General features: G+C 70.8%; 186 protein-coding genes, 7 tRNA genes and 1 pseudogene (2 of these 194 running past the window's edge). 89 read left to right on the top strand and 105 right to left on the bottom strand.

The features are described 5' to 3' along the window. The 3 genes from OG589_RS08200 to OG589_RS08190 all read left to right on the top strand — a co-directional run. Positions 1-1,266, top strand: the 3' portion of a protein-coding gene (locus tag OG589_RS08200) for an elongation factor G-like protein EF-G2 (protein WP_405147595.1). 894 nt of this gene lie to the left of the window's left edge; only the last 1,266 of its 2,160 coding nucleotides appear in the window; its start codon lies beyond the left edge, outside the window; the stop codon is at positions 1,264-1,266. Positions 1,267-1,576: 310 nt separating this feature from the next. Continuing rightward, on the top strand, positions 1,577-3,160 hold the full coding sequence (locus OG589_RS08195; RefSeq protein ID WP_405147593.1) for a glycoside hydrolase family 10 protein: 1,584 nt from the start codon (positions 1,577-1,579) through the stop codon (positions 3,158-3,160). Positions 3,161-3,378: 218 nt separating this feature from the next. Beyond that, positions 3,379-5,493 carry a hypothetical protein gene (locus OG589_RS08190; protein ID WP_405147592.1) on the top strand — a complete coding sequence of 705 codons (2,115 nt, stop codon included), beginning with the start codon at positions 3,379-3,381 and terminating at the stop codon, positions 5,491-5,493. Positions 5,494-5,509: 16 nt separating this feature from the next. On the opposite strand, the gene OG589_RS08185 is transcribed toward OG589_RS08190, so the two are convergent. After that, positions 5,510-6,052, bottom strand: a complete 543-nt coding sequence (locus OG589_RS08185) for an HIT family protein (protein WP_405147590.1) — start codon at positions 6,050-6,052, stop codon at positions 5,510-5,512. Between the two features lie 183 nt (positions 6,053-6,235). Between OG589_RS08185 and OG589_RS08180 the strand changes: the two genes are divergently transcribed. Next, positions 6,236-6,856, top strand: coding sequence for an Asp23/Gls24 family envelope stress response protein (locus tag OG589_RS08180; protein WP_405147588.1), 621 nt, complete (start codon positions 6,236-6,238; stop codon positions 6,854-6,856). Positions 6,857-7,079: 223 nt separating this feature from the next. Here OG589_RS08180 and thrS read toward each other — a convergent pair whose 3' ends face one another. Together thrS and OG589_RS08170 are read right to left on the bottom strand one after the other, a co-directional pair. Continuing rightward, a complete protein-coding gene (thrS, locus tag OG589_RS08175; RefSeq protein WP_405147587.1) occupies positions 7,080-9,047 on the bottom strand; it encodes a threonine--tRNA ligase in 1,968 nt (655 codons plus the stop codon). 85 nt (positions 9,048-9,132) lie between these two features. Next, complete coding sequence (locus OG589_RS08170) at positions 9,133-9,759, bottom strand: glycoside hydrolase family 25 protein (protein ID WP_405147585.1); 627 nt, start codon at positions 9,757-9,759, stop codon at positions 9,133-9,135. Positions 9,760-9,890: 131 nt separating this feature from the next. Here OG589_RS08170 and OG589_RS08165 point away from each other — a divergent pair, with 131 nt between their 5' ends. The 4 genes from OG589_RS08165 (at position 9,891) to OG589_RS08150 (ending at position 13,172) form a co-directional block, all read left to right on the top strand. Continuing rightward, on the top strand, positions 9,891-11,513 hold the full coding sequence (locus tag OG589_RS08165) for a bis-aminopropyl spermidine synthase family protein (RefSeq protein ID WP_405147584.1): 1,623 nt from the start codon (positions 9,891-9,893) through the stop codon (positions 11,511-11,513). A gap of 39 nt (positions 11,514-11,552) precedes the next feature. Then, positions 11,553-11,819 (top strand): DUF1876 domain-containing protein, encoded by a 267-nt coding sequence (locus tag OG589_RS08160; protein WP_405147582.1) that lies wholly within the window; start codon positions 11,553-11,555, stop codon positions 11,817-11,819. Positions 11,820-11,941: 122 nt separating this feature from the next. Next, positions 11,942-12,364, top strand: a complete 423-nt coding sequence (locus OG589_RS08155) for an Hsp20/alpha crystallin family protein (RefSeq protein ID WP_405147581.1) — start codon at positions 11,942-11,944, stop codon at positions 12,362-12,364. A 166-nt stretch (positions 12,365-12,530) separates the two neighbouring features. After that, positions 12,531-13,172 carry a response regulator gene (locus OG589_RS08150; RefSeq protein WP_405147579.1) on the top strand — a complete coding sequence of 214 codons (642 nt, stop codon included), beginning with the start codon at positions 12,531-12,533 and terminating at the stop codon, positions 13,170-13,172. Positions 13,173-13,185: 13 nt separating this feature from the next. Here OG589_RS08150 and OG589_RS08145 read toward each other — a convergent pair whose 3' ends face one another. From OG589_RS08145 to OG589_RS08115, 7 genes are all read right to left on the bottom strand, one after another. Continuing rightward, positions 13,186-14,886: a GAF domain-containing protein gene (locus OG589_RS08145; RefSeq protein ID WP_405147577.1), complete on the bottom strand. Its 1,701-nt coding sequence runs from the start codon at positions 14,884-14,886 to the stop codon at positions 13,186-13,188. Positions 14,887-15,062: 176 nt separating this feature from the next. After that, positions 15,063-15,959 carry a universal stress protein gene (locus OG589_RS08140; protein ID WP_405147576.1) on the bottom strand — a complete coding sequence of 299 codons (897 nt, stop codon included), beginning with the start codon at positions 15,957-15,959 and terminating at the stop codon, positions 15,063-15,065. A gap of 129 nt (positions 15,960-16,088) precedes the next feature. Continuing rightward, the gene (locus tag OG589_RS08135) at positions 16,089-16,754 is read right to left on the bottom strand and encodes a CBS domain-containing protein (protein WP_405147575.1); all 666 of its coding nucleotides are present in this window, start codon (positions 16,752-16,754) and stop codon (positions 16,089-16,091) included. 202 nt (positions 16,755-16,956) lie between these two features. Continuing rightward, a complete protein-coding gene (locus tag OG589_RS08130) occupies positions 16,957-18,132 on the bottom strand; it encodes a zinc-dependent alcohol dehydrogenase (protein ID WP_405147573.1) in 1,176 nt (391 codons plus the stop codon). Continuing rightward, positions 18,129-18,602: a hypothetical protein gene (locus OG589_RS08125; RefSeq protein WP_405147571.1), complete on the bottom strand. Its 474-nt coding sequence runs from the start codon at positions 18,600-18,602 to the stop codon at positions 18,129-18,131. The genes OG589_RS08130 and OG589_RS08125 overlap by 4 nt, the downstream gene beginning before the upstream one ends. Before the next feature lie 123 nt (positions 18,603-18,725). Beyond that, the gene (locus tag OG589_RS08120; protein ID WP_405147570.1) at positions 18,726-19,823 is read right to left on the bottom strand and encodes a hypothetical protein; all 1,098 of its coding nucleotides are present in this window, start codon (positions 19,821-19,823) and stop codon (positions 18,726-18,728) included. Positions 19,824-19,915: 92 nt separating this feature from the next. After that, a complete protein-coding gene (locus tag OG589_RS08115) occupies positions 19,916-22,594 on the bottom strand; it encodes a CHAT domain-containing protein (protein WP_405147568.1) in 2,679 nt (892 codons plus the stop codon). A gap of 120 nt (positions 22,595-22,714) precedes the next feature. Here OG589_RS08115 and OG589_RS08110 point away from each other — a divergent pair, with 120 nt between their 5' ends. From OG589_RS08110 to OG589_RS08100, 3 genes are all read left to right on the top strand, one after another. Beyond that, on the top strand, positions 22,715-24,223 hold the full coding sequence (locus OG589_RS08110) for a S8/S53 family peptidase (RefSeq protein ID WP_405147566.1): 1,509 nt from the start codon (positions 22,715-22,717) through the stop codon (positions 24,221-24,223). A gap of 91 nt (positions 24,224-24,314) precedes the next feature. After that, on the top strand, positions 24,315-24,887 hold the full coding sequence (locus OG589_RS08105) for an RNA polymerase sigma factor (RefSeq protein WP_405147565.1): 573 nt from the start codon (positions 24,315-24,317) through the stop codon (positions 24,885-24,887). Beyond that, a complete protein-coding gene (locus OG589_RS08100; protein ID WP_405147563.1) occupies positions 24,884-25,351 on the top strand; it encodes a hypothetical protein in 468 nt (155 codons plus the stop codon). The genes OG589_RS08105 and OG589_RS08100 overlap by 4 nt, the downstream gene beginning before the upstream one ends. Before the next feature lie 1,020 nt (positions 25,352-26,371). Here the strand turns inward: OG589_RS08100 and OG589_RS08095 are convergent. After that, positions 26,372-26,704 carry an Lsr2 family protein gene (locus OG589_RS08095; RefSeq protein ID WP_405147562.1) on the bottom strand — a complete coding sequence of 111 codons (333 nt, stop codon included), beginning with the start codon at positions 26,702-26,704 and terminating at the stop codon, positions 26,372-26,374. Positions 26,705-27,055: 351 nt separating this feature from the next. Between OG589_RS08095 and OG589_RS08090 the strand changes: the two genes are divergently transcribed. Beyond that, complete coding sequence (locus OG589_RS08090; RefSeq protein ID WP_405147560.1) at positions 27,056-27,919, top strand: NAD(+)/NADH kinase; 864 nt, start codon at positions 27,056-27,058, stop codon at positions 27,917-27,919. A 33-nt stretch (positions 27,920-27,952) separates the two neighbouring features. Here the strand turns inward: OG589_RS08090 and OG589_RS08085 are convergent, their stop codons facing one another. The 11 genes from OG589_RS08085 to OG589_RS08035 all read right to left on the bottom strand — a co-directional run bounded on the left by OG589_RS08085 (position 27,953) and on the right by OG589_RS08035 (position 40,873). Then, positions 27,953-28,924: an alpha/beta hydrolase gene (locus OG589_RS08085; protein ID WP_405147559.1), complete on the bottom strand. Its 972-nt coding sequence runs from the start codon at positions 28,922-28,924 to the stop codon at positions 27,953-27,955. A gap of 230 nt (positions 28,925-29,154) precedes the next feature. After that, the gene (locus tag OG589_RS08080) at positions 29,155-29,790 is read right to left on the bottom strand and encodes a DUF3618 domain-containing protein (RefSeq protein WP_405147558.1); all 636 of its coding nucleotides are present in this window, start codon (positions 29,788-29,790) and stop codon (positions 29,155-29,157) included. Beyond that, the gene (locus tag OG589_RS08075; protein ID WP_405147556.1) at positions 29,787-30,212 is read right to left on the bottom strand and encodes a phage holin family protein; all 426 of its coding nucleotides are present in this window, start codon (positions 30,210-30,212) and stop codon (positions 29,787-29,789) included. The genes OG589_RS08080 and OG589_RS08075 overlap by 4 nt, the downstream gene beginning before the upstream one ends. Before the next feature lie 343 nt (positions 30,213-30,555). After that, positions 30,556-30,978 (bottom strand): SPW repeat protein, encoded by a 423-nt coding sequence (locus OG589_RS08070; RefSeq protein WP_405147555.1) that lies wholly within the window; start codon positions 30,976-30,978, stop codon positions 30,556-30,558. A gap of 177 nt (positions 30,979-31,155) precedes the next feature. Beyond that, positions 31,156-34,089 carry a carbohydrate-binding protein gene (locus tag OG589_RS08065; RefSeq protein ID WP_405147553.1) on the bottom strand — a complete coding sequence of 978 codons (2,934 nt, stop codon included), beginning with the start codon at positions 34,087-34,089 and terminating at the stop codon, positions 31,156-31,158. 41 nt (positions 34,090-34,130) lie between these two features. Then, a complete protein-coding gene (locus OG589_RS08060; protein ID WP_405147552.1) occupies positions 34,131-35,891 on the bottom strand; it encodes a ThuA domain-containing protein in 1,761 nt (586 codons plus the stop codon). A gap of 655 nt (positions 35,892-36,546) precedes the next feature. Further along, positions 36,547-36,906, bottom strand: a complete 360-nt coding sequence (locus OG589_RS08055) for a PRC-barrel domain-containing protein (protein WP_405147551.1) — start codon at positions 36,904-36,906, stop codon at positions 36,547-36,549. A gap of 300 nt (positions 36,907-37,206) precedes the next feature. Then, positions 37,207-38,433, bottom strand: a complete 1,227-nt coding sequence (locus OG589_RS08050; RefSeq protein ID WP_405147549.1) for an alpha/beta hydrolase family esterase — start codon at positions 38,431-38,433, stop codon at positions 37,207-37,209. 180 nt (positions 38,434-38,613) lie between these two features. Next, on the bottom strand, positions 38,614-39,516 hold the full coding sequence (locus tag OG589_RS08045) for a helix-turn-helix domain-containing protein (RefSeq protein WP_405147547.1): 903 nt from the start codon (positions 39,514-39,516) through the stop codon (positions 38,614-38,616). 278 nt (positions 39,517-39,794) lie between these two features. Next, entirely contained in the window at positions 39,795-40,244 is a 450-nt protein-coding gene (locus OG589_RS08040) for a DoxX family protein (RefSeq protein ID WP_405147545.1), read from the bottom strand. 554 nt (positions 40,245-40,798) lie between these two features. After that, positions 40,799-40,873: transfer RNA gene (locus OG589_RS08035), tRNA-Val, on the bottom strand. Between the two features lie 448 nt (positions 40,874-41,321). Here OG589_RS08035 and OG589_RS08030 point away from each other — a divergent pair. Then, entirely contained in the window at positions 41,322-41,735 is a 414-nt protein-coding gene (locus OG589_RS08030; RefSeq protein ID WP_405147544.1) for an SsgA family sporulation/cell division regulator, read from the top strand. 7 nt (positions 41,736-41,742) lie between these two features. On the opposite strand, the gene OG589_RS08025 is transcribed toward OG589_RS08030, so the two are convergent. Further along, entirely contained in the window at positions 41,743-42,375 is a 633-nt protein-coding gene (locus OG589_RS08025) for a DUF305 domain-containing protein (protein ID WP_405147542.1), read from the bottom strand. A gap of 127 nt (positions 42,376-42,502) precedes the next feature. On the opposite strand from OG589_RS08025, the gene OG589_RS08020 reads away from it, so the two are divergent. Then, entirely contained in the window at positions 42,503-43,870 is a 1,368-nt protein-coding gene (locus OG589_RS08020) for an LVIVD repeat-containing protein (protein WP_405147540.1), read from the top strand. Here the strand turns inward: OG589_RS08020 and OG589_RS08015 are convergent, their stop codons facing one another. Further along, the gene (locus OG589_RS08015; protein WP_405147538.1) at positions 43,871-44,701 is read right to left on the bottom strand and encodes an aminotransferase class IV; all 831 of its coding nucleotides are present in this window, start codon (positions 44,699-44,701) and stop codon (positions 43,871-43,873) included. A 104-nt stretch (positions 44,702-44,805) separates the two neighbouring features. Beyond that, positions 44,806-45,765, bottom strand: a complete 960-nt coding sequence (locus OG589_RS08010) for a chorismate-binding protein (RefSeq protein WP_405147536.1) — start codon at positions 45,763-45,765, stop codon at positions 44,806-44,808. Between the two features lie 329 nt (positions 45,766-46,094). Here OG589_RS08010 and OG589_RS08005 point away from each other — a divergent pair, with 329 nt between their 5' ends. From OG589_RS08005 to OG589_RS07965, 9 genes are all read left to right on the top strand, one after another. Next, positions 46,095-47,042, top strand: a complete 948-nt coding sequence (locus OG589_RS08005) for an aldo/keto reductase (RefSeq protein WP_405147535.1) — start codon at positions 46,095-46,097, stop codon at positions 47,040-47,042. Positions 47,043-47,932: 890 nt separating this feature from the next. Continuing rightward, positions 47,933-49,339: an aspartate aminotransferase family protein gene (locus tag OG589_RS08000; protein WP_405147533.1), complete on the top strand. Its 1,407-nt coding sequence runs from the start codon at positions 47,933-47,935 to the stop codon at positions 49,337-49,339. After that, positions 49,333-50,385: an NAD-dependent epimerase/dehydratase family protein gene (locus tag OG589_RS07995; protein ID WP_405147531.1), complete on the top strand. Its 1,053-nt coding sequence runs from the start codon at positions 49,333-49,335 to the stop codon at positions 50,383-50,385. The genes OG589_RS08000 and OG589_RS07995 overlap by 7 nt, the downstream gene beginning before the upstream one ends. Before the next feature lie 19 nt (positions 50,386-50,404). Further along, positions 50,405-51,349 (top strand): UbiA prenyltransferase family protein, encoded by a 945-nt coding sequence (locus OG589_RS07990; protein WP_405147529.1) that lies wholly within the window; start codon positions 50,405-50,407, stop codon positions 51,347-51,349. After that, positions 51,346-52,455, top strand: a complete 1,110-nt coding sequence (locus OG589_RS07985) for an endonuclease/exonuclease/phosphatase family protein (RefSeq protein WP_405147527.1) — start codon at positions 51,346-51,348, stop codon at positions 52,453-52,455. The genes OG589_RS07990 and OG589_RS07985 overlap by 4 nt, the downstream gene beginning before the upstream one ends. Beyond that, on the top strand, positions 52,452-53,441 hold the full coding sequence (locus OG589_RS07980) for a lysylphosphatidylglycerol synthase domain-containing protein (protein ID WP_405147525.1): 990 nt from the start codon (positions 52,452-52,454) through the stop codon (positions 53,439-53,441). The genes OG589_RS07985 and OG589_RS07980 overlap by 4 nt, the downstream gene beginning before the upstream one ends. Continuing rightward, positions 53,381-54,535, top strand: a complete 1,155-nt coding sequence (locus tag OG589_RS07975) for a glycosyltransferase family 4 protein (RefSeq protein ID WP_405147523.1) — start codon at positions 53,381-53,383, stop codon at positions 54,533-54,535. The genes OG589_RS07980 and OG589_RS07975 overlap by 61 nt, the downstream gene beginning before the upstream one ends. 43 nt (positions 54,536-54,578) lie before the next feature. Then, positions 54,579-55,604, top strand: a complete 1,026-nt coding sequence (locus OG589_RS07970) for a glycosyltransferase family 2 protein (protein WP_405147521.1) — start codon at positions 54,579-54,581, stop codon at positions 55,602-55,604. Positions 55,605-55,864: 260 nt separating this feature from the next. Then, on the top strand, positions 55,865-56,434 hold the full coding sequence (locus OG589_RS07965) for a response regulator transcription factor (RefSeq protein WP_405147519.1): 570 nt from the start codon (positions 55,865-55,867) through the stop codon (positions 56,432-56,434). Between the two features lie 101 nt (positions 56,435-56,535). On the opposite strand, the gene OG589_RS07960 is transcribed toward OG589_RS07965, so the two are convergent. Continuing rightward, on the bottom strand, positions 56,536-57,444 hold the full coding sequence (locus tag OG589_RS07960; protein ID WP_405147518.1) for a LysR family transcriptional regulator: 909 nt from the start codon (positions 57,442-57,444) through the stop codon (positions 56,536-56,538). A 73-nt stretch (positions 57,445-57,517) separates the two neighbouring features. Between OG589_RS07960 and OG589_RS07955 the strand changes: the two genes are divergently transcribed. After that, a complete protein-coding gene (locus tag OG589_RS07955; RefSeq protein WP_405147516.1) occupies positions 57,518-58,876 on the top strand; it encodes an NAD(P)-binding domain-containing protein in 1,359 nt (452 codons plus the stop codon). Between the two features lie 171 nt (positions 58,877-59,047). Here the strand turns inward: OG589_RS07955 and OG589_RS07950 are convergent, their stop codons facing one another. The 3 genes from OG589_RS07950 to OG589_RS07940 form a co-directional block, all read right to left on the bottom strand. Further along, positions 59,048-59,401: an ArsR/SmtB family transcription factor gene (locus tag OG589_RS07950; protein ID WP_405147514.1), complete on the bottom strand. Its 354-nt coding sequence runs from the start codon at positions 59,399-59,401 to the stop codon at positions 59,048-59,050. Beyond that, on the bottom strand, positions 59,398-59,844 hold the full coding sequence (locus tag OG589_RS07945) for an SRPBCC domain-containing protein (protein ID WP_405147513.1): 447 nt from the start codon (positions 59,842-59,844) through the stop codon (positions 59,398-59,400). Before OG589_RS07945 ends, OG589_RS07950 begins: the two co-directional genes overlap by 4 nt. Positions 59,845-60,411: 567 nt before the next feature. Continuing rightward, on the bottom strand, positions 60,412-61,146 hold the full coding sequence (locus OG589_RS07940; RefSeq protein ID WP_405147511.1) for an alpha/beta hydrolase: 735 nt from the start codon (positions 61,144-61,146) through the stop codon (positions 60,412-60,414). A 456-nt stretch (positions 61,147-61,602) separates the two neighbouring features. Between OG589_RS07940 and OG589_RS07935 the strand changes: the two genes are divergently transcribed. Both OG589_RS07935 and OG589_RS07930 read left to right on the top strand, forming a co-directional pair. Continuing rightward, positions 61,603-63,123, top strand: coding sequence for a ricin-type beta-trefoil lectin domain protein (locus OG589_RS07935; protein WP_405147510.1), 1,521 nt, complete (start codon positions 61,603-61,605; stop codon positions 63,121-63,123). A gap of 175 nt (positions 63,124-63,298) precedes the next feature. Continuing rightward, complete coding sequence (locus tag OG589_RS07930) at positions 63,299-65,326, top strand: beta-1,3-glucanase family protein (protein ID WP_405147508.1); 2,028 nt, start codon at positions 63,299-63,301, stop codon at positions 65,324-65,326. A gap of 73 nt (positions 65,327-65,399) precedes the next feature. Here the strand turns inward: OG589_RS07930 and OG589_RS07925 are convergent, their stop codons facing one another. From OG589_RS07925 to OG589_RS07915, 3 genes are all read right to left on the bottom strand, one after another. After that, complete coding sequence (locus OG589_RS07925; protein WP_405147506.1) at positions 65,400-66,287, bottom strand: hypothetical protein; 888 nt, start codon at positions 66,285-66,287, stop codon at positions 65,400-65,402. 104 nt (positions 66,288-66,391) lie between these two features. Further along, positions 66,392-67,939, bottom strand: coding sequence for a histidine ammonia-lyase (gene hutH, locus OG589_RS07920; RefSeq protein WP_405147504.1), 1,548 nt, complete (start codon positions 67,937-67,939; stop codon positions 66,392-66,394). Positions 67,940-67,955: 16 nt separating this feature from the next. Further along, a complete protein-coding gene (locus tag OG589_RS07915) occupies positions 67,956-68,678 on the bottom strand; it encodes an ArsR/SmtB family transcription factor (RefSeq protein WP_405147502.1) in 723 nt (240 codons plus the stop codon). Positions 68,679-68,720: 42 nt separating this feature from the next. Here OG589_RS07915 and OG589_RS07910 point away from each other — a divergent pair, with 42 nt between their 5' ends. The 9 genes from OG589_RS07910 (at position 68,721) to OG589_RS07870 (ending at position 77,731) form a co-directional block, all read left to right on the top strand. After that, positions 68,721-69,287: a hypothetical protein gene (locus OG589_RS07910; protein WP_405147500.1), complete on the top strand. Its 567-nt coding sequence runs from the start codon at positions 68,721-68,723 to the stop codon at positions 69,285-69,287. A 39-nt stretch (positions 69,288-69,326) separates the two neighbouring features. Next, positions 69,327-69,399, top strand: a tRNA-Gly gene (locus OG589_RS07905). A 32-nt stretch (positions 69,400-69,431) separates the two neighbouring features. Next, positions 69,432-69,502: transfer RNA gene (locus OG589_RS07900), tRNA-Cys, on the top strand. A gap of 20 nt (positions 69,503-69,522) precedes the next feature. After that, a tRNA-Val gene (locus tag OG589_RS07895) sits at positions 69,523-69,597 on the top strand. Between the two features lie 217 nt (positions 69,598-69,814). Continuing rightward, positions 69,815-70,759 carry a DNA polymerase domain-containing protein gene (locus tag OG589_RS07890; protein WP_405147498.1) on the top strand — a complete coding sequence of 315 codons (945 nt, stop codon included), beginning with the start codon at positions 69,815-69,817 and terminating at the stop codon, positions 70,757-70,759. Between the two features lie 229 nt (positions 70,760-70,988). After that, complete coding sequence (locus OG589_RS07885) at positions 70,989-75,011, top strand: Pls/PosA family non-ribosomal peptide synthetase (protein WP_405147496.1); 4,023 nt, start codon at positions 70,989-70,991, stop codon at positions 75,009-75,011. Between the two features lie 20 nt (positions 75,012-75,031). Further along, positions 75,032-76,339 carry a M1 family metallopeptidase gene (locus OG589_RS07880; RefSeq protein WP_405147494.1) on the top strand — a complete coding sequence of 436 codons (1,308 nt, stop codon included), beginning with the start codon at positions 75,032-75,034 and terminating at the stop codon, positions 76,337-76,339. A gap of 142 nt (positions 76,340-76,481) precedes the next feature. Beyond that, positions 76,482-76,613, top strand: a complete 132-nt coding sequence (locus tag OG589_RS07875; protein ID WP_405147493.1) for a hypothetical protein — start codon at positions 76,482-76,484, stop codon at positions 76,611-76,613. Next, positions 76,613-77,731, top strand: a complete 1,119-nt coding sequence (locus OG589_RS07870; protein ID WP_405147491.1) for a YeiH family protein — start codon at positions 76,613-76,615, stop codon at positions 77,729-77,731. The genes OG589_RS07875 and OG589_RS07870 overlap by 1 nt, the downstream gene beginning before the upstream one ends. A 79-nt stretch (positions 77,732-77,810) precedes the next feature. On the opposite strand, the gene OG589_RS07865 is transcribed toward OG589_RS07870, so the two are convergent. Further along, a complete protein-coding gene (locus tag OG589_RS07865; protein WP_405147489.1) occupies positions 77,811-78,299 on the bottom strand; it encodes a MarR family winged helix-turn-helix transcriptional regulator in 489 nt (162 codons plus the stop codon). 132 nt (positions 78,300-78,431) lie between these two features. On the opposite strand from OG589_RS07865, the gene OG589_RS07860 reads away from it, so the two are divergent. Continuing rightward, positions 78,432-79,463, top strand: coding sequence for an isopenicillin N synthase family dioxygenase (locus OG589_RS07860; RefSeq protein WP_405147487.1), 1,032 nt, complete (start codon positions 78,432-78,434; stop codon positions 79,461-79,463). 22 nt (positions 79,464-79,485) lie between these two features. On the opposite strand, the gene OG589_RS07855 is transcribed toward OG589_RS07860, so the two are convergent. From OG589_RS07855 to OG589_RS07845, 3 genes are all read right to left on the bottom strand, one after another. Continuing rightward, the gene (locus OG589_RS07855; RefSeq protein WP_405147485.1) at positions 79,486-80,943 is read right to left on the bottom strand and encodes an ATP-binding protein; all 1,458 of its coding nucleotides are present in this window, start codon (positions 80,941-80,943) and stop codon (positions 79,486-79,488) included. Then, the gene (locus tag OG589_RS07850; protein WP_405147484.1) at positions 80,940-82,598 is read right to left on the bottom strand and encodes an FAD-dependent oxidoreductase; all 1,659 of its coding nucleotides are present in this window, start codon (positions 82,596-82,598) and stop codon (positions 80,940-80,942) included. The genes OG589_RS07855 and OG589_RS07850 overlap by 4 nt, the downstream gene beginning before the upstream one ends. Positions 82,599-82,709: 111 nt before the next feature. Next, positions 82,710-84,137 (bottom strand): arabinose isomerase, encoded by a 1,428-nt coding sequence (locus tag OG589_RS07845; RefSeq protein ID WP_405147482.1) that lies wholly within the window; start codon positions 84,135-84,137, stop codon positions 82,710-82,712. A gap of 180 nt (positions 84,138-84,317) precedes the next feature. On the opposite strand from OG589_RS07845, the gene OG589_RS07840 reads away from it, so the two are divergent. Both OG589_RS07840 and OG589_RS07835 read left to right on the top strand, forming a co-directional pair. Next, positions 84,318-84,851: a hypothetical protein gene (locus tag OG589_RS07840; RefSeq protein ID WP_405147480.1), complete on the top strand. Its 534-nt coding sequence runs from the start codon at positions 84,318-84,320 to the stop codon at positions 84,849-84,851. A gap of 30 nt (positions 84,852-84,881) precedes the next feature. Beyond that, entirely contained in the window at positions 84,882-85,439 is a 558-nt protein-coding gene (locus OG589_RS07835; protein ID WP_405147479.1) for a hypothetical protein, read from the top strand. 12 nt (positions 85,440-85,451) lie between these two features. On the opposite strand, the gene ptsP is transcribed toward OG589_RS07835, so the two are convergent. Genes ptsP through OG589_RS07795 form a run of 8 tightly spaced genes read right to left on the bottom strand, consistent with a single transcriptional unit; the run spans position 85,452 to position 92,197 of the window. After that, entirely contained in the window at positions 85,452-87,092 is a 1,641-nt protein-coding gene (ptsP, locus tag OG589_RS07830; RefSeq protein ID WP_405147477.1) for a phosphoenolpyruvate--protein phosphotransferase, read from the bottom strand. Continuing rightward, entirely contained in the window at positions 87,085-87,369 is a 285-nt protein-coding gene (locus OG589_RS07825; protein WP_405147475.1) for an HPr family phosphocarrier protein, read from the bottom strand. Before OG589_RS07825 ends, ptsP begins: the two co-directional genes overlap by 8 nt. 37 nt (positions 87,370-87,406) lie before the next feature. Beyond that, a complete protein-coding gene (locus tag OG589_RS07820; protein ID WP_405147473.1) occupies positions 87,407-88,447 on the bottom strand; it encodes a zinc-dependent dehydrogenase in 1,041 nt (346 codons plus the stop codon). Further along, entirely contained in the window at positions 88,444-88,947 is a 504-nt protein-coding gene (locus tag OG589_RS07815) for a PTS sugar transporter subunit IIA (RefSeq protein ID WP_405147471.1), read from the bottom strand. Before OG589_RS07815 ends, OG589_RS07820 begins: the two co-directional genes overlap by 4 nt. Further along, positions 88,940-89,248: a PTS lactose transporter subunit IIB gene (locus OG589_RS07810; protein WP_405147469.1), complete on the bottom strand. Its 309-nt coding sequence runs from the start codon at positions 89,246-89,248 to the stop codon at positions 88,940-88,942. The genes OG589_RS07815 and OG589_RS07810 overlap by 8 nt, the downstream gene beginning before the upstream one ends. A 7-nt stretch (positions 89,249-89,255) precedes the next feature. Beyond that, positions 89,256-90,437, bottom strand: coding sequence for a mannitol-specific PTS transporter subunit IIC (gene mtlA / locus OG589_RS07805; RefSeq protein ID WP_405147467.1), 1,182 nt, complete (start codon positions 90,435-90,437; stop codon positions 89,256-89,258). Positions 90,438-90,497: 60 nt separating this feature from the next. Beyond that, entirely contained in the window at positions 90,498-91,439 is a 942-nt protein-coding gene (gene pfkB / locus OG589_RS07800; protein WP_405147465.1) for a 1-phosphofructokinase, read from the bottom strand. Further along, on the bottom strand, positions 91,436-92,197 hold the full coding sequence (locus OG589_RS07795; RefSeq protein ID WP_405147463.1) for a DeoR/GlpR family DNA-binding transcription regulator: 762 nt from the start codon (positions 92,195-92,197) through the stop codon (positions 91,436-91,438). Before OG589_RS07795 ends, pfkB begins: the two co-directional genes overlap by 4 nt. A gap of 154 nt (positions 92,198-92,351) precedes the next feature. On the opposite strand from OG589_RS07795, the gene OG589_RS07790 reads away from it, so the two are divergent. Continuing rightward, positions 92,352-93,185, top strand: a complete 834-nt coding sequence (locus OG589_RS07790) for an NAD-dependent epimerase/dehydratase family protein (protein ID WP_405147461.1) — start codon at positions 92,352-92,354, stop codon at positions 93,183-93,185. Positions 93,186-93,212: 27 nt separating this feature from the next. Here OG589_RS07790 and OG589_RS07785 read toward each other — a convergent pair whose 3' ends face one another. Then, complete coding sequence (locus OG589_RS07785; RefSeq protein ID WP_405147460.1) at positions 93,213-93,848, bottom strand: hypothetical protein; 636 nt, start codon at positions 93,846-93,848, stop codon at positions 93,213-93,215. Positions 93,849-94,010: 162 nt separating this feature from the next. On the opposite strand from OG589_RS07785, the gene OG589_RS07780 reads away from it, so the two are divergent. Further along, complete coding sequence (locus OG589_RS07780) at positions 94,011-95,054, top strand: N-acetylglucosamine kinase (protein WP_405147459.1); 1,044 nt, start codon at positions 94,011-94,013, stop codon at positions 95,052-95,054. Position 95,055: 1 nt separating this feature from the next. On the opposite strand, the gene OG589_RS07775 is transcribed toward OG589_RS07780, so the two are convergent. Further along, positions 95,056-96,636 carry a family 10 glycosylhydrolase gene (locus OG589_RS07775; protein ID WP_405147457.1) on the bottom strand — a complete coding sequence of 527 codons (1,581 nt, stop codon included), beginning with the start codon at positions 96,634-96,636 and terminating at the stop codon, positions 95,056-95,058. 335 nt (positions 96,637-96,971) lie between these two features. Between OG589_RS07775 and OG589_RS07770 the strand changes: the two genes are divergently transcribed. Next, positions 96,972-98,471 (top strand): glycoside hydrolase family 3 protein, encoded by a 1,500-nt coding sequence (locus OG589_RS07770; RefSeq protein WP_405147455.1) that lies wholly within the window; start codon positions 96,972-96,974, stop codon positions 98,469-98,471. Positions 98,472-98,693: 222 nt separating this feature from the next. Here OG589_RS07770 and OG589_RS07765 read toward each other — a convergent pair whose 3' ends face one another. After that, entirely contained in the window at positions 98,694-99,917 is a 1,224-nt protein-coding gene (locus tag OG589_RS07765) for an RNA-guided endonuclease InsQ/TnpB family protein (RefSeq protein ID WP_405147453.1), read from the bottom strand. Positions 99,918-99,986: 69 nt separating this feature from the next. On the opposite strand from OG589_RS07765, the gene tnpA reads away from it, so the two are divergent. Both tnpA and OG589_RS07755 read left to right on the top strand, forming a co-directional pair. Beyond that, positions 99,987-100,403: an IS200/IS605 family transposase gene (gene tnpA / locus OG589_RS07760; protein WP_405147452.1), complete on the top strand. Its 417-nt coding sequence runs from the start codon at positions 99,987-99,989 to the stop codon at positions 100,401-100,403. A gap of 148 nt (positions 100,404-100,551) precedes the next feature. Next, positions 100,552-101,457, top strand: a complete 906-nt coding sequence (locus OG589_RS07755; RefSeq protein WP_405147451.1) for a MurR/RpiR family transcriptional regulator — start codon at positions 100,552-100,554, stop codon at positions 101,455-101,457. 9 nt (positions 101,458-101,466) lie between these two features. Here OG589_RS07755 and OG589_RS07750 read toward each other — a convergent pair whose 3' ends face one another. From OG589_RS07750 to OG589_RS07705, 10 genes are all read right to left on the bottom strand, one after another. After that, positions 101,467-101,937 carry a hypothetical protein gene (locus OG589_RS07750; RefSeq protein ID WP_405147449.1) on the bottom strand — a complete coding sequence of 157 codons (471 nt, stop codon included), beginning with the start codon at positions 101,935-101,937 and terminating at the stop codon, positions 101,467-101,469. A gap of 116 nt (positions 101,938-102,053) precedes the next feature. Continuing rightward, positions 102,054-102,221: a hypothetical protein gene (locus OG589_RS07745; protein ID WP_405147447.1), complete on the bottom strand. Its 168-nt coding sequence runs from the start codon at positions 102,219-102,221 to the stop codon at positions 102,054-102,056. Positions 102,222-102,424: 203 nt separating this feature from the next. Further along, a complete protein-coding gene (locus OG589_RS07740; RefSeq protein WP_405147446.1) occupies positions 102,425-103,141 on the bottom strand; it encodes a hypothetical protein in 717 nt (238 codons plus the stop codon). 199 nt (positions 103,142-103,340) lie between these two features. Next, on the bottom strand, positions 103,341-106,703 hold the full coding sequence (locus OG589_RS07735) for a discoidin domain-containing protein (protein ID WP_405147444.1): 3,363 nt from the start codon (positions 106,701-106,703) through the stop codon (positions 103,341-103,343). A 107-nt stretch (positions 106,704-106,810) separates the two neighbouring features. Continuing rightward, positions 106,811-107,869: a hypothetical protein gene (locus OG589_RS07730; protein WP_405147442.1), complete on the bottom strand. Its 1,059-nt coding sequence runs from the start codon at positions 107,867-107,869 to the stop codon at positions 106,811-106,813. 407 nt (positions 107,870-108,276) lie between these two features. Further along, on the bottom strand, positions 108,277-111,567 hold the full coding sequence (locus OG589_RS07725; protein ID WP_405147440.1) for an ATP-binding protein: 3,291 nt from the start codon (positions 111,565-111,567) through the stop codon (positions 108,277-108,279). Further along, positions 111,564-112,289: a hypothetical protein gene (locus OG589_RS07720; RefSeq protein ID WP_405147438.1), complete on the bottom strand. Its 726-nt coding sequence runs from the start codon at positions 112,287-112,289 to the stop codon at positions 111,564-111,566. The genes OG589_RS07725 and OG589_RS07720 overlap by 4 nt, the downstream gene beginning before the upstream one ends. Next, positions 112,282-113,274 carry an endonuclease domain-containing protein gene (locus OG589_RS07715; RefSeq protein ID WP_405147436.1) on the bottom strand — a complete coding sequence of 331 codons (993 nt, stop codon included), beginning with the start codon at positions 113,272-113,274 and terminating at the stop codon, positions 112,282-112,284. The genes OG589_RS07720 and OG589_RS07715 overlap by 8 nt, the downstream gene beginning before the upstream one ends. Before the next feature lie 344 nt (positions 113,275-113,618). Beyond that, the gene (locus OG589_RS07710) at positions 113,619-115,010 is read right to left on the bottom strand and encodes a GH12 family glycosyl hydrolase domain-containing protein (RefSeq protein WP_405147435.1); all 1,392 of its coding nucleotides are present in this window, start codon (positions 115,008-115,010) and stop codon (positions 113,619-113,621) included. A gap of 123 nt (positions 115,011-115,133) precedes the next feature. Continuing rightward, complete coding sequence (locus OG589_RS07705; protein WP_405147433.1) at positions 115,134-116,633, bottom strand: SDR family oxidoreductase; 1,500 nt, start codon at positions 116,631-116,633, stop codon at positions 115,134-115,136. A gap of 170 nt (positions 116,634-116,803) precedes the next feature. Between OG589_RS07705 and OG589_RS07700 the strand changes: the two genes are divergently transcribed. The 3 genes and pseudogenes from OG589_RS07700 to OG589_RS07690 all read left to right on the top strand — a co-directional run. Further along, positions 116,804-117,211, top strand: coding sequence for a nitroreductase family deazaflavin-dependent oxidoreductase (locus tag OG589_RS07700; protein ID WP_405147432.1), 408 nt, complete (start codon positions 116,804-116,806; stop codon positions 117,209-117,211). 222 nt (positions 117,212-117,433) lie between these two features. After that, positions 117,434-118,159: a rhomboid family intramembrane serine protease gene (locus OG589_RS07695; protein WP_405147430.1), complete on the top strand. Its 726-nt coding sequence runs from the start codon at positions 117,434-117,436 to the stop codon at positions 118,157-118,159. Between the two features lie 38 nt (positions 118,160-118,197). After that, positions 118,198-118,371 (top strand): annotated as a pseudogene (locus tag OG589_RS07690) (DUF4031 domain-containing protein); the annotation flags it as partial. A 259-nt stretch (positions 118,372-118,630) separates the two neighbouring features. On the opposite strand, the gene OG589_RS07685 reads toward OG589_RS07690, so the two are convergent. Beyond that, complete coding sequence (locus tag OG589_RS07685) at positions 118,631-119,326, bottom strand: metal-dependent phosphohydrolase (RefSeq protein WP_405147429.1); 696 nt, start codon at positions 119,324-119,326, stop codon at positions 118,631-118,633. Positions 119,327-119,425: 99 nt separating this feature from the next. Beyond that, on the bottom strand, positions 119,426-120,079 hold the full coding sequence (locus OG589_RS07680) for a hypothetical protein (RefSeq protein ID WP_405147428.1): 654 nt from the start codon (positions 120,077-120,079) through the stop codon (positions 119,426-119,428). A gap of 135 nt (positions 120,080-120,214) precedes the next feature. Between OG589_RS07680 and OG589_RS07675 the strand changes: the two genes are divergently transcribed. Continuing rightward, positions 120,215-122,707 carry a DEAD/DEAH box helicase gene (locus OG589_RS07675; protein ID WP_405151980.1) on the top strand — a complete coding sequence of 831 codons (2,493 nt, stop codon included), beginning with the start codon at positions 120,215-120,217 and terminating at the stop codon, positions 122,705-122,707. A gap of 19 nt (positions 122,708-122,726) precedes the next feature. On the opposite strand, the gene dusB is transcribed toward OG589_RS07675, so the two are convergent. Beyond that, the gene (gene dusB, locus OG589_RS07670; protein WP_405147426.1) at positions 122,727-123,839 is read right to left on the bottom strand and encodes a tRNA dihydrouridine synthase DusB; all 1,113 of its coding nucleotides are present in this window, start codon (positions 123,837-123,839) and stop codon (positions 122,727-122,729) included. 132 nt (positions 123,840-123,971) lie between these two features. Between dusB and OG589_RS07665 the strand changes: the two genes are divergently transcribed. From OG589_RS07665 to OG589_RS07650, 4 genes are all read left to right on the top strand, one after another. Then, a complete protein-coding gene (locus tag OG589_RS07665) occupies positions 123,972-124,628 on the top strand; it encodes an ACT domain-containing protein (protein WP_405147424.1) in 657 nt (218 codons plus the stop codon). Between the two features lie 139 nt (positions 124,629-124,767). Beyond that, a tRNA-Gly gene (locus tag OG589_RS07660) sits at positions 124,768-124,840 on the top strand. Positions 124,841-124,871: 31 nt separating this feature from the next. Continuing rightward, positions 124,872-124,942: transfer RNA gene (locus OG589_RS07655), tRNA-Cys, on the top strand. A 19-nt stretch (positions 124,943-124,961) separates the two neighbouring features. Continuing rightward, positions 124,962-125,036, top strand: a tRNA-Val gene (locus tag OG589_RS07650). Positions 125,037-125,195: 159 nt separating this feature from the next. Here the strand turns inward: OG589_RS07650 and OG589_RS07645 are convergent. Then, a complete protein-coding gene (locus OG589_RS07645; RefSeq protein ID WP_405147422.1) occupies positions 125,196-125,657 on the bottom strand; it encodes an Lrp/AsnC family transcriptional regulator in 462 nt (153 codons plus the stop codon). Positions 125,658-125,816: 159 nt separating this feature from the next. Here OG589_RS07645 and OG589_RS07640 point away from each other — a divergent pair, with 159 nt between their 5' ends. Continuing rightward, positions 125,817-129,320 (top strand): indolepyruvate ferredoxin oxidoreductase family protein, encoded by a 3,504-nt coding sequence (locus OG589_RS07640; RefSeq protein WP_405147420.1) that lies wholly within the window; start codon positions 125,817-125,819, stop codon positions 129,318-129,320. 46 nt (positions 129,321-129,366) lie between these two features. Here the strand turns inward: OG589_RS07640 and OG589_RS07635 are convergent, their stop codons facing one another. Then, complete coding sequence (locus OG589_RS07635) at positions 129,367-129,999, bottom strand: TetR/AcrR family transcriptional regulator (protein WP_405147418.1); 633 nt, start codon at positions 129,997-129,999, stop codon at positions 129,367-129,369. Between the two features lie 203 nt (positions 130,000-130,202). Between OG589_RS07635 and OG589_RS07630 the strand changes: the two genes are divergently transcribed. The 4 genes from OG589_RS07630 to OG589_RS07615 all read left to right on the top strand — a co-directional run bounded on the left by OG589_RS07630 (position 130,203) and on the right by OG589_RS07615 (position 133,290). Next, a complete protein-coding gene (locus tag OG589_RS07630; RefSeq protein ID WP_405147416.1) occupies positions 130,203-131,219 on the top strand; it encodes an aromatic ring-hydroxylating dioxygenase subunit alpha in 1,017 nt (338 codons plus the stop codon). Between the two features lie 33 nt (positions 131,220-131,252). After that, complete coding sequence (locus tag OG589_RS07625; protein WP_405147415.1) at positions 131,253-132,185, top strand: PDR/VanB family oxidoreductase; 933 nt, start codon at positions 131,253-131,255, stop codon at positions 132,183-132,185. A gap of 77 nt (positions 132,186-132,262) precedes the next feature. Then, complete coding sequence (locus OG589_RS07620) at positions 132,263-132,667, top strand: RidA family protein (RefSeq protein ID WP_405147413.1); 405 nt, start codon at positions 132,263-132,265, stop codon at positions 132,665-132,667. A gap of 53 nt (positions 132,668-132,720) precedes the next feature. Then, entirely contained in the window at positions 132,721-133,290 is a 570-nt protein-coding gene (locus tag OG589_RS07615; protein WP_405147411.1) for a DJ-1/PfpI family protein, read from the top strand. A gap of 66 nt (positions 133,291-133,356) precedes the next feature. On the opposite strand, the gene OG589_RS07610 is transcribed toward OG589_RS07615, so the two are convergent. The 6 genes from OG589_RS07610 to OG589_RS07585 all read right to left on the bottom strand — a co-directional run bounded on the left by OG589_RS07610 (position 133,357) and on the right by OG589_RS07585 (position 139,548). Then, positions 133,357-133,884 carry an NUDIX hydrolase family protein gene (locus OG589_RS07610; RefSeq protein ID WP_405151979.1) on the bottom strand — a complete coding sequence of 176 codons (528 nt, stop codon included), beginning with the start codon at positions 133,882-133,884 and terminating at the stop codon, positions 133,357-133,359. Between the two features lie 126 nt (positions 133,885-134,010). Next, on the bottom strand, positions 134,011-134,898 hold the full coding sequence (locus OG589_RS07605) for an ABC transporter ATP-binding protein (RefSeq protein WP_405151978.1): 888 nt from the start codon (positions 134,896-134,898) through the stop codon (positions 134,011-134,013). After that, on the bottom strand, positions 134,898-135,839 hold the full coding sequence (locus tag OG589_RS07600; protein ID WP_405147409.1) for an ABC transporter ATP-binding protein: 942 nt from the start codon (positions 135,837-135,839) through the stop codon (positions 134,898-134,900). Before OG589_RS07600 ends, OG589_RS07605 begins: the two co-directional genes overlap by 1 nt. Beyond that, the gene (locus OG589_RS07595; RefSeq protein WP_405147407.1) at positions 135,836-136,729 is read right to left on the bottom strand and encodes an ABC transporter permease; all 894 of its coding nucleotides are present in this window, start codon (positions 136,727-136,729) and stop codon (positions 135,836-135,838) included. The genes OG589_RS07600 and OG589_RS07595 overlap by 4 nt, the downstream gene beginning before the upstream one ends. Further along, positions 136,726-137,721: an ABC transporter permease gene (locus OG589_RS07590; protein ID WP_405147405.1), complete on the bottom strand. Its 996-nt coding sequence runs from the start codon at positions 137,719-137,721 to the stop codon at positions 136,726-136,728. Before OG589_RS07590 ends, OG589_RS07595 begins: the two co-directional genes overlap by 4 nt. 69 nt (positions 137,722-137,790) lie before the next feature. Beyond that, positions 137,791-139,548: an ABC transporter substrate-binding protein gene (locus tag OG589_RS07585; protein WP_405147404.1), complete on the bottom strand. Its 1,758-nt coding sequence runs from the start codon at positions 139,546-139,548 to the stop codon at positions 137,791-137,793. Between the two features lie 625 nt (positions 139,549-140,173). Between OG589_RS07585 and OG589_RS07580 the strand changes: the two genes are divergently transcribed. From OG589_RS07580 to OG589_RS07560, 5 genes are all read left to right on the top strand, one after another. Then, on the top strand, positions 140,174-142,417 hold the full coding sequence (locus tag OG589_RS07580; protein WP_405147402.1) for a family 2 encapsulin nanocompartment cargo protein terpene cyclase: 2,244 nt from the start codon (positions 140,174-140,176) through the stop codon (positions 142,415-142,417). Between the two features lie 209 nt (positions 142,418-142,626). Then, positions 142,627-144,474: a ricin-type beta-trefoil lectin domain protein gene (locus tag OG589_RS07575; protein WP_405147401.1), complete on the top strand. Its 1,848-nt coding sequence runs from the start codon at positions 142,627-142,629 to the stop codon at positions 144,472-144,474. A 195-nt stretch (positions 144,475-144,669) separates the two neighbouring features. Next, positions 144,670-146,049: a ricin-type beta-trefoil lectin domain protein gene (locus tag OG589_RS07570; RefSeq protein WP_405147399.1), complete on the top strand. Its 1,380-nt coding sequence runs from the start codon at positions 144,670-144,672 to the stop codon at positions 146,047-146,049. A 12-nt stretch (positions 146,050-146,061) separates the two neighbouring features. Beyond that, positions 146,062-148,275, top strand: coding sequence for an RICIN domain-containing protein (locus OG589_RS07565; RefSeq protein ID WP_405147398.1), 2,214 nt, complete (start codon positions 146,062-146,064; stop codon positions 148,273-148,275). A 165-nt stretch (positions 148,276-148,440) separates the two neighbouring features. Continuing rightward, positions 148,441-149,634, top strand: coding sequence for an ROK family protein (locus tag OG589_RS07560; RefSeq protein WP_405147396.1), 1,194 nt, complete (start codon positions 148,441-148,443; stop codon positions 149,632-149,634). 15 nt (positions 149,635-149,649) lie between these two features. Here OG589_RS07560 and OG589_RS07555 read toward each other — a convergent pair whose 3' ends face one another. After that, on the bottom strand, positions 149,650-150,321 hold the full coding sequence (locus tag OG589_RS07555; protein ID WP_405147394.1) for an NAD(P)-dependent oxidoreductase: 672 nt from the start codon (positions 150,319-150,321) through the stop codon (positions 149,650-149,652). 96 nt (positions 150,322-150,417) lie between these two features. Between OG589_RS07555 and OG589_RS07550 the strand changes: the two genes are divergently transcribed. Then, on the top strand, positions 150,418-150,786 hold the full coding sequence (locus OG589_RS07550) for a winged helix-turn-helix transcriptional regulator (RefSeq protein WP_405147393.1): 369 nt from the start codon (positions 150,418-150,420) through the stop codon (positions 150,784-150,786). A 17-nt stretch (positions 150,787-150,803) separates the two neighbouring features. Beyond that, positions 150,804-151,541, top strand: coding sequence for a ribonuclease HII (locus OG589_RS07545; protein ID WP_405151977.1), 738 nt, complete (start codon positions 150,804-150,806; stop codon positions 151,539-151,541). Between the two features lie 35 nt (positions 151,542-151,576). Here the strand turns inward: OG589_RS07545 and OG589_RS07540 are convergent, their stop codons facing one another. From OG589_RS07540 to OG589_RS07530, 3 genes are read right to left on the bottom strand one after another with little or no spacing between them, the layout of a single operon-like run. Continuing rightward, a complete protein-coding gene (locus OG589_RS07540; protein ID WP_405147391.1) occupies positions 151,577-152,179 on the bottom strand; it encodes a sensor histidine kinase in 603 nt (200 codons plus the stop codon). Next, on the bottom strand, positions 152,079-152,993 hold the full coding sequence (locus tag OG589_RS07535; protein WP_405147389.1) for a hypothetical protein: 915 nt from the start codon (positions 152,991-152,993) through the stop codon (positions 152,079-152,081). The genes OG589_RS07540 and OG589_RS07535 overlap by 101 nt, the downstream gene beginning before the upstream one ends. Before the next feature lie 32 nt (positions 152,994-153,025). Beyond that, the gene (locus OG589_RS07530; protein WP_405147388.1) at positions 153,026-154,858 is read right to left on the bottom strand and encodes a DUF4118 domain-containing protein; all 1,833 of its coding nucleotides are present in this window, start codon (positions 154,856-154,858) and stop codon (positions 153,026-153,028) included. Between the two features lie 178 nt (positions 154,859-155,036). Here OG589_RS07530 and OG589_RS07525 point away from each other — a divergent pair, with 178 nt between their 5' ends. Continuing rightward, positions 155,037-155,696, top strand: coding sequence for a response regulator (locus OG589_RS07525; protein ID WP_405147387.1), 660 nt, complete (start codon positions 155,037-155,039; stop codon positions 155,694-155,696). Here the strand turns inward: OG589_RS07525 and OG589_RS07520 are convergent. After that, positions 155,674-156,075, bottom strand: a complete 402-nt coding sequence (locus tag OG589_RS07520) for a LytR/AlgR family response regulator transcription factor (protein ID WP_405147385.1) — start codon at positions 156,073-156,075, stop codon at positions 155,674-155,676. The genes OG589_RS07525 and OG589_RS07520 overlap by 23 nt on opposite strands. Before the next feature lie 224 nt (positions 156,076-156,299). Between OG589_RS07520 and OG589_RS07515 the strand changes: the two genes are divergently transcribed. The 8 genes from OG589_RS07515 to OG589_RS07480 all read left to right on the top strand — a co-directional run bounded on the left by OG589_RS07515 (position 156,300) and on the right by OG589_RS07480 (position 168,146). Beyond that, positions 156,300-157,094 carry a sensor histidine kinase gene (locus OG589_RS07515; RefSeq protein ID WP_405147383.1) on the top strand — a complete coding sequence of 265 codons (795 nt, stop codon included), beginning with the start codon at positions 156,300-156,302 and terminating at the stop codon, positions 157,092-157,094. 277 nt (positions 157,095-157,371) lie between these two features. Beyond that, the gene (locus OG589_RS07510) at positions 157,372-160,350 is read left to right on the top strand and encodes a carbohydrate binding domain-containing protein (RefSeq protein ID WP_405147382.1); all 2,979 of its coding nucleotides are present in this window, start codon (positions 157,372-157,374) and stop codon (positions 160,348-160,350) included. Positions 160,351-160,517: 167 nt separating this feature from the next. Further along, positions 160,518-161,729, top strand: a complete 1,212-nt coding sequence (locus OG589_RS07505; RefSeq protein WP_405147380.1) for an ROK family protein — start codon at positions 160,518-160,520, stop codon at positions 161,727-161,729. Positions 161,730-161,731: 2 nt separating this feature from the next. Beyond that, entirely contained in the window at positions 161,732-162,655 is a 924-nt protein-coding gene (locus tag OG589_RS07500; protein WP_405147378.1) for a carbohydrate ABC transporter permease, read from the top strand. Beyond that, positions 162,648-163,454 carry a carbohydrate ABC transporter permease gene (locus OG589_RS07495; RefSeq protein WP_405147377.1) on the top strand — a complete coding sequence of 269 codons (807 nt, stop codon included), beginning with the start codon at positions 162,648-162,650 and terminating at the stop codon, positions 163,452-163,454. The genes OG589_RS07500 and OG589_RS07495 overlap by 8 nt, the downstream gene beginning before the upstream one ends. A 19-nt stretch (positions 163,455-163,473) precedes the next feature. After that, positions 163,474-164,739, top strand: a complete 1,266-nt coding sequence (locus tag OG589_RS07490; protein ID WP_405147376.1) for an ABC transporter substrate-binding protein — start codon at positions 163,474-163,476, stop codon at positions 164,737-164,739. A gap of 39 nt (positions 164,740-164,778) precedes the next feature. Next, positions 164,779-165,945 carry a glycoside hydrolase family 15 protein gene (locus tag OG589_RS07485; protein ID WP_405147375.1) on the top strand — a complete coding sequence of 389 codons (1,167 nt, stop codon included), beginning with the start codon at positions 164,779-164,781 and terminating at the stop codon, positions 165,943-165,945. Then, positions 165,942-168,146, top strand: a complete 2,205-nt coding sequence (locus tag OG589_RS07480) for a TIM-barrel domain-containing protein (RefSeq protein WP_405147374.1) — start codon at positions 165,942-165,944, stop codon at positions 168,144-168,146. Before OG589_RS07485 ends, OG589_RS07480 begins: the two co-directional genes overlap by 4 nt. Before the next feature lie 12 nt (positions 168,147-168,158). Here OG589_RS07480 and OG589_RS07475 read toward each other — a convergent pair whose 3' ends face one another. The 12 genes from OG589_RS07475 to OG589_RS07420 form a co-directional block, all read right to left on the bottom strand. Then, positions 168,159-168,767 (bottom strand): DUF305 domain-containing protein, encoded by a 609-nt coding sequence (locus tag OG589_RS07475; RefSeq protein WP_405147372.1) that lies wholly within the window; start codon positions 168,765-168,767, stop codon positions 168,159-168,161. A gap of 99 nt (positions 168,768-168,866) precedes the next feature. Then, positions 168,867-170,171: a DUF1996 domain-containing protein gene (locus OG589_RS07470; RefSeq protein WP_405147371.1), complete on the bottom strand. Its 1,305-nt coding sequence runs from the start codon at positions 170,169-170,171 to the stop codon at positions 168,867-168,869. Positions 170,172-170,238: 67 nt separating this feature from the next. Continuing rightward, entirely contained in the window at positions 170,239-171,987 is a 1,749-nt protein-coding gene (locus OG589_RS07465; RefSeq protein ID WP_405147369.1) for a discoidin domain-containing protein, read from the bottom strand. Positions 171,988-172,500: 513 nt separating this feature from the next. After that, the gene (locus OG589_RS07460) at positions 172,501-172,854 is read right to left on the bottom strand and encodes a YciI family protein (protein ID WP_405151976.1); all 354 of its coding nucleotides are present in this window, start codon (positions 172,852-172,854) and stop codon (positions 172,501-172,503) included. Between the two features lie 119 nt (positions 172,855-172,973). After that, positions 172,974-173,255, bottom strand: coding sequence for a hypothetical protein (locus tag OG589_RS07455; RefSeq protein ID WP_405151975.1), 282 nt, complete (start codon positions 173,253-173,255; stop codon positions 172,974-172,976). Between the two features lie 343 nt (positions 173,256-173,598). Beyond that, entirely contained in the window at positions 173,599-174,339 is a 741-nt protein-coding gene (locus OG589_RS07450) for an SRPBCC domain-containing protein (protein WP_405147368.1), read from the bottom strand. 273 nt (positions 174,340-174,612) lie between these two features. After that, complete coding sequence (locus tag OG589_RS07445) at positions 174,613-175,608, bottom strand: LacI family DNA-binding transcriptional regulator (RefSeq protein ID WP_405147366.1); 996 nt, start codon at positions 175,606-175,608, stop codon at positions 174,613-174,615. 25 nt (positions 175,609-175,633) lie between these two features. Continuing rightward, the gene (locus OG589_RS07440; protein ID WP_405147365.1) at positions 175,634-176,623 is read right to left on the bottom strand and encodes a LacI family DNA-binding transcriptional regulator; all 990 of its coding nucleotides are present in this window, start codon (positions 176,621-176,623) and stop codon (positions 175,634-175,636) included. Continuing rightward, complete coding sequence (locus OG589_RS07435; protein WP_405147364.1) at positions 176,620-178,056, bottom strand: GH1 family beta-glucosidase; 1,437 nt, start codon at positions 178,054-178,056, stop codon at positions 176,620-176,622. Before OG589_RS07435 ends, OG589_RS07440 begins: the two co-directional genes overlap by 4 nt. Before the next feature lie 2 nt (positions 178,057-178,058). Continuing rightward, complete coding sequence (locus OG589_RS07430) at positions 178,059-178,889, bottom strand: carbohydrate ABC transporter permease (protein WP_405147363.1); 831 nt, start codon at positions 178,887-178,889, stop codon at positions 178,059-178,061. After that, complete coding sequence (locus tag OG589_RS07425; protein WP_405147361.1) at positions 178,886-179,860, bottom strand: carbohydrate ABC transporter permease; 975 nt, start codon at positions 179,858-179,860, stop codon at positions 178,886-178,888. The genes OG589_RS07430 and OG589_RS07425 overlap by 4 nt, the downstream gene beginning before the upstream one ends. 163 nt (positions 179,861-180,023) lie before the next feature. After that, positions 180,024-181,331: an extracellular solute-binding protein gene (locus tag OG589_RS07420; RefSeq protein ID WP_405147360.1), complete on the bottom strand. Its 1,308-nt coding sequence runs from the start codon at positions 181,329-181,331 to the stop codon at positions 180,024-180,026. Between the two features lie 362 nt (positions 181,332-181,693). Between OG589_RS07420 and OG589_RS07415 the strand changes: the two genes are divergently transcribed. The 3 genes from OG589_RS07415 to OG589_RS07405 are packed head-to-tail and all read left to right on the top strand — an operon-like array spanning position 181,694 to position 188,324. After that, the gene (locus tag OG589_RS07415; protein ID WP_405147359.1) at positions 181,694-183,847 is read left to right on the top strand and encodes a discoidin domain-containing protein; all 2,154 of its coding nucleotides are present in this window, start codon (positions 181,694-181,696) and stop codon (positions 183,845-183,847) included. Positions 183,848-183,907: 60 nt separating this feature from the next. Next, positions 183,908-186,739, top strand: coding sequence for a PQQ-dependent sugar dehydrogenase (locus tag OG589_RS07410; RefSeq protein ID WP_405147358.1), 2,832 nt, complete (start codon positions 183,908-183,910; stop codon positions 186,737-186,739). Further along, positions 186,732-188,324 carry a ThuA domain-containing protein gene (locus OG589_RS07405; RefSeq protein ID WP_405147357.1) on the top strand — a complete coding sequence of 531 codons (1,593 nt, stop codon included), beginning with the start codon at positions 186,732-186,734 and terminating at the stop codon, positions 188,322-188,324. Before OG589_RS07410 ends, OG589_RS07405 begins: the two co-directional genes overlap by 8 nt. A gap of 135 nt (positions 188,325-188,459) precedes the next feature. Here OG589_RS07405 and OG589_RS07400 read toward each other — a convergent pair whose 3' ends face one another. The 4 genes from OG589_RS07400 to OG589_RS07385 are packed head-to-tail and all read right to left on the bottom strand — an operon-like array spanning position 188,460 to position 194,403. Further along, positions 188,460-190,277: an ABC transporter ATP-binding protein gene (locus tag OG589_RS07400; RefSeq protein WP_405147355.1), complete on the bottom strand. Its 1,818-nt coding sequence runs from the start codon at positions 190,275-190,277 to the stop codon at positions 188,460-188,462. A gap of 30 nt (positions 190,278-190,307) precedes the next feature. Next, positions 190,308-192,056 (bottom strand): ABC transporter ATP-binding protein, encoded by a 1,749-nt coding sequence (locus OG589_RS07395; protein WP_405147354.1) that lies wholly within the window; start codon positions 192,054-192,056, stop codon positions 190,308-190,310. After that, positions 192,057-193,151 (bottom strand): Gfo/Idh/MocA family protein, encoded by a 1,095-nt coding sequence (locus OG589_RS07390; RefSeq protein WP_405147353.1) that lies wholly within the window; start codon positions 193,149-193,151, stop codon positions 192,057-192,059. Continuing rightward, positions 193,144-194,403: an aminotransferase class III-fold pyridoxal phosphate-dependent enzyme gene (locus tag OG589_RS07385; protein WP_405147351.1), complete on the bottom strand. Its 1,260-nt coding sequence runs from the start codon at positions 194,401-194,403 to the stop codon at positions 193,144-193,146. The genes OG589_RS07390 and OG589_RS07385 overlap by 8 nt, the downstream gene beginning before the upstream one ends. Positions 194,404-194,737: 334 nt before the next feature. On the opposite strand from OG589_RS07385, the gene OG589_RS07380 reads away from it, so the two are divergent. The 5 genes from OG589_RS07380 to OG589_RS07360 all read left to right on the top strand — a co-directional run bounded on the left by OG589_RS07380 (position 194,738) and on the right by OG589_RS07360 (position 200,131). Continuing rightward, positions 194,738-195,235 carry an NUDIX domain-containing protein gene (locus OG589_RS07380; RefSeq protein WP_405147349.1) on the top strand — a complete coding sequence of 166 codons (498 nt, stop codon included), beginning with the start codon at positions 194,738-194,740 and terminating at the stop codon, positions 195,233-195,235. Positions 195,236-195,421: 186 nt separating this feature from the next. Further along, the gene (locus OG589_RS07375) at positions 195,422-196,045 is read left to right on the top strand and encodes a hypothetical protein (protein ID WP_405147348.1); all 624 of its coding nucleotides are present in this window, start codon (positions 195,422-195,424) and stop codon (positions 196,043-196,045) included. Further along, the gene (locus OG589_RS07370; RefSeq protein ID WP_405147347.1) at positions 196,042-198,087 is read left to right on the top strand and encodes a hypothetical protein; all 2,046 of its coding nucleotides are present in this window, start codon (positions 196,042-196,044) and stop codon (positions 198,085-198,087) included. The genes OG589_RS07375 and OG589_RS07370 overlap by 4 nt, the downstream gene beginning before the upstream one ends. Before the next feature lie 41 nt (positions 198,088-198,128). Then, entirely contained in the window at positions 198,129-198,689 is a 561-nt protein-coding gene (locus OG589_RS07365; protein WP_405147346.1) for an isochorismatase family protein, read from the top strand. 185 nt (positions 198,690-198,874) lie between these two features. Further along, positions 198,875-200,131, top strand: coding sequence for an IS256 family transposase (locus tag OG589_RS07360; protein ID WP_405147344.1), 1,257 nt, complete (start codon positions 198,875-198,877; stop codon positions 200,129-200,131). Positions 200,132-200,170: 39 nt separating this feature from the next. Here OG589_RS07360 and OG589_RS07355 read toward each other — a convergent pair whose 3' ends face one another. The 3 genes from OG589_RS07355 to OG589_RS07345 all read right to left on the bottom strand — a co-directional run bounded on the left by OG589_RS07355 (position 200,171) and on the right by OG589_RS07345 (position 202,444). Next, on the bottom strand, positions 200,171-201,124 hold the full coding sequence (locus tag OG589_RS07355) for a MerR family transcriptional regulator (RefSeq protein ID WP_248966142.1): 954 nt from the start codon (positions 201,122-201,124) through the stop codon (positions 200,171-200,173). A 302-nt stretch (positions 201,125-201,426) separates the two neighbouring features. Continuing rightward, positions 201,427-201,630: a DUF397 domain-containing protein gene (locus tag OG589_RS07350; RefSeq protein WP_405147342.1), complete on the bottom strand. Its 204-nt coding sequence runs from the start codon at positions 201,628-201,630 to the stop codon at positions 201,427-201,429. Further along, entirely contained in the window at positions 201,620-202,444 is an 825-nt protein-coding gene (locus tag OG589_RS07345; protein WP_405147340.1) for a helix-turn-helix transcriptional regulator, read from the bottom strand. Before OG589_RS07345 ends, OG589_RS07350 begins: the two co-directional genes overlap by 11 nt. Positions 202,445-202,618: 174 nt before the next feature. On the opposite strand from OG589_RS07345, the gene OG589_RS07340 reads away from it, so the two are divergent. Together OG589_RS07340 and OG589_RS07335 are read left to right on the top strand one after the other, a co-directional pair. Then, a complete protein-coding gene (locus OG589_RS07340) occupies positions 202,619-203,122 on the top strand; it encodes an ATP-binding protein (protein ID WP_405147339.1) in 504 nt (167 codons plus the stop codon). Positions 203,123-203,269: 147 nt separating this feature from the next. Beyond that, entirely contained in the window at positions 203,270-203,809 is a 540-nt protein-coding gene (locus OG589_RS07335) for an NUDIX domain-containing protein (RefSeq protein ID WP_405147337.1), read from the top strand. Between the two features lie 49 nt (positions 203,810-203,858). Here OG589_RS07335 and OG589_RS07330 read toward each other — a convergent pair whose 3' ends face one another. After that, positions 203,859-204,476: a hypothetical protein gene (locus OG589_RS07330; RefSeq protein WP_405147335.1), complete on the bottom strand. Its 618-nt coding sequence runs from the start codon at positions 204,474-204,476 to the stop codon at positions 203,859-203,861. Between the two features lie 252 nt (positions 204,477-204,728). On the opposite strand from OG589_RS07330, the gene OG589_RS07325 reads away from it, so the two are divergent. Both OG589_RS07325 and OG589_RS07320 read left to right on the top strand, forming a co-directional pair. Continuing rightward, positions 204,729-206,501, top strand: coding sequence for a bifunctional metallophosphatase/5'-nucleotidase (locus OG589_RS07325; protein WP_405147333.1), 1,773 nt, complete (start codon positions 204,729-204,731; stop codon positions 206,499-206,501). 186 nt (positions 206,502-206,687) lie between these two features. Next, positions 206,688-209,642, top strand: coding sequence for an AfsR/SARP family transcriptional regulator (locus OG589_RS07320; RefSeq protein WP_405147331.1), 2,955 nt, complete (start codon positions 206,688-206,690; stop codon positions 209,640-209,642). A gap of 8 nt (positions 209,643-209,650) precedes the next feature. Here the strand turns inward: OG589_RS07320 and OG589_RS07315 are convergent, their stop codons facing one another. Then, a complete protein-coding gene (locus OG589_RS07315) occupies positions 209,651-209,800 on the bottom strand; it encodes a hypothetical protein (protein ID WP_405147329.1) in 150 nt (49 codons plus the stop codon). A gap of 289 nt (positions 209,801-210,089) precedes the next feature. Beyond that, entirely contained in the window at positions 210,090-211,379 is a 1,290-nt protein-coding gene (locus OG589_RS07310; RefSeq protein WP_405147327.1) for a hypothetical protein, read from the bottom strand. 255 nt (positions 211,380-211,634) lie between these two features. Here OG589_RS07310 and OG589_RS07305 point away from each other — a divergent pair, with 255 nt between their 5' ends. The 3 genes from OG589_RS07305 (at position 211,635) to lexA (ending at position 214,336) form a co-directional block, all read left to right on the top strand. Next, positions 211,635-212,099 (top strand): Fur family transcriptional regulator, encoded by a 465-nt coding sequence (locus OG589_RS07305; protein WP_405147325.1) that lies wholly within the window; start codon positions 211,635-211,637, stop codon positions 212,097-212,099. Next, positions 212,096-213,550, top strand: coding sequence for a catalase (locus tag OG589_RS07300; RefSeq protein ID WP_405147324.1), 1,455 nt, complete (start codon positions 212,096-212,098; stop codon positions 213,548-213,550). The genes OG589_RS07305 and OG589_RS07300 overlap by 4 nt, the downstream gene beginning before the upstream one ends. A 126-nt stretch (positions 213,551-213,676) precedes the next feature. Beyond that, a complete protein-coding gene (gene lexA / locus OG589_RS07295) occupies positions 213,677-214,336 on the top strand; it encodes a transcriptional repressor LexA (protein WP_405147322.1) in 660 nt (219 codons plus the stop codon). Positions 214,337-214,406: 70 nt separating this feature from the next. Here the strand turns inward: lexA and OG589_RS07290 are convergent, their stop codons facing one another. Next, complete coding sequence (locus tag OG589_RS07290; protein ID WP_405147321.1) at positions 214,407-217,430, bottom strand: discoidin domain-containing protein; 3,024 nt, start codon at positions 217,428-217,430, stop codon at positions 214,407-214,409. Positions 217,431-217,689: 259 nt separating this feature from the next. Between OG589_RS07290 and OG589_RS07285 the strand changes: the two genes are divergently transcribed. Together OG589_RS07285 and OG589_RS07280 are read left to right on the top strand one after the other, a co-directional pair. Beyond that, positions 217,690-220,188 (top strand): glycoside hydrolase family 3 C-terminal domain-containing protein, encoded by a 2,499-nt coding sequence (locus OG589_RS07285; protein WP_405147320.1) that lies wholly within the window; start codon positions 217,690-217,692, stop codon positions 220,186-220,188. 92 nt (positions 220,189-220,280) lie between these two features. After that, entirely contained in the window at positions 220,281-221,333 is a 1,053-nt protein-coding gene (locus OG589_RS07280) for a LacI family DNA-binding transcriptional regulator (RefSeq protein WP_405147318.1), read from the top strand. A 100-nt stretch (positions 221,334-221,433) separates the two neighbouring features. Here the strand turns inward: OG589_RS07280 and OG589_RS07275 are convergent, their stop codons facing one another. The 9 genes from OG589_RS07275 to OG589_RS07235 all read right to left on the bottom strand — a co-directional run. Beyond that, complete coding sequence (locus tag OG589_RS07275) at positions 221,434-222,273, bottom strand: carbohydrate ABC transporter permease (protein ID WP_405147317.1); 840 nt, start codon at positions 222,271-222,273, stop codon at positions 221,434-221,436. Further along, positions 222,266-223,288, bottom strand: coding sequence for a carbohydrate ABC transporter permease (locus OG589_RS07270; RefSeq protein WP_405147315.1), 1,023 nt, complete (start codon positions 223,286-223,288; stop codon positions 222,266-222,268). The genes OG589_RS07275 and OG589_RS07270 overlap by 8 nt, the downstream gene beginning before the upstream one ends. A gap of 171 nt (positions 223,289-223,459) precedes the next feature. Further along, positions 223,460-224,797: an ABC transporter substrate-binding protein gene (locus tag OG589_RS07265; RefSeq protein ID WP_405147314.1), complete on the bottom strand. Its 1,338-nt coding sequence runs from the start codon at positions 224,795-224,797 to the stop codon at positions 223,460-223,462. Between the two features lie 179 nt (positions 224,798-224,976). Continuing rightward, entirely contained in the window at positions 224,977-225,372 is a 396-nt protein-coding gene (locus tag OG589_RS07260; protein WP_405147312.1) for a hypothetical protein, read from the bottom strand. Between the two features lie 714 nt (positions 225,373-226,086). Further along, on the bottom strand, positions 226,087-226,611 hold the full coding sequence (locus OG589_RS07255) for a GNAT family N-acetyltransferase (protein WP_405147310.1): 525 nt from the start codon (positions 226,609-226,611) through the stop codon (positions 226,087-226,089). 37 nt (positions 226,612-226,648) lie between these two features. Then, positions 226,649-228,532 (bottom strand): ABC transporter ATP-binding protein, encoded by a 1,884-nt coding sequence (locus tag OG589_RS07250; protein WP_405147308.1) that lies wholly within the window; start codon positions 228,530-228,532, stop codon positions 226,649-226,651. Between the two features lie 99 nt (positions 228,533-228,631). Then, positions 228,632-229,609 carry a glycosyltransferase gene (locus OG589_RS07245; protein ID WP_405147306.1) on the bottom strand — a complete coding sequence of 326 codons (978 nt, stop codon included), beginning with the start codon at positions 229,607-229,609 and terminating at the stop codon, positions 228,632-228,634. Then, positions 229,606-230,673, bottom strand: coding sequence for an iron-containing redox enzyme family protein (locus OG589_RS07240; RefSeq protein ID WP_405147304.1), 1,068 nt, complete (start codon positions 230,671-230,673; stop codon positions 229,606-229,608). The genes OG589_RS07245 and OG589_RS07240 overlap by 4 nt, the downstream gene beginning before the upstream one ends. A 7-nt stretch (positions 230,674-230,680) precedes the next feature. Continuing rightward, positions 230,681-230,686: the 3' portion of a cytochrome d ubiquinol oxidase subunit II gene (locus tag OG589_RS07235; RefSeq protein WP_405147302.1), read on the bottom strand. Its footprint extends 1,008 nt past the window's final position; the window shows 6 of its 1,014 coding nt (coding positions 1,009-1,014); the start codon falls outside the window, past its right edge; it ends in the stop codon at positions 230,681-230,683.

The following is a 230,686-nucleotide window of genomic DNA, read 5'->3' as shown; positions in this document are numbered from 1 at the left end:
CCCATGGAGCACCCCCTTCCTGAGATCACCACGATCGACGGCGGGCCGGCGCCCGGGCTCACGTGCGACCCGGACGGGCCGCTCGTCGCCGAGGTCGTCAAGACCACCAGCGACCCGTACGTCGGGCGCATCAGCCTGGTGCGGGTCTTCTCCGGCACGCTGCGCCCCGACATGGTGGTGCACGTCTCGGGCCACGGCCTGGCCGAGCGCGGGCACGAGGACCACGACGTGGACGAGCGCATCGGCGCCCTGTCCTCACCCCTCGGCAAGCACCAGCGGACCACCACCAAGTGCGCCGCGGGCGACATCTGCGCGGTGGCCAAGCTCGGCAGGGCCGAGACGGGCGACACCCTGTCGGACAAGGACAACCCGTTGCTGGTGAAGTCCTGGACGATGCCGGAGCCGCTGCTGCCGGTCGCCATCCGGGCCAGGTCCAAGGCCGACGAGGACAAGCTGTCGCAGGCCCTCGCGCGCCTGGTCGCCGAGGACCCGACCCTGCGCCTGGAGAACAACGCCGAGACCCGCCAGCTCGTGCTGTGGTGCATGGGCGAGGCCCACGCCGACGTGCTCCTCGACCACCTGGCCAAGCGCCACGGCGTGGAGGTCGAGCGGGTGGATCTGCGGGTGCCGCTGCGCGAGAGCTTCGGCGGCAAGGCCCAGGGCATGGGCCGCAACGTCAAGCAGACCGGCGGCCACGGGCAGTACGCCATCTGCCACATCGAGATCGAGCCGCTGGAGTCCGGCGGGGGCTTCGAGTTCGTCGACAAGATCGTCGGCGGGGTGGTGCCGAGGCAGTTCATCCCCTCGGTCGAGAAGGGCGTGCGGGCGCAGATGGAGCGCGGCGTGCTGGCCGGATACCCCGTCGTGGACATCAAGGTGACGCTGTACGACGGCAAGGCGCACTCGGTCGACTCCTCGGACATGGCGTTCCAGATCGCCGGGCAGCTCGCGCTGAAGGAGGCGGCGGCGAAGGTGCCCGCGCTGCTGCTCGAACCGGTGGACGAGGTGTCGGTGCTGATCGAGGACGAGCACGTCGGCGCGGTGATGTCCGACCTGTCCTCGCGAAGGGGACGGGTTCTCGGCACCGAGCCGGTCGGCGTCGGCCGCACGCTGGTCAAGGCCGAGGTGCCAGAGCTGGAGATCACCCGGTACGCCATCGACCTGCGGTCCATGTCGCACGGCACGGGCACCTTCCAGCGGAGCTTCCTGCGGTACGAGCCGCTGCCGTCCCACCTGGCCGAGAAGCTCAGGTCGGCCCCGGAGTAGGGAGCGTCACGGCGGGCCACGTCCACCCGGCCGGCACGCGCGAGGTCGCGTGCCGGCCGAAGGGTAAGCCACTTGTCACCCGGCCACCCGGCCCGGCTGCCGCACCGGCGCGCGGCACAGGGCCGGCCGGGGGCCCATGGCCGCGCAACCCCAGGTGCCGCCCGGAATGCCGCGCGCCGCACCGGGCCGCCGACCGGCCGCCGACCAGGACCCCGGGAATCACAAGGGCCTCATCGGTCACGATGGCATCACGATACGATTTCTTTTATTGGGCCTTACCATCGCTTTGCCGATGCCAGACTGATGTCCCATGCGAAACGGACATCGGCCCCTGCTCGCCGCCGCGACCTTCGCGGTGGTCACCACCGGCGTCGCCTACTTCTTCGGCCCGGGCGCCGTTCCGGCGGACAGCGAGACCAAGCCCGCCGCCACCCGGGCGGCCCGTCCCGCCACCGCGGAGGCGTGCCAGGTGAGCGCCAAGTACCCCAAGCGGCAGCTCCGGGGAGTCTGGATCGCCACCGTGCGCAACATCGACTGGCCCTCCAAGACGGGGCTCGACCCGGCCCGGCAGCAGGCGGAGTACGTCCGCATCCTCGACAACGCGGTCAGGCGCAACTTCAACGCGGTCTTCGTCCAGGTGCGCCCGGCGTCCGACGCGATCTACCGGTCCCCCTACGAGCCGTGGTCCCAGTGGCTCACCGGCACCGCGGGCGAGGATCCCGGCTGGGAGCCGCTGCCCTTCCTGATCGCCGAGGCGCACAAGCGCGGCCTGGAGTTCCACGCCTGGTTCAACCCCTACCGCGCGGCGGACAAGGACGACCTCACCAAGCTGCCGGCCGGCCACCCTGCGCGGCAGCACCCCGAGTGGGTCGTCAAGCACGAGGGCAAGCTGTACTACAACCCCGGCCTGCCCGAGGTGCGCGCCCACACCGTCAAGGTCATCACCGACGTCGTGCAGCGCTACGACGTCGACGGCGTGCACTTCGACGACTACTTCTACCCGTATCCGGGCAAGGAGACGAAGTTCGCCGACGAGGGCGCCTTTACAAAGTATGGCAAGGGCAAGTCCCTGGCCGGCTGGCGGCGGGACAACGTCGACAAGCTGGTCGCCCAGGTCGGGAAGGCCGTCCACGCCACCAAGCCGTACGTCAAGTTCGGCATCAGCCCGTTCGGCATCTGGCGCAACAAGTCGGACGACCCCTCGGGCTCGGACACCAAGGGCCTGTCGGCCTACGACGCGATCTACTCCGACGCCCGCGCGTGGATCAAGGCGGGCTCGGTCGACTACATCATGCCGCAGCTCTACTGGCCGCGCGGGTTCGCCGCCGCCGACTACGCCAAGCTCGTGCCCTGGTGGGCGAACGAGGTCAAGGGCACCGGAGTGCACCTCTACATCGGCCAGGCGCTCTACCGGGTCGGCAACAAGGACGTCGCGGCCTGGACCAAGGCCGGCGAACTGCCCGCCCACCTGACGCTCAACCGCAAGTACCCCGAGGTCCAGGGGGACGTGTACTTCAGCGCCGCCCAGGTCGGCAAGAACCCCCTCGGCGTGCTCGACAAGATCGTGCAGGACCACTACCCCCGCCCGGCGCTGCTCCCGCTGATGAAGGAGCGCGGCGGCGCCGCCCCGGCCGCGCCGGCGGGCCTGCGGAACTCCGGCGGGACGCTGGTGTGGAAGGCCTCCCCCGGCGCGCGGTCCTACGCCGTCTACCGGGTGGCGGGGGCCAAGGCGGACGACTGCGCGACCGCCGACGCCCGCAACCTCCTGGCCGTCGTCCCGGCGACCGGCGCGGCCGAGCAGTCCTACACCACCACCTCGCAGGGCACCTACCTGGTGAGCGCGCTCGACCGCCTCGGCAACGAGAGCCCGCCCGTCACGGCCACGCTCCCCTGACCGGCCGCGAGCGGACCACCCGCGAACTTGGCTAGGGTTCGTGGGTGGACGCGGCCGGGGTCGGGGGACCCCGCGAGCGCGCCCCCTCTGGGTCTTCCCGGTGAACCACGCCCGGCCTCCATGTTCGTGCGGTGTTCAGCGCGGTTTCCTGTACCGGGGCGCCGGGTTTCCCGTACGGTGCCAAGCATTTGCCGGTGACGGGTCGTGGGAGGTCAGTGGTGAGGCGGGCGCTCTGCGCGTTGGCCGTGATCGTGTCGGGGCTCCTGTTGGCCCCCGCCGCCGCGCGGGCGGACGGTCCCGGACGGGTGGCGCTGATCGGCGTGCCCGGGCTCCACTGGCATGACGTGAACGCCGCCGACACCCCGAACCTCTGGCGGCTGGCCGGCCAGAGCGCGCTCGGCTCGCTGTCGGTGCGCGCGGTCGGCAGGATCACCTGCCCCTACGACGGGTGGCTCACCGTCTCTGCCGGGGTGCGGTCCTCGGTCGGCTCCAAGTGCGGGCCTCCCCCGGCGCTGGAGCCGCAGGGGGCCGGGGCGGTCATCCCCGGCTTCGACTGGCTCTGGGCGGTGCGCGACGTCGCGTACGCGGGCACGCTCGGCACCGCCGCGCACGCGGCGGGCCAGTGCACCGCGGCGGTCGGCCCCGGGGCGGCCCTCGCGCTCGCCGACCGCGCCGGGCGCGTCGACCGCTACGCCCCCTCCCCCGACGGGCTCGCCGACTGGTCCGCCTGCGGGGTGCTGGCCGTGGACGTCGACGACCTCATCCGCCCGTACATCGACGGCGAGCGGCTGTCGGAGGCGCCCGAGAAGCTCTCCCCCGTCCAGCGCAGAGCCGTCCTGAGCGCGGCGGACGCCAAGGCGGGCTCGGTGCTCGCGCACCTGCCCCCGGACACCACCGTGCTGCTCGCCGGGCTGTCCGACCACGGCTCGGAGCCGCACCTGCGCGTGGCGATGTGGCGGGCGCCAGGCGCCCAGGGCCACTTCCTCGGAGCCACGTCCACCCACCGGGACGACATGGTCATCCTGCCCGACCTCACGGCCACGATGCTCAAGGCTGCGGGAGCGGCCGTCCCCGCCACCGTCATCGGAGCGCCGTGGCAGGCGGGCCGCGCCACGACCGTGGAGGACGGCGCCACGGCGCTGCGGCACGCCGACATCGCCGGGCAGACCATCCGCGAGGTGGGCGGCGTGTTCTTCACCGCCCTCGCGGTGCTGCAGGTGCTCTTCTACGTGGTCGCCTTCCTGCTGCTGCGCCGCCGCCGTGGCCTCGGCGGGGTGCGGATCGCCGCGCTCGGCCTGGCCTCGCTCCCGGTCTCGACCTACCTGGTCAACCTCACGCCCTGGAGCCGCGCGGCCGTGCCCGTGCCGGCGCTGGTGGCCGGGGTCCTCGTCTGCGCGACCGTGCTGACCGGCCTTTCCTTCGCCCTGCCGGCCCTGTGGTCGCGCCTGCGCGGCCGTCCGGGGGCCGGAGGCGTGCTCGGGCCGCCCTCGGTCGTGGCGGCCGTCACGGCGGGCGTGCTCGTGGCCGACCTGCTGACCGGCACCACCCTGCAGCTCGACAGCGTCATGGGCTACACCGGCGTCGTCGGCGCCCGCTACTACGGCCTCGGCAACATCCCCTTCGCCCTGCTCGCCACCGCCGTGCTCCTGGTGACCACGGCGATCGCCGACGGGTTGGTGCGGGCGGGCCGCAGGAAGGCCGCCGTCGCCCTGGTGGCCGGCCTCGGCGGCTTCGCGATGATCCTCGACGGCTGGCCAGGGATCGGCAGCGACTTCGGCGGCGTGATCGCGTTCGTGCCGGGCATCGCGGTCACCGCCCTGCTGGTCGCCGGCAAGCGGGTCTCGATCGTCAAGCTGGGCGCCTTCTGCGTCGCGGGCGCCGTCATCGTGATGGGCATCGCCTACCTCGACTACCTGCGCCCGCCGGGCTCGCAGACCCACCTCGGGCGGTTCGCCGGGCAGGTGGTCGACGGCACCTTCGTGCCGGTGATCCTCAGGAAGCTCACGGCCATGCTCAGCACGCTGCTCTCGCCGAACCTCATGCCGATCGTCATCGCGGCCTTCGCGTTCCTGATCTTCGCGCTGTTCCGCCCCGGCGCGGCCAGCGCCGGGGTGCTGCCCGTGGCGTTCGAGCGGGCTCCGATGCTGCGCGCCGGCCTCATCGGAGCCCTGGTCAGCGGGGTCGTCGGCATGCTGGTCAACGACTCGGGCGCGGCGGTGCTGTCGATGGCGCTGGCGCTGGCCGTCCCGCTGGTGCTCTCGGCCGGCATCCGCGCCCTGACCCCGGCCCCGCCCGGGCCCTCCCCCGTGCTGCGCCCGCTCGCGGCAGGCTGAGGCGGGCCAGGGCGGGCTAGGCGGGCCAGGCGCCGGCGAGGAGGTCCCGGGTGTCCTTGAGGAGTTGCGGGAGCACCTTGGTGTGACCGACCACCGGCATGAAGTTCGTGTCGCCGCCCCAGCGCGGCACGACGTGCTGGTGCAGGTGGCCGGCGATGCCCGCCCCGGCGACGTGGCCGAGGTTCATGCCGACGTTGAACCCCTGCGCGCCGCTGGCCTTCCTCAGCGACACGATCGCGCGCTTGGTGAAGTCGGCCAGCTCCACGGTCTCGCCCTCGTCCAGGTCGGCGTAGTCGGCGACGTGGCGGTACGGGCAGACCATCAGGTGCCCGGAGTTGTACGGGTAGAGGTTGAGCACGGCGAACACCGATGAGCCCCGCGCGACGACGAGCCCGTCCTGGTCGCTCATCGTGGGGATCTCGCAGAACGGGCACCCTTCACCCGGCCCCGTGCCGCTCGGCTTGTTCTCCCCCTTGATGTAGGCCATGCGGTGCGGGGACCACAGACGCTGGAAGTTGTCGGGCTCTCCCGCACCGGACTGCTCAATCGGCTCCTGCATGCCTTGCAGCATAGGACGAGGCATCCCCGTGGTGGAGAGCGGGCGCGTCCAACGACCGGGGACGGTTCGGGCACGGTTTCGGCGGAATCTCACCCGGGCGGCGGGCCGGACCGGTATGACGGGGAGGTGCCGCCAGGACATCGGCCCCGAAACCGGCATCGGCCCCCAAAACGAGGAGCGACAATGACCGACACCGTCTCCACCGAGGCATCGACCGCGGACGACCAGCGTCACGAGGAGTACGCGGAGTCCTCGCAGGCGTTGCCGGACCACGTGCCCGACTCCTTCCCCGCCCCTGCGCACGCCGAGGACGAGTCCGAGCCCGGCTTCGAGGAGTCACCCGGCGCCACGGGCCACGGCGAGGGGAGCGGCGCCGGGCTGGTGGCCGACGAGCCCGACACCACGACCGGCGTCAGGGGGCGCATCAAGGTCGCCGACGAGGTCGTGGAGAAGGTCGCCGCCCTCGCCGCGCTGGAGGTCACCGGGGTCGCGGACCTCGGCGGAGATCTCGAAAGGGCGCTGGAGTCGGTGCGCGACCGCATCGGCATCGGCGCCAAGCGCCCCAACCAGGGGGTCCGCGCCCGGATCGACAACCGCCAGGTCGCCGTCGACGTCACCATCGTGATCGAGTACGGCCACATCGTCATGGAGGTCGCCGGGGACGTCAAGGTCAACGTGGCGCGCACGGTGAGCCACATGCTGGGGATGCGGGTCGTCGAGGTCAACGTGACCGTGGACGACGTGCGGCTCCCGGACGAGCTGCAGCCCGGCAGGTCCGACGGCGATCACCCCGAGGACTTCTGACCGGGGCGGCGGCCGAGCGCCCGGGCGATCACACCCGCGAGACGATCTCCGGACGCCTGACACCCGGGCGATCACACCGCGGGATGACGTCCGGACGCCTAACGCCCGGGCGATCACACCGCGGATGATGTCCGGACGCCTGACGCCCGGGCGATCGGACCCACGGGATACCGCCCGGGCGGTCACCCCCGGGCGGTCACTCCGCACGGTCGGACCCGCGCCGTCAGACCTGGACGCGGCGCTCGACGGCGTCCAGGATCTCGGCGATGGCCTCCTCGACCGGGACGCCGTTCTTCTGCTCACCGTCGCGGTAACGGAAGGAGACTGCGCCGTTGGCGACGTCGTCGTCCCCGGCGAGCAGCATGAACGGCACCTTGGACTTCTGCGCGTTGCGGATCTTCTTCTGCATGCGGTCGGCGGAGCCGTCGACCTCCACGCGGATGCCCCGCTCGCGCAGCCTCTTGGCCACGTCGCCGAGGTAGGACACGTGGGCGTCGGCGATCGGGATGCCGATGACCTGCACGGGCGCCAGCCACGGAGGGAACGCCCCGGCGTAGTGCTCCACGAGGACGCCGAAGAACCGCTCGATCGACCCGAACAGCGCACGGTGGATCATGACGGGACGCTGCCGCGACCCGTCGGCCCCCTGGAACTCGAGCTCGAAGCGCTCCGGGAGGTTGAGGTCGACCTGGATGGTCGACATCTGCCAGGTGCGGCCGATGGCGTCCTTGGCCTGCACGGAGATCTTGGGGCCGTAGAAGGCCGCGCCGCCCTCGTCGAGGACGAGGTCGAGGTTCTCGGCCGAGGCCGCCACCCGCAGCGCCTCGGTGGCCTCCGCCCAGACCTCGTCGGTGCCGATGGACTTCTCGGGGTCGCGGGTGGACAGCTCCAGGTAGAAGTCGTCCAGGCCGTAGTCGCGCAGCAGCCCGAGGACGAAACGCAGCAGGCTCTTGAGCTCGTCCTGCATCTGGTCGCGGGTGCAGTAGATGTGGGCGTCATCCTGCGTCATGCCGCGCACGCGGGTGAGGCCGTGCACGACGCCGGACTTCTCGTAGCGGTAGACAGTGCCGAACTCGAACAGGCGCAGCGGCAGCTCGCGGTAGGACCGCCCGCGCGACCTGAAGATCAGGTTGTGCATCGGGCAGTTCATGGGCTTGAGGTAGTAGCGCGCGCCCTCCAGCTCCATGGGCGGGAACATGCCGTCGGCGTACCAGTCGAGGTGGCCGGAGACCTGGTAGAGGTTCTCCTTGGTGATGTGCGGGGTGTTGACGAAGGAGTAGCCCGCCTCCTCGTGCCTGCGCCGGGAGTAGTCCTCCATGATGCGGCGCACGATGCCGCCCTTGGGGTGGAACACCGCGAGGCCCGAGCCCAGCTCGGTCGGGAAGGAGAACAGGTCGAGCTCGGCGCCGAGCTTCCTGTGGTCGCGCTTCTCGGCCTCCGCCAGGAGCTGGAGATACTCGTCCTGCTTCTCGCGGGACTCCCACGCGGTGCCGTAGATGCGCTGGAGCTGGGGATTCTTCTCGCTGCCCCGCCAGTAGGCGCCGCCCGTGCGCATCAGCTTGAACGCCGGGATGAACCGGGTGGAGGGCAGGTGCGGGCCCCGGCAGAGGTCCTTCCAGCACAGCTCGCCTGACTTGGGGTCGAGGTTGTCGTAGATGGTGAGCTGGTCGCCGCCCACCTCGACGCTCTCGTCGTCGGCGGTGCCGCCCTTGAGGCCGATGAGCTCCAGCTTGTACGGCTCGGCGGCCAGCTCCTCGCGGGCGGCCTCGTCGGACACCGCCCGCCGGGAGAAGGCCTGGCCCTGCTTGACGATCTCGCGCATGCGCTTCTCGATGCGCTTGAGGTCCTCGGGGGTGAACGGGTGCTCGACGTCGAAGTCGTAGTAGAAGCCGTGCTCCACGGGCGGGCCGATGCCGAGCCGGGCGCCGGGGAAGATCTCCTGGACGGCCTGCGCCATCACGTGGGCGGTGGAGTGGCGGAGGATGGCCCGCCCTTCGTCGCTGTCGACCGCGATCGGCTCGACGGTGTCGCCGTCGGCGACCTCGGTGGCGAGGTCGCGCGGCTCACCGTTGATCTTCGCGGCGACGACGGCGCGCCCGTCGGCCGAAAGAGCCTCGCCGGCCGTCGTGCCGCCCGGCACCACACGCTCGGCTCCGGCGAGGGTGATGCGTATTTCGAGGGCGGCAGACACGATTACTCCAAGAAAAGTCGTGGACGTGGTTTCGCTTTTATCGTGCCCGATGCTACCGGGAACCGCCCCCGTTTATCGCCGTCGCCTACGCCTTGCTCTCGCGCTGGTGGGGCTGGAAGCCGAGCGCGGTGAGCTGGGCGCGGGTGCCCCGGAAGACGTTCCTGTCGATCGGGCCGTGGGCGTACTGGTGGATGGTCCACCTGTCCCAGGGGGGCGGCACCACGGGGTGCCCCTTCGGATGGCTCGGGGCGGCGATCCACAGCGGGTAGTCGTCCAGTCCCTGACAGTAGCCCTTCCTGGCGAACGACAGGAAGGTGTAGATCAGCGGCCTGACGCCGGTGAGCCGGGTCATCACGTGGCACCAGCGCCGGGCGAACGCGGCGACCTCCTGGGGCGGCAGGTGGCCGGAGTGCTCCAGATCGAGCGCGATCAGGTCGCCGCGCCGCAGGCCGCCCGCATCGTCGACCACGTTGAGGAAGTGGCGCACCTGGTCGTCGGGGTCGCCCTTCGGGTGCCCGAAGTGGTAGGCCCCGCAGACCAGCCAGTTCTCCCGCATCCCCGTCCAGTTGCGCGCGAACCACTTGTCGGTGAACGCCGTTCCCTCGCTCGCCTTCGCGAAGCCGAAGTCGACGCCGTCGCCGGCGTACTCCGACCAGTCGACGGCGCCCTGCCAGTTGGACACATCTATGCCGTACAGCATGACGGTTCGCACACTCCCCGTGACTCGCCCCGGGGGATTTTAGTCAGCCCGCCGCCCGCGCGGCCGTCCGGACACGCCCGGCCCGGCCAGGTGGCGCCCGGCCGCACGGATGAGGACCCGCGCGCCTTCACTAGGGTTGCGGCATGGAACCCGAGGGACTGAACAGGCTGCTGGACGAGGCCGGGGTGGACGCCGGGAGGTTCCGCGCGGCGCTCGCGCTGCTGTGCGACGGCGGCTGGTGGACCCTCGCGGACCTGGTCAGGCGCACGGCGACCTCCCGGCGCGGCATCGAGGCGCTCCTGCGCGAGGCGGGCGCGCAGCGGTCAGGGGAGCGGTTCCGGCTCACGGCCGAGCGGGCGCGCGCCTACCGCGAGCTGCTCGGCGAGGGCCCCGACCTCCCGGCCGATCCCGTGGCCCACCTGCTCCCCCGCCACGCCGGCGTGGTCGAGCGCATGGAGAAGCTGATCGCGGGCGGCCCGCGGGGGCGGCAGGCGCTCGACCACGTGGCGGCGACGCCCGAGACGGTCGTGCGCAGGGCTCTGCTGCTGGGCGCCAGGTTCTGGCTGCCCGGCTCGCGGCTGCTCTGCGTCGGCGACCACGACCTGACCTCGCTGGCGGTCGCGATGATCCACCCTGGCGTGCAGGTCACCGTGGTCGACCTGGACGAGCGCATCCTGGCCTACATCGGCGAGCAGGCCGAGAGCCTCGGCCTCGACGTGCGCACCCGCTGGGCCGACCTGCGCCTCGGCCTGCCCCCGTCGGCCCGCAACCAGGCCGACCTCGCGATCACCGACCCGCCCTACACCCCCGAGGGGGTCGGGCTGTTCGTGGCCAGGGCCGTGGAGGGGCTGCGCGACCCTGAGCGCGGCCGCGTCCTGCTGGCGTACGGGGCGAGCGAGCGCACCCCCATGCTGGCGCTGAAGGTGCAGGGCTCGCTGCACGATCTCAACCTCGCCCTGGAGGCGATGTATCCCGACTTCAACCGCTACTCCGGCGCGGAGGCCATCGGCTCGGCCGCCGACCTCTATGTCCTGCGCCCCACCACCAAGACCCGCCCGGCCGTCGCCGCCAGGGTCGAGCGTTTCGGCACCGCGATCTACACCCAGGGGCCGCAGTCGGTCGAGTCGCGACCGGCGGGCCCGCCGCCCGGGCCGGGCTCTGAGCCCGCTTCCGGCCCTGACGCCGGACCGGCCTTCGCGCCGGAGGTCCTGGTGGGCGACTGGCCGAAGGAGGCGTCCCCCCGGGTGCCGAGGGCGAGGCTGTCCACGTGGCTGGCCAAGCCGTACGCCGCCTCCCCCTCTCGGGTGGCGATCGCCGTGCCGGCCGGCCTTGAGGCGGCGCTCCCCCGCCTGCTGCTCGCGACCCGGGCCCGCCATGTGCGGGCCCATCTCGCCGAGCCCCTGACCGGCCTCGCGGAGCTGTCCGCGCCGCTCGCCCCGCTGTACGAGATCACCGCCGCCGGCACGGTGGTCGACGCCGTACGGATGCCGCCCCCGGCCGACGAGACCGGCCGCCTGCTGCGGGGCATCCTGGACAACGCCCACGGCAAGCTCGCCAACACCTGGCGGGAGGGCCTGATCAGGGCGCACGGGCACCTCACCAAGAAGCAGGCGCGCGCGGTGGTCTCCGAGGCGGCCCCCTGGGCCGACGACGTCACGCTGATCGAGCTTCCCTGGCACCGCCTGCGCGGCCTGCCCGAGGCGGTGGCCGCCTCGCTGCGCCTGGCCGCCGCCACCGGGCCGGGAGCCGGGCCCCCGGCCGGGTGAGAGATGGTTGAGGGAGGAAGACCGGCAGGAGGTGCCGTCATGCAGGCCAAGCAGTGGACCGTGGAGGTCTACATCACCGAGGACGACAACGACGATCGAACGATCGCCAGAGCCGTCCTGCTCACCCGAGGTGGCAGAAGGCACGAGAGCGTCGGGTACGCCCGCCGCAACCCCGCCGACCGGCCCGTACCCGAGATCGGGGACGAGCTGGCGGCCGGGCGCGCGCTCGCCGACCTGGCCGACAAGCTGACCGGGGACGCCGCCGAGGACGTCGCCCAGCTCTCCGGGCACGCGCGGCGCGGCTGACGCCTCCGGCGCGGGCCGCGAGGGCGAATGTCCCCGGCATTCGGGACCTACGACCCCTGCACCCGGGGACCCGCCCAGGCATCAGATGGAGGTGAAGCACCAGACGAGCCAGGGAGGTCAACATGGCTATGCCAACCCGCCGGGAATCGAGGGGCCTCGTACCCGATCTGCTGGACTGGCTGGAGGCGCCCTTCACCGGTGCCCGCCCGTACAGCGGGACCCAGATGGTCCGTTTCGAGGACACCGTCAAGGACGGCCACTACGTGGTCCGCGCCGAGGTACCCGGCATCGACCCGGAGAACGACGTGGAGGTCATCGTCTCCAACGGAATGCTGACCATCCACGGCGAGCGCAAGGAGGAGCGGTCGGAGCCGCACCGCACCGAGTTCAGGTACGGCGAGTTCAGCCGCTCGATCCCGCTGCCGCCGAACGCCGAGGAGAAGGACGTCAAGGCCGTCTACCACGACGGGATCCTCGAAGTGGACATCCCGCTCGCGGAGGAGAAGCAGGAGACCCAGCGCGTGCCGATCGAGAAGCAGCGCTAGGGCCGGCCACCGGACCGGGCTCGCCCGGGAAGCGGGCCCGGACGAGGCGGTGCGGCGGGCGCCGGCCAGGTCGCGCCCCAGGTGGGGTACGGCCGCGGGTGACGACACGTGGTGGAAGGGACCTTGGTCCCTTCCGGCCGGACCCTCGGGCGGTTAGCGTCCGACTATGATTCGCGTCTTCCTCCTCGACGACCACGAGGTGGTGCGGCGGGGCGTGGCCGCGCTCCTGTCGTCCGAGGACGACATAGAGATCGTCGGCGAGGCGGGCACGGCCCAGCAGGCCGTGGCCCGCATCCCCGCCCTCCGGCCCGACGTCGCCGTGCTGGACGTGCGGCTGCCCGACGGGAACGGCGTGGAGGTCTGCCGCGAGGTCCGTTCGAGGACGCCGGGGCTGTCGTGTCTCATGCTGACCTCGTTCGCCGACGACGACGCCCTGTTCGAGGCGGTCATGGCGGGGGCCGCGGGCTATGTGCTCAAGCAGATCCACGGGTCCGATCTGGTCGGGGCCGTGCGCACGGTGGCGGGGGGCGAGTCGCTGCTCGATCCCAAGACCACCGCGTCGATGCTGCGGCGCCTGCGCGACCAGGCGAGCAGGCACGACCCGCTGGCCGCGCTCACGAGCCAGGAGCGGCACATCCTTGAGCTGATCGGCGAGGGCATGACCAACCGGCAGATCGGCGAGCGCCTGTTCCTCGCCGAGAAGACGGTCAAGAACTACGTGTCGAACCTTCTCGCCAAGCTGGACATGCAGCGCCGCACGCAGGCGGCGGCGCTCGCCGCGCAGCTCAAGGCCGGGCGGCGGGACTGAGGGGCATGGGCCTCTAGTCGAGCGGGACGCGCCAGACGGCGCGGGTGCCGCCCTCCTCGGCGCGCTCCACCGCGAAGGTGCCGCCGAACTGCGCTGCGCGGTCGGCGAGGTTGCGCAGGCCGCTGCGGCGCCCGCCGGGAGCCGGCCCGACACCGTCGTCCTCGACCAGGAGCGTGAGCCAGCCACCGGCGGCCTCCACGCCGACGTCGGCCTTGGAGGCGCGGGCGTGCCGCACGACGTTGGACAAGGTCTCGCGCAGGACGGCCAGCAGCTGCTCGGCGAGCTCGGACGGCACCTTGTTGTCGACGGGGCCCTCCATGCGCAGGCCCGGCATGAAGCCGAGGTGTCCTCGCGCGCCCTCGACCAGCTCGACGATCTGCCCGCGGAGACTGGGCGCCGCCGCGTCGGGAGGGGTCTGCAGGGCGAAGATCGTCGAACGGATCTGCCTGATCGTGCCGTCCAGCTCGTCGACGGCGTGCTTGAGCCGGGAGGACGCCTCGGGCTTGTCGACCAGGCGTACCGCGCCCATCAGCGTCATGGCGACCGCGAAGAGCCGCTGGATGACCACGTCGTGCAGGTCCTTGGCGATGCGGTCGCGGTCCTCCAGCAGGCCGAGCCGCTCGGCGTCCTCGCGCGCCTCGGCCAGCTCCAGGGCGATGGACGCCTGCCCGGCGAAGGAGTGCAGCATGCGCACGTGGGACTGGCTGAACGGGATGCGGCCCGAGCGCTTGCCCAGCGACAGCACCCCGCGCACGGCCCCGGCCGCTCCGAGGGGCACCGCCACGGCGGGACCGACCTCCAGCTCGTCGGAGATCACCGCGGGGATCTCCGTCTCGGCGAGGTCGGTGACCACGACGGGCTCGCCGAGGGTGAACGCCCGTCCGGACAGCGAGTCGCCGACCACGACCTCCACCGCCGTGACCTCGTCGGCGGCCACCCCGTCGGCGATCATCACGCGGAGCTTCTCGCCTCCCGCCGAGGGAAGGAGCACGACCGCGACGTCGGCGCCGGACATCTCGCGCGCCCGCCTGGCCATCAGCGTCAGCACCTCGTGGGAGTCGGCGCCGGACAGCAGGCTGGTGGTCACCTCGGAGGACGCCTGGAGCCATGCCTCGCGCCGCCGGGTCTCCTCGTACATCCTGGCGTTCTCGATGGCGACGCCGGCCGCCGTGGCCAGGGCGATGACGATGGCCTCGTCCTCCTCCTCGAAGTCGCCGCCGCCGCGCTTCTCGGTGAGGTAGAGGTTGCCGAAGACCTCCTCGCGCACCCGGATCGGCACGCCGAGGAACGAGCCCATCGGCGGATGGCCGGGCGGGAAGCCGTACGACTCGGGATGCTCGGCGATGTGGTGCAGCCGCAGCGGGCGCGGTTCCTTGATCAGCAGGCCGAGGAGCCCGAGCCCGTGGGGCCAGTGCTCGATGCGGGCGATCTCCTCCTCGGACAGCCCGACGGGGACGAACTGCACCAGGGTGTTGCCCTCGCCGATCAGTCCGACGGCGCCGTAGGTGGCGTCCACGAGCGTGGTGGCGGTCTCCACGATGCGGCGCAGGACCGTCTCCAGGTCGAGGTCGCTGCCCACAGAGACGACCGCGTCGAGCAGGGCGTGGACCCGGTCGCGTGTCGCCAGCACGGTTTCCAGCCTGACCTGCAGTTCCGACAGCAGCTCGTCGAGCCGCATGTGCGGCATCAGCGAGCGCGGTTGGACGTCCGCCATACAGGAAGTCTCCCACACGGCGCCCCACCCGAATCCGTACGAACGGCCAGGTCAGGACATTTACGCAAAGATCGGGCACCACTTGACCAGCGCCCTGCCACCCCAGCACCCGCCGATGCCCCGCGCGCCCGCCGGCCGGCGGCCGTGGGGCTCGGCGCGGAGCGGCGTCATGGGACTCAGCGCGGAGTGGCGGCGGCCGGGGGCCCGGGGTGCGGGCGGCGCGGCCGTACGATCGCGACCGGGCAGCGCGCGTGGTGCAGGACGCCGTGGGCCACCGAGCCCGTGAAGCCGCGGCCGAACGCGCCGTGCGCCCCGGAGCCGACCACGACCAGGTCGGCCTCCCGCGAGGCGTCCGACAGCGCGGGAACCGCGTGCCCCCGGACGGCCGAGCCGACCATCCGCACGTCGGGATAGCGCTCCTGCCAGGGGTCCAGGCGGCGCCGGACCTCGCGCGCCTCCTCCTCCGCCGCCGTACGCACCCCGCCCGCGTAGGCGGTCGCGTCCGGCGCGAACGGCGGCGCCGACCAGGCGTACAGGACCTGCACCCGCGCTCCCCGCAGCCTGGCCTGCCGCAGGGCGTACTCCATGGCGGCCTGGGACGCCTCCGACCCGTCGAAGCCGACGACGATCTCGCCGTTCCGGGTGGGGGCGGAGCGGCGCACCACCACCACCGGGCCCTCCGCGTGCCCGGCGACCGACCTGCCGACCGATCCGAGCACCAGGCCCGTGAGGCCGCCGAGCCCCTTGCTGCCGAGGATCAGCTCGTCGGCGTACTCCGACTCCGTGGTGAGCCTCTCGGACACCGCCCCGGTGACCAGCGCGGAACTCACCTCGACGCCCGGCGTGTGGTCGTGCACCCACTCGACGGCCGACCGCAGCGCGCCCGTCCAGTAGGCGGGAAGCGAGCTCTGCGAGCGGGGCGCCGCCTTGAACGGGAAGTCGTACGACCACGGCTCCCAGACGTGCACGATCCTCAGCCGCGCTCCACTGCGCATCGCGTCGTCGGCGGCCCACTCCACCGCGGCCGCCGCCGACGGGGAACCGTCGATCCCGACGACGATCTGTCCAGTCATCGCCCGCTCCTCCCCCACGACCCCGACACCGGCCCGCCGGGACGGGCCTCGTGTCCTGCTTCCACCTTCACACGACGCCGGGAAGCACCGGACCGGGGGGTCTGTGCGGCGGGCACGGCGAGACGGCGCTCAGAGGTACAGGGGCGGCACGGTGGCGAGGTCGTCGGTCTCGTAGCACATGTGGTCGTCCACCTCGATGACGCCGTCGATCGCCTGCACCGCCTCGACCGCCTGCGCGATCTGCGAGCGCCGCGCGACCGTCCCCCGCAGCGACACCAGGCCGTGGTCGACCATGACCGAGAGCGTGTCGGGGTCGACGGAGGCGCGCCAGAGGGCGTCGTCGACGTCGGCGCGAACGTCCGAGGGCGGGCGTACGAAGATCTTGAGCAGGTCGGACTGGTGGACGGTACCGACGATCTTGCCGTTGGCGTCGATCACGGGCAGCTGCCTGATCCGGTGGTCGTGCATGATCCGGGCCGCCTCCCTGACCGGCGTCCGCTCGGTCACGGTGATCGCGGGGGTCGTCATGACCTGGGCGGCCGTGCTCCCCGCGGCCTTGGCGTGCTCCCTGCGCTGCCGGTGACCCTCGAACACCCCTCCCCCGCGCGGCGTGTCGATCTCCCTGAGCAGCAGGTCGTGCGCGGACACCACTCCCACCGGCCGCCGGTCGGGGTCGATCACCGCGACGGCACCGACCTTGAAGCGGCGCATCGTCTCGACGAGGTCCGCGAACGACGTGTTCAGCTCGACCGCGATGGCCACCTTGCCCATGACGTCCCCGACATTCATGATCATGGCTGCCTCCCTGACTTCCCGCCCTGGTTCGAGCATCCCGCTCGTCCCCTCGGCCCCGTCAGCGCCGAAGGTCCCGGGCGGCGGGGACCTTGGACTCAGCCGAACTCGGCCGTCGCCGCCTGTTCCGGGTGCCCGCACGCCGACGCCCCCGCCGCGCGAGGTGATCGCGGCGAGGGCGTGAAGGAGGCGGGGCGGGAGAGGGCTAGGCCCACGGGCGGAAGACCGCGCGCACGCACCCGTCCTTCTTGGTCTTGAACATGTCGTATCCCCTCGGCCCGTCGTCGAGCGACATCGTGTGCGTCGCGAGGTGGGCCGTCCTCAGCTCGCCCTTGGACATCAGGTCCAGGAGCTTCGGGATGTAGTGCTGCCCGTGCTGCTGCGCCCCCCGGAACGTAAGCCCCTTGTTCATCAGGGCGCCGAGCGGGAACCTGTCGACCATCCCGGCGAAGACGCCGAGGACGAACACCGAGCCGCCCGTGCGGCAGGCGTGGATGGCCTCCCGCACGGCGATGGGACGGTCCTGTTCGAGCCGGAGCCGCTGCCTGGCCTTGTCGTAGACCTTCTGCGGGCCCGCGCTGTCCGCCTCCATGCCGACCGCCTCGATGCAGACGTCCGGACCTCTGCCGCCGGTGCGCTCACGCAGTTCGGCGATGACGTCCGTGCGGGTGTAGTCGATGGTCTCGGCCCCTATGTGGCGCTCGGTCATCGTGAGGCGTTCGGGGTAGCGGTCGATCGCGATGACCCGGTCGGCCCCGAGGAGGATCGCCGCCCGCGCCGCCATCTGGCCCACGCCGCCGCACCCCCAGACCGCGACCACGTCACCCGGGCGCACCCCGCCGAGATCGGCGCCCATCCAGCCGGTGGGCGCCGCGTCCGAGGCGAACAGGGCGTTGAGGTCGTCCACTCCGTCGGGCACGGAGAACGCGCCGTAGTCGATGAAGGGGACGCGCGCGTACTCGGCGTGGCTGCCCTTGAAGCCGCCCATGGCGTGGGAGTAGCCGAAGATGCCGGCCGTAGACCCGCCCCACATCATGTCCGTGATGCCCGGCTTGGGGTTGCTGTTCTCGCACAGGGACCACATGTCGTGCTCGCAGTGCCAGCACCGCCCGCAGCCGATGACCGAGCACACCACCACCCGGTCGCCCACCCTGTGCCTGCGAACCTCGGAGCCGACCTCGACGACCTCGCCGAGGAACTCGTGGCCGATGACGTCCCCGGCGCGCATGGCCGGGATGTAGCCGCCGAGAAGGTGCAGGTCGGAGCCGCAGGTGGTGGTCAGCCGTACCTTGACGATCGCGTCCTGGGCGTTGAGGATCCGAGGGTCGGGCACGCGCTCCACCGACAGATCGTTGATGCCCTGCCAGGTGAGTGCCTTCACAGCCGTCCCTCCCCGCCCGCGCGCTGCGCGGCGAGATCCGCAAGCCTTCCAGTGGGGGTGGGCCGCGTCGTCGGCGGCTCGTCGGGCCGCAGCACCTCCCCGGTCTCGATCAGGCACTTGGACTCCCGCAGAGCCCTCCGTACCGCCTGGCGCGGGTCCTCCCCGGCGAGGCGCGCCATGACCTCGTCGACGCCCGTGGGCGCCGGCGTGACCGGCCGCGCTCCGAGCTCGGTGCCGCGGTCGCCGGGAGCCTCCCTGACCTGCACCTCGATCGTCTCGCCCAGCCGCGCCAGCGGTTCGGGCAGGCGCCCGTCCGGCACCACCTCCTCGGGCCGGCGGTTGATGGTGACCATCAGCCACCGGCTCGCCTCCCGCCGTGCCCTGGCCTTGGTCTGGCGCGACGTGAGCCAGCGCATCACGCCCAGGCCGGCGCCCCCGAGCATCATCGCGCCCAAAACAGCACGTTTCATGCCCCTATCCCCCTTGATGGACAACTGCTGGGATGGCTACCCATCCCCGCCCACGCCTCCCTCCAATGGGGGGCACTTGAGAAGGAGTTGACGCGCGCCTGACCCCGGTGCCGGGGGTCCGGCTCACCAGTACATGATCGCCGTCTGTCCCGACCCCCTCGCCGAGTACAGCCGCACGCGCGCGACGTAGCGGCGGCCCTTGACCAGGTGCGCGGTGACGGAGGAGTTGTGCGGCCGCCCGGAGTCGTCGTCGGCCGCCACGTAGCGCGGCTCCCCGTCGATCTCCTCGAACAGCCCGAGCACGGTGTCGCTCTGGCCGAACGTCGCCACCGTGTAGTCCCGGGTGCCCTCCGGCACGATCAGGTAGTCGGCCTGCTCACCGGAGGACAGGCCGAGCGGGACGGAGGTGAACGGGGACAGCAGCGACGGCCCCGCCGGTTTCGTCGGCGGGTACCACTGGCGGGCGAACTCCGCGTCCAGCACCGAGATCGTGCCCGGCGGGAACACCCCGTGCCGGTACTGCTCGGGTTCGAGGATGAGCCCGGGCCCGAAGGTGTACTCCATGATCGACGACGCGTCCCAGACCGAGCCGGTCACCTCCGACTGGTCCAGCTTGCGGATCACGTTGTTGAAGGTCTTCTCCCGCGACCAGCCGTTCGGAGGGGCGCCGAAGTCCCGGTAGACCGCCTCCTCGTCCCAGACGATGCCGGCGAACGGGCTCTGGTGCTCGTGCGGCATGCCGATGACGTGGCCGATCTCGTGCAGCGCCGTGGTGTGCCCGTAGGGGGTGGTGAGCGGCCAGCCGTAGTTGACCGTGCGGGCGTCGGTGGCGATGCTCAGCGCGTCGCGCCCGAGGTAGGCCCAGGATCCGTCGCCCCGCATGAAGCCGATGCGCACCTCGGCCTCCGTCCGGTCGTCCACCTCGGCGAACTCCAGCCCGATGCCGAGGTCCTTCCAGGCCCGGAAGCTCTCGCGGACGACGTCCTGCTGGTCCTTGCCGCCCACCCAGGACACGAAGCCGGACGTGCCGTCCGCGGCCGTCACGGTGGATCCGTCGGTCTCGCGGTCGAAGAAGTAGTAGTGCAGCACCGTGCCGTTCAGCCACTTCAGCCGGCCCAGGATGAGGGCTTCGAGCCGGGTGCCGGCGAGCCCGGCGGCGTGGACGGGGGTGGATTGCGGGGGCAGAGAGCAGTATTCGCGGCGCTCGCTGTATGTGGTCATGGGACGCCTCCTGTCCGGTGTCCCCACCAGGCTCAGGACAAGGGCCTCACCCGCGCATGAGTCACCCCCTACCTAAGTCGGGATTCGGCGGCTCAGGCGGCGCCGATGGCCGTGAACGACCAGCCGGTCGCCTGGTGCAGCGGGTCGCGCGGCAGCGCGCGCCTGGCGTCGCGAAGGGCCTCGGCCATGCCCATGCCGGCGCGCAGCCCCTCGTGCAGGGAGACCATCAGCGGCACCGCCGCCTGGTCGCTGACCGGCACCAGGCTGGCCACGATGCCGGCGGTGCCGAGCGGCAGCAGCGCCGCCGCCAGCCCGAGCAGCTCGTCGGCGCCCACCGGCTCCATCACCCCGGAGTCGCAGCTCGGCAGGACGATACGGTACGGGGCCCGGTGCAGCCGCTCGACGTCGTGGACGGTGAGCTCGCCGTCGTCCATGCGGAGCGAGGAGAACATGGGGCTGTCCGCGCGGAAGGTGCCGTGCGCGGCGATGTGCGCGAGCAGGCTGCCGTCGATGGCCTTCAGGACCGCGGGGGCGGTGGCGGTGCCGCCCTCCAGCACGGTGGCCTCGCCGTACCGGCTCGCCAGGGACGGCACCTCGGCGCCGAAGGTCGCAAGGCCGGGGCCGCGCACGAGCACGATGTCCGCGCCGAGCGGCGGCGGCACGTCATCGGCGCGCAGCCACGCGCCCGCGGACGGCGAGACGCCGAGCACCCGGTCGCGCAGGGCGGGCAGCGCCGCCCAGGGCACCCCGTGCAGCCGTCCCGGGGGCACCATCACCACCGGGCCGTTCCCGAGATGGGCGAGGGCCGGGCCGAGCAGCATCTCCTGCAGGCGGCGAGCGCCCGACTCAAGGAGGCCGAGCCGCTCCGCCGCCCGCTCGTCCGCCCGCCGGCCGGCCGGCCCCCCGCCGTCCCGCCGCGCCGTCCTCTCGTACGCGAGCCTGCGCAGCGCGGCGCGGAGGTGGTCGATCTCGATGGCGGCGTCGGCGGTGCGGCCGGCCTGGAACCGGCGCACCCTCCCCCTGCCGCACAGCAGCACGTGGACGTCACCGCCGACGTCCACGATCTCGACGAGCAGCCGGTCGCCTAGGCGGTCGAGAAGGGCCCCGGCGTCGAAGGGGCGGCCGTTGATCGTGCCCTCGCTGCGCGCCCGGAGCGTGCGCGCGCGGATGGCCTTCTCCAGCCGCCGCTGCTCGCGCTCCAGGGCGGGGGCGGGCGTGCCCTGGGACCGTGCGGACTCAAGGCGGCTGGTGATCTCGCGGAAGGCGCTCACCTCGCGGAGCAGCTCCTGGTCGTCCGGCGGCCGGGTCGGCGGCACCGCCAGCGCGGTGGCCCGCCAGCGCTCGCTCCAGACCAGCAGGCCCCGGGCGTTGCCCGGCCGCAGGCTCACGCGCTGGGCGAGCGCCGCGAGCTCGGCTCCCTGCGCCGTCGCGCGTGCCCGCAGCTCCGAGGCGCCGAGCGCCAGCCGGTGCTCATCGAGCACGTCGAGCCCCCGGCGGCAGGCGTGGAGCACGCCCCTCCTGCCCCGGCCCGCGGCCATCGCGCGCAGCGCCTCGGCCAGCCACCCGTCGGCCCGCGCGAGCGCGGGGCCCCGGTGACGGCCGAGCGCGGCGGCGGCCAGATGGCGGTCGGCGTCCTGCGGCCAGCCGAGCGCGAGCGCCACCCGTCCCGCGAGCAGGGAGGCCTGCACCGTGTCGGGGGATCCCAGCTCGGACAGGCGGGTGGCCACGGCGGCGATGTCACGTACGAGCCGACCGGAGATCCTGCCGGTGGCGACGCGCGACCGGAACAGCACCAGGCGCGCGTGGGCCTCCCCCCACTCGCGCCGCTGGCCGGCGAACAGCCGCAGCGCGGCCCAGGCGCGCGCGACGGCGGTGTCGGGGTCGCCCGCCGCCATGGCGGCCCGGGCGGCGATCAGAAGCAGCTCGGCCTTCATGGTGCTCTGCCCGCGCGTGCGCTCCAGCAGGGCCGTCGCGCCGTCGGCCTCCTGGAGCGCCTCGTCGGCGAGCCCGGCGGCGAGCAGCACGTCGCACCGGTCGATGTTCAGGCCGAACGCCGGCGTGCCGAGGGCCTCGAAACGCCTGGCCGCCTCGTCGAAATAGCGCAGGGCGGTGGGCAGGTCGCCGGAGCGGAACGCCGCCCCGCCGCGGTTCCACACCGCCACGCTGCGGTCGTGGTCCTGGTGGGTGCGGTCCCACAGCCGCTCGGCGGCGACGAAGTCCCTGTCGGCCTGCTCGGTGGACCCGAAGGCCAGGTGGACGAGCCCGCGCAGCGTGAGCGCCCGGGCGGTCCAGATGGTGTCATCGGCGTCGCGCAGCACGGGGACGGCCCGGCGGAGGTCGTCGAGCGCCTCGCGGTGCCGCCCGAGTATCCACAGGACGCGGCCCCTGCGGAACAACACGCGGGCCGCCGTGAGGCCGTCCCCGCGCGCCACGCCCGCGTCGAGCACGCGCAGGCCCTCGGCCGTACGGCCCGTGTAGACCACCGCGACGCCGAGGGCGGCGAGCGCGTCGGCCTCACGGTCGGCGTCGCCGCTGCGGCGGGCCAGCGAGCGCGCGCGCCTCAGGTGGCCGACCGCGAGGGTGAGATCGCCGAAGTCGCGCTCCCAGATGCCGATGACCTGGTGGGCGACGGAGGCGTCGTGCGGCGCCGGGCCGGAGGAGAGCAGGTCGCGGGCCCCGGCGAGGGCCTCGGCCGGGCGCGCGAAGACCATCGGCAGCAGGTCGAGAGGATCCGCCGCCCTTCCAGGCTTCCGCGAGCTTCCCTCACCCACGGATCGATGTTAGACGTGGGGTTTCGGGGCGTCCACAAAGTTTCGGTGTATCAGCCGGGCATCGTCCGGCTCTTACTCCGCGGCGAAGGCTGGATGACAACCCTGCGAAAAGGAGCCGTGATGGCGCTCGACCGGTTCATGGAACAGCTCGGCCAGATCTCCAGGGCGATGGGGCTCCCCCTGGTGGCGGGCCCCGAGGAGGACCCGAGGTTCCTCTACGAACGCGACCACATCCTCGTGCCGGTGGGAGAGCTCCCCGAGGTCGTCCCGGTGGTCAACGCCCGCAGGCGGTTCTCGGTGACCCCGCCACACGAGCGGGAGGCCAGGGCCGGGCTCCTGCGGATCCGGGTGACCGACCCGGACGACCCCGGCTCGCGCGACGGAGGGGTCACCAGGGCGCTGGACGCGATCAAGCTCGCGGAGACGCGGAGTGGCGGGCGGAGGATGGGGAGCCGCAACCACATCATCGCCATCACCACCGGAGGGGTGAACTCCTGCCCGTCGGACGAGCCCGCGTTCACCGAACGCGACTGGCACCCGGGGCTCACCCCGCCGTCCTCAGGCCCGGTGCCACCCGTCTCGATCGTCGTGATCGACACGGGCCTGCTGATCGACCACGACCTCCTCTACCCGTGGATGCGGAAGGTCGTGCCGACGCCGGGCGAGCCGCTCAAGCGTGGGGGCCTGCCCGCGGGGGTCCGCCCGTCCGACCCCGTGGCCGACCCCGATCCGGTCGTGAAGGAGTACGTCGGACACGGCACGTTCATCGCCGGGCTCATCGCGGCCATCGCGCCGAGGGCCGCCGTCCGGGTCTCCGGCAAGCTGATCCACGCCGGGGCCATCGACGAGCAGACATTCGGCCACGAGGTGCTTGACGCCGTCGGCGCCCAGTGGCCCGGCCTGACCGAGCTGGACGGCAGGACCAGGTGGCCGGACATCATCAGCCTGTCGGCGGGCACGTCCAACGAGGACGGGCGGCCCCTTCTCGGGCTGGAGAGGTTCATGGCCCAGCTGGCCGACCATCCCGAGACGCTCCTGGTCGCGGCGGCCGGCAACAACGGGAGCGACCACCCCTTCTGGCCCGCCGCCTACACGGCGCTCCCCGAGTACCGCGAGGCGGTGCTGTCGGTCGGTGCGCTACGCCCGGACGGCAGGTACGGCGCCTGCTTCACCGACCACGGCGAATGGGTGCAGGTGTACGCCCCCGGGGAACGGCTGGTCGGAGCGTTCCCCGGCACCCCTGAGCACCCGAGGAAGTACCGGTACCAGCACTCCACCTACGACCACTGCCGCTGGCGGCAGACCTCCGTCCACGACTTCGACTACGACTGCACCTGCGGGTTCCCCGCGCGCACCGGAGAGCTCAGCGCCTCCCTGGCCGAGGCCGCCACGCAGGACTTCACCGGCAGGGCCGAGTGGAGCGGCACGTCGTTCTCCACGCCGGCCGTCGCCGCCATGATCGCGAACTGCATGATGGAGAACCCCGGGCTCGGCTCCCGGGAGGCCGCGGTCAAGCTCCTCTCGGGTTCGGCGGCGAGGACGGCCGAGGTCCGCGGCCGTACGGTCCCCGCCCTGTGGCCGCCGCTGTGGAGCCCCGGGGAGGTGGCGCTCAACCCGCCTCGGCCCTGACCCGGCCTCCCGGCCGGCCGAGAGGCGCATCATGCCCACCGAGGGCCGTGCGCATCGTACGATGATGATCCCCGCCCCAAGGGACGTCGCCGTGGACCGTGATTCGATCGGCAGCCTCTTCCTGTCCGCGGCGGACGGCGATGCCGCCGCGTGGAAGGCGCTCGTCGAAGGGCTCGCGCCCCTGGTGTGGTCGGTCGTGCGCGCCCACGGGCTGTCGGACGCCGACGGCCACGAGGTGTTCCAGACGACGTGGCTCCGGCTCGCCCAGCACCTCGAACGCATCCGCGAGCCCGAGAAGGTCGGGTCATGGCTGGCGAGCACGGCCCGGCACGAGTGCCTGAAGGTCATCCAGGCCTCGCGCCGCGTCTCCCCCGTCGGCGATCCCGGGGTCTTCGACCGCGCCGCCGACCAGTGGACCCCCGAGGAGGCGCTGATCCACTCGGAGGAGGCCGACGCCAGGGCCGACCAGGTCAGGCAGCTCTGGCAGTCCTTCGAGCAGCTCAGCGAGGCGTGCCGGCGGCTGCTCCGCGTGCTGATGGCCTCCCCGCGCCCGCACTACCACGAGGTCTCCGCCGCGCTGGGCATCCCGGTCGGCGGCATCGGCCCGACCCGGCAGCGCTGCCTGCGGCGGCTGAGGACGCTGATGGAGCGAGGTTCCGGATGAACGGCTTCGACGACGGCGGGGACGAGGCCGACATGGGCCTGGAGGAGGCGCTGCGCCACGCGGCGGCGCTCTTCGACCCGGTGCCCTCCGATCTCGTCCAGACGGCCGTGGAGGCCTACACGCTGCGCACGATGGACGCCGAGCTCGCCGCGCTGACCTTCGACTCGCTCGCCGAGCCCGCGCCCGTGCGCGGGGGCGGGGGCGACGAGCCCCGGCTGGTGACCTTCCACGCCCTCGGGGTCACCATCGACGTGGAGGTGACCGTCATGGGGGCGATCGGCCGCGTCCTCGGCCAGGTGATCCCCGCCCAGCCGGCCGAGATCGAGGTGCGCGGCCGGCGGCCCGGCACCGTGACCGCCGACGGCATGGGCAGGTTCGTCTGCGACCGGGTGCCCTCGGGGCCTTTCAGCCTTCGCTGCCGCCTGGCGTCGGCCGTGGTCGTCACGGAGTGGATCACCATCTGATCCGGTGGCCCCTCGGCGAGGGGCCACCTGGCCGGACGTGCCCGGTGACGGACCGCCGGGGCCGGACGCGCGCCCGGTGACGGGACCGCCGGCGGCCGTGCCCCTCGACCACCATGGCGGACGCTTCTCCTATCCCTTATAGGAGTAAGAAAGTCACGACATACCGCCATACTCCGCTCACACAAGGTCACAAATGGCCGACCGGATTCGGACCGGCATCGGAGTGCACCGGCAAAACACTCGCCCCGGCATTGCCTTATCGTGTTCGCATGTAACAGCCGGGATTGGGCAGGTGACGGCCCCGGCGAATGACCGGTCGCGGCCGGCGGGCTCCACCGGGGTCCATGATTGTCCTCACCCTGCGAAATCCCCGGACAATCCGCGCCCCGCGCGGCCTTTAGATTGCGAGACCGCCGGGCGGGGAGCGTCCTTCGGCCCGAAGCGGCCGGCGGCCGAACCCGGCGGAGCTCGGCGAGTTCGCAGCGGAGGGGCAGAGATAATGGCGTAGGCTCGCCGGCCCGTCAAGTGGCGGCTACCGGCGACATTATTTTTCGGATTGGCGCGGGCGCCGACTCCCGGCATACCCGGCGCCCGGGGCACGGGAAGCTCTTGAGAAGCGGAGATCGGCCGCGGCTCGCAGGGGTTATGCGAGGAAAGGCGCGCGCGGCGGGGACGCGGCGCCGGGCCGTGGTTTTCCCGGGAACTTCACGGGCACGGCCGCCGTCGCGGCTAACACACTGGGGCGGTAAGGAATAGTGCTCATCCAGACAAATTCGCTGAAGTCAGCACTACCTCCCCCGGATGAAGGACCAGGGCACGGTCGCGCCCGGGAGGCGAGACCCCGCAGGCCAGGCGCGTGGGCCTGCGGACGGGAGGAACCGCTCTCGGGCCGCCCGAGTCACTCCGGCGGCCATTGGCCCGGTGCGAGCACGGCCGCCACAAAGGCGGTCCGCTAGAGAGATCCAGGCGGAGGATCACGTGCTCGTCGGGCGACTAATCCGGGCGCGACGGGTTAATCATTCACTGTGCCGCTTCGTACTGGGCCACGATGTGCGAGGCGATCCGGCCACGCTCGCTGACGTTCAGCCCGTGCGCCTTGGCCCAAGCCCGGATCTCCGAGCTTTTGTCGCGAGAGGGCCGCTGGGCGGCGCCCCGCTTGCGACCCTTGGCGGGGGCACCCTCGGCGCGACGGGCGCTGGAGACGAAAGGCGAAAGAGCCTCGCGCAGATTGCTGGCGTTTTTGTCGTTCAGATCGATCTCGTAGCTGGTGCCGTCAATCGCGAAGACCACGGTCTCTTTTGCTTCGCCGCCATCCAGGTCGTCGATGAGAAGCGTCTGGATCTGTGTCGCCATCTCCCACTCCTTTCACAGAGCATAGTTTGACACCTCAAGAATATACCCGGTTTCCGTCGCTTCCCACGCGGAGAACAGCGCGATGGATTGGCGGCCTCATGACGTAACTCCGCCGATTCCGGCGAACCTCCCGTTTATCGGAGCACGGAGCCGCCCGCCGCCGAACCGGCGATCACGCATCCGACCCGAAACTGGTGCCGGCACCACATCCGTGTAGGGCCGAACATAGTGCCGACTACAGGTATTCAGGGCAAGGACGGCGTTCTCGCCTCAGAAGACGGCGGCCGAATAGTGGATGAGTCACCTACAGCCCGGCAAGGCGCCGGGGCACGAAGGCCTACAGTGGCGTCCATGGGCATGGTCAAGACCGTCGGGCTGGTGCTGCATCCCCAGCGCGATTCGAAGCAGGCGATCGACACGATCGTCGAGTGGGCGCGCGACAGGGCCGTCACGGTGCTCGGCCTGCCTGACGAGGTCGGCCGCATCGACTGCAGCGCCGTGCCGGTCGACCCGGCCACCCTGGTGGACCGCGCCGACCTGCTGGTCAGCCTCGGCGGCGACGGCACGATGCTGCGCACCATGCGGCTGGTCTGCGGCCGGTCCACCCCCGTCCTCGGCGTGAACCTCGGCAAGCTCGGCTTCCTCGCCGAGATCGACGTCGACGAGCTGCCCCATGCGCTGTCGGCCATCGACAGCCACGCGTTCACCGTCGAGCCCCGCCTCGCGGTGCGGGCCACACTGCCGGGCGGCCCGACGGTCGTCGCGTTCAACGACATCGCCCTGGCCCGCATACCGGGCGACCGGCTCTCCGCGGTCGCGATCTCGGTGGACGGCCATCCCTTCGTCCGGTACGCGGCCGACGCCGTCATCGTCTCGACCGCCACGGGGTCGACCGCCTACAACTTCTCCGCGGGCGGCCCCCTGGTCTCCCCGCTGGTCGAGGCGTTCCTGGTCGTCCCCGCGGCGGCGCACTCGTCGTTCAACAGGGCCCTTGTCCTGTCGGCCGACGAGGAGGTGACGCTGGAGCTGCTCCCCACCAGCGGCCGGCTGGCCGTCGAGGTGGACGGCTCGGTGGCCGGGCGCCTGTCGTCCGGCGACCACATCACGGTGACGGCGATGCGCTCGGCCGGTCACGTCGTGCGGCTCGGCACCACCACCTTCTACGAGCGCGCCCGGCGCAAGCTCCGGGTCAGCGGCAGCGCCGAGGTCGACTGAGCCCCTCTACCGGGCCATCCTCTGTGAGGAACCTCACACGCGCACCAGCGCCCGGCGCAGGGCCGCCGCCCGGCCCGCGGCGGCCCTGCGGCTGAGCCCGGCCTCCGGGACGAACGCGTCGAAGCCGTGGAAGGCGCCCGGGTGCATGTGGAACTCCGTGGACACGCCCGCCCGGACCAGCCGCATGGCGTAGTCGGCGCACTCGTCGCGGAAGACCTCCAGCTCGCCGACCTCGATGTAGGCTGGCGGGAGCCCTGACAGGTCGGCGGCCCTCGCGGCCGCGGCGTACGGCGACACGCCCTCGGTGCCGATCGCGTCGCCCAGCAGGGCCGTCCACCCGAACACGTTCGCGTCGCGGTTCCACGCCACCGCCTCGGTGAACTCGCGGCTGGAGGGGGTGGTGCCCCGGTCGTCGAGCATCGGAGAGCTCAGGAGCTGGAACGCGACCGGCGGGCCTCCCCTGTCGCGGGCCATGAGAACGGTGCCCGCCGCGAGCCCGCCTCCCGCGCTCGACCCGCCCACGGCGACGCGCTCGGGGTCGACGCCGAGCTCCTCGGCGTTCTTGACCGCCCACACCAGACCGGCGTAGCAGTCCTCGACGGGCGCCGGATGCGGATGCTCGGGGGCCAGCCGGTACTCGACCGACACCACCGCGCAGCCCACGTCCTGGACGAAGCGCGCCATCCTCGCGTCGTCCATCTCCACCAGGCCGAGGACCATTCCCCCGCCGTGCATCCAGTACAGGCAGGGCAGCGGGCCGTGCCGCTCCTCGGGGCGGTAGAGGCGCACCCTGATGTCCGGGTCGCCGTCCGGTCCTGGCACCATCCGGTCCTCCACGGAGAGCCCGGGCGCGGCGAAGGACGGCATGGCGGCGAACGCGGCGCCCATCTGGCGGCGCAGGCCCGGCAGGTCGGCCGGTGACATGCGGGCGAAGTCGACGGGCGGGAGGAAGGCGTGCTTGAGCCCCTCGGCGAGCTCGGGGTCGATATTGGGGTGAAGCGGCATGTGGTTCACCTCGTGGGACGTGTGACGGCAGGCATGGCGAAGCGGTACACCCGAGCATGTGCCCCGGGCCGTGTCGCGCCACAACCGCGACATGGCGCCGATGACCTGCTGTTTCCCGTTCGATCAGCACCAGCAGGCTCACCCGGCCCCGCAGGCCCGACAAAAGGGCGTCCCGCTCGCGAGCCCGGTGAGCTCGGAGCGGGACGCCGGGATCCCCCCCCTCGCGGCCGTCAGGCGCGGCGGGTGAGGCGGGGCCGGGCGCGCCTCTCGGCCAGGTTCAGCAGCCCGGCCCCCGCCATGGTCACCGCTCCCACCGCGATGAGCACGGCGGGGCGGCGGGAGACCTGGTCGGCCACGCCCCGCAGCATCCCGGGGACGGACCCGGCCGCCGGTCCCGTGCGCCCCGCGGCGGCCTTCGCCGACTGCGAGGCGGCCCCGCGGAGCCTGCCCGCCATCACGGAGGCCTTCTCCCTGGCGACGACCCTGGTCTCCGCCATCTTCTGCTGGGCCCGCGCCTTCACGTCGACCTTCTGCGCCAGCGCCTCGACCGTGCGGCCGAGGTCCTCGCGGGTGCGGACGATCTCGTCACGCAGCCGGTCCTCCTCCGATACGCGCATCTCGTGCTTCCTTTCACGCGGTACCTCGGGGCGGGCCCTGAGGTGTGGCTCGGACAGTCCGGCGAGCGGGTCGCCCTTCCCGTGGCTCACCACGGGCTTGACGTACGGCTTCGGCGGCGCGCGCACCTGGGGGACGTTCAGCGACGGCCCCGCGGACTCGGGGGTGGCCGTTCCCGGCTCCTGCCGGTGCATGCCCACCTCACCGGCTTTGGGCCGGTCAGGTGCCCCGATCGGATCGGTCTCGGTCATCGGTGCGCACTCTCCTTCAGGATGTCGACGTCGGCCTTGAGGCTCTGGATGGCCTCCTCGGGAAGCGGCGGCGTGGCCTTGGACACCTGGCTCTTACCGGTCAGGGCCAGGATGGCCGCGATGATCAGCAGTGCCACCCCCACGATCAGGGCCGCGATCCACGGCGTGAGCACCTGGGCGATCAGCAGGATCACCGTCGCGACCAGCGCGCCGCCGCCGTACAGGGCGACGACCCCCGCGCCGCCGAACAGCCCCGCGCCCCGCCCGGCCCTCTTGCCCTTGCGCGTGAGCTCCAGGGTCGCCAGCCGGATCTCGTCCCGGACCAGCCGGGAGACCTCCTCGGACAGGTGCCTGATCAGCTCGGCGGTCGAGAGGGAGGCGTACGGGTTGGTCATGGCCCGGGCTTCCTTCAGGTCGGTCATGGCGTTTCCCCTTTCTTTCCCCGGCCCCGGCGGACAGCGCCGGACGGGAGCGGCTGTGAGCGGCGGAGCAGTGCGATGACCGCCCGCTCGACGCCACCGTGGGTGGCGAGCTGCCCGAAGTGCCAGGTGCGGAGGTCCTCGGCCGGTACCTCGCAGTGCGGGAATGCCGAGCATCCGGGCCGCGGCGGCCGGCACCCCGCTCACGGGTGACGCCGCGCGCCTGGAGATCCTTGGCGACGCGCGCTGGAGGCCGCGAACAGGACGGCCGCCCCTGCGGGCCGGCGGGCCTGCTCACACAGCGGGTGTGGCGGGCACACCGCCACACCCTGAGGCCGCCCCCTCACTACCTCGTGGGCATCTTCCGGGTCCCCACCGCCATGGCACCGAGGCCGAGCAGGAGGATGACGATGCCGGTGATGACGTTGTTCCAGATCGACCCGGTCGTGTGCGATCGAATGATCCATGGTGACACGATCGTCCAGACTCCCAGGATCGGTGCGATCCACGTCAGCCCGTAGGTCCGGCCGAAGGCCGACGCGAACCCAAGAGCGAGAGCGGCCAGCGCCAGTCCGGTGACCATGTTGCTCACCGAGAGCCGGGACAGCCCGTTGAACCCCACCACCCATGGCGATATCGCAAGGTAAAGCCCTGCGAGAAGCGTCAGCCCGTCGATCACCTGCGCGGCCGTGCTGGAACCAGCCCGTTCGTACTTGGCTCGCATCGCCACGATGTCGGGATGCGCTTCCAGGCCGGTCGGTCTAGTCATGACCTCACCGCCTTCCGATTTCCTTTGCGGAACGGATCAATGTCGCCATACCCGTGCGGGAAGCGAGATCACGGTGAGCTGTGCAAAATGATGGCCGATCATCCCAATTGTCCGTTATGCCCGAACCGGGCGCGACCAGGCCCAGGAGGCCCGCATCGCGCCCGGTCAGACGCCCGGTCAGGTGCCGTACACGTTGAGATCCCACAGCGAGTAGCCGTACGGCGACAGCGCCCGCTGGGTGCCGTACACGCGCACGTAGCGCCCCGTGCCGGTGACGGTGAGGTCGTCGACTCCCCCGTCGCCGCTGGTGGTGGAGAAGACCGTCGTCCACGCCGAGTTGTCGGGCGAGGTCTGCACCTGGTAGGCCCGCGCGTAGGCGGCCTCCCAGTTCAGCCTGACCCGGTTGATCGAGTGCGACGCGCCCAGGTCGACCGTGATCCACTGCGGGTCGGTGTACGCGCTGCCCCAGCGGGTCGCCGGGTCGCCGTCCACCGCGTTGGCGCCGACCAGCACATTGCCGGTCTCCACACTGGACACCGTGGTGGGACGGCCGCGCGCGAGGTCGGTGGTGCCGGTGGGAGGCGTGCTCACACCGGGACCTGTGAAGGTGTAGCTGTCGATGTCGTACAGGGCGTTGGTGCCGGTGTTGACGCCGCTGAACACGATGTACAGGTCGTGCGTGCCGTCGTCCGGCTTGGTGACGGGGGCGGTGAGCTCCACGTAGTTGTCCCAGCCCCCGGTGCCGGCCACCGCGATGCGCGCGACCTCGGGGCCGGTCGGCGAGTCGAAGCGGAACGACAGGGTGCCGCCGGCGTTGGCCGAGGAGACACGCGCCTTGATCCCGGTGATGCCCTTCAGGCTGACGGCGTGGTGCCTGACCCATTCACCGCTCTGGATGTCCCCGAGCCTCTTGCCGCCCTCGGCCGCGGCCTGGTCGACGACCTTCGGGCCGTTGAGCTGGACGTAGTGCTCGGCCTGCCACTGCTTGGGCCAGAGCGTGATCTCCTTCTCCCCCGTGAGGGCCACGGTGCCGGGCGCGCCCTTGTCGGTGTAGGAGGAGCGCATGACGAAGAACTGCACCGCGTCGAGCCCGGCGTGGATGGGGCCGGTGTTCACGGTGAACCCGCAGCCGGTGCCCTGGCCCTCCTCGTGGGCGTGCTCCTGGTGGCCGAGGGCCGCCCGTACGACGACGCTCGCGCAGGGCACGGTGCCGTCCTGGGGGTCGGTGGCGCCCGCGGTGGCGGTCAGGTCGTCGCCCCAGCTGTAGGTGCCGCCCGCGGGAAGGCCGGACAGCGACAGGGTCGGGCGGTTGTTGCCGACGACGACGGGGATCAGCGTCGTGCCGGTGCGGCCCGTGCCGTCGTTGACGGTCAGCCGTGCCCGCTTGTCGCCGTTCGTGGTGTAGGTGAAGGAGGGGTTGGCGGCCGTCGAGTCCGTGGCCCCGTTGTTGTCGAAGTCCCAGGCGTAGGTGAGCGGGTCGCCGTCGGGGTCGGAGCTGCCGGCGCTGGAGAAGGCCACCGTGAGCGGGGTCAGGCCGTTGTCCTTGTCGGACGAGGCCACGGCGACCGGCGAGCGGCCGCCCTGGACGTAGTTGATCTTGTAGAGGCCGGCGTCCGCCGCACCCGAGAAGTAGCCGCTGCCGTACTCGAGCAGGTACAGCGAGCCGTCCGGGCCGAACTCCATGTCGATCGGGTGGACGAGGTTCATGCCCGCGAGGACCGGCTCGATGACGGTCGGGGTCCCCGTCGAGGGGTTGCCGTTGTTGAACTGGACTTCCTTGATCCAGTTACGGCAGTACTCGGAGATCAGCCACTTGTTGTCGTAGTAGGCGGGCCACTTGTTGGGCGAGTTGAGGCCCGCGTTGTAGTGGTAGACCTCGGTGTGGTTGGGCGCGCCGCAGCCCCCGGGGTTGTCCAGGGCCGGCCATTCCTTGCTGCCGCCGTGCTGCTCCCAGACCAGGGCTGGCTTGGTCGGCGGAAGCTGCTGCAGGCCCGTGTTGCGCGGCGAGTTGTTCACCGGCCCCGCCGATCCCCCGCAGGGGAACCAGCCTCGGGGGGCGTTGGCCGCGAAGTCCCAGTCGTTGTAGGCGACGTTCGGGCCTCCGCAGTACGGCCAGCCGTAGTTACCGGGGCCGGTGGCGCGGTTGAACTCGTCGTAGGCCGCGGGGCCGCGGTTGGCGATGGTGGCTCCGGCGTCCGGCCCGACCTCGCCCCAGTAGAGGGTGTTGGCCGCCTGCTTGTCGACCCAGATGCGGTAGGGGTTGCGGGTGCCCATGATGTAGATCTCGGGCCGGGTCTGCGCCGTGCCGGCGGGGAACAGGTTGCCCGCCGGCACGGTGTAGGTGCCGTTGCTCTCCGGGTGGATCCGGTTGATCTTGCCGCGGAGGTCGTTGGTGTTGCCCGCCGTGCGCTGGGCGTCGTACTGGGGGCTGCGGCCGGTCCGCTCGTCGATCGGCGCCATGCCGGCCGAGTCGCCCCCGGAGTTGGTGTTGTCGCCGACGGCGAAGTACAGGTTGTTGTTCGAGTCCCACGTCATCGACCCCGCCGAGTGGCAGCAGAGGTCGCGCTCGGTCGGCCACTCGATGATCATGTCCTCGCTCGCCGGGTCGAGGACGTTGGTCGAGGTGTTGAAGGTGAACCGGGAGATCCGGTTGACCAGTGGGGTCACCTTCGGCGAGTAGAACAGGAACACCCAGTGGTTGGTGGCGAACTGGGGATGCGGGGTGATGCCGATGAGCCCGTCCTCGAACCGGGCGTCGAGCTGGAGCGTCAGGGCGACCGTGGTGGCCTTGGTCGCCGGGTTGTACAGGCGCACCTGGCCACCGCCGGAGGTCGAGCCCCGGTTGATGTAAAGGACCTTGCCGTCGGGCAGCACCGACAGCTCGATGGGCTCGCCCATCGACAGCCCGCCGTCCAGCTTCACCTTCTCGAAGCCGCTCGCCGGGGGCGGGGCCAGGGCGGCTGAGGACGACAGGGATGACGAGGGTAAGGAAAGGGTCTTGGGGGTCGAGGCGGAGGCGGTGGTGGTGCCCGCCACTCCCGCCGTGGCGGTGGCGGCGAGGGCGAGCACCACGGCGCCGGCGAGCTTTCGAAGGCGCGCTGAAGATGGCACGAAGACTCCAGGGGGTGTGAAGGCCGGGGGGTTTCTGCCGCTCAGCTGCCGTAGACGTTGAGGTCCCAGAGGGAGTAGCCCCACTGGGTGGCCCGCTGGGTTCCGTAGATCCGCACGTAGCGGCCCGAGCCGGCGACCGCCACGTCGTCGGTGCCGCCGTCCCCTGTGGTGGTGGAGTAGACCGTCGACCACGTGGCGTTGTCGGGCGAGGTCTGGATCTGGTACGCCTTGCCGTAGGCGGTCTCCCAGGTGAGCTTGACGCGGTTCAGCGTGCGCGTGGCGCCGAGGTCCACCGTGATCCACTGGGGGTCGGAGTAGGCGCTGCCCCACCGGGTGGCGGCGTTGCCGTCGACGGCGTTGGCGCCGGCGTGCGGGCTGCCGGGCTCCACGCTGGAGACCGTGGTCGGACGGCCCCGTGCCAGGTCGGTCACGGCCACAGTGTCCTGCTTGATCCGGATGTTGCGGTAGTTGATGTCCGCGCCGGCCCCGTCGTTCTGCACGCCGATGTACCCGTTCGAGATGGCGCGGGTGCTCGTGTAGTCGTTGATCTTGACGCCGTTGAGGTAGATCTCGACGCGCTGGCCGTGCACGGCGATCTCGTAGGTGTTCCACGAGCCGGGCGGGTTGAGCGCCGCGGCCCTCAGCGCCGAGTCGGGCGCCTTGAAGCTGTAGACGCTGCCCGTCGTGCGGGTCGGGTCGGCGTCGGTGGCGTCGATCTGGATCTCGTGCCCCGCGTCGACCGGCTTCCACGGGTCGCCCTGCGGGTCGGGGAAGCCGATGAACACGCCGCCGTTGTCGTCGCCCGGCATCATCCAGTCGAGCTTGAGCGAGTAGTTGCTGAACGTGCTGACCGGGTACCAGAGCAGGCCCATGCCGCCGAAGGAGGTGAGGGTGCCGTTCGCCAGGGTGAAGCCGCCGGGGCCCGCCTGCCGCCACCTGGAGAAGGTCGTCTGGGTGCCGTCGAACAGCGCGGTGTAGCCGGTCTCCGGCCGGCAGTCGGCCGGCTTGGCGCCCGCCGCGACCTGGATGCCGCCGAGCAGCATCGTCGTGAAGGCCGGGTCGGCGTAGGACTCCTCGGTGTGCCCGAGGCCGGTGTACCAGGACCTGCCGCCGCCGTAGTTCTGGCACCAGGTGATGGGGTGGTCGCCCATGGTGCCGCCCGAGTAGGAGGTCTCGTCGAGACTCGCCAGCACCTTGACGTTCGCGCGGGGGTTCGACCGGTAGTTGTACCACTCGTCGGTGCGGGTCCAGGTCGGCGCCAGGTGCGAGGTGGAGACGTTGGACCTGTCCTCCACGCGCACCGTGGCCTGCTGGGTCGCGGGGTGGGAGCTGAACCACGCGCCCACCAGGCCGCCGTACCAGGGCCAGTCGTACTCGGTGTCGGCGGCGGCGTGGACGCCGACGTAGCCGCCGCCGGCCGCGATGTAGGACTGGAACGCGGTCTGCTGGGCGGCGTTCAGGACGTCGCCGGTGGTCGAGAGCCAGACCACGGCCTGGTACTGCGCGAGGTTGGCCGTGGTGAACGCCGCGGCGTCCTCCGTCGCGACCACGGTGAACCCGTTGGCGGTGCCGAGCCGCTGGATCGCCGCGATGCCGTTCGGGATGGACGTGTGCCGGAAGCCGGCCGTCTTGGAGAAGACGAGGATCTTGGTGAGGGGCGCGGCCGACGCCGCGACGGGGACGGACAGGATGCCCGTCAGCGCGACGGCCAGCGCGAGTGCGGCCCGCAGGAGCAGGCGGGGCAGGCGTGCCCGGAGGGGCCAGGGGGATCTGGGCGAGGGGGTGGGCGGATGCACGTCCATGACGGATTCCTTCGCGATGGGGAGGAGCGCGCCGCCGCACCTGTGCGGAAAGTCGAACGGTTTGCCACGTAACTTTCGCCGCTGTCGACGAAACTTTGGCATGTCCGGACGGAAGCGTCAAGCGTGCCGACACGCCCTCGACACGTCGAATCCGGCTAGACATCGGATCATTTAACAATGTGGACACATCCGATGTCACTAGTCCCTGACGGAGCTTGTCGATGTGATCGTTTTACTCGATGAATCCGCAGGTAGGAGAGCCAGCGCCGCCCCGCTTCAGTTCCGGTACGGAAATGAGGCTGGATGGACACCTCTTGACGCCCCAAGACATCCAATGTTAACTGCGCCTGACAGTCCTGAGGCGGTAGCGGTGCGATGGCTTTCGTGCCGGATGGCCATCGCCACTCGCCTCGGGTCCGTGTTGCCGGAGAGGGGCCCGAGGGCCGAGCGAGACCGGTCGCCGATCACCGGTCTCGCCGGCCAGGGTCCCTCTCCTCGCACTCTTCCGGTATCTCGGCGACGAAGGGAGATCGGCGTCACGATGTGCCCGCGAATGGATTTCCCGGCTTGAACACGATGGCGGCCCCCGCGCGGAGATGGGCCGCCCGCGTACGCGAACGGCCCATCAGCGTGAAGGCGTTTACATCTCTCCGGGTTACATCGCTCCAGGGAGATTTCCGTAATATCCGGCGAGCCTCGCCCGGTACCCGGCGTCCTTGTAGGATTTCTGGTCGAACTCCGGGGCGTTCTTGATTTCCTGCTTCGTGCGGGCGACATAGACCTTGCGGTCCGGCTGGTTGATCTGGGTGACGACGAGGGCGGGGAGGACGACCTTCTTCCCGAAGATCCACGGCCCGGTGTCGACGACGATGTAGCTCTCGCCCACCACGTTGCTGGCCTCGTCGACCGACCCGATCTTGCCGTCCACGGCCTCGACGTCGAAGCCGACGATGTCCATGGTCTGGTCGTGGCCGTATACGTCCGGCCGGTATGTCCACAGGTTGTCACTGATCATGCTTGCGCTCTCCCTCTTCGCTGGTTCACCGAACGCCGTACGCCCACCCGCGGAATCACCGATTCGGTGGGCGAAGGCACGGCTTCCGCTCCGCAATACTGTCGGTACCCGGGCATGAAAGGCGCCACCTCAGCATGAGGTAAAGGCTTCCAATTCACCCTTCTCACGGCAATTTGGAAAGGCGTCAGTCGCCGTTCAGTAAACGCAGCCTCAGGACAAATCGGGCACCCTTGGCCCCGTGGCCACCCGCCCGGACGGCCATCCCGCCGGGTGGGCACGGGGTCTCGCGCGTACGGGCGCTCAGGGGCACTGGCCGTCCGCGACGACCCAGTAGCCGGGCCCGGTCTGCTTGAGGGTGTGGGTGGTGAAGGTGTTCCACAGTCCCATCGGGTCGTTGGAGCCGTTGGCGAAGGTCGAGCCGCCGGACTGGTGCGCCCGTCCCGCCGTGGTGTGGGCGTAGTTGCTGGCCGTCACGCACACGGGCGGAGTGGTCGGGGTGACCGTGGGCGTGGGCGTGACGGTGGGGGTGACCGTCGGGGTGGCGGTCGGCGTCGGCCCGGCTCCGTCGAGCCCGAAGAAGGCGGCGTCGCGGTAGGCCGAGCAGATGCTGTCGAGGAAGTAGGCGCCGGCGGTGCCGCACTGGTCGGCGGCGGTGCCCGGGTCGACCGGGGTCCCGTGGCCCGCGCCGGCGATCTTGTAGAGACGCACCGCGTCGTTGCCGTACTTCTCCAGGGTCGTGCCCGCCGGCAGCGACTCGGCCGAGGTGGGCGTCTGGGAGACGCCGAGGACGTCGGTCCACTGGTCGCGCAGTTCGAGCCCGTTCTTCGGCACGACGACCGCGTCCGACTGCCCGTGCCAGATCGCGACCCTCGGACGCGGGCCCGTGTAGCCGGGGTAGGCGTTGCGCACCAGGTCGCCCCAGACCTTCGGGCTCTTGTCCACACCGGAGTACTGGCAGGTGGTGGTGGAGGCGGGCGGAGAGCAGCGGTAGGGAAGGCCGGACACGACCGAGCCGGCCGCGAACAGGTCGGGGTAGGTGGCCAGCATGACGGCGGTCATCGCGCCGCCCGCCGACAACCCGGTGACGTAGACCCTTCCCGCGTCCAGGCGGTAGGTCTGCGTGGCGTAGCCGACCATCTGCGCCACGGACAGCGCCTGGCCCTGGCCCCTCGCGATGTGGGCCTCCTGGAACCACTGGAAGCAGTTGGACGGGAACGTGCCGGAGTCGATCCGCTCGGGGAAGACGACGGCGAAGTGGTAGAGGTCCGCGTACTTCTTCCAGCCCGAGTTGGTGTAGTAGTCGTTCGCCGTCTGCGTGCACCCGTGCATCGCGACGACCATCGGTGCGCCGGCGGGCAGGTCGTCCGGCCGGTAGACCCACATGTTCAGGCCGCCGGGGTTGGACCCGAAGCCGGTGACCTTGGTGAGGGAGGCCGCGCTGGCGCTGCCCATGGTGAGCTGGAGCGTCGCGACCAAGGACACCAGGCCCACCAGCAGCGTGACGGACGAGTACAGGAAGCGCTTCATCTGACCGCTCCTTCGACGGGACCGATCTCACGGCTGCCGTGAGATCGGTGTGATGGCCATCACACCTTTGGTCCACGCAAAGTTAGATCGCAGGTCGGAAAGCGGAAATGTGCGCGGCACCCACAATCCACCTACTGCCTGTAGGCGGGTGGCCCCCGGCCGCCTACCGGAGGGTCAGGGTCACAGCTCCTCGAGCATGCGCCGCAGGGTGGCGACGGTCCTGGCCGGCGGCTCGGCCTGCACGCTGAGGCTGTTCATGACGTCCCAGTAGTGCATGATCTCGGCGGGCTTGTCGGGGTACAGCGCGCTGGCGAGCTGCTCCAGGTAGACCACATCGGGAAGCTCGTGCGCGGCGAGGCGCAGGATGGTCACGGGGCCGCCTCCCGCGGCGTGGCCGCCGGAGCTGAACGGCATCACCTGCAGGGTGACGTTCGGCAGCGCGCTCATCCGGATGAGGTGCTCTATCTGGGCGCGCATCGTCGCCGCCCCGCCGACGAGCCGGCGCAGCGCGCCCTCGTCGACCACGGCCCACAGCTTCACGGCGCCGGGGCTGGTGAGGATGCGCTGCCGCCTCATCCGCAGGGCCACGCGGCGCTCCACCTCGGCCTCCGTCGCGGAGCGGTCGAGGCGGATCACGGTGCGCGCGTAGTCCTCGGTCTGCAGCAGGCCGGGGACGAACTGCACCTCCCACGAGCGGATCACGCCGGCCGCCTGCTCGAGCCCGATGTAGGCCTCGAACCAGGAGGGCACCACGTCGGTGTACACGTGCCACCAGCCAGGGTTGTTGGCGTGCTCGGCGAGGGACAGCACGGCCTGGCGCTCGTCCTCGTCGGTCACCCCGTACAGGGTCAGCAGGTCGGCCACGTCGCGCGGCTTGAAGCCGGTGCGTCCCAGCTCCAGGCGGCTGATCTTGGTATCGGAGGCGCGGATCGCGTAGCCGGCGGCGGCCCGGGTGATCTCTCCGGCCTCGCGCAACCGGCGCAGCTGTGCTCCGACCAGCATCCGGAGCACCGTGGGCCCGGCCTGCCGGTGATCCAGGATGTGCTCGTCTTCCAGGTCACCCGCGGCCCGAAAAGCCCTCATGCTCCCTCTCCGATGCAGAACCCGAACGCCTGATCACCTTAAAGGATCTCATCCAGGCTTGGACCTTGACTGGCGGTTCGCGTTTCTTGACACATTCATGAGGAATCTAACGCATGAGGGCCCGAAGCGGGTCACCACTAGGGGTACGCACGCGAGGTCACGTCCGCCGCCGGCTCGCGCGGGCCGGAGCCCCGCCGGGATGCGCGGCGGGGCCATGGCGTTTCCTACCGGCTCACCTCTCTTACCGGCTCACGCGCTCTTACCGGCTCACCCGCTCCTCACAGGCTCACCCGCGCCGGAGCCGGAGCGTACGCGCCGAGCCCGCCCCGGCGGTGGCGGCGGATCGCCGCGTCCAGGGACCAGGTGCCCGGGCCGAGCACGGCGACGAGGAAGAACGACCAGCAGAACAGCACGGCGAGCTCGCCGCCGTTACTCAGGGGCAGCAGGGCCTCCGGCTGGTGCACGACGAAGTACGCGTACGCCATGGACCCCGACGACAGCAGCGCGCCGACGCGGGTGAGGAGCCCGGCGAGGACGAGCGCGCCGAAGACCACCTGGATGAGCGCGGCCCACCATCCGGGCCAGGTGCCGAACGGGATGGGCTGGCCCGTGCCCCGGCTGCCGCCGAAGACGCCGAAGACCGACGCCAGCCCGTGGCACAGGAACAGCAGTGCCGTGACGACGCGAAACAGCGAGAGCGCCGGTCCGCCGAACCGGTCGACGTTCATGAGATCACCTCTTGGTCTGGTGGTGGCCGGCACGGGTCGAGGTAACACGGGCGACGGTGACCGTGCGGGAGTGCGACCGGGGCCGCCCGACTGACGATAGTCGCCGACCGGTCACCGTGAGTGACGGTCGGATGGAGTCGCAGACCCCCGGGAAGAGATCAGGGGGGCCGCTTATCGGCGCGCGCAGGGCCATCCGGCACGAGACCGGGACACCGCGGAGTGCCTCTGGCCCGCGATGTGCGCGGGCTCTCGCTGGTATCCCGTCCATGGACCGCGGAGCGCCGGGCCCCGCCGCTCCCCTTCTGACAGGGGGTGACGACGCCCACCCCAGAATCCTGTCAGGGGTGCCCCTCGTCAACGGGCGGGCGGCGGCCCCACGGCGGGGGACGGCGCCACTCGCAGGCCCGGCGGGCTCTCACCTGCCGCTTTCGCCGGGAGGGGAGGCACGAGACGGCGGCCCGCGCCCGGACGGCCGGTGAAACTTTCCCCGCGAGGGACGAGAGCCCCGAAGATCCAAAAAGGCCACTTCCCGGGATGGGAAGCGGCCTTGCGGATGGTGGGCGATACTGGGATCGAACCAGTGACCTCTTCGGTGTGAACGAAGCGCTCTCCCGCTGAGCTAATCGCCCTCCTGTGCCGGGATCCCCCGCTCGGAGGACCTTGCCCGACGGGGAAAACCATACCTCACTCCCGGGGGTGCTGGCGAAGCGGCCAGACAACCGGATCACGAAAGGTTCTCAGGAGTCCGGCGGCGTGGCGCCCTGTTGTCATAGCATCGTCATGCCCCATACTCATCCGAATCGCACCACTTATGATCTTTACCCCGAGACACCCGTAGATGCCCCGTAGGACAGCAGGAACGACACGCAAAACCCTTGCAAACAGGCGCCTCTAAGCGATGTTTGACCAGGTAGAGGCATAAATGTCGCGCTGTGATATGCGTTACAGAAGGGCTCAGGAGCGGAATCTCTCCTGGAGGTTCCTTCGTTTCGCAGACACAGCTCCGAGCGAAGTCCTTCAGAGCACCGCAACCCAAGCCCCGCGCAGGGGACCCACCGACGAAAGGTTTGGCTGACGATGAACGCCACCGTCTCTGCCGAGCTGGGCCTTCGACTTGTGGTCCCCGACCGTACCACCGTCCCCCTGCTCGCCGGCCTGAGCTATACGGCCGACGATCCGTACGCCATCAGGATGGCCTTCCACGTGGGGAACGACGAACCGGTCGAGTGGATCTTCGCCCGCGAGCTGCTGACCGTGGGCATCGTGCGCCGGGTGGGAGACGGCGACGTCCAGGTGTGGCCGGCGCGGGCCGACGGCGAGCGCACGCTGAACATCAGCCTCACCTCGCCCTTCGGCCAGGCGCTGTTCGAGGTCCCGCTGCCGCCGCTGACCGAGTTCCTGCACCGCACGTACGACCTGGTGGCCGCCGGCCGCGAGACCGACTACATGGACCTCGACGACGAGCTGTCGAACATGCTGTGGAGCTCCTGACCGAAACTCACTTCATGAGCTTCCGCATCCTGCCGATCTCCACGCGCTGGCCGGAGGCGACGTCCTGGGCCATCTTGCGCATGGTCTGGTCGGTTCCGCCGGAAAGCTCCTCCCCCGCCATCCGCACGGCGCCCTCGTGATGTCTGATCATCAACCGCAGGAGCAGAGCGTCGAACGCGGCGCCGCGCGACGAGCGCAACCGGTTCATCTCCCCCAGGCTCGCCATGCCGTAGCCCTCCTTGCCCGGCGAGGCCGCGTGCGCGGGATGCTCAGCGGGCACGGCTCGGCCCAGCGCCAGCAGCCATCGCGACATCACCCCCACCTCTGGCCGCTGCCCGACCGCGATGCGCTCGCAGATGCGCAGGACGTCGGGGTTCGAGGTCCGCGAGACGGCGAGGCCGGCCATCTCCAGCGCCTGCCGGTGGTGCGGGATCATCCGCTCCGTGAACAGGACGTCGGCGGCGGACGCCCGTGACTCCGACCGGCCGACGTGCTCGCCCGGCGTGGCCCTGCGTCCCGCGTCACCCGGCGCCCCCGGGATGATCACCGGGGCGCCGCCGCCCGCCACGATGGGCGATCCGCGCCCTGGATCGCCGCCCGTACAGCCCGCCAGCACGGAAGCCAGCCCGGATCCCAGCACAACCGTTACAAAAAGCCCGCACGTGCGGCGCCGGATCACCATAGCTTCCATACTGGGGCACATTCCCAAATTCAGCCGGACAACAGGGGGCATTGTGGGCACGTGGCGGATCGGGGCGTTCGCTTCCATGGCGAGCGCGGTTCTCCTTCTCGGAGCCTGTGCCGGTGATCCACCGCCCTCCATCCCCGCGGCCTCGACGGCGACCCCAGGGCCGTCCACATCGGGCGGGGTGGAGCACAGCGCCAACGCCAGGCTCGTGGCGAACGTCCCGCTGTCCGCGCCGTTCGACGGCGAGGAGGCCTGGGGCACCGACCTCGCCTTCCAGGGGAACTACGCCTACGTCGGCAACTACGAGGGCTTCACGATCCACGACATCACCGACCCGGCCAAGCCCAAGGTCGTCACGCGGGTGGTCTGCCCCGGCGGCCAGAACGACATCTCCGTCACCGGGAACCTGCTCTTCCTCTCGGTGGACGAGCCCAGGGACAACGAGACCTGCCAGAGCAGGCGAGGCGACATGGACGCGGGCTGGGAGGGCATCCGGATCTTCGACATCTCGGACAAGACCCACCCCCGCTACCTGAAGTCCCTGGCCACGGCCTGCGGTTCGCACACCCACACGCTGGTGCCGGGCAAGGACGCCGAGAAGGTCTACCTGTACGTCTCGTCGTTCGGGCCCTCGCCGGACTCCAAGACCTGCAAGCCGCCCCACGACTCCATCGCGATCGTCGAGGTCCCGGTGGGCGACCCCGCCCAGGCCAAGATCGTCGCCCAGCCGGTGCTGTTCACCGACGGCGACGACGAGTCCCAGCCGGGCGCGACCAGCGGATGTCACGACATCACGGTGTACCCGGAGAAGGACCTGGCGGCGGGGGCCTGCCTCGGGAACGGCATCCTGATGGACATCTCCGACCGGGTGCGGCCCAAGGTGCTCCAGGAGATCACCGACACCGAGAACTTCTCCGTCTGGCACTCGGCGACGTTCACCAACGACGCGACCAGGGTGATCTTCTCCGACGAGCTGGGCGGCGGCATCGCCCCGACCTGCGACGCCAAGACCGGGCCCACCCGGGGCGCCGACGCGGTGTACGACATCACCGGGGACCGCAAGCTCCAGCGCAGGGGCTACTTCAAGATCCCGCGCCACCAGACCGAGACCGAGAACTGCGTGGCGCACAACGGCTCGCTGATCCCCGTGCCCGGCAAGACCATCATGGTCCAGGCGTGGTACCAGGGCGGAGTCTCGGTGATCGACTTCACCGACCCCGACCACCCCAAGGAGATCGCGTACGTCGACCGGGGCCCGCTGACCACCTCCGGGGAGCCCAGGCTGGGCGGCTCGTGGTCGGCGTACTACTACAACGGCTACATCTACTCCAGCGACATCACCAAGGGCCTGGACGTCATCGCGATCGACGATCCGCTCACCGATCCGGCGAAGTCCGTCAAGCTGGACAAGCTCAACGCCCAGACCCAGGTGTCCTACCCCGAGTGATCACGGGTCGACGTCGGCCGCGCTCCGCTCCGCGAAGACACGCATCGCCTTGGCGGTGACGGGGCCGGGCGCGGTCGCGAGCACCGTGTCGTCGACGAGCCTGATCGGCTGGATGTCGCGGGTCGTGGAGGTGAGGAACGCCTCCTCGGCCTCGTACAGGGCGGAGATCGGCACGTCGGCCTCCTCGCCGCCGTGCCACTCGAGCACCAGCGCGCGCGTCACGCCGGCCAGGCAGCCGGAGGCGAGGGTGGGGGTGATGAGGTGGCCGTCCCTGACGATGAAGACGTTGCTGCCGGTGCCCTCGCAGAGGTTGCCCGCGAGGTTCTCGAAGACGGCCTCCTGGCCGCCGCGCTCCTTGGCGTACGCCAGGGCCTTGGCGTTGTCGCCGTAGGAGGTGCTCTTCACCCCGGCGAGCGCCCCGCGCTCGTTGCGCGGCCACGGCACCACGGTGACGCTCGCGGTCTCGGAGAACGGCGCCTGGGCTCCGACGATCACGATGGCGCTGGTGCCCTGGTTGCCTCGGTCGGAGCCGAGCGGGCCGTTGCCGCTGGTGTAGGTGACCCGGATGCGGCCGAGCGGCCACGGCGGCGCCTCCGCCAGGCAGGCCCGCACGCCGTCGGCGATCGCGTCCACGTCGGGCGCCGGCAGGCCGAGGCGCTCGGCGGAGAGCTTGAGACGGTCCAGGTGCCTGGTGAGGGCGAACGACTCGCCGTTCACGCACTTGATGGTCTCGAAAACGCCGTCCCCGACCATCAGCCCGTGGTCGAAGACGGAGACGCTGGCCTGCGTGGGATCGATAAGTTCCCCGTTGACCCAGACCGGAACGTTCATCTATGAGATCTCCATTCTTACGAGGTGTTGCCGAGTTCGCCGGGCGCCCGCCGCACGCATGCGCGGCCCGGCCCCGTCGGTACGGGCCGGAGCCAGGACGGCCGTCAGGCCCTCCCGGAGGCGAGCGCGATGAGCCGGGACGCCTTCAACTCGGTCTCGCGCCACTCGCGCCCCGGGTCGGAGCCCCAGGTGATGCCGGCTCCCGTGCCGAAGCGGATGAGATCACGCTCGATCCAGAACGTGCGGATGCCCACGGCCAGCGCGGCCTCGCGCCTGCCCGCGTCGACCCAGCCCACTGCCCCACAGTACGGCCCCCGGGGCGCAGGTTCGAGTTCATTGATGATACGAAGCGCCGAGGACTTGGGCGCACCCGTCACAGAGCCGGGCGGGAAGGTCGCCGAGAACAGCTCCGGCCACCCCCGGCCCCGCTCCAGCGTGGCGCGAACGGTCGACACCAGGTGCACGAGCCCCGGATGCTCCTCCACCGCGCAGAGGGCGGGAACCGTGACGGAGCCGACTTCGGCCACCCTTCCCAGGTCGTTGCGCACCAGGTCGACGATCATGACGTTCTCGGCGTAGTCCTTTTCGAGCAGGTCGTCCGCGGTCACGCCCGTACCCTTGATCGGCCCCGACTCCACGACGTCGCCGGCGCGGGACAGGTAGAGCTCCGGCGAGGCGGAGACCACCGTCAGCCCCGGCACGCGCACGGTGGCGGCGTACGGCGCGGGATTGCCCCGCGCGAGCCTCCCGGCCAGCACCAGCGGGTCGGCGTCGAGCGGGATCTCCGCGGTCAGCACCCGGCACAGGTTCGCCTGGTAGACCTCCCCCTGCTCGATGTAGTCGCGGATCCGCCGGACGCCGTCCTCGTACCCTCGCCGGTCCAGCGAGCTGGTCCACCGCAGCGAGGCGGGCCAGGGCCCGGACGCGCGGGGAAGGGGGGCGGGCCGCACCTCGTCGAACCGGGCGCAGGTGACCTTGCCCTCGTAGGTCACCACGACGGCCCACCATCCGGCACCGTCGAGGGCTTCGAGATCGGTGGTCACATCCCGCAGCCCGGTGGCCAATCGACCTCCGACATGGGCGAAATACACGCCTCCATTCTCCCGCGTGCCGGAACCCCCCTCGCGCCACCGGCCTCCCGGTACCGATCAGCTGGCCGGAACCCCTTCGCGCCACCGACCTTCCCGCGCCCGACCGGCTACCCGGGGGACTTGAGGCCGTCGAGGGATCGGTGGCCCCGGGAGTTCGGGCGACCGTAAATCGGCTTCCGGAAATGTCGTTTATATCGGTGATCGAGGGAAGCCAACCAAGATCGCCGGATGGCCTTGACATCGAACTCGCCCCGGATGTCAGACTCGGCTTTCCATTCCAATTCCCGACCAAGGAGCATGCCGTGGCACAGGTGAATCTCGCCCTGGGAGCGATGTACTTCGGCACCCGACTTGACGAGCGAACGTCTTTCGAGCTGCTTGACCGGTTCGTGGCGGAGGGCGGGACGATAATCGACACCGCCAACTGCTATTCGTTCTGGGCCGACCCGAGCGGCTTCGGCGGGCAGAGCGAAGAGGTGATCGGCAGATGGCTGGCACGCCGTCCCGGACTCCGCGACAAGCTGTACATCAGCACGAAGGTCGGCGCGGAGCCGGGCGGGGACGGCGAGTGGCCCGCCAACCGGGAGGGGCTGTCGGGTCCGGCGATCAAGGCGGCGCTGGAAGGCAGCATGCGCCGTCTTGGCACCGACCGCGTCGACCTGTACTGGACGCACATGGAGGACAGGTCGGCGCAACTGGAGGACACGGCGGGCGCGCTGGCCGAGCTGGTCGAGGCGGGGCTGGTCGGGCGCCTTGGCGCGTCCAACCATCCCATCTGGCGGGTGGAGCGCGCCCGGCGGATCGCCGAGTCCAACGGGTGGGAGGGATACACGGCGCTTCAGCTGCGCCACTCCTACGTCAAACCGCGTCCCGACGCGCCGGTGCCCGACCAGAACCACCGCTTCGGCTGGGTCGGCGAGGAGGTCCTCGACTACGTGGCCTCCGATCCGCGAATGGCCCTGTGGGCCTACACCACGCTCCTCAACGGCGCCTACGTCCGTGAGGACCGCCCATTGATCGAGGCCTACGACCATCCGGGCACCACCCGGCGGCTGGCCGTTCTGGCCGAGGTCGCCGCCGAGCTGGGGATCACGCGCAACCAGGTCGTGCTGGCCTGGCTGACCGGAGGAAACCCCTCTGTGACGCCGATCGTCGGGGTCAGCGACGCCGGGCAACTGGACGAGGCCGTCGCCGGAGTGGCGCTCACCCTTCCCTCCGAGCAGCGGCGGCGCCTCGACGAGACCGCCTGATCCCTACGTCCCGACCCGCACCTCCAGATCCGTACGTCCTGATGCGCACGTCCTGATCCGTACGTCCTGCTGGGCATGTCCCCCGCCGACCGCCGCCGACCGCGGCGGCCGGCGTGGTGACCGCCGGGGCGCGCCGAATGGCTACCTCCTTAGAGCGAGCGTTGGAACCTCCCGCACGCATCCGCCGTAGGTCATGCTTCAGACGTTGACGATTCGCGGCTCCGCGGAGTCGCCACGATCCACCGGCACAGGGGACCGGAACGGATGGAATCCGAAACTCCGGACGCAAGGGCTGACGCATTCACGGGGGTGGTCTTGATGATTGATGGCCGATCGGCCTGTCACCGGTCCGAACGTGAAATCTCCGTACCACCGATGCGCCGTCACCGGACGGCGGCATCCGCACGCGCCTGGATTCATCCACCGGCGGGGGTCGGCCACGCCTGAGAGCGCCCACGCCGCTCCCACCGCGGGTGACCGGTACCGGTCCGCACGGTGAAGCGGTAAAGCGGTAGCAGCGAAGCAGTACCGGTCCGGGCGGTGAAGCGGCAACGCGGTACCGGTCCGCGCGACAAGGCACCACCGGACCACGCGATGGCCCCGGCCGGGAGGCGGCACCAGTCGTCCTCACGGACCGGCCGGCTCATCATGCCCCCGGCGGGAGACGACGCACGACGGCGACCGCACGTCGCCATGTCGTCCGCACAACCGTGGATCCGCCTCGTCACCAGGTCACCATGCCCGGCCGCGGGTGGCCGTTCCGCCACGGCTCACCGCGTATCCACCTGCCCCACGTACGGCACGTACCGCATGACCACGCACGCACCCGTGCGCGTCGGACGGTTTCTCACCCATGCCCCGGCGCGCGCCATCGTGATGAAGGGAATCAGATGCAGGAGCTTCTTTCCCTGAAGCAGGCCGAGGATCTGGACGTCGACCAGATCCACGAGATGTACCGCAACTATGTCAACCGCAGCCAGGTCTCGCTGATGACCTCGTTCGGCTTCGGCCGTGAGCTGGTCGAACACGCCGAGGGCGCCTACCTGTACATGAAGGACGGCCGCCGTGTCCTGGACCTCACCGGCGGCGTCGGGGTCCTCAACCACGGGCACAACCACCCGCGCATCCTCGCGGCCCGGACGAAGTTCCAGCAGGACCGCCGGATGGAGGTCCACAAGACCTACTTCTCCCCCTATCTCGCCGCGCTGGGCCACAACCTCGCCCAGGTGCTCCCCGGCGACCTCACCATGTCGTTCTTCCCGAACTCGGGCGCCGAGGCGGTCGAGGGAGCCGTCAAGCTGGCCTACAAGTACCACCGTGGCCGGCGCAACACGATCCTGCGTTCGGACATCAGCTTCCACGGCAAGCTGCTGGGCTCGGGCGGCCTGACCGGAAGCTCGCAGAACCGTTTCGCCTTCCCCACCATTCCGGGCATCGTGCGCTTCGCCTACGACGACCTGGACTCGGTCCGTTCGGCGCTGCGCGCCAATCGCGGCGATGTGTACGCCCTGCTCATCGAGCCGTTCAGCGCCTCGACGATGAGGTGGTGCTCGGAGGAGTTCCTGCGCGGGGTACGGGAGCTGTGCACCGCCGAGAAGATCGTGCTGATCTTCGACGAGATCTACACCGGGTGGGGGAAGACCGGCAGCCTCTTCTATTTCATGCGCTACCCGGACCTCGTTCCCGACGTGCTGACGACGTCCAAGTCCTTCGGCGGCGGAAAGTCCTCGATCTCCGCGTTCATCGCCCGCGAGCCGATATTCCGCAAGGCGTACGACAACATGGCCGACGCCCTCATCCAGAGCACGAGCACCACGTACTACGGCTTCGGCGAGGAGGCGGCGACCGCCATCGAGGCCGTCAACATCGCCGTGGAGGACGACTACCCGGCACGTGCCCGCGCGCTTGAGGACGTACTTCGCCCCGGCCTCGAACGCATCCGCGCGAAATACCCCGACCAGGTCGCGGAGGTGTGCGGCGCCGGCGCCCTGTGGGGGATCTTCCTGTCCGGCGGGCCCAAGGTGCTCGACCTGGCCGGGAGGCTGCCTCCCCTGAAGGACCCGCTCCTGCGCACGAAGCTGGTCGCCTGCTCGGTGATCGACACGCTCTACCGCGAGCACGACATCTACGCCTACTACACGCTCAACGGGCGCAGCCCCCTGGTCGTCGGCCCCCCGCTGGTGGCCGAGCCGGAGGAGATGGAGCGCTTCCTCGCGGCCCTGGACGCGACGCTCGCGCAGGGCATCCCCCGGCTCCTGAGCCGTTTCCTCAAGGAGAAGGTGAGCTCGCTATGGTGAACCCCTCCCCGCCGTCCCGTGTCGTGGTGACCGGAGCCGCCGGGATCCTCGGCTCCAACCTCGTGACCCGCCTGCTCGCCGACGGCGCCGAGGTGTGCGGGCTCGACCTGCGGGAGATCGCCCCCGAGCCCGGCCTCACGCCGCGCAGGGCCGACATCCGCGACGTGCCGGCGGTGAAGGAGGCCTTCGCCGGCGCCGACATGGTGGTGCACTGCGCGGCGGCGCTCCCCAGCTATCCCGCCGACCAGATCCGCTCGATCATCGTCGGCGGCACCACGGCCGTCCTGCGCGCGGCCCGCGACACGGGCGTACGGCGGGTCGTGCACATCTCCTCGACCGCGGTGTACGGGCTGCCGAAGACGGTGCCGACGACCGAGGACCATCCCCGCGAGCCCGTCGACACCTACAGCGCGGCCAAGGCCGAGGCGGAGGAGCTCGCCGAGAAGTACCGGGCCGACGGGATGTGCGTGAGCGTCCTGCGTCCCAAGACGTTCCTCGGCCCCGGTCGCATGGGGCTGTTCTCGATGCTCTTCGAGTGGGCCGAGGAAGGGCGCAACTTCCCCGTCCTCGGCCGGGGCGACGTGCGCATCCAGATGCTCGGCCTGGAGGACCTCGTCGACGCCGTCACCACCGTCCTCGCCGCCCCCGACGAGGTCGCCAACGACACCTACAACCTGGGCGCGGCCCGATTCGGGACCATCAGGGAGGACTTCCAGTCCGTCCTGGACACGGCCGGCCGGGGCAGGCGCGTGGTGTCGGTCCCGGCCCACGCGGCGGTGGGGGTGCTGCGGCTGCTCGAACGCTTCAAGCTCTCGCCGGTGTACGGAAGGCTCCTGTACAAGCTGCTCGCCGACTCCTACGTGAGCATCGGCAAGGCGCAGGACCGGCTCGGGTTCACCCCCCGGCTGTCCAACCAGGAGGCGATCCTGCGCACGTACGAGTGGTGGCGGCGGCACCGGGACGAGCCGGCGGCCCGGGGCACCGGGCGCACGAGCCGCGAGCCGTGGCGCCAGGGCGTGCTCGCGATGTCCAAAGTCTTCTTCTGACGGTCTCCGGAGGTGAGGTATGTCAAGCACTCCCCTGGATCTGCCGCCCGTGACGGTCCGTCCGGCGCGAGAGCACCGGAGGCCGGCACGTGATCTGCTCGTCCTGCTCCGCCCCCACCAGTGGGTGAAGAACCTGCTGGTGGTCCCCCTGCCCCTGGTGCACCCGTCGGCCTGGAACCCGCCCTCGCTCGCCCGCCTGGCGGGGGCCGTGCTGATCTTCATCCTGGCCTCGTCGGTCGTCTACGTCGGCAACGACATCGCCGACCGCGACCGCGACCGCAGGCATCCGGTCAAGCGCCACCGCCCGATCGCGGCCGGGCACGTCTCGGTGGCGCTGGCGGCCGGCGCCGGCTGCGCGCTGGCGGCGCTGCTCGTCGTGCTGCTGGCCGTGGTGTCACCGGGCCTGGCGTGGCCCGTCGCCGGGTACCTGGCGTTGAACGTGCTCTACAGCGTCTGGCTCAAGCACGTGCCGGTGGTCGACCTGTTCGTCGTGGTGCTCGGGTTCGAGGCGCGGATCGTCGCCGGGTACCAGGCGGTCGGATCGGCCCCGTCCGTCTGGCTGCTGCTCTGCGTCTTCTTCCTGTGTCTCACCCTGATCCTCGGCAAGCGCCGCAGGGAGATCGACGACGCGGGATCGGCGCACCGCCCGGCGCTGGCGGGCTACTCCGCCGCGCTGGTCGACCAGATGCTCACGCTCAGCGCGGGGCTGACCGCGGTCGCGTTCCTGCTCTTCCTCGGCGGTGACGCCTCCTCGGCGGCTTCTGACAACCTGGCGACGCTTGTGCTCGTGCCGCTGAGCCTGTTCGGCCTCTTCCGCTACCTGCGGATCCTCACCCTCCAGGGAGTGGACGGCGATCCGGTGCGCGCGCTGCTGCGCGACCGGGTGATCGTAAGCACCGCCCTGCTGAGCGCCGGCCTGCTGACCGTCCTGCTGGGCGTCGACGGCCTCGGGAGGCTCTCGTGACCACGGTCGCCGAGCAGCCGACGTCGCAGCGGGCCGTTCCACCGGCGCGCTGGTGTCTCGGCACGCGGCTCCTTGTCACCGCGACCCTGGCGTGGGCGGCGCTCCTTCTCGTCCACGCCCTGGTGAGCGGGCGGTGGTGGCTGTGGCTCGTGGTCGAACTCGCCCCGCCGGTGGTCGTGCTCGTCGTCCCGGTCGTGCTGCTCGCCCTCACCCCGCTGGCGGCCCGCCCGGTACGGCTGCCGCTCGCGGTGGTGCTGGCGGCCACGCTCGTACTGGGCGTGCCGCTGTCGGGGCTCAGCCTCCCGGCGGCGGCCGGCGCCGCCCCCGGGGCGGTGAAGGTCTTCTCCTGGAACACCGGCTACTGGCACCAGGGGGAGGATCCGGCGGCCTTCTACTCCTACCTGCGCGCGCAGCATGCCGACGTGTACCTGTTGCAGGAGTACCTCTACTTCTCCGACGACCCGATCAGGATCGACGACCTGCCGCGGATCAGGCGGGAGTTCCCCGGCTACCACGTCGCGGCGGCCAGCGAGCTGGTCACGATCTCCCGGCTGCCGATAGCCGCCTCGCGCCCGGTGGACGCCTCGGCCCTGATGTCCCCCGCCGACGGGAGCGCGCCGCCGGCGGGCACGGGCTGGCGCGACTACTACACCACCAAGGCGCTGCGCACCGACATCCGCGTCGGGGGCGACCTGGTGTCCTTCTACAACGTGCATCTGGCGGTCCAGGTGGACATCCGGCTGAGCCCGTTCTCCCCGGCCTTCTACCGGGTGATCCACGACCAGTACCACCGGAGGGAGGCCGAGCTGCGGACGCTGAGCGCGGACCTGTCGGCCAACGGGAACCCCGCGGTCATCGCCGGTGACTTCAACTCGACATCGCTGATGGCTGATGTGCGCAGGCTGTGCGAACGGTCGCGGTGCCACGATCCGTCCGGCCCGTCGCCGCTGCCCCTGAGCTGGCCGACGGAGGGCATGCCGCGGCTGTGGCGGCTCGACTGGGTGCTCTCCCAGGGAGGTCTCGACGTCACCGGCTACCACTTCACCCCCTCCAAGGGGATGTCCGACCACCTCGCCCAGTCCCTGTCCGTCTCGGTGGCCCGATGATCGCGAAGCTGCGCGCGGTGCTCACCGCGGTCGCGGTGCTGACGGTCGCCGCGTTCGTGGTCCTGACGCTGAAGGACCAGGACTGGGCGCTGCTCGCCACCCTGACCGAGCCGCGCGCGCTCCTGCTGATCGGCGCCGCGATCGTCACCAACGCCGTGGGGCTGTGGTTCGGGATGCTCTCGTGGCGAGCGCTCGTGGTCGGTTTCGGCTCCCGGGCGGGGGTGTGGGAGGGGGCTCGCATCTTCTTCGTGGGCTTCCTCGCGAAGTTCGTGCCCGGCCGGGTGTGGACGCTGCTGGCGAACATGCGCATGGGCAGGACCGTGGGGATCACCCCGGCGCAGATGGCGGCGCTCTACGTGCTGAACATCGCCATCGCGTCCCTGACGGGCCTGATGACCGGGCTGCTCGCGGCGCCGAGCGTGTTCGGCGGGAACAGCGTCTGGATGGCGCTGGCCGCCCTGCCGGTCGTGGTCTTCTTCGCCCGCCCCGGTCTCGCCCACCGCCTCACCGGAGTGGCCGCGCGGCTGCTCCGGCGGCCGGAGCCGGTGACCAGGGCGCCCGACGGGAGCGTGCGCCGGGCGATCACCATGCAGACGCTGTCGTGGCTGATGTCGAGCACGCATGTGTGGTTCCTGGCCATCGCTATGGGCGCCTCGCCGCTCTCGTCGCTCCTGGCCTGCGTGGGCGCCTTCGCGGGCGCCGCCGTCATCGGCTACCTCATGGTGCTGGTGCCCGACGGCCTCGGCGTCCGCGAGGCGATCCTGCTGGCGGCCCTGACCGGGGTGCTCCCCCTTCCGGCGGCGGGCAGCGTCGTGCTGGCCAGCCGGCTGCTCTGCACCGTCACCGAGATCGCCGTGGCGGGAGCCGCGCTGCTCGTCGCCCACCTACGCATACGCCCTGACGGCAACCAAGGAGATGAACCTCGATGGCGGATTTCGACCTCGCAGTCATCCTCAACTACTACTCCCCCTACGTCAGCGGCCTGACCGACTCGGCGAGGGAGATCGCCGAGGGGCTCGCCGGCCGGGGGTGGCGGGTGGCCGTGGTGGCCTCCCAGCACAAGCGGTCCCTTCCCCGGCGGGAGCGCCGGAACGGCGTCGAGATCTTCCGCTGCCCCGTGGTCACGACGATCAGCCGGGGGCCGGTGAGCCTGTCGCTGCCGTTCGTCGCGGGGCAGGTGGCCCGCGCGTCCAGCGTCGCCAACCTGCACATCCCCATGCTGGAGGCGGGTCCCATCGCCCGGCTCTGCGCGCCCACCCCTGTGGTCACGACGTACCACATCGACCTGTGGCTAAGGCCGTCCCTGGTGAGCCCGGCGGTGATCGGTGCCGTGGACACCTCGGCGCGGATGGCGATGCGGCAGTCGGCCGCGGTGGTGGTGAACAGCGACGACCAGGCCCGGCACTCGCGCCTGTGGCCGACCATGCGCCGCTCCCGGGTCCACGCGATCCCCGCCCCCTGCCAGGACCGTACGGGGGGCGGCCCCTCCTACCGGGAGGGCCCCGGCCTGCACGTGGGGTTCGCCGGGCGCATCGCCGCGGAGAAGGGCCTTGCGTACCTGGTGCGGGCGTTCCGCCGCCTGCCCGAGCCGGACGCCCGTCTCCTCCTCGCCGGTGACTACGTCGACGTCGCCGGCGGCAGCGACATCGAGCGCGTCAGGCGGGCCATCGGCGACGACCCGCGCGTCCGGCTCCTCGGGCTGCTGAACGGGCGGCAGATGAGGGACTTCTACGCCTCGATCGACGTGTTCGCCCTCCCGTCGATATCCGAGTCCTTCGGCATCGTCCAGGCGGAGGCGATGATGGCGGGAATCCCCTCGGTCACCACCGACATACCCGGCGGCCGGGTCCCGGTGACGGCCACCGGGTTCGGCCGCGTGATACCGCCCAGGGACCCGGCCGCGATATTCCAGGCGATCCAGGAACTGCGTGACCTGCCCGTGGAGCGCCGGGCGACGGGCGCGCGCGACGCCCGCGCGAAGTTCGGACTCCAGGCCTGCCTCGACGCCTACGAGGACCTGTTCCACTCCCTGGGCGCTAAACCGGGGATTTCACGAAACGCCCAGAAGAAAATCGCGTGACCGCCCCCTCAGCCCGTAGAAATTGTTCCTTGAAAGGTGCCTCATGGAAACATCCGTCAACGCGCCCAGGGTTTCGGTCATCATCCCGAATTACAACTACGCGAAGACCCTGGAGGCCTGCCTGGAATCGGTGTTCTCCCAGACCCTGCCACCGTACGAGGTGATCGTCTCCGACGACGCCAGCACCGACGGCTCCCCCGAGATCGCCGAGCGGTTCCCGTGCCGTCTCGTACGGGCGCCGCGCAACCGCGGGGTCTCAGCGGCCCGCAACGCGGGGGTGGCCGCCAGCACCGGCGACATCCTGTTCTTCATGGACTCCGACCAGGCGCTGGCGTCCGACGCCATCGAGCAGGCGGTCAAGGCGCTGCGGGACGAGGCCGGCTACGACTGCGTACACGGGGTCATCGCGCCCGAGCCGATGATCGACGACGGGCCGGTCGAGTGGGTCATGACGATGCTCGCCCATTTCGCCCGCATGCGCGCGGCGGGACCCACCGTGACGGTCTACTTCCAGGCCGCGGCGATGCACCGGTCGGTCTTCGAGGACGTCGGGCCGTTCGACGAGTCCCTGCGCGACTTCGAGGACGTCGAGTACAGCGAGCGGCTGTCGGCGAAGTACCGCATCGGCCTCAGCGACAAGGTGGTGGTCTACCACGACGACGAGGACCGGCTGCCCGACCTGCTCTCCGAGCAGTACCGCAGGTCACAACTCATGATCCCGTTCGTGGCGGCGCACAGGAACCGGCCGGGCGCGCTGCGGCCCAACAGCACCCTCGGCGTCGCCATGGCCTCGCTCACCGTGGCCACCCTCCCGGCGTTCCTCGTCTCGCGGAAGCTGGCGGCGCTGCCCCTGCTGTCGGCCACGGTGTTCGCCTGCTCGAATCCCGGCCTCTACCGCTTCGTCCTCCGCAGGCGGGGGCCGAGGTTCCTCGGGCGATTCGCCGGCATCCACTTCCTGCTCAACGTGGCGATCGCGGCGGGCGCGGCGGCCGGGGGCCTGCGGTCGCTCCGCGACCCCGACTTCGGGCGTCCGGCGGTACGGGGCGGGGGCTCGGCGACTTCTTCCTGACTGTCCGTAAATTCCATTATGGGACATGTGGGACGAATGTTATGTACCAACAGAGACGCTTGAGATTGGTTATTGCACATCTACACCACATGTCCCATAATGTATATATAAGTACTTGGCCCGCCCAACATACGGGGGTTTGAGTGGAACAACCAAGTAGAACAAAGATCGACGATCGAATAAGCAGGAAACTTGACGTCGGAATAGTCTGCGAGAACGAAATCCTCCGCTACGGCCTCAAGGTCACTCTGCACGACATCATGACGGTGCGAACCGTACGGGAGATCGCGAAACAGTCCGCATACCCGGGTGGCAACGGGCTCGGCTCGCTCGACATCGTCATCATCTCCTACGCCGAATGGGCCACGGCCATGCGCGTCGTGCCGGCCGCGCGGGCGGCGAACATACGCGTGCTGGCCTTCGTCGACGACGTCAGCGCCAAGGACCCCGAGAAACTGGTGTCCCTCAGGCCTGACGGTTTCATCCTGCAGCGTGACCTGACCAAGCGCCGGCTGGAAGACGCCCTGATACGGGTTTCACGCAGCGAGACGCCGATGCCGACGGAAATCGTCTCGCAGGTGTTCGACTCCGCGATACGCATTCTGAAAACCTCCCATCCGCGTTTCGTCGAGCTGACGCCGAGAGAACAGGACGCCCTTGAGCTGCTCGCGGACGGGCTGAGCAACAAAGAGATCGCGCAGCGCCTTTCCGTTTCCCTGCACGGCGCGAAACGCCTGGTCGGCAATATCCTGCTGAAACTGAATTGCCCCAACCGCACGCAGGCCGTCGTCCTCGCCATGAGACACGGCCTGCTACGCGACCGCAATTGATACCCTTTCCCGCCGCCCGCCCACCGCCGGGCCTGTGAAAGAACCACTGGTCCGACGGGGTCGGCCCGGGATGGCGCGCGCAATCCGCCCCTATGCGAACTTCACCGTTGAGGGTCGTGCCATCCACCCACGACGCGCCGGAGGAGACCGAGGAGCGTCTCGGCCGAGGGCACCGGCGCCGCACGGGGCAGCGCCGCGTAGACCTCGCGCCGCGGGGCCTGCTCGCCGAGCGACCGCAGCACGAGATCGCCCCGTACGGCTCGCGCCGCCATGGAGGGCACCAGCGCGACGCCCAGCCCGGCGGCGACGTAGCCGAGCTTGCCGGTCCACTCGCCGATGCGGATCCCCACCTTCGGCGCGAAGCCCACACGCGCACAGGATTCCGCGAGCATCGTGGCATGCCCGGGCGGGGCGCCCTCGATCCAGTTCTCGTCGCGGAGCTCGCCGAGCTGGACCACCTCCTGGTGCGCGAGCCGGTGGTCGCGCGGCAGCGCGAGGAGAAGCTCGTCGGTGAACAGGGGCACGAGCTCGGCGTCCTCGACCGGCGACAGCCCCGACGGGTAGTCGCTGACGACCGCGACATCGAGCGAGCCCTCGTGCAGACGCTCCATCAACCGCGCGCTGAACCCCTCGACCAGGGTGATCTCCACCCCGGGACGGGCCCGCCGGAACTCGCGGAGCGCCTCGGGCACCAGGACGGCGTTGGCGGTCGCGAACGCCCCGACCCTGAGCCGCCCTCCGGACCCGTCGTGGATCGCCGACAGCTCCGCGGCGGCGCGGCCGAGCCGCTCCAGCACCTCTCTCGCGTGCCGGTGAAGCACCTCCCCCGCCGGCGTCAGCCGTACCCCTCGGGCGAGGCGCACGAACAGCGGCCCGTCGGCGTCCCGTTCGAGCGAGGCGATGCGGCGCGACACCGCCGACTGCGTGTAGTTCAGCTCTTCCGCCGCCGCCGTGAACGATCCCGTACGGGCGACCACGTCGAGCAGGCGGAGGGCGTCGATCTCGAACACATTCCTCCCATGCATGGCTCACATGCAATCTAGTCGCTGGTGGCATGGCTTGGGAGGGCCTACCGTCGGGGCAATGATCGCTTTTCTCGGACTCGGGCGCATGGGCGCCCCCATGGCCCGGCGCCTCGTGAACGCCGGCCACAAGGTCACGGTATGGAACCGCACCCCGTATGCCGTGCCCGGCGCCGGGGCGGCGGCGTCGGACCGTACGACGGGCACCGGGGCGGTCGCGTCGGATCTTGGAACGCGTGCGGTGCCGGGCGCCGAGGTGGCGGCGTCGGCAGCGGAGGCCGTCGCGGACGCGGACCTGGTGATCACGATGTTGCGCGACCCGGCGGCCGTCGAGGAGGTCCTGACCTCCGCCGCGCCACGGCCGGGGACGCTGGTCGTGGAGATGTCGACCATCGGCCCCGAGGCCGTCTCGCGGCTCCGCTCGCTGCTGCCCGAGGGTGTCGGCCTGGTCGACGCCCCCGTGCTGGGCAGTGTCCAGCCCGCCACCGACGGCACGCTCACGGTGCTGGCGGGCGGATCGGAGGCCGACCTCTCGCGCTGCCGCGACGTGCTGGACGTGTTCGGCGAGGTCCGCGAGGTGGGCCCGCCGGGCGCCGGGGCGGCGATGAAGCTGGCGGTGATGAGCGCGCTCGTACCCGCCCAGGTGCTGATCGCCGAGACCCTGGCGTATGCGGGCACGCAGGGGGTCGACCGCACGGCGCTGCTGGAGTTGCTGGCCGGGACCCCGCTCGGGCCCTTGGTCGATCGCCTCCGGCCCGCCGTCCTGGAGGGACCCACGGAGACCCGCTACGCACTCGGCCTGGCCGCCAAGGACCTGACCCTCGCCGCCCACCCGACCCAGACCATGGCCGCCGCCGCCCGCCGGCGCCTCCTGCGAGCGGCCGGCGCCGGCCTCGCCGACGGCGACCTCACCGCCATCGCCACCTCCCCCACACTGAACTCCCCGCCCCCCGCCGAGACCCGGCCCACCCCCGGCCCCGCCTCGGCCGTGGCCGGCGGGGCCGCCTCGGGGGAGGCTCCCCGCTCGGGCAGGGCCGTCAAGCTGAACCCCGCCTCCGTGCCCGCTCCTGCCGGGGCGTACTCCCACGCAGTACGGGCCGGTGACCTGCTGTTCGTGTCAGGGCAGGCGGCACTCGACGAGAACGGCGAGGTGGTGGGCCAGGGTGACATCGTGCGGCAGTCGGAGCTCGTCTTCGACTACCTCGAAGCCATCCTCGCCGACCAGGGATGCACCTTCGACGACGTGGTGACGATCAAGACCTTCCTCAGGGACATGGCCGACCTGCCCGGCTACGGCGACGTACGGATGCGAAGGATCACCGGCGAGCCCCCATCGAGTACCACCGTCGAAGTCTCCCGCCTCTTCCGCCCCGGCCTCCTGATCGAGGTAGAAGTGATCGCGGCCATCCCACCCAGATAACCGCCGGGCCCTTTCGTCTTCGGGACGAAGAGGCCGTGGGTTCGAATCCCGCCACCCCGACCCAGGTCAAAGGCCACTTGCGATTCCGCAAGTGGCCTTTTCCCTCTACAACAGCGGCGTTTACGAGGCGTCGAGGATCGCTCAAGCCGAGGTGGTGTGCCTGTGAGCCGACTAGCGCGAATCCGGCTCGGCTGCCTCAGCGATGCGCTTGATGTTCGCCAATCGCCGATCCCAGTCGGCCGCGAGCGCGGCCATCCATTGCGCCGTCGCGTCCAGCGCCGCGGGCCGCACCGCGTACCGCACCTCGCGTCCGACCCGGCTGCCGGAGACCAGCCCGGCGGCGTCCAGGACGGCGAGGTGCTTGACCACCGCCTGCCGCGTGACCGGAAGTCGTCCGGCTAGCGTCGTCGCGGTGGCCTCGCCCTGTGCGGCGAGCAGATCAAGCAGCTGACGACGCGTCGGGTCGGCCAGCGCGACCAGGACGCCGTCGACCGCCTCGACGGCGCCGCGACGTTCCTCCGTCACACGGATGACTGTTCGGCGCGCGTCTTGAGCGCGTCGAACACCTGGGGCCAGCCGCCGGTGTTGTCCTTCACCGCCTGGCGGCGCAGCTCCTCGGACCCGGCCAGCGCCGCGAACCCGCTCTCGACGACGCGGAGCCGTGTCTTGTCGCCTTCCGGGATCAACGTGAACTCCACAAGGGTGCTGTTGTCCTCGCGCAGCTCTTCTCCGGGGAACGCGCTGGCCCAGCGGTACGCCAGGTACGTCGGCGGCTCGACCTTCTCCACGCGCACCGGGAAGTCGCCGTACTCGGCGTTCTTCGCCACCATCGACTCACCTTCTGTCGCCACGGTGCCGGACAGGCCCGCCTGGTCGGCCACCCAGAAGCCGGGCTCGGCCACCAGTGACCAGACCCGCTCCAGGGGTGCCGCGATCAGGGTTTCGCGTTCGATCCGATCCTCGCTCACGAGAGGACTCCTTCGTCGTCGCCATTTGATGCAACTCCAGGGTTGCACATCACTTCCTCCAGACGCAACCCACCAGTTGCACTTCGACCGAACGCCACGTCAGCCACGCCAGCGGCTCCACGACGCCGACAAATGGCACCCGCGTCCCAGTGGGCGAGCCCAGCGGTGTCTCGTTTGATGAGTTTTCGTCATATGGGCGCCGGACACCGGGCGGAGCCGTCCCTGTCAGCGTTCTCCGATGAAGAGTCGGGGGTGTGGTCCTTCCAGGGCATGGCCTGTTCCAGTTGGGCGGCGATTCGGAACAGGAGGTCTTCGCGGCCGTAGGGGGCACCGGCCCATGGTCTTTGATCAGGAATGGCACCCCGGTGAACGGCCCGTCGTCGGCGTGGTCGAGTGCCGGCGAGAACACCGGGAGCGCCAGGCCGTTCACCTGCGCATCGGCCGGCGTGCCGAACCGATGGTGTCGAGCCCCAGGACCACACGCACGGCCGAGCTGTCTCGGTGTTCGGAGCCAGGGCCTGTTTCGCAGCTCGCCGATCGCGCCCCAGGAAACAGGCCCTTCAGTGGCTACGCCGTGACGAGGTGCCTGAGGAAGAAGCGCTCGGAGCTCGCCACCTCGAACGCGGGTACGCCGATGTGGCGGCCGGGGTTCGCGTGCAACGTCTTCTCCTGAGACGCCAAGGCGCCGAACAGCGCGAGGGCCGAGTCGCGCGGGACCAGCTCGTCGTCCCACTGCAGCAGGAACTCCACCGGGACGGTGACCTGGGCCGCCGCCTCGGCCAGGGCCTCGTGCCCCGCGAGTCCGAAGACCGCGGCGCCGATCCTCGGTTCGGCGGCGACGAAGGGCATGCCGATCGCGCTGCCCATCGACACGCCCCAGAAGCCCACCGGCCCATCGGCGTGGCCGGTGGCCTGCAGGGCGTCCAGAGTGGCCCGCCACTCGGGAACGGCCCGCGCCGAGCGTTCGGTGTTGTCCCGCGCGATCTGCGGGCCGACCGGCTCGCCCGCCGCCATCCGCCGCCTGATGTCGGCCGCGTGCCGTTCGTCCTGCTCGGTCCTCGGCCGGTCGCCGTGCCCGGGCGCGTCGATGGCCGCCACCGTAAAGCCGCAGGCGGTCACGTAGCGGTGGGCGCGGGCCACCAGACCCGGGGCCTTCTTGTGCTGGCCGCCGCCATGGCCCAGCAGGACCAGCGGACGGGTGCCTGTGGCGCCGGCGGGCGCCCACAGCACGCCGTGAATGTCGCCGAGGATGAAGAGGCGTTCCGAGACGCCGTCAGCGGTCGTCTCCGAGATGAAACGCATGAATTAGTTGCCTTTCGGGATGCCTTTGTGCGGGCACTCCCACGGCCACCTGTGTCAGATGAGCCGGACAACCATGGAAGGTGGGAGCACCCAGCCGGATACAGCGGTAATGGGTCTCACCTCCTCGGGTCGATCACGTGCCGGAGACGCTATCAGACCCGCCACTGCTGCGGCCATCTCCAGGTCCTCGTTCATGCCCGTTCGGTCGGTGGCCGGCCGCGTCCGCGTATCAGCGGCAGGTACACCTCGTCGACGATCTCGACGATGACGCTGTCAGGGGCGTTCGGGGCCCCGCGGGTGACGTTCCCCGCCTTTCGTGGGGGAGACAGCGGAGCCGGCACTTCGTCCGGTGGCGTACACACACTTTTGTTAGGTCTTGACTAACGGTCTGTAAACTGTAAAGGTTCTTTTCTGAGAGCGCTCTCACGTCTCATCCACCCCCCTCGAAAGATTGCCGTGAGACTCACCGTGCTGACCGGCGCGGCGGTGTTCGCCGTTGCGCTCGTCCTCCCCTCCTCGGCCGCTCAGGCCACCCCGTCGCCCGATCCCCGCCCGGCCGCCACCCCCGCCGGGACCATGCAGCAGGCGCTGCAACGCGACCTGCATCTGACAGCCCCCGAAGCGCGCGTCCGCCAGGCCCACGAGGCCGCGGCGGCGATCGTCGAGCGCGGGCTGCGCACACGCCTGGGCGGCCGGTTCGCCGGCGCCTGGTACGACCCCGCCCAGCAGCGGCTGAAAGTGGGCGTACTGGACGCCCGCGACGCCGACCTCGTCAAAGCGGCCGGCGCGCTGCCCGTAGAGGTGCGGCACAGCGAGAAGCAACTGACCGCCACGAAGGCGACGCTCGACCGCGCAGCCGACGCGGCCGGCACGGACGTCTACGGCTGGTACGTCGACCCGGCCGCGAACACCGTCGTGGTGTCGGCGGCCGACACCGCCGCCGCCGAACGGCTCGTGCGGGCCGGGTCCGTGGACGCCGCGGCGGTGCGGATCTCCGTCGGACAGGCCCCCCACCCGGTGTACGACATCCGGGGCGGCGACCAGTACGTCATCAACGGCAACACCCTGTGCTCCGTCGGGTTCTCGGTCAACAACGGCGGCTTCGTCACCGCCGGGCACTGCGGGCGCGCCGGGAACCCCACCCTCGGGTACAACAACGTCAACCAGGGCACCTTCGTCGATTCGTCCTTCCCCGGCAACGACTACGCCTGGGTGCGTACCAACGGCGACTGGACGCCGCGCCCCTGGGTCAACAACTACGGCGGCGGCGTCGTCTCCGTGGCCGGTTCGCAGGAGGCCCCCACCGGCGCCTCCATCTGCCGGTCCGGCCGCACCACCGGCTGGCGCTGCGGTGTCATCCAGGCCAAGGACGTGACCGTGAACTACTCCGGGTCACTGGTCTACGGGCTGACCCAGACCACGGCCTGTGCCGAAGGCGGCGACTCGGGCGGCGCCTGGATGTCCGGCGACCAGGCCCAGGGCGTCACCTCCGGCGCCTCGGGCAACTGCTCAAGCGGCGGCAACACCTTCTATCAGCCGGTCAACGAGATCCTCGGCGCGTACGGCCTGAGCCTGACCACCACCGGCGGCGGTGACACCAGTTCGCTGATCAGCAACTACAACAACAAGTGCATCGACGTCCCGAACTCGAACTTCAGCGACGGCGTTCCGTTGCAGATGTACACGTGCAACAACACCTCCGCGCAGAAGTGGACGTTCACCGGTGGCACGCTGCGCAGCCAGAACAACAAGTGCATGGACGTGGCCTGGGGATCGCGGGACAACGGCGCCGTGATCCAGATCGCAACCTGCAGCGGCAACCCCGCGCAGCAGTTCGTCCTTTCGGGCGCGGGCGACCTGGTCAATCCTCAGTCCAACAAGTGCGTCGACATCGATGCCTGGAACGCGAACGACGGGGCCCGCCTGATCCAGTGGGAGTGCCACGGCGGCGCCAACCAGAAGTGGCGCCGAGGCTGACCGCCGAGGCCTCGTGACCACGCGGTACGGCCGGCGCGGATGGCCGGCCGTACCGCCCGCTCCCAACACCCCCCACCACCACGCCCCGCCGTCGTCCCGTCACCTCGCACGACGAGCACGACGAGCACGATGAGGACGCCGGTCGGGCGCGCAGGTCCCCCAGAGGAGTCGAGGTATGCACGTGTTGTCCCGGCGATGGCGACGAGGTCTGGTCGCCGCCGTCTTGCTGGCCCAGGCGGTCGTCTTCGCCGCAGGTCAGCAGGCGGCGAGCGCCGCCGTCTCGCAGTTGCCGTTCACCGTAACGAACAACTCCGGCCGCGCCGACGCGACGTACATCTACGTCATCGCGCGCAACTCGGCCGGCCAGCAGGGCTACGTGGACGCCTCGGGAACGTGGCGCGCGTACAGCTTCCCCCCGTCGACCCCCAACGGGCCTGTCCCGGCGCCGGACGTCTCGCTCCCCGGGCCGGGCAACGGCGCGAGGACGACCATCTCGTTGCCGCCGAGCCTGTCGGGCGGCCGCGTCTACCTGTCGATGGGGGCGAAGCTGCAGTTCTTCCTCACGACGAACGGGCTCGTCGAACCCGCGCCCTGGGTCGCGAGTGACTCGAACGCCAACGTGCTCTACGACTGGACGGAGTTCGCGCGGGCGAGCAGCGGCGGAACGGGCATCTTCATCAACTCCACGACGGTCGACATGTTCAGCATCCCGCTGACCGTCAGCGTCACCGACACCTCCGGCAGCACCCAGACGCAGGGCATCGCCGGAAACCGCACCGGCATCCTGAACGGGTTCGGCGGGTTGGGGTCACCGTGGTCGGGCCTGACCACGACGCGCGCCTCCGACGGCCTCCCGCTGCGCGTGCTCGCGCCCGTACACGCCATCGCGAAGGGCTCGTTCCCCTCGACGTACCTCGACTCCTACATCGGCGGCGTGTGGTCGTACTACGCCACGCACACGTTGACCGTGCAGACGTCGCTGGGCAACTTCACCGGCACGACCAGCGGCACCAACTGGACCTTCAGGGGCGCGTCAGGCAACGTCATCGGCACGCTCACCCGGCCGACGACCAGTGACGTCTTCGCGTGTGCCGGTGGCACGCAACCGCAGAACCAGCCGGACCAGACGGCGATCCTCGCGGTCGGCGCGCGCGTGTGCGCGGCGCTGAACCGGGCGACGCTGTCGACGGCGAGCCGGGTCATGTCCGACACCCAGCCGACGACGGACGCCACGAAGTTCTACGGGCAGTCCGCGTCGAACCTCTTCAGCAAGACGATTCACGCCAACTCGCTCAACGGCCTGGCGTACGGCTTCTCGTACGACGACGTCGGCGGTTTCGCTCCGACCATCGACCAGCCGAACCCGGCGTCGGCCGGCATGACGATCGGCGACTTCGGTACGAGTGGCGGCGGCGGTGGCGGCGGCACGGTCAGCGGGCAGCCGATCACGGGTCCCGGAGGCAAGTGCGTCGACGTCGCGGGCGACGACACGGGCGGCAACGGCGCGCCGGTCCAGCTGTGGGACTGCCAGTCCGGCGCCGTCGACCAGCACTACACGATGGTCGGGAACACCCTGCGCACGTTCAACGGCGGCAAGTGCCTCGACGTCGTGAACAACGGCACCGCGAACGGGTCACAGGTGCAGATCTGGGACTGCTTCGGCGCCGGCAACCAGCAGTGGGTGCTGCAGTCCGACGGTTCCATCAAGAACGCCGGGTCCGGCCGGTGCCTCGACTCCCCCGGCGGCGCGAGCGGCAACGGCACCCGACTGCAGATCTACGACTGCAACGGCAGCGCCGCACAGCGCTGGTCGTTCCCCGGCGGAGCGAACATCGCCGGCCCCGGCGGCAAATGCGTCGACGTCGCCGGCGACGACACCGGTGTCAACAACACCCCGGTCCAGCTGTGGGACTGCCAGTCCTCCGCCAAGGACCAGTTCTGGACCTGGAACGGGCAGACGCTGCGCACCCTCGGCCGCTGCCTGGACGTGCAGTCCGGCGGCACCGCGAACGGCACCCCGCTGCAGCTCTACGACTGCAACACCAGCGGCGCGCAGAACTGGGTGCAACTGTCCAACGGGTCGATCCAGAACCCGCAGTCCGGCCGGTGCGTCGACGCCCCCAGCGGCAACACCGCGAACGGCACCCGCCTGACGATCTACGACTGCAACGGCAGCGCCGCACAGCGCTTCGCCGTCCAGTAACCGGCCCACACCGGCCCGGCGGTGCACCCGCACCGCCGGGCCCTCCCTCCCCGCACCGCCCGACGTCCGGTGATCAGATCCTGGCGTTGCGCCGTAGCAGGCCGAGGGCGCGCACGGTGACGTGGCCGCGCCATTCGAGGGCCCCCGCGGGCGAGTTCTCGGCGTAGTCGACGGTCCAGCCGCCGTCGTCCTGTTGCGCGCCGGCCAGGCGGTCCAGGTCGGCGCCGATCACCTCGGGGCTGAACAGGGCCCGCGCCGGCCGGCCGGGGAACGGGGCGAAGTCCAGCGGGCGGAGCGTCTCCTCCTCCGTGCCGCCTTCGACGCGCACCAGGCCGTCGGCCGGAATGTGCCGGGACAGGTCCTCAAGGAGACCCCCCGCTTCGGGGTGGGTGTCGTACGCGGCGTCCAGGAACCCGACCGCGAAGGCCAGCACGTACGCGTGGGGCTTCTCGTCGATCGCCTCGACGGCGGCCAGGCAGTAGCGGGTGGCCCGGTCGAGCCAGGGATGGGCGGCGACGGCACGGTCGTGGACGGCGACGCGGTGCGCGGCGGCCGCCACCGAGGCGGTGATCTGCAGGGACGAGACCGAGGGGTCGGCGTTCACCCACCACGGGGCGGTTCCTGCGGTGACGGTGAGGGGCAGGACGAAGGGCAGGCCCCCGTCGGGCAGGGAGACGGAGTCCAGCCAGTCGCACAGCGCCGCGGCGTGCGGGGCGGTCGCCGGGGCGATGTCCGCGAGCACCTCGAAGGCGTGCATCGCGGTCGCGGGCTGGCTCTCGGGCGAGCGCAGGTCGGGTTCCAGGCCCCAGCCGTATCCCCCGTCGGGGTTGCGATAGCCGTCCAGGGCGGCCAGCGCGGCGGTGGGATCGGTCTCGCCCATCATCAACTGGAAGCGGCGGCGGTCCAGGACACGCGCGTGGGCGGCCATGAAGGCCGCCGCCGCGGAGACATCGATGTTCATGAGTCCATCGTCCCCGGCCAGGGGACCACGGTCTTGCAGGAATCGGACACGACCGGACATCGGCCAGGCGGCCGGCACGTACCGGGTCCGCCTGGCAGCTCCCGTCAGGCGAGGGGGCCGGTGATCGACTCGGCGGCGGCCAGTACGGTGCCGCCCGCGACGAGGCGGACCGCCGACTCGATCTCGGGGGCGAGGAAGCGGTCGGGGCCGGGGCCGGGGATCTCCTGGCGCAGGGCGGTGACCACGGCGCCGGTCGCGGGGGCGGGCTCGTGGGGACGGCGGAGCTCGATGGCGCGGGCGGCGGTCAGGATCTCGATGGCGAGCACCCGGGTGAGCCCGTCCAGCGAACGGCGCAGCTTGCGCGCGGCCGACCAGCCCATGGAGACGTGGTCCTCCTGCATCGCCGAGCTGGGGATCGAGTCGACGCTGGCCGGCGCCGCGAGGCGCTTCAGCTCCGAGACGATCGCCGCCTGGGTGTACTGCGCGATCATGTGCCCGGAGTCGACGCCCGGGTCGTCGGCGAGGAACGCGGGCAGGCCGTGGCTGCGGGCGACGTCCAGCATCCGGTCGGTGCGCCGCTCGGCCATCGAGGCGACGTCGGCCACGGCGATCGCCAGGAAGTCGAGCACGTAGCCGACCGGCGCGCCATGGAAGTTGCCGTTGGACTCCACGCGGCCGTCGTCCAGGACCACGGGGTTGTCGACGGCCGAGGCCAGCTCCCTGCCCGCGACGGTGGCGGCGTGGTCGGCGGTGTCACGGGCGGCGCCCGCCACCTGGGGGGCGCAGCGCAGCGAGTACGCGTCCTGGACGCGGGTGCACGAGTCGTCCCGGTGCGAGGCCATGATCCCCGAGTCGCGCAGCAGCGCCCGCAGGTTCGCCGCGGAGGCGGCCTGGCCCGGATGGGGACGCAGGGCCTGCAGCTCGGGGGCGAACACGCGGTCGGTGCCGAGCAGGGCCTCCACGCTCATGGCCGCGCTGATGTCGGCGGTCTTGAGCAGGGCGGCGAGGTCGTCCAGGGCCAGGACGAGCATGCCGAGCATGCCGTCGGTGCCGTTGATCAGGGCGAGGCCCTCCTTGGCGGCCAGCTCGACCGGCTCGAGACCGGCCGGCTTCATCGCCTCGCGGGCGGTCTTCAGCTCGCCGTCGCGGTCGCGCACCGGCCCCTCCCCCATGAGGGCGAGGGCGACGTGGGACAGCGGCGCGAGGTCGCCGGAGCAGCCGAGGCTGCCGTACTCGTGGACGACCGGGGTGATCCCGGCGCTGAGCAGCCCCCCGAGGAGCTGGGCGGTGGACGGCCGCACGCCGGTGTGCCCGGTGGCGAGGGTGTGCAGGCGGAGGAGCATCATCGCGCGGACGACCTCGGTCTCGACCTCGGGGCCGGACCCGGCGGCGTGCGATCGTACGAGGGAACGCTGGAGCTGGGCGCGGAGCTCGGGGTGGATGTGCCGGGTAGCGAGGGCGCCGAACCCGGTGGAGACGCCGTAGGCCGGTGTGGGGCTCTCGGCGAGTTCGTCCACGCGGGCGCGGGCGCGGGCCATGGCCGTGACCGCCTCGTCGGTGAGGCGTACGGCGGCACCGTGCCGGGCGACCCTGACGACGTCGTCGAAGCTCAGTGGTTCCGGACCGACGTACACGACCTCGTTGTCGCCCATGGTGTCACTCTCTCGCTTAGGTAACTGGCGTATAGGATGTTAGCCCCTTACCGGGGAACATCGCGGCCAGCCCCTTCCTGCCGAGGTCCGTCAGCTCCAGCGCGCGCCTCGTCGGCCCGTGCCGGTACCAGTCGCGCTCCAGGAGCGACCGGGTGATCGCGGCGCCGAGGGCGCCCCCGAGGTGGGGACGGCGCTCGGTCCAGTCGAGGCAGGCGGGCGCGAACCTGCGCCGGGACGCGCGCGCCCCGGCGACGTCGACCCCCAGCTCCGCCAGGGCCGGCTCCCCCGCCGCCGTCACCTCGTACGCGTCCTCGCCTGCGAGGTGCCCGGCCTCGACCATCGCCGCCAGCAGCCCGACCCCGGCCCGGCCCGCCAGGTGGTCGTAGCAGGTGCGCGCCTCCTCCAGCAGCCGCGCCTGCCGGGACTGGCGCAGGGACCGTACGGCCGGGCGCGGGCTCACCCGGGCCAGCACCTCGAGGATCTCGGCCACCTCGGGGCCGGACAGCCGGTAGTAGCGGTGGCGGCCCTGGCTGACCACGGTCACCAGCCCGCCGGACAGCAGGCGCGACAGGTGGGCGCTCGCGGTGGCAGGGCTGACCCCGGCCAGCCTCGCGAGCTCCCCCGCCGCCAAGGCGCGGCCGTCCAGCAGCGCGGTGAGCACGGCGGCCCGGGTCGAGTCGGCGATCAAGGACGCGACCGAGGCGATGTCGGCGTCCCTCGCGACGTGTTGCGCATCCATGCTTCGACGCTAACCCAAAGATGCTTGGACCAGGATCGAAGCATGCGCGATGACCAGGTGATTCCTGCCCCCCAGACCGACGACGCGGCGGCTCCCCCGATGCCTGTGGACCCTCCGGCGCGAACCGGCCCGGCGCTGGACGGCAACCCGGCGGTGCTCGTGGTGGAGGCCGTCGGCCGCTGCCTCGCCCTGGCCGCCACCTGGCCGGCCTGGGACGGACGGCCCATCGTGACCGACGGCGAGAACGTGTGGACCCCGGGCAAGGCCGTGCGACGCATCCAGGACCACCTGATCGACCACCTGGCCGAGGTCGAGGCGCTGCTCGCGGGGGCGCCCACCAATCCCGGTGACTGGCACGGGCGGGCGGTGACCCTCGGCTCCGACTGGGCGCGGCTCACCGAGCCGGACCTCGCGGAGGCCCGCTCGCGCTGGACGCGGCTCGGGGAGTCCTACCTGCACCGTTACGCCACCGCCGGCGAGGCGGCGTGGGATCTTCCTCGCGATCCCAACTGGACGCTGCGGCAGATCGCCGAGCACGTGGCCGGCATCGCCTGGTACGCCGAGCAGGTCGGCGACCTCCGGTTTGGGGAGTCGGCCGGAGTTCGCTAGAGTTCTCTGCGTGAGGCCGGGTGTTCACCGGCCGATCATGCGGACGTGGCTCAGCTGGTAGAGCATCACCTTGCCAAGGTGAGGGTCGCGGGTTCGAATCCCGTCGTCCGCTCGGAGAGGCCTTGCGGAGACGAGGCCTAGCCCGGTGGAGTGGCCGAGAGGCGAGGCAGCGGCCTGCAAAGCCGCGTACACGGGTTCAAATCCCGTCTCCACCTCTGTTTTTTGTTTTTTGCACGGGCGATTAGCTCAGTGGGAGAGCGCTACCTTGACACGGTAGAGGCCACTGGTTCAATCCCAGTATCGCCCACCACCGAATCCCCAGGTCATAGGCCTGGGGATTCCGCTTTTCCATGACCGTTTCCATGGCCTCCCGGAAAGAGGCCCGTCGCGCAAGAAGAGGCCCGTCGCGCAAGAAAGAGGCCGGGCGCGCGGAAGCCCCCGTCCGATCGATGCCCGCCTTCGCCTGGTGACCGGTGCGGGCCCGGCCGTGGTTGACCTCACGCCCTCGGGTGGGCATCGTGGGGCGGGTGACCAGCGATGAGACGCGGGACGGAGTGTCGCTGACCAATCTCGGTCAGCCGCTGTTCGACGGGGCGAACGCGACCAAGAGAGACCTGGTCGACTACCTCGACGCGGTTCGCGACCGCATCATCCCGGTCCTGCGCGACCGGGCGCTGTCGGTGATCCGCATACGGCCGGGCCAGCCGGCGTTCATGCAGAAGAACGTGCCCAAGTACACCCCCTCCTGGGTGCGCACGATGTCGGTCTGGGCGGAGACCTCGCACCGGGAGGTGTCCTACGCGCTGTGCGACGACCGCCGCACGCTGCTGTGGTTCGCCAACCAGCGGGCGGTGGAGTACCACCCGGCGCTGTACCGGGGGGACCACGCCACCCATCTCGTGCTCGACCTCGACCCACCGGAGGAGAACGCCTTCCCGCTGGCCGTGGGGGCCGCGCGCCTGGTGCGCCAGGCCCTGGACGACGCGGGGCTGGCGGGCGCGGTGAAGACCAGCGGCGCCAAGGGCCTGCACGTGTTCGTCCCCGTGGAGGAGGGCATCCCGGCCGAGGACCTCGCCGCGGCCACCCGCGCCCTGGCCGCCCGCGCCGAGCGCGTCGACCCGGCGCTCGGCACCACGGCGTTCATCCGCGAGGACCGCGAGGGCAAGGTGTTCCTCGACTCCACCCGGGCCGGCGGGGCGACGGTGGTCGCCGCCTACAGCCCGCGCGTCCGGCCGGACGCGCCGGTCTCCTTCCCCGTGTCCTGGGACGACCTCGACCGGGTGGCACCGTCCGACTTCACCATCCGCACCGCGGCTGGGCTGCTTGGCGACCGCGATCCCTGGGCCGAGCAGATGCCCGGGCCGCAGCGGCTGCCCGCCGACCTGATCGAGGAAGGGCACACCATCCCGGTGGCCCGCGTACAGGCGATGCACGAGGGCAAGCGGCGCGCCCGCGCCCGGCGCGGCGAGTGATCGAACGGAGGCCCGGCACGGATGTCCGGCGGGTAGCCCGGAGGTGTCCGCAAAGTAGCCAGGAATAGGCCGGAACGCGTCAAGGGTTAGGATCTTACGATGCCCACGGCACGTCGGGCCGTTTCGGAACCGAAGCATGGCGATCCGCGTGACGGCGGGATCTCCTGGGGCCACGACGAAGACCCAGACCATCGTCCGGGCACTCAGGGGAGAGAACTTGCGTCCATTCGTGGCCGATACCGAGCCGAGCCGTTCGCTGGACGGCGCCACCGACGAGACCGCGGACCCCACGACGCGCGAGAGGCCCGAGGGCCCGTACGGCCGCGCGACCCCGGCGATCATGGCGCCCCCGGCGATCATGGCGCCGCGGGCCGTCTTCCTGTCGGGGGACGCGGCTCCGGCCCCCCGGACGCTGCTGGACATCCTCGCCGAGACCACCCGCCTGCACCCCCGCCGACCGGCGCTCGACGACGGGCTGACCAGCCTGGACTACGAAGGCCTGAGCGCCGAGGCGCGGCTCCTGGCCGAGCGGCTCGGCCAGGCGGGAGTGGGGCAGGGCGACCGCGTGGGGGTCCGGGTGCCGTCGGGCACGGTCGACCTCTATGTGGCGATCCTCGGCGTGCTGACGGCCGGCGCGGCGTACGTCCCGGTGGACGCCGACGATCCCGAGGAACGGGCCGAGCTGGTCCTGTCCGAGGCGGGCGTCCGCGCGGTCGTCGGCGAGGGCCGCTCGATCACCCCGCGCGACTCCTCCCCCGCCGGCGCCGCACGCTCGATCACCCAGAGCGACCCCGCCGGCACCGGACGCCAGGGGCCTCCCGGCCTGGACGACGACGCGTGGATCATCTTCACGTCCGGCTCGACCGGCAGGCCGAAGGGCGTGGCCGTCACCCATCGCAGCGCGGCGGCCTTCGTGGACGCCGAGGCCCGCCTGTTCCTGCCCGAGGAGCCGATCGGCCCCGGGGACCGCGTCCTGGCGGGGCTTTCCGTGGCCTTCGACGCCTCCTGCGAGGAGATGTGGCTGGCGTGGCGGCACGGCGCCTGCCTGGTCGCCGCGCCCCGCGCGCTCGTGCGGACCGGCATGGACCTCGGCCCCTGGCTGACCGACAGGGGCATCACCATCGTGTCCACCGTGCCGACGCTGGCCGCGCTGTGGCCGGTGGAGACCCTGGACGACGTGCGCCTGCTGATCTTCGGCGGGGAGGCGTGCCCGCCCGAGCTGGCCGAGCGGCTGGCCGTGCCGGGGCGTGAGGTGTGGAACACCTACGGCCCCACCGAGGCCACCGTCGTCGCGTGCGCGGCCCCGCTGCCCGGCCAGGGGCGGATCCGCATCGGCCTGCCCCTCGACGGCTGGGACCTCGCCGTCGTGAACGAGAGCGGCGAGCCCGTCGCCATGGGCGAGACCGGCCAGCTGGTCATCGGCGGAGTGGGCCTGGCCCGGTACCTCGACCCCGGCAAGGACCGCGAGAAGTACGCCCCGCTGCCGTCCCTCGGGTGGGAGCGCGCCTACCGCAGCGGCGACCTGGTGCTGGCGGAGCCGGAGGGCCTGGTCTTCGCCGGCCGGGCGGACGAGCAGATCAAGCTCGGCGGGCGGCGCATCGAGCTCGGAGAGGTCGACGCCGCGCTCCAGTCGCTTCCCGGGGTGACAGGAGCCGCCGCGGCGGTCCGTACGACCGGCTCGGGGCACCAGCTCCTGGTCGGCTACGTCGTGCCCGGCGAGGACTTCGACCAGGCGACCGCCCGCGACCGGCTGGCCGAGGCGCTGCCCGCCGCGCTGGTCCCCCGCATCGCGCTCGTCGACGCGCTGCCGACGCGCACGTCCGGGAAGATCGACCGCGACGCCCTCCCCTGGCCGCTGACCGGCGGCGCGGACCCCGGCTCGGGGTCCGCGGCCGCGCTGACCGGCACCGAGGGCTGGGTGGCACGGCAGTGGTCGGAGATCCTCGGCGCGGACGCCGGCGACCGCGACGCCGACTTCTTCGCCCAGGGCGGCACGAGCCTCGCCGTGGCCAGGCTGGTGTCGGCCCTGCGCACCCGCTACCCGGGCGCCTCGGTCAACGACGTCTACGAGAACCCCACGCTGGGGGCGCTCGCGGCGCGCCTCACCGCGATGGACACCCCCGAGGTCGCGGCGGTGAACCGCACCGTCGCACCGGTGCCGCGCCGCGCCGCCGTCGCGCAGGCGGCCCTCATGGTGCCGCTGCTCACCGTCGGCGGCATGCGCTGGATCATCGGCCTCGCCACGCTGAACAACCTCGTCTCCTTCGCCTGGGCCCCGGCGGTGTCGTGGTGGTGGGTGCTGGCCGGCTGGCTGCTGTTCGTCTCGCCGTGGGGGCGCATCGGCGTCGCGGCCGGCGTCGCACGCGTGCTGCTGCGCGGCCTCACGCCCGGCGTCCACCCCCGTGGCGGGGGCACGCACCTGCGGCTGTGGTTCGCCGAGCAGTTCGCCTTCCAGCTCGGCGTGGGGCAGCTCTCCGGCGCGCCGTGGATCGCCAGGTACGCGCGTGCCCTCGGCGCCCAGATCGGCGAGGACACCGACCTGCACACGCTGCCGCCGGTGACCGGGATGCTCAGGCTCGGGAAGAACGCCGCCGTCGAGCCCGAGGTCGACCTGCACGGCTACTGGCTGGACGGCGACCTGCTGCACGTCGGCGAGATCCGCATCGGCGCCGCCGCCACCGTCGGCGCCCGCGCCACCCTGCTCCCCGGCGCGCGCGTCGGCAAGAACGCCCAGGTGGCTCCGGGCGCCGTGGTCGCGGGCTCGGTGCCCTCCGGTGAGCGCTGGGCGGGCGCGCCCGCCGCCAGGCAGGGCAAGGCGCGGCGGTTCAGGCCGTCCGCGAGGCCCCCGCGCTCCAGGGGCTGGGAGGTGGCGTACGGCCTGTCGGCGATGTTCCTCAGCCTGATCCCGGTGGTCGCGGCCCTGTGCGGCCTGATCGTGCTTGAGGTGTTCGTCCGCGGCGCCGCGACGCTCGGCGAGGCGCTGCCCGCCGCCCTCTATGGCGTGGCGCCCGCGACGGTGACCTCGCTGGCCGCCTTCGCGCTGATCGTCCTGGTCTGCGTGCGGCTGCTCGGCATGGGCCTGCACCCCGGGCAGCACCCGGTGCACAGCCGCCCGGCGTGGCAGGCGTGGGCGACCGGCCGCCTGATGGCGGCGGCCCGCGTCTGGCTGTTCCCGCTGTACGCGAGCATCCTGACCCCCGCGTGGCTGCGCGCCCTCGGGATGAAGGTCGGCCGCGACGTGGAGCTGTCGACCGTGCTCGCCCTGCCCACGATGACCACCGTCGGCGACGGCGCGTTCCTCGCCGACGACACGATGGTCGCCCCGTACGAGCTGGTCAACGGCAGCCTGCGGGTCGACCAGGTGCGCATCGGCAAGCGCGCCTTCCTCGGCAACTCGGGCATGACCGCCCCGGGCCGCAAGGTGCCGAAGGACGGCCTGGTGGGCGTGCTGTCGGCCGCCCCGAAGAAGGCCAAGGCCGGCTCGTCCTACCTCGGCCTGCCGCCCGTCGAGCTGCGCAGGACGGCCGAGGGCGGCGACCGCAGCCGCACCTACGACCCGCCGCGCCGGCTCAAGGCCGCGCGCGCCGCCGTGGAGATCTGCCGGATCGTCCCCGCCATGCTCACCGTGGCGCTCGCCGTGCTGGTCGCGGCGACGCTGGAGTTCTTCGCGGCGTCCTACGGCTTCGCGGTCGCGGCGCTCCTGGTCGGCGTCGTCCTGGCCGGAGCGGGAATGCTGGCCGCCACGATCACCACGGCGGCCAAGTGGGCGCTCCTCGGCAGGATCGCCCCGGGGAACCGCCCGCTGTGGAGCTCGTTCGTCTGGCGCAACGAACTGGCCGACAACTTCGTCGAGGTGCTCGCCGCGCCGTGGTTCGCCGAGGCGTGGCTCGGCACCGCTCCCCTCAACCTGTGGCTGCGCTCGCTCGGGTCGCGCGTCGGCCGGGGCGTCTGGTGCGACACCTACTGGCTGCCGGAGGCCGACCTCGTCGAGCTCGGCGACGGCGTCAGCGTGAACCGCGGCTGCGTGCTGCAGACCCACCTCTTCCACGACCGGGTCATGAGTATCGATAAGGTCATACTGCGGGACGGAGCGACACTCGGCCCGCACGGAGTCGTTCTTCCCGCGGCGACAGTCGGGGAGAACACCACGGTCGGGCCCGCGTCCCTCGTGATGCGCGGCGAGTCCGTGCCTCCGCGGACCCGCTGGTTCGGTAACCCGATCGCGGCGTGGTCCTCTCCTTCGTCGAGATGATCCGGAAGGCATGACCGCTCGTGAGCGTGGCACCAAGCTCCTCTCGCCACTCCTACTTTCCGGAACGGGGTAACGACGGCTACTGGGTCGAGCACTACGACCTGTCCCTGGACTACCGCGTCGGCGCCAACCGGCTCCGAGCCACCGCCACGCTCTCGGCGTTCGCGACGCGGGCGCTGAGCTCGTTCACGCTCGACCTGGACGCGCTCCGCGTCACCGGGGTGCTCGTCGACGGCGCGCCGGCCCGCTTCTCCCACAGCGGCGGCAAGCTGCGCGTCACCCCGGCACGCACGCTGCACGAGGGCACGCTGTTCGTCGCGGAGATCCGGTACGGGGGCAACCCGCGCCCGGTGCCGAGCCGGTGGGGCGGGCTGGGCTGGGAACAGCTCACCGACGGCGTGATCGTCGCGAGCCAGCCGACCGGGGCGCCATCGTGGTTCCCCTGCAACGACCAGCCGGGCGACAAGGCCACCTACCGGTTCTCGGTCACCACGGCCTCCCCGTACGAGGTGGTCGCCAACGGCCGCCTGACCGCGAGGCGCCGCGCCGCGTCCACGACCACCTGGGTGTACGAGCAGGCGGAACCGATGGCGACGTACCTGGCGAGCGTGCAGATCGGGCGGTACCAGGCGACCGAGGTGCCCGGCCCCGTGCCCCAGCGGCTGCTCTACCCCGCCCGGCTCGCCTCGCGGGTGAGTCACGACTTCGCCCGGCAGGAGCGGATGACCGCCCTGTTCACCGAGTGCTTCGGCCCCTACCCGTTCCCGTCCTACACGGTGGTGGTGGTCGACGACGAGATGGAGATCCCGGTCGAGGCGCAGGGGATGTCGATCTTCGGCAGGAACCACGTGGACGGCCGGCGCGGCGAGGAGCGCCTGGTCGCGCACGAGCTGGCGCACCAGTGGTTCGGCAACAGCCTGACGCTGGAGTGCTGGCACGAGATCTGGCTGCACGAGGGGTTCGCCGCGTACGCCGAGTGGCTGTGGTCCGAGGCCTCGGGAGACGAGACCGCCGACGCCCTGGCCGAGCGCTGGCACCGCAGGCTCGCGCGGCTGCCGCAGGACTTCACGCTGGCCGACCCGGGCGCGCGGCGGCTGTTCGACGACCGGGTCTACAAGCGTGGCGCGCTCACCGTGCACGCCCTGCGGCGCGCGCTCGGCGACGACGCGTTCTTCGCCCTGCTGCGGGAGTGGACGGCCACCTACCAGCACGGCGCCGTCACCACCGACCGGTTCGTCCGCCTCGCGAGCCGTTTCGCCCCCGGCTCCCTCGACGAGTTCTTCGCCTCCTGGTTGTACGCCGAGCGGCTGCCTTCGCTGTCCTTCTAGGAATTCATGCAATCCCTATTGAATTTATAGGGATTTGGCCGCAGGATCAGGGCGTGACGATCCTCCACCAGTACGGGCGGGGGCCCGGGGGTGTCCCCGCCCGTGCCCAGATGGCCGCGACCGGCCATGGAAAGGCACTCCCATGAGTGAGCCGGAAACTCCCGCGAGCGGCGGCGGCCGCACGCTGAACGAGGACTGGGCGGCGACGATCCTCGGCCTCGTCCTGCTCGTCCTGATCATCATCGGCGTCATACCGACGGGGCTGGTGCCCTGATGAGCGCCGATGAGATCACCGCGCCTCCCGAGACGGCCACCAGGACCACGCCCGCGTGGTGGTGGACCGCCCTCGGCGTCCTCCTCGTCCTGGTCCTCGGCGCGGTCACGCGCTACCTGGACAAGAACGTCGCCTCGTGGTTCGAGGGATCGGACCTCGCCAAGGCGATCGAGTACCCCGTCTACGCCGTGGTCATCGGGCTGCTCGGCAACGCCGTCCTCACCGCCACCGGGCTCAGGGACCGGCCGGCCGGAGGCTTCCGCACCGAGTTCTTCATCAAGACCGGCCTGGTCCTGCTCGGCGCCTCGATCAACCTCAAGGTCATCGTGACCGCCGCCGGACCGGCGATCGTCCAGGGCATCGTCCTCATCACCACGGTGTTCCTGTTCACCTGGTGGCTCGGCGGCAGGTTCGGCCTGGACGACAAGCTCCGCGCGCTGCTGTCGGCGGCCGTGTCGATCTGCGGGGTCAGCGCGGCGATCGCCGCGGCGGGCGCCGTGCAGGCGAAGAAGGAGCAGCTCGCCTACAGCGCCAGCCTGGTGATCGCCTTCGCCCTCCCGTCCATATTCATCCTCCCGGCCGCGGCGTCGGCGCTCGGGTTGAGCCCGGAGGTGGCGGGGGCATGGATCGGCGGCAACATCGACACCACCGCCGCCGTGACCGCCGCCGGGACGATCGTCGGCGAGCACGCCCTGGCCGTGGCGACCATCGTGAAGGTCACCCAGAACGCCCTGATCGGCGTGGTGGTGGTCCTGCTGACCGCCTGGTTCGCGTTCCGCGTCGAGCGCAGGCCCGACGCCGCCCGCCCAGGCGCCGGCGAGCTGTGGCGGCGCTTCCCCAAGTTCGTGCTGGGGTTCGTCGCGGCCTCGGTGATCGCGACGTGGTACCTCACCACCGTGGGCGCCGCCGAGGGCAAGGCGGTGATCGGCGTCGCCAACGACCTGCGGGTGTGGTTCCTGATCCTGGCGTTCGTGAGCATCGGCCTGGAGTTCCGCGTCTCCGCGCTGCGCGAGGCCGGCTGGCGTCCTGTGGCGGTCTTCGCGAGCGCGACGGTCGTCAACGTGCTGGTCGCGCTCGGGCTGGCCGTGCTGCTGTTCAGCGGGTTCACCGTCGAGTGACGCCCGCCGCCCGCGGTCGTGTCTCACGTGGCCGGCGTCGGGAGCGTCACCGGGGGCTGGACGCGGCGCGGCGGTGGATCTACTTCGCCGGGCGGCGTGCCCGCCGGACCGCCTGGGGGGTCTCCATCGGGGTGGCGAGATGCCCGGTGACCAGGCGGTTCATGGCGCGAAGGAAGACCTCTCGCTCCTGCTCGGAAAGAGCCTCCAGGGCCTCCTCGTGGACGCGGTCGACGATCTCCTGGCTCCGCTCGGCCACCCGGGCGCCCTCCTCGGTGACCGCGATGATGCGGGCCCGCCGGTCCTTTCCTGAGGGACGGCGCTCGGCGAGGCCGGCCTCCTCAAGGGCGTCGACCGTCACCACCATCGTGGTCTTGTCCATGTCGCCGAGCTCGGCGAGCTGGATCTGGGTGCGCTCTTCCTCAAGGGCGTGGACCAGCACGCAGTGCATGCGCGCCGTGAGCCCGATCTCGGCGAGCGCCGCCGACATGCGGGTACGCAGGACGTGGCTGGTGTGGTCGAGCAGGAACGACAGGTCCGGCTGCGTGCGGGCGGGCGCCATGGCGGTCATGCCCGCCAGCATAACAATTAGGTCCGTGACGGATTATCCAGCGAACGACCCATCGGACTCTTGGCGTCACCCCTTCGCGGGGAGGATCGCGGGATACGGCGCCCGCGAGGGCGGGGCACGGAGGAGGTCGGCGTGAGCGAGGCACTGCCCGTCATCGACGTGACGGCTCTGATGGGCCGGAAAACGGCACCCGGCACGGCCGGTGCTCGTGCTGAGTGGGGCGGTACGTCCGCCGAGCGGGCGGAGGTCGCGGCGGAGATCGGGAGCGCCTGCCGGGAGAGCGGGTTCTTCTACGTCTCGGGGCACGGCGTGCCGGACCGGCTGCCGCGGGAGCTGGACTCCGCCGCGCGCCGCTTCTTCGCGCTGCCGCTCGAACGCAAGATGGAGATCTCGATGGAGAAGGGCGGACGGGCGTGGCGCGGGTTCTTCCCCGTCGGCGCGGAGCTCACCTCGGGACGGCCGGACCTGAAGGAAGGGCTCTACTTCGGCGCCGAGTCGGCGGCGGACGACCCGCGCCCGCTGCACGGCCGCAACCTGTTCCCCGCGGAGGTGCCCGAGCTGGCCGGTGCCGTGCGGGCGTACCTCGGCGCGCTCACCGGGGTCGCCCAGGGCGTGATGCGCGGGATCGCCCTGAGCCTTGGGCTGGCGGAGGACTACTTCGCCACCGGCTACACCGCCGACCCCACCATCCTTTTCCGGATATTTCACTACCCGCCCGCACCGCCGGACGCGGACGGCTGGGGGGTGGGCGAGCACACCGACTACGGCCTGCTGACCCTCCTCCTGCAGGACGGCAACGGCGGCCTGCAGGTGCACGGCGGGAAGGGCTGGATCGACGCGCCGCCGATCCCGGGCACGTTCGTGTGCAACATCGGCGACATGCTGGACAAGCTGACCGGCTCGCACTACAGGTCGACGCCCCACCGGGTGCGCAACCTCAGCGGGCGGAGCCGCCTGTCGTTCCCGTTCTTCTTCGACCCCGGCTGGGACTCCGAGGTGCCGCCGCTGCCGGCGCTGCCGTACGAAGCGGGCGGCCGTCCCCGCTGGGACGGCCAGGACCTGCGCGCCTTCACCGGAACCTACGGCGACTACCTGACCGCCAAGGTCGCCAAGGTCTTCCCCCGGCTCAGATCGGAGGTTCTCGGCGGACCGGACCCGGCCTGAGCAGTGCGCTCAGGTCGTGGACCTAGCCGGGTGTGATCGGCAGGAGCACCCGGAACCGGGTGTCCCCCGGTGAGGACTGCACCCGGATGTCCCCGTGGTGCTTGTTGACGATGATCCGATAGGAGATGTCCAGCCCGAGCCCCGTGCCCTCACCGACCGCCTTGGTGGTGAAGAACGGCTCGAAGATGCGCGGCCGGATCTCGGCGGGAATGCCCGGCCCGGTGTCGGCGATCTCGACGAAGACGCGGTCGGCGTCGTGCCCGGTGCGCAGGATGAGGGTGCCGCCCTCGGGACGCATCGCCGCGAAGGCGTTGTCGATCAGGTTGGTCCACACCTGGTTCAGCTCGGCGGCGTACGCGGGGACCGGCGGCACCGTGCGGTCGTACTCCTTGACCGTGCGCACCCCCTCGGGCGTCTTCGCCTGCATCATCGTCAGCGTGGCGTCGAGCAGGTCGTGCACGTCGACGGTCTGGTACGGGGCCCGGTCGAGCTGGGAGTACTGCTTGGCGGCCGAGACCAGCGTGGAGACCCGGGTGACGGCGTCGTCGATCTCCCCCATCAGCAGCTCGGTCTCGATGGTGTAGGTGAGCCACCGCACGGCGGCCTCGAGGTTCTCCCCGCCCACGGCGCCGGTGATCTGCTCCAGCCACCGCACGTCGATGCCGCCGGCCACCAACGTGGGCGCGAGCTCCCACCCGCCGGTGACGTCGTGGTCGTCGAGCCAGTCGCCGAGCTCGTCCTCGGCGTCGGCGGTGGCCATCGCCGACATGGGCGGGGCGCTCGCGGCCCGCTTGACGGCGTCCTCCTGCAGTTCGACGAGGTCGTGCAGCCTGCTGCCGTCCAGCCGCCCGTCGGCGATCATGGCGAGCTTGTGGCGCATGCCGGCGACCCGCTCGCGCAGCACGGCGGTGGCCCGCACGGCCGCCGCGGCGGGGTTGTTCAGCTCGTGGGTCAGCCCGGCCGACAGCGAGCCGAGCGCGAGCAGCCGCTCGCGCTCGCCGACGATCGTCTGGTTGGCGCGCATGCCGAAGAACATGCCCTCCAGCAGGTGCGTCGCCATCGGGAACCACTCGCGCAGCGACTTGGCCAGGATCGTCGCGGGCAGCGTGAACAGCTCGACGTCGCTGATCGCGTGCAGGCTGCTGGAGTAGTTCTGGCCGACCTCGTCGCCGAGGTAGGCCTGCATGGCGCCGGCGTACACGCCCCGCTGCTCGGTGCGGGTGACCTCGACCTCGTCGCCCTGGATGCGCCGGGTCATCGCGATCGTGCCGCTGAGCAGCTGGTAGAAGCAGGTGGCCGGCTCGCCCTCCTGGTAGACCGTGGCGCCCCCGCGCCAGCGCTCGACCCGGCCGTGCTCGACGAACCTCGCGAGCTGCGAGTCGTCGAGCGACTCGAACAGGAACAGGGTGCGCAGCTCGTCGGCGGTCAGGCGATCGCCGCCCGCGTCACCGCGCCCGGCGGCGTCGGCCGGCTCGCTCATTGGGCCTCCAGGTAACGGTGGATCAGCGAGACGGCCATCGCGCCCTCGCCCACGGCGGACGCTACACGCTTGACCGAGTCGGCCCGCACGTCGCCCGCGGCGAAGACGCCCGGCATGCTGGACTCCAGATGGTAGGGATCGCGGGGAAGCGACCACCCCGGCGGGCGCTGGCCGTCGGCGAGCAGGTCGGGGCCGGTGAGCACGAACCCGCGCTCGTCGCGGACGACCGCCTTGTCGAGCCACTCGGTGCGCGGCTCGGCCCCGATGAAGATGAACAGCCACGAGGTGTCGACCGTGCGGACCTGCCCGGAGCGCGGGTCGCACAGCGACAGGCGTTCGAGGTGGTCGTCGCCCTCGGCGGACACCACCTGGCTGTGCGGGTGGACCTCGATGTTGTCGATCTCCTGGATCTGGTCGATCAGATACTGCGACATCGACCGCCGGAGGTCCCCGGCCCGGATGAGGATGTGCACGCGCCGGGCGTAACGGGAGAAGTGCACCGCAGCCTGCCCGGCGGAGTTGGCCCCTCCGACGATGTAGATCTCCTGCCCCGCGCAGCTCGGGGCCTCGGTGGCCGCCGAGCCGTAGAAGACGCCCCGGCCGGTCAGCTCGGCGAGGCCGGGCGCCTCCAGCATGCGGTAGGAGACTCCGGTGGCCAGCACGACCGTGTGGGCGGCGATGACCGTGCCGTCGCCGAAGCGCAGCAGCCTGGTCGACCCCCCGGACTCCAGGGCGACGACCTCACGGGTGGTGAGGATCTCGGCGCCGAACCGCAGCGCCTGCCTGCGGGCGCGGTCGGTCAGCTGCGCGCCCGACACCCCGTCGGGGAAGCCGAGGTAGTTCTCGATGCGGCTGCTCTGCCCGGCCTGCCCGCCGGTCGCGCGCTGTTCGAGCAGCACGGTGCGCAGCCCCTCCGACGCGCCGTACACCGCCGCGCCGAGGCCCGCGGGGCCCGCGCCGACGACGACCAGATCGTAGAAGTCCTCGGCCGGGGTGGTGGTCAGCCCGACGTGCGCGGCGAGGTCGGTCTCGCTGGGCTTGACCAGGGACGTGCCGTCCGGGGTGACCACCAGCGGGACGTCGTCCACGGTGAGGCCCGCCGCCGACAGCAGCCGACCGCCTTCGGCCTCGTCGGCCAGCATCCAGCGGTACGGCACGAGGTTGCGGGCGAGGAAGTCGCGCACCGCGAACGAGGGGGCCGACCAGCGGTGCCCGACGACGCGGGTCTCGGTGATCGTCTCGTCCGGCGCGGCGAGCCAGGCGTCGAGCATCGAGTCGACGACCGGGTAGAGCTTCTCCTCCGGCGGGTTCCAGGGCTTCAGCAGGTAGTGGTCGAGGTCGACGATGTTGATCGCGTCGATGGCCGCGTCGGTGTCGGCGTACGCGGTCAGCAAGACGCGGCGGGCTCGCGGGAAGATGTCCATCGCGGCCTCGAGGAACTGGATGCCGTTCATCTGCGGCATCCGGTAGTCGGCCAGCAGCACGGCGACCTGCTCACCACGCAGCTTGATCTCGCGGAGCGCGTCCAGAGCCGCCGCTCCGGAGTCGGCGCGCACGACACGGTAGCGGTCACCGTAACGGCGCCGGACATCTCGGGCCACCGACCGTGAGACGGCCGGATCGTCGTCGACGGTCAGAATTGCCGGGTTCGCCATGGAATCAATGAAATCATGCCCCCAGGTAAAGGCGGCCATTAACGGAAGCGGCGGCGGTTCCCGCCCGGCCCGCCGTACGGCTCACGGCCCGGCGGACCCACGCTGGTCGGGTCATGGACGCACCTCGACCAGCTCGATGCCCATGAGGTCGGCCAGGGCGCGCAGGTCGGCCGTGCGGTGGCCGGTGCCGAGAGCCCAGTGGTGGGAGATGCCGGTGGCGCTCCAGGCGTCGGTCCACTCGCCGGGGTCGCAGCCGAAGTCCACCCGCGAGGTGGTGTTGCCGATCTGGAGGTGCGGCCCGTCGACCACCTCGCCCTCGGAGACGACGAACGCGAACCGCCCGTCGGGCCCGTGCCGGAGGCCGAACGCGGTGACCGGGCCCGGGGTGACGTCGAACTCCACCGACACCCCGAAGCCCCGCTTGCCGTGGTAGACGCCGAGGCCGCGCAGCAGCGGGCGCTTCGAGCTGATGGCGAGGTGGGCCGGGCCGTCGTGGCCCATCTCGACGTGGCCGCGCGTGAAGTCGAGCGCCTGGAACTCCGTGAACGACCCGCCCCCGCCCAGGCGATCCATGATCAGCATGGCCAGCGAGGTGCGCAGCTCGTACTCGCCGGCGGCGGGGACGCCCCGGGCGGTGAGCAGCGAGGCTCCGAGGATCATGCCCGCGCCGAGCCGCTCGTGGATCTCCCCGTCGAGGCCCCGGTGGTAGTAGGCCAGGCTGTCGAGGGCGAAGTCGTCGACCAGGCGGTCGAGCCCCACCGACACCCGGGCGGCCCAGGCGAAGTCGTCCTCGTCGACCGACTCGGCCAGCTCGAAGATGTCCCTCGCGAGGTCCATGCGCTCCTTGACCTCGGAGTCGGCGACCTTCTCGACCCGCACGCGCAGGTCGTCGAACTCCAGCACCTCGACGTGGCCGCCGAGGTTGACCGGCACCAGCGTGAGGTCGGTGGCGACGTCCAGCATGCCGGGGTACAGGTGGCCCATCAGGCCGTGGCGCCCGCGCCGGAGCGCGGCCCGCACCCCCGCCGCCCGCACCCAGCGCCCGATCTTGGCCCAGGCCCGCTCGTCTTCGAGGTAACCGGAGACCGAGCGGAAGGGGATGCCGGCGCGGATGAAGGTGTTGGCCATCTCGGGCAGCGGGCACGCCCCGCAGTACGCCAGCCACTGGCCGGTGTCGAAGGCCGCGTGGTCCATGGACTCGGTGGGCTGGAGGTTGATCAGCAGCACCGGGGCCCCGCTGCGCTGCGCCACCGGCAGGAGCATGGTCGCGGTCATGTACGTGGTGAGGAAGCCGACGATGATGTCGCACCCGGCCTCGCGCAGCCGCTCGGCGGCGACCGCGCCCTCCTGGGCGTCGGAGATGAAGCCGGCGTCCACGACCTCGCAGCCGAGGGCCCGCATGCGCTCGGACACCCGCTCGGCGGACCGGGTCAGCTGGGGAAGCAACTCGGGGAACTGCGGCCAGTAGGCTCCGAGGCCTCCGGCGACCAGGCCCACCTTGGCACCGGGCGGCGCGATGCGGGTCGGCTCCGTGCTCATGAAGATCTCCTCTCGCGCCGCGCGACGCGGGATTGCCGGGGGGACAGCGGTAAAAACGTTTTTACTCGACTGCCCCGGACGCTAATCCCGCCGGACGAGACTTGTCAATGGACAAAGGGGGCGCCCCGATCCCCAGTCCGCGGCAAGCCGGATCCAAGAGGAGGCCGGGAGGATCGTGCCATGACGCATCCGACGACGTCCGGCTGGGCGATGGGAAGGGGCCGCACCCCCGGCCTCATGGGCATGTACATCCTCTTCGTCTGCTGGGTGATCCTCGGGCTCGTGCCCGTGCTGTTCTCGGCCCACGATCTGGAGCTGGCCCTGGGCAGGGCCGGGGCGCCCGGCCGGCTCACCGTCGTCTCGTGCCAGGCCCTCGGCGAGGGCCGCTACGACTGCAGGGGCAGGTTCGTCCCCGACGACGACTCCCTGCGCACGACAGTCGTGCGCGCGGCGCCCGAGTCCGAGGTGGGCCGGTCCTTCCGCGGACGGCTCGACGTGGAGACCGACCACGTGGTCCGCACGGGCACCGCCGGGGTGCTGGCGCAGTTCGCCCTCATCGGCCTCACCCCGCTGGTGTACGCGGGGCTTCCGTACTCGGTGATGTTCGCGCTGGGCGTCAGGCGGGGGCGCAGGACCGTGGGAGTCCTCGGCCTGGTGGTCGCCGTCGCGTCGCTCGCGCTGGTCGTGACCGGGGTCGTCGCCGCCTACGCCTGAGGCGCGGGGTTGTCGGTAGAGTCACTGGCGATGGCCACGCACACGATCACCACGCAGTGGGGCGAGATCCCCGAGAACGCCGACGATCTCGCCCTGGTCCAGGGAGGCGCGTTCCGCACGTTCCGCTGTGAGTGCGGCATCCCGCTGCCCACCCGGGTGGCCGCCGAGCTGCACGCCACCGAGACCAACCAGTGCACGGCGTGCCTCGGGTCCGCCGACGACGAGGTCGTGCCCGGCTTCGTACGGCGCTGCGCGGCCTGTGCCGCCACGGGCCGGCGCAACGTCCAGCTCGTGTGGGAGCTCGCGCACAGCGAGGCCGAGCAGGTGATCACGCTCGGGCTCGTGCGCGGCCTGGTCGACGGCTTCACCGGCCCGTTCAGGCTGTCCGAGGTCGCGGACGCCACCCGCATGGCCCTCGGCCTGCCGGTCGGCCGCCTCCCGGTCGGGCCCCGCGTGCGCGACCTGCTGCGCGAGCTGGAGGCCGCCGGCGAGCTGGTCATGCTCTCGGCCCCCGACGAGCTCCTGCGGGGCCCCTCGGTGGTCCTGTACAAGGACCCGCAGTGGCAGCGCGTCCCCGAGCCCTCCTGACGCGAGCGCCGATCAGGCCTCGCTGACCGCCTTCCTCGCCTGGGCGGGGTCCGCGGCCGCCAGCGCGAGCCGGGCGTGCTCCTCGCACTCGGCCAGCGAGTGGCGGCCGAGCGCCTCGCGCACGCCGGGCACGCTCGGGGCGGCCATGGACAGGCTGCCGACGCCGAGCCCCACCAGCACCGTGGCGAGGAGCGGGTCGGCGGCGGCCTCGCCGCACACCCCGACGGGCTTGGACGCCTCCCTGCCCGCCTCGCCGCACATGGCGATCAGCCGCAGCAGGCCGGGCTGCCAGGGGTCGAGCAGGTCGGCGAGGTCGCCGTGCTGCCGGTCGGCGGCGAAGGCGTACTGCCCGAGGTCGTTGGTGCCGACGCTGAGGAAGTCGACCTCGTCCAGCAGGCGCCGGGCGTGCAGCGCGGCGGCCGGCACCTCGACCATCACCCCGACGTGGCGCAGCCCGCGCGCGCGGGCCCGCTCGGCGAAGCCGGCCGCCTCCGCCACGGTGCTCACCATGGGCGCCATCACCCAGGTATCGGCGCCGCTCGCGCGGCCGGCCTCGGCGATGGCGTCGAGCTGGACGTCCAGGATCTCCGGCTGGATCCTGCTGGTGCGCAGCCCCCGCACGCCGAGGGCCGGGTTGGACTCGGCGGGAAGGCGCAGGAACGGCAGGGGCTTGTCCGAGCCCGCGTCCAGGGTGCGGATCACCACCCGCCTTCCCGGCATGGCCTGGAGCACCGCCGTGTAGGCGGCCACCTGCTCCTCGTAGGAGGGGGCGGCGCGGCGGTCCAGGAACAGGAACTCCGTGCGGAACAGCCCGACCCCCTCGGCGGCGTCCGGCCGCAGGTCGTGGGCCGAGCCGATGTTGAGCAGCAGCGGCACCGGATGCCCGTCGGCGGTACGCCCGGGGCCGTGGCCGGTGGCCCGGCGGTCGCGCGCCGCCGCGGCCTCGCGCTGGACGCGGGCGGCGGTGTCCTCCCCCACCCCGACCTCGACCTCGCCGCTGCCCCCGTCGACGGAGATCCACGTGCCGTCGCCGATGTCCGCCGCGCCGCGGCAGGCCACCACGGCGGGCAGGCCGAACGTCCGGGCGAGGATGGCGGTGTGGCTGGTGGGGCCGCCCTTCTCTGTGACGAGCGCGAGCACCGTGCCGGTGTCCAGGCCGGCGGTGTCCGCGGGGGCGAGGTCGTCGGCGATCAGGATGTACGGGTGGCCGGGGTCGGGCACGCCGGGCATGGGCAGGCCCAGTACGGTCGCGACGGCGCGGTTTCGGATGTCGTCCAGGTCGCCCGCGCGGTCGGCGAAGTAGCCGCCCGCCGCGAGCAGGGCCTCGCGGTGGTGGGCGCACGCGGCGTCGACGGCGTGGGCGGCGCCGAGACCAGAGCCCACCGCCTCCTCGACGGACTCGCGCAGGGCGGGATCGGCCGCCATCATGCTCTGCGCCTCAAGGATGGCCCGCGCGTCCGGGTTCGACGCCTTGGCGGCGTACCCCTCCAGGTACGCGGCGACGGCGTCCAGCGCCCCGGTCGCCAGGCCGATCTCGCGGGCCGCGCCGGTGACCGGCGCCGGAGGCGGCAGCACCGGGGGCCTCGCCATGCGGTGCGCCCGGCCCGCCGCGCGCCCGGGGCTGACCCCGAGGCCCTTTACGACCTCAGGCATCGGCGGGCTCCTCCGCGTCCAGGTCGCGCGACAGCAGCTCGGCGAGGGTCGCGAGGGCCTCCTCCGCCCCCGGCCCCTCGGCCTGCAGGGTCACCTCCGTGCCCTGCCGCGCGCCCAGGGCCAGCACCCCGAGCATGCTGGTGGCCGGCACGGACGGCTTGTCGCCCGCCCGGACGCGCACGGCGACGCCCTGCCGGGCCGCGGCCTGCACGAAGATCTTCGCGGGCCTGGCGTGCAGGCCGCTGCGGGAGGCGATGGTGACGGTCTTCTCTGGCATGGCGGGGTTTCCTTAAGGGGTTCGGCGGTGACCTCGGTCAGGGCTCGACGGTGACCTTGATCGCCGTGCCTCTGCTGACGATGTCGATGCCTTCCAGGACCTCCGCGAGCGGGATCCGGTGGGTGATGAGGTCGCTGACGGGCACCGCCCCTGTGGCGATCAGGTCGAGGGCCCTGGCGTTGTGCCGGGGGCTCGACCCGTTGGCGCCGACGATGGTCAGCTCGCGGTAGTGCACGAGGTTGGAGTCGAGCGCGATGATCGGGTCGTCCTTGGGCAGGCCGCCGAAGAAGCTGATCCTGCCCTGGCGGGCGGCCATCTGGAGCGCCTGCTGCTGGGCGGCCCCGGACGCCGCGGCCGTGATGACCACGTCGGCGCCCCGGCCTCCGGTCAGCTTGAGCACCTCGTCCACGACGTCGGCGTCCCTGCCGCTGATCGCGGCGTCCGGCCGTACGAGCTCGGCGGCCATGGCGAGCCTGTCGGGGTTGAGATCGGCAAGGAAGACCCGCCCGGCCCCGCGCGACCGGGCGAGCCGCACGTGGAGGCAGCCGATGGGGCCGGCCCCGAGGATCACCACGTCGTCCCCGTCGCCCACGCGGGCCAGCTCCTGCCCGTTGAGCACGCAGGCGAGCGGCTCCGCGACCGAGGCCTCGGCGAAGCCGACGCCGTCGGGGATGCGGTTGAGACCGTCGACGGCCAGGACCTTGGCGGGCACGATGGTGTGCTCGGCGAACCCGCCGTCGTAGTGGTAGCCCATGGACTCCTGGTTGGGGCAGACGGTCATCCTGCCGCGCAGGCACTCCTCGCAGCGGCCGCACGGGATCGCGGCGATGACCTGCACCCGGTCGCCCGCCGCCCAGCCCTCGACGCCCTCGCCCACCTCGGCGATCTCGCCGGCGATCTCGTGGCCCATGACGCGGGGCGGGCGGATGTGGTGGTGGCCGTGCTTGAAGATCTTGACGTCGGTGCCGCAGGTGGAGCAGTTGCGGACGCGGATCTTGACCTCTCCGGGCCCCGGCGAGGGCTCGGGCGCGTCCTCCACGCGGATGTCACCGGGGGCGTGGAAGCGGGCGACCTTCACTCGGATGTTTCCTCTCTCACGGGCGGCCCGCTCACCGGGAGCGGGTCCGCGTCGTCTTCTGTCACAGGTTGCAGCAGCCGGACCACTTCATCGGCCTCGGTCGCCTCGCGGAGGGCCTTCGCGCGCTCGGGGTCGAGCAGGATCTGCGCCAGCTCCGACAGCAGGCGCACGTGGCCGTCGCCCCGGGCGGCGATGCCGACGCACAGCACGACGGGGAAGCCGTCCCAGTCGACGCCGCCGGGGAAGCGCACGACGCTGATGGCGTCGTGGTGGACGGCGTCCTTGCCCGCGAGGGTGCCGTGCGGGATGGCGACGCCCTCTCCGACGTAGGTGGAGATGGACCGCTCACGGTCGATCATCGTGCCGATGTAGGACTCGTCGACGGCGCCCACGTCGAGCAGCGCCTGGCCGCACTGCCGGATCGCGTCGTCGCGCGACCCGGCCTCGGCGTCGAGCCGTATGGCCCTCGGGTCCAGCGGCAGCGGCGCCGCGTCAGGCATCGACCGTGCCGCCGTTCTTCATCGTGGTGACGAGCCGGGTGACGGCCGGGTCCCCGATGAAGATCTGGAACGGCACGAGCGGGGTGCCGGGAGCGGAGGCCCTGGCCCGGTCGGCCAGCCCCGCGTGGCAGACGATGACGTCGGCGTCGGCGGGGATCGAGTTGACCGGCGTGTGCTCCACCTGGACCGAAAGCCCCTTCAGGGACTTGCGGAGCTGGGTGGCGAGCATGACGCTGCTGCCCATGCCCGCGTCGCAGGCGACCACGATCTTCTTGACGTCCTTGCTGTCGATGCTCGGCATTGCCGGCTCATCCCTCTCTGGTGACGGGCTGGATCTGCTTCTCGTCCGGCCCCGCGACGGTGGTGTCCTGCCCGGCGGCGGCCGCCTCGGGCTCCGGGCCGGCGAGGGCCGCTTCGGGCCCGGCGGGCTCGGGCTCGTCGCCGTTGGCGCGGCCGAAGCCCAGCAGCGCCGACGCGACCGCGAACGACACCCCGGCGGCGACGAGGACGCCGGCGATGACGCCGAACCAGCCGCCCTTGGGCGTGACCGCCATGTAGGCGAAGATGCTGCCGGGCGAGGGGGTGGCGACCAGGCCCGCGCCGGTGACCAGGAAGACCAGGATGCCCGACGCGCCACCGGCGATCACCGCGAGGATCAGGCGCGGCTTCATGAGCACGTACGGGAAGTAGATCTCGTGGATGCCGCCGAGGAAGTGGATGATGATCGCGGCGGGCGCGCTGGGCCGCAGCAGCCGGGGGCCGAAGAAGAAGTACGCGAGCAGCAGGCCGAGCCCGGGGCCGGGGTTGGACTCCAGCATGAACAGGACGGACTTGCCGGCCTTCACGGCCTCGGCGACGCCGAGCGGGCCGAGGACGCCGTGGTTGATCGCGTTGTTGAGGAAGAGCACCTTGGCCGGCTCGATGAGCACCGAGGCGAACGGCAGCAGGTCGTGGCCGATCAGCCACGAGACGCCCTTGCCCGCCACCTCGGTGATCGACTCGACGATGGGACCGATGCCCCACACGCCGAGTACGGCCATCGCCGCGCCGACGATGCCGGCGGAGAAGTTGTCCACCAGCATCTCGAACCCGGCCCTGGTCCGCTGCTGGATGAAGGCGTCCACCTGCTTGATCACGAAGGCCGCGAGCGGGCCGACGATCATGGCGCCGAGGAACATCGGCACGTCGGCCCCGACGACGACGCCCATGGTGGCGACGGCTCCGACGACGGCGCCGCGCTGGCCGTGGACCATGCGCCCGCCGGTGTACCCGATGAGGATGGGCAGCAGCGTCGAGATGATCGGGCCGACGAGGGCTTCCAGGGTCTTGTTGGGCAGCCATCCCGTGGGGATGAACAGCGCGGTCACAAGACCCCAGGCGATGAACGCGCCGATGTTGGGCATGATCATGCCGGCGAGGTGACCGCCGAAGCGCTGGATGGTCGCCTTGACACCGGTTCCATGAACCGTGGGGGTATAGGCATCGGCCATGTGGGTTGCTCCTTCCGGGGCGGCCGGCGTGGGGGCCGGCAGGGGGTGGAAACGCGCCGTCTAGTCCCCGGACGTCAACGGCTTGGCTGGATCGGGTTCGAGGATGCGGACGCCGCCCCTGTCGATGTCGGCGGGCGAGGGCATCCGGCTGCCCGGCAGTGACACGGCGGCCGACGCCCAGGCCAGGGCCTCGACGAGGGCGGCCTCGCCCGCGGCTCCCGCGGCCAGGAACCCGGCGAGCATGGCGTCGCCCGCGCCGACGGTGCTGCGCGGCTCGCGCACCGGGCACTGGCCGTACCACGCCTTGCCGTCCTCGACGAGGACCGCGCCGTCGGGGCCGAGGCTCGCGAGGACGGACCTCGCCCCGAGGGCGAGCAGCTTGCCCGCGGCGTCGATCGCGTCCCCCAGCGACGCGATCGGGGTGCCGGTGGCCTCGGCGAGCTCCTCACGATTGGGCTTGACCAGGGCGGGCGCCGAGGCGAGCGCCGACACCAGCGCGGGACCGCTGGTGTCGACCGCGACGTTGATGCCCGCCTGGGTGAACCGCCTGCACAGGCGGGCGTACATGTCGACGGGGACGCCCGGCGGGAGGCTGCCGGAGGCGACCACCCAGTCGGCGGACTCCGCCGCGCTGAGCACCGCGTCGGCGACCGCGTCGAGCTCCTCGGCCGAGAGCGCCGTGCCCGGCTCGTTGATCTTGGTGATGGTGCCGTCGGGCTCGGCCAGCGCGACGTTGGAGCGCGTGGGCCCCGCGACCGGCACCGTGATCATCTGGATGCCCTCGCCGGAGAGCAGGCTGACGAGCTGGTGCCCCTCGGCCCCTCCGTAGGGGACCACCGCGCACGACCTGACCTGGTTGGCCAGCAGCGCCCTGCACACGTTGACCCCCTTGCCGCCGGGGTCGAGGTGGGCGGTCGCGGCGCGGATGACCGTGCCACGCGCGAGCGTCGCGATCTCGATCGTGCGGTCGAGGCTCGGGTTGAGCGTCAGGGTGAGGATCACGCCCGTACCACCTCGGGCCCGGCCTGCGCCACGTCGGACACCGTCGCGGGGTCGAGCCCGGTGTCGGTGATCACCACATCGATCTCGGACATCGACGCGAACCGCGCGAGGTAGGTGTCGGCGAACTTGGTGTGATCGGCGAGCAGCACGCTGCGCTTGGCCGCCTTGATCATCGCCCGCTTGATGGCCGCCTCGGCGGGGTCGGGCGTCGTGAGGCCCCTGGCGACCGAGCAGCCGTTCGCCGCCATGAACGCGACGTCCACGTTGAGCCGTGAGAGGGGGCGCAGCGCCCAGTCGTCGACGGTGGCCAGCGTGCGCCCCCGTACCCGGCCGCCGAGCATGATCACGCTCAGGTTCGCGCGGGTGGCCAGCGCCGTGGCCAGGGGCGGGGAGTTGACGATCACGGTGAGCTCGCGGTCGGCGGGCAGCACCTGCACCAGCCGGCCGGTCGTGGTGCCCGCGTCGATGATGATCGCGCCGTCCTCCGGAAGCTCCGCGACGGCGGCCTTGGCGATGCGCTCCTTCTCGGCCGTCATGACCTCGTCGCGGGTGGCCAGCGCGGGCTCGAAGCCGAGCCGCTCGACCGGGATGGCCCCCCCATGCACGCGGCGCAACACGCCCGCACGCTCAAGAACAGTCAGGTCGCGGCGGATGGTCTCGGTGGTGACCGAGAACTCCTCGCCCAGCGTCACCACGTCCACCCTGCCGATGGCCCGTGCCCGACGCAGGATCTCCTGCTGCCGCTCCTCGGCGTACATCGTGTTGATTCACCGCCGTTTCAAGTTGGTTTCGTCTTTGTTTATACCCGCCCCTGTTGAGACGTCAAGGATTTTGCGGCATCCGCCCACCAACCTCTGCGAAAGTAGGCGTAGACCAACGAAACAGACGGTGAACCCCACCGCCGGAGGAACGATGACGAAGATCTGCGTGACGGGGGCCTCAGGGAAGCTCGGCCGGGCCGTGGTGACGGACCTGCTCGGCCACGGGCACGAGGTGGTGGCCACCGACGCCAGGCCGGGGCCGCCCGGCCTCGGCGCGCAGGTGATGCTGGCGGACCTGACCGAGTACGGCGAGGCGGCGGAGGTCCTGCGCGACGTGGAGGCCGTGGTCCACCTGGCCAACATCCCCGCGCCGGGCATCCACACCCCGTCGGAGACCTTCAACCGCAACACCGTGATGAACTCGAACGTCTTCCTCGCCGCCGCGCAGCTCGGCATCGGCCGGGTGGTGTGGGCCTCCAGCGAGACCACCCTCGGGCTCCCGTTCGACGTCCCCCCGCGTTACGCGCCGGTCGACGAGGACCACTACCCGTTCCCGACCTCGACGTACTCGCTGTCCAAGGTGGTCACCGAGACCCTGGCCGAGCACGTCGCCCAGTGGTCGGGCATCCCCTTCGTGGCCCTGCGCTTCTCCAACATCCTCGGCCCCGAGGACTACGAGGCCTTCCCCGGCTACTGGGAGGACCCGCTCCTGCGCAAGTGGAACCTTTGGGGCTACATCGACGTGCGGGACGCCGCCGAGTCCTGCCGCCTCGCCCTGACCGCGCCCGTCCAGGGGGCCAGGAGCTTCGTCATCGCCGCCGCGGACACCGTGATGAACCGCCCGTCGGCCGAGCTGATGAAGGAGGTGTTCCCCGGCGTCGAGATCCGCCGCGAACTCGGCGAGTTCGAGACGCTGCTGGCCGTGGACGCCGCCCGCGAGGCGCTCGGATTCACCCCGAGGCACTCCTGGCGCGACCACCTGTGACGGCCGAGGGCCCGCGGGCCCTCGGCCTCAGACGCCGGACAGCACCAGGGTGAGCAGCGCGGAGCCTCCCCCCGCGACGGCCCCGGCCGCGACCTGCGCGACCGTGTGGTGGGCCAGCCGTACGCGGGCCCAGCACACGACCGCGACGACCACCGCCCCGGCGGCGAGCGTCGGCATCGCCGGCAGGACGCGGGCGAGCACCAGCACGGTGCCCGCCGAGACCGCCGCGTGGAAGGAGATCTTCCAGCGCAGGGTCACGGGGACGGTAACCGCGAGGCCCGCCAGCATCGCGGCCACCGTGGCCACCAGCAGGCGCGGGGCCCCGAGGCCCGCGAGCAGCATGAGCGCCGCGAGCACTGCCGCGACCGCGACCAGCAGCGGCATCGTCCTGCGCGACCGGTCGACGATGTGCCGCGAGTCGAGCCGTCCGGAGCGGACGCCCATGGCGATCACCACCGCAGGGACGCCCCCGCACAGCAGGGACGCCAGAAGGCCCCACTGGAAGCCGGTCCAGCCGTCGGAGACCAGGCCGACGACCGGCGGAAGCCCGATGACGAGCACCTGCGGGGCGAAGATCTCGGTGACCCAACGGGCGACCCGGTCCGAGAGGCCGGAAGCCCCCCTCGCCCCTTCCCCGGCACTCGCCACACGCTGGCCACTCATCGGCACTCCCCCGTCGAGACTTCCCGCAGCTACGCAGACTGCCACACCTCGGTGACCCGGGGACCCCGCGACGCGATCTTCGTACCGCTCCCCCGCGCCGAGCCGGTGGCGAGAATCTCCGGCCGCCTATAATTTCGAGGAGATCAGCGTCATTGGAGGGGTATGGGAACCGCCGAGCCCCTGGTCGTCGGCGTGGACGGCGGCGGCACGAGCACGCGCTGCCTGGTCGCCACCCTGAGCGGCGAGATCGTCGCCCGGGGCCGCGCGGGAGGGGCCAATCCGCGTTCCGCCCGCGACCCCGGCGGCAACCTCACGCGCGCCCTCGGCGAGGCCCTGTTCCGGCTCGGTCCCGGCTTCGATCCCCATGACGTCGCGGGCGGCGTCTTCGGGCTCGCGGGCGCGAGCGCGGCGGGCCGCGAACGGGCGCTCGCGCTCGCCGCCGCCGCGTGGCGGGCCGCCGCCCTGCCTGGCCTGCCGGTCGTGGTCCCGGACATCCTGGTGGCCTTCACCGGCGCGACCCCCTACCCCAGCGGCAGCGTGATGATCGCCGGTACGGGCGCGGTGGCGGCCCGCATCGCCGACCGGCTGATCGTCCGCCGGTGCGACGGCTACGGGTGGCTGCTCGGGGACGAGGGCTCGGGGGTGTGGATCGGCCGGCAGGCGGCGCGGGCCGCGCTGGCGGCCCTCGACGGCCGGGGCCCGCCGACCGTGCTCGCCGACCGCGTCCTGCCCGCCCTGGCGGTAGGCAGGCCCGCTCCCGAGGAGGACGGCGCGGCCCCTCCGGCGGGCGAGGCGCGCGCCCAGGCCATCGTCGCCGCGGTGTACGACGGGGAGCCCGCGCGGCTGGGAACGCTCAGCCCCCTGGTGGAGGCGTGCGCCCGCGAGGGCGACCGGGTGGCCCTCACCATCCTGGACGACGCCGCGCGCCTGCTGGTCCGCACGCTCGACACCGTGAGCGCCGCCGGCCCCGCGCTCCCCGTGGTGCTGGCCGGGTCCCTGCTGACCAGGCCGACCCTGGTGGCCGAGCGGGTCAGGGAGGCGTTGATCGGCCGTCCGGTCGTCCTGGCCCGGGACGGCGCGGCCGGAGCCGCCGCCCTCGCCCTGCGCGCCGCCGCCGTCTCCGCGGGTCACGCGACGGCCGGCGCCGAGACCGAGGCGGCGCACCGGAGGCTGCTGGCCGCCGGTGACGCTCCCGGTGAGGCCTGACTCAGCTCACCCAGAGGGTGGGCGCGCTCTGGCGGTTGGCCGCGTCGACGGCGGTGACGCGGTAGCGCGAGCCGGCCTTCCACGCCGGATCGGTGAACCGGCCCCCGGGCCCGCCGGGCACGACCGCCAGCAGGTGCCCCGTGCCGTCCGGGTCGTGCCGGTAGACCGCGTACAGGCGGGGCTCGGCGCGGCCCTCGGAGGCGAAGGTCAGCTCGGCGCTCCGGCTCGTGCGGCGGGCGCCGGTGACGACGGGCGGCCGGGGCGGCTCGCCCGAGGCCAGGCGCGGCAGCACCGGGCCGAGGGCGGGTCGCGCGTAGTGCTCGGCCTGGAGCCTGGTCATCGCCCCCAGCCGGTCGGCGCGCACGTCCCCCGAGTTGTAGTAGACGTCGCCGCCGATGCCCGGGTGGTCGCCGTTGAGGGTGAGGTGCCGTGAGAGCTCGGCGGGGTCCTGCCAGGCGGCGGGCTGACCGGGGGCTCCGGCGTTGTAGACGGACTGCCCGATCCACAGCTGGGTGTGGGTGCCGGCCACAGCCTTGGCCCACCAGGAGGCGAGCACGGCGTAGTCGGCCACCGGCAGGCCGATGTTCCAGTAGAGCTGCGGGACGATGTAGTCCAGCCAGCCCTTCCGCACCCAGCCGCGGCTGTCGGCGTGCTGGTCGTCGTACGACTGGGAGCCCGAGGTGGCCGAGCCGAGGGGGTCGGTGGCCGCGTTGCGCCAGATGCCGAACGGGCTGATCCCCCACTGGGCCTCGGGCTTCTCCTCGCGGACGCGCCGTCCCATCTCGTGGATCAGCAGGTCGACGTTGTGCCGCCGCCACGCCGCCCGGTCGGCGAACCCCTTGCCGTGGCGGGCGTAGGCCTCGGCGTCGTCGAACTCCTGGCCGTCGACGGGGTAGGGGTAGAAGTAGTCGTCGAAGTGCACGCCGTCGACGTCGTAGCGGGTGACCGCGTCCATGATCGCGTCCTGCACGAAGGCGCGGACCTCCGGCAGCCCGGGGTTGTAGTACAGCCCGCCCGAGTAGGTCACGCCCCAGCCCGGATTGCGGCGCAGGGGATGATCGGGCACCAGCCGGGCGGGGTCCGGCTGCAGGGACACCCGGTAGGGGTTGAACCACGCGTGGAGGGCGAGCCCGCGCGCGTGCGCCTCCTCGACCATGAAGGCCAGCGGGTCGTAGCCCGGGTCCCTGCCCTGGACGCCCGTGAGGTACTGCGACCACGGCTCGTGCCGCGAGGGCCAGAAGGCGTCGGCCGTGGGCCGCACCTGCACGAACACCGCGTTGAACCGGCGCGACACGGCGAGGTCCAGCCAGGAGGTGAACTCGCTCTTCTGCTGCTCGGCCGTGAGGCCTGTGCGCGAGGGCCAGTTGGTGTTGTTCACCGACGCGATCCACATGCCGCGCATCTGCCCCGGCGACGACAGGACGGCCGCGTCGCCGGGGCCGGTGGCGCGCGGAGCGCCACCGGGACCGCCGTGGGACCGGGCGGCGCCCGCCTCCGGCGCCCGCCCCCGGGCGAGCGGGACGAGCGCGGCGGCGGCCAGACCGCCCAGTACGGCCCTGCGGCTGACCGGGCGGCCGTTCACGCCGGTCCCGGACGGCTCGCGGGCTCTGGACGGCCCGGCGACGCCGGTCCTCCGGCGGCTCCGGCGGCGAGGCCCCGGTGCCGGCCATGGCCTGGGTGCCGGCTGCGGCCTCCGGCGCGAAGATGACAGATAATTTTCATTGGATCAATGAGTCTGAAGATAGTCGTCATCAGGCCGTGACCTAACCGGGAGCGAATGAAGGAAAGCTTCATAGAAGATATGCGCAATGGCGCGAGATGCCACATCGACGTCAAACCACCCCATAGCACGCGGACCAGGCGGTCCTCGAAGAGGTAGATCGCAAGGGCCGCCGCCGACACGACCGGAAGCCACGCATGCCGCACAGTCCCGATCTCGACCGCCTCGCCGCCACCGTGCTCCAGCCGGGGTTCGAGGGCACCACCCCGCCCGGGTGGCTGCTCAGGCAGCTCGCCGACGGCCTCGGCGGGGTGGTCCTCTTCGCGCGCAACATCTCGGGCGACACCGCCGGGCTCGTACGGCGGATCCGTGAGGAGAACCCTCAGGTCGTCGTCGCCGTGGACGAGGAGGGCGGCACCGTCACCCGCCTGGAGGCCGCGACCGGCAGTTCCTGGCCCGGCAACGCCGCCCTCGGCCTCGTCGACGACCTCGGCCGCACCGAGCGGACCGGCAGGGAGATCGGCAGCCTCCTCAACGCGACCGGCATCACGCTCGACTACGCCCCCGACGTGGACGTCAACGCCGACCCGGACAACCCGGTGATCGGCATACGGTCCTTCGGCTCCGATCCGGACCTCGTGGCCCGCCACGCCGCCGCCTGGATCTCCGGGCTGCAGAGCGCGGGCGTGGCCGCCTGCGCCAAGCACTTCCCCGGGCACGGCGACACCGTGACCGACTCGCACCTCGCCCTGCCGGCCGTCCACGCCTCGCGCGAGCTGCTGGAGCGGCGCGACCTGCCGCCGTTCCGCGCGGCCGTCGCGGCGGGGGTCCGGGCCATCATGTGCGGCCACCTCATGGTGCCCTCGCTCGACCCCGGGCTGCCCGCCACGCTCAGCCCCCGCGTGCTCACCGGGTTGCTGCGCGAGGAGCTGGGCTTCGAGGGGCTCCTGGTGACCGACGCGATCGAGATGAAGGCCGTGGCCGCGCTCATGCCCCAGCCGAGGATCGCCGTACGGGCGCTCGCGGCGGGCGCCGACGCGATCTGCGTGGGCGCCTCATCCCCCGGCGGCGAGAACGTCTCCGAGCTGCGCGCGGCCATCGTCCGCGCGGTTCACGAGGGCGCACTGGACGAGGCGCGGCTGGCCGAGGCGGCGGGCCGCGTACGGGCCCTGGCGGCCTGGCACGAGCGCGAAGGGCACGTAGAGCGGGTGGCGGGGCGGGCGGCGGACATCGAGCTGGACGCCGAGCACGGCGTCTCCCTGCTCGGGCTGGACACCGCCCGCCGGGCGCTCCGCGCGACCCCCGACGCCGGCTCCCTCGCACGCCCGGTCCTCACCCGGGCGCCGCTGGTGATCGAGATGTCCGCGCGGCCCCACCAGGCCATCGGCGGCGCCGTGCCGTACGGGCCGGGCGAGGCGCTGGCCGCCACGCTCCCCGGCACCGCCCGCACGACCCTGACGCCCGCCCTGCACGACCTCCCCGAGCTGGGCGACTCGCCCCTGGTGGTGGTCACGCACGACGCGCACCGGCACGCGTGGATGGCGCGGGCGCTGGCGGAGGTCGTCCTCCGCCGCCCGGACGCCATCGTGGTCGAGATGGGCCTGCCGGGCACTCCCACGGGCGCGGTCTACCTCACGACCGGCGGCAACTCCCGGGTCTCCGCGCTCGCCGCCGCCGAGTGGCTCACCGGCCGCTGAGCCGCCGCGGCCGGACGCTCCCCGAGGATCGCCGGGGCCGTCCCACCAGGATCTCGATGCTGCCCCATGGATCTGCCACGACCAGGGTCCCGGTAGAGATCCACGGGCTCTGGCTTCCTCCACACCACCAGGATTGATTGACATCCTCCCCGGCGTGAACGCCGGGGACTCCCCCACGTCGCCGTGGGGTTCTTACTGCTTCTGCTACGCCGCTTGCGCGTCCTAGGTTCCGGGCGGGGCCAGGGTCGGAGTTGCCTCACCTGGTCTTACCTGCCCTCCACAGTCGTTTATGCCGTGTCCAGCCAGCCCGGCGGCCACGGTCGTACCGGTGTTGCGCTGCCCCTCAAGCAGAATGTTGATCGCCGCGGCGATGTCGCGGTCGTGGTGCTCACCGCAGGACCGACAGTCCCACTCACGCACATCCAGGGGGAGTTTGCCGACCCTCCACCCGCAGCAGGGGCACAGCTGGGAGGACGGATACCAGCGGCCGATCCTGGTCAGGGTGCGGCCGTACCGGGCGGCCTTGCCCTCCACCAGGGTGACAAACGCCCCCCAGCTCGCGTCATGCACCGACTTGGCCAACCGGCCCCGCGCCAGACCCCGCACCGCCAGCGTCTCGACATGCACCACTTGGTTCTCGCGGATGATCGAGGTGCTGGTCTGGTGCAGGAAATCACGGCGCGCATCGGCCACCTTGGCATGCTGGCGGGCGACCCGCGCCCGCGCTCTGTCCCGGTTGTTCGATCCCTTCTCCTTGCGTGACAGGCCCCGCTGCAGCCGGGCGAGCTTCTTCTCCCTACGCCGCAACCACTTCGGGTTCGCGATCTTCTCCCCGTTACTGAGGACCGCATAATGGGTGAGCCCCAGATCGATCCCGGTCTCCGCATCGACCTCAGGCACCACCTGAGCGGCATCGTCGACCTCCACCACGAACGAGGCGAAATACCGCCCGGCGGCGTCCTTGACGACCGTGACCGACGACGGGGCCGCGGGAAGCCCGCGTGACCAGCGGACCTCCACCTGCCCGATCTTCGCCAGATACAGGCGGCCCCGCCCGGTCAATGAGAAGGCGTTGGTGTTGAACCGGGCCGCCTGCCGGTGGTCGTGGCGGGACTTGAAAACCGGCAACCCCATCTTCGGGCCCTTACGCCTACCCGACACCGAGTCGAAGAAGTTCTTGTAGGCGGTGTTCACATCGCGGACCGACTGCTGCAGCACGACCGAGGACACCTCGCCCAGCCACGCCCGCTCTGGGGTCTTCTTCGCGGCGGTGAGGACCAGACGCTGGATCTCGGCGTCCCCGATGAACCCCAGCCCTGCCCTTCGGGCTGCCTTCCGCGCCGCCACAGCGTCGTTCCACACCACCCGGGCACACCCGAACGTCTTGGCCAGCATCTCCCGCTGAGGTGCGTCAGGGTAGAGCCGGTAGTTGTAACGCAGCTTCACCTCGACCCATCCCCAACCACACCAGCAGCGACACCCCACCCACTAATCGAACACATTAACGTCTGGTCTATGACACTCGAAGCCGAATATCGACACGGACGGAACGTAGTTACCGCGATGCATGTACATCTGGTCTTCGTCACCAAGTACCGGCGCAACGTGTTCGACGATGCGATGCTGTGCCGCTGCAAAGAAATCATGATCGAGGTCTGTGACAGCTTCGAGACCGAACTGCGCGAGTTCAACGGCGAACACGACCACGTCCACCTGCTCGTCCGCTACCCACCCAAAGTCGCGATCTCCAAGCTGGTCAACTCACTGAAGGGCGTGTCCTCGCACGACCTGCGCAAAGAGTTCACCGGCCGGGTCAACCGTGCCATCACGCACGGACACTTCTGGTCACCCTCCTACTTCGCCGCCTCCTGCGGCGGCGCGCCCCTCACGATCATCAAGCAGTACATCGAACACCAGCGCCGCCCCACCTGACATCACAGATCCCCGCCACGCGCTCCGGTTGTCCCGCCTGACGGCGGACCATCCCCTAAAAGAAGGGGACCGCATCCATCCCCGCCCTGAAGCAACGAGACCTTCTGCAGCTTCCCGGTAATCTGTCGGGTAACAGCAAAGGAACCCCATGATCGACCCGCAACGCTCGACCCCCGAGAACCTGGTGGCCCGGGTGCGGGCCGTGCTTCCCTCGCTCACCCCGTCCGCGCAGATCATCGCCCGGCTCATCCTCGACGACCCGGCGACCGTCGCCCGCAGCACCATCACCGAGCTCAGCGCCGCCTCCGCGACCAGCGAGGCGACCATCGTGCGCACCGCGCGGGTGCTCGGCTTCTCCGGGTACGCCCAGCTGCGCCTCGCGCTCGCGGCCGCCGCCGCCACCCGCCAGGGGCCCGACCGGCTCGTCCCCGGCGACCTCGCCCCCGACGACCCGCTCTCCGACGTGATCGCCAAGGTCACGCGGGCCGAGGCAGAGGCCCTTGAGGACACCGCCGCGCAGCTGTCCCCCGAGCGGCTCGGCGAGGTGGTGGACGCCATCACCGGGGCCCGCCGCGTCGACGTCTACGGCGTCGCCGCCTCCGGGCTGGTGGCGGCCGACATGTCGCAGAAGCTCCTGCGCATCGGGCTGTCCGCCCACGCGTTCACCGACGCGCACCTGGCCCTGACGAGCGCCGTGCTGCTGAGGCCCGGTGACGTCGCGGTGGGCGTGAGCTGCACGGGCGAGACCCCCGACGTCCTCGAGCCCATGCGCCGCGCGCAGCGGGCGGGGGCGACCACCGTGGCGATCACCAACAACCCCAGGTCGGCGCTCGCCGAGGTGTCCGCCCACGTGCTGATCTCCGCCGGACGGGAGACCGCGTTCCGGCCGGGCGCGCTGGCCAGCAGGATCAGCCAGCTCCTGATCGTCGACTACGTCTTCGTCGGCGTGGCGCAGCGCACGTCCGAGGTGTCCAACGGTGCCCTGCGCGCCACCCGCGACGCCATCGACCACTTCGTCACGGAGTCCCGGCCCCGGAGCAGGAAGCCGTCGTGACGTCCGCTCTCAGCGGCACCGGCGGCGGCGCGCCCGGGGCCGCCTCCGCCGCGAGGGGGCCGCGCCGGAGCAGCACTCCTCGATGAGGAGGCTGAGGCCGATGCCGACCAGCCACACGTCCTTGGCGAGGGCCACACCCTCCTGGGTCGGGCGGATGCTCCCCGGCCGCCTCATGCCGGGCGTCCTCAGGTAGAGCCCGACCAGACCGGCGGCGAAGCCGGTGAGCGCGGCGCCCGCGACGGCCGAGGGCACCACCGGCGCGAGCAGCGCCGCCCCGAGGGTCATCTCGGCCACCGACAGAGCCCGCGTGAACTTCTCAGGGTCCAGGCGCCTGAGGAACGGGTAGGCGCCGGCGGCCATGCCGTGCACCCCCGCAGCCGTCTGCTCGTCCGCGTCGTACTTCGTGAACCCGGAGTTCAGGATGTACGCGCCTGTGGTGATCCGCAGGGGGAGCTGATGGGGACGTACGGGAAACCGCATGGTTCCTCCGTTACCTCTGAGGCGGTCGGTCACCGGACACCTACCCCATCGGCTGTGGCGCCTACCAGCGCGGACGTCCGTTCACGCGGGGCGTCGCCGCGCCGGAGCGGCCGCCCTCAGCCGGCGTCCCGGGAGCGGAGGATCTTGGAAAGGGCCGTGACGGCGAGGATGACCACCCCGATGATCAGTGCCCACTTGACGATGCCGGCCACCAGGCTCAGCAGCGTGCCGAGGAGGAAGAAACCGACGATGACGGCTACGACGAGGAGAAGAATGCGTCCCATGGCTTCACGCTAGGCGCCCGCGAGGCCCGGCGACATACGGCGAGATCGAGTTCAGGGACGAGTCAGGGTCGGCACTCAGGGTCGCCTGGGGGTGCCGCGTGGGGGTGTCGCGTGGGGGTAGAGCCCCACCAGGCCGGGAAAGGGCCGCACGCGAGCGGGCCGGCCCCGAGGTGGGGCCGGCCCGACCGCCGGGCGAGGGAGGCTCACAGCACCGCGCAGCCGATCCGGACGGGGACCCGCGCCGACCAGCGGCCCGAGAGCACGTCGTAGGCCTGGGCGTAGCCGTTGGCGGGCTTGCCCGCGGCGGAGCAGTCGAACACGCCGGTCTTCTTGCCGAAGCTGCCGCCAGCGAAGCCGCTGTGCGCGGAGGCGTTCACGGTCCCGCTCCAGAACAGCCGGCCGGTGTTGTAGCGGAGGTACAGCTTGACCTGGCCGAAGTTGTAGTGGTCGCCGCTGATCTTGATCCGGGGGATGTCGTCCACCGAGGTCGAGGTCGAGGTGCCGTCCCCGTTGTCGGTCGGCGGGACGGTGTACCGGTTGATCCACAGGCGGGCGGAGACCTTGCGGTTCGCGGCCTGGGCGTTGTCGGCGGCGGCCTGCGAGCGCACCGAGGGGGCCACGCAGACGTCGTCGCCGGTGAAGGCCTCGCGCCACACGTACCCGGTGACGCAGGTGTGCGCGCCGAAGGCGCCGGAGGTCCAGCGGCCGGCGGCGGCGGAGTTGTCGGAACGCGTCTGGGTGCGGGTGGCGGAGCTGACGCAGACGTGGTCCGCGGGCCGGGCCTCGCGCCAGACGTAGCCTTCCCGGCAGGTGTCGGGCCCGAAGTCGCCGGTCGCCGCGGAGGCGGACGCCGACGGCAGGGTGATCACGGACAGGCCGGCCACGGCGGCGACGGCGAGACCGAGCAGGGTGCGCTTCATCTTCTTCTCCTGAGTGTGAGTGTGTTTCCCGGTCCTGTTCGCTCGGCCCCGGGGGTCTTGCACACTCAGTGATATCGGCCTCCACCTGCACGTTCATTGAAGGCCGCTTGACGCTTCAGGTTGCAAGGGACGTGCAAGGGCTTCAAGCCGGAGAGGCCGCACGCCCCGGGCGTGCGGCCTCCGCGAGAGGTGGTCTTCTCTAGGTGCCGTAGACCTGCATCTCGTACAACGAGTACCCGTAGGACGTGCCGCGCGCCGTGCCGTTCACCCGCACGTACCGGCCCGATCCCGACAGCCCCGTGAGGTCGTCGGCGCCGCCGTCGCCGGTGGTCGTGGTGTACAGGTTCGTCCAGGTGGTGCCGTCACCGGACACCTGGACCTGGTACGACCTGCCGTACGCCGCCTCCCAGTACAGCTTGACGCGCGTGATCGAGCGGGTGGCGCCGAGGTCGACACGCAGCCACTCGGGGTCATGGCCCTCCGCCGACGCCCACCGGGTCGAGGTGGTGTCGCCGTCGAAGGCCTTGGCGGCGCCGTAGGACGAGCTCTCGGTGGAGGAGGCCGTGGCCGGCCTGCCCTGCGAGAGCAGCGTCTCCGTGGTGGTCCCCGAGGTGGTCGCCGTGACGGCGGCGGAGGCGGCCGAGGCGTTGCCCGCCGCGTCCCTGGCCTTCACCGTGAACGTGTACGACGTGGCCGGCGACAGCCCGGTCACCGTCACGGACGTGCCGCCCGCGGACGCCGCGACCGAGGCTCCGTTGTACACGTCGTACCCGGTCACCGCCACGTTGTCGGTCGAGGCGTCCCACGCCAGCGACACGCTGGAGGACGTCACCCCCGTCGAGTGCGGGTTGCCCGGCACCGACGGCGGGGTCGTGTCGGCGCCTCCGGACCCGCCCGCCGGGACGGTCTGGGTGGCGACGTTCCAGCCAGAGACCCGCACGCTCGGCGCGGAGCCGTTCAGGTCGGAGGTCCGGTAGGTGGCCGTCAGGGTCCTCGTCTCCCCGGGCCAGAGGCTGACCGCGTTGTCGGTCCACTGGACGGGCAGCACAGGTTTGCCCGCCTGGTCCACCACATGGGCGTCGAGGTAGAAGGCCGGGATCTTGCCGGTGCCGGTGTTCCTGAGCGTCACCGTGGTCGTCGTGGTGGCGCCGGAGGCCGAGGAGGAGGCCGAGGCGCTCAGCGGCGACCGGGCCATGCCCGCCAGCCCGGTCAGGTCGGCATAGCTCGTGGTCGGCACGTAGTACCAGTCGTTGTTCGCCCAGTCGATCACGTCGGCCTTGGTGGAGAGCCAGTAGACGTTCCGGTCGATCTCGCCGCCGCCGTCGCTCAGCGTCAGCCGCACCAGATAGCTCGTCGACAGGCCGGTGATCGACGGGATGGTGACCGCCGTGACCTTGCCGCCGTCGCCGGGGGCCGTGACGGTCGCCGTGTCGGTGTACTTGCCGGTGCCGTCGAGGTTGAAGACGTCGGTCCTGACCGTCAGCCCCGAGGCCGCCGCGTGGTTCTGGTTCACCACCACGACGGTCCTGTTGTCGTAGGAGTACTGCACGTGCAGCGGCTTGTTGGCCTCGCGGGCGCCGTAGTACGAGCCGCCCTGGTCGAGGTAGGTGTCGAAGAGCTGCCAGTGCAGCGAGCTCCAGCCGCTATTCAGCATCCAGTAGACGACCCCGGTCGAGGGGTTGGACGAGTCGGTGAAGTTGCGCCGGTAGGCCTCGTATTGCGCCCTGATGTTCTCGTACTGCTGGAGCTGGGCCTTGCGGACGTAGTCGTCCAGGCTCGTGGAGGTGCCGTACCTGCCGTTGATCGCGTCGTCGAAGAGCTTGAGGGTGCCGAAGGTGCTGGACGGCGAGCGGTGGTACTGCGCGGCGGTCGCGCTCTGCCACAGCGTGTTCAGCTCGCTGGACGACATCATGCGCTTCAGCGAGTCGGCGGTGGGGACGTCGGGGCCCGCGCTGGTCTCCGAGTTGAAGCCGAACGCGCCGCCCTCCCGCTTGTTGAACCAGTAGCCCGGCGGCACCCAGTCGTACGGCCCGGTCATCTTCATGCCGGACGAGCCGAGCGTGGGCGAGGACTTGTCGGAGGCCGCGGCGACGATCGGGGTGTTCCAGTCGGCGGCGTTCAGCGCGGCCAGGTAGCCGGTCTCCTGCTGCGCGTTCGGCGCGAAGTCACTGCCGATGAGGAAGGTGAAGACGCTCGGATGGTCGCGCAGCCGCACGGCCTCCGCGGTCATCGAGTCCTTGGCGATCGTGTGGTCCGCGGCGGTCCAGGTGTCACCGGGCTCGCCGCCGTTGGTCTGGCCCTCCCACTTGTCGCAGCACTCCCAGCCGGCCATGACGAGGATGCCCATCTGGTCGGTCAGGTCGAAGAGCTGGTCGGTCTCCAGGTGGCCTTCGAGCCGGATGGTGTTCAGGCCGAGGTCGCGGACGTAGCGGAGCTTGTCCTGCGCGTAGGCCGGGTCCCAGCGCAGGAACAGGTCGGGCGACCAGCCGCCGCCCCGGATGAGCAGCGGCCGGCCGTTGACCTTGTACAGGCGGTGCCCGCTGCCGTCCAGCGAGGAGGTCACGGTGCGGATCCCGAAGCGGGTGTGCGCGGTGTCGCTCGCGGAGCCACCGGCCGTCGCGGTCAGGTCGAGGTCGTAGAGCGGCTGCCCGCCCATGCCGTACGGCCACCACACCTGGGGACCGGCGATGGACTGGGTGAACGTCAGGGTCTTGGTCTGGCCCGCCGCGAGGTCGACGTCCTGCGTCAGGGCGGCCGAGCCGACGGTGCCGGCCACGGTGGCGTGCACGGCCGCGCCCGAGTCGTTCCTGGCGTCGACCTTGATGGTCAGGTCGGCGCGGTCGAGCGCCGGGGTCAGTGCGGTCACCACATGGGCGTTCCGCAGGGCGACGGCGGCGCTGCGCCGGACGAGGACGTCGCGGAATATGCCCATGTTCCTGTCCGGAGGGGTCTGGACCCAGTCGATCCAGCCCGTGGTCAGGTGCTTGTTCGGGTCGTTCGGGTCCACCTTGAAGGCGACCGAGTTGACGCCGGGGTGCACGAGCGAGGTGACGTCCAGTTCGTGACGGGTGTAGGCGCCGGCCACCTGGGCGCTGGTGGCGACCTGCGTGCCGTTCACCCACACGTCGGCGCTGGAGATGACGCCGGTGACGTCCAGGAAGGTCTTCAGCCCCGTCTCGGCGCCAAGGGTGAAGTCTGACCGGTACCACCAGGGGACCGTGAAGTCGGCGGCCGGGATGTTCTTCATGTTGGTGGAGTAGAACGGGTCCGGGTACTTCCCGTTCTTCAGCAGGCCGGCCAGGACCGTGGAACGCGGCCCCACCGGATACCATCCGGAGGCCGCGTAGCCGGGAGTGGAGATCGTGGCGGCCGGGTCGGTGACCTTGGACGATGACTGGATCTTGTACCCGTCCAGGGCCGAGGGGGCGACGGCCGCGGCCGCGACGCCGCCCGTGGAAGCGGACCCCGCCAGCGCGTGGATCCCTCCCCCGGCGGTCATCGCCAGCACGAGCGCGCCGACCAGCCGCGTTCTCACCCAGGTACGCCTGTCGAATCTGACCATCGGTATCTCCGGGGGGCGTTTAGTTAAGGAGCCTCCCTAACTATGTGCTGGATTTTGACCCCACCGGCAAGATCCGTCAAGGTTCCGGGGCGCACGAGGCCCGCGTCTCAGACCGGGACGGCGAACACGACCCGGCGGCCCTTGAACTCGGTCACGCTCCACAGCTGGTTCTTCTCGTTCCAGCAGGTGAGGTCTTCCGGGCCGACCGGGAACCTCTTGACCTCGGCCGGCTGCCCCGAGGGGACCACCAGGAGCGACCCGTTCTTGGTCGAGGACGCCGCCTGGCTGAGGTACCACCGGCCCTTGTACGACAGCGCGCCCTGGATCTTGGCCGCCGGAAGGGTGAAGGCGTCGGCCGCGTTCGCCAGGCCGTCGGCCCCGGCGACGAGCGTGCCGTCCGAGGCGAGCGCCCAGCGCGCCACGCGCCCGGTCCTGCCCGGCTCGCCGGCCGGGTCGACGTACTCCCCCGAGACCAGCATGTGCGGGGTGAGGCTCCTGTCGACGGCGGCGAAGGAGTACCGGGCGTCCCCGGCGGCGCTCCAGGCGTCCACCTGCGGCATCACGTACCGGTAACCGAACGCGTGGTACTTCCCGTTCTTCAGGCCGATCTTGTCGTCGTCGCCGCTCACCTCATAGATGTGCCGGGTGTCGAACACCCGCACCCCCCGCGAGGTGTCGACGACGTAGACCAGGTTCCCGTACCACGCGATGCCGCCCGCGTGGATGTTGATCGCGCCGTACGAGGTGCCCTTGGGCTCGACGAGCAGCACGTGCCGGTACTTCCTGGTCGTCGTGCTGAGGAACGAGACCCGGACTCCCCGCTCGGTCGCCGCGCCGTCCGGTTTCCAGTACCAGGTGACGGCGAACGCCTGGACGTCCGTGCGCCCGGCCTCGGAGCTGGAGGCCACCCCCTGCGGGTACCAGTCGGTGGTGTCGTTGTCGCCGGGCTCGAAGCAGTACCAGTCGGCCGGTTTAGGCGACATCGAACCGAAGGCCGTCGTCGTGCCCTTGTGGATCGCGGTGCGGTTGGCCTGGGCCAGCACGGTCTTCAGATCGCGGACGGGCAGCGCCTTGGCCAGCCTCTCGACCGCCTGCGGGAGGTCGCGGGTGTTCCGCCGGAGCTGAAACGGCCCCGGGTCCGTCCCGGTCATGAGGCTCGGGCTCATGGGGGTGCCCCCGTCGTACGTCAGGAGCGGGAACGCGTCATCACGCCACCTGCCCGCGCCCCCACCCAACCGATGATCAACCCCGCCAGTCTCCCGCAGGAGCGACATATCCGTCTACGCAATGAAGCGATCGAGCAGACGTGAGAACCGCCGACCCGTACGCCGGCTCGTACCGCACAGGACCGTACGCCGGCTCGTACCGCGCACCGGATGAGCGGGCGTGGTCTCGACCGGGCCGGTGCGAAGGGGGCCGGAACCCCGGCCCCCTTCGCACCCCACCACCTCAACCCCTCTTGACCCGCTTGACCCAGGGGCCGTTTCCCCAGCTCTGCCCGTTACTCCGCTCTGCCCTGGTTCCAGATCGGCGCGTTGTCCCGGCTCTGCCCGCAATCAGGCCAGGACTGCCGTTACCCGGGACTGGTACCCATAGACCTTCTGGCCCTGCCGATGACCTCTTCGGTGGTGAGCGGACTCTTGGGATGGTGACTCAGGCATAGAGGAGTCCGCAGCTTCTCGAAGCCCGCTCCTTCGACGGCGGTATAGAACTGGCCCGAGGTAAGCCGCGCGATGTCATCGACGTCGCTTCCCTTGGCGCGAGCCAGCTCCCTCGCAGCGGTCATCTGGATGGAACTGTTCAGCAATCCGAAGAACTGGGTGGCGGCGTTCCCTGGGATCCGGTTGTGCAACCCCTTCGGTGCCTGAGTCGCGAAGACGAGGCCGAGCCCGTACTTGCGGGCTTGGGACGTCAGCGCCAGCGTGCTCTGCGTGCACGCGGTCATCGCTCCTGACGGAGCGAACGTCTGCGCCTCGTCCATCACGAACAACCCGCCCAAAGGCCGTTCTCCGGCCGGGTGCTTCTTGATCCAGGCGAACAGCGCCATCTGCAACTGGTTGACGAAGCTCTGCCGCTGATCGTCGGACTGCAGGCCGACGAGACTGATGACCGAGACACGCGCCCTCTTACCCTCGGGCGGCGTCAGGAGGACACCAGGATCCATGGCGACTCCGGCACCACCGAACAACGGGTCGTTCACCATGGCCGCGGTCAGGTTCTCCGCGATCTCGGCCGCCAGCTTCTCAGCGTTCCGCAGCTCGCTGATCCCTTCTGGCAGGGACGACATCAACGCGATGAGGCCCCGGAGACTGGTCGCGCCCTGGCGCCCGTAGTACGTCACCGCTTCCCGGAGCACGGCGAGACCTTGGTGAGCCTTGGGAGCGTTGCCCACCAGCTTGACCCGTGGGGCGATGGACGCGACGGCACTCTCCACCGCCTCCGCGAACTCGTCAGCATCGCCCACGACGCTGCTGAAGTCGGGTAACGGCTGGAAGCTGAGCGGACGCCCCCCGTCACGCCGTGGGGTCCAGACCACAACGTCGGTGTTCGCCAGATACTCCTCGGCCCTGGCCGCGTCACCCGCGGCCCATTGCCATGGCTCCTCAGGCCACGGATCCCCCAGACGCGCCAGGTCGTTGTTGGGATCCAGCACGATGGCCGAGACGCCTTGGAGCGCGCACTCCTCGACCAGATGGCGGATCAACACCGTCTTGCCCGACCCCGATCCGGCGAAGATCGCGGTGTGCTTGCGAAGCGCCTCCAACTCGACGCTTACAGGCCTGTCGCCCGCGATCGTCATGCCTATGGGGATGGAGGGCGCCTGTCCCTCGACAGCCTTCTTGGCCAGAGGTGGCGGCGCCGGAACCACCGCGTCGCCATTGCCTCGGACAGGAACGCTCCAAACGTTGCTCGGCAGCTCGTCGGTGGTCCTCGAACCGACGGTCCCATTTCCGGCAACCGTCGAGCGTGTCCGCTCCTCGTCCGGCGTCGTCGTCATGGGTCGTGAGTGATCCGCTACGCCTCTGACGTATTCCAGGGGAGCGCTCCACACGTCGCCCAGCGCCTCTTTGAACAGCTTGATGCCGCTGGCGGGTTTCCGCTCCGCCAGCCAGGCTTGGAGATTCGGTGGGTTCTCGGTCAGCAGATCCCGCAGCGCGGCGAGCGTCTTGAGATCCTCTTCCTCTACACAGAGGGTCCTGCCACCGGCCTTCTCGAACTCGGCAATCGCCTCCTGAGTACGACTACCACCCGACCATTCCCTGTTTCGCAGTACGAACAGCCGTCGTTTGGACACCTCGGCGTCCAGTCCGGCCGCCACGCAGGCGGCACGCAGACGATTAAGCGCGGCACGCGGGTTGTCCACGGCGATCGAACGAAAGCACCAGTGCACTTCGTCTTGGGTGGTTTCGTTCAGCGTACGGCGAAGGCGCGCATGCAGCGGCGGCTTGGCGCTGGGAGGAGCATCCTGGCTGAACACTTGTCCGGGTTCGCCCTGTTCGGCAATCCAGGCGACGAGCCCTGCGGAGAGAAGTCCCGGCATCACGGCATCCTCGGTCGGGAAGTCGAGGGCCGCTGCCGCATTCCCTAACTCCCTCAACTCCGCGAACCTGGTGTCGATACCTGCCAGAACCGGTGTGGGCACCCTGCCGGGTACGTCGACAACAGGCATCACCTCGATCGGATCGGCCAGATTCTCCAGTTCTTTGACCTGGTCGGCGGCGAGGCACGCCTGGACATGGCCATCGATCTTGATCAAGAGCTGCCTGGGAGTGAAGTCGGGGGCATGCTCGAACGCGGACGCCTTCACCGGCCACGTCGGATAGGGCGGGCGGAACCCGACCTTACGGAACCGCGCCGCGAACCGCTTCTCCACGAGGTTCAGACCGATCTTGGAATCGGGGATCGTCATGAGCGGGACCGCCTGCCGGAACCGGTCGCGTACGGTGTCAGTGGCGGCCTTCTCGATGAGCACCCATGACAGCGGGAGGCACGAGACCACGGTAAGCGTGCGGTGGGTATGCTCTCGCAGCGACATGAGGCCGCCCGCGATCTGTTCGATCACGAGCATCTGCCGCCAGTCCTGCTCGACATTCTGCTTGCTCGTGATGGACGCCTGCGCGATGAGCGGATCGATCTGGTCCACCGCTATGACGGACGGTCCGGTGAACGCAAGAAGCCGCGAGATGTCTCGGACGATCTCCTGCGGCGATTTGTGGCCCCTTCGCATCCCCCACTGGGCGCGCTCGCCCGGTTCCTCCTCGGGCTGCGACGACATGAAGGTACTTCCGATGTCCTGCGCCCGCAGATCGTCGGAAGCACGCAGGACCAGCGCTCGAAGGGTGTCCTGGGCATCACCGCCCACACGCGCGTCGAAGCGACGCAGCCCTTCCACGAGGGCGTCCAGAGCCGGTTTCGACAGCGGCGCCTTCCCGATGAGCTGCTGACGAGCCATCGGCTGCACGCCGACGAGTGAGGACAGGCGTCTCAGGAACATCCTGAGCTGGCTCTCACCGTCGATTTCCCGCGCCAGGCTGTCCAGAACCGACACTATGACGCTTTCCCAGAAGTCCCGGGCATCGAACAGACCCACCAGGAAGAAGTAACCTCCGTCTTCCTGCACCTTCTGGCGTACCCATCCGAGCAGGTGCGTCTTCCCGGTCCCCCGTTGCCCCTGGAGGATCACGCCGATGGGGCTCGCCTCGACGCTGTAGTTCGCTTCCGCCAGCCCATCGAGGATCGCCTGTGTCGTCCGGCGGTGCAGGCCGTCGACGTGGAACTGCGAGGGACGCCACACATCACCGGGGCCCTCTACGTAGTTGAATCTGAGCGCCTCCAGCGCACGTCGCTCTTCGCCGGTCATCATGCTCCGATCCACAGGAGGTGCTTTTCCTGGTCGCCGAGGGTCACCGCCGCCTCGCGGTCCTCCATGGAAAGCTTCTTTTGATTGGACTCGGGGACGATGTTCACATCCGGCAGGCGGTTCATCGACCTGAGTGCGTTGTCGACCGCCCGTCTCGACACGTCCGGCAGAAGCGCCCGGAGTTCGGCGAGACCGACATACTTGCCGGGCTCGCCGGCTAGTTCGGCGTAGATGGCTCGAATTCGCTTTTCAAGGTCAGGATCGACGGCCGGGAGGGCGGGCGAGGCTCCGGGCCGCTCAGAGGTCTGCGAGGAGGGCTTTGGCCCAGCAGGCGCCAACGACTCGGCCTGAGTCGAGTAACCGGGTGCCGTGAAGATCTCACCGAGCTTGTTGCCGGTCCGGTCCATGTAACGCTGGACACCTCCCAGCATCGCGGACAGCGCGGCATGCAATGCAGCGCCCGGCAGGCTCTTGGGCCTCTCGATGCCGCGCCCAAGTTCCTCGATCACACGCGTCCAACCATCTTCGGTAAGAACGTGAACGTAGGTGCGCCCCTGCTTCCAGCTCTCGACCAGTTTCAGTTGGTTCAGTTTCCTGCGATCCTCGCCGGTCAGCGTATAGCCGCCATGTGCCTCCCCGAGTTCGGTATTGGAGACCTCTTTGGCCTCTGCCATCAGCACTAGAAGTGCGGCGACCTGGGACAACTTCAGTTTGTTGTCAGGCAAGGCGTGTTCCTTCCAACGTTCCAATGCGGCGGCCGTGGAGGAAGCGCCTCACTTGGCCGACGACGGCTTCTGTATCGGTTAAGACCTGGTTGTTCGTGAAGCGCAGGACGGCGTAGCCGTCGAGCTGGAGTTGCACGTCGCGGTGCCGGTCCTTCTCGAACTTGAGCGAGGCCCGATGCTCGTGGCCGTCGATCTCGACCACGCACCGCTCCTCCTGCCACAGCAGGTCGACCCGGATGGGGTTGGCGAGGGCGTGCGACTGGTAGGTCTGGTTCCACGCCCGTCCGCGCGCCCACGAGCACTGCGCGAGCGCCGTCTCAAGGGCCCGCTCGGCCTTGCTGCCCGGATGCGGCATTCCGGCGACGGCCGGGTACCTCAGCGGACGGCCGCCATCGGGCAGCGGCGGCGCCTCCCGGCCGAGGACGTCCGCCTTGGCGGGCAGGTGCGGCGTCACCGTCTCGACCCGGTCCACGGCGGCGAGGGCGGGCCCCGCCAGCCAGATGCCGAACCCGCCTCGTTCGGCCAGCCACTCGCATCCGGCGACCAGCACCTCTTCCTCGAAGGGAGAGAGCCCCTCGGGCACCTGCAGGAGGATCGAGGCGTCGCGCCGGCCGAAGCTGGACGCGAGCACCCGCGCGAGACCGGCGGCCCGTACCTCGGCGCCGAACCGGGCGGGCCGGCGTGGCGGGCCCGCCAGTGACAGCTCGGCCAGGTCGGCGAGGAAGGGACCGAAGTGGTGGCTGGTCGCGGCCAGCCGCATGGCGAGCGCACGCGCGGCACGCACCCCCGCGCCGCCCGGCCCGTCGATGCCCTCCGCGCCGGGCAGCCAGGCCGGGAACAACTCGACGGCGGCCTTTTCGAGTTCACGCAGGACCGTGGCCACCATTTCGGCCACGGAACTCGCCGCGTCCGGGAAGTACGTGAGAATCGCGGGCGCGCCGTCAGGGGGCGGTTCGATCGACAATGCGGTGGCGTCGGCATTCATCCCTGAGAGTCGCACCACGCGACCTATCGGCAGGTCCACCCACGACAGAGCCACGCTTTTCCCTCGGATTCCGGTTCCCCGCTGGATTGCCGAGGTTATAGGTAAAAGACCACCATCCGCACCACTTTGCCCAAGACTCGTTAATTTCCACTGCTTTCACCAGCGCAAGCGCGTCAGACGCCCGAATCCGCTAATCGGTTTACCTGCCGCGCGAACCGATACAGCAGGTAAGCAGGAAAGGGATGGATACCGGAAAGCGGTGACAGTCCGTGTCCTTAATCAGAAGGAATACAAGAAGGGCCGGGTACGGCAATGCCGTACCCGGCCCCGCGAGGCGACGGGGATCAGCCGAGCGTGCAGGCGGATCCGTTCAAGGTGTACGCGGTGGGCGAGGCATCGCTGGAGCCCCAGGTGCCCTGGAAGCCGAACGAGGTGTTGCCCCCGGCCGGGATCGACCCGTTGTGCGCCACGTTCTTGGCGGTCACGGCGGCGCCGCTCTGCGTCACGGTGGCGTTCCAGGCGCTGGTCACCTTCTGGTCGCCGGGGAAGGAGAAGGCGAGGGTCCAGCCGTTCACCGCGCTCGTGCCGGTGTTGGTGACGGTCACGTTGGCCGTGAAGCCGCCCGGCCACTCGTTCTTGACGTAGGCGACCTTGCACGCCCCGCCGCCCCCGCCGCCGCCCGAGGTGGTGGTCACCGTGACGGTGTTGGAGGCCGGCGAGGTGTTGCCCGCCGCGTCGCGGGCCCGCACCGAGAAGGAGTACGACGTCGAGGCCGAGAGCCCGGTGGCGTTGTAGGACGTGCCGCTCGCCGTGCCGACCACGGTGCTGCCCCGGTAGATGTCGTACCCGGTGACGCCGACGTTGTCGGTGGACGGGCTCCATGACAGGCTCACGCCGCTGGAGGTCACGTTGGAGGCGGTCAGGTTGGAGGGCGCGCTCGGCGCGGTCGTGTCCCCGCCGCCACCGGTGCCGATGCTGTAGGAGAAGCTGTTCACCGCGAGGCCCGTGCCGCCGACCCACGGCTCGAACCCGGCCTGCACGCTGGTGATGTACCAGGAGCTCTGGGCGTACCCCCGGCTCAGCATGTCGTTGTAGAACGCGCTGACGGGGAAGCTGATCGAGCTGGCCGGCGAGGTGCGCACGTACGAGACGACGTTCCAGCCGCTGTTGCCGAACCACACGTCCCACGTGCCGCCCGCGAGGTTCACCGTGGCGACCTTGGAGCCGACCGGCTGGACCGACCCGGTGTGGTTGAGCCAGACCATCAGCTCGGCCCCGGTGTTCTGCCCGTCGGTGCGCGCCGTCGGGTCGAACCAGATGTCGTACGACGCGTCGTACACTCCCGCCGTCGACGGGTAGGTCATGCTGACGCTGGTCTGGATGCCGGCGAACCTGCTGTCCGACACGCGCAGCGGCAGCCCGCTCCCGGCGGTGCAGTTGGCGTAGTGGCAGCCGGCGTAGACCGCGGGGTAGGAGCCCGGGGCACCGTTCTGCGGCTTGTTGTGGCTCGCCTGGGTGACGGTGAACCCGGTGGAGGTGACGTTGATGCACTGCTGGGTGTCGTCGCCCCAGTTGTTGTTGATCACCGCGTACTTGCCGCCCGCGATCGTGGTCGCGCCGTACTTCTCGCAGATCACGGTGTCCGCCCTGGCCGGGCCGGTCACCACCACCGTCATGAGGATCGAGCCCGCGGCGGCGAGGACGGCCGTCAGGGCTCGCAGTGCTCGGCGTTTCATCTTGACTCCGGGGGGACGAGGCAGTGGGAGCGCTCCCATTTATTGGCGACCCTAGGACGGGCTCACGCCCACGGAACAGCGCCAGCGCGGAGGACCGGCTCTCCCCCACCCCCTGACCAGGGATTACCCGAGGTCCCGAGGTGAAACTTTCACCTCGGGAGGCCGCGCGGCCCAGGCCACCGCGGCCCTGGCGACGTTGCCGGGCATGCCGCCGAAGATGAACCCGTGGAAGGGGTACACGCCCCACCAGTACAGGTGGCCGAACAGGCCCCGCGGATGGAAGATCGCCCGCTGGCCGTACACAGTCCGGCCGTCCTGCCGCCGGCAGGTCAGCTCCAGCCAGGCGAGCCCGGGCAGCCGCATCTCGGCCCGCAGCCGGAGCAGGTGGCCGGGCTCGACCTCCTCCACCCGCCAGAAGTCCAGCGCGTCGCCGACCCGGAGCCGGCAGGGGTCGCGCCTGCCCCTGCGGAGCCCGACCCCGCCGACGGCACGGTCGAACAGGCCCCGTACCCGCCAGGCGAGCGGCAGGGAGTACCACCCGGTCTCGCCCCCGATGCCCTCGATCACCCGCCAGAGCGCCTCGGGCGGCGCGTCGACCACCTCGGTGCGCTCGTCGACGTACAGGCTGCCGCCCGCCCAGTCGGGGTCGGTGGGCAGCGGGTCGCTCGGCGCGCCGGGCGTCGAGGCCGACGACCAGCGCGTGGCCACGTCGGCCTCCTTGATGCGATGCAGGGCCAGCCGCACCGCCTCGCAAAACCCGATCAGCCCCTGCGGCGGGTCCGGGATGTACCCGGCGATGTCGTGCTCCCGGCAGACGGCCTCGTTGCGCAGCGACTCCACCAGCGGCCGCGCCACCCCGGCGGGGACGGGCGTGACCAGGCCGACCCAGTGGCTGGACAGGCTGGGCGTGAGCAGCGGTACAGGGATGATGAGCCGGGGAGGCAGCCCGGCCACGGCGGCGTACCCCTGCATCATCTCGGCGTAGGTCAGGACGCCGGGGCCGCCGATGTCGAACCGGCGGTTCGTCCCCTCGGGGAGGTCCACCGCCCTCACCAGGTAGCGGAGCACGTCCCTGATCGCGATGGGCTGGGTGCGGGTGCGCACCCAGCGCGGCGTCGTCATGACCGGGAGCCGCTCGGTGAGATACCGCAGCATCTCGAAGGAGACCGACCCCGATCCGATGATCACCGAGGCCCTGAACGCGACCGTCGGCACCCCGGAGCCGAGGAGGATCGCCTCCACCTCCGCGCGCGACCTCATGTGGGGCGAGGGCCGCTCGGCGGGGGTCAGGCCGCCTAGGTAGACGATGCGGCGGACCCCGGCCTCCCTGGCCGCCTCGGCGAACGTCGTGGCGGCCCGCCGGTCGCGCTCCGCGAAGTCACGGCCCGCGGCCATGGTGTGGATCAGGTAGTAGGCGATCTCCACGCCTTCGAGCGCCGCGCGGGTCTCCCGTGCCCGGGTGGCGTCCGCCTCGGCGACCTCCACCCGGTCGCGCCACACCTGGCCGCGCAGGCGGTCCGCCGAGCGGACCATGCAGCGCACGTCGTGACCGGCGTCCAGGAGCACGGGCACGAGCCTCCCGCCGACGTAGCCGGTCGCGCCGGTCACCAGACACCGGGTCATCTGACCACCCCCGCTGATTGCCTTCGTACCCTGAGCCCTACCCGGTTGCGCCCGCGCCACCTTCGCCCGCCCGCTCACCCGGTTCACCGAGGGCGTGCCGCGGGAGCCGGATCAGCGGGGCGCGTTGGGGTAGGCCACCCGGAGTACACGTCGATTCGGAAGGTGAACCGATGCTTTACGGCAAAGAGCACGTGGACAGATACCGCGCGACCGACGGCAAGGAGGGCCACGACTGGAACGGCACGACCGTCCTGTTGCTGACCACCACGGGGCGCAGCAGCGGGCAGCCGCGCACGAACCCGCTGATCTACCAGAAGCACGGTGACGACTACGTCATCGTGGCGTCCAAGGGCGGCGACCCGAAGTCACCCGACTGGTACCACAATCTTGTGGCGAACCCGGACGTCGAGGTCCAGGTCGAGGGCGACAAGTTCCGCGCGCGTGCCCGCACGGCGACGCCGGAGGAGAAGCCCGAGGTGTGGCGGCTGATGACGGCCACCTGGCCGCAGTACGACGAGTACCAGACCAAGACCGACCGCGAGATCCCCGTCGTGATCCTCGAACGCGTCGAGAGTTGAGCGACCCCGCCGGACGCACCCGCAGGTGAGCCGCTCGCGCGCCAGGCCTGACAGCGGGTCGGCCCTGGCGCGCCACGCTCTCCCGTACGGCCGGCCTCCCCGTCACCGGCGGCCCGGTGGCCCTCCTGGCGTGAAGTTTGCGAAGATACCTGCGGAAGCGATGTCCGAGCCGTCCGGCCGGCAGGGACTCCGGCGCGCGTGCGCGCCGTCAGGGAGGCAGGGGTGGACACCGAAAACCGGAAGGCCGAGATCATGGTCGCCGAGGCCCAGAAGGCGTTCTGGGTCATGGTGGGGTTCCTCGCCTTCATCTGGCTCGTGCAGATCGCCAACTGGGCCTCCGGCTACTCTCTCAGCCAGTCCTTCGGCATCACCGCGCGCGATCCGGCGCGGCTGCCCGACATCGTCTCCGCGCCCTTCCTGCACTGGAGCTGGGCGCACATCGAGGGCAACTCGGGGCCGCTGTTCGTCTTCGGCTTCCTCGCCGCCTACCGGGGGGTGATGAAGTTCCTCGGCGTCACCGCGCTGATCGCCGTGGCGAGCGGCCTCGGCGTGTGGTTCGTGTCCAACCCGCTCACCGTCACGGCGGGCGCCAGCGGCGTGGTCTTCGGCTACTTCGGCTACATCCTGGTACGGGGCATCTTCGACCGGCACCGCATCGACATCGTCGTGGGGCTGGTCATGGCGCTCTGCTTCGCCTACCAGTTCACCGGGCTGCTGCCCACCGACGAGTTCAGCTGGCAGGGGCACCTGTTCGGCTTCGTCGGCGGCATCCTCGGCGGCTGGCTGTTCCGCGACCGGCGTCCGCGCGCCGCGGCGGCCACGCAGGGCGCGCCCGCCGCCAGGCCGGTCGGCGGCTCCCCCGCCAGAGGCCTGGAGCGGCCACCGGCCACCAGCGGCGATCCCTCCCGGGCCGCCCTGATGAAGGAGCTCGACGACCTCGGCCTCTGAGAGCGCCTCACGCACCTGAGTGTCAGTATCGTCCCTGTGTGACCGTGCTCATCGATCCGCCCAACTGGCCGGGGCCGCGTGGCCTGCTCTGGTCTCACCTGGTCAGCGACTCCTCGCTGGAGGAACTGCACGCCTTCGCGGGGCGGCTCGGCGTGCCCGGCAGGGCGTTCGACCGCGACCACTACGACGTACCGGAGACGGTGTACGCGCGGGGACGGCCGAGCTGGAGCCACGAGCTGTGACCAGCGACGCCGGTCAGGCGCCTCGATCGACGCGCCTTCCGAGGCGCCGCCGCCGCCGCTGCCGCGCGCGCGCGCGCGCGCGCCGCCGCCGCCGCACGGCCTGCTGACGCCGGTCACGACCCACTGACGCCGGTCACGGCCTACTGACGCCGGACACGACCCCACTGACGCCGGACACGGCCTACTGACGCGGTCACGGCCTCGTGAGCCGGTCACGGCCTCGGCGGGTTCACGCCAGAGCGGCCAGCTCGGCCCGTACGTTCTCGCGGGCCGAGGACTCCCACAGGTCGCGCGCCACCGGGGTGCGGTACAGCGAGGGCATCGCGAGGAGGCTCTCCAGCACCCGCGACCTGCCCGCCCTGAACGCCTCGTCGGGCACGTGGCGGTACTCCTCCCGCACGGCGCGGGCATAGGCGTCGTACCCGGGCCCGGCCAGCACCGCGAGGTCGGCGTCGCAGAGCACCTCGCCGTCGCGGTCGCCCGGCGCCGGGTCGTGGGTGGCCGTCAGCCGTACGAGCCTGGCCACCTCGCCGACCAGCCCCAGACCTCCCCCGGGAGACCATCGGTCACCGGTGCCGGCAGGCCGCCCGGCGCCACTCGCTGGAGGGTGCTCGGGCCGGGCCGTTCCCGGCAGCGGCAGCAGGCGGGGAAGGCGGGACCGCGCGAGCTGGGCGCTGCGCTCCTCGTCGCGGCCTGGCCGGCCGTCGTACACCGCGTCGTGGAACCAGGCGGCCAGCCGCACCGCCACGGGATCGGCGGCGAGCACGGCGATCGGCTCGATCGCCGTGAGCACCGAGCGCAGGTGGTCGAGCGTGTGGTAGCGCCGGTGCGGCTCCGACCACCGCCCGACGAGCTCCGCCCCGACTGCCAGAGCCGCCGGGGATCCGCCCGCGAGTCCCGACCATTCGGCCGCGAGATCACGCATGCCACCATCGTGCCACGCGTCCCACCCGCCCGAAGGCGCTCGCAGGCCGCTCGTACGGCCGGGGCGCGTTCGTCCGGCCGGACGCCGCCGGGACGGTGATCAGTCGGCGATGTAGGAGATCGAGCGCACCTCGTAGCCGCGCGCCTCGCTGCCCCGGGTGTGCATGAACATGGCGCCGCCCTCGTAGGAGTAGGCGCAGGACTTCCCGCCCTTCTCGGGATTGCATCCCTGGAAGATGTAGCCGGCCCCGCCGAACCTGCTGCGGAACAGCGTCTTCACCGCGCCCGTGGAGGCGATCTCCAGGCCGCGGTTCCGGTCCCCGGCCTTCCACGCGGCGTAGAGGTACTTCGCGGTCTTCTCGGCGGTGGTGAGGTGCCGTGACTCGTACACCTTGGCGACGGTGTCCCCCGAGACGATCATCCGGATGCCGTTCAGCGCGCCGGGCACCCGGACGCTGGTGTGGACGAAGCGGCAGGTGTTGCCGGTGCAGCCGTCGAACCGGTCCGGCGCCCGGTAGGCGTACGCGAACAGCGTCTTCACCGCCGCGGGGGACGCCACGGCCGCCGCCGCGCCCCTGTCGCGCCTCAGCCAGGCCTTGAACAGGCTCTTCGCGACGCTCGCCGGGGCACGCACCGCTCCCGCCGCCCGCACGGCCGTACCGGCCCCCGCCGCCGTGCCCGCCTCGGCGGGGACGGGCAGGACCAGCATTCCCACCGCCGCCGTCAGGACCACGGCCGCCTTCGATCCACGCATCGCCACTCCCTCTCCCCCGGAGCCTCTCCGGCTCCCGCAGGAAGACGCGGGGACGGCCGCCGGGGTTCACAGGATCACCAGGCGACGGGACGGTTCTCCTCCATGTGGACGGACCATGGCGCGGCTTTCGGCAGTATTGACGGTGTGACCCTCCTCGAGCACCTTCCCCAGGACACCGGACCCGACGCCCTCTTCGAGGCGTTCGTGGAATGGAACTCCCAGCGCGGGCTCACGCTCTACCCCGCGCAGGAGGAGGCGCTCATCGAGATCCTCTACGGCAACAACGTGATCCTGTCCACACCGACGGGGTCGGGTAAGAGCCTGGTCGCGGCGGGCGCCCACTTCGCCGCGCTCGCCGCCGGCAAGCGCACCTTCTACACCGCGCCGATCAAGGCCCTGGTGTCTGAGAAGTTCTTCGACCTGTGCGCCGTCTTCGGCACGGAGAACGTCGGCATGATGACCGGCGACGCCGCCGTCAACTCCTCGGCGCCGATCATCTGCTGCACGGCCGAGATCCTCGCCAACATCGCCCTGCGCGACGGCGCGGACGCCGACATCGGCCAGGTCGTGATGGACGAGTTCCACTTCTACGCCGAGCCCGACCGGGGCTGGGCCTGGCAGGTGCCGCTGCTGGAGCTGCCGCAGGTGCAGTTCGTCCTGATGTCGGCGACGCTCGGCGACATGACGCGGTTCGAGACCGACCTGACGCGGCGCACCGGCCGCGAGACGGCGGTGGTGCGCTCGGCCACGCGCCCGGTCCCGCTCTACTACAGCTACCGCACCACCCCGCTGCACGAGACGCTGGAGGAGCTGCTCTCCACCCAGTCGGCGCCGGTGTACGTGGTCCACTTCACCCAGGCCTCGGCCATGGAGCGGGCCCAGGCCCTGATGAGCGTCAACATGTCCACGAAGGCCGAGAAGGAGGCCATCGCCTCGCTCATCGGGCGCTTCCGCTTCACGACCAAGTTCGGGCGCGCGCTCTCCCGGCTCGTACGGCACGGCATCGGCGTGCACCACGCGGGGATGCTGCCGAAGTACCGGCGGCTCGTGGAACGCCTCGCCCAGGCCGGGCTCCTCAAGGTCATCTGCGGCACCGACACCCTCGGCGTCGGCGTCAACGTCCCGATCCGCACGGTGCTGTTCACGGCGCTCAGCAAGTACGACGGCAACCGCGTCCGCCTGCTGCGCGCCCGCGAGTTCCACCAGATCGCCGGGCGCGCGGGGCGCGCGGGCTTCGACACCCTCGGCTACGTCGTCTGCCAGGCCCCAGACCACGTCGTGGAGAACGAGAAGGCCCTGGCCAAGGCCGGGGACGACCCCAAGAAGCGCCGCAGGGTCGTGCGTAAGAAGGCCCCCGAGGGCTTCGTGAGCTGGGGCGAGGAGACCTTCGAGCGCCTCCAGAAGGCCGAGCCCGAGCCGCTGAGCTCGCGGTTCAAGGTCAGCAACGCCATGCTGCTGGCCGTCATCAACCGTCCGGGCGACTGCTTCGCGGCGATGAAGAGCCTGCTCACCGACAACCACGAGGACCGCAGAGCCCAGCGGCGGCACATCAGCCACGCGATCGCGATCTACCGCTCACTGCTGGCCGGCGGGGTCGTCGAGAAGCTGAGCGAGCCCGACGAGTACGGCCGCATGGCCCGCCTCACCGTCGACCTGCAGGAGGACTTCGCGCTCAACCAGGTGCTGTCGACGTTCGCCCTGGCGGCCTTCGAGCTGCTGGACGCCGAGTCGGTGACCTACCCGCTGGACATCGTCTCGATCGTCGAGTCGACGCTCGACGACCCCCGCCAGATCCTGCACTCCCAGCTCAACAAGGCGCGCGGCGAGGCCGTGGCCCAGATGAAGGCCGACGGCATCGAGTACGAGGAGCGCATGGAGCTCCTCACCGAGATCACCTATCCCATGCCGCTCCAGGAGCTGCTGTTCGGCGCCTACGAGACGTACAGGCGCGGGCACCCGTGGGTGGGCGACTACGCCGTCAGCCCCAAGTCGGTCGTGCGCGAGATGTACGAGCGGGCGATGACCTTCACCGAGTACGTGCAGTTCTACGAGCTGGCCAGGTCGGAGGGCACGGTGCTGCGCTACCTCGCCGACGCCTACCGCACGCTGAGCCGCACCGTCCCCGACCACATGAAGACCGAGGACCTGCAGGATCTCATCGAGTGGCTCGGCGAGCTGGTGCGCCAGGTGGACTCCAGCCTGCTGGACGAGTGGGAGCAACTTCAGAACCCCACCGACGAGCTGGAGCGGCCCGGCCTGGAGGAGACCACCAGGCCGGTCACCGGCAACCGGCGGGCCTTCCGGGTGCTGGTGCGCAACGCCATGTTCCGCATGGTCGAGCTGGCGGCGCTGGAGCGGTACGACGAGCTGCGCGAGCTGGCCGACATCGACTGGGAGAGCGCGCTCGACGCCTACTACGAGGAGCACGACGAGATCCGCACCGGCCCGGACGCGCGCGGCCCGGCCCTGCTGCTCATCGAGGAGGAGAAGGAGCTCTGGCGGGTGCGGCAGGTGCTCCACGACCCGGCGGAGGACCACGACTGGGGCATCAGCGCCCAGGTCGACCTCGCCGCCTCCGACGAGGAGGGCCGCGCCGTGGTGCACGTCGTCGGCGTCGACCGCCTCTGACCCTGGCCCAGGGGCGGGCTCAGCCGCCCGAGGAGTCCAGCTCGGCGCCCTCGGGCACCGCGGCGTCGTACGGGTCGTCGAGCCAGCCCTCGGGCAGGTGCACCCGCTCGCGGGCGCCGGACTTGCCGCGCGGCCCGTCCGCGGCCTCCTCCGGCCACGGCTGGTCCTGAGGCAGCAGGGCCAGGCGCTCGCCGAGCTCGGCGAGCGAGCCGCTGGTGGCGAGCTCCCGGCGCGCCTCCGCGCCGACGGTGAAGCCCTTGAGGTACCAGCCGATGTGCTTGCGGAAGTCCAGCACGCCGTGGGTCTCACCGCCGAAGTGCTCCACGAGCAGCTCGGCGTGACGCCTCATGGTCGCGGCCACCTCGCCCAGCGCCGGGCGGACGCGCTCGCGCCCGCCCTCGAAGGCGTTGTCGAGGTCACGGAAGAGCCAGGGACGGCCGAGGCACCCTCGGCCCACCACGACCCCGTCGCAGCCGGTGCGCTCCATCATGCGGAGGGCGTCGGCGGCGCTCCAGATGTCGCCGTTGCCGAGCACGGGGATCTCGGGGACCGCGTCCTTCAGCCGGGCGATCGACTCCCAGTCGGCCACTCCGCCGTAGTGCTGCACCGCCGTGCGGCCGTGCAGGGCGATGGCGCTCACCCCCTCCTCGACGGCGATGCGGCCCGCGTCGAGGTAGGTCAGGTGATCGTCGTCGATGCCCTTGCGCATCTTCATCGTGACCGGCAGCGTGCCGGCGTTCGCCACGGCCTCGCGCAGGATGCGCCGGAGCAGGTCGCGCTTGTACGGCAGCGCCGACCCGCCGCCCCGCCTGGTGACCTTGGGCACCGGGCAGCCGAAGTTGAGGTCGACGTGGTCGGCCAGGCCCTCCTCGGCGATGATCTGGACGGCCCTGCCCACGATGGCGGGGTCGACCCCGTAGAGCTGGATGCTCCTGGGCCGCTCCCCCGGCTCGAAGCGGATCATCGCGAAGGTCTTGGCGTTGCGCTCGACCAGGGCCCGGGTGGTGATCATCTCGGAGACGTACAGGCCACCGCCCTGCTCGCGGCACAGCGCGCGGAACGGGGCGTTGGTGACTCCCGCCATCGGCGCGAGGACCACCGGGGGCCAGACCTCGATCGCACCTATCTTCACCTGCCCAGTTGTACCCCACAGCGGGGCAGAGTGTGAGAGTCGCCTGGTACGCCCCCGGCCGCTTGGACCGTAGGGAGCGCGGCCGGATAGATTGGGACCGGGTGCTGCCGCACGTGACACCGGAGGCGCTGGATGCTCCTGAGACTGCGTATCTCACTGCCTGACCGCCCGGGATCCCTGGGCCAGGTGACACGCGTGCTCGGGATCGCCGGTGCCGACATCATCCAGCTCGTCGTGCTGGAGCGCGGCGAGGGCCGGGCCGTCGACGACCTCACCGTCTTCTGGCCCGACTCGGCCCCGCGCGAGACCCTCGTCCAGGGGCTCGAAACCGTTCCCGACATCATCGTCGAGGGGGTCTGGGGCACCCGCGAGGCCCCGGGCACCTACCCCGAGCTGGAGATCCTGAAGTACATCACCACGGCGGGCGACCGGGCGCTGGCCACGCTGATCGACTCCATGCCCGTGCTGTTCAGCGCCGACTGGGCCGCCACCGCAACCGAGAAGACCCCGCGAACCGTCGTCCACTCGAGCTGGCGGGCTCCGGACGACGTGCCGTTCCCCTCGATCACCCCGCCCCGGCCCGAGGCGCACACCCTGCCCTCCGGCCTCCACATCGTCGCGGCGCCCCTGCCGCCGCTCGCGCTCACGTTCCTGCTCGCCAGGTCCGACGGGCCGCCCTTCCACCGCATAGAGGTGCACCGGCTCACCCGGATCCTGGAGATCTTCCTCACCCTGCCGGCCGTCGAGCGCAGCGTCGCCCGCAACTTCCGCGGTTCGGCCACCCTCTAGCCGTCCCTTCACGGCCCGCCCGTACGGCCCGGCGGGCGGGGCGCCGCCCGGATCGGCTTTCCGGTTAGGCACAGGCGCGGAAAACCCGCTAGAGTTCCGTGACGTCGCCGCGGGAGGGCAACCGCCCCGCGGGAGACATGCGGACGTGGCTCAGCTGGTAGAGCATCACCTTGCCAAGGTGAGGGTCGCGGGTTCGAATCCCGTCGTCCGCTCGGAGAGGTCTCCACTCAGAGGCCTCGCCCTGGTGGAGTGGCCGAGAGGCGAGGCAGCGGCCTGCAAAGCCGCGTACACGGGTTCAAATCCCGTCTCCACCTCTGCGTGATGATCAGCCAAGGGCGATTAGCTCAGTGGGAGAGCGCTACCTTGACACGGTAGAGGCCACTGGTTCAATCCCAGTATCGCCCACCACCGCCCATAGCATCTATTGGGTTGACCTGGTCAAACGGCCGCCAAAGTCCCAGCTCAGGGGCCTTGGCGGCCTTCTGGCGTTCATGGGCTCGCCCCTCCGGCATCGGGCTCCCGCCGGGCGGCCGGTCCCGCCTTCGGCGGGTGAACCCGGCGGCGTGGTCACCGGTCGGACCGCAGCTCGCCACTCGTCCATGAGTCGAGGACGATCAGCGTCCTGGTGCCGGTGACGCGATGGCTTCTGCGGATCGCGTCGATCGTGTTCTGGAGGTGGGCGAGATCCCGTACGCGGAGCCAGACAAGGGCGTCGGGATCGCCCGCGATGGTGAACACCGCCTGGGTCTCCGGCATCCGGGTCGTCGTCTGCACGATCTCGGCCACCCTGGTCGTGCCGGCGAACCGCAGCTCGACGAACGCCTCGATCCCCCAGCCGAGCTTCGCCTGATCCACCTGGACGGTGAAACCCAGGATCACACCGATCTTCTGCAGGCGGTCGATGCGGCGTTTCACGGCAGCCGTCGAGAGCGTCACCCGGGTGGCGATGTCGGACAACGTCCGCCGCGCGTCCTCGCGCAGCAGGTCAAGGATCTCCCGATCCGTCCCGTCGATGAGCTCCTCTCCCATGGACGGTGAGTGTATGCGCGCGCAAAGGATCCGCGTCACCGGGCCTTTCCCGGTCGCGATCTTTGCGTGTTGGCCGCGAGATCGGTGCCCGTTGTTGTGCGCCACGCCCGGTGCTTGGTCTGCTGTGCCGATCGTGCAGCTGACACCGAGGAGACAGTTGTGGCCACATCAGCGGGTGCCGCGGCGACCGGCTTCACCTTGGACGACCGCTACCTCCGGGAGGAGGGGACCGTCTATCTCACCGGCGTACAGGCTCTGGTGCGGGTCCTGCTCGACGTGGTCAGGCAGGACCGGAAGAGAGGGATGGACACCGCGGCGTTCGTCTCCGGCTACGAAGGTTCGCCCCTCGCCGGGTTCGATCTGGAGCTGGCCCGGCGCGCGAGCCTGCTCGCCGGCCACGACGTGGTGCATCGGCCCGGGCTGAACGAGGAGCTGGCCGCGACGTCGGTGATGGGCAGCCAGCTCGCGAGCGCGCGGCGGACGGGCGGTGTGGTGGGCTGGTGGTACGGCAAGGCCCCCGGGCTGGATCGGGCGAGCGACGCGCTCCGGCATGCCAACCTCGCCGGCACCCACCCCGCCGGTGGTGCGGTGGCTCTGGTGGGCGACGACCCGAACGCCAAGTCTTCCACGGTGCCCTGCGCGTCCGAGCTCGCCCTTGCCGACCTCGCCATGCCGACCTTCTACCCCGCCGATTCGCAGGATCTGCTGGACTACGGGCTGCACGCGGTGGAACTGTCGCGTGCCAGCGGCGTCTGGGCGGCGATGAAGGTGGTCACCAACGTCGCCGACGCCGCGCACACCGCGGTCGTCCGCCGGGACTGGAACCCTCCGGCGATGGCGACGGCCGCGCTCGGTTCTGCCCGGCCGTACTCGCACCGCCCCAGCTCCCGCCTGCTCGGCGGCGAGCTCGCGGGGCTGGAGCGCGACCTGTTCACCGTGCGCCTCCCAATGGCGGTGGAGTACGTACGCGCCAGCGGCGTCAACCGGATCAGCGGCGCCGGGCCGGACGGCCGGATCGGGATCGTCGCGTCGGGCAAGTCCTACCTGGACCTCCGCCAGGCGCTCAGCATCCTCGGCCTGGACGACGACGACCTGGCACGGTTCGGCATCCGGCTGCTGAAGCTCGGCGTGATCCATCCCGTCGAGCCCACCGTCGTCCGCGAGTTCGCCACCGGGTTGTCCGAGATCGTCGTGGTCGAGGAGAAGCGGTCGTTCGTCGAGTCCGCGATCAAGGAGATCCTGTACGGCCGCTCCCCCGCGCCCGCCGTCCACGGCAAGACCGGTCCCGACGGGACGACGCTGTTCAGCGCGTCAGGAGAGCTGAACCCGGACGTGATCGCCGCCGGTCTCGCCCGCCGGCTGTCAACCTACGAGATCGAGCCGGTACGCACATGGCGGCAGCGTGTCAGGCGAGAGCGCGTCTCCCTCCCTTTGCTGGCGCGCACGCCGTACTTCTGCTCGGGCTGCCCCCACAACTCCTCGACGAAGGTCCCTGAGGGGTCTCTCGTGGGCGCCGGGATCGGTTGCCACACGATGGCGCTGTTCATGGAGCCCGACCAGGTAGGCGAGGTCGTCGGCCTCACGCAGATGGGCGGGGAGGGCGCCCAGTGGATCGGCATGGCCCCCTTCGTCGACACCCGCCACTTCGTGCAGAACATCGGGGACGGCACGTTCACGCACTCGGGCAGCCTCGCGGTGCGCGCCGCCGTCGCCGCCGGTGTCAACATCACTTTCAAGCTCCTGCACAACTCCGCCGTGGCGATGACGGGCGGGCAGCAGGCGGTGGGCGCGCTGCCGGTCGACCGGCTGGCCTCGCTGCTGCTGGTCGAGGGCGTCGCCAAGGTGATCGTCACCACTGACGCTCCCGAGCGCCTGCGCGGCGCCGCGTTCCCGAAGGGGGTCGAGGTCCGTCACCGTGACGAGCTGCTGCGCAGCCAGGAGGAACTGGCGGCCACCGCCGGGGTGACGGTGCTCATCCACGACCAGGAGTGCGCGGCTGAGAAGCGCCGCAAGCGCCGCCGTGGCAAGCAGCCCACGCCCGCGACCAGGGTGGTGATCAACGAGCGGTTGTGCGAGGGGTGCGGCGACTGCGGCGCCAAATCCAACTGCCTGTCCGTGCAGCCGGTGCCCACCGAGTTCGGGCGCAAGACCAGGATCCACCAGTCGTCGTGCAACGTGGACTACTCGTGCCTCTCCGGCGACTGCCCCTCGTTCCTGACCGTGGTGCCCACCGGACGCAAGCACCACACGCGCGCCGCCGACCTGCCCGGTGACGCGCTGCCCGAGCCCGGCAGGCGGGAGGCGAACGGCGACTTCGCGGTGCGCATCACGGGCATCGGCGGCACGGGGGTGGTCACCGTCGCGCAGATCCTCGCGACCGCCGCGGTGATCGACGGCAGGCATGTGCGCGGGCTCGACCAGACCGGGCTCGCACAGAAGGGCGGCGCCGTCGTCTCCGACATCAGGGTGACCTCGGCTCCCGTGGAGCGGGCGCCGAAGCTCGCCACCGCCGAATGCGACCTCTACCTCGCGTGCGACTCCCTGGTGGCGGCGGACCCGGCGCACCTGGAAGCCGCGTCCCCCGAGCGCACGGTCGCCGTCGTTTCCACCACCGAGGTCCCCACCGGCCGGATGATCGTCGACACGAGCGTGTCGTTCCCGCGGCAGAGCAGCATCCACGCCGCCATCGAGACGGCCGTCTCGTCCGCCTTCTATCTGGACGCCCGGGGGCTGGCGGAGGCCCTGTTCGACGACGGCCAGTTCGCCAACATCCTGCAGCTCGGCGCGGCCTACCAAGCAGGGGCGATCCCGATGCCCGCGAGCCGCATCGAGCGCGCCATCGAGCTGAACGGCGTGGCGGTGGAGGCCAACAAGCAGGCGTTCCGGCGTGGCAGGCAGGCCGTCGCCGACCCGGACTCCCTGCAGGCCGCTTTCGCGCCGCCCACCGCCCCTGCGGCCTCCCCAGCCCCTCGCCTCGACGCCGCCGCGAGGCGCGTACGGGCGATCGTCAAGGCGGAGCCGGGCACGGAGCTGGCACGGTTGCTGGACATCCGCGTGCCCGACCTCGTCGACTACCAGGACGACCGCTACGCCACGGCGTACGCGGAGTTCGTCGAGCGGGTACGCGAGCGTGAGGGGGGCCCCACCGCCGTCACCGAGGCGGTGGCCCGCAACCTCCACAAGCTGATGGCGTACAAGGACGAGTACGAGGTCGCCCGGCTGTCCCTCGACGCGAGCCTGTCGCCCGCCATCGAGGCGGAGTACGGCGCGGGGTCCACCTACTCCTACAACCTGCATCCGCCGGTCTTCAGGACGCTCGGCATGAAGCGCAAGATCCGTTTCGGCCGCTGGTTCCGGCCGGCCTTCCGCGTGCTGCGCGCGATGCGGGGCGTTCGCGGGACCCGCCTGGACCTGTTCGGCTACGCCGGGGTCCGCAGGGTCGAGCGGGAGCTCGTCGGAGAATACCGCGACGTGGTGCTCCAGGCTCTCTCCGCCGTGCCCGCCGACCATCCCGCGCTCCTCCGGCTGGCCGACCTACCCGACATGGTGCGCGGCTACGAGGACGTCAAGCTCGCCAACGTGGCCGCGTACCGGCGGGAGCAGGCGCAGCTGCTCGCGACGCTGGGCTCCTCGACGCTTGAGGCCGGCGTGGCCGGCCAGTAGGCGCGTCCGGCCACCCTGGGCACCCCGGGCACCTGGGCCGCATCGATCACGTCGCCGTGGCGTGGTCGATCGCGGCCCGGACGCGTTCGGCGAACTCCGGCTCGAAGTGCGGGGTGAGCAGCAGCATCGAGTGGAGCACGCCTTCGCGCGCGTCGAGCTCGTGCAGCCGCGTGTGCCCGCGGAACGCGACGGCGAAGCTCGTCCAGTTCCAGATGATGATGAAGATGTCCTCCGCGAGACGCCGCCGGTCGTCGCGGGCCAGGGCCGCCATCGAGCCCTGCTCGATCAGGGCGTCGATCGCGGCGGTGGTCCAGTCCAGGATCCACTCGGTCAGGGCCCTCAGGCGGGAGGCGAGCATCTCGTCCCGCCCGGCGATCTCCACGATGTTGGCGAAGAAGAAGCGGTACCGCCAGACCGTGTCCAGGCCGTGCAGGAAGACCTCGGCCCACTGCTGGGGACTCACGGGCGTCGGCAGCGGGGCCATGACCTCGCGGGCGGCGGTGTCGATGCGTTCGAACAGGGAGCGGATGATGTGCTCCTTGCTGCGGAAGTGGTAGTAGAGGTTCCCGGGGCTCATCCTCAGGTGGTCCGCGATGTGATTGGTCGTCACCGCCTGGACACCCCTGCTGTTGAACAGCTCCAGGCTCCCGTCGAGGATCCGGTCCTTCGTGCCCGCCATGTGTTCTTGACCTCCGCTCATCCGGCTTTCGCCACCTTCGCCCGTGCCGGGATACACGTGCGCCCACCATCGTTGACACCACCGCTTCTAGAGTTAATACTCTAGAAAAGCGGCTAGAGCATTAACTCTAACCTTCCCCTTCCTTACGGGAGCCGGCCTCCCGGGCATCTGCGTCCGCCGATCGTGCGGAGTAGGGAGTTTCCATGTCCGCGACATCTTTCGAGCAATCCGCACCTCCCGCGCGTCGGCGCGTCCTTGCGCCGCCGATCCCGCCGGAGGGTGAGGGCGGATTCTCCCGATCCTGGTTCCCGATCTGCCTGTCCTCCGACGTCCCCGCCGGGAAGGTCGTGGGCCGCGACTTCCTCGACGGCCGGGTCGTCGTGTACCGGGGACCGGACGGGTCGGCCAGGGTGCTGAGCGCGTACTGCCCCCATCTCGGCGCCGACCTCTCCGTGGGCGACGTCCACGAGGGACAGCTGCGTTGCGCGTTCCACCACTGGCGCTTCGACGACTCCGGCGCCTGCGTGGCCACCGGCTGCGGCGACCCGGCACCGCCACGGGCGCAGCTCTTCGTCTTCCCGGTCCAGGAGCGGTACGGGCTGGTGTGGGCGTTCAACGGCGAAACCCCCACCTTCGATCTGCCCGACTTCCCGTTCCCCGACGAGGAACTCGTCGTGCGGACCCTGGAGATGGACGAGATCTTCCCCGTCGATCCGTGGGTCTTCTGCGCCAACACGCCCGACGTCCAGCACATCAAGGCCCTGCACAACATCACCTTCGACAACGGGGACCCCGACCCCGACCAGTTCACGTGGACCGACCACTCGTTTCGCTACAACTTCGAAGGGCGGCTGCCCTCCGGTGACCTCATCGCCTACGACCTCGGCATCACCGCGACCAACATCTTCTACCAGTCGGGCTCGGTCAACGGCCGCTGGTTCGGGTTCATCATGCCCTTCGGCATCCCCCAGCCCGGGTCGATCACGTCGTTCCTCGTGCTGGCCGCCCGCCGCGACGACGCGGTGGACGGCGACACCGAGGAGTTCCTCGACGCCATCCAGGCCCTTGAGGAGAGCATCGTCGCCGACGACCGCCCCGTGCTCAACACCGTCCACTTCCGTCCGGGCACCACGACACGCAGCGACAAGGCGCTCAACCGGTTCCTGCAGTACGTCCGCGACTTCCCCCGGACGCACCCGTCGCGCGACTTCATCAACTGACCCCCGCCCCGCCTCTCGCCCGGAAAGAATGCGATGACCGACCTGCGCGTCCGGCAACTGCGGTGGGAAGCCGACGACATCGTTTCCGTCACCCTGGTCCACCCCCACGGCGCGCGGCTGCCCTCGTGGGAACCGGGCGCGCACGTGGACCTGCACACGCCCGCCGGCGTCCGCCAGTACTCACTCTGCGGGGACCCGCGCCGCACCGACGAATGGCGCGTGGCGGCGTACCGCGAACCCCAAGGGCGCGGGGGGTCACGGTGGGTCCACGACGTGCTCCGCGTCGGCGACCTCGTCCCGGTGGGCGCCCCGCGCAACGCCTTCCCTCTCGTTCCGGCGCCGCGTTACCTGTTCATCGGCGGGGGGATCGGCATGACCCCCCTGCTGTCCATGATCGACCAGGCCGAGCTGTCCGGCGTTCCCTGGACGTTGCTGTACGGCGGCCGGTCCAGATCGTCCATGGCGTTCCTCGACGAGCTCGGCGCGTACGGCGACCGGGTCACGATCCAGCCCGAGGACGAGCAGGGCCGGCCCGATCTGGCGGCGGAGCTGGGGCGCGTGGCGGAGGGAACGGCGGTGTACTGCTGCGGACCTCCCGGGCTCATCGCCGCGGTCGAGCAGCTCTGCCAGACCCTGCCGCCGGACGCGCTCCACGTCGAACGCTTCGCCCCGGCGGCGCCCCTGAAGCCGGCCGCCGACACCGCGTTCGACGTCGAACTCGCCCGCTCCGGGGTGACGCTGCGCGTACCGGCGGACACCTCGATCCTCGACGTCGTCGAGCGCGCCGGCCTGGTGAACGTCGGCAGCTGTTACCAGGGCACATGCGGCTCCTGTGAGACGAAGGTGCTCGATGGCCGGCCCGACCACCGGGACTCCGTGCTCTCGGCCGCGGAACGCGCCTCCGGGACCAGCATGATGCTCTGCGTCTCCCGCTGCGCGTCCTCCCGGCTGGTGCTCGATCTCTGACCCGACTTCACGTGCGGACCACAGGCGTCCGCGCTTTTCGCCACCTCTCGGAACGAGAGACCAGAGAAGGGACACCCATGCCCACCCACCCGTCCGTGCCCGGCTACCTCGGCGAGTCGGTCTTCGACACCTTCGCCTTCGCGCAGACCGTGGTCGTCGGCGACACCGTCCACCTGTCCGGAATGACGCCCCTGCGCGGCGAGGTCGACGCGCTCGAACTCGTGTGCCCCGGCGACCTGCGCGGGCAGACGGAGTTCGAACTGGACGTCCTGAAGCGCTCCCTCGAAGAGGTCGGCGCGCGGCTCGCCGACGTGGTGTCGGTGACGGTCTACACCACCGACATCGACGCGCTCACAGAACACGCCGACCTGTTCCGCGCGTACTTCGGGTCCGCCGCCCCGGCGGCGACCTGGGTGCAGGTGTCACGGCTGCTGCACCCCGGCCAGTTGATCGAGATCACCGCGATCGCCGTCAGGCGATAGACCGCCGCGGCGGAAACCCCCTCCCAGCCCACCACATCCGCAGGAGACCCCACATGGCACGCGTACTCATCATCGCCGGCGACGCCTCCGAGACGCTGGAGACCGTCTATCCCTACCAGCGGCTGCTGGAGGAGGGGTACGAGGTCCACCTCGCCGCCCCCTCCAAGAAGAAGATCCAGCTGGTCGTGCACGACTTCGAAGAGGGCTTCGACACCTACACCGAGAAGCCCGGATACCTCTGGGACGCCGACGTCGCCTTCGCCGACGTGCGGCCCGAGAACTACGTCGCCCTGGTCATCCCCGGCGGGCGGGCACCGGAGTACCTCCGCTACGACACGCACGTGCGGCGCATCGTCGACCACTTCGTCAGCGAGCGGAAGGTGATCGCGGTCCAGTGCCACGGTCCGCTGATCCTCGCGGCGACCGGGGCACTCAAGGGCCGTCGTACGGCGGGCTGGCCCACCGTCGCCGCCGACTTGGAAGCGGCCGGCGCCCACTTCGTCGACGACGAGGTGGTGATCGACGACAACCTCGTCTCCGGCTTGGCGTGGCCCGCCAATCCGGCCTGGATGCGCAAGGTCATCGCCCTGCTCCAGGAGCACGCTCCGGTGACGACCGGCTGAACGCGCGCCCCACGCCGAGGGAAGGCCGGTGCTCGCCTTCGACGTGGCCGTGCGGGGCAGGCGGTTTCAGGGCAGGCAGCCGACGTGCGCCAGGGCCTGCTTCAGCAGGACATCCTGCCCGCCGGTCATCTCCTGCAGCACCTGCGGCGACGCGGCCTCCTGTGGCGTGAACCACACGAGGTCGAGGGCGTCCTGCCGGGGACGGCAGTCCCCCGCGACCGGCACCACGTAGGCGAGCGACACCGCGTGCTGCCGGGGATCGTGGTACGGCGTGACGCCCGGCGCCGGAAAGTACTCGGCGACGGTGAACGGCTGGGGCGAAGTCGGCACCCGGGGCAGCGCCACCGGGCCCAGATCCTTCTCCAGGTGGCGCATCAGCGCGTCGCGGACACGCTCCTGGTACAGCACGCGGCCGGACACGAGAGCGCGGCTGACCGTCCCGTCCGACCCGATGCGCAGCAGCAGGCCGACGTGCGTCACCACTCCGGTGTCGTCGACGCGCACCGGAACGGCGTCGACGTAGAGGATCGGCATCCGCGAACGCGCCGACTCCAGCTCTCCAGGACTGAGCCAGCCGGGCACGGTTTCGGTCATTTCGGTCACGAGCCGATGGTACTTGGCGTCCGGCCCTCCTCCGGCGGAGGCGCGTACCACCGGGCGTGCGATCGCATGGCAAAGGCCCGGTCAGTTTCCCCCGGCCGGGCCGCCGGGCCGGTGGGGTCAGGGGCTCTCCGCGCAGGCGGGGAGCTGGGCGCAGGCGACGAAATGGTCTGGTTCCTCCTCCAGGAGGCCGCCGGAGGCCCCGCCGGCGTGGTACGGGCAGGTCTCGACCGGCTCGGCGTCCTGCCAGGGCTCCCGCAGCCGGGGCACGGCCGCCAGGAGCTGCCGGGTGTAGGGATGCAGCGGCCGGCTGAAGACCTTCTCGGTCAGGCCCATCTCGACCACCGCGCCCCGCCGCAGCACCACCGTGCGCTCGGCCAGGTACGTGCCGAGCGACAGGTCGTGGGTGATGTACAGCACGCCGAGCCCGCGCGCCTTGAGCTCGGCCAGCAGGTTCAGCACGTCGATGCGCGTCGAGGCGTCCAGCATGCTGGTGATCTCGTCGGCCACGAGCAGCTTGATGTCCAGCAGCAGGGCCCGGGCGATGAGCAGCCGCTGGAGCTGGCCGCCGCTGAGCTGGTGCGGGAACTTCCCGAGGATCTGGCCGGGATTGAGCCGTACGTCCTCCAGCGAGGAACGCACGCGCCCGGCCCACTCGGCCTCCGGAACGCCGGGGAAGTACGCCTCCTTGATCATCCGGAAGACCCGGTCGGCCTTGAAGACGGGGTTGAACGTGCTGAAGGGGTCCTGGAAGACGCCCTGGACGTTGCGGTAGTACGCCTTGCCCGGCTTGACGGGGGCGCCGTCCAGGGTGATCGAGCCGCTGGTGGCGGGGGTGAGGCCGAGGATCATCCGGCCGAGCGTGCTCTTGCCGCTGCCGCTCTCGCCGATGAGCGAGACGACCTCGCCGGGACGCACGCCGAAGCTTACGCCGCCCACGGCCGTCAGGGATTTTCCGCCGAAGGCCCCGACCTTGTAGACCTTCGTGACGTTGTCGAGTCTCAGCATCATGCCTTCCAGCAGGCGACGACGTGGTTGGGCTCGATCTCCACCGCCGGGGGCTCCTCGGCGCACCGGTCGAAGGCCAGGGGGCAGCGGTCCCTGAACCGGCAGCCGGTGGGCGGGTCGAGCAGGGACGGTGGCCCGCCGGGGATGCCGGCCAGCCTGCGGTCGGCGTAGCGCACGCCGACCTCGGGAAGCGAGTCGATCAGCAGCTTGGTGTACGGATGGCGGGGCGCCTCGACGATCACCTTGGCCGGCGCCCGCTCGGCCACCTTGCCCGCGTACATGATCATGATCGTGTCGGCGATCTGGTAGGTGAGCGAGATGTCGTGGGTGATGAAGATCATGCTCTTCACCACGCCGTTGTCCCGGAAGCCCGCCAGCGCCCGTGCCACGGCCTTCTGGGTCGAGACGTCCAGGGCGGAGGTCACCTCGTCGGCGATGAGCAGCGAGGGGTCGAGCAGCGTGGAGATGACCATCACCATGCGCTGCTTCATGCCGCCCGACAGCTCGATCGGGTAGCGGCCGAGCACCTCCCTGGACAGCCCCACCAGCTCCAGCCGCGCGTCGAGCTTGGCCGCGTCCAGCTTCACTCCCCTGGACCTCAGCAGCTCGGCGACCATCCTGCCGATCTTGCGGGTGGGGTTCATGGCGCTCATGGAGTACTGCGGCACGAGCGAGACCCGGTGGAAGCGGAAGGGGTTCATGCGCCGGTCGTCCCCGACGGGCATCACCTCGCCGTCCAGCTCGACCTCGCCGCCGGCGTGGCGCATGCGCCCGTCCATCCGGATCAGGCTCTTGCCCAGGGTGGTCTTGCCGCAGCCGGACTCCCCCGCGAGGCCGAGGATCTCGCCGTCCCCCACCTCGAACGAGACGCCGTCGAGCGCCCTCACCACGCCCTTCAGGGTCTGGTAGTGCACCCTCAGATCGCTGACCCGCAGGCTCATGTCTCCCTCAGCTTCGGGTTGAAGACCTCGTCGAGGCCCACGTTGGCCACGTACAGGGCGCCGACGATCGCGGTGATCCCGGCGCCTGGCGGGATGAACCACCACCACAGGCCCAGCTGCATCGCGCTCCACTGGCTGGCGTTCTGCAGCATCAGCCCGAGCGAGACGCCCTCGGTGGGGCCGAGCCCGATGAAGTCCAGCGACGAGGCGATCAGGATGGAGCCGCCGAAGAGCAGGATGAACGTCATGAACAGGTAGGAGCTCATGTTCGGCGCGATCTCCCTGGTGATGATCTTCCAGGTGTTCGCGCCGCTGAGCCTGGCCAGGTCCACGAAGTCCCTGGTGCGCAGCGAGAAGGTCTGCGCCCTGATCGCCCGCGCGGCCCACGGCCAGGAGGTCAGGCCGATGAACAGCGCCTGCGCGCCGACGCTGCGGATGCCGAGGTAGGCGTTGACGATCAGCAGGACGGCCAGGGCGGGCAGGACGAGGACGATGTTGGTCAGCATGTTGAGGATCTCGTCCACCAGACCGCCCCGGTAGCCGGCGACGAAGCCGACCACCATGCCGACGATCGCCGCGACCCCTCCGCCGAGGACCCCGACCAGGAAGGTGGTGCGCAGCCCGTACACGAACTGGGCGAAGATATCCTGGCCGAAGGTCGTGGTGCCGAACCAGTACTCCCCCGACGGCGGCCGCATGGGCAGGCCGACGTACTCGTTCGGCTGCGCGGCGACCAGCAGCGGCCCGGCCAGCCCGAGCGCGAGGAGCACCAGGACGACTCCGGCCCCGATCACCAGCTTGGTGTTGCGCACCGCGAAGTACAGGGCCTCGCGCCGGACGCCCGGCGGGGACTCGGCCCCGCGCGCCGGGACCTCGGGAAGAGCCGTCATGCCGACGCACCCGCCATTCCCGCCCTCGTACGCGGATCGACCACGACGTAGACGATGTCGATGATGAAGTTGGCGATCAGCACGCCGAGGACGATGAACAGGAACGTGCCCTGCAGCAGGAAGAAGTCCTGGTTCTGGATCGCCTTCAGGATCAGGCTGCCGAGGCCGGGATAGGAGAAGACGATCTCGGTGACGAGGGCGCCCGCCACCAGCACGCCGAGCTGCAGAGCCAGGCCGGTGATCTGCGGCAGCACCGCGTTCCTGAACGCGTACCTCCTGATCAGCCGCTGCGGGGCCCCGAGCGCCGACAGGTAGTTGGCGTAGTCCGACTCCAGCTCGTAGATGATCATGTTGCGCATGCCGATCGCCCAGCCGCCGAGCGCCACCAGGAACAGCGAGGCGAACGGCAGCGCCCAGTGGTGCAGCAGGTCCAGCATGAAGTCCAGGGACCAGTTGGGGCGCGTCGAGAAGCTGTAGCCGCCCGCGACGGGGAAGATCCCGAGGATCACCCCGAAGGCCCAGGCGAGCAGCACGGCCAGCCACATGTACGGCGTCGCCGTCAGCACGTACCCCACGGGCAGGACGGTGTTGTCCAGCAGCTTCCGCCGGGCGGCGTAGGCGCCGAGCCGATTGCCGACCACCCAGCTCAGCAGCACCGAGGGGATCATCAGCGCCAGCGTGTACGGCACCGCGCCCAGGATGACGGTGCTCACCGGCGTGGGGAACACCCAGATGCTGATGCCGAAGTCACCGCGCAGCAGCGCGGCCCAGAAGCCCAGGTACTGCTGCCACAGGGGCTGGTCGAAGCCGAACAGGCTGGTGTAGTAGACCCGCATGGCCTCCACGGCCTCGGGCTGGGACACCCTGGCCCTGGCGAGCATGCTGGCCACCGGATCACCCGGCATGAAGCGCGGGATCATCCAGTTGATCGTGACGGCGACGACGAACGTCAGGCCGTAGATGAGCAGTTTCCGACCGAAATATCGACGCACGGGCAGTCTCCAGGAAAGGCCTCCTCCTCTTCCCGCCGCGCGGGAAGAGGAGGAGGCGGCGTCATGCGGTCAGGAGGCGGCGGGCTGGAGCTGCGTGAGCGTCTCGAACCCGCCCATCTCCAGCCAGTTGCGCCACATCACCGGTGCGGACTTGGGCGCCCCCTGCTCCGAGGAGGGCCAGTTCTTCCACGTGCTGGTGCTGGACTGGGCCCACAGGCCGTTGTACCAGAGCGGGATGACCGGCAGCTCGTCCAGATGGATCTTCTGGATCGCGGAGACGGCCGCCTTCATGCCCGCGAGGTCGTCGGTCTTGACCTGGTCGAGCTTCCGCACCAGCTCCCAGGCGCTCTTGTTCTCGTACCGCCCGAAGTTGACGGTGTTCTGCACCTTCTGCACGGGAAGCTGGAAGAGGTACTGGTAGTAGGTGAACGGCGTGTTCGACAGCTGGCGCTCGTTGTTGATCACCAGGTCGAAGTCGCCCTTGCCGCGCTTCTCGACCAGGGCGTTGTAGTCGGGGAAGTCGGGCGTGACGGCGATGCCCGCCTCTTTGGCGCTGGCCGCGATGGAGCGCGCCGCCTCCATCCAGTCGGTCCAGCCCGACGGCACCATGAGGGTGAGGCTGAGCTTGGAGCCGTCCTTGTTCTCCACCAGCCCGTCGCCGTCGCGGTCCTTGTAGCCCGCGTCGGCCAGCATCTTCCTGGCCTTGTCCTTGTCGTAGGAGAACCCGCTCTGGCTCACCAGGCTCTGGTCGACGAACTGCTCCCACTGGGGCAGCAGCCCGGTGGGGCTGGCCGCCTTCACCAGGTTCCCGTAGACCCCCTCCACGATCTTCTTGGTGTCGACCGAGGTCGCCAGCGCCTTGCGGAACGCCACGTCGTCCATCGGCTTCTTGGTGGTGTTGGGGACGAGCCACGCGGTGTTGGCCGACAGCATGTACGGGGGTTCCTTGTAGAAGGTCGCGAGCCCGAAGTTGCCCTTGACCAGGTTCGCGACGCCGGGCAGGAAGTTGTTGCTGAGGTCCATGCCCTTCTGCAGCAGCAGGCCCATGGCGACCTCGTTGCTGGTGTTGACGATGTCGACGATGTACTTCGGCTTCGGGTCCATGTTGAGCGCGGTCCTGCCCCACCAGTCGTCGCGCTTGGTGAGCACGGCGCGGTCCTGGTCGTGGCTGGAGAACTTGTAGGCGCCGGTGCCGACGGGGTTCTCGTTCACCCCGTTGAGCACGTCCTCCTCCGAGAGCTTGCCCCACAGGTGCTCGGGCACGATCGCCCGGTTGTAGAGGTTGAAGTCCCACTCCTGGTAGTTGGCCGTGGAGAAGGTGAACTTCACGGTCTGGTCGTCGGTGGCCTCGACGTTCTTCAGCCACTCCCAGACGTTGTGGTACGGGATCGTCTCCATCTTGCCGAGCCCGAAGGTGAAGGCGACGTCCTTGGCCGTGAAGGGCGTGCCGTCCGACCACTTGACGCCCTGGCGGAGCTTGACCTCGTAGGTCGTGTCGTCGGTCCAGCCGCCGCTCTCGGCCAGCCACGGGGTGAGCTTCCCGGCGTTCGGGTCGAAGTGGAACAGGGTCTCGTAGACCAGGCCCTTCGTGCCGGTCGCCGAGTCCCACTCCCGGATCGGGTTGAAGTTCGCCGGCGGGCCCCACTGCGTGCCGCTGGTGTACAGCGTCTCGTTGCGCGGCAGGGCGTTGGGGTTCGCCGGGTCGGCGGACGGCGCGCCCGCCGCCCCGGAGCCTTGGGGGGCAGGCGTCGATCCGCCGCCCGTACAGCCGGCGGCGAGCATGCCGGCCGCCAGGAGCGGGACCATGATCCGCACCCGCTTACGCATCTGTCTCTCCTTCCCCCGCCCGTCGGGCGGAGGTCCGCGTGCCTGCCGAGCCCCGATGGATCCGCCGAGCCCCGCGGAGCCGTGAGAGCGCTCCCACGGCGCGAGCCGCGCGCGCTCCCCCAGCTCTGAACCGCCGGCGCTCACACCTCGTTCGTGGTCGCGGAGCGGTCGGCGTGCGCGAGGCCCGAACCGGGCCCCGACGCTTTTGCTGAACCGGATAAGTACCGAGAACGTAAAATTTCGGTGTCCGCGATGTCAATAGCCGTGACACGTTCGATACGTCAGGGCGGCGGGCGCCGGGGAGGCCGGATATCGCGCGCACCGAAGCGCACCCCTTTAATCAGGGGTGATGGCCGGGTCGCCTTCCACTCACCGGATCAATCGCCGGACGGGCCCCCGCGCGCCGGGCGCGGGGCGCCTATGGGGCGCCGGGACATGAACCGATTCAGTCGGGAGCGCTCCAGGAACGGAGGCGAGCACCCATCAGGCCGGGGCGGGCAGGCCCGCTCTTGACCAGGTGCGGGGATATCGCTTACCCGGACGTTGCCGTACAGTACCCTCGGTGCCACCGTCGTCACCGTAAGTGAACTGCACCAGTCGTCGGCTCAAGAGAGTAGGCACGCCTATGCAGGCTTTCACACTGCCCGACTTCTACATGTCGTATCCCGCCAGGATCAACCCCCACCTGGAACGCTCCCGCGAGCACAGTGAGGCCTGGGCCGGCCGCATGGGCATGCTCGACGCCCCGAAGCCCGGAGGCGGCGTCGTCTGGGACCGGGCGGCGCTGGCCGAGATGGACTACGCGCTGATGTGCGCCTACACCCATCCCGACTGCGACGGCCCCACCCTCGACCTGATCACCGACTGGTACGTCTGGGTGTTCTTCTTCGACGACCACTTCCTGGAGCAGTTCAAGTACTCCCGCGACCTCGCCGGGGCGAAGGCCCACCTCGACCGGCTGGAGCTGTTCATGACGGCCGACGGGGAGACATCCCCGGAGCCGGCCAACCCCGCCGAGGCGGGCCTCAAGGACCTGTGGGAGCGCACGGTCCCGTCGATGTCGCCCGAGTGGCGGCGGCGGTTCGTCACCAGCACCCACAACCTGATGGTCGAGTCGATGTGGGAGCTCGACAACATCGACCAGGGGCGCGTCGCCAACCCCATCGAGTACGTCCAGATGCGGCGCAGGGTCGGCGGGGCGCCGTGGTCGGCCAACCTCGTGGAGTACGCCGTCCACGCCGAGATCCCCGACGCCATCGCCGCCACCAGGCCGATGCGGGTGCTGTCCGACACCTTCTCCGACGCGGTGCACCTGCGCAACGACCTGTTCTCCTACCAGCGCGAGGTCCAGGAGGAGGGCGAGAACTCCAACGCCGTGCTGGTATTCGAACGGTTCTTCGACTGCTCGACGCAGGAGGCGGCCGAGCTGGTCAACGACCTGCTGACCTCCCGGCTGCAGCAGTTCGAGAACACCGCGCTGACCGAGGTGCCCGCCCTGCTGGCCGAGCACGCCGTGCCGCCGCACGAGCAGGCCGGTGTCGCCGCCTACGTCAAGGGCCTGCAGGACTGGCAGTCCGGCGGCCACGAGTGGCACGCCAGGTCCAGCAGGTACATGAACGAGGGCGCCGTCCGGGGGTCCTCAGGAGCGCTTCCCGGCCCCACCGGCCTCGGCACCGCCGGCCTGGCGTTCTCCCCCGCCGGCCTCGGCCTCGCGCGCAGGGCCCGGCAGCACTCCCACGTGCCGTTCCAGCCGGTGGGGCATCTGCCGCTCCCCGGCCTGTACATGCCGTTCCCGGTCCGCACCAGCCCCCACATCGACGCCGCGCGACGTTACGCGCCCGGCTGGGCGCGCGAGATGGGCATGTTCGACTCGGTGCCCGGCGTGGAGGCCGGCGGCGTCTGGGACGAGCGGCGCTTCACCGGCTTCGACTTCGCGCACTGCGCCGCGATGATCCACGCCGACGCGACCCCCGACGAGCTCAACCTGTCCTCCGACTGGCTGGCCTGGGGCACGTACGGCGACGACTACTTCCCGCTGGTGTTCGGGGCGACCCGCGACGTCGCGGGGGCGAAGCTCTGCGACGACCGGCTGCCCGCCTTCATGCCGCTGGACGCCGGGCCCACCCCCGAGCCGGCGAACCCGATCGAGCGGGGCCTCGCCGACCTGTGGCGGCGCACCGCCGGGCCGATGGAGGTGTCCGCCCGGCGGAAGTTCCGCACCTCGATCGAGGACATGACCTCGAGCTGGGTGTGGGAGGTGGCCAACCAGGCCCAGAACCGCATCCCCGACCCGGTCGACTACATCGAGATGCGCCGCAAGACCTTCGGGTCCGACATGACGATGAGCCTGGCCCGGCTCGCGCACGCCGGCGAGGTGCCCCCGGGCATCTACCAGACCCGCGTCATGCGCGAGCTGGACACCGCCGCACAGGACTACGCGTGCTTCACCAACGACCTGTTCTCCTACCAGAAGGAGATCGAGTTCGAGGGCGAGATCCACAACCTCGTCCTGGTGGTGGAGCACTTCCTTGATGTCGACCGGTGGAAGGCGCGTGACATCGTCGCCGGCCTGATGGAGGCGCGCATGCGGCAGTTCGAGCACATCGTCGCCGACGACCTGCCCGCGCTGTTCGACGAGTACGCCCTGGACGAGACGGCCCGCGCGATCCTCACCCGCCACGCCGACGACCTCAAGGAGTGGATGTCGGGCATCCTCGAATGGCACCGCAGGTGCGTGCGGTACACCGAGGACGAGCTCCGCCGCACCCGGCAGGCCGGCGCGCCGGAGGGCTTCTCGTTCCCGCCCACGGGCCTCGGCACCTCGGCGGCACGGATAACGACGCCGGCAGGGGGCCGTCAGGCGTCGTAGCGGATCACAGGCGCCCGGCACCCGTTCATGCCCCGGGGGCCGGGCGCCCGTCGCGTTACTTTTTTCGCGGCGAGATTTAAGAAGTGAATTTAATTGCCGCGCAGACGTTGCGCCCCCCGTTTCGGGCGTGTTACCACTGCTTCACGCCAGTGCGATGCCGGGCAGGGCCGTACGGCAGGTCTTCACTCATCCTCCAGATGGAGATCCGCATGCCCTTCCCAAGATCCAGGCTGGCCCTGCCCCTCGTCCTGCTGCTGGCGGGCGCCGGGCTGGGCGTCGCCCAGGCCCCGGCCGCGCAGGCGGCAGGCGAGACCGTGAACATCTGGCTCACGACCACCTCCGACTCCGGGGGCCGCACGGTGACCAGGGGCCTGCAGCAGCAGGCGCCGGTGTCCTTCGCGGCCACCAGCCCCTCGGCGGCCCAGACGATCACCGTCAACGACAACACCACGTACCAGCAGTTCGAGGGCGGCGGCGCGTCGTTCACCGACACCGCCGCCTGGCTGATGAACAGCAGCGGCGCGCTCAGCGCGAGCACGCGCACCGCGGTCATGCAGAAGCTGTTCGACCCGAACAACGGCATCGGCCTCAGCTTCGTGCGCAACCCGATGGGATCCTCGGACCTGGCGCGGTCCAGCTACTCCTACGACGACACCTGCTGCGACCTGACCGGGTTCTCGATCAACCACGACCTCGCCGACGTCCTCCCCCTGACCAAGCAGGCCAAGGCGCTCAACCCGGCCCTGAAGATCATGGCCTCGCCCTGGAGCTCGCCGGCCTGGATGAAGGACAACAACGCCTGGAGCCAGGGCTGGCTGCAGTCGCAGTACTACGGCATGTACGGCGAGTACTTCGCCAGGTACATCCAGGCGTACCAGGCCCAGGGCGTGCGCATCGACTACGTCTCGCCGCAGAACGAGCCCACGTGCTGCGCCGGGTACCCCTCGATGAACTGGAACACCTCCGGCCTGCAGTACTTCATCAAGAGCGCGCTGTGGCCGGCCTTCCGCAACGCGGGCATCACCACCAAGACGCTCGTCAACGACTGGAACTGGGACGCCTACAACACCTGGGCCGCTCCGCTGCTGGCCGACACCGCGATCCGCAACGACCCGTTGTTCGGCGGCATCGCCTGGCACGGGTACGGCGGCGACGTGAGCACGCAGACCACGGTGCACAACCAGTACCCGCAGGTCAACGCGTACATGACGGAGCACTCGGGCGGCAACTGGATCCCGGACCAGCAGACCGAGGACATGAACAACCTGATCGACTACACCCGCAACTGGGACCGTAGCTGGGTCAAGTGGAGCCTCGCCGTCGACCAGAACCAGGGCCCGCACAACGGCGGGTGCGGCACGTGCACCGGCCTGATCACCGTGCACAACGGCGACGCCCGCAGCGGCCAGGTCGACTACACGATCGAGTACTACACGATGGGCCACCTCACCAAGTTCGTGAAGCCGGGGGCCTACCGGGTCGACTCCACCGCCAACTCCTCGGTGAAGAACGTCGCGTGGAAGAACCCCGACGGGTCGAAGGCGCTCATCGCGTACAACACGACCGGCGGCACCCAGTCCGTCAAGGTCAACTGGGGCGGCCAGTCGTTCACCTACAGCCTGCCCACCAAGACCTCGGCGACCTTCACCTGGTCGGGCACGCAGTCCGGCGGCGGCACGGGCGGCAAGGCCATCACCGGGTACGGCGGCAAGTGCGTCGACGTCGCGGGCGCGAGCAGCGCCAACGGCACCCAGGTCCAGCTCTACACCTGCAACGGCAGCACGGCTCAGCAGTGGACCGTCGGCACCGACGGCACCATCCGCGCCCTCGGCAAGTGCCTCGACGTCAACGCGGCCAGCAACGCGAACGGCACGAAGGTCCAGATCTACGACTGCAACGGCAGCGCCGCGCAGTCGTGGAGCTTCAACGCCGACGGCACCCTGCGGGCGCTCGGCAAGTGCCTGGACGCCACGGGACCGAGCTCGGCCGACGGTACGCCCCTGCAGATCTGGGACTGCACGGCGGCCGCGAACCAGAAGTGGGCGCTGCAGGCCTGAGCGGCCAGGGCAACGCACCCCTTGACTCACCGTGGCCCACAAGCGTTAAATTCGGGTCGTGAAATAAGAAAGAACCTTTCCTGTAGGCCGGGGCTGCCCACCCGGCCCGCAGGAAGGGAGTCCGAGACGCCCCTGCCACCCCCTTCTTCCACTGCTTATTTAAAGCACTGACCTCTCAGGAAGAGGCACCCCCCGATGAATCCCGCACGCTCCCGCACCTCCCGGCTCCGGCTGCTCATGGGCGCCTTCGTGGCCGCCCTGGCCCTCGTGCTGACCGGCCTCTCCCCCGCCTTCGCCGCGACCGGCCAGATCACCGGCTACGGCGGCAAGTGCGTCGACGTCGCCGCGGCGAACAGCGCCAACGGCACTCAGGTCCAGCTCTACACCTGCAACGGCACCGCCGCCCAGCAGTGGACCGTCGGCACCGACGGCACCATCCGCGCCCTCGGCAAGTGCCTCGACGTCAACGCGGCCAGCAACGCGAACGGCACGAAGGTCCAGATCTACGACTGCAACGGCAGCGCCGCGCAGTCCTGGACCGCCGGATCGGACGGCACCCTGCGCGCCCTCGGCAAGTGCCTGGACGCCACGGGACCGAGCTCGGCCGACGGCACGCCCCTGCAGATCTGGGACTGCTTCGCGAGCGCCAACCAGAAGTGGACCCTGCCGAGCGGCGGCACCACGCCCCCGCCTCCGGCCGGCAAGATGCCCGGCGCGCCGTACCTCTACATGGGCTGGGGAAGCCCGCCGAGCGCCACCTCGGTGATGAGCGCCACCGGCGTCAAGTCCTTCACCATGGCGTTCATCCTGTCCGGCGGCGGCTGCAACCCGATGTGGGACGGTTCAAGGCCGCTGACCGGCGGCGTCGACGCGCAGACGATCTCGGCCATCAAGGGCGCGGGCGGCAGCGTGCAGGTCTCCTTCGGCGGCTGGTCGGGCAACAAGCTCGGCCCGAACTGCTCCTCGTCGTCCGCCTTCGCCGGCGCCGTGCAGCAGGTCATCAACGCCGTCGGCCCGGCCGTGGTGGACTTCGACATCGAGAACACCGACGAGTTCTCCAACTACACGGTCCAGGACCGCATCCTCGGCGGACTGAAGATCGTCAAGCAGAACAACCCGAACGTCAAGATCGCCCTCACCTTCGGCACCGGCACCGGTGGCCCCGGCGGCGACGGCATCCGGCTGATCAACCAGTCGAAGGCGCTGAACGTGCCGGTCGACAACTACACGATCATGCCGTTCGACTTCGGCGGCGGCGCGAACATGTACCAGAACACGGTCAACGCCTCCGAGGGCCTGAAGAACGCCCTCAAGAACGCCTGGGGCTGGACCGACGCGCAGGCCTACTCCCACATGGGCATCTCGGGCATGAACGGCCTGTCCGACCAGTCGGAGGTCACCACGACCGCGATCTGGACCCAGATCCGCGACTGGGCCAATTCCAAGGGCCTCACCCGGCTCGCCTTCTGGTCGGTCAACCGCGACCGCCCCTGCCCCGGCGGCGGCCTCTCGGAGTCCTGCAGCGGCGTCTCGCAGAACAACTGGGACTTCACCCGCATCACCGCCGGCTTCTAGGGGGGAGGCCTCATGTCAGCGATACGTACGATTCCCGCGGTCCTCGCGGCCCTGGCGACGGTCGCCCTCTCACTGGTGACGCCGCCGGGCGCGAGCGCCGCGACCGTCCCCGCCACGGCAACCACCGCCCTGAAGGCCGCCGCCGTGCCGGCTGGCTGGACCACGGTGGTCAACAAGGGCAGCGGCAAGTGCGTGGACGCGCGGGCCGCCGCCTCGGCCAACGGCACGGCCGTGCAGCAGTACGCGTGCAACGGCTCGGGCGCGCAGCTGTGGCAGCTCCAGGCCACCAGCGGCGGCTACTACCGCGTCAACAGCAACCTCAACGCCGCGCAGGCGTGGGACGTCACCAACGTCTCGGCCGCCGACAACGCCCCGATCCAGCTCTGGTCCTACTCCGGCGGCAACAACCAGCAGTGGCAGCCCGTGGAGGAGGCGGGCGGGTCGTACCATTTCGTGAATCGCAACAGCGGCAAGTGCCTGGACGTGCCCGCAGCCTCGACGGCGGACAGCGTCCAGCTTGCGCAGTACACGTGCAACGGAACGGCGGCCCAGTCCTTCACCATGGGAACCACCACACCCCCGCCGGGCAACGGCCCGGACCTCGGCCCGAACGTCAGCGTCTTCGACCCGTCCATGTCGGCCTCCGCCATCCAGAGCAGGCTGAACTCCGTGTTCAGCCAGCAGGAGACCAACCAGTTCGGCGGTAACCGGTTCGCGCTGCTGTTCAAGCCGGGCACCTACAACGTCGACGTCAACGTGGGCTTCTACACCCAGGTGCTGGGCCTCGGGCTCTCGCCTGACAACGTCACCATCAACGGCGGCGTGCACGCGGAGGCCGACTGGTTCCAGGGCAACGCGACGCAGAACTTCTGGCGCGGCGCCGAGAACCTCTCGGTCACGCCTCCCTCCGGCACCGACCGGTGGGCGGTGTCCCAGGCCGCGCCGTACCGCCGCATGCACGTACGCGGCAACCTCCAGCTGGACGACGGCGGGTGGTCGAGCGGCGGCTTCATCGCCGACTCCAAGATCGACGGCCAGGTGCGCTCCGGCTCCCAGCAGCAGTGGCTGTCGCGTAACGCCCAGTGGAGCAGCTGGACGGGCTCCAACTGGAACATGGTGTTCGTCGGGGTCACCAACGCCCCGTCCACCAGCTTCCCCAACCCTCCCTACACCACGGTGGGCACGACCCCGGTCGTACGGGAGAAGCCGTTCCTGTACGTCGACCAGGCGGGCGCGTACCAGGTCTTCGTACCGGCGCTGCGCACCAACTCCCAGGGCACGACCTGGACCGGCGGCGCGCCGGCCGGGTCGTCCATCCCGATCGACCAGTTCTTCATCGCCAAGCCCGGCAACACCGCGGCCGACATCAACGCCGCCCTCACCCAGGGCAAGAACCTGCTGTTCACCCCCGGCGTCTACCACCTCAACGACACGATCAGGGTGAACCGCGCCAACACCGTGGTGCTCGGCCTCGGCCTGGCCACGCTGATCCCCGACAACGGCGTCACCGCGATGTCGGTCGCCGACGTCGACGGGGTCAAGGTCGCGGGGCTGCTCATCGACGCCGGCACCACCAACTCGCCGGTGCTGATGCAGGTCGGGCCGTCCGGCTCGTCGCAGAGCCACGCGGCCAACCCCACCTCGCTGCACGACATGTTCTTCAGGATCGGCGGCGCGGGGGTCGGCAAGGCGAGCCAGAGCCTGGTCGTCAACAGCTCCAACGTCATCGGCGACCACATGTGGCTGTGGCGTGCCGACCACGGCAGCGGCGTCGGATGGAACTCCAACACCGCGGCCAACGGCCTGATCGTCAACGGCAACGACGTGACGATGTACGGCCTGTTCGTCGAGCACTACCAGCAGTACCAGACCATCTGGAACGGCAACGGCGGGCGCACGTACTTCTACCAGAACGAGCTGCCCTACGACCCGCCCAACCAGGCGGCGTGGATGAACGGCGGCACCCAGGGCTACGCGGCGTACAAGGTGGCCAACTCGGTCACCAGCCACGAAGCGTGGGGCCTCGGCAGCTACGCCTACTTCAACGTCAACCCGAGCGTCGTCGAGGCGCACTCCTTCGAGGTGCCGAACACCCCGGGCGTGAAGTTCCACAGCCTGGTGACGGTGTCCCTCGGCGGCACCGGGACCATCAGCCACATCATCAACAACACCGGAGGCCCGTCCAACTCCTCGACCAACGTCGCGAACCTCGTCAGCTACCCCTGACCGCGACGGGCGCGTGACCCCGCGCCGACACCACGCCGCCGCCCGCGTCCCACCGGACGCGGGCGGCCGCATGCCGGGGGGACTCCTGGGACACGGAGCGGGAACTCGGGGATGCCTTATTTCACGCCCTGATCTAACATGACCGCAGGCCGGGGGAAGGAAATCATGGTCAGGCTGGAACGCAGGACGGTGCGCGACCTCCGGCGGGGAAACCGCGCGGCGTTGCTGCGCACCCTGTACTTCACGGGGCCGACCAGCCGCCACGAGCTCAGCGGGCTCACCGGCCTGAGCGCCGCCTCGGTCAGCAACGTCACCGGCGACCTGATCGCCGAGAACGCCATCGTCGAGGCGGGCCTGGTGGAGTCCGACGGCGGGCGTCCCCGGGTGCTGCTGCGCGTGAACCCGGCGTTCGGGTACGTCATCGGGGTCGACGTCGGCGAGACCCACGTGCACGTCGAGCAGTTCGACCTCGACATGAACGAACTGGCCAAGGCCGAGTACACATTGCGGCCCGGCGGGCACGACGTCGACCTGGTCGTGCGGCACATCCTCGCGGGCATCGACGCCGTGCTCTCCGCCAGCGGCACCGACCCCGCGCAGGTCATGGGCGTCGGCATCGGCGTCCCCGGCATCGTCGAGAGCGGCCCCGACGCGCTGATCCACGCCCAGACCTTCGGCTGGGACGCGGTGCCGCTCGGCGCGCTCCTGCGCGCGGGCACCCCCCTGCCGCTGTACGTCGACAACGGCGCCAAGACCATGGGCCAGGCCGAGCTGTGGTTCGGCTCGGGCCGGGGGTCGCGGCACGCCATCGTCGTGCTGATCGGCACGGGGGTGGGCGCCAGCATCATCACCGACGGTCTCACCTACCGGGGCGTCAACAGCAGCGCGGGCGAGTGGGGCCACACGAAGGTCGCGGTGGGCGGTCGCGCCTGCCGCTGCGGCGCGCGCGGCTGCCTTGAGGCCTACATCGGGGCGGGGAGCATCCTGCAACGTGCCGGGCTGTCGGCCGAGATGGCCCACGAGCAGGCCACGCTCGCCGAGCTGGTGAGGTCGGGCGCCCCGGTCATCGACGAGACGATCGACTACCTCGGCGCGGGCCTCGCGAACCTCATCAACCTGTTCAACCCCGAGCGCATCGTCATCGGCGGCTGGGCCGGGCACCTGCTGGGCCGGCACGAGCTGACCAAGATCAAGAAGGCCGTCGCGGAGAACTCCCTGTCCCAGCCCTTCGAGACGGCCTCCATCGTGCTCGGGCGGCTCGGGCCCGACGCGGTGGCGCTCGGCGCCGCGACTCTGGTGGTGGACGAGTTCCTGCTCGGCAAGGCCTTCTCCCACCGCCGGCAGCCTGCCGCGATCTAGTCCCGGCGCGTCCCGTCAGTCCGAGACGGAGATGCGGGTGCGGTGGTGCCGCGGCGTCTCCACCTCGTCGATCACCGCGACCGCGAGGTCCGCGTACGACAGGTGCGGCGACTCCGGACTCGGGAGCGTGTCCCCGCCGGTCCGGTACCGGCCGGACCGCGGGCCGTCAGAGTCGAGCCCGGCGGGCGGGGTCAGCATGAGCCAGTCGACCGCCGCGCCGGAGGCCCTGAGCCGGTCCAGACCGGCGGTGTGCGACAGCGCGAACGGCCTGAGCTCGGGAGGGAACGCCGATGGGTCGTCCAGCACCAGGCCGCCCCGGCCGTCGGAAAGGTTCGCGAACAGCCCGATCAGCAGCAGGCGGGACACCCCGGCCTCCGTCATGCCGTGGACCAGGGCGTCGGAGGCCCTGACGAAGAACCCCTCGTCGAGGCCGGCGCGGGCCAGGGCCTCCGGCCCCGGCACCGGGCTCACGGCGCTGACCACGGCGTCGTGGCCACGCACGATCGAGGGCATCTCCCGCGCGTCCGTGACGTCGCCCTCCACGACGGACACTCCTTCCGCCGCCAGGTGACGGTATCTGCCCGGATCGCGCACCACCGCGGTGACGCGGTGGCCCCGGTCGCGCGCCTCCGCGGTGACGGCCCGCCCGGCCCTGCCGCCCGCTCCGAAGATGACGATGCCGCCCATGGTCCCGCTCCGTTCCGGCTGTGCGTCTACCTGCCGAGCCAGACGGTATCCACGGGATACTGGTTACTTCAAAGATACTTCGATAGCCTCTGGCGCATGGCGCGAGCGCTGGACCCCGACATGTTCGACCCCGTGTGCCCGTCCGGGGCCATGCCCGTCCAGATCGGCGACAAGTGGACCGCGATGGTCGTGCTCTGCCTGGAGGACGGCCCGCGCCGGTTCAGCGAGATCAAGGTGCCGCTGCGGCGCGTCACCCCGAAGGTCCTCACCCAGACCCTGCGGGCGATGGAGCGCGACGGCCTGGTCACCCGCACCGCCTACGTCGAGGTCCCGCCCCGGGTCGAGTACGAGCTCACGCCCCTGGGCCGCACCCTGCTGACGCTGATCGCCGCCGCCCGCGCCTGGAGCCACGACCACCTTCCCGCCCTGCTCGAAGCGCGCCACGCCCACGAGGCGTCGCTGTGAGCGACGCCCTGCCCGGCATGGAGGCCGTGCCGTCCGAACCGGGCCCCGCCCCGCGCGGGCCCGCCGGCTACGAGATCGAGGACGAGCTGCGCGCCGCGGGAGCCGTGCTGATCGCCGGGGTGGACGAGGTCGGCCGGGGCGCCTGGGCCGGTCCTGTCGTGGTGTGCGCAGCCGTCACGCGCCTGGGCCCGCCGCCCGAGCTGCCCGGACGCGGCGAGCGTCCCATCCGGCTCACCGACTCCAAGCTGCTCGCCCGGGCGCACCGCGAGCGGTTCGCCGAGGTGCTGCCGGGCTGGCTCTCGGCCCACGCCATCGGCGAGGCGGGGCCCGGGGAGATCGACGAGGCAGGCATGACCGAGGCCCTGCGCCGGGCCGCGCTGCGGGCGCTGGAGGCCCTGCCCGAGCGCCCGGACGCGGTGATCCTCGACGGCGCGCACGACTTCCTCGGCAGGCCATGGCGGGTGCGGTGCGAGGTCAAGGCCGACCAGCGCTCGGTGACCGTGGCCGCGGCGTCGGTGCTGGCCAAGGTGCATCGCGACCGGCTGATGGCCGCCCTCGCCCCCGCCCATCCCGCCTACGGGTTCGACGGCAGCGCCGGCTACCCCTCCCCCGTCCACCAGCGGGCCCTGGCCGAGCACGGGCCCACGCCCCACCACCGGCTGTCCTGGTCGTATCTCGACGACCTGCCCCAGTGGCGGCACCTCAGGAAGCGCCGCGACCCGCTGGCCGGGTCGGGCCAGCTCTCGCTGCTCTAGCCCGTCAGGCCGTACGCCGGACGGGGCGAGGGCCGTCAGCGGGCGTCACCTCCCGGGGAGGATGCACCGCCGATCTCGGTCGAGGCGAGCGGGAGGCGCAGGACGAACCGCGCGCCTCGCGGGCTGTCGTGGATGGCGAGCGTGCCGCCGGCCATCTCGGCGATCTGCCGGGCGATCGACAGTCCGAGCCCGGTGCCGCCGGAGTCCCTGCCCCGCGCCGCCGCCAGCCGGGCGAACCGCTGGAACACCAGCTCGCGCTTGTCGGGGGCGATGCCGGCGCCGTCGTCCAGGACCTCCAGCACCGCGGCGCCGGTGACGAAGCGCCGGTCGTCGCCGCCGCCACGGGCGCGGTGCACCCTGACGGTGATCGTGCTGTCGGCATGCCGTTCGGCGTTGTCGACCAGGTTGGTGATCAGCCTGGCCAGCCGCAGCCGGTCGCCCAGCACCAGGACCCCCTCCTCCAGGTCGCGCTCGACGCGCTTGCCCGGATGGCGGGCGTCCATCTCGGAGGTGACCAGCTCGGCCAGGTCGACCAGGTCATGGGCGCAGGGCGTCCCTCCCTCCAGCCGGGCGATGGTCAGCAGGTCGCGCACGATCCCCTGGAGGCGGTCGAGGCCGTTCAGCACGGCGGTGCCCATGGCGTTCACGTCCGCCTGCTCGGGCCATCAGCGCGTCCTCGACCTCGGCGCGCATGGCGGTGATCGGGCTGCGCAAGTCGTGGGAGGCGTCGGAGGTGACCCGGCGCTGCTGCTCCACCGCGCTCTGCAACCGTCCCAGCGTGTGGTTGACGCTCTCGGCCAGGGCGTGGATCTCGTCCCGGCTCCGGGGGACCGGCACCCGGCGTCCCGGGCAGGTGGCGTTGATCTCGTCCAGCTCCGACCGGATGGCCTCCACCGGCTGGAGGGTGCCCGCGACGATCCGGTTGCCGAGGTAGGCGATGGCGACGGTGAGCAGCACCCCGACGGCCAGTATCAGTGCCGCCAGCCTGAGGTCGACCAGGAGGGGAATGACGGGGGCGGCGCTGTAGACGGTCCAGTCGCGGCCGCCGAGGTAGACCTGGTGGGCGACCACGATGTCGCACTCGCGGCCGGTGAACGCCCCGCCGCACACCACGGCGTCGGCGCTCCTCCTGCCGCCCTCGGGGATGAAGGACGCCATCCTCGGCCTTCCCCGCATCGTCTCGGTGGCCGCGACGACCGCCCCCTCCGGGCCGACCACCTGGATGTGGCGGATCTGGCCGTGCGACAGAAGCTCGGGGAGCCGGCCCTTCACCTCCAGCTCCGACGCGACGCGGCCTCCCGCGGCGGCCACCTCGTCGGTGAGGTATCCGGTCACCAGGCGATGGGCGGTGACCATGAGGGTCGCGGCGCAAAGCGCGCACAGCACTCCGGCCACCACGGCGCTGAACAGCGTGAAGCGGGACCTGACCGACCATCCGCGCACCACGCTCATTCCCCGCCTCCTCCCGTCGTCCCGCGCCAGGGTCACGCTCGGCCGTTGAGCGGGATGTCGGCGAGCAGGGTCGTACCCCCTCCCCGCGGGCTGACGATCTCCAGCCTGCCTCCGAGCGCCTCGACGCGGTCCTTGAGCCCGATGAGGCCGGACCCGTGGCCGGGGTCGCTTCCGCCTATCCCGTCGTCGCTGATGCGCAGCTCGACTCCGGTGCCCCTCATGTGGAGGTCGACGTCGACCACCGAGGCCCGCGAGTGCTTGGTGACGTTCGTCAGCGCCTCGGACACGATGAAGTAGATGGCCACCTCCACCCGTTCCGACAGTCGGCGGACACCGCGCATGCTGAGCTCCACCGGCACCCCGGAGCGGCGCGCGAGCGTCTTGACGGCGGGCTCCAGGCCTCCCATCGACAAGATCGCGGGGTGCAGGCCGCGCGAGATCTCGCGCAGGTTCTCCACGACGTCCGCGATGCTCTCCACCGCGCGGTCGAGTCGCTTTCTGAGATCGTCCGAGCCGGGCGGGACGGACAGCGCCGCGCGGCGCAGTTCGAGCCCGAGGGAGACCAGGTGCTGCTGGGTCCCGTCGTGCAGGTCGCGCTCGATGCGGCGGCGGGTGTCGTCGGTGGCGGCGACGACACGGGCCCGGGAGGCCGCCAGCTCGGCCACGCTCTCGGCGTTGGCGATCGCGGTGGCGACGAGCTCGGTGAAGTCGCGCATGCGGGCCTCCGCGTCGCCGGGCTGCGGCGTCGCCGACATGGCGATCGTCGCGCCCCACAGCCGCCCCTCGACCGCGATCGGGCAGCCGACCCCGCACGCGAGGTTCTGGGCCCGGGCCCACTCGGAGAACCCTCCGGCGGCGCGCTCGTCCAGCGCGACCCGCCCCGGCCGCCCGGTGCGCCTGACCAGGTCGGCCACGCTGCCCTCGCCGATCGGCCAGCGCGAGCCGAGGCGCAGCGCCGGATCGAGGTCGCCGCCGTTCCAGATGCCGACCAGGGCCATCGAGCCGTCGATCTCGAACCGCGTCACCGCGATGAACTCGGCCCTGACGATGCGGCTCATCTCGCCCGCGACCGCCTGGAACAGCGCCTGCGACGAGGTGCCGCGCGCCACGAGCGTCGCCACCCGCCGGAGCGCGGCCTGCCGCTCGGCCACCCGGCGGAGCTCGTCATGGGTGGCCTGCAGGGCGTTGCCGATGGTCTCGCGCTCGCACGCCGCGCCCAGCAGCGCCTCCAGGGAGGGCACGATGCGCCTGCGCAGGCGGCGCAGCGTTCCCTGGGGAAGCCCGCTCGGGACGACCAGCGTGCCGAGGGTGGTGGCGCCCTCTCGCAGCGGGAACACCGTGTGGTGCTCGTCGGGGGAGGCCACGCCGCACTCGATCGACGCGGAGGGCAGGTCGAGCGCCTGCGCCAGCCTGCGGGAGTTCGCCGGGAGCGCCGAGCGCAGGTCGGGGGCTCGTAGGAGGGAACGGGCCTGCTCGGCGGCGAGATCGGCCTCCATGCGGCGCTCGCGTACCTCGGCGGCCGAGGACCGCGCCAGCCCGGCCATGGAGCTGGCCAGCAACGCGACGACGAGGAAGGTCGGCAGCACCACGAGTTCGATGCTGTCGTTCACCGGCCACAGGAAGACGTAGTGGTAGACGGCGACGCTGACCAGCGCGGTCACCACGGCCAGGCCGAGGCCCCAGAGGGTGGCGGTCAGCAGCACGCCGAGCAGGTAGATCATGCCCAGTGAGGTCACGGGCGCGACCTGTTTGATCAGGTAGCTCAGGCCCGTCTCAGCCGCCACACACGAGACGCCGGCCGCTATGCCCAGCGCGATGGGCGGGCGCGTCGTGCGCAGAAGAGGCGACAGCATGCCCGCACGCACGAGCTCAGTTTACCCCCGGCCGTCACGCGCCCGGCGGCATGATCGTCATACGTTTGTGCTGGTCAATGCACCTTTAAGGTGATTTCTTGCCGTTGTGCCGGGGTAGTCGCGCATCGCCTGGACGTACGCTTGGCGGAGATGACGCGGTGTGACCAGGCCATTCCGAGACGACGGGGCGATGGACGGACAGGGAACGCGGATAGCGCTCGCGGAGGACGACGTGCTGCTTCGCGAGGGCATCGCGAGCCTGCTCGAAGGACTGGGGTACGACGTCGTGTGCCAGGCCGGCGACGCCGCCGAGTTGCTTGCCTCGATCCGCGAGCACCGGCCCGAGATCGTGATCATCGACATCCGGATGCCCCCGACGTGCACCACGGAGGGGCTCGACGCGGCGCGCGAGATCCGGGAGCGGTTCCCCGAGGCGGGGCTCCTCCTGCTGTCCGCGCATGTCGAGGTCGAGCACGCGATGGGGCTGCTCGCCACCGGTCACCGGGTCGGCTACCTGCTCAAGAACCGGGTGACCAGCGTGGACGGCTTCGTCGAGACGATCGAGCGCATCAAGGCAGGCGACTCGGTCGTCGATCCGGCCCTGGTGCGCGAACTCTTCGCGGCGCGCCGAAGGGAGGACCCGCTGGAGCTCCTCACGCCGCGCGAGCGCGAGGTGCTCGCCCTGATGGCGGAGGGACGCTCGAACGCCGGCATCGCCCACCAGCTCTGGATCACCGAGGGCACCGTCGAGAAGCACGTCCGCAGCATCCTGGCGAGGATGCGGCTGCCGGAGACCGAGGACGACCACCGGCGGGTACTCGCGGTGATCACCTTCCTCGAGGCGCGCTAGCCCCCGCGCCGGGCTCCTCTCCCGCCGCCCGGAGAACGCCGCGGATGGCGCTGCCCGACAGCCCGGACTTCGGCAGGAACGCGACGGCGGGGCTGGTGGCGATCATCTCGGAGAAGTCCTTCTCCGCGTACGTCGAGATCAGGATGACGGCCGGGCGCTCCGCGCGGCCCTCCTCCAGGAGGCGCCGCGCGAGCTCGAACCCGCACTCCCCGCCGAGGCTGATGTCGACCAGCGTGACGTCCGGCCTGAGCTCGCGGAAGCGGAGGAGGGCGTCGTCGACCGTGGAGGCCACGCCCACGACGGTGATCTCCTCGCGCTCCAGCAGATCACGAGCCGCCCTCAGGAACTGGGCGTTGTCGTCGACGATCAAGCACTGCACTGACACACCTCAAGGATTCCAGCGACGGCTCCCCCCCGGCATTGCGGCTAGCTGGCATATGAGCACCCCGGTGGCGTGAACCCGGTCTGGGGGCTGGCCACGATGCCGCGGACCGGCGGGAGCGGCATCGTTGGGATCGGACGCGACTCTCCCCGCCGGCCGGGAGGGACCCCTTCCGGTGGGAGCCGCTCCTGGTCAGCGAGGATCGATCGAAGGTACGGATGATGAGCGAGCAGGACCTTCCAGTTGGAGCCGCCGGCATGCGCGCCGGGCGCCGGGGGGACCCCGCGTACGGCACGAGCCGGCTGGAACGACTGCTCGACCAGCAGCGGCAGTTCATCGCGGACGCCTCGCACGAGCTGTGCACCCCCGTGGCCGGGCTCCGGGCCCAGCTGGAGGAGGCCCAGCTGCACCCGGACCAGACCGACCTGATCAGCCTGCTCGACCGCGCGCTCGGCGACGTCAACCGCCTGCAGCAGATCGTCACCGACCTGCTCGTACTCGCCCGGCTGAAGACGGGCGAGCCCGTCGAACGGGAGCGGGTCGACTTGGGCGAGCTGGTGCAGACGCAGTTGCACCCCAAGCGGTTTCGCCGCGCGGTACGGCTGCGGCTCGACCCCCGGGTGACCGTCGAGGCCGTGCGCGGCCAGCTCGCCCGGGTGATCGCCGGCCTCATGGACAACGCCCAGCGGTACGCCAGGAGCACGGTCCAGATCCAGGTGCGCCTTGACGGGGAGGTGGCGGAGCTGACCGTGGCCGACGACGGCGAGGGCATCGCGGAGGCGGACAGGGAGCGCGTCTTCGAGCCGTTCACCAGGCTGGACACCGCCCGCAGCCGCGACCGCGGCGGCGCCGGCCTCGGCCTCACGATCGCCAGGGACATCGCCCAGGCCCATCACGGCACCCTCACCGTGGAGGAGTCCTCCAGCGGCGGCGCCCGCTTCGTCCTCCGGCTTCCGCACACCGATGAGGAGCCCCCGGCCATCCGGACCGGCGGCGGTCCGGACGCCGCCGCGTGAGCCCCGCGGGCCGTATCCCATTTCAGCCGTATCCCATTTCAGCGGAAATGACCTGGTAGGGGGTTTCGGGTTCCCGCAAAACCTTCGCCGCCGGGCGGTTTATCCCGATTTTTGAGAATATTTCAGGAAATTTCTGCAAGCTCTTGCGTGGCGCCTTGCAAATGAGTAACTTCCGGGCAACACACCAGAAACATCGTTCAGAGGATGCCGGACCGGGTGTTGGCGCACCCGGCCCGGCCAGCGGGATCCCGTCCACACGAGTCCGGAGACCCACCACATGCGATCCTACAAACCCCTCTTCGCCGCGGCGTTATGCCTGGTCACGGCCGCCGTGGTCCCCATCGGCACCGCGAAGGCCGAAAACGGCGCCACCGTCTTCTACAAGACCGGCTGGACCGCCACCAACATCCACTACGGCATCGGCGGCACCTGGACCACCGTCCCGGGGGTGGCCATGGACGCCGCCTGCGCCGGGTGGGTCAAGAAGACCGTCGGCCTCGGCACCGCGGGCACATTCCAGGCGACGTTCAACAACGGCTCGGGCACCTGGGACAACAACAACGGCGCCAACTACACCCTGGGCGCCGGAACCGTCACCGTGAACAACCGCGTGATCGGCTCCGGGGACCCCTGCGCCACCTCCACCCCGTCCCCCTCGCCGACCGCCGGCAACGAGGCCGTCGTCTACTACTACAAGAAGACCAAGGGCTGGACCTCGGCGAACATCCACTACCAGCCCACCGGCGGGTCCTGGACCAGCGTGCCTGGCGTGGCCATGAACGAGGCCTCGTGCGCCGACTGGGCCAAGAAGACCATCGCCCTCGGGTCCGCCCCCGGCCTCAAGGCGGCCTTCAACAACGGCGCCGGGACGTGGGACAACAACAACGGCGCCGACTTCTCCATCGGGCTCGGCCGCACCACCGTCAAGGACGGCGTCGTACGGGCCGACGCTCCCGAGCCGTGCGTGCCGGAGCCGCCCGACACGACCCCGCCGACGGTGCCGGGAGGGCTCGCGGTCACGGCCTCGGGAACCACCGCCACGCTGACCTGGACCGCGTCCACCGACAACGTGGGCGTGACGGGCTACGAGATCAGCCGGGCGAAGGGCACCGGCACCCCCGTGGTGCTCCCGGCAGGCGGCACCTCCTACAGCGACGCCCGTCTCGACGCGCAGACCACCTACACCTACAAGGTCAGGGCGCTCGACGCGGCGGGCAACGCCTCCGCGTACGGCGCCTCCGTCTCGGTGAAGACGGGCGACGCCCCTCCGGCGCCGACCCAGGGCACCCCGCTCGGGGGCGACCCGCGCGAGGACTCGATCTACTTCGTCATGACCGCGCGGTTCGCCGACGGCGACTCCTCCAACAACCGCGGCGGCAGCCAGAACATCCGGTCGGGCAACGCCGCGAACAACGACCCCATGTTCCGCGGCGACTTCAAGGGCCTGATCGACAAGCTGGACTACGTCAAGGGGCTGGGCTTCTCCGCGATCTGGATCACCCCGGTCGTGCTCAACCGGTCAGACTACGACTTCCACGGCTACCACGGATGGGACTTCTACCGGGTCGACACCCGGCTGGAGACGCCGGGGGCCACCTACCAGGACCTGATCAACAAGGCGCACGCCAAGGGCATCAAGATCTTCCAGGACGTGGTGTACAACCACAGCTCCCGCTGGGGCGCCAAGGGCCTGTTCACCCCCACGGTGTACGGCAGGCGCGACGACCAGTGGCGGTGGATGTACAGCAAGCAGGAGGCGGGCCGCGAGTACGACCCCATGGTGGAGAACCAGGGCGACGACCCTGAGCTGACCCCGGCGCAGAAGGAGCTGGCTAAGGGCAGGCCCTACAACGGCGACCTGTGGTCCACGGCCGAGCCCGCGGGCAACACCTGCCGCGACTGGGGCAAGCCCACTCAGTACTACAGCCCCGAGGGCTTCACCATCTACAACTGCCAGTGGCCGAGCCCGACCTCGGGCATGCTCCCCGCCAAGTACTACCACCAGTGCTGGATCGGCAACTGGGAGGGGGCGGACTCCAAGAGCTGCTGGCTGCACGAGGACCTGGCCGACTTCAACACCGAGGACGCCGACGTCCAGAACTACCTGATCGACGCCTACAACCGCTTCATCGACATGGGCGTCGACGGCTTCCGCGTCGACACCGCCGTGCACATCTCGCGCCTCATGTGGAACCGCCGCTTCCTGCCCGCGCTCCAGAAGCACGCGGTGGAGAAGCACGGGGAGAAGGGCAGGGACTTCTACGTCTTCGGCGAGGTCGCGGCGTTCGTCAACGACAAGTGGAACCACGGCTCCGTCAACCACTCGCCGCAGTTCTACACCTGGAAGGAGCGCAAGGAGTTCGACCCGGACGACGCCAAGGCCGTGGTCGAGCAGTACGACTACGAGAACCTGATGGGGCCGGCGGGCCAGCCGACCAGCGACAACGCCTTCCTGCGGGGCAACGCCTACCACGCCCCCGACCACTCGAAGTTCTCCGGCATGAACGTCATCGACATGCGCATGCACCAGAACTTCGGCGACGCGGGCAACGCGTTCCGCAACGGGAAGGACTCCGACGACAGCTACAACGACGCGACGTACAACACCGTCTACGTCGACTCGCACGACTTCGGGCCGAACAAGTCCAACGTCCGCTACACCGGCGGCACCGACGCCTGGGCCGAGAACATGAGCCTGATGTGGACCTTCCGCGGCATCCCGACCCTGTACTACGGCTCGGAGATCGAGTTCCAGAAGGGCAGGCCGATCGACTGCGGCCCCACCTGCCCGCTGGCCACGACCGGCCGCGCCTACTACGGCGACAAGCTCGCGGGTACGGTCACCGCGAGCGACTTCGGCGTGGTGTCCTCGGCCACCGGCGCCGTCGCGGACACGCTGAACCAGCCGCTGGTCAAGCACCTACAGCGGCTCAACCAGATCCGCAGGGCGATCCCCGCGCTCCAGAAGGGCCAGTACTCCACCGAGGGCGTGTCCGGGGGCATGGCCTACAAGCGGCGCTTCACCAGCGGGAGCGTCGACAGCTTCGTGCTGGTCACGGTGTCCGAGGGCGCGACCTTCAACGGGATCCCGAACGGCACCTACACCGACGCGGTGACCGGTGACGTCAGGACCGTCACCGACGGGACGCTGTCGATCGCCCTGACCGGCAAGGGCAACATGCGGGCCTACGTCCTCACGCTGCCCGGCAACCCCGCCCCCGGCAAGATCGGCGCCGCCGGGCCGTACCTCAAGTAGCGGCGGAAGCGGTCAGGAACCCCGGAACGGCGGGGGCGTGTGCGCGCCCTCGCCGTTCCGGCTTCTCACCGGGCGGTGAACCGATCTGTGCGGGGGTCTTGACGCCGCCCGCTCCGGAGCCCTACCTTCACTTCTAAATTTACTCCCAAAGAAAGTACCCCCCGCCGATGGCCGTTCATCGTTACAGCACGGACCGCGGTGACCTGACGCGCACCGCGATCCTCGCCCTGCTGGGCACCGTCGGGCCGCTGAGCAGGACCGAGATCGCCCGCAGGCTGAACCTCAGCCCGGCCACGGTCACCCAGCTCACCCGCGAGCTCATGGGGCACGGCATGCTGGAGGAGCTGGAGCTGGAGCGCTCCAAGGGCGGCCGTCCCGCGCAGAAGCTCGGCCTGGTCGGCAGCGCCGGGCGGGCCCTCGGCGTCAAGGTGATGACCGACCACATCGTGATCGTCGACGTACGGCTGGACGGCGAGGTGCTCGGCTCGTGGGAGCGGCCGATCGACACGGCCGCCCCGACCGCCCTGGACGACCTCGCGGACTCCGTCGCGGCGGCGGTGGCGCGCACCTCGGCCGAGACGGGCCCGCCGCTGCTCGGCATCGGTGTCGGCGTGCCCGGCAGCGTGGAGGACCAGGCCGTCGGCACGGTCGACGCGCCCACGCTGGGCTGGCAGGCCATGCCCGTCGGGCAGCGGCTGCGACGCCGCCTCGACCTGCCGGTGCTGGTCGAGAACGACGTGAACGCCCTGGCCGCCGCCGAGAGGCTGTACGGCAGGGGCCGCACGCACGGCGACTTCCTCGTCGTCACGATCGGCCGGGGCATCGGCGCGGCCATCGTCACCGACGGGCGCGTCTACCGGGGAGCGAGGGGCGGCGCGGGCGAGTTCGGCCACGTGCCGGTCGACGCCTCCGGCCCGGTCTGCGGATGCGGCACGCCGGGGTGCCTTGAGGCGCTGACCGGCGCGGCCGGGCTGATCGCCTCGGCCCGCGCGCGAGGCCTCACCGTGACGACCGTGGACGAGCTCGGACGTGCCGCCACAGCGGGCGACACCGCCGCGCTGGAGGTGTTCGCCGAGGCCGGCGCGACCCTCGGCAGGGCCGCCGCCGGCCTGATCAACGTGGTGGACCCCGAGGTCGTCGTGATGCTCGGCGAGGGCACGGCCGACTGGCCGTTCTGGAGCACCGGCTTCGAGCGGGCGATCCGCGCCCACCTGCTTCCCGGCCGCCGTGACATCTCGGTCGAGGTCGAGAGCTGGGACGACACGAGCTGGGCCCAGGGCGCCGCCGCGCTGGTGCTGGCGACGCCGTTCGACGCCGCCGGGGCGGCGGGCGAGCAGGGACGGCTCGTCCGCGCCCGCCTGATCGGGGCCACCACATGACCATGACCGCCGCCAGGCCGGAGGCCGCCGCCGCGCCCGCCCGCCGCGCCCCGAGGCGCCGCCTGCGCTACGCGGGCACCGTGGCGCTGTTCCTGCTGCCGAGCGCCGTACCGCTCACGCTGTTCACGCTCGTGCCGATGGCCGCCTCGTTCTGGACGAGCCTGCACGAGTGGAACCTCATCACCCCGATGGAGTGGGTGGGGTTCGGCAACTACGCCGAACTGCTCGGCGACGAGGGCACCCGCGCGGCGTTCCTGCACACGCTCGCCTTCATCGCCGGCTACCTCCCGCTGGTGTACGCCGGGGGCCTCGGGCTGGCGGTGCTGCTGAACCGGGCGATGGCGGGCCGGAACCTCTTCCGCGCGATCTACTTCCTGCCCGTCATCACGAGCTGGGTCGTCGTCGCGCTGCTGTGGAAGTGGCTGCTGAACCCCGCGGGCGGCATCGTGAACTGGGCGCTCGGGCTGCTCGGCGTGCACGGCCCCGGCTGGTGGACCGACCCGGCGTGGGCGATGCCGTCGATCATCCTCGCCTCGGCGTGGAAGGACCTCGGCTTCGTGATGATCATCCTGCTGGCCGGGCTGCAGGCGATCCCGAAGGAGTACCACGACGCCGCGAGCGTCGACGGCGCGACGGGCCTCGCGAGGTTCCGCTACGTCACCCTCCCCCTGCTGTCCCCCTCGACGTTCTTCGTCGTCGTGATCTCGCTGATCAACGGCTTCCAGGTGTTCGACCAGGTGCACGTCATGACCCGGGGCGGGCCCGGCGGGGCCACCCAGGTGGTGGTCGAGCAGGTCTACGACCTCACCTTCAGGTACGGCAGGGCGGGCGCCGCCTCGGCGCTGTCCTGGCTGCTGTTCGCCGTCGTCCTGCTGGTGACCCAGCTCCAGGTCCGCGCGCAGAGGCGGTGGGTGCACTATGGCTAGGTATCTCAGGTACCTGGTGGTGGTCGCCGGGGCACTGGTCATGCTGTTCCCGTTCGCGTGGGCGGTCGTCACCTCGTTCACCCCAGACGGGGCCCTGCTCAGCACTCCCCCGGACTTCACTCCCGACAACGCCGGGCTGGACGCCTACCGCCGGCTGCTGGAGACGCTGCCGTTCTGGCGGATCCTGCTCAACAGCGCCTGGATCGGCGCGGCCTCGACCCTGCTGCAGCTCGTCACCAGCGCGATGGCCGCGTACGCCTTCGCCCGGCTGCCCTTCCCCGGGCGGGGCGCGCTGTTCGCGGTCTACCTGGCCACGCTGATGGTGCCGCTGCAGGTGCTGGTCGTGCCGCTGTTCATCGAGATGCGCGCCTTCAACCTCGTCGACACCTACTTCGCGATCCTGGCCCCGAGCATCGCCTCGGCGTTCGGCGTCTTCCTGCTGCGGCAGGCCATCGCCCAGGTGCCGAGGGAGTTCGACGAGGCGGCGGTGCTCGACGGGGCCGGGCACCTGCGCATCTTCGTCCACGTGGTGCTGCCGCTGATCAGGCCGGCGCTCGCGACCTTCACGGTCTTCGGGTTCATGGCGAGCTGGAACAGCTACCTATGGCCACTGGTGATCATCAGGTCACCGGAGTTCATGACCATCCCGCTCGGCCTGGCCTCGCTGCACGGCCAGTTCACCACCGAGTGGAACGTCGTCATGGCCGGCTCGGTGATCAGCGTGGTCCCGATCCTCATCCTCTACGTCTTCGCCCAGAAGCACGTCATCGCCAGCGTCGCCCAGTCAGGCCTCAAGTAGGACCCCCCAGGAGAACCACATGTCCAGAATCACGAAGGCCGCGGCCACGGCCCTGGTCGCCGGCCTGCTCGCCACCGCCTGCGCGCAGGGCTCGGCCACCAAGGGCGCCGAGAGCACGCCCGGCGGCAAGGTGACCGTGCGCTACTTCACCTTCTCCGCCGCCCCCGACCACGTCAAAGACCTCGACACGATCGTCGCGGCCTTCGAGAAGGAGAACCCCGGCGTCGACGTCGTGGTCGAGACCGCGCCCTACGACGAGTACTTCACCAAGCTCCAGACCAGCATTGCCGGGGGCACCGCGCCCGACGCGTTCGAGCTGAACTACGAGAACTTCGTGACCTACGCCGCCGCGGGCTCGCTGCTCGACCTCGGCACCGTGGCCGGCGACACCGACGACTCGGTGTACGCGCCGGAGTCGCTGGCCGCGTTCAAGCACGACGGCAAGCAGTACGCCCTGCCCGCGTCCTTCTCCACGGTCGTCCTGATCTACAACAAGGACCTGTTCAAGAAGGCCGGGGTCGCCGAGCCGACGGCCGACTGGACCTGGGCCGACGAGCAGGCCGCCGCCCAGAAGCTCACCGACAAGGGCAAGAAGGTGTACGGCGACTTCCAGCCGGTGCAGTTCTTCGAGTTCTACAAGACGCTCAAGCAGGCGGGCGGCGAGTTCCTGTCGGCGGACGGCACGAAGGCCACGTTCGACAGCCCCGCGGGCGAGAAGGCCGCCACCTGGCTGGTGAACAAGGTCGGCAAGACCATGCCCACCGAGGCCGAGATCGGCGGCACCGCGGACTACGACACCAACCTGTTCAAGTCGGGCAAGCTCGCGATGTGGCACAACGGCATCTGGCAGTTCGCCGGCCTCAAGGACGTGCCGTTCGGCTGGGACGTCGTCGTGGAACCGGGTGACACCACCAAGGCCAGCGCCGTGTTCCACAACGCGGTCGCGGCCTCGGCGACGACCCGGCACGGCAAGGAGGCGTGGGCCTGGGCCCGCTTCCTCAGCTCCTCCGGCACCGCGGCCACCACCAGGATCGCGTCGTCGTGGGAGCTGCCGCCCGTCTCCGACCAGGCGGTGCTGGCCGGCTACCTCAAGGACCCGGTGCCGGCCAACCGCCAGGCCGTGTTCGACTCGCTCAAGTCCATCGCGCTGCCGCCCGTCATCAAGCGCCAGCAGGAGATGCAGGACGTGGTGACCAAGGAGCTGAGCAACGCCGCCGCCGGGCGCGCGAGCGTGAAGGACGCCCTCGCCACGGCCGCCGCGAAGGTCGACGAGCTGCTCCGCTAGGCGCCCGCCCGTACCCCATCAAGCAGGAGATCTGACCCAGTGACTGCAGGACGCGACGTGACCCGGGCCGGGCTTTCCCAGCTCGTCTCGCGCAGCATCGACGTGATCGGCACGCATCAGTCGCCCTCGGGGGCGTACCCGGCGTGTCCCGGCTTCTCCGCCTACAGCGGCTACTCGTGGCTGCGCGACGGCGCCTTCATCGCGGAGGGGATGAGCCGCAGCGACCAGGCCGAGGGGCCGACCAGGTTCCACGCCTGGAGCGCGCGGGTGGTCGGCGCCCGGGCCGGGCAGGTCGCCTCGCTCGTCGAGCGGGCGGCGCGCGGCGAGGCCGTCTCCCCGGCCGAGATGCTGCCGACCCGGTTCACGCTGGACGGCGAGGACGGCACCGACGAGTGGTGGGACCACCAGCTCGACGGCTACGGCGCCTGGATGTGGGCGCTCGCCCGCCACGTCGAGCGGCACGGCGCCGACGTCCCCGGCGCTGAGCATGCCGTACGGGTCGCGACGCGCTACCTCACCGCGTTCTGGGACCGGCCCTGCTACGACTGGTGGGAGGAGCACGTCGAGCGGCGGCACGTGTCGACGCTCGGCGCGATCCACGCGGGCCTGCGGGCCGCGATCTCCCTCGGCGTGCTCGACGCGGCGTCGTCCGAGGCCGCCGCCGAGGCGGTCCAGGGCATCGCCGCGCTGGTGGAGGCCGAGGGCGTCGCCCGCGCCGAGGACACCACCGGCGGCACCGGGCGGCCGGAGAGCACGACGCGGGGCCACCTGACCAAGTGGCTCGGCACGGACGCGGTGGACGCGAGCCTGCTCGCCTGCGTCCACCCGTTCGGGCTGTACCCGCCCGGCCACCCGGTGGCGGTGGCCACGGTGGCCGAGGTCGAGCGGCGGCTCGCCCGGGAGGGCGGCGTCCACCGCTACCTCGCCGACACCTTCTACGGCGGCGGCCGGTGGATCCTGCTGTCGGGCTTCCTCGGTCTGAACCACGCGCGCGCGGGCCGCCCCGGGGAGGCCATGCGCTACCTCGAATGGATGGCCGCCCAGGCGAGCGCGGACGGCGAGCTGCCCGAGCAGGTCTCCACCGTCCTGCTCGCCCCCGAGCGGCGCGAGGAGTGGGTCGAGCGCTGGGGGCCGGTCGCCACCCCGCTGCTCTGGTCGCACGGGATGTACCTGATGCTCGCCGACGAACTGGGAGTGAAGCCATGATCCGCCATCGGCCCACGGGTTCCGGGCACCCCTACGCCACGACGGAGGACCAGCGGGTGCCGGCGTTCCCGGTCGACGGGGACGCGCTGGAGCTGCGGGTCAGGGCGGCTCCCTCGGTGCGGTCGGTGGCGTGCGAGTGGACCGTCGACGGCGGCCCGCCCGTCGTGCTCGACCTGGCCCCCGTACGCGCCGCCGCCGGCGGGGACGCGGGGGGCGGTCACCTCGCGGCGGCCCAGGCGCGGGCCGCCCGGGGGCCGGGCTCGTGGGCGGCGCGCACCCCGCCCCTGCGGGCCGGGCACCGCTACTCCTACCGCTTCCGCGCGACCTCAGGCGACGACGGGCGTACCACCCGGACGACCCGGTGGTTCGAGGTGACGGCGGCGGCGTGGAGCGAGAGCGGCGGCACGCTGACCGTCGAGGGCACCGACCGCGTCATTCCTGGCAGCGTCGCGTGGCTGACCGGCGGCGAGGGCGTGCGGCGGGTGCGGTTCGAGCTCGCGCTGGCCGAGGGCGAGCACGTCGTGGGCTTCGGCGAGCGCTACGACGCCGTCGACCAGCGCGGGCGCGCGCTCGACGCGGTGGTGTTCGAGCAGTACAAGGGGCAGGGCGGGCACGGCCGCACGTACCTGCCGATGCCGTTCGCGCTGGTGGTCGGCGGCGAGGGCTCCTGGGGACTCCACGTGGCCACCTCGGCGCGCACCTGGTACGACGTCGGCGCGTCCACGCCCGGCCGCCTGCGGGTGGAGGCGGAGGTCCAGGGGCCGGAGCTGGCGCTGCGGCTCTACGACGGCGACCCCGTCAAGGTGCTCGGCGCCTTCCTCGCCGACGTGGGCCTGCCCTCCGAGCTGCCGCCCTGGGTGTTCCGGCTCTGGGCCAGCGGCAACGAGTGGAACACCCAGGAACGGGTGCTCGCCGAGCTGGACCGCCACCGCGACCTGGACATCCCCGTGGGGGCGGTGGTCATCGAGGCGTGGAGCGACGAGTCGACGTTCACGGCCTTCCGCGGGGCGCGGTACGAGCCCGGCGAGGAGCCGCACCGGCTGGCCGACTTCCGCTTCCCCGCCGACGGGCCGTGGCCCGACCCCAAGGGCATGGTCGACGAGCTGCACGCGCGTGACGTCAAGGTGCTGCTCTGGCAGATCCCCCTCATGAAAATGCGGCCGCACCCGTCGGGCCAGGCGGCGGTCGACGCCGCCGCGGCGCTCCGGCGGGGCCTGGTGGTGCGGGAGGCGGACGGCCGGCCGTACCGGAACAGGGGCTGGTGGTTCCCGCTCGCGCTCATGCCCGACCTCAGCTCGGCCGAGGTGCGCGACTGGTGGACGGCCAGGCGGCGCTACCTCGCCGAGGAGGTGGGCGTCGACGGGTTCAAGACCGACGGCGGCGAGCACGCGTGGGGCCACGACCTGCGCTACGCCGACGGCCGCAGGGGCGCGGACGGCAACGGGCTGTTCCCGGTGCACTACGCCCGCGCGTTCGGCGACCTGCTGCGCTCGTGCGGCAAGGCGCCGGTGACGTTCAGCCGGGCGGGGTTCGCCGGGTCGCAGCCGCACGGCGCGTTCTGGGCGGGCGACGAGGACTCGACGTGGGAGGCGTACCGCTCCTCGGTGATCGCCGGGATCACCGCGTCGGCCTGCGGCATCGTCTACTGGGGGTGGGACCTCGCGGGGTTCTCCGGCGAGGTGCCCTCGGCCGAGCTGTACCTGCGGGCGGCGGGGACGTCGGCGTTCATGCCGATCATGCAGTACCACTCGGAGTTCAACCACCACCGCTCCCCGTCGCGTGACCGCACCCCGTGGAACATCGCCGAGCGCTCGGGCGACGAGCGGGTCCTGCCGGTGTTCAGGAGGTTCGCGCACCTGCGCGAGCGGCTCGTGCCCTATCTGGCCGAGCAGGCGCGGGTCGCGGTGGCGGGCGGGCCGCCGCTGATGCGCGGCCTGTTCTTCGACCACCCCGCCGACCCGCTGATCTGGCGCTACCCACTGCAGTACAAGCTCGGCGACGCCCTGCTGGTGGTGCCGGTCGTCGAACCCGGCGCCACGGAGGTGCGCGCGTACGTGCCCGCGGGCGAGTGGGTCGACGTCTGGACGGGCGCGCCGGTGAGCGGATCGCGGGAGCTCACGCTGCCGGCTCCGATCGACCGCCCGCCGGTCCTGTGCGCGGCGGCGGACTGGCCCCGGCTGTCGCCGGTCTTCGCCACCTGACGCCGGGAGGTCTCAGCCGGCGAGCCGGTCGAGGTCGGCGAGCTGGGACGACCTGGTCTTCTCCATGGCGGCGGCGAGGGTCCTGGTGTCCTCGCTGGTGCCCGAGCGCTGCTCGCCCTGGGCCACCACCACCGACTGCATCAGGTGCTCGCGAAGGTGCTCGGTGACCAGGCGGTCGAACGCGGCGCCCGAGGTGCGGCCGATGGCGCCGAGCTCCTCGGGGGTCACCATGCCGGGCATGTTGTGCCCCTGGTGGGGGTTGGTCTCCGGTACGCCCGAGCGCAGCAGGAGCTGGCGGAGCTTCACCAGCTCGGTGCGGTGGGCCGTGCTGATCCGGGCGGCCAGCCGCTTCATGTCCGGGTCGGGCGACTTGTCCGGCACGAGGGCCAGCATGCGCAGGGCCAGCTCGTCCATCGGGATCATCAGCTCGACCCAGGCGACGTCGGTGGGGCCGAAGTCCCCCGCGGCCGTGAGGGCCGCGGGGGAAGGGGCGGTGGCCTGGCCACCCGGCGCCGCCGAGGGACGCGGGACCGGCGCGGTGGCGGCGCACCCCATGGTGAGCGACGCGGCGAGCACGACGGCGGCCGTGGCGGGCCGCGCGAGGAAGGCTCCTGCTCTCATGCCGGGTCCTCTCGACTGGTGGTGCCCCAGGGGCGAGGCGGCGGATTCGGCGTAGCCGCACTCCCCGCCCCTGGGAGTTCTTTCGCGGGAACCTGTGGCCTACGGGTGGCCGTCGGCTCCGCACTTGATGATCGGACGGATGCAGTCGTTCACACGGCGCGCCATCTCGGCCTCGGGCCAGGCGTTGAAGAAGTCGCCGTGCATGGTGAACCCCGCCCCCGACGCGAGCCGGAAGTGCGACGGGTCACCGGTGACCGGGTACCGCAGGACCTGGCGCAGCTTCGGCACCGGAACCGGGTGGGTGGCGGGGCAGGTGCCGTTGACCGGGTAGGCCATGTGGCTCTTGTGGTCCGCCGAGTCCAGGTCCCTGCCGTTCCAGCACTGCGGGAAGTCGAGGTAGGACTCCAGCATGGTGCCGGCCGGGCAGTTGACGAAGTCCTTGCCGGGGTTCACCTCGCCCGCGTGCAGGCACGACCAGCGGGAGATGGTGGTGGCGTCCGGAGCGGTGGCCTTGGCGTTGCCCGCCACGATGCGCAGGCCGAAGGGCAGGGGCTGCGTCCGCGCGACGACGTCGTTGTTCACGCCCTCGCCCAGGTAGTAGAACGTGGTGATGACCGGCTCGACGGGGACGTTGTCCTTGTAGAAGGTGGGCACCCAGTACGCCGACTTGTCGACGGCCGGGTTGCAGTTGCTGTTGGCGTTCTGCAGGCTGGTGACCGTGCTGCTCGCGTTGGTCGTCGTGCTGCCGAAGAAGCTGTGCATGTGGGAGGCGCCCGGCAGGCCCGGGAAGATGATCGGGTCGTCGGGCAGCCGGTGGCTGAACGGGCAGTCCGCGAGGAACTCCGCGACGCGCACGACGTTGCCGGGCGGCGGCGAGGGCGGCGGGGCGCCGCCGGTGCCGAACACCTGGAACTCCCAGAGCGAGACGCCCCACTGGGTGGCGCGCTTGGTGGTCTGCAACCTGACGTAACGGCCGGTGCCCGAGACCGCGAGCGTCTGGTTGCCGCCGGTGGAACCGGTCACGGTCTTGATCGTCGTCCACGCGCTGCCGTTCGCGGACGTCTGGATCGTGTAGTCGGTGGCGTACGCGTTCTCCCAGTTCAGCACCACCTGGCTGACCGTGGCGGACGCGCCGAGGTCGACCTGCAGCCACTGGGGGTCACTCGCGGCGCTCGACCAGCGGGTGCCGCCGTTGCCGTCGAAGGCGGCGGAGGCGGGGGTGCCCGCGTTCTCGGTGGAGGAGGCGGTGGCCGTCCTGCCCTGCGAGATCAGGGCGTCGGCCGCGCTGGCCGGTGAGGCGGCGGTCACGATGGACCCGCCGAGCAGCGCCACCAGGGCGCCGACCAGCATGGCCGTACGCGAGCGCCGCAGCCGGATACGGGGTGGGGGGATGTCCCGCTCCATGAAGGGAGTCTCCTTTGTTAGGAGGGTCCGGCACGGCCCGTGGGGGGCCGTGCCGGAACCCGTGCGCCTACTGGTAGACGCGGACGTAGTCGACGAGCATCCGCTTCGGGAACCCGGTGGAGGCGTCCGGCGGACCGGGCCAGTCACCGCCCACCGCGAGGTTGAGGATCAGGTAGAACGGGTGGTCGTAGACCCACGGGCCACGCGTCGCCTCGACCTGGGCCTTGTCCAGGGTGAAGACCGTACGGCCGTCCAGGGTGTAGACGATGCCCTTGCTGTCCCAGTTGGCGGCCCAGACGTGGAAGTCGTCGGAGTAGTCCGCCCCGCCGGGCAGGGTGTACGGCGACCCGATGCCGCCGCCGCCGTTGTAGGCGGGAGCGTGGATCGTGGAGTAGGCCGTCTTGGTGTCCTTGCCCAGGATCTCCATGATGTCGACCTCGCCGTTGTACGGCCAGGGCCGCCCGGTGAGGAAGTCGGCGCCCATCATCCAGAACGCCGGCCACAGGCCGTTGCCCTTGGGCACCTTGATCCTGGCCTCGACGCGGCCGTAGGTGAAGTTGAACTTGTTGCCGGTGTTGATGCGCCCGGAGGTGTACTGGCAGGGGCCGCCGGGGCAGGCGGTTCCGGCCGTGGTCTCCTTGCGGGCCTCGATCACCAGGTTGCCGGCGCCGTCGGTGGAGGCGTTGTTGTTGTTGGTGTAGTACTGCAGCTCGCCGTTCTGGCCGGTGCCGTAGTCGGAGACCCACTTGGCCGGGTCGGGCTTGGTGCCGGCGGCGCTGTTGAACTCGTCGCTCCATACGAGCTGCGGGGGGTTGCGCGGGTCGGGCGGGAGCGGCGGCGGGGTGATGGGGGCGCCGCCGGTGCCCCAGACCTGGAACTCCCACAGCGAGTAGCCGTAGGCCGAGGAGCGCTGGGTGCCGTACATCCGGACGTAGCGGCCGGTGCCGTTCACGGTGAGGGTCTGCTTGAACCCGGTGCCAGTGGTCGTGGAGTAGATGGAGGTCCAGTTGGTCGCGTCCGGTGAGACCTGGATCTGGAAGGCCTTGGCGTAGGCCGGGTCCCACTGGAGGATGACCTTGTGGATCTGCGCGGTGGCGCCGAGGTCCACGTAGATCCAGCCCGGGTCCACCCAGCCGGTGGTGGAGCTGGTGGCCCAGCGGCTGGCCGGGTCGCGGTCGAACGCCCTGGCGGGGGTGCACTCGTAGCAGTTGCCGTCGCTCTGGGAGCTGGAGGCCACGCCGGGCTTGTTGTACGACAGCAGCTTGTCACCGCCGGGGTCACCGGTGGGGGTGATGGTCGGCGTCGGGCTCGGCGTGGTGCCGCCGATGGTCCCGAAGACCTGGAACTCCCACAGCGAGTAGCCATACTGGGTGGAGCGCTGGGTGCCGTACATGCGCACGTAGCGGCCGGAACCGTTGACCGCGAGGGTCTGGTTGCCGCCGGCGCCGGTCGTGGTGGTGTAGATGCTGGTCCAGGTGGCGGCGTCGGCCGAGGTCTGGATCTGGAACGCCTTGCCGTAGGCGGCCTCCCAGTTCAGCACGACCTGGGTGATGGTGGCGGTGGCGCCCAGATCGACCTGGATCCACTGCGGGTCGGCGAAGCCGCTCGACCAGCGGGTCCCGGCGTTGCCGTCAACGGCCGCTGTGGCAGGGAAGGCCACATTCTCCGAGGAGGAGGCGGTCACCGGCTTTCCCTGGGACAGCAAGGTGTCGGCGGCCATGGCGGGAACGATCGTCAGACAGGACATGATCAGGGCGACCGCGAGGGCGATGAGCAGGGCCAAGCGGTTGCGGGGAGAATTTGGGGACGGCGGCATCGCGTCTCCTGAAGATGGGGGGTAGCGCCACAGGGGCTCGGGGAGCGCTCTCTCAACGAGAGAGTGTCTCCTCCGACAATGCCTGTCAAGGGCCTAATTAACCCACCGGAAACGTGACGCACACGATGCGGCAACCGGGAGTGCGTTCCAGGGAGCGCTCCCTGAAGATCCGTTTGTAACGAAACAACGCCCATTGAGCTGCGCGAATGCGCGGCGTTTCCAGGGAGCGGTTTCTCGGGTTCGCTTGATCGTTCCTCGCACGGGCAGCCAAAAGATCTTGCTCAGCGCAATACGGAAGATGTGCACGGGACGCCCCGGATGAGGGAGCGCGTTCTTCATGATCTTCCTGCCCGTCGCGCGGGACGCGCACGGCGCCCTGCCCGCACATGGCGAGGGCCGGGACACGATCCCCGTGTCCCGGCCCTCCGCCGCCTCACCGGGCCAGCCGCCGGAGGCGGCCTTGGCGACGATCGCGGCACGCGTCGCCGCGGTCGATGGCGGCGAGGCGCGGGCTCAGGCGTCCGCTCCCCCATCGCCCATGAGGGGCCGCACCTCGATGCCGGTGTACCGCGCGTCCGGGATCCGGGCGGCGAGCTCGACGGCGAGCTCCCTGCTCTCGCAGTCGACCAGGTAGTAGCCGCAGAAGAACTCCTTGGCCTCGGCGTACGGCCCGTCCGTCGCCTCGGTGACCCCGCCGCGCACCCGCACGGTCACGCTGGTCGCGGGGTTGGCCAGCGCCTCGGTGCCGACCATCTCGCCGGACTCGGTGATCGCCTTGATGAACGCGTCGTGACCGGCGAACACCTCCTCGCGCTGCTGCTCCGACAGGGAGTCCCAGGTGGCGGTGTTCATGTAGATCATCAGCATGTACTTCACGGCTCGTGCTCCTCAAAGGTCAGGGCGCCCTCCGCGGGCGCCTCACATACCTGGGTCGGAGCCGGCGGCGCGTCCTCGACATCCGCGGGGAAGAAATCTCCGGCGGACGGTCACGGGCCTTCTTCTGAGGATCCGGTCGTCAGGGTCTGGCAGGCGCGAAGCTCCCAGTGGCTGATCGCCGGATCGGCGAGAGCCGCGTTGACCGTGGCCTGGATCTGGGCGCTGGTGGTGTCGTCAGCGGTGTCGACACGGATGACGATGTCTCCATTGCCCTGTCTGAGGTCTTTATGCCATTTTTCGGGCAGGAGTGCCAATATGCGTATTCCGTCGATCGGGGAATTGGCCGATGCCTGCGAAGTGGTGGTGCGGTGCATCGTCAACTCGACCAGCATCGTCACCCGTCCTCATTCAGTCCCAGGTGGTGCCCAGGGTCCTCTTCCCGTGGCCGCCTATGCCGATGGTACCGGAGATGGGGGCCGGGATGATCGGGCCGGACAGATCGGCGCGCACGGTCGAGTTCGTCATTTCTCTTTCTCTTTCCTTGGGCTGTGCATTTGTTCTCGGACAAACAACTCGGCGGGATTCACGGCTTGCCAGGTATGGCGAGTCGCGTGCCGCCGGCGGCTTCCCGCGACCTCGCGGCGCTGACAGGACGGCGGCCCTTTCGGGTGGGCCGGACGGGCCGTCGTCCTGTGCGGCGCCTCCGGAGACCTTGAAGACGGGGCTGAGGGCGGCCTAGGCGAACAGCTTGCCGAGCCAGTCCTCCCAGGCCTGCTCGGCCTCCTTGGGGTCGGCCTCGTCGGCGAAGAGGTGGTGCCCGATGACCACGGTGTCCTGCAGGCAGATGAACCGGTACAGCCCGTCACCGGTGCGCACCCCGAGAAAGCCCGGGGCCACGTAGTCGGCGACCCCCTCGATGGGCTCGAAGCCCTCCGGGGTCAGCCGCACCCGGTCGCCCTGCACGACCTCGCGCTCGATGCCGAGCCCGCGCTCCAGCAGGCGCCACACCGGCTCGCCGGCGCCCTCGCCCGGACGGGCGCCGAAGACGACGAGCGCGAACTTTCCCGGGAAATGGGTGAGGTACTGGTCCAGCGTGTGCAGGTACATGTCCCAGCCTCTGTGCAATGCGTCCAACTCGGCCTCCCAGCCTTCGCCGAGGACGCCGTTGTGCACGATGCGCAGCACCGTGCCGCCCTGCGCGCGTCCTTCGATCCGATACTCCAAAGCCATGAACGTGCCGCCCTCGCCCTCGCCGCTGCGAAAGGCGTAGCGCCTGTTCGGTTCCCAGGCGGTGATGGTGGCGTCGGACGGGAAGTCGCCGAAGAACTGCCTGACCCTGCCGCCCTCGCGGGGCTCGATCTCGTTGCGCCCCATGTACCAGGAGTTCAGGCCCGGTCCGGTGGCGACCGCGTCCCAGACCTCTTCCGCGGTCGCCCGCAGTTCGATTTCCTTGCGCAGCTCGAATGCGTGAGTCATCGCGCAACTCCTTGCCCTCGTCTCCGATGTGCCGGCCCGGCGCCGGTCTCGATCCCCGCCGCCTGGCCATGACCCAACGGTCGCACCGAACACTTTTTTTGTCAAGACTATCGAAGTTGTCGGGAGCGGGGACGGCCGTCACGGCTCGCCCGTGGGAGGGGCGCGGTCCCGGACGCGTGCGCGAGCGGCGCTGAGAGGCCCCCTGAACGCGCGAACGCCGCCCGCCTGGCCCCGTTTTATGCGGGCCTTATGGCGGGCGGCGTGGCGCCGCGTCTACGCGGACTCGCGGACGATCAGCTCGGTGGGCAGGACCACGGGATCGGCGGGGCCGCCTTCGAGGAGGCGGAGCAGCAGCCGCACCATGGCCGCCGCCTGCTCGCGGAAGGGCTGGCGGACCGTCGTCAGCGGGGGCTCGGTGTACGAAGCGGCCTCGATGTCGTCGAACCCGACCACGGCGACGTCCTCGGGCACCCGCCGCCCGGCCTGCCGCAGCGCCTGGAGGGCGCCGATCGCCATCAGGTCGTTGGCGATGAACACGGCGTCGAGCCCGGGATCGTCCTCCAGGAGCTGCCTCATGGCGATCGCCCCCGACTCGCGGGTGAAGTCGCCTATCGCGACGATCGAGCGCCGGTCGGAGCCCTGCAGGACCGAGCGGTAGCCGGCCAGCCGGTCCTGGCCTCCGATCATGTCGGGCGGCCCGGCGATCGTGGCGATGCGCCGCCGCCCCCGGTCGAGCAGGTGGCGCACGGCCGCCTCGGCGCCGCCCACGTTGTCGTTGTCGACGTAGGGCAGGTTGACGTTGACGGCGGGCCTGCCGTACGAGACCACGGGGACCCGCATGCGCATGATCGCGGCGGGGAGCGGGTCGGCGCCGTGCATCGAGATCAGCATGACGCCGTCGACGTGCCCGCCCGTGAGATAGCGCTCCACGCGCGCGTGGCTCGTCGGGGTGCCGGCGAGCATCAGGATGACCTGCTTGTCGGCGGCCTCCAGCTCCGCGCTCGCGGAGCGGATGACCGTGGAGAACATCGGGTCGTCGGAGAAGACCCTCGTCGGCGGTTCGGAGACCACCAGCGCGATCGAGTCGGTCCGCTGGGTGACCAGGCTGCGCGCCGCGAGGTTCGGCACGTAGCCCATCTCGTCGACCGCCCGCATCACCGCCTCGCGGAGCTCCGCCGTGACGGTCGTCCCTCCGTTGACCACCCGGGAGACCGTGGCACGGGACACTCCCGCCCGTGCCGCCACGGCCTCGAGAGTCGGTCGTCTCATACCAGTGCCCTCCACGATGAAGTGATTACGCCGACTCCCTGATCACCAGTTCGTTGGGCATGATGACCGGGTCGCCGGACCCGCCTTCGAACAGGCCGAGCAGCAGCCTCGCCGTGGCGAGGGCCTGGTCTTGCATGGGGCTTCGCACGGTGGTCAGCGGCGGCGTGGTGTACGACGCGGCCTCGATGTCGTCGAAGCCCACCACCGCCACGTCGTCGGGCACCCGCCGCCCCGCCTCGCGCAGGGCGCGCAGGGCGCCGATGGCCATCAGGTCGTTGGCCGCGAAGACCGCGTCCAGCGCCGGGTCGTCGTCGAGGAGCTGGCGCATGCCCTCGGCGCCGGAGACGCGGGTGAAGTCGCCGATGGCGACGATCGACCGGCGACCGGTGTCGCGCAGGGTCTCACGGTAGCCCGTGAGACGGTCCTGCGAGGCCACCATGTCGAGCGGGCCGGTGATCGTGGCGATGCGCCGCCGTCCGAGGTCCAGCAGGTGCTTGACCGCCGACGTCGCGCCGCCGAGGTTGTCGTTGTCGACGTACGGCACCCCGGCGACGGACTTGCCGTGCGACACCATGGGGACGCCCATGCGCGCCAGGGAACCCGGGAGGGGGTCGGCGCCGTGCATCGACACGAGCATGACCCCCGCCACGTGCCCGGCGGCCACGAACTGCTCCACCCGGAGCTGGCTCTCAGGCGACCCGGCGAGCATGAGGGTGACCTGCTTGCCCGCCGCCTCCAGCTCGCGGCTCACCGTGCGGACGACCGCGGAGAACATCGGATCGTCTGACACGAGCCCCTTGGGGGGGTCGGAGACGATCACCGCGACCGCGCTGGTGCGCTGGGTCGCGAGACTCCTGGCCGCGCCGTTCGGCACGTACCCCAGCTCTCTCACGGCCCGGATCACCAGGTCGCGGATCTCCGGGGTCACCGTGGCCTCTCCGTTCACCACCCGGGACACGCTCGACTTCGACACCCCTGCCCGGGCGGCGACCGCCTCCAAGGTGGGTCGTCTCATGCCAGCCCATTCTCCCTGATGACTCCGCGGTACCACTCCGCGCTGTCCTTGAGGAGCCGCCGCTGGGTGGCGAAGTCGATGTGGACGATGCCGAACCTGCGGTGGTAGCCCTCGGCCCACTCGAAGTTGTCCAGCAGCGACCACACCAGGTAGCCGCGGAGGTCGGCCCCGCCCTCGATGGCGGCGTGCACGGCACGCAGGTGCGAGTCGAGGTAGGCGGTGCGGTCGGCGTCGTGGACCCGCTCCCCCGCCTCGGTCCTGGTCACCACGTCGTCGAAGGCGGCGCCGTTCTCGGTGACCATCAGGCCGACCTCGGGGTAGTCGTGCGACAGGCGCAGCAGCAGGCGCGACAGTCCCGTGGGGACGATCGGCCACTCCATGGCGGTCTTCGGGGCGTCGAGGGCGGGGAACAGGATGTCCTCCGTGCCGGGCCACGCGGGGTTGGCGGGCTCTCCCGGGCTCGACCGCACGATGCACGGGTTGTAGTAGTTGACGCCGATGACGTCGGTGCGCTGGTGGATGTCGCCGAGGTCGTCGTCGTGGATGTGGTCGAGCCCGGCGATCCGCTCGACGATCGCCAGCACCTCGGCCGGGTAGCTCCCGCGCAGCACGGGGTCGAGGATCTGCCGGTTGAGCAGGCAGTCGACGCGGTTCACCGCCTCGGCGTCGGCCTCCGAGATCTCGGCGCTGGGGTCGTTGCCCTGCGCCGGGGTCAGCACGGGCGAGGAGTTGATGACCAGCATGATCTCCTCCGCCCCTGCCGTGCGGAGCGCCTGGGTGGCCAGTCCGTGGCCGAGCAGGAAGTGGTGCGAGGCGATCAGCGCGGACGCGGGGTCCTGGCGTCCGGGCGCGTGCACACCGGAGCCGTACCCGAGGAAGGCCTGCACCCAGGGCTCGTTCAGCGTGGCCCAGTTGCGCACCCGGTCGCCCAGGCGGGCGTGGACGGCGGCGGCGTAGTCGGCGAGCCGGTACGCGGTGTCCCTGTTGGTCCAGCCGCCGCGGTCCTCCAGCGTCTGGGGCAGGTCCCAGTGGTAGAGGGTGACGTACGGCGTGATGCCGGCGCCGGCCAGCTCGTCGACGAGCCGGTCGTAGAAGTCGAGCCCCCGGGTGTTGATCGGCCCGGACCCGTCCGGCTGCACGCGCGGCCACGCGATGGAGAACCGGTAGGCGCCGAGGCCGAGGTCGCTCATCAGCCGCACGTCGTCGGCGTAGCGGTAGTAGTGGTCGCAGGCCACGTCGCCGGTGTGCCCGAAGGCGACCTTGCCCGGCGTGCGGGAGAAGGTGTCCCAGACCGAGGGGCCGCGGCCGTCGTCCCTGGCGGCCCCCTCGATCTGGTAGGACGCCGTGGCGGCGCCCCATATGAAGCCTTCGGGGAAGACCGCCCGTCCCTCCGTCAGATATGAAGGCAGGGTCCCCCGAGTGGTGACGGTCATGGTCATCCCTTCACAGCTCCTTGCATGATTCCTCCGATGACCTGCTTCCCGAGCAGGGCGAACACGATGACCAGCGGCAGCGTGCCGAGTGCCGTGCCGGTCAGGCTGAGCGCGTAGTCGCTGACGTACCCGGCGGCGAGCGTCGACAGCGCGACCTGCACGGTGGGGTTCTCCGGGGTCAGCACGACCAGCGGCCAGAAGTAGTCGTTCCACGCCGACATGAAGGTCAGCATGCCGAGGACGGCCGCGGCCGGGCGCGCGACCGGGAGCACCACGTGCCAGAACAGGCCCCAGGTGGTGCAGCCGTCGACCCGGCCGGCCTCCAGCAGCTCGGTCGGCAGCGCCCGCGACAGGTACTGCGTCATGAAGAACACGCCGAAGGCGTTGGTGAGCGCGGGGACGACCAGCGCGTACATGGAGCCCGTCCACTCCAGCTTCACCATGAGCAGGTACAGCGGGATGATGCCGAGCTGGGTCGGCACCATCATGGTCGCCACGGTGACCACCAGCAGGGCCTTGCCGCCGCGGAAGCGCAGCTTGGCGAAGGCGAACCCGGCCAGGGTGGAGAAGAACATCACCGAGATCGCGATGGCGCCCGAGACCAGGACGGAGTTCAGCAGCGCGAGCGCGAAGGGCACGGTGTCGAAGACACGCTCCACGTTGGCGAGGAGGTTGCCGCCCGGCAGCAGCGGGGGCGGCACGTCGGCCAGCGCCGAGTTGTCGCGCGAGGCGACCACCACGCTGTAGTACAGCGGAAGGGCCGAGAAGAACGCCACCGCCAGCAGGGTGAGGTAGGTGAGCGTGCGGGCCCTGCCCGCCGTGCGCGGTATCACGTCAGGCTCCCTCTCGTCCGGCGGGTGAGCAGGTAGTTCACGCCCGCGATGACGACGATGAAGAGGAACATCATCCAGGACACGGCCGAGGCGTAGCCGAAGTCCAGCTTGACGAAGTTCTCGTAGATGAAGAGCGACAGCGTCTGGTACTGCCGATCCGGGCCGCCTGTGGGGCTGTAGATGCCGAACAGCAGCGGCTCGGCGAGCACCTGCATGGCGCCGATCGTGGAGGTGATGACCACGAACACGATCGTGGGCCGGATCATCGGCACCGTGATCTTGCGGAGCTGGGTGAACCCGCTCGCCCCGTCGATGGTGGCGGCCTCGTACAGCTCGCGCGGCACGGCCTGCATCGCCGCCAGGAAGATCAGCGCGTTGTAGCCGGTCCACCGCCACATGATCATGACGGAGATCGCGACGTGGGAGGTGGCGGTCCCGGCGTTCCAGTCGACGGCGCCGACTCCGAACCAGGACAGCACCCAGTTGATCAGGCCGTAGTCCCGGCCGAAGAGCTGGCTGAAGATGACGACGACGGCGACCACGCTGGTCACGTTCGGCAGCAGCAGCGTGACCCTGAACAGGGTCTGGGCCCGTAGCGGGCGGTTCAGCAGGTGCGCGAGCCAGATGGCCAGCAGCAGCTGGGGCACCGTAGACAGCACGCCGATGGACAGCGTGTTGAACGTGGCGTTCCAGAAGTAGTCGTCGCCGAGCAGCGTGGTGAAGTTGTCGAGCCCGACGAACTTGTGCACGTCGGACAGCAGGGTCCAGTCGTGCAGGCTCACCCAGGCGGTGTACGCCAGGGGGAACAGCCCGAACGCGCAGAACAGCAGGAAGAACGGGGCGACATAGGCGTACGGCGAGGCCTTGACGTCCATCCGGTGCACGATGTGACGCCGGTGCGTACCGGGCCCGGACCGCACCGGGGAAGGAGGCGGGATCGCCGCCAGGTTGTCGGGGGCACGGGTGGCCATGGCAGCTCCTTTCGGCAAGCCATCGGATCGGGCAGGGCGGGCCGTCGGTACGGCGCGCCCCGCCATCGGATGCGGAGGAGGACCACCTGGTCGGACGCGCCCGGCGGCGCGTCCGGCAGGTGTGTGGCCGGCCCGGTGTCACCGGGTTACCACCCCCGGCGGGCTACTTGATCCTTTCGAGGTCCTTGAGCGACTGCGCCCAGGACTCCTCCGGCGTCTGCTTGCCCTGCTCGATGCGCTGGAGGGCGTTGCCGAAAGCGGTCAGGACGTCGCCGGCCTTCGGCCCGACGTGCTGCGGCTTGAGGGCCTTGGCGGCGTCGGTGAAGATCTTTCCGGTCGGCGCGTCGCTGAAGAACGGGTTCTTGAACCCGGTGATGGTCGGGTCGTCGTAGAGGGCGGGGATGGAGGGAAGGGCCCCGGCGTCGGTGAACAGCTTGAGCTGGGTGTCCTTGTTGGTCAGCAGGTCGATGAGCTCGGCCGCCTCCTTGGGGTGCTTGCCCTGCTTGGGGGCCATCAGGTGCGTGCCGCCCTGGTTGCCGCCGCCACCGCCGGGCACCGCCGCCACGTCCCACTTGCCGGACGTGGTCGGGGCCGCGTCCTTGATGCTGCCGGTCTTCCAGGACGGGCAGATGATGGTCGCGAACGAGCCCTTGGTGAGGCCGGTGTTCCACGGCGGGCTGAAGGCGGCCAGCTTGGCGGACTCGTCGGCCTGGATCATCTGGGCCGACAGGTCGAACGCCTTCTTCACGTCGGGGTTGGTGCCGGCGACCAGGTTGTTCTGCTCGTCGTAGAACCCGACGGGGGCCTGGTCGACCATGGCGCGGAAGTTCTCACCGGGGCCGTCGAACCACTTGGCGCCCGACACCTTGGCGGCGACGAACTTCTTGCCCGCCTCCAGGTACGCCTCCCAGGTGGGCCAGAGCTGCGACACCTCGTCCCGGTTGGTGGGCAGGCCGGCCTTCTTGAACAGGTCGGTGCGGTAGCACATGGCGAGGCCGCCGACGTCGGTGCCGAGACCCAGCAGCTTGGTGCCGTCGGGGGACAGCCCCTGCTTCCACTTCCAGTCGAGGTAGTCGCTCTGGCGCTTGCCGAGGCCGTAGTCGTTGAGGTTGTAGAACTTGTCGGCCAGCGGGCTGAACGTGGCGATGTAGCCGGCCTCGACCGCCTCGACGTCGGCAGCGCCCGCCCCCGTGGCCAGCTGCGTGGTGAGGTTCTTGTGGTGGTCGTTGAACTGTGCCCGGCGCTCGACGATCTCGACGTTCGGGTGCGTCTTCTTGAACTCCTCGTACAGCGGAGCGAAGTGGAAGTCGCTGAACAGCGCGACGGTCAGCTTGATCTTCTCGGCCGGCTGCGAGGCACCCGACGAGGCACCCGTGCCGCCACCGCCGTCACCGCCACAAGCGGTCACGCCGACGGCCAGTACGGCAGCGAGCAGCGGGGTGACGAGCATCCCGGGGCGAAGCTTGCCCATAGACCCTCCCTGGGGGGCTATTAATGATCATGGAGGGAGCGCTCCCTGAGAAGGTTCATTCCGTTGCGCCCCCCGTGTCAACGGGTTCGCCGATAACGATCGTCGTGACCTGGACACCGGATCCGCCCTCGCCCGCAGGGAGCGCTCTCTCTGTTCCCTCACCGTTCACGCAGGTCAGAGGGTGAAAAGGAGTAGGTCGAGAGCGGCTTGAGAGCGCTCTCAGATGCGCATCGACGATTGCGGACGGATGTGCGCAAGGTTTCCTCCGAGTTAATTGGGCCCTTGACAGCCCCTGACCGGAAAGCGCACTCTCGGTCTCCGGGAGCGCTCCCCGAACCCCCCATGCCTGCCGAGGAGACGCCGTGAGTTCTTCCCGCAGCCCGAGCCGCTTTCGCTTGGGGTTGCTCGTCGCCACCGCGATCATCGTGATCACGTCCTGCTTCACCCTCGCACCGGCCATGGCGGCCGACAGCCTGCTGTCACAGGCCAGACCGGTCACGGCCTCCTCGTCGGAGAGCGCCGCCTTCCCCGCCGCCGGCGCGGTGGACGGCAACGCCGGCACCCGGTGGGCGAGCGCGTTCAGCGACCCACAGTGGCTCCAGGTCGACCTCGGCGCGACCGCGAGCATCAGCCGTGTGGTGCTGAACTGGGAGGCCGCCTACGGCAAGGCCTTCCAGATCCAGACCTCGGCCGACGCCGCCACCTGGACCTCGATCTACTCCACGACCACCGGCACCGGCGGCACGCAGGATCTCACGGTAACGGGCACGGGGCGCTATGTCCGCATGTACGGCACACAGCGGGCCACGGCGTACGGCTATTCGCTCTTCGAGTTCCAGGTCTACGGCACCACGGCGCCGCCCACCGGCTGCGGCACCGACAACGCCGCGCAGGGACGTCCCGCCACCGCCTCCTCCACGGAGAACGCCGCCTTCCCGGCGGGCAACGCGGTGGACGGCAACGCCGGCACCCGGTGGGCCAGCGCGTTCAGCGACCCGCAGTGGCTCCAGATCGACCTCGGCTCGGCCAAGCAGGTCTGCGGCGTGACCCTGGTCTGGGAGGCGGCCTACGCCACGGCCTTCCAGCTCCAGCTCTCCGCCGACGCCAACGCCTGGACCACGGTCTACTCCACGACCACCGGCACCGGTGGCACGCAGAACCTCACCGTGACCGGCACGGGCCGCTACCTGCGGATCTATATGACCCAGCGGGCCACCCCGTACGGCGACTCGCTGTTCGAGGTGATCGTCCACACCGGCTCGGGGACCTCCACGCCCACCCCGACGCCGACCATCACCCCCACCGTCGACCCCGGCGGTGACAAGCTCCTGTCGTACGGCAGGCCCGGCGTGGCCTCCACCACGCAGGACGACGTGAACTGCGGAGGCTGCACGGCGGCCAAGGCCTTCGACCGCGACCCGGCCACTCGCTGGGCCACCAGCTCCACCACCGGCTGGGTCGACCCGGGCTGGATCTACGTGGACCTCGGCGCCACCGCGCAGATCCACAAGGTCATCCTCCAGTGGGACCCGGCGTACGCCAAGGCCTTCCAGATCCAGACCTCGCCCGACGCCGCCACGTGGACCCCGATCTACTCCACGACCACCGGCACCGGGTTCAAGCAGACCCTCACCGTGAACGGCACCGGCCGCTACGTGCGCATGTACGGCACGCAGCGGGCGACCGCCTACGGTTACTCGCTGTGGGAGTTCCAGGTCTGGGGCACCGGCGGCGCCCCCATCACCCCGCCGCCGCTCCCGCCCGACCCGCGCAACCCCCCGCAGCTCGTGTGGAGCGACGAGTTCAACGGCCCGGCGGGCACCAAGCCCGACGCGGCCAAGTGGAAGCCCGAGATCGGGCCCGGCGTCAACAACGAGCTGCAGTACTACACCGACAACGACAACGCCTCGACCGACGGCGCGGGGAACCTCGTGATGGAGGCCCGCAGGCAGACCACGGCCGGATCGGCCTGCCCCGGCGGCCCGTGCCAGTACACCTCCTCCAGGATCAACACCTATGGCAAGTTCAGCTTCACCTACGGCCGCGTCGAGGCCCGGATCAAGGTGTCCGGCACCAAGGGCCTGTGGCCGGCGTTCTGGCTGCTCGGCGCCGACTTCTTCGACCAGGGCAGGCCCTGGCCGTACGTCGGCGAGATCGACATCATGGAGCACCTCGGCCGTGAGCCGCAGACGGTCTACTCCACGATCCACGCGCCCGCGTACTTCGGCGGCGGCGGGTTCGGCTCGCCGTACTCGATCGCCGGTGACTTCGCGTCGGACTTCCACGTCTTCGCCGTCGACTGGAACAGCCAGGGCATGAAGTTCACGGTGGACGGCAACACCATCCACACGGTCGACCGGGCGACGCTGGAGGCGACGCGCGGGCCGTGGGTGTTCGACCACCCGTTCTTCATCATCCTCAACAACGCCGTGGGCGGCGACTGGCCGGGCCCGCCCGACGCGACCACCGTTCTCCCGCAGAAGATGCTCGTCGACTACGTCCGCGTCTACCAGTGAGCGCCACCGGGGTCCCGCACCCGCGGGACCCCGGTCACCCCCCACCCTCTGGATGCCGCAATGCCCTCGATGCCCTCGATGCGCCGATGGGCCGGTGCCACGCTGCTGGCGCTGGCCCTGCTCGCGCAACCGCTTCCGGCGCACGCCGCGCCGGTCGACCCCGCCCAGTTCCAGCAGGTCACCCTCGCCAAGGGTGTGGCCGAGGTGGGCGAACCCATGTCCATGGCCGTGATGCCCGACCGCTCGGTCGTGCACACGGCCCGCGACGGAACAGTGCGCGTCACCGACGCGGCCGGGAACACCAAGGTCTCCGGCAAGCTGGCCGTGTACTTCAACGACGAGGAGGGCCTGCAGGGCGTCGGCGTCGACCCCGGCTTCGCCACCAACAGGTTCATCTACCTGTACTACGCCCCGCCGCTGAACACCCCGCCGAACGGCTCCCCGCTGGACGGCACCCCGGCCGACTTCGCCCGCTTCGAGGGCGTCAACCGGCTGTCGCGCTTCACGCTGAACGCCGACAACACCCTCAACACCGCCAGTGAGAAGACCGTCCTGGAGGTCAAGACCAACCGGGGCGCCTGCTGCCACGTCGGCGGCGACATCGACTTCGACGCCGCGGGCAACCTGTACCTGACCACCGGCGACGACACCGAGCCCGGCTTCAACGACGGCTACGCCCCGATGGACGACCGTCCTGGCCGCGCGCCCTTCCTGGACGCGCAGCGCGGCGCGGCCAACACCAACGACCTGCGCGGCAAGGTGCTGCGCATCAAGGTGAACGCCGACGGCTCGTACTCGATCCCGGCCGGCAACATGTTCGCGCCCGGGACGGCGAACACCAGGCCCGAGATCTACGCCATGGGGTTCCGCAACCCGTTCCGTATGAGCGTGGACAAGGCCACCGGCGTGGTCTACCTGGGCGACTACGGCCCCGACGCCGGCGCGGCCGGGCCGCGCGGCCCCGGCGGCCAGGTGGAGTTCGACCGGATCACCTCGCCCGGCTTCTACGGCTGGCCGTACTGCACCGGGAACAACACCCCGGCGGAGACCTACGCGCACTTCGACTACGCCACCGGGACGGTCGGCGCCAAGTACGACTGCGCCGGCGGCCCCACCAACAGCTCGCGCAACAACACCGGGCAGGCCAAGCTCCCGCCCGCCAAGGCCGCGTGGATCACCTACGACGGCTGCAACCTGCCGGAGTTCGGCTGCGGCGCCGAGTCGCCGATGGGCGGCGTGGTCTACCGGTACAACACCAACGTCAGCTCGCCGGTCAAGTTCCCGCAGTCGCTGGACGGCCACTTCTTCGCGGGCGAGCTCCAGCGCGGGTGGATCAAGGACATCGTCGTCAACGCCGACGGAAGCCGCGGCGCGATCCAGCCCTTCCCCTGGTCGGGCAAGACCGTGATGGACATGGCCTTCGGTCCCGACGGTGCGCTGTACGTGCTCGACTACGGCACCGGGTGGTTCAACGGCAACGCCGACTCCGCCCTCTACCGCATCGAGTACATCGGCGGCGGTACCGGCGGGCGGGCGCCCATCGCGGTCGCCTCTGGCACCCCGCTCAGCGGCAAGGCGCCGCTCAGCGTGGCGTTCTCCTCGGCCGGCACCTCGGACCCCGACGGCGACGCGATCACCTACTCGTGGGCCTTCGGCGACGGCGGCACCTCGACGGCGGCCAACCCGACCCACACCTACACCACCAACGGCACCTACATCGTCACGCTGACGGTACGCGACAGCACGGGCAAGACCGCCACCGCCAACGTCACGGTGACCGTCGGCAACACCGCGCCGAACGTGAGCATCCAGCTCCCGCAGAACGGCCAGGTGTTCTCCTTCGGCGACGCCGTGCCGTACCGGATCACCGCGACCGACGCCGAGGACGGCACGATCGACTGCTCCCGGGTCAAGATGAACTACATCCTGGGGCACGACACGCACGGCCATCCGATGGCCACGGCGACCGGCTGCACCGGCACGATCCAGACCCCGCTCAACGGTGAGCACGACGGGGCGGCCAACCTGTTCGGAGTCTGGGACGCCGAGTACACCGACGCGGGCGGGCTGACCACGCACGCGCAGGTCGTCACCCAGCCGAAGACCCGCCAGGCCGAGCACTACACCACCTCGCAGGGCATCGCGCTGTTCGACAAGGCGACGGCGCACGGCGCCAAGACCGTCGGCAACATCGAGAACGGCGACTGGATCGAGTTCGACCCGTACGTCCTCTCGGGCATCCCGTCGTTCAGCGCGCGGGTCAGCTCGGGCGGCGTCGGCGGCTCCATCCAGGTGAGGGCGGGCTCCCCCACCGGCACGCTGCTCGGCACCGCGACCGTGCCCGTGACCGGCGGCTGGGAGACCTTCACCGACGTCACCGCTCCCCTGTCGGGGGCTCCGGCGGGCACGACCAAGCTCTACCTGGTGTTCACCGGGGGCGCCGGCGCGCTGTTCGACCTGGACGACTTCACCCTGGGCACAGGATCGGGCCCGCCGCCCACCTCGGGGCTGCTGTCGCAGGGACGTCCGGTCACCGCCTCCTCGGTGGAGAACGCCGGCACCGCCGCCGCCAACGTGAACGACGGCAACGCGGGAACCCGCTGGTCCTCGGCCTTCTCCGACCCGCAGTGGGTGTCCATCGACCTCGGGGCCAACCGTTCGGTCAACCGCGTCAAGCTCACGTGGGAGGCCGCCTACGGCAAGGCCTACAGCATCGAGACCTCGACCAACGGCACCACCTGGACACCCGCCTACACCACCACCACATCCGACGGCGGCACCGACGATCTCACCTTCGCCGCCACCACCGCACGTTACGTCCGCATGTACGGCACACAGCGCGCCACCGGCTACGGCTACTCCCTCTGGGAAATGGAGGTCTACGGTGTCTAAGCTCCTGGTCGCCCTCATGGGCGCCCTCATCCTGGCGGTCTTCGGGATCGGCGCGCAGAGCGCCCTCGCGGCCGATCCCGCCTACAAGGTGCTCGTGTTCTCCAAGACGGCGGGGTTCCGGCACGACTCGATCCCCGTCGGCATCCAGACCATCAGGGACCTCGGCACGGCGAACAACTTCACCGTCGACGCCACCGAGGACGCCACCGCGTTCACCACGGCCAACCTGGCACAGTACAAGGCCGTGATCTTCCTGAGCACCACCGGCGACGTGCTGGACGCCACCCAGCAGACCGCCTTCGAGTCCTACATCGCCGCGGGCGGCGGCTACGTCGGCGTCCACGCGGCGGCCGACACCGAGTACGACTGGCCGTACTACGGTCAGCTCGTGGGTGCCTGGTTCGCCTCCCACCCCGCGATCCAGCAGGTCACCGTCCGGGTGGAGGATCGCGTCCACCCCTCGACGGCCCAGCTTCCCGCCGCCTGGGTACGGACCGACGAGCTGTACAACTACCGCACCAACCCGCGTGACGTCGCGCACGTGCTGGCGACGCTGGACGAGTCGACCTACACCGGCGGGTCGATGGGCGCCGACCACCCCATCGCGTGGTGCCACCCCTTCCGGGGCGGGCGCGCCTGGTACACCGGTCTCGGCCACACGCAGCAGTCGTACGCGGAACCGCTGTTCCGCACCCACCTGCTCGGCGGCATCCGGTGGGCGGCGGGGGTCGCCACGGGTGACTGCACGGCGCCGCCGCCCTCGCCCGCCACGCAGGCGGAGAGCTTCACCTCCCAGCTCGGCACCCAGGTCGTCGACAAGGCCAGCGCGCACGGCGGCAAGGCGGTCGGCTACATCGACAACGGCGACTGGCTCGGCTTCTCCGGCGTCTCCACGGCCGGAGCCACGGGCATCACGGCGCGGGTCGCGTCGGCGGGCGCGGGCGGCACCATCCAGGTGCGGTCCGGCTCGGCCACGGGCACGCTGCTCGGATCGGTCACCGTCCCGGTGACCGGCGGCTGGGAGAACTGGCAGTCGGTCACCACCACGCTGACCGGAACCGCCACCGGCCCGCTGTTCCTGGTCTTCACCGGGGGCGCGGGGTCGCTGTTCGACCTGGACGAGGTCATCCTGACCACGGGCCCCGCTCCCACACCCACGCCCACGCCCACCGTCACGCCCACCCCGCCGCCCACCTCGGGGCTGCTGTCGCAGGGACGTCCGGTCACCGCCTCCTCGGTGGAGAACGCCGGCACCGCCGCCGCCAACGCGGTCGACGGCAACGCCGGAACCCGCTGGTCCTCGGCCTTCTCCGACCCGCAGTGGATCTCCGTCGACCTCGGCGCGAACCGTTCGGTCAACCGGGTGAAGCTCACGTGGGAGGCCGCCTACGGCAAGGCCTACCGCATCGAGACCTCGACCAACGGCACCACCTGGACACCCGCCTACACCACCACCACCTCCGACGGTGGCACCGACGATCTCACCTTCACCGCCACCACCGCCCGCTATGTCCGCATGTACGGCACACAGCGCGCCACCGGCTACGGCTACTCCCTCTGGGAAATGGAGGTCTACGGCAGCTGACGCCCCGTGGCCCCGTTGATCCCTGGACCGGGGCCACGCGTCACACCCTGCTCGCCGTCACGAACCGGCGAGCAGGGTGTCGGCGGCCCGCGACCGGAGACCAGGGCTCCCTGGATGGACCCGGTGTCACGGTGGTCACCGCGGATGGTCCGAGATGCCCGAGTGCCGCGGCTCGGCGGCGGGCCGCTGGTAGGCGTAGTAGGTCGCGTACAGGGCGGCGAAGGGGCCGTCCCTGCGGAGGAGCTCCTCGAAGCCCGCGTCCTCGGCCACCCTGCCCTCGTGGAGGACCAGGATGCGGTCGGCCCGCCGGATGGTGGACAGCCGATGGGCGATCACCAGCACGGTGCGGCCGGCGAACAGCCGGGTAAGCGCGTTCTGGATGCCCCGCTCGGTCAGCGGGTCCACACTCGCCGTCGGCTCGTCGAGGATCACGATGTCGGGCTCCTGGACGAACACCCGGGCCAGGGCGATGAGCTGCCGCTGGCCGACGGACACCCCCTGCCCACCGGAGGCGAGACGGTCGTCCAGGGACAGCGGCACGCACCGGTTCCACACCTGCCGCCCGATCCGCTCGACGGCGCGCTCGACGTCCTCGCGCCCCGCGCCCGGCCTGCCGTAGGCGATGTTCTCCGCGAGCGTGCCCGCGAACAGGAAGGGGTGCTGCGGGACGACGCCGACCCGCCGCCGGTACTCCTTCAGGTCCAGCGAGCGGATGTCGCGGCCGTCGACCAGCAGCTCGCCCTCCTGGAACTCGTACGCCCTGGTGATCAGCTTGGCGAGCGTGGACTTGCCTCCCCCGGTGTGCCCGACGACGGCGACCGTCTGCCGCGCGCCGATGCGCAGGTCGAGGCCGGAGAAGACCGCGGCCCGCGTCCCGTAGCGGAAGTGCAGGCCGCGCGCCTCGATCTCGCCGTCCATCCTCCCCACCGGGTCGTCGCCCCGCTGGACGATGGCGTGCTCGCTGTCGATCAGCGCGAACACCCGCTCGCTGGCGGCGAGGCCCTGCTGGAACAGGCTCCAGAACGACGCCGCCTGGGTCACCGGCTGCCACAGCATCCCGAGCGCCTGGAGTGCGAAGTACCACTCGCCCGGGGACAGCCGTCCGAGGACCGCGAACCGGCCGCCCTCGTACAGCACCACCGCCGTGGCGAGGCCGGCGAGCAGCGTCAGCAGCGGCAGGATCTCGGCGTAGATGAGGCCCTGCCTGATGTAGACGACGTACGACAGCCGGTTGACCTGGTCGAAGTCGCGGTACACCGTCGACTCCCTGCCGAAGCTCTTGGCGACGGAGATGCCCATCATCGACTCGTGGACGTTGGCGTTGACCTTGGCCATCACCCGCCTGGTGCTCGCCGCGGCCGTACGCGCGACCCTGCGGAACGCCAGCGCCGCGCCGAGCAGCACCGGCAGCGCGGCCACGATGATCAGGCCCAGGCCGGGGTCGATCCAGAACACCACCCCGCCGAGCAGCACCACGAGGAAGAGCTGGCTGAGCAGGTTGAGGGTCAGGGTCATGACCGAGCTGAACCCCTCGGTGTCGCCGGTGACCCTGCTGATCACCTGCCCCACCGAGTTACCGTCGTAGAACGCGACGTCCTTGGCGAGGGCGGCGTCGGCGGCGTCGCGCTGCAGCCGGTACACCACCTCGCCGACCAGGCGGGCGGTGAGGGCCTGGCGCGCCCAGTTCATCAGCCAGGCCAGCACCGCCGCCGCGACCACGTAGAGGCTCACCAGGAACCCCAGGCCGAGCCCGTCCCTGACCTGGTCGATCACCCGCGCGATGAGCACCGGGACGGACGCGGTGAGCAGCGCCGAGCCGACGACCAGGGCGGCGGAGGCGAGCATGGCACCGCGGTGCGCCCGCAGGTAGCGCAGGATGCGGGCCAGGAGCCTGGCGTTGCCGTAGACGCGGTCGTAGTCGTCGCCGCGCAGGCCGGTGAACAGCTCGGTCACGGGGTCCGCCTGGTCGCGTGCCCGCCGGTGTCATCCACTGTAGATCTCCCTGTACAGGGCGCAGCGCCCCATGAGCTCGTCGTGCGTCCCCTGGTCGACGACGCGCCCGGCGTCGAGCAGGAGGATCATGTCGGCGCGCCGGATCTGGCCGGGCCGGTGCGAGACCAGGACCGTCGTACGTCCCGCCGTCACCCGCTCGATCGCCTCGGTGATCGTCTTCTCGGTGCGGGCGTCCACCGCGCTCATGGCGTCGTCGAGGGTGAGGATCCTCGGGTCGGTGAGGAGCGCCCTGGCGATGGCGAGGCGCTGCCGCTGCCCGCCGGACAGCGTGGTCCCGCCCTCGTTGAGGATCGTGGCGTACCCCTGGTCCAGGCCCTGGACGAAGTCGTCGGCGCACGCCTGCTTGGCGGCGCGCACGACGTCCTCGTAGGCGGCCTCGTACCCGGCGTCGGCCGGCGAGCCGAACGCGATGTTGTCCAGCACGCTCTTGGAGAACAGGAAGGTCTCCTGGTCCACGTGACCGATCTGGCGGCGGAGCGCGCCCGGCTCCCACGCGCGCACGTCCCTGCCGTCGATCAGCACCCGCCCCCCTGTGGCGTCGTACATGCGGTTGACCAGCTTGGTGAGCATGCTCTTGCCGCTGCCGGTGGGGCCTACGACGGCGAGCGTCCGGCCGGCGGGCACGTGGAAGGAGACGTCGCGCAGGATCTCCCTTCCGTCGAGGGTGAGGCGGACGCGGTCGAAGGTGATCGCGCCCTCGACCGAGGCCGAGGTGCCGTCGGTGTCCTCCCGCTCGCTGGAGTCCCCGCCGATGATCTGCCGCATGCGCGCGGCGGCGACGACGCCCTCCTGGATGACCGGGACGGCCTGCTCCGACATGGTCACCGGCTGGGCGAACAGCACCAGCCAGCCGAGGTAGGTGACGACCTGGGCGAGGGTCAGCGTGCCCTCGCTGTAGAGCTGGAGGGAGTGCAGGGACCCGACGGCCATGACGAGCGCGAAGCTGAGCGCGGGCAGGTAGACGGCCTGGGCCTTCCCGCGCCTCACGTACGCGTCCCGGTAGGCGGCCGCGGCTTCGGCGAAGGCGCGCCGCTCGTGCTCCTCCTGGGTGGCGGCCTTCACGGTGGAGATGCCGCTCAGGGTCGTGGTGAAGCGGTCGTTGAGGTCGGCGAAGGCCTCCCGGGTGCGCATGGTCAGCGGGTGCAGCCTGCGCAGGTGACGGCGCAGGGCGAAGCCGAACACCACGACCATCAGGCCCGGCGCCAGCAGCAGCCAGGCGTGCATGGAGGCGATGAACAGGATCGGCACGAGCAGGGCCAGCAGACCGTTGAACGCGGTGGCGATCCCCGGGCTGAACATGTAGTCGACCAGCTTGGCGTCGTTGATGGCCCGGGCGAGCAGGTCGCCGATGCGCTGCTGGTCGTGGAACGACAGGCGCTTGCCCAGCAGGCTGCGGTACAGCTCGTCGCGGGCGTCCCGCTTGACCCGCTGGGCGATGACCTCCATCGAGCCGCTGGACAGCACGTCGGCGACGAACCGGCCGGCCGCCAGCAGGCCCGCCGCGACCGCCGCGGCGGCGACCGGCGCGAGGCCGGGGCTGGAGCCGGTGGCCTGGGCGAACGCCTCGCCGACGTACACGGGGACGAGGGTGGCGCAGAGGTTGGCCGCGACCGACGCGGCGGCGAACACCGCCAGCAGCCACCGGTGCCGCCGCAGGTGCCCCCGCAGCCACCCCCACACCCCCACGGGCACGGCGGGCCGTTCGACGCAGAAGGTCACCTAGCCGACCTGGGCCGAGGCCCGCATCGGGTGCGTGACCACGCCGAAGCCGTTCGCGGCGGGGGCGGCGAGGCCTTCGAGCGCCCGGTCGCAGAGCGCCGACGCCGCGAGCGCGTCGCCGACCCCCGGCCCGTCCTCGGCACCGGTCAGGCCGTCGCCGGCCACGCCGTCGCCGGTCAGGCCGTCCAGAGACCGTACGGACGCGGAACGCCGGCAGGACTCGATGAAGAAGGCCAGCTCGGGCCCGAACCCGCTCCTGGCCCACCCATGGTCGAGGTTGCGCGTGCTGTGCAGCTCCTGCCCGAGCGGCGTGCCGGCGTCCAGGTCCCAGGTCACCCGCTCCAGTGAGGGGGCGCTGTAGCGGCTGCCGTCCGTGCCCTGCACGCTCACGCTCACCAGGAAGCGCTTGAGGTTGTTGCCCATGCGCAGCGTGGAGAGCGAGCCGTCGAGGTGGCGCAGGATCACCACCACCTGGAAGCGGTCGGGGCCGCCCGAAATGGCGTGCGCGTCCACCTGGACCACCGGGGAGGGCACGAACCAGCGGGCGAGGTCCAGGGCGTGCACGCCGTTGTGCCGGATCCACGCCTCCAGCGTCGTGTCCACACCCCACTGCGGAGCCGACGGGTGGCGGCTGTAGAAGTCGATGGTCACCGAGCACGGGGTGGCGCGGGTGGCCCTGGTCAGCTCGTGCAGGCGCGCGAGGGTCTCCGCGTACCGGAAGTTGAAGCCGACCTGGACGTTGCGCCCGCTGCGCCGTACCGCGTGGTCCAGCTCCTCCAGTGCGGGCGTGGACGGGCCGGCCGGCTTCTCCACGAAGCAGTCGACGCCGCGCTCGACCAGGTGGCGGGTGAGCAGGGACGAGGGCTCGGGCGGGACGGCGATCACCGCCGCGTCCACGGTCGAGAGGTCCAGCCCCCCGACGGACTCGGCGCAGACCGCGCCGTACGTCTGCGCCTGGATCTCCGCCGCCAGGGAGAGGTCGGGGTCGACGCAGGCGACGATCTGGTGGCCGCGGACGCGCTGTAAGAAGGGGAAGAGGTTCTGCCGCATCTGGCGGCCGCAGCCGACCAGGGCGATGCGTACGGGGTCATTCACGGTTCGCTCCCGTCGAGGCGGTCCACTGTTCGAAGGCCTGGTGTGCCCGGTCGCGCAACTCGCCCCAGTCGATGTCGCGGTGCGCGAGGCTCACGAAGGACGGATGGCCTTCGAGCAGGAGGATGCCGGCCGCGGCGAAGGCGTTGAGCAGCGCGTCCCTGCCCTCCTTGTCGCCGAGCACCTCGTCGGCGTACGTCAGCTCGAACATGCCGCCGCCGAGCACCGGCCTCGCGCCGACCAGGGAGGCGACCCCGGCGTCCCGCGCGGCCGAGGTGATGGTCGCGGCCACCTGGGTGCCGATCCTGCCGATCTCCGCCCAGCCGTCCGGCGAGTCCCCGGCGGGCTTCTCCAGGATGTCCCTGGTCGCCAGGGCGGCGTACACCGCGATCATCTCCTTGGAGAACGTGCCGCTGAGCCGGGCCCGCTCCGCGTGGGCCAGCAGCTCGGCCCCGCCCACCAGGAGGCTCAGCGGCGCCCCGTTGGCCAGTGCCTTGCCGATCACCACGAGGTCGGAGCCGAGGCCGTGGTCGTGGTCGTAGCCGAGCGGCGAGATGCGCCCTCCGGTCTTGGTCTCGTCGAACACGGTCAGCAGCCCGGCGTCGCGGCACATGGCGACGGCCTGGCGCAGCACCTCCGGGGTGGTGAAGGAGGCGAGGTAGGCGTCGAAGACGAAGCAGCCCAGGCTCCCCCTGTGCTGGTCCAGGAGCTCGGCGAGGGATTCCAGGCGCAGGTCCACCCAGTTCAGCGCGGGCTCGGAGCCGCCGACGCCGCGCATCCCGTCGGTGTACCTGAGCCTTTCGCGCAGCGGGGAGTGCAGCGGCTCGTGCCACTTCAGGGAGTTGGCGATCTGGGCGTCATGCCAGCCGACGTAGCCGCTGCGGACGACGCCGAGGCGCCCGGTGCGCATGGCGGCCAGCCGGAACGCGGCCGTGACGGCCTCGGAGGCGGTCTTGAAAAAGGCGCCGCGGTCTCCGGGCCGGTCTCCGAGCAGACGCTCCAGATATTCCTGGTGGAAGACCGTATATCCCGGCATCATCACGCCATTGACCAGATGACCGCACACCATCTCGTTGAAAAGGTCGTCGGAGTGCCCGATTATCACCGGGCCATAACCCATGACGAAGTCGATGTACCTCGCGCCGTTCGCGTCCGAGACCTCGCCTCCCTTGCCTTGGGCGAATAAGAGCTGCTGTCCAGCGGACCTGAACTTGCGAGTGATCTTCGAATGGGCTATTCGCTCCGGACGTGACAAGGGTCGCCTCCTAGCTGACCTGCGGATGCATCGTTCCCCCGTCTCAAGTTCACAGAATGTACATTGACCGTTTGAAGCCGTCAACATCGTTCATCTTTCGTTCAGACATGTGGTCGGGCACGTCTTGACAGGCCGGTAGGCGCCATATCAAAGTGTGTGAGGTTCTCAATCCAGGCGGCCGGCGGCACCGATCGCGGGCGCCCATTATGGAGGCCGTTTGCATTTCCGCGCCCGGCATGAAAGCCGCACCCCCGCATATTCCCACGCCCACGTATCCGGACATCGCCGGGCCCGTTAAGGGAGCAAGCCGCCTGGCACGCCATAGGCTCGTCGGATGCATGACTCTGACGAGGGGCCTCTTCCCGCCTACATCGCCGGGCTGGCGCGGATCCGCGCGGCGGCCGGCGCGCTCTTTCGCGACGAATCCGGCAAGGTCCTGGTGGTGCATCCCACGTACAAAGACCATTGGGATATCCCGGGCGGCATGCTCGAAAGGGACGAGTCTCCATACGCCGCCTGCACCCGCGAGATCACCGAAGAACTCGGCATCACCCCCGATATCGGACCCCTCCTCTGCGTGGACTGGGTTTCACCGCACCCGCCTTGGGACTGCGGGCTGATGTTCGTCTTCGACGGCGGGGTTCTCGGCGCGAGGGAAGTGGCCGATATCCGGCTCGATCAGGTCGAGATCGACCGCATCGATTTCGTCCCGCCCGATGAGCTCGACGGCCTGCTCGCACCGGGGCTTGCTGCACGGATCAGAGCGTGCGCACGAAACACCGGCACGGCGAGCCTCTACCTTGAGGACGGCTTCCCACTCAGCCGCCGGTAATCGGGATATCACTAAGGGTAGCGTTTAATGTCTCGCCTTTTATGCGGGCCTTCAGCGGTAATAAACGCGTCGCCGCACTCGCCCGCTCGGCACGGCAATTTACGAAATTGCCGGACGACGCCCCTCGTATACCTCCAGTATTGGCCCCGGCAGGTGTAACAGAGGGCTATCGCAGGGAGACTACGGGTGGATTCGGACATCGACCAGGCGTTGGTCACCGACATCGCCAGGGTCGTGATCGCGCGGGTGCGGCCGGCCGAGCTGCCGACGCTCCGGGCGATGAGCGAGGCGTACTTCGCCGATCCCGAACGCTCGCTGGCGGGCGGTGCCGGCGGCGGCGGGCCGCTGAGGATAGGTGACACCGGCATCGTGCTGTTGCTGACCCCGGTGGCGCTCGCGGCGGCGACGGAGGTGACCCAGTACCTGTTCAGCGAGGCGATCCGCCCGGGACTGGTACGCGGCGGAGCCGCGGTGCGCCGGCTGTTCGGCGCCACCGGCGGCCGGACCGGCCCGGACGAGGCCCCGGTGGAGCTGACGGACCGGCAGTGGGCTCACGTTCGCCAGATGGTCGTGGACGTGGTCGTCCGCTGCGGGCACGACGAGGATGTGGCGCAGGTCATGGCCGACGCCGTGGTCGGCGCCGGACACCGCGCGGGCTCACCCGGGGGCCGCATCAGCCCCACCGGCACGCCCGGAGACCGCACAAGCTCCATCGGTATCCGCGCAAGCTTGCCCGGGGACCGCACGAGCTCAACCGGACAGCCCACAGGCTCTCCCGGGCAAGGCGCGGGCTGGGCCGAGCCCCTGTGACCGGTGCGGCGCCGGCGTCCGAACCGCCGGGCAGGGCCGCGCACGGGCCGCGTCGAGCGCCCGCCGGGACGACGGTCCTGTTCGGGCTCCTGGTCAGCACCGTGCTGGTCACGGGTTCGATCATCTACATGTTCCTGTGGGGCATCGTGGTGCCCACGAACGGTGCCCGGATGGCGACGGCGATGCAGACCTGCTGGGGCAGGGAGCGTCAGTTCATGCACCCGGTCACGGAGGCCGACCTCACGCGGTCCGCCGACGCCGTCCAACGGGTGCGACAGTGCCTGCGGCCGATCTACGCCGAGCAGGTCTCCTGGGCGATGTACTGCACCGCGGCGCTGTTCACCGTGGCCGTCCTGATCTACTGGGCCTACCCGCTGTGGTTCGTCCGCAGGCGCCGGCTGACCCCGATCGTCCGCGAGGACTGCCCCGAGCTGGCCGATGAGCTCGAACGGCTCAGCCGGGCGGCCGGGTTGCACCGCGCTCCGGTGTTCCTGCTCGCCCCCTACGCGTCGACATTCGTCGGCCTCGGGCTGGGACTGCTGGCGCTGACCGGCCTGATGTACCTGACCCGCAACGCGATCCTGCGGGTGCGGGAGATCCAGGCCGACGCCCGGGTCGGCGAGGGCGAGGGCGATCGACCGGCCGCCGCGCTGCGCGCCGTGGTGGACGGGCTCACCCGCCCCGGCCGGTGGCGCGCCGCGCTGGGGACCCACCCCCACCCCGCGCGGCGGATGCGGGCGATCGACGACCCGGCGACGATGCTCTCGCCGAGGCTGTGGGAACTGTTCGCGGCCGGTCTGGCCACCTCGATGATCGCCGTCAACCTGCGCCACCTCCTGACCCAGGCGCTGCCGACGACGTTCCTCATCGGTTCGGTCGCGACGGCGATGTTCTGCGTGCTCGGCATGGTGCTGCCGCTGGTGACGGCGGTGTGGCGGGCCACCGTGCGCGCCCCGGCCCATCGCCTGCCCGTGCGCGTCATCCTGCCGATGCCGGTCGTGCTCGTCGGCGGATACCTGCTCGGTGAGCAGCTGTCTTGGCTCTCCACGCTCCTCGGGTGGACGACTCTGGTGACCGGCGGGGTGGAGCAGCCACTGGTGGCGGCGGTCCTGATGCTCGCCGGTGCCGTGACGCTGGCCGTCTGGACGGCCTCGGTGGCGCACACCGTCCTGGGCCATGGCGACCGCCGGTGGGCGCTGCCCGCCGTGGCCGCCGCCGGCACCGTCGCGTTCTTCCCCTGGTTCGGAGTATGGGTCGCCACTCACGACGTCCCAGGGCTGCTGGGGTTGACCCCTGGTGAGCCGCCGCCTCCGCGTCAGAGCCCTCCCGGCTGGTACGCGCTCCTCGTCCACTGGGCCGAGATGAACTCTCCGGCGCTGCTGGAAGTGATCGAAAGCCCGCTGACCCTGCCCGCCCTGGCCCTGCTATGGCTGGTACCGATCACCGTCGTCGCCCGCCGGCGACGATCCCCCGAAGGGCGTCCGTACCGGATCGAGGGCGCACTGGTCACCGGGCTCGCCGGCGCGGCGGGTTTCGCCGTGGCCGGTGTCGCTCTCGTGTACGTGCTCAGGGCGGCGTTGCCCGTTTCGGTGCGGCAGGACCTCGACCACTTCCCTACCGCTGTCTACAGCGGCTTCGTCGCCCTCGCCGTGGTGGCCGAGGCCCTCGTCGCCGCGACCGTCGGCGCACGCGCCCGGTGCCACCGTCCCGTGCTGATCCCGCTCGCCGTCTTCACCACCGGATTCCTGGCCACGGGCATCACGCAGCTCGGGCTGAACACGGCCGGCCGCTGTGTCGACCTGTACGCCACCAGGCCCCCGGCCTGCTTCAAGCTGCCCGACGCGGGGTTCACCGCCGGCATGTTGAACATCATGCTGGTCGAAGGCGTGGCCGTCGCCGTTCCCGCCGCGCTCCTCGGAGCCCTGCTCCAAGCGCTCATCACGCGTCTTCGCCGCTCCGGCGCTCCGCGGCCCACGCGGCAGGATGCCCACGAGGGGCGGACCGAGGTTCGTCCCGGGCGAGTTGTCGGTGGGGAGGTCTAGCGTGAGTGGACCCAGGAGCCCAGCGTGAGTAAGGGGAGACCATGACCACACTCGAGAACCGGCCGAACATCGCCCTCCTCGTCGTCGACGTGCAGAACGGCGTCGTCGGGGCGGCTCACGAGCGCGACACGGTCGTCGCGAACATCGGCGGCCTCGTCGAGAAGGCGCGGCGGGAGCGGGTCCCCGTCGTCTGGGTCCAGCACTCCGACGAGCAGACCGTGAGGGGCAGCGATGACTGGCTGATCGTCCCCGAGCTGACTCCGGGCGACGCCGAGCCGCTCGTCGAGAAGAGCTACGGCGACTCCTTCGAGGACACCACCCTTGAGACCGTGCTGTCCGGCCTCGGAGTCGGGCGGCTCGTCGTCGTCGGCGCGCAGACCGACGCGTGCGTCCGCTCGACGCTCCACGGCGCGTTCGCCAGGGGGTACGACACGACCCTCGTCAGCGACGCCCACACGACGGAGGACCAGACGGCATGGGGGGCGCCGCCGCCGGCCCAGGTCATCGCGCACACGAACCTGTACTGGACCTACCAGACGGCGCCGGGGCGGACGGCCGGCACAGTCGAGACCAAGGAGGTCGACTTCGGCGGCACGTCCTGAAGCACACCGCTCAGGAACGCGGACCACTCGCCGGGCCCGCAGACCAGCACCGGACCGGGGCCGGGGAGCAATGCTCAATACCTGTGGATCACTCCTGGCGGAAGGGAGGCGTACCTTCCCGATGGATCGATCGATAGGTCATCGAGCAAGGCCGACGTTGCCACGTCGGCCGGGAAGGCACGCCCGTGCTTACGGTAGTCAACCAGGACGACACCACGCCAAGCGGCAGTTCGCTGCTGGATGAGATTGTCCGGGACGGCGCACGGCGGATGCTGGCCGCCGCGCTGGAGGCCGAAGTCAACGCATACATAGCCGAGTTGGCCGATGAGCGCGACGACAAGGGGCGCCGCCTGGTGGTCCGCAACGGCTATCACCAGCCCCGGCAGGTCACCACCGCGGCCGGTGCGGTCGAGGTGAAGGCGCCGCGGGTGAACGACAAGCGCGTCGACGAGGCCACCGGCGAGCGCAAGCGGTTCTCGTCCGCGATCCTGCCGCCGTGGTGCCGCAAGTCGCCGAAGATCAGCGAGGTGCTGCCGCTGCTCTACCTGCACGGCCTGTCCTCCGGCGACTTCGTGCCGGCTCTGCAGCAATTCCTCGGCTCCTCCGCCGGGCTCTCCCCGGCGACGGTCACCCGGCTGACCCAGCAGTGGCAGGCCGACCACGCCGCCTTCATGGACCGCGACCTGTCTGACGTCGACTACGTGTACGTGTGGGCCGACGGCATCCGCCTCAACGTCCGCCTGGAGGAGGCCAAAGCCTGCGTCCTCGTGCTCGTCGGGGTCCGCGCCGACGGCTCCAAGGAGCTGGTCGCGCTAAAGGACGGCTACCGCGAATCCGGTGAGTCGTGGGCTGATCTGATGCGCGACTGCGCCCGCCGGGGCATGCGCGCCCCGGTGCTCGCGGTCGGGGACGGCGCCCTGGGCTTCTGGAAGGCCCTGGCCGAGGTGTTCCCCGAAACCCGCGAGCAGAGGTGCTGGGTTCACAAGACAGCCAATGTCCTCGACTCCATGCCGAAGTCCGCGCAGCCGGGCGCGAAGAAGGCCATCCAGGACATCTACAACGCCGAGGACCGCGACCACGCGGCACAGGCGATCAAAACCTTCGCCAAGCTCTACGGCGCGAAGTTCCCCAAGGCCGTCAAGAAGATCACCGACGACCAGGACCAACTGCTGGCGTTCTACGACTTCCCGGCCGAGCACTGGATCCACCTGCGGACCACGAACCCCATCGAATCGACCTTTTCCACCGTCCGGCTGCGGACCAAGGTCACCCGCGGTGCCGGCTCCCGCACCGCTGCCCTGGCCATGGTCTTCAAACTCGTCGAGTCCGCCCAACAGCGGTGGCGCGCGGTGAACGCACCCCACCTCGTCGCCCTCGTCCGCACCGGAGCCCGCTTCGAGGCCGGCCGCCTTGTCGAACGCCCCGAGACCCTCGCGGCCTGATCAAAGCCGCGAGGACCGGGCTGGCCGCCAGACGCGGGACTACTCCACGCGGGACTGCTGCCCAGTGCGGGCGCGCAAGGCTTGTGCGAACCACGTGAACACCGGCGCCAGGCTGGGCGGGACGGGCCATCCGTTGATCACGGCCAGCAGGTGCCAGTAGCGTTCCGCGCGGGGGTCGCCGGCGATCTCCAGGCGGGTCAGCAGCCATTGGCGCAAGTCGGCGTCGTCGGCGCGGCTGAAGGTCTGCGCGTAGCGGGCGGTGAGGGCGTCGATGATCGGTGCGGCCTCGGCCGAGGCCGCACCGATGCCGGCATCGAGCGCGCGGCCGACGCTGTCCCGAACGGTCTCGGTGAGATCGTGGTGCAAGCCGGTGCGGTCGCCTCGGGCGCGCTCGGCCGCCTGGTACTCCGCCATGCGGCGCACGGCGGCGCGGAAGTCGGGATCCTGGGTGAGCTCGGCGAGTTCCACCCAGGCGTCGACCTGCTCGGGTTCGGGGTCGTCCGGCAGTTCGGGCATGGCCGAGCGCATCATGTCGACGAAGTCGGCGTTGGCGTCGAGCCCACCGAACGTGTCGTCGATGAAGTCGGTGATCAGGCGTCGGCGTTCGTCGTCGGAAAGCTTGGCGAGCTTGTGCATAAGGTCCATCTCCTCGGGGCTGGAGCCGCGTTTGGCCACCGCGCGCAGCACAGCGCGCCGCAGTCGCAGAGTGCGGATCTGCACCTCCAGGGCATCGGCGTGCGCGGCCGCGACCTCGGGCACCGAGACCTCCCGGTCCAGCACCTGCCGGATGACGGCAAGGTCGAGGCCCAGGTCACGCAGGGTGCGCACCAGATCCAGACGTGTGAGCGCGCCGATGTCGTAGAGCCGGTAGCCAGCCGGGCTGCGGTCTGTCGGCGGCACGATCCCGGTGTCGGAGTAGAACCGGATGGTCTTGACCGTCAGCCCGGTCCGCCGGGCCAGGTCACCGATCGTGAAGAGCGTGTCGCCGTCCATGCCCGCACTCTCGCGCCTCCCCCTACGGGAGACTCAACCCCAGTCTCCCCGCTGGGTCGCCAATCCACGGGTCTTGACAATTACTCGACGGTACGACCTTGGCTTCGATCGCGTCATATACGGCGAGGTCATTGTTCGGAGCCGAAGCGACGCCCGGCCGCTGGGGCGGCCGGGCGTGTGTGGTCACTGCTTGACGGTGACGGCGCCTCTTGGGCGGGCTGACAGGGCTCGTCCGCCGAGGGCCGCCATGCTTCTCAGACGAACCTGCCGCGTGCTTCTCAGACGAACGTCCCGCGTGCTTCTCAGCAGAACGTGCCGCTCTTGACGCCGTTCACGAACGCGGACCACTCGCCGGGCGCGCAGACCAGCGCCGGACCGGCCGGGTTCTTACTGTCCCTGACCGCGAACAGACCAGGAATGTTCGACGCCACCTCGACACAGTTACCGCCGTCGCCGCCACTGTGAGTGCTCTTGCGCCACCGCGCACCCCGAAGGTCATGATCCACTTTGGTTCACCGCTTCCTTGATGAGCTGGAGGGACTGACTAGACGGTAGGGCTTCAGCCCTGATCGCGTCATACCGGCGAAGAAGCTTCGCGAGCATGTTGCGGTCCTCCACAGTGCGCCCGTTGGGCTGCGCTTCCACGTAAGCCGTCTGGGGCACTCCGTTGCGCTCAGCGATGATGAATCCTCCCAGAAGACCGCAGAGCGCCTGTGCGGAGTAGGGCACGATCTGAATGGTCACCCGTGGATGTTGAGCGACCTCAAGCAAGTACCCTAACTGCCCCTGCATGATCTCCATATCTCCCATTGGGCGACGTATTACAGCCTCGTCGATCAGGACTGCCACCAGGGGTGGGTGTTCGCGATGCAGAATCGACTGCCGCTGCATGCGGGCCCCGACACGTTCGTCTATCTCCGCGCTGGTGATGTCGGGTTCGGCCGCGAAGATCTCTCGGGCGTAGGCCTCGGTTTGGAACAGGCCGGGAATGAGCATCGGCTCCCAGCCCCTCAGGGCCGTCGCCTCCTCTTCCTCCTCCAGCCAGGGCCGGAAATGTTCTGGCGCCTTGTTCCAGGTGGTGGCGATGTACAGCCTCTTCATGGTGCCGTCCAGGCCGAAGACCTCGTCGCACAGCTCGGCGAAGCGCTCGGACGGGGGACGTTTGGCGGTCTCGACCATGGCGACCATGGCGTCGGAATACCCCATGCGCTCGGCGAGCTGCCTTTGGGTGAGCTTCGCCGTGGCCCGGTGCCGACGCAGTTCGAAGGCGAAAAGGGCACGCGGGGACTCGTGAGGGTCGACATCGCTGCCGGGGGGCATGTCTCACCTACCATCAGAATAGGGACATTTAAGCTGACTAACCATTCCGCTAACCCAAGTGTGCTCACGGTGTGAGCGGAAATCGCTACCGATCGTAGCCCTCTGTCGTCACCCTGGTAAAGCGAAGTCTCCAACGACGCACGAACCTTTCCGGCGAGGCGAAAAGGCGAGCACATGAGGATAGGAAGCCTGCTGGGCGTTACCGATCTGGTCGGTTCTCCCGAGTCGGTCTCACAGGCCCGTGACTACGTGAGAAAGAAACTCGGGAACGCTCATCCGGCTCTGGACGACGTGACGCTACTGGTTTCCGAGGTCGTCACGAATGCCGTGGTTCATTCCAACTCGCGAAACGGCGGGCGGGTGACGCTCGCCATCGCCGACTGTCATGACCTCATACACGTCGACGTGGTGGACGCCGGTGGTGACACCGCTCCGCATGTCGGTGGAGACCTTCTCGCCGAAGGCGGACGAGGTCTCATGCTGGTCGAAATGCTCTCGCATCGCTGGGACGTCCACGACCACCCGGCCGGGCGAACCATTTGGTTCCAGGTGAAATACAAGCGCGGGGGTGACCACGATGGTCTTTCGCCCTCACCAATCCCTGGGAACGAACAAAGGCCACCAATTCCGGCCGATGATCCCGAGGGTTCGATTCCTCCCGTCCCCACGACCTCCTGACGGGGTCAAACCACAGAAAGGGAGCCACAGCCTATCGACGAATCACCCGTACAACGACAATTAATAAGAGCTACTACCAGGATGATCTCCGTTGTGGCCGGATCTCTCGCTGTAGCGGGCGGTGAAGTCTGGGTACCATGCGGCATCATGACCGAAGCGCAGCCAGTGATCCGGCAGGTCTCCTCCCACGTGGTCTACAGCAACGCGTGGATGCAGGTACGAGAGGACAGGATCGAGCATCCTGATGGCTCGCCAGGCGTGTACGGGTACGTGGTCAGGCCCGACTTCGTCCTGGTCATTCCCGAAGAGGACGACGGCTTTCACATCGTGGAGGAATACCGTTATCCGATCGGCCGCCGCTCATGGAGCTTCCCGCAAGGTTCGGCGGAGGCCGACACCCGCGAAGACGAGGCCCGGCGTGAACTGGCGGAGGAGACCGGCCTCCGTGCCGCGGGGCTGCGCCTTCTGGGCCGTATGGACAACGCCCACGGGATGACCGATCAGGGGCTTCACGTGTACCTGGCCACCGGGCTCACCGAGGGGCAGGCCGACCGCGAGCACACCGAGCAGGACATGCGCCAGCGCTGGGTACACCGCACGGAGTTCGAGCAGATGATTCTCGGCGGTTCGATCACCGACTCGTCCTCCATCGCCGCCTACATGCTCTGGCTGCTCCGGCAAAGGTAACCGGCGAACTGAGCGTGCCGGACGCCTTGGTCCGGCACGCGATCGACGGTCAGCTCCAGGTGGCGCGCTTGAGCACGTTCGACAGCCCCGGCGTGTTCCAGACGTCCACCACCAGAATCTTCGACGTGGGCAGGAACCACTCCTGCTGGGTGAAGCTCGCCGTCCGCCGGCCACCGTTGTTCGTCACGCACTGATTGGGCCAGGCGGTGTACTTCGCCTTGTGGCCGAGTCCGACCTGGCGCAGACCTGTCGACGTGGCCTTCTCACCGGGGTACCAACTGGTCTTGGCGTTGAACGGGCAGGGCACTATGCCGCTGAAGGGATAGAACTGCTCCTTGCCCGTGTACGTGATGAAACCGCCCCCGACCGGGACTTTGGTGATCGCCTTTGCGCCGAACACCCAGAACCCCTGGCAGTTCGGGGCGAAGGGCTCTGGCTTCTTGCACTTTCCGGTCACCACCACGACGCTGTTCCCGTTACGGTGCACCTTCCAGCCGGCGGGGATCTTCAGGTTCATACCCTGGAAGTAGAAGGTCTTGGTTGCCGAGGCCGGCGAGCTGGAGGAAGCCCCCGCCGCCGAAGGCCCCGATGCGGCCGAGGCCGCGGCGGGAGCGGCGAGTACGGCCGCGGAGGCCAGGACGGCGAGGACAGAAGATCGTTTTCTCATGCCGAGCAAGCTACTTGTCCCTACTTGCATTCTTCTGCGCGATCACTTGCAGCGCGGCGTCACCGGATCAGCTACCGACGACCGCGGCAAGAGGGATGAAAACGCTTCGTGTCGAGTGCGTTGTCGGCCGTGGGCCTCACCGTCCTTGGTCGTCATGTTCGGAGGGGCTCCGCACCGGTTGTTCACTGCGGGGATTTGTCCCATAAGGAACTCGTGACCGTTAAGTAACTTTCCCTGACTAAGGTCCCCGCCATGAGTTCCAGAATCGGGCGGGCCCTCGCCGCCGGTGCCACCGTCGTCGTGGCCCTTGGCCTTACCGCGCCCGCAGCACCCGCCTCCGCGACACCCGACCACTCGGTGAAGATCACCGTGATGGCCAGTTCCGACATTCACGGCAACGCCCTGAACTGGGACTACTTCAAGAACGCGGAGTTCGACGACAGCGCGCACAACGACGTGGGCCTCGCGAAGGTCTCCACCCTGGTCAACCAGATCCGCAAGGACCGCGGCGCCGACCACACGCTGCTGTTCGACTCCGGCGACACCATCCAGGGCACCCCGCTCGACTACTACTACGCCAAGGTCGAGCCGATCACCGAGACCGGCCAGACGCACCCGATGGCCAAGGCCATGAACGCCATCGGGTACGACGCCGTGACGCTCGGCAACCACGAGTTCAACTACGGGCTGCCCCTGCTGGCCAAGTGGGTCAAGCAGATGAAGGCCCCCGTGCTCGGCGCCAACGCGGTCTCCGCCAAGACCGGCCTCCCGGCGTACCTGCCGTTCATCATCAAGACGATGAACGTCAAGGGCGACAAGCCCGTCAAGGTGGGCGTGCTCGGCCTGACGAACCCCGGCATCGCGATCTGGGACAAGGCCAACGTCGAGGGCAAGCTGAAGTTCCTGGACCTGGTCGCCTCCGCGAAGAAGTGGGTGCCGGTCATCCGCGGCCTCGGCGCCGACGTCGTCCTGGTCACCGCGCACGCGGGCGACAACGGCATGTCGTCCTACGGCACCGACCTCCCGATCGAGAACGCCGCCGGGCTGGTCGCCGAGCAGGTCCCCGGGATCGACGCCGTGCTGTTCGGCCACGCCCACAACGACGTGCCGCAGAAGTTCGTCACCAACAAGGCGACCGGCAAGCAGGTGCTCCTGACCGAGCCCAGCAAGTACGGCCAGCGCCTGTCGGTGGTCGACTTCACCCTCGCCAAGGAGCGGGGCCAGTGGGCCGTGACCACCAAGTCCTCGGCCACGATCAACACCAACACCGTCGCCGAGGACCCGAAGATCGTCGCCCTGATGAAGGGCCAGCACGACAAGACCGTCGGGTACGTCAACCAGGTGATCGCCCAGTCCAAGGAGCAGCTCTCCGCCGCGGAGTCGCCGTACAAGGACACCGCGATCCTGGACTACATCCAGAAGGTGCAGACCGACCTGGTCACCAAGGCCGTCGCGGGCACGGCCGACGCCTCGCTGCCGGTGCTGTCGATCGCCGCGCCCTTCAGCCGCACGGCCGTCTTCCCGGCGGGCCCGGTGAGCGTCCGTGACATGGCCGGCCTGTACGTCTACGACAACACGCTGCTCGGCGTGAAGCTGACCGGAACGCAGATCAAGGACTACCTGGAGTACTCCGCCAGGTACTTCGCCCAGGTGGCCCCCGGCGCGCCGGTCGACCTCGGCACCCTGACCAACGCGAGCGGCACCCCCGACTACAACTACGACCAGCTCTCGGGTGTCTCCTACGACATCGACATCTCCAAGCCGGTCGGCCAGCGCATCGTCAACCTGTCCTACAAGGGCGCGCCGGTGGCCGCGGGCCAGCAGTTCGTCGTGGCGATCAACAACTACCGGCAGTCGGGCGGCGGCGGCTTCCCGCACGTCACGACCGCCCCGGTGGTCTACAACGCCCAGGTCGAGATCCGGCAGGCGCTGATCGACGCCGCGACCGCGTCCGGCACCATCGACCCCGCCACCTTCGCCGACCCCAACTGGAAGCTCGTCCGCGACGGCGTGCCCGTCTTCTAGGACGACTCCCCCTTCTCGAACGGCTCCACGATCAACGGTGCCCGGAACCACCCTTTTGGGCGGTACCGGGCACCGTTGATCGTTATCATCCAGACATCGATACTCTCGTCCGCCAACACCACAGAGTGCGCCCAACATCTGCAAGAGGTGCCACAGGTTGAGTCCGCGAACCAACCGGAAGATTCCGTGAAGTTCCGGGTCATCGGTGACGTGGCCGTCCTCGGTGACACCGGCCCGGTGCGGCTGGCGTCACGGCGCCAGGAACAGCTGCTGGGGCTCCTGATCTGCTGGCGCGGCCGTACGGTGCCCGCCGACACGCTGACCGACGCGCTGTGGGGTGAGCGCCTGGCCGCACGCCCAGGCAAGAACCTCCAGGTGCTCGTGCACCGGCTGCGCAGGTCGCTGGGCAGCGCCGACCGGATCCGGCACGACCGCTCCGGGTACGCGCTGCTCGCGCAGCGGGCCGAGGTGGACGCCTGGCACTTCACGGACCTCGCCGAACGGGGCCGCCGCGCGCTCGGCCAGGGCGACCCCGAGATGGCCGCCGCCCTGCTCCACGAGGCGCTGGCCCTCTGGGGAGGTGGCACCGCCTACCCCGGCCTGCACGACGTGCCGCAGCTCGCCGAGGCCGCCGCCGACCTGGAGCAGGAACGCAGGCGCGTGCTGACCGACCGCATCGACGCCGAGATGGCACTCGGGCGGCACGCCCAGGTGATCCCCGAACTGGTCGCGCTGCTCGCCGAGGACCCGCTGGCCGAGTCGTCCGCCGCGCGCCTCATGGTCGCGATGCACCGCGCGGGCCGGCGCGCCGACGCGCTCGGCGTGTACCGGCGCACCCGCGCCGTCCTCGCCGAGGAGCTGGGGGTGGAACCCGGTCCCCTGCTGCGGGAGCTGGAGGGCGCCATCCTGCGCGGCGACGCGGACATCACGCTCGCGCCTCTCCAGCCGGCCGGGCCGGGACCGGCCGCCGCCCCGCCTCCGGCACCGGCAGGGGACCTCGCCCCCGCCCTGCTTCCCGCTCCGACCGGGGACCTCACCGGACGGGACGCGGAGCTGCGCCGGATCATGGTCCTGCTGCACGGCCCGCCCGTGGTGTGCGTCGTGTCGGGCATGCCGGGCGTGGGCAAGACGGCGGTCGCCGTGCAGGCGGCCCAGCTCGCCCGGGAACGGTTTCCCGACGGCCAGCTCTTCGTGAACCTGCGCGGCGCGGGAACCGGCCGGGTCGAACCCCGGGAGGCGCTCGGCCGCTTCCTGCGCGCGCTCGGCGTGGCCGGGACGCACGTACCGGACGGCCTGGACGAGCGTGCCGAGGTCTTCCGCGATCTGCTGTCCGACCGGCGCGTGCTGGTCGTGCTGGACGACGCCGCCGACGAGGCCCAGGTGGAACCGCTCATCCCCGCCGGCGCGGGCTGCGCCGTCCTGATCACCAGTCGCGGCAGGCTCACCGCGCTTCCCGCCGCAAACCTGGTCGCGCTCGGCGTGCTCGGCACCGGCGACGCGATCGACCTGCTGAGCAGGATCACCGGACGCGCCGAGCTCCGCGAGGGCGGCCCGGCCGCGCGCGAGCTGGCCGAGCTGTGCGACCGGCTGCCGCTGGCCCTGCGCATCGCCGGGGCGCGGCTGGCGGCCCGGCCGCACTGGACGGTGGCGCGGCTCATCTCCCGGCTGGAGGCCGAGCACGACCGGCTGGACGAGCTGACCCACGGCACCCTGTCGGTCCGCGCGGGCCTCGCGCTCGGGTACTCCGGGCTGACCGACCCTGGCCGGTCGCTGTTCCGCAGGCTCGGGCTGGTGGAGACCCCGGACTTCGCCGCCTGGGTCGCCGCCGCGCTCCTCGGCACCGGTTCGCGTGCGGCCGAGGACGTGCTCGAAAGCCTGGTCGAAGCGCAACTGGTGGAGTACGCGGGCACCGACGGCATCGGCGAGCCCCGCTACAGGATCCACGACCTGGTGCGGCTGCACGCCAGGGAGCGGGCCGCCGCCGACGAGGCCCCGGACGCGGGCGACGCCGCGCTGGCCAGGCTGGCGGGCGCGTACCTGGCCCTCGCCGAGCGCGCGCACCGGTCGCAGTACGGCGGCGACTACACCGTGCTGCACGGCGGCGGCGCCCGGTGGCACCTGGAGGAGCCCACCACCGTCCGCCTGCTGGCGGATCCGGCGGGATGGCTGCGCAGCGAGCGGCCCGGCCTGGTCGCGGCCGTCGAGCAGGCCGCCGGGCTCGGGCTCAGCGAGATCTGCTGGGACCTCGCGATGTCCACGGTCACGCTGTTCGAGTCGCAGGGCCATTTCGACGACTGGTCGCACACCGCGAGGACCGCGCTCGCCACCGCCAGGCGTACGGGAGACCTGCGCGGGGAGGCGGCCATGAGGTACTCGCTCGGCACGCTGGAGATCTTCCGGCAGCGCTACGCCGCCGCCCGGCCGCACTTCGCCGCGGCGCTGCCCATCTTCGAGACCGTGGGCGACCCGCACGGGCAGGCGCTCGCCCTCCGCAACGCCGCCCTGCTCGACCGGGTGGAGGGAAACGCGGAGACGGCGCTGGGCCAGTACGGGCGGGCGCTGCGCATGCTCCGCGCCGTCGGCGACCGGCACGCGGAGGCGCACGTGCTGGGCAGCATCGCGCAGATCCACATCGAGAACGACCACGGGGAGGCGGCGGCCCCGCTGCTGGAGCAGGCGCTCGGCGTCTACCTGGAGCTGGGCGACGGGCGAGGCAGCGCGCAGATACTCAACCGGCTGGGGCTGCTCCACCTGCGCGAGGGCAGGGCTTCGGAGGCCGAGACCGCGTACCGGCAGGTCCTGGACGCCTCCCGGGGCGCCGGGGACAAGATCGGCGAGACCTACGGACTGCTCGGCATGGGCGAGGCCGGGCTGCTGGCCGGGGAGCTCGACCGCGCCGCCGACTACCTGGACGCCGCCCTGGCGCTGGCCGTCACGATCGGCGAGCCGTTCGTCGCGGCCCGCGCCCGCCTCGCCGGGGGGAAGCTGGCCGCCGGACGCGGCGAGCACCAGCTCGCCGCGTCGATGCTGGAGCGGGCGGCGGCGGAGTTCGACGCGATCGGCCTCCCTCTGTGGCACGAGCGCGCCCGCGAGGCCCGCCGGGCGCTCGACACGCTCTCGTCGCCGCCCGCTCCCGGCTGAGATCACCCTCAGTCCTCGCCGGGGTCCATCCAGTGGCTGTCGCAGCCGTACTGCTGGCTGTGGCAGGGGTCCACCGCCACAGCGGCGGCCGGCGTGGCACCGGCCCCCAGCAGCCCGGCCACCACCAGGGCGAAGAGTGCCCCCTTAAGCTTCTTCACGCGGTTCCTCCTGCTATCGCGTTAGCAAAACGGCCGATCATCGGCCAGGCGCGACATTACCCATGCTGTGCCGTCCCCGTGGCCGCCGCCGCCTGAACTTCCCCGCGGCGACGGCGGCCGTGATGTCCACCGGGCGCGCACCGCGTCCGCCCCCGGTCCGGCGATGACGCGCCCGTGGCCATCGCCGGATCCACCCGCGCCGGCAGTCATCACCAGAGCACAGTAGGAAACAGCGGTTTCACGGGGGTTTCACCGGCCCGCGCGCACGTTCAGCAGCGGGAACTCGTGGTCAGCAGGGTTCGGCGACCACGGTGAAGGTGTGGGTCGCCACCACGCGGCCAGGGATCGAGGAGAACGCCCACTTCTCCTCGAAATTCCGGGTCAGCTCCGCGCTCTCGGCCGAGGGCACGAGGACGGCGTACAGCTTGACACGGCGCCCGTCGGCGCCGACCCGCCCGAGGAACAGCTCCGGCAACTTCCAGGTTCCGGCCGTGCCGTCGGCCAGGGCGGTGGCCCAGGCCAGGAAGTACTGGTCACCGCCCTTGGCGAAGACGCGCAGGTCGTACCCGGCGGGCACGGAGCCGACCCCGGAGATCGGGCCGCATGTGGGCACCGAGCCCGGGTCCAGGAAGGTGAACGGCCTGCCGCCGCCCACGGCGGCCGGCGAGGTACCGGAGGCCCGGGCGCCAGGGTCCGCGGCATCCGTGCCCGGGGCGCCACTGCCTCGGGTGCCCGTGTCCTGGGTGTTCGGGGAGGTGCGGGCGGTCCCGGCGGGAGATGCCGGGGACGTCGTACCGGTCATCTGCCAGGCGGCCATGCCCAGTACCGCCAGCAGGGCAGGGACGCCGACGACGGCCGCGATCCTCACGCGCCGGGGCCGGGGCGTGCCGCCCGAGATCTCCAGCAGGCGCGACATCTCGGGAACCGCCACCCACACGAAGGCCGAGAACCCTTTGTCCGCCAGCTCGACGCCCACCCGGCGGAAGTCACCGGCCGCCAGCCCGGCGTACCCGTGGACCAGCACGTCGTGGAAGAGGTCGTCGGTGACGGCCACGGCCAGGTCCCGGTCGTCGTGCTCGGCGAGGGCGGCGCGCAGGTCACGGGAGTCCACGAGGCGGCAGGCGTCCACCACCGCCTTGCCCACGTACCCGGTCGCCGCCTCATGGATGATGCCCTGCGCCAGGGCGAGGCGCAGCCGGATGCGGTCATCAGGCACCAGGGTCTTGTTGATCTCCGCGAGGCCGGCGCCCACCTCGCGCAACAGAAGGGCGATGACACGGGCCTCGTCCACCCCGGCCGGCAGCAGGACCAACTGCCCGTCGCCGCGGTCCTGGCGGGGCACCGCCGCCGGGGAGAGCCCGGCACGAGCCAGCGCGCGGTCGAGCACCCGCTTGAGGCCGGCCTGCACGCCGAGCTGGCGCCGGTTGTCGCGGAGGCTGTAGGACTGCACGTCGACGGCCACGCACAGGCGGCGGATGGCCGCGGGCGGGTCCGTCGCGGCCCGCCACCGGCCGCTCGTACGGGATGGCCGGTCGCTCGTACGGGATGGCCGGTCGCGTGGGGTCAGGTCGTCGCTCACTGCCGCCTCGTCGCGTGTGGTGCCGTGACCATGGTGCGCTTGACCCAGTTTGCCGGAAGAGCTCCCGCGACGGACGAATACCCATAAATCGGCCTAGGCATCGGCTCGGCTCGTGAAGGCGGCGACCTGCCGGAGGGCATCGGCGGCGAACGCGCGACGATCGGTGGCGGGCCGACCTCCGAGGTAACGCAGACTTGACGAACACGAAGACTTCGTTTTCTTGAGTTATTCGTTTATACGTGCTGCTCTGGATATGTGCGGACCGAAACCTCGGGGACCTCTACAGCCGCCGCGGAGCTGCGGGACGAGGGTCTTCGGGTCACCGTAGCCCGGCTGGCCATCCTTGAGAGCGTACGGGCCCGGCCCCATCTCTCAGCGCGGGAGATCGCCGCTCTGGCCCGGGACCGACTCGGTGCCGTGTCGACCCAAGCGGTGTACGAGGCCCTCAACGCACTGACGGATGCGGGCCTGCTGCGACGGACCGAACCGGCCGGAAGCCCTGCCCGCTACGAACGCCGGGTCGGGGACAACCATCATCACCTGGTGTGCCGGCGTTGCGCGGCCATCACTGACGTCGACTGCGTCAAGGGGCAGGCGCCCTGCCTGGAGCCGGTGGACAACGCCGGGTACCAGGTCGACGAGGCCGACGTCATCTTCTGGGGCGTGTGCCCCGACTGCCAACGGACACCCCGCGACCCCGAACGAGGAGAGACGCGATGACCGAGAGGCCAACCACCACCACCAATGCCGGAATCCCGGCGCCGAGCGATGAATTCTCGCAGTCCGTCGGCCCGAACGGACCGCTGTTGTTGCAGGACCACTACCTCATCCAGAAGATGGCGCAGTTCAACCGGGAACGCGTGCCGGAGCGGGTCGTGCACGCCAAGGGCGGCGGTGCGTACGGCGTCCTCCAGATCACCGAGGACGTCAGCCAGTTCACCAAGGCCGGGCTCTTCCAGAAGGGCGCCGAGACCGATCTGCTCCTGCGGTTCAGCACCGTGGCCGGCGAGCTGGGCAGCGCCGACAGCGCGCGTGACCCGCGTGGTTTCGCCATCAAGCTCTACACCGGCCAAGGCAACTACGACCTCGTCGGCAACAACACACCCATCTTCTTCATCCGGGACCCGCAGAAGTTCTCCGATTTCATCCACTCGCAGAAGCGCCGGGCCGACACCCATCTGCGCGACAACAACATGCAGTGGGACTTCTGGACGCTGTCGCCGGAGTCGGCGCACCAAGTCACATTCCTGATGTCCGATCGCGGTACTCCCGCCTCCTGGCGGCACATGAACGGCTACGGCTCGCACACGTTCCTGTGGTACAACGCGGACGGCGCGAAATTCTGGGTGAAGTACCACTTCAAGACCGATCAGGGCATCAAGAATTTCACCGGCGCGGAGGCCGACGCGATGAAGTCGGTGGACCCGGACCACCACCTCCGGGACCTCCGCACGGCGATCGCGAGCGGCGACCATCCGGCGTGGACCCTGCAAATCCAGATCATGCCGTTCGAGGACGCCGCCGAATACCGGTTCAACCCGTTCGACCTGACCAAGGTCTGGCCGCACGGCGACTACCCGCCGATCGACATCGGGAAGCTCACGCTGAACCGCAACCCGGAGAACTACTTCGCCGAGATCGAGCAGGCGGCGTTCGACCCCGCCAACCTCGTACCCGGCATCGGCGCCTCCCCGGACAAGATGCTGCAGGGCAGGCTGTTCTCGTACCCGGACACGCATCGGTACCGCATCGGCCCGAATTACCTGCAGCTTCCGGTCAACCGGCCGAAGGCACCCGTCCACTCGTACAACAAGGACGGTCCGATGACCTACGTCAACTCCGGTGACCCCGTGTACGCCCCGAACTCCATGGGCGGCCCGGTGGCCGACCCGGAGCTGTGGAAGGGCGAGTCCTACGCGGTGGCCGGTGAGATCATCCGCAGCGCCTACGTCCTGCACCCGGAGGACGACGACTACGGTCAGCCGCGGACGCTGTGGGAGAAGGTGCTCTCGGACACCGACAGGGCGCACCTGGTCGCCAACATTGTGGGCCATGCCTCCGCGCCCGAGGTCACCGCGGACATGAAGGTACGGGTGGTGGAGTACTGGCGGAACATCGCCAAGGACCTCGGGGACCACGTCGCCAAGGGCCTCGCAGTCAACGGCTCCTGATCCGCCCGCACCGACCCACGAATCGCCGGCGGTGTCCTGGCCGCGGCAGGGACCTGACCGGCCCCTGTACGCGAGCAGATCAGCACAACGCCCGCACACACGGGTTCCGGCCTTAGCATTTCGCAGGTGACCGCCTACGACGATCCTGACGCGTTCGAGTACCTGGACTTCTCGGCCCTGCCGCGGCGCCAGCAGCGGATCCTGGCCACGATCCGGGACTGGGTGGGCAGATACGGGTATCCGCCGAGCACACGCGAGATCGGCGACTCGGTCGGGCTGCGGTCGTCGTCATCGGTGTCGAAACACCTGAAGAGCCTGGAGGAGAAGGGGTTCCTCCGCCGGGGCACGACGATGACCCGGCCGATCGACGTGCGTCTGTTCCTGCGAGCCTCGGCGCCGGAACCGGCCGAGGATCTGGTGACCGTGCCGGTGGTCGGAGACATCGCCGCGGGCAGTCCCATCGTGGCCGACCAGCACCTGGACGACATGCTGACCCTGCCCCGCGGCATCACCGGGCGTGGCAACCTGTTCGGTCTGCGTGTGCGGGGCGATTCGATGATCGAGGCCGCGATCTGCGACGGCGACATCGTCGTGGTACGGCAGCAGCCCGAGGCGCACTCGGGCCAGATCGTCGCCGCGATGATCGACGGCGAGGCCACCGTGAAGGTGTATCGCCGGCGCAACGGGCACGTCTATCTCGAACCGCGCAACCCCGCCTACGACATCATCGACGGTGACGGCTCCGTGGTGCTGGGCATCGTGGTCTCGGTCCTTCGCAGCGTCTGAGCACAGCCGGCCCCCGGGCGGTGAGGCCGGGGGCCGGGATGGGTGGGGCTGGTGTCGTTGGACGGAGCGGTTACCGGTACACGCCGAACTCCCAGAGGGAGTAGCCGTAGGCGGTGCCGCGCTGGGTGAGGTTGAGGCGGACGTATCTGGCGGACACGTTCAGGTCGATGTCGTCGAAGCCGCCGTCACCGGCGGTGGTGGAGTAGGCGTTCGCCCAGGTGGTGCCGTCGTTGGAGGTCTGGACCTGGTACGACTTGCCGTAGGCGCTCTCCCATGCGAGCTGCACGTGCTTGATCGGCACAGCGCTCCCGAGGTCGACCTGGAGCCACTGCGGGTCACTCCAGTCGCTCGCCCACCGCGTGCTGAGGTTGCCGTCGGTCGCCTTGGAGGGCAGGAACGGCCCGCCGTCGCCGGTCGGCTGGTAGGACGAGGCGGTGGTCGTCTTGCCGAGCGCGACGTTGGTGCCGTTGACCGGCGGGGCCACGACGCGGAACGACTTCTGCTCGATGCCCACGTTGCCCTGGCCGTCGAAGGCGTAGACGTAGACCTTCCAGACGCCCATCTGCTGCGGCGCGGTGACCGAGAACTGGCCGGGGGACGTCTCGGTGAACCGGACGTGCGAGAAGCCGGTGTTGCCGTTGATGTGCTTGTTGCTGACCATGAGGTTGTAGCGGATCGGGTCGCCGTTCGGGTCGCCCGCCGTCACCCCGACGGTGAACTGGCCGCCCGCCGGCACGCTGGTCTGCGAGCCCACCGTCATGGACGTGATCTCCGGCGGCGTGTTGGCCGACGCCTGGCCGGTGTAGGCCTGCTTGAGCGCGTGGTAGCCGAGGCGGCGCCAGCCGCCGGTGAAGGTGTTGAGCCATACGCCGCCGAAGTCGTTCTCCAGCCCGTAGTGGAACTCGGTGGCTCCGAGCGCGACGCCCGGGTGGCCCTTGATCGCGTTCCAGCTCGCGGTGTACCCGGCGCGCTTCTGCAGGTCAGTCGGCTCGGTGGGGACGCCGTTGACGTCGTTCGGCACCTCCCACTCACCCGCCGGACCGCCCTCGGTGATGATGTACGGCTTGGTGTAGCCGCCGTCGATCCAGGCCTGCTTGACCCCGCCGATCGCGCCGTAGGAGTTGACCGCGAGCAGGTCGAGCGCCGGAGCGTAGGTCTTGTAGTACGGCCAGGCGCCGGTCCAGGCGTCGGTCGAGGTGACCGGGTGGTTGGGGTCGGCGGCGTGGATGGCCTGGGCGACCTCGTTCACGAACTTCGCGTACCCGACGCGCCGCGCCTCGACCTCGGCCGCGGAGAGGCCGTGGTCCTGCATGGTGAGGATGACCTCGTTGCCGACGTCCCACATCAGCACGCCCTGGTACCCCTTGAGGGCGTTCACCCGGGCGACGATCTCGTTCTTGACGCTGGTCTTGTAGGCGGTGTCGTTGACGTAGTCCGCGCCCTGGTTGAGCCAGTGCCCGACGACGACCTTGATGCCCTGCTGGGCGGCCCTGTTGAGCAGGGTCGGCGTGTTGGCGTCGTCCACGCCCCAGGTGCGGATGGTGTTGACGCCCATGGACTTCAGGTCGCGCATGTAGCCGTCGGCGGCGGCCTGCGGCGGGCCGTACGTCAGGCCCCTGAGCTCGTACGCCGAGCCGTTGACGTTGAGCTGCCAGTTGCCCTGCGTTCCGGTCACCTTGACCACGCTCGGGCCCGCGGGGGTCGCCGGGTCTGTCATCGCGGGCGGCACGGTGCCGGTGCTCCTTGCGACGGACACGGAGTCCACGCTGAGGACGCCGCCGGAGGTCGTTGCCGTGGTCGGGGTGGTGGACCCGGCGATCGCGTTGGGCAGCGAGCCGCCGATCGCGAGGTCGAAGCGCAGGTAGAAGCCGTGGTGGACGGCGGCGTCCCAGGCGGCGACCCCGACCTGGCTCTCGCGGACGACCCAGGTCTGCTTGCCGTCGAGGTAGAAGCGGATCTCCTCGTCGGTCTTGGTGCGGTCGATGATCTGCGTGTACTCGTGGTACCCGGTCTGGCAGCCGGTGCACGATGCGAGGCCGCTGGTGCGGCCGTTGTACTCGGCGCACACGCCGTCGGGGGCCGTGCCGCAGTGCAGGGTGTTGGAGAGCTGGCTGCGGCCGTTGACGTCGGTCATGATGTCGGTCTCGCCGACGCCCGGCCAGTTGTTGTAGTTGCCCCGGTAGGCGGCGCCGGTCGCGCGGAAGCCCGGCCAGTAGCCCATGGCGTTGGCCACGTCGGGCTGCTTGAGGCTCGCGGTGAACCTCAGCTGCTCGCCCGGCTGCGGGGTGAAGTCCGTGCGCTGCGTCTCGACGCGTCCGGACGTCCAGTTGCCCGCGCCGTCCCTGATGGCCTTGATGGCGAGCTTGCCCGTGCCGTCGAGGGAGACGTTGGCGGTGGAGGCGCTCATGGTCTCGACCTCACCGGTCCCCCAGTTCGCGGCGCCGCCCGGGTACTGGGTGCCGGTGCGCAGGAGCCAGTTCGCCCCCGAGGGCGAGGTGCCCGCGGCCCCGTCGAAGTCGTCCTTCCAGACTTCGGTCCAGTTGCCGGGAGGAGGGGTCGGGGTGACGGTCGGCGTCGGCGAGGGGCTGGTGCCGCCGATGGTGCCGTACACCTGGAACTCCCACAGCGAGTAGCCGTAGCCCGTGCCCCGGACCGTGCCGTACATCCGCACGTACCGGCCGGTGCCCGAGACGGCGAGCGTCTGCGTGCCGCCGGTGCCCGTCGTGGTCGAGTACACATCGGTCCACGCCGTGCCGTCGGGCGACACCTGGATCTTGAACGCCTTGCCGTACGCGGTTTCCCACGTCAGCACGACCTGCGTGATGGAGGCGGACGCGCCAAGATCGACCTGGAGCCACTGCGGGTCGCTGAACGCGCTGGCCCAGCGCGTGCCGGTGAGGTCGCCGTCAACGGCCGCGGAGGGGCTCCAGGCGGCCCCCTCTGAGGAGGACGCCGTCGCCGGCTTCCCCTGCGAAAGCAGGGTGTCGACGGCCATGGCGGTGCCTGACAGCGCCAGGCCGGACGCGACCAGCGCGACCAGAACGGCGACGAGCAGGCCCAATCGGTACCTGCCTGGGCTGCGGGATGGGTGCACGATCTCTCCTCGATACGGGGGGTGCCTGCCGTATTGGCAATGGGTAACAGAGGGAGAGCGCTCTCCGAATGGAGAGTGCACCGATCGATCGAGCACTGTCAAGACCGATTCGCAACCGGAACGAAACGTGCTGCTCACGTGCCGGAAACCCTTTCGCCCGGAAGACGGAGGTCACGGGCTCCCCATTGACATCCTCGCCTCGGACGGTGAATCTATGGCCAGGAGGGAGAGCGCTCTCCAATCCCCGAGAGGAACCAGAGTGACCGACGAGCAGTTCGATGACGTGGTGCGCAAGATGGATCTGGAGCAGAAGGTGAGACTGCTCACCGGAGCGACCGCGTGGCGGACCCACGCCCTGCCGGACATCGGCCTGCGTTCCATCGTCACCTCCGACGGGCCGATCGGCGTTCGTGGCCAGGGATGGGACGAGCGGAGCACCTCACTGACCCTGCCCTCTCCCACCGGGCTCGCCGCGAGCTGGGACGAGGACCTGGTGGAGCGGCTCGGCGCGCTGCTGGGCGACGAGGCCCGCCGCAAGCGGGTCGACGTGCTGCTGGCTCCCACGATCAACCTGCACCGCTCGCCGCTCGGCGGCAGGCACTTCGAGTGCTACTCCGAGGACCCGCTGCTCACCGCGCGGATCGGCGTCGCCTACATCCGGGGCGTGCAGTCGCGCGGGGTCGCCGCCACGGCCAAGCACTACGTCGCCAACGACTCGGAGACCGAGCGCCTCACGCTCGACGCGCGCGTGGACGAGCGCACTCTGCGCGAGGTGTACCTCGCGCCGTTCGAGGCCGCCGTCGAGGCCGGCGTGTGGGTGGTCATGGCCGCCTACAACGGCGTGAACGGCGCCACCATGAGCGAGAACCCGCTGCTCGCCGAGCCACTGAAGGGCGAGTGGGGCTTCGACGGCCTGGTCATCTCCGACTGGGGGGCGGTGCGCTCCACCGTCGCGTCGGGACGCGCCGCGCAGGACCTCGCCATGCCGGGCCCGGACGGGCCGTGGGGCGACGCCCTGGTGGCGGCCGTACGCGCGGGCGAGGTGCCCGAGGAGGCCGTCGACGAGAAGGTCCGCCGCCTGCTGCGCCTGGCCTCCCGCGTGGGCGCGCTGTCCCCGGACGACCCGCCCTCCCTCGCGGAGCTCCCGGTCTCGCAGGCCCCGGACGCGCAGGGCGGCTACTCCGCGCTCGGGGGTCCGCACCCGGGCACCCCGACCGACGCGGTGAGCAGGGCGCTGCTGCGCGAGGCGGTCGTGGCGGGCACCGTGCTGCTGCGCAACGAGCGGTCGGTCCTCCCCCTCGACGCCGGGCGGCTGCGCAGGGTCGCCGTGATCGGTCCCAGCGCCGCCGCGCCGCGCGTGCAGGGCGGGGGCAGCGCGGGCGTCTACCCCGTCTCCTCCCTGTCGCCCCTGGACGGCATCCGTGACGCGCTCGCGGGACGGGCCGAGGTCACCCACGCGGCCGGCGTGCACCTGCCGAGCCGCCCGACCCCGCTCGACCTCGGCAACGCCCGCAACCCGCTGACCGGCGAGCCGGGCGTGCTCGTACGGCTGCTGGACGCCGGCGGGGCAGAGCTGCACGCCGAGCACCGGCTCACCGGGCGCATCCTCGAACCCGCCCTCGTCGACTCCTCGGCCACCGTCGAGATCCGCGCCACCCTTTGCCCGCAGGCCGGCGGCGTGTGGAACCTCGCCGTCTCCGGATGGGGCCACGTGTTCCTCGCGGCGGACGGCACCACGCTGATCGACGAGGAGGTCGAGCGCGACACCGACGACCCTGCCACCGTGCACCTCACCCCGCCGTGGCGGCACGCCTCGCTGGACCTCACCGCGGGCCGGGAGGTCGAGCTGGTCGCCCGCCGCCGCCTCGACCCCGACACCGGGCTGGCCTCCGTGCTCGCCGCCGACCCGCCGAGGCGCGGCGACGCCGAGGAGCTCGCGGCCGCGATCGAGCTGGCCAAGGAGGCGGACGTCGCCGTCGTGGTCGTCGGCACGACCGAGGAGGTCGAGAGCGAGGGCTACGACCGCGAGGACCTCGCCCTGCCCGGCGAGCAGGACGCCCTGGTCCGCGCCGTGCTCGCGGCCAACCCCGACACCGTCGTGGTGGTCAACGCCGGCGGCCCGGTCGCCATGCCGTGGCGCGAGGAGGTGCCCGCCGTGCTGCTGAGCTGGTTCCCCGGCCAGGAGTACGGGGACGGCCTCGCGCGGGTGCTCCTCGGCGACGCGGAGCCCGGCGGGCGCCTGCCCACCACGTGGGCCGACAGGGCGCTCATCGGCACCACGCCCGTGGAAGGCGTGCTGGAGTACGCCGAGGGCCCGGACATCGGCTACCGGGCGTGGCTGCGCGAGCAGGCTCCCCCGGCGTACTGGTTCGGCCACGGGCTGGGATACACCACCTGGGAGTACGAGAGCGTGGTCGCGCCGGAACTCGCCGAGCCCGGCCGCCCGTTCCCCGTGCGGGTGCGGGTGCGCAACACCGGCGAGCGGGCCGGCGGCGAGGTCGTGCAGGTCTACCTGGCCAGGCCCGAGACCGGCGTGCGGCGCCCGGCGCTGTGGCTCGCCGGCTTCGCGCGCGTGGAGGCGGGGCCCGGCCAGACCGTGGAGGCCGAGGTCGAGATCGCGGCCCGCGCCCTCCAGCACTGGTCCCCGAACGACCGGGCCTGGACCGCCGAGGCCGGTTCCTTCACCGTACTGGCGGGCCGCAGTGCCGGCGATCTACCATTGAGCACGACGACGGCGACCGGCGAGACGAGCCGGTGACGGCGACTTGTATGGCCCTCTTCGCGTGACGTAGGAGGCCAGGGCGGGCGAGCGCGTTGGAGAGCGCTCTCCCGCCATGCTATAAAAGCCACATGAGCGAAGGTCGCCCGCCTGTGTCGGCATCCCCCACCCTGGAGGACGTGGCGCGCGCGGCGGGTGTCTCCCGCGCCACGGTCTCCCGCGTCATCAACGGCATCCGCAACGTGGATCCCACGATCCAGGAGACGGTCAGGCGGGCCATCGCCGACACCGGCTACGTCCCCAACCGCGCGGCCCGCTCCCTGGTCACGCGCCGCACCGGCGCGATCGCCCTGGTCGTCTCGGGCGCGGGCGAGGAGAGCGGGGAGAACCCCTTCCACAGCCAGGTCTTCGCCGACCCGTTCTTCGGCCGCGTGGCCAGCGGCGTCGTCGGCTTCCTCCGCCCCCGGGGCATCCACCCGATCCTGATGTTCGCCGAGACCGCCGAGGCCCGCGCCCAGGTCATCGCCTACCTCCGCCAGGGCAACGCCGACGGCGCGGTCCTGGTCTCCACCCAGGCGGACGACCCGCTCCCCCGCCTGCTGGTCGACGCGGCGCTGCCCGCCGTGCTGTTCGCGAGGCCGGCCGAGCCGATCCCCATCAGCTACGTGGACGTCGCCCACCGCACAGGGGCGAAGCTCGCCGCCGACCACCTGGTGGCGCGGGGCTGCCGCCGCGTGGCGACCATCTCGGGGCCGCTGGACGTGGCGGCCAGCCAGGACCGCCTTTCCGGGTTCCGCGATGCGATGGCCGCGCACGGCTATCCGTACATCCCGTGCGTCGAGGGGAACTTCACCCTCGGCAGCGGGGAGGCCGCGATGGAGCGGTTGCTGACCGAGCATCCCGGCATAGACGGCGTCTTCATCGCCAACGACCTGATGGCCCAGGGCGCGCTCCCCGTGCTGCGCCACCACGGGTGCCGCGTGCCCGACGACGTGGCCGTGGTCGGCTTCGACGACAGCAGCGCGGCGACCGCCAGCCGGCCCCCGCTCACGACGATCCGCCACCCCGTCGAGGACATGGCGGCCGAGATGGCACGGCTGCTGATGGCGCACGTCGACGACCCCGACCAGCCGGTGACCTCGATCATCTTCGAGCCCTCCCTGGTGGTCAGGGACTCCGCCTGACGGCACGCGCCCGCCGCCTCCGGGCGGGCGCGTCAGGTTCCGGGAGCCGCGTCCGCGGGTCGGGCGCCTCGGGCGGGCGCGCGCGGACGCGGCTCGCGGCTTACTTCACCGCCCCCGCGGTGAGGCCCTGTACGAGGTAGCGCTGGAGGAGCAGGAAGCCGGCCACGACCGGCACGCTGACCACCAGGGACGCCGCCATGACCTGGTTCCAGTAGACGTCGTTCTCCGTGGCGTAGCCACGTAGCCCGACGGCCAGGGTGCGGGTCGCGTCGTCGGTCATGACGGAGGCGAAGAGCACCTCTCCCCAGGCCGTCATGAACGCGTAGATGGCGACCGCGACGATGCCGGGGATCGCGGCCGGGATGACCACGCGGAACAGCGCCCCGAGCGGCCCGTTGCCGTCCACCTTGGCCGCCTCGTCCAGCGCCACCGGGATGGAGTCGAAGTAGCCGACCAGCATCCAGATCGAGAACGGCAGCGAGAAGGTCAGGTAGGTGATGATGAGCCCGGCGCGGGTCCCATACAGCTCCAGGCCGGTGGCGTTGCCGAGGTTCACGAAGATCATGAACAGCGGGAGCAGGAACAGGATGCCGGGGAACATCTGGGTGGACAGCACCGTGATGGTGAAGGTCTTCCTGCCGGGGAAGCGGTAGCGGCTCACCGCGTAGGCGGCGAAGATCGCCACCGCCACCGACAGCACGGACGCGATGGACGCCACGACCACGCTGTTCACGAAGTAGCGAGCCAGCGGGATGGTCTTCCAGATGTCGGCGAAGGGCCGGAAGCTGATCGTCGAGGGGATCCAGCGGAAGCCGTTCTGCACGTCCTGCAGCGGCTTGATAGCCGAGCTCGCCATCACGTACAGCGGGGTCAGGGTGAACAGGCCGAGGAATCCGAGCCCGATCCAGCGCGCCCACGGCAGCCAGCGCGGCTCATGCATTGCTCCTCCTCCGGGAGGTGATCGCCAGATACGCCGCGGTCACCACGAGGAGGAACAGCAGCAGCAGGACGGACATGGCCGAGCCCGACCCGAAGTTCCAGGTGATGAACGAGCTCTGGTAGATGTGCACCGAGATGAGGTCCGCCTGTTGCGGCGCCGCCTTCCCGAACAGCACATATGGAGTGTTGAAGTCGTTGAAGGTCCACAGGAACAGCACCAGGATCAGCACCTGGTTCACCGGCCGCAGCATGGGCAATGTGATGGAGCGGAGCTGCCGCCACCATCCGGCGCCGTCGATGGCCGAGGCCTCGTACAGGTCGCGGTCGATGTTCTGGAGCCCGGCCATGAGGATCAGGAACGCGAACGGCCAGGACCGCCACACGCAGACCACCACCACCGCCGCGAAGCTGTTCGAGCCGATCAGCCAGAACGGGCGGTCGGCGCCGCCGAGGCCGAGCTGGTCGACCAGGACGTGGTTGACGAACCCGGTGTCCCGCTGGAACATGAAGCTCCAGGTGATCACTCCGGCGTAGACGGGCAGGGCGTAGGGCACCAGGAAGAACGTGCGCAGGAGCCCCCGGCCGCGGAAGGCGCCCTGCATGAGCACCGCCCCCATCGTGCCGAAGAGCCAGGAGAAGCCGACCGCGAGCGCGGTGAAGGCGATGGTGATGAGGAACGAGTGGAGCAGGGACTTGCCTACGGCCGAGTCGAAGTCGACCGCGACCTGGTAGTTCGACAGCCCCACGAACGGAGCGGCCGACCAGTTCCTGATGAAGAACTGCGTGAGCCTGAGGAAGCTCATCCCGACGCCGATGAGCATCGGCACCACGTGGATGAGCAGTTCCAGCAGGATCGCCGGGAGGATCATCAGGTAGGGCACGCCCAGGCGGCGCAGCCGTAACGGGATCCGGCCCGCGACCCGCGACGGCAGCCCCCTTCCGGGCGGGGGCGGCCCGCCTCCGGCCGGCGCGGTCTCGCGCCGCTCGTCTTGCTGAGGCGTGGTACGGGCGACCATCTAATCCTCTCGATTCGGCAGGGCCGGTCGTTGACGGCGTGACAGTTGGATCATGAACCCGCCCGCCGGGCCGTCTCGTGAACGGCCCGGCGGGGGGCTTCCGGTGGGGTGCCGGGCGGGGGATGATCGGGGGAAGACCCCCGCCCGGCACCGTGGCATCGGTGCCGAGGGTCAGCTACCGGGCTGGACCTGCTCGTTCGCCTGGGTCAGCTTGGCCTTGACGGCTTCCTCGGTGATCGGCTTGCCGCTGGCCGCGTCGGCCCACAGCTGGTTCATCGCGGTGCCGACCAGGGTCTCGAACTGGCTCTCCTCGGGCACCTGGGGCAGCGGCGCGGCGGTCTTGGCGAGGATGTCCTGGAACGTCTTGATGTCCTCGCTCTGGAACGCCGGGTCGTTGTAGGCGTCCTGGACGGTGGGCAGCGAGCCGTACGTCTTGTTCAGGATCTGCTGCTCCTCCGGGCTCGTCATGAACTTCACGAACTTCAGAGCGCCGTCCTGGTTCTTAGTGAAGTTGAACACGGCGAGGTTGATACCGGCCACCATGCCGTTGACCTGCTTGCCCCCGGAGTCCGCCGCGGGCAGCGGGATGGGCGCGATGCCGTAGGTGTCGTTGGTCAGCCCGGCGGCCTTGATCTGCGAGCCGATGGACTGCCACATCAGCATCGCGGCCTTGCCGTTGACGAAGTCGTTCACGGCCTCGGTGCCGTTGGAGTACTCGGCGTTGCTCGGGTTGACGATCTTGTCGGCCGCCATCAGGTCGAGGTACTGCTTGATGGCCGCGACGTTCTGGGGCGAGTCGAACTGCGGCTTGCCGCTTCCGTCGAACAGCTCGGCACCGTGCTGCTGGCCGAAGATGAAGGCGTGGTGGGAGTTCTCGCTGACGCTGGCGCCCTCGACGGCCAGGCCCCACTGCTTGCCCTTGGTGAGCTTCTTGCCGTCGGCGACCAGCTCGTCCCAGGTCGCCGGCGGCTTGTCGATGCCGGCGTCCTTGAACATCTTCTTGTTGTAGTACAGCCCGTAGGTCATGCCGTAGATCGGGACGGCCGTGGGGGGCTTGCCGGGCGCGCCGGTCGCGGCGAGGCTCGGGCCGAGGAAGCGCTCCTTGCCGCCCAGCCCGGCGAGCAGGTTGTCGTCGAACGGCAGGAAGGCGCCGGTGGCCTGCAGCGAGGCCGACCAGGTGTTGCCGATGTTGACCACGTCCGGGCCCTTGCCCGACGTGGTGGCGGCGAGGATCCGGTTGAGCAGGTCGGCCCAGGGAACCACTTCGAGGTTCACCTTGATGCCGGTCTGCTTCTCGAACTTGTCGAGCTCGGGCTGGAGCACCTGCTTGTCGTTGTCGAGGCTGGTGCCCTGGTTGGACGCCCAGTAGGTGAGCGTCTTGCCCGCGCCGCTGTCGGCGGACCCGCCGCCGGTCGCGGTGCCGCCGCTGTCACCGCCACCGCCGCACGCCGCGGCCGCCACCATCAGCGCGCCTGCGACGGCGGCATATCCGAACTTGCCTATACGCACAATGAACCCCTCACTAGAACGCGACTCCGGCCTCGTGCCGATGGAGTCGCCACACGCCAGATCGGCCTCGCCGCCATGGGGCGGGAAGCCGAGAGGAGGCCGACAAAGGCCAAAGAAAGACCTCCTGCTTCAAGGACGCCGGGCCCCGCCGCCGTCGGCGGCGGGGCCCGGATGATGTGTTATGGGTAGGCGTTGACGTAGACGACCTGCGTACTCGCGTTCGCCGGTCCTCCCGTCGTGTTGATGACATGGCGGATCGTGCCGACACCGCCGAGGGAGACGCTCACCAGGTCGTGGAACTTCACGCCCGGCTTCTGCGGCACCTCGAACGACCGGTCCGCCGTGACGGTGGGGTCGACGTTGAAGTAGGAGTGACTTCCGACGCCCCAGGCCTCGTGGGTCGTGACCGAGTCCGCCACCTTGTAGGCCGCGTAACCCTGCAGTGACCCGTTCATCCACGCCGCCTGGTTGGGCGGGTCGTAGGGGAACTCGTTCTGGAAGAAGTAGGTGCGCCCGCCGTTGCCGTTCCAGATGGCCTCGTACTTCTGGTAGTGCTCGACGAACAGTCCGTACATGGTGACGTCGGCTTGCCGCCGGTGCCGGTCGTGGTGGAGTACACGTTCCCGTCGAAGGCGGCGGAGGCCGGCGTGCCGGCGTTCTCGGTGGAGGAGGCTGTGGCGGCCTTGCCCTGGGACAGCAGGCTGTCGACGGCCATGGCGGGAGCGGTCACCGCCAGGCCAGACGCGATCAACACCACCAGGAAGGCGATGAGCAGACCTATGCGGTACAGGCCCGGACTGCGTGAAAGATGCACAGCCTCTCCTTGGAGCAAGGGGGGTACCCGTCGGCCGAGGGGTGACGACAGGGGAGGGAGAGCGCTCTCCAGACAGAGATTGTCCGCTGTATCACGACTTGTCAACACATCCTTGCTGACGATTTGGAAACCCCCTGCTCACCCCCCCGAAACACGCCGGCCCTCGCGGAGCCACTTGTCTGACCTCCACAGAGCTGTGAGACGCGCCTGGACCACAGTGTGGACGCCTTAGTGATCTTCAAGCGCCTTACCGCTCGTCAAGAAGCGGGGTGAACCCACGGGTCAGCGGCTTGCCAGGGCTCCGCGACCGCCGTCCGGGCCGCCTCCGGACACGGTCCGGAGGCGGCCGGGCACTGATTGACAGCGACGAAATATGCGCGTAACGCTTGATGGAGAGCGCTCTCCCCTGATGCCCACGACGAAAGCGAGACCCCCGCCCCATGGACCAGATCGCCCTATAGCACGGCTCCAGGCATCAGGCGATCCCCGACGCGGTCCACAGGCGTTCCCCCTCGTCGAATTCCTCTGCCGGCTGGAGTCCGGCGCGCCGCGCCACCGCCATCGAGGCGTGGTGGTCCGGGTGGACATGGGCGCTGACGCGGCTGACCCCCCGCGCGCCCAGCCAGCCGACCAGCGCCCGCGCGGCCTCGGACGCGTACCCCTGACCCTGCCACGGCAGGCCGACGACCCAGGCGATCTCGGCGTGCCGCCCGCCGCCGACCACCGTCGCCTGCACGTACCCGACGGCCCGCCCGTCGGCTCTGCGGCGGATGATCCAGTTGTACCAATCCTGCGAGCCGTCGTCCGAGTGACCGGCGACCTGCTTGGCGTACCGGGTTCGCAGTGCCTCCTCGGTGGGCGGCGAGCCACCGATGAAGGAGTACAGCTCCTCGCCGGCCAGCACCTCCGCCATGTCGGCGGCGTCCTCCACCGTCAAGGGCGTCAGCTCGACACGCGAGGTGACGATGCGATCGTCGGCGTCCTGCCCAGATCGGGTCACGCGGTGATCACCCTTTCCCCATCCGCGGGGGGCCGCCTCAGCGCATCGCCTCCGCCGCGCGCGGCTGGTCGAACTGCGTGCGGTAGAGCTGCTCGTACCGGCCGCCCTCGGCGAGCAGGTCCGCGTGGGTGCCGCGCTCGACGACCCGCCCGTCCTCGATCACCAGGATGAGGTCGGCGGACCTGATGGTGGAGAGCCGGTGCGCGATGACCACGGCCGTCCGCCCGGCCAGCGCCTCCCCCAGCGCCTCCTGCACCGCCGCCTCCGAGGTGGAGTCGAGGTGGGCCGTGGCCTCGTCCAGGATCACCACACGCGGGCGCGCCAGCAGCAGCCTCGCGATCGTCAGCCGCTGGCGCTCGCCGCCGGACAGCCGGTAGCCGCGCTCGCCGACGATGGTGTCCAGCCCGTCCGGCAGCGCCGCGATCAGGCTCTCCAGCCGTGCCCTGCGCAGCACGTCCCACAGTTCCTCCTCAGGCGCCTCCGGGCGGGCGAGCAGGAGGTTCGCGCGGACGGACTCGTGGAACAGGTGCCCGTCCTGCGTGACCATGCCGAGCGTCTCGCGGATCGACTCGGCCGACAGGTCTCTGACGTCCACGTCCGACAGGCGCACGGCCCCGGCGTCCACGTCGTAGAGCCGCGCCGTGAGCTGCGCGATCGTCGACTTGCCCGCTCCGGACGAGCCGACCAGCGCCACCATCTGCCCCGGCTCGGCGCGGAACGACACCCCGCGCAGCACCTCGGCCCCTCCTCGCGTGTCCAGCGTGGCGACCTCTTCGAGGGACGCCAGCGACACCTTGTCGGCGGAGGGGTAGCCGAAGACCACGTCGTCGAACTCAACCGACACCGGGCCCTCGGGCACGCGGCGGGCGTCCGGCCGGTCGGAGATCAGCGGCTTGAGGTCCAGGATCTCGAAGACCCGCTCGAAGCTCACCAGCGCGCTCATGACCTCGACCCGCGCGCTCGCGAGGGCCGTCAGCGGCGCGTACAGCCGGGTGAGCAGCAGCGCGAGCGCGACGACGGCGCCCGGCTCAAGCTGGCCGCGCAGGGAGTAGAAGCCGCCGAGGCCGTAGACGACCGCCAGCGCCAGCGCGGAGACCAGCGTCAGCGCCGTGACGAACACCGACTGGACCATGGCCGTGCGGACTCCGATGTCGCGGACCCGCCGCGCCCTGAGGGCGAACTCCGCCGACTCGGTGGCCGGCCTGCCGAAGAGCTTGATCAGCGTGGCGCCCGGGGCGGAGAAGCGCTCGGTCATCTGCGTGCCCATCCGGGCGTTGTGGTCGGCGGCCTCCCGCTCCAGCCGCGCCAGGCGCGAGCCCATGCGCCGCGCGGGCAGCACGAACACCGGCAGCAGCACCAGCGCGATCAGGGTCACCTGCCAGGAGATGCCGATCATCACGACCAGTGTGAGCAGGAGCGTCACGATGTTGCTGACCACCCCGGACAGGGTGTTGCTGAACGCCCGCTGGGCGCCGATGACGTCGTTGTTCAGGCGGCTGACCAGCGCTCCTGTCCTGGTGCGGGTGAAGAAGGCGACGGGCATGCGCTGCACGTGGTCGAACACCGCCGTGCGCAGGTCGATGATCAGCCCCTCACCGATGCTCGACGACAGCCAGCGGGTGACCAGCCCCAGCCCCGCGTCCAGCAGCGCGATGAACGCGATGAGCACGGCGAGCCCGACGACGGTCTCCAGCGCCGAGCGCTGCACGATCGCGTCGACGACGCGGCCCGCGAGCACGGGCGTCGCCACCGCGAGCACCGCCGAGACCACGCTGAGCAGCAGGAACCACACCAGCATCCGGCGGTGCGACCGCGCGAACCCTCCGATGCGCCGCAATGTCGCCCTGGAGAACGGCCTCCGGTCCTCGTGCGCGTGCATCGCGTTGTACATCGAATGCCACGCGGTCACTTCCATGTCCATAGACGTCCCACCGGATCCTGGTCTGGGCTGCTTATCAAGATCACCGGGCGGTCGCCGGTGACGCGTACCCAGACGATAAGCGCTCAACTTACGTTGAGGTCAAGCGATGCGCCCCTCTAGGGGGTGGTTCCTCCTGAGCCGGGCGACCGAGTGCCCCGCGACGTGGATCCGCCGCCCCCAGTAGGGGATACCCCTTTTTCCGACCCGGGCCCCCAGCGCCAGCCAGCTGCAGACCGCTCGTTCGAGCACCCAGCCGGGAGCGAGCAGTGCGCTGGTGAACGGGTAGACGTGCTCGCCGCCGCCCCGGCGCCTGCCGATCTCGGCCAGCACGACCACGAGGCCCGCGCACGCGAGGACGGCGCGGTGGCGCCCGCGCAGGAGCGCGACCGTCACGGCGGGCAGGACCAGCAGGAACACCGCCATCCGCGCGGGCCGCGCCAGGTCGTCGTACGCCTGCCAGACACGCTGCGCGCGGAACCGCTCCACGCCGGGCGGCACACGGGAGACGAACAGGTCGCGGGGACGGCACTCGCGCCCGCCGTGCGCCCGCACCGTGCGGATGAGTTCGAGGTTCTCGAACAGCACGTCGCCGTCGTATCCGCCCATCGCCAGGAAGGTCGACCTGCGCACGCCGAACGTGCCAGGGTAGTCCGCGCCGAAGGCCCGGTTGAGCAGGGTGCGGGCGGTGTCCCAGCGGGCGTGCCAGGGCAGCGGGCGGAAGTAGTTCTGCGGGCGCACGAGGTCGGCCCCGGCGAGCAGGGCGTCCACCCGGGCGAGCGCGGCCTCGTCGTAGCGCACGTCGTCGTCGGCGATGACCACGTGCTCCCCCCGCGCCCTGCGCAGGCCCGTGGTGACGCCGGTGACCTTGCCGTTGAGGAAGTCGAGGTCGCCGTCGGGCCGTACGTGGTCGGCGATGTCCCCCCAGGCCCGCGCGTGCCGCTCGAAGAGCTCAGGCGCCGAGCCGTCGACGACCACGACCCGGACGTACGTGCTCAGCCGGCGCAGGTAGGCGGTCAGCTCCTCCAGCCCGGCGTCGCTCCTCCATCGGATGGGCAGCACGTAGTCGAGGTCGATCATCCGGGCTCCAGGCCGCCGCCCCGGAGCGACGTGGCTCTGTTCTCCCAAGATTTCATGACATGTTCGGCGAAGAGCCGGTCGAGCGCGAGGCAGCACGCGGCCCCGTACAGCACGTCGCCCGTCATGGACGGATGCGCGGCGGCGAACGTCCCGCACATGTCGTACCCGGCGATCTGCTCGTGGACGGCGTCGGCCTGCACGTGCTCGTCGTAGAAGCGGGCGGCGGTCGCGTCTCCCCCGATCCGCCGCAGACCGCGCCCGTACTTGGCGTTGGGCAGCGAGGACGTCATCTCCAGCGCCGCCAGATGGCCGAGCAGGGCGCCACGGAAGCGGCGGTGCAGCCCGAAGAGGGACATGACGTTGTTGACGGCCAGGGTGATCGCCGGAACCCGGTCCAGGTACGCGCCGTAGGAGTCGGACAGGCCGAGGCCGCGCATCGTGGCGCGGAACAGCTCGGCGTGCATCCGCTCGGCGCGCCCGCCGCCGTACTCGTCGGCCTGGATCTCCACCAGCGCGGCCTTGGCGTGGCCGCGCAGCCGGGGGATCCCGAAGGTGTGCGGGTCGGCCTCCTTGAGGTGGTAGACGGACCGGTGCACCACGAACTCACGGAAGTGCGCCCGTCCCGCCTCGTGGTGCAGGAAGTCCGCGAGCGGGGGGCCGTCGCCGGCCGCGGCCGCCAGCCTGCCGAGCGTCCTCGGCAGCTCCCGCGCGGGCACCGGCGCCGGTGGGGGCACCACGCCCGACAGGCCCCACTCGAACCGCCGCTCCAGGACCTGCCGCACGCGCAGCAGCGAGGGATGCCACTCCCACCGGTCGTCGACCTCGCCGAAGCCCTGGTAGTGCAGCTCGTAGCAGGCGAAGAGGGCGAGCTGGAGATCCTCGTCGGAAAGGACCGGATCGGCGGAGGTCACGGCGAGCTCGCCCAGCTCGTGCGGCGGGCGTGCGAGCCGCTCGAACAGGAAGGCGCTTATCGGGCCGCGAGGCTCCGGCAGCCGGGCGACGGTCTCCCCCGTCTCCCCCGTCTCCCCCGTCTCCTCCGGGTTGATGACGTCCACGGGTTTCATGCGATCCTCACTC

This window comes from Sphaerisporangium sp. NBC_01403, from assembly GCF_045040145.1.
Classification (GTDB): domain Bacteria; phylum Actinomycetota; class Actinomycetes; order Streptosporangiales; family Streptosporangiaceae; genus Sphaerisporangium; species Sphaerisporangium viridialbum.
Note: the sequence above shows the minus strand (reverse complement) of the source record. Positions and strands in the feature narration are given on the sequence as shown.

Excerpts from the sequence above, each read along its gene's own strand:
- OG589_RS08195 (WP_405147593.1), top strand. The coding sequence starts at position 1,577 with ATGCGAAACGGACATCGGCCCCTGCTCGCCGCCGCGACCTTCGCGGTG.
- OG589_RS08185 (WP_405147590.1), bottom strand. The coding sequence starts at position 6,052 with ATGCAGGAGCCGATTGAGCAGTCCGGTGCGGGAGAGCCCGACAACTTC.
- OG589_RS08180 (WP_405147588.1), top strand. The coding sequence starts at position 6,236 with ATGACCGACACCGTCTCCACCGAGGCATCGACCGCGGACGACCAGCGT.
- OG589_RS08165 (WP_405147584.1), top strand. The coding sequence starts at position 9,891 with ATGGAACCCGAGGGACTGAACAGGCTGCTGGACGAGGCCGGGGTGGAC.
- OG589_RS08160 (WP_405147582.1), top strand. The coding sequence starts at position 11,553 with ATGCAGGCCAAGCAGTGGACCGTGGAGGTCTACATCACCGAGGACGAC.
- OG589_RS08155 (WP_405147581.1), top strand. The coding sequence starts at position 11,942 with ATGGCTATGCCAACCCGCCGGGAATCGAGGGGCCTCGTACCCGATCTG.
- OG589_RS08150 (WP_405147579.1), top strand. The coding sequence starts at position 12,531 with ATGATTCGCGTCTTCCTCCTCGACGACCACGAGGTGGTGCGGCGGGGC.
- OG589_RS08145 (WP_405147577.1), bottom strand. The coding sequence starts at position 14,886 with ATGGCGGACGTCCAACCGCGCTCGCTGATGCCGCACATGCGGCTCGAC.
- OG589_RS08140 (WP_405147576.1), bottom strand. The coding sequence starts at position 15,959 with ATGACTGGACAGATCGTCGTCGGGATCGACGGTTCCCCGTCGGCGGCG.
- OG589_RS08135 (WP_405147575.1), bottom strand. The coding sequence starts at position 16,754 with ATGATCATGAATGTCGGGGACGTCATGGGCAAGGTGGCCATCGCGGTC.
- OG589_RS08125 (WP_405147571.1), bottom strand. The coding sequence starts at position 18,602 with ATGAAACGTGCTGTTTTGGGCGCGATGATGCTCGGGGGCGCCGGCCTG.
- OG589_RS08120 (WP_405147570.1), bottom strand. The coding sequence starts at position 19,823 with ATGACCACATACAGCGAGCGCCGCGAATACTGCTCTCTGCCCCCGCAA.
- OG589_RS08110 (WP_405147566.1), top strand. The coding sequence starts at position 22,715 with ATGGCGCTCGACCGGTTCATGGAACAGCTCGGCCAGATCTCCAGGGCG.
- OG589_RS08100 (WP_405147563.1), top strand. The coding sequence starts at position 24,884 with ATGAACGGCTTCGACGACGGCGGGGACGAGGCCGACATGGGCCTGGAG.
- OG589_RS08095 (WP_405147562.1), bottom strand. The coding sequence starts at position 26,704 with ATGGCGACACAGATCCAGACGCTTCTCATCGACGACCTGGATGGCGGC.
- OG589_RS08090 (WP_405147560.1), top strand. The coding sequence starts at position 27,056 with ATGGGCATGGTCAAGACCGTCGGGCTGGTGCTGCATCCCCAGCGCGAT.
- OG589_RS08085 (WP_405147559.1), bottom strand. The coding sequence starts at position 28,924 with ATGCCGCTTCACCCCAATATCGACCCCGAGCTCGCCGAGGGGCTCAAG.
- OG589_RS08080 (WP_405147558.1), bottom strand. The coding sequence starts at position 29,790 with ATGACCGAGACCGATCCGATCGGGGCACCTGACCGGCCCAAAGCCGGT.
- OG589_RS08075 (WP_405147556.1), bottom strand. The coding sequence starts at position 30,212 with ATGACCGACCTGAAGGAAGCCCGGGCCATGACCAACCCGTACGCCTCC.
- OG589_RS08070 (WP_405147555.1), bottom strand. The coding sequence starts at position 30,978 with ATGACTAGACCGACCGGCCTGGAAGCGCATCCCGACATCGTGGCGATG.
- OG589_RS08060 (WP_405147552.1), bottom strand. The coding sequence starts at position 35,891 with ATGGACGTGCATCCGCCCACCCCCTCGCCCAGATCCCCCTGGCCCCTC.
- OG589_RS08055 (WP_405147551.1), bottom strand. The coding sequence starts at position 36,906 with ATGATCAGTGACAACCTGTGGACATACCGGCCGGACGTATACGGCCAC.
- OG589_RS08050 (WP_405147549.1), bottom strand. The coding sequence starts at position 38,433 with ATGAAGCGCTTCCTGTACTCGTCCGTCACGCTGCTGGTGGGCCTGGTG.
- OG589_RS08045 (WP_405147547.1), bottom strand. The coding sequence starts at position 39,516 with ATGAGGGCTTTTCGGGCCGCGGGTGACCTGGAAGACGAGCACATCCTG.
- OG589_RS08040 (WP_405147545.1), bottom strand. The coding sequence starts at position 40,244 with ATGAACGTCGACCGGTTCGGCGGACCGGCGCTCTCGCTGTTTCGCGTC.
- OG589_RS08030 (WP_405147544.1), top strand. The coding sequence starts at position 41,322 with ATGAACGCCACCGTCTCTGCCGAGCTGGGCCTTCGACTTGTGGTCCCC.
- OG589_RS08020 (WP_405147540.1), top strand. The coding sequence starts at position 42,503 with ATGGCGAGCGCGGTTCTCCTTCTCGGAGCCTGTGCCGGTGATCCACCG.
- OG589_RS08015 (WP_405147538.1), bottom strand. The coding sequence starts at position 44,701 with ATGAACGTTCCGGTCTGGGTCAACGGGGAACTTATCGATCCCACGCAG.
- OG589_RS08000 (WP_405147533.1), top strand. The coding sequence starts at position 47,933 with ATGCAGGAGCTTCTTTCCCTGAAGCAGGCCGAGGATCTGGACGTCGAC.
- OG589_RS07995 (WP_405147531.1), top strand. The coding sequence starts at position 49,333 with ATGGTGAACCCCTCCCCGCCGTCCCGTGTCGTGGTGACCGGAGCCGCC.
- OG589_RS07990 (WP_405147529.1), top strand. The coding sequence starts at position 50,405 with ATGTCAAGCACTCCCCTGGATCTGCCGCCCGTGACGGTCCGTCCGGCG.
- OG589_RS07980 (WP_405147525.1), top strand. The coding sequence starts at position 52,452 with ATGATCGCGAAGCTGCGCGCGGTGCTCACCGCGGTCGCGGTGCTGACG.
- OG589_RS07975 (WP_405147523.1), top strand. The coding sequence starts at position 53,381 with ATGGCGGATTTCGACCTCGCAGTCATCCTCAACTACTACTCCCCCTAC.
- OG589_RS07970 (WP_405147521.1), top strand. The coding sequence starts at position 54,579 with ATGGAAACATCCGTCAACGCGCCCAGGGTTTCGGTCATCATCCCGAAT.
- OG589_RS07965 (WP_405147519.1), top strand. The coding sequence starts at position 55,865 with ATGACGGTGCGAACCGTACGGGAGATCGCGAAACAGTCCGCATACCCG.
- OG589_RS07955 (WP_405147516.1), top strand. The coding sequence starts at position 57,518 with ATGATCGCTTTTCTCGGACTCGGGCGCATGGGCGCCCCCATGGCCCGG.
- OG589_RS07940 (WP_405147511.1), bottom strand. The coding sequence starts at position 61,146 with ATGCGTTTCATCTCGGAGACGACCGCTGACGGCGTCTCGGAACGCCTC.
- OG589_RS07930 (WP_405147508.1), top strand. The coding sequence starts at position 63,299 with ATGCACGTGTTGTCCCGGCGATGGCGACGAGGTCTGGTCGCCGCCGTC.
- OG589_RS07925 (WP_405147506.1), bottom strand. The coding sequence starts at position 66,287 with ATGAACATCGATGTCTCCGCGGCGGCGGCCTTCATGGCCGCCCACGCG.
- hutH (WP_405147504.1), bottom strand. The coding sequence starts at position 67,939 with ATGGGCGACAACGAGGTCGTGTACGTCGGTCCGGAACCACTGAGCTTC.
- OG589_RS07915 (WP_405147502.1), bottom strand. The coding sequence starts at position 68,678 with ATGGATGCGCAACACGTCGCGAGGGACGCCGACATCGCCTCGGTCGCG.
- OG589_RS07910 (WP_405147500.1), top strand. The coding sequence starts at position 68,721 with ATGCGCGATGACCAGGTGATTCCTGCCCCCCAGACCGACGACGCGGCG.
- OG589_RS07875 (WP_405147493.1), top strand. The coding sequence starts at position 76,482 with ATGAGTGAGCCGGAAACTCCCGCGAGCGGCGGCGGCCGCACGCTGAAC.
- OG589_RS07870 (WP_405147491.1), top strand. The coding sequence starts at position 76,613 with ATGAGCGCCGATGAGATCACCGCGCCTCCCGAGACGGCCACCAGGACC.
- OG589_RS07865 (WP_405147489.1), bottom strand. The coding sequence starts at position 78,299 with ATGACCGCCATGGCGCCCGCCCGCACGCAGCCGGACCTGTCGTTCCTG.
- OG589_RS07855 (WP_405147485.1), bottom strand. The coding sequence starts at position 80,943 with ATGAGCGAGCCGGCCGACGCCGCCGGGCGCGGTGACGCGGGCGGCGAT.
- OG589_RS07850 (WP_405147484.1), bottom strand. The coding sequence starts at position 82,598 with ATGGCGAACCCGGCAATTCTGACCGTCGACGACGATCCGGCCGTCTCA.
- OG589_RS07845 (WP_405147482.1), bottom strand. The coding sequence starts at position 84,137 with ATGAGCACGGAGCCGACCCGCATCGCGCCGCCCGGTGCCAAGGTGGGC.
- OG589_RS07840 (WP_405147480.1), top strand. The coding sequence starts at position 84,318 with ATGACGCATCCGACGACGTCCGGCTGGGCGATGGGAAGGGGCCGCACC.
- OG589_RS07835 (WP_405147479.1), top strand. The coding sequence starts at position 84,882 with ATGGCCACGCACACGATCACCACGCAGTGGGGCGAGATCCCCGAGAAC.
- ptsP (WP_405147477.1), bottom strand. The coding sequence starts at position 87,092 with ATGCCTGAGGTCGTAAAGGGCCTCGGGGTCAGCCCCGGGCGCGCGGCG.
- OG589_RS07825 (WP_405147475.1), bottom strand. The coding sequence starts at position 87,369 with ATGCCAGAGAAGACCGTCACCATCGCCTCCCGCAGCGGCCTGCACGCC.
- OG589_RS07815 (WP_405147471.1), bottom strand. The coding sequence starts at position 88,947 with ATGCCTGACGCGGCGCCGCTGCCGCTGGACCCGAGGGCCATACGGCTC.
- OG589_RS07810 (WP_405147469.1), bottom strand. The coding sequence starts at position 89,248 with ATGCCGAGCATCGACAGCAAGGACGTCAAGAAGATCGTGGTCGCCTGC.
- mtlA (WP_405147467.1), bottom strand. The coding sequence starts at position 90,437 with ATGGCCGATGCCTATACCCCCACGGTTCATGGAACCGGTGTCAAGGCG.
- OG589_RS07795 (WP_405147463.1), bottom strand. The coding sequence starts at position 92,197 with ATGTACGCCGAGGAGCGGCAGCAGGAGATCCTGCGTCGGGCACGGGCC.
- OG589_RS07790 (WP_405147461.1), top strand. The coding sequence starts at position 92,352 with ATGACGAAGATCTGCGTGACGGGGGCCTCAGGGAAGCTCGGCCGGGCC.
- OG589_RS07785 (WP_405147460.1), bottom strand. The coding sequence starts at position 93,848 with ATGAGTGGCCAGCGTGTGGCGAGTGCCGGGGAAGGGGCGAGGGGGGCT.
- OG589_RS07780 (WP_405147459.1), top strand. The coding sequence starts at position 94,011 with ATGGGAACCGCCGAGCCCCTGGTCGTCGGCGTGGACGGCGGCGGCACG.
- OG589_RS07770 (WP_405147455.1), top strand. The coding sequence starts at position 96,972 with ATGCCGCACAGTCCCGATCTCGACCGCCTCGCCGCCACCGTGCTCCAG.
- tnpA (WP_405147452.1), top strand. The coding sequence starts at position 99,987 with ATGACACTCGAAGCCGAATATCGACACGGACGGAACGTAGTTACCGCG.
- OG589_RS07755 (WP_405147451.1), top strand. The coding sequence starts at position 100,552 with ATGATCGACCCGCAACGCTCGACCCCCGAGAACCTGGTGGCCCGGGTG.
- OG589_RS07750 (WP_405147449.1), bottom strand. The coding sequence starts at position 101,937 with ATGCGGTTTCCCGTACGTCCCCATCAGCTCCCCCTGCGGATCACCACA.
- OG589_RS07745 (WP_405147447.1), bottom strand. The coding sequence starts at position 102,221 with ATGGGACGCATTCTTCTCCTCGTCGTAGCCGTCATCGTCGGTTTCTTC.
- OG589_RS07740 (WP_405147446.1), bottom strand. The coding sequence starts at position 103,141 with ATGAAGCGCACCCTGCTCGGTCTCGCCGTCGCCGCCGTGGCCGGCCTG.
- OG589_RS07735 (WP_405147444.1), bottom strand. The coding sequence starts at position 106,703 with ATGGTCAGATTCGACAGGCGTACCTGGGTGAGAACGCGGCTGGTCGGC.
- OG589_RS07730 (WP_405147442.1), bottom strand. The coding sequence starts at position 107,869 with ATGAGCCCGAGCCTCATGACCGGGACGGACCCGGGGCCGTTTCAGCTC.
- OG589_RS07725 (WP_405147440.1), bottom strand. The coding sequence starts at position 111,567 with ATGATGACCGGCGAAGAGCGACGTGCGCTGGAGGCGCTCAGATTCAAC.
- OG589_RS07715 (WP_405147436.1), bottom strand. The coding sequence starts at position 113,274 with ATGAATGCCGACGCCACCGCATTGTCGATCGAACCGCCCCCTGACGGC.
- OG589_RS07710 (WP_405147435.1), bottom strand. The coding sequence starts at position 115,010 with ATGAAACGCCGAGCACTGCGAGCCCTGACGGCCGTCCTCGCCGCCGCG.
- OG589_RS07705 (WP_405147433.1), bottom strand. The coding sequence starts at position 116,633 with ATGACCCGGTGTCTGGTGACCGGCGCGACCGGCTACGTCGGCGGGAGG.
- OG589_RS07700 (WP_405147432.1), top strand. The coding sequence starts at position 116,804 with ATGCTTTACGGCAAAGAGCACGTGGACAGATACCGCGCGACCGACGGC.
- OG589_RS07685 (WP_405147429.1), bottom strand. The coding sequence starts at position 119,326 with ATGCGTGATCTCGCGGCCGAATGGTCGGGACTCGCGGGCGGATCCCCG.
- OG589_RS07680 (WP_405147428.1), bottom strand. The coding sequence starts at position 120,079 with ATGCGTGGATCGAAGGCGGCCGTGGTCCTGACGGCGGCGGTGGGAATG.
- OG589_RS07665 (WP_405147424.1), top strand. The coding sequence starts at position 123,972 with ATGCTCCTGAGACTGCGTATCTCACTGCCTGACCGCCCGGGATCCCTG.
- OG589_RS07645 (WP_405147422.1), bottom strand. The coding sequence starts at position 125,657 with ATGGGAGAGGAGCTCATCGACGGGACGGATCGGGAGATCCTTGACCTG.
- OG589_RS07635 (WP_405147418.1), bottom strand. The coding sequence starts at position 129,999 with ATGGCGGGCACGAAGGACCGGATCCTCGACGGGAGCCTGGAGCTGTTC.
- OG589_RS07630 (WP_405147416.1), top strand. The coding sequence starts at position 130,203 with ATGTCCGCGACATCTTTCGAGCAATCCGCACCTCCCGCGCGTCGGCGC.
- OG589_RS07625 (WP_405147415.1), top strand. The coding sequence starts at position 131,253 with ATGACCGACCTGCGCGTCCGGCAACTGCGGTGGGAAGCCGACGACATC.
- OG589_RS07620 (WP_405147413.1), top strand. The coding sequence starts at position 132,263 with ATGCCCACCCACCCGTCCGTGCCCGGCTACCTCGGCGAGTCGGTCTTC.
- OG589_RS07615 (WP_405147411.1), top strand. The coding sequence starts at position 132,721 with ATGGCACGCGTACTCATCATCGCCGGCGACGCCTCCGAGACGCTGGAG.
- OG589_RS07610 (WP_405151979.1), bottom strand. The coding sequence starts at position 133,884 with ATGACCGAAACCGTGCCCGGCTGGCTCAGTCCTGGAGAGCTGGAGTCG.
- OG589_RS07605 (WP_405151978.1), bottom strand. The coding sequence starts at position 134,898 with ATGCTGAGACTCGACAACGTCACGAAGGTCTACAAGGTCGGGGCCTTC.
- OG589_RS07600 (WP_405147409.1), bottom strand. The coding sequence starts at position 135,839 with ATGAGCCTGCGGGTCAGCGATCTGAGGGTGCACTACCAGACCCTGAAG.
- OG589_RS07595 (WP_405147407.1), bottom strand. The coding sequence starts at position 136,729 with ATGACGGCTCTTCCCGAGGTCCCGGCGCGCGGGGCCGAGTCCCCGCCG.
- OG589_RS07585 (WP_405147404.1), bottom strand. The coding sequence starts at position 139,548 with ATGCGTAAGCGGGTGCGGATCATGGTCCCGCTCCTGGCGGCCGGCATG.
- OG589_RS07580 (WP_405147402.1), top strand. The coding sequence starts at position 140,174 with ATGCAGGCTTTCACACTGCCCGACTTCTACATGTCGTATCCCGCCAGG.
- OG589_RS07575 (WP_405147401.1), top strand. The coding sequence starts at position 142,627 with ATGCCCTTCCCAAGATCCAGGCTGGCCCTGCCCCTCGTCCTGCTGCTG.
- OG589_RS07570 (WP_405147399.1), top strand. The coding sequence starts at position 144,670 with ATGAATCCCGCACGCTCCCGCACCTCCCGGCTCCGGCTGCTCATGGGC.
- OG589_RS07565 (WP_405147398.1), top strand. The coding sequence starts at position 146,062 with ATGTCAGCGATACGTACGATTCCCGCGGTCCTCGCGGCCCTGGCGACG.
- OG589_RS07560 (WP_405147396.1), top strand. The coding sequence starts at position 148,441 with ATGGTCAGGCTGGAACGCAGGACGGTGCGCGACCTCCGGCGGGGAAAC.
- OG589_RS07555 (WP_405147394.1), bottom strand. The coding sequence starts at position 150,321 with ATGGGCGGCATCGTCATCTTCGGAGCGGGCGGCAGGGCCGGGCGGGCC.
- OG589_RS07550 (WP_405147393.1), top strand. The coding sequence starts at position 150,418 with ATGGCGCGAGCGCTGGACCCCGACATGTTCGACCCCGTGTGCCCGTCC.
- OG589_RS07545 (WP_405151977.1), top strand. The coding sequence starts at position 150,804 with ATGGAGGCCGTGCCGTCCGAACCGGGCCCCGCCCCGCGCGGGCCCGCC.
- OG589_RS07540 (WP_405147391.1), bottom strand. The coding sequence starts at position 152,179 with ATGGGCACCGCCGTGCTGAACGGCCTCGACCGCCTCCAGGGGATCGTG.
- OG589_RS07535 (WP_405147389.1), bottom strand. The coding sequence starts at position 152,993 with ATGAGCGTGGTGCGCGGATGGTCGGTCAGGTCCCGCTTCACGCTGTTC.
- OG589_RS07525 (WP_405147387.1), top strand. The coding sequence starts at position 155,037 with ATGGACGGACAGGGAACGCGGATAGCGCTCGCGGAGGACGACGTGCTG.
- OG589_RS07515 (WP_405147383.1), top strand. The coding sequence starts at position 156,300 with ATGAGCGAGCAGGACCTTCCAGTTGGAGCCGCCGGCATGCGCGCCGGG.
- OG589_RS07510 (WP_405147382.1), top strand. The coding sequence starts at position 157,372 with ATGCGATCCTACAAACCCCTCTTCGCCGCGGCGTTATGCCTGGTCACG.
- OG589_RS07505 (WP_405147380.1), top strand. The coding sequence starts at position 160,518 with ATGGCCGTTCATCGTTACAGCACGGACCGCGGTGACCTGACGCGCACC.
- OG589_RS07500 (WP_405147378.1), top strand. The coding sequence starts at position 161,732 with ATGACCGCCGCCAGGCCGGAGGCCGCCGCCGCGCCCGCCCGCCGCGCC.
- OG589_RS07495 (WP_405147377.1), top strand. The coding sequence starts at position 162,648 with ATGGCTAGGTATCTCAGGTACCTGGTGGTGGTCGCCGGGGCACTGGTC.
- OG589_RS07490 (WP_405147376.1), top strand. The coding sequence starts at position 163,474 with ATGTCCAGAATCACGAAGGCCGCGGCCACGGCCCTGGTCGCCGGCCTG.
- OG589_RS07480 (WP_405147374.1), top strand. The coding sequence starts at position 165,942 with ATGATCCGCCATCGGCCCACGGGTTCCGGGCACCCCTACGCCACGACG.
- OG589_RS07475 (WP_405147372.1), bottom strand. The coding sequence starts at position 168,767 with ATGAGAGCAGGAGCCTTCCTCGCGCGGCCCGCCACGGCCGCCGTCGTG.
- OG589_RS07470 (WP_405147371.1), bottom strand. The coding sequence starts at position 170,171 with ATGGAGCGGGACATCCCCCCACCCCGTATCCGGCTGCGGCGCTCGCGT.
- OG589_RS07465 (WP_405147369.1), bottom strand. The coding sequence starts at position 171,987 with ATGCCGCCGTCCCCAAATTCTCCCCGCAACCGCTTGGCCCTGCTCATC.
- OG589_RS07460 (WP_405151976.1), bottom strand. The coding sequence starts at position 172,854 with ATGCTGATGATCTACATGAACACCGCCACCTGGGACTCCCTGTCGGAG.
- OG589_RS07455 (WP_405151975.1), bottom strand. The coding sequence starts at position 173,255 with ATGCTGGTCGAGTTGACGATGCACCGCACCACCACTTCGCAGGCATCG.
- OG589_RS07450 (WP_405147368.1), bottom strand. The coding sequence starts at position 174,339 with ATGACTCACGCATTCGAGCTGCGCAAGGAAATCGAACTGCGGGCGACC.
- OG589_RS07445 (WP_405147366.1), bottom strand. The coding sequence starts at position 175,608 with ATGAGACGACCGACTCTCGAGGCCGTGGCGGCACGGGCGGGAGTGTCC.
- OG589_RS07440 (WP_405147365.1), bottom strand. The coding sequence starts at position 176,623 with ATGAGACGACCCACCTTGGAGGCGGTCGCCGCCCGGGCAGGGGTGTCG.
- OG589_RS07435 (WP_405147364.1), bottom strand. The coding sequence starts at position 178,056 with ATGACCGTCACCACTCGGGGGACCCTGCCTTCATATCTGACGGAGGGA.
- OG589_RS07425 (WP_405147361.1), bottom strand. The coding sequence starts at position 179,860 with ATGGCCACCCGTGCCCCCGACAACCTGGCGGCGATCCCGCCTCCTTCC.
- OG589_RS07420 (WP_405147360.1), bottom strand. The coding sequence starts at position 181,331 with ATGGGCAAGCTTCGCCCCGGGATGCTCGTCACCCCGCTGCTCGCTGCC.
- OG589_RS07410 (WP_405147358.1), top strand. The coding sequence starts at position 183,908 with ATGCCCTCGATGCCCTCGATGCGCCGATGGGCCGGTGCCACGCTGCTG.
- OG589_RS07380 (WP_405147349.1), top strand. The coding sequence starts at position 194,738 with ATGCATGACTCTGACGAGGGGCCTCTTCCCGCCTACATCGCCGGGCTG.
- OG589_RS07365 (WP_405147346.1), top strand. The coding sequence starts at position 198,129 with ATGACCACACTCGAGAACCGGCCGAACATCGCCCTCCTCGTCGTCGAC.
- OG589_RS07355 (WP_248966142.1), bottom strand. The coding sequence starts at position 201,124 with ATGGACGGCGACACGCTCTTCACGATCGGTGACCTGGCCCGGCGGACC.
- OG589_RS07345 (WP_405147340.1), bottom strand. The coding sequence starts at position 202,444 with ATGCCCCCCGGCAGCGATGTCGACCCTCACGAGTCCCCGCGTGCCCTT.
- OG589_RS07340 (WP_405147339.1), top strand. The coding sequence starts at position 202,619 with ATGAGGATAGGAAGCCTGCTGGGCGTTACCGATCTGGTCGGTTCTCCC.
- OG589_RS07335 (WP_405147337.1), top strand. The coding sequence starts at position 203,270 with ATGACCGAAGCGCAGCCAGTGATCCGGCAGGTCTCCTCCCACGTGGTC.
- OG589_RS07330 (WP_405147335.1), bottom strand. The coding sequence starts at position 204,476 with ATGAGAAAACGATCTTCTGTCCTCGCCGTCCTGGCCTCCGCGGCCGTA.
- OG589_RS07325 (WP_405147333.1), top strand. The coding sequence starts at position 204,729 with ATGAGTTCCAGAATCGGGCGGGCCCTCGCCGCCGGTGCCACCGTCGTC.
- OG589_RS07300 (WP_405147324.1), top strand. The coding sequence starts at position 212,096 with ATGACCGAGAGGCCAACCACCACCACCAATGCCGGAATCCCGGCGCCG.
- OG589_RS07280 (WP_405147318.1), top strand. The coding sequence starts at position 220,281 with ATGAGCGAAGGTCGCCCGCCTGTGTCGGCATCCCCCACCCTGGAGGAC.
- OG589_RS07275 (WP_405147317.1), bottom strand. The coding sequence starts at position 222,273 with ATGCATGAGCCGCGCTGGCTGCCGTGGGCGCGCTGGATCGGGCTCGGA.
- OG589_RS07270 (WP_405147315.1), bottom strand. The coding sequence starts at position 223,288 with ATGGTCGCCCGTACCACGCCTCAGCAAGACGAGCGGCGCGAGACCGCG.
- OG589_RS07260 (WP_405147312.1), bottom strand. The coding sequence starts at position 225,372 with ATGTACGGACTGTTCGTCGAGCACTACCAGAAGTACGAGGCCATCTGG.
- OG589_RS07250 (WP_405147308.1), bottom strand. The coding sequence starts at position 228,532 with ATGGACATGGAAGTGACCGCGTGGCATTCGATGTACAACGCGATGCAC.
- OG589_RS07245 (WP_405147306.1), bottom strand. The coding sequence starts at position 229,609 with ATGATCGACCTCGACTACGTGCTGCCCATCCGATGGAGGAGCGACGCC.
- OG589_RS07240 (WP_405147304.1), bottom strand. The coding sequence starts at position 230,673 with ATGAAACCCGTGGACGTCATCAACCCGGAGGAGACGGGGGAGACGGGG.